We start from the raw sequence: 230,686 nt of genomic DNA, 5'->3' as shown, positions 1-230,686 counted from the left end.
TCGCCATTGCCCGCGCGGTGGTTAACAAGCCTCGCCTGCTGCTGCTTGATGAGTCGCTCTCGGCGCTGGATTACAAACTGCGCAAACAGATGCAGAACGAGTTGAAAGCGTTACAGCGTAAGCTTGGTATTACCTTCGTCTTTGTCACTCACGATCAGGAAGAAGCACTCACCATGTCAGACAGGATTGTGGTGATGCGCGATGGTCGTATTGAGCAGGATGGTACACCGCGCGAAATTTACGAAGAGCCGAAGAATTTGTTTGTTGCCGGATTCATTGGCGAAATCAATATGTTCAACGCCACGGTGATCGAGCGACTTGACGAACAGCGCGTACGGGCTAACGTTGAAGGTCGCGAATGTAATATCTACGTTAACTTCGCCGTTGAACCAGGGCAAAAGCTGCATGTTCTGCTGCGTCCGGAAGACTTACGCGTTGACGAAATTAACGATGACAACCACGTCGAAGGGCTGATTGGTTACGTTCGCGAGCGTAACTATAAAGGCATGACGCTGGAGTCAGTGGTTGAACTGGAAAATGGCAAGATGGTGATGGTCAGCGAATTCTTCAACGAAGACGATCCTGACTTTGACCACTCCCTCGACCAGAAAATGGCCATTAACTGGGTAGAAAGCTGGGAGGTCGTACTGGCTGATGAAGAACACAAGTAAGTTCCAGAATGTAGTGATTGTCACTATTGTCGGTTGGCTTGTGTTGTTTGTCTTTCTGCCCAACCTGATGATCATTGGTACCAGCTTTTTGACCCGCGACGACGCCAGTTTCGTCAAAATGGTCTTTACGCTGGAAAACTACACACGTCTACTCGATCCGCTCTATTTTGAAGTGCTATTGCACTCACTGAATATGGCGCTGATCGCTACCCTCGCCTGCCTGGTTCTGGGCTATCCGTTTGCCTGGTTTCTGGCGAAGCTGCCGCACAAGGTGCGTCCACTGCTGTTGTTTCTGCTGATTGTTCCGTTCTGGACCAACTCACTGATTCGCATCTACGGGCTGAAAATTTTCCTCAGCACCAAAGGCTATCTCAACGAGTTTTTGCTCTGGCTGGGCGTTATCGACACCCCCATTCGCATCATGTTCACTCCCAGCGCGGTGATTATCGGTCTGGTTTACATTCTGCTGCCGTTTATGGTGATGCCGCTGTACTCCAGTATCGAAAAACTGGATAAGCCGTTGCTGGAGGCAGCACGCGATCTCGGTGCCAGCAAGTTGCAGACCTTTATCCGCATCATTATCCCACTGACGATGCCGGGAATTATTGCCGGATGCTTGCTGGTGATGCTGCCGGCAATGGGCCTGTTCTACGTGTCTGACCTGATGGGCGGTGCGAAAAACCTGCTGATCGGAAACGTCATCAAGGTCCAGTTCCTCAATATTCGTGACTGGCCGTTTGGTGCAGCTACCAGCATTACGCTGACTATCGTAATGGGCCTGATGTTGCTGGTTTACTGGCGCGCTTCTCGTTTGCTGAATAAGAAGGTGGAACTCGAATGATCGGTCGACTGCTTCGCGGCGGTTTTATGACCGCTATCTACGCGTACCTGTATATTCCAATCATTATTTTGATTGTGAACTCCTTTAACAGCTCGCGCTTTGGCATCAACTGGCAGGGTTTTACCACCAAATGGTATAGCCTGCTGATGAACAACGACAGCCTGTTACAGGCTGCGCAGCATTCACTGACGATGGCTGTGTTTTCGGCGACGTTTGCTACGCTTATCGGTTCACTGACGGCAGTTGCGCTGTACCGCTATCGCTTTCGCGGTAAACCGTTCGTTAGTGGAATGCTGTTTGTGGTGATGATGTCGCCAGATATCGTGATGGCGATTTCCCTGCTGGTGCTGTTTATGCTGTTGGGCATTCAGCTTGGCTTCTGGTCACTGCTGTTCTCGCACATCACCTTCTGCCTGCCATTTGTGGTGGTGACGGTGTATTCGCGCCTGAAAGGTTTTGATGTGCGGATGCTGGAAGCGGCGAAAGATCTCGGTGCCAGTGAATTTACCATTCTGCGAAAAATCATCCTGCCACTGGCAATGCCAGCGGTGGCGGCAGGCTGGGTGTTAAGCTTTACCCTGTCGATGGACGATGTAGTGGTTTCGTCGTTTGTCACCGGACCAAGCTATGAAATTCTGCCGTTAAAAATTTATTCGATGGTCAAAGTCGGCGTATCGCCGGAAGTTAACGCGCTGGCAACCATATTACTGGTGCTGTCGCTGGTGATGGTTATTGCCAGCCAGCTTATTGCTCGTGATAAAACGAAAGGTAACACAGGGGACGTTAAATGAAAAAATGGTCACGCCACCTGCTCGCGGCGGGTGCTCTGGCACTGGGCATGAGCGCCGCTCACGCTGATGACAACAACACGCTGTATTTCTACAACTGGACCGAGTACGTGCCGCCAGGACTGCTCGAACAGTTCACCAAAGAAACCGGTATTAAGGTTATCTACTCGACTTACGAGTCGAACGAAACCATGTACGCCAAGCTGAAAACGTACAAAGACGGTGCCTATGACCTGGTAGTTCCTTCGACCTATTACGTCGATAAAATGCGTAAAGAAGGGATGATCCAGAAGATCGACAAGTCGAAGTTAAGCAACTTCAGCAACCTCGATCCAGAAATGCTCAACAAGCCGTTTGACCCGAATAACGACTACTCCATTCCGTATATCTGGGGTGCGACGGCGATTGGCGTTAACGGTGATGCGGTGGACCCGAAATCGGTTACCAGCTGGGCCGATCTGTGGAAGCCTGAGTACAAAGGCAGCCTGCTGCTGACCGATGATGCCCGTGAAGTATTCCAGATGGCACTGCGTAAGCTGGGCTACTCCGGTAACACCACCGACCCGAAAGAGATTGAAGCCGCATATAACGAGCTGAAAAAACTGATGCCAAACGTGGCAGCGTTTAACTCCGATAACCCGGCAAACCCGTACATGGAAGGCGAAGTTAACCTCGGCATGATCTGGAACGGTTCTGCTTTCGTTGCTCGCCAGTCGGGTACACCAATTGACGTGGTGTGGCCGAAAGAAGGCGGCATTTTCTGGATGGACAGCCTGGCGATTCCGGCAAATGCCAAAAACAAAGAAGGCGCGCTGAAACTGATCAACTTCCTGCTGCGCCCGGATGTGGCAAAACAGGTTGCCGAAACTATCGGTTATCCAACGCCAAACCTCGCCGCGCGCAAACTGTTAAGCCCGGAAATAGCGAACGACAAGACGCTCTACCCGGATGCTGAAACCATTAAAAATGGCGAATGGCAGAGTGACGTTGGCCCAGCCAGCAGCATTTATGAAGAGTATTATCAGAAGCTGAAAGCAGGACGTTAATTCAGCAAGCGGGCGGTGGTATTACCGCCCGTTTTTTATTTAGCAAGGATGTGACTAATGAGTCAGGACAGTAAAGTTTTCTTTCGTATATTCCTCGGTATCGGTCTGGTACTGATCCTCATTTCTGTTGTGATCTTTTATAACCAGTTCACCTATAGCAAAGACGCGATTCATACCGAAGGCGTCATTGTTGATACCGTCTGGCACTCCAGTCATTCTCATCGCACGGGTAAAAATGGTTCGTGGTATCCCGTCGTTGCCTTTCGCCCGACGCCAGATTACACGCTAATTTTCAATTCGAGTATCGGCAGCGATTTTTATGAAGACAGCGAAGGCGATAAAGTTAATGTTTATTATTCTCCAGGACATCCTGAAAAGGCTGAGATAAATAACCCGTGGGTTAATTTCTTTAACTGGGGGTTTATCGGCATTATGGGCGTTATTTTTATCGCCGTCGGTTTATTAATCAGTATGCCCTCCTCTAAAAAGACACGCAGGAAACGGAAGTCCCGCCCATGAAAAAATTCATTATACTGCTCAGTTTACTGATACTCCTGCCTCTGACAGCAACCAGTAAGCCATTGATTCCAATAATGAAGACACTTTTTACGGATGTTACAGGTACTGTACCGGATGCTGAAGAGATTGCGCGGAAAGCCGAGCTTTTTCGTCAACAAACCGGGATTGCGCCGTTTATCGTGGTTGTACCTGGCGTTAATGAAGCAAGCTTCAGGCAAAATGGCAAAGCGATGCTGGCGCATGCGTCATCTTCATTGAGTGATGTAAAAGGAAGTGTTCTGTTACTTTTTACTACCCGCGAGCCACGGTTAATTATGATAACCAACGGCCAGGTTGAAAGCAGCATGGACGATAAACATCTCGGCCTTCTGGTAGAAAATCACACTCTGGCTTATTTACATGCAGATCTCTGGTATCAGGGAATCAATAATGCATTGGCTGTTTTACAAGCACAGATATTAAAACAACCGACGCCGCCACTGACATATTATCCGCATCCCGGACAACAGCAGGAGAATGATCCTCCCGGCAGTACCACGACATTAGGCCTTTTTGCCTGGGCGGTTGCATTCATCGTCTTTACTGCATTTTTTAACTACACAACGCGCCTTAATTATGCATTAAAGTTTGCAGTGGCGATGACTGTTGCCAATATGGGTTATCAGGCTTTATGTTTGTATATCGATGACAGCTTTGCGATTACCAGAATATCGCCACTCTGGGCAGGGCTGCTTGGTGTCTGTACGTTGATTGCCGCGTTGTTATGGACGAGTAAACGGTAAAAGAGGCAGTAAAGTGTGCATCTATTATGCCGGATGCGGCGTGAACGCCTTATCAGGCCTACAACATCGTGCAAATTCAATAAATTGCGCTTCTCTCGTAGGCCTGATAAGCGTAGCGCATCAGGCAATTACTCCTGCTTTATAATCCCTTCAGCAACTTTTCAACAAACTCAGGCACCACCTGGCTTGCCGGGCCGTAATATTTCTCGGCAAATTCATTACCGACCTGACTCGGTTCGAGATTGAGTTCAACCGTATGCGCGCCATGCAGCTTCGCTTCGTGGACAAACCCAGCAGCCGGATAAACATGCCCGGATGTGCCAATAGCAATGAAAATATCGGCCATCGACAACGCCGTATAAATTTCATCCATGCCAAGTGGCATTTCGCCAAACCACACTACGTGTGGGCGCAGCGGAGCCGGGAACTGGCAGCAATGACATTTGTCTTCTGGCGTGACGTCTCCGGTCCAGTCGAGAACCTGACCACTTTGCGAACAACGTACTTTCAGCAGTTCCCCATGCATATGAATCACATTGGTATTACCTGCGCGTTCATGCAGATTATCGATATTCTGCGTCACCAACAAAAAGCGATCGCCGAGGGCGTCTTGCAGTTTAGCCAGCGCGAGATGCGCGGCGTTAGGCTGAATTTCTGGCTGCTGTAGCTGACGGCGACGGGCGTTATAAAACGCTTGCACCAGTTCAGGATCGCGATCAAAACCTTCCGGTGTAGCCACATCCTCAACCCGATGTTCTTCCCATAGGCCGTCTGCAGCACGAAAGGTACGAATCCCTGATTCCGCAGAAATCCCAGCCCCTGTCAGTACGAGTACTCTTGGTTTTTCCATTGCTTCCGACACCACTTTATCTCTGAAAAAAATACGCTGACGTAAACGCTCACGCAGGCGGCGTTTATTTTTACGAAAACGACTTAACCGATGACCCCGACGCGACAGCATAGCAACCTCTGTAGTTTAATCGGTGAGATGTAGGAAGGCAGCTCCACGCATTCCGCCTGCATCACCGTGGCGCGCGCGTTCAATGCGCGGAACACGAGCTACAGGTAAGAGATGACGAGGCAGTCTTTCCGCCAGTTGCGTTGTTATTGCCGGGAAATTCGATAAGCCACCGCCAATAACCACCAGATCGGGATCAACAATGGTCAGGATATTTCCCAGACAAACCGCTAATAAATCCAGGTAACGCTCAACGTGCGCCCTTGCCTGCTCATCACCTTGATCATAACGCGCGATGATCTCGGGGGCCTGCAACGGTTGATGATAATAGTGTTGATACAGCCACGCAAAACCGCGACCAGACAGATAATTTTCAATGCAGCCATGCTGGCCGCAACCACAGCGGCGTAACGGGAAATCCAGCCCCATCATGGTTAACGCATCGACGGGAAGGCGCATATGCCCAAATTCACCAGTAATATAGCTTTTACCCGTTACCGCCTTACCGTTGAATACCAGTCCACCGCCAACGCCAGTCCCCAGGATCAGTCCCATCACCAACGGATATTGGGTAAATTCATCGTCCCAGGCTTCAGAAAGGGCAAAGCAGTTGGCGTCGTTATTTAGACGCACATCGCGTTCAAGGCGCGCGCTCAGATCGGCGCGTAGCGGTTTACCGCTGGCGGCGGGGACATTGGCGGCATACAGCGTGCCATCTTCTGTTTCCGGCATTCCCGGAATACCGATGCCGACAGAACCTTTACAGCCAAAACGCTGATCGGCTTCGGCCACCAGCTCACACACAGCATCTAAAAATGCGTCATAGCTGTCACGCGGTGTCGGCACCCGCTTTTCCCACTGCAAATGCCGACCGCTATCAAACACACCTAGCGCAATTTTCGTTCCACCAATATCAAACCCGTAATACATTGCCGCTCCTTGTTTTAATGTACTGCCTTTACTGGCCGCTAAGGACTCGCGCAGGGTCAATATTGCTGGCGCGCCGCGCCGGATACCAACTTGCCAAAAGACTCAGCAATAATGCTGTGACCAGTACGTAGAAGACATCCAGCCAGTGCAATTCCGATGGCAGGAAGTCAATAAAATAGATATCGCTGGAGAGGAACTGATGACCGATCTGCTCCTCAATCCACTCAATAATCGGGGTAAGTTGCAGTGAAACCACTACGCCGATAATCACGCCGCACAGACTGCCAAACAGCCCTGCCAGTAATCCATACCAGACAAAGATGGCGCGAATTAAACCGTCTTTGGCGCCCAGCGTTCTTAATACTGCAATATCGCCACTCTTGTCTTTTACTGCCATCACTAAGGTGGAGACGATATTGAAACAGGCCACGCCAATCACCAGTACCATCGCCAGATACATAATGGCGCGGATCATCTGGATATCGCGATACATATAACCGTAAGTACCTATCCAGCTCTTGATATAAACGTAGCTGTTGGTTACTTCACCCGCGTCGCGCACCAGCTTGTTGGCGTTAAAAACATCCGTCATTTTAAGGGCAATACCTGACACACTGGAACCCATATCAAGATATTGTTGGGCATCCGCCAGCGGGATCATGGCAAAACTGTGATCGAGTTGGCCACTCAACTGCAAAATACCCGCAACGTGCAAACGCACGCGTTTCGGCTGCATCAGTTTATGCTCGGGATTCGAATTCGGGATCATAATTGACACCCAATCCCCCTGCTTCACTTTCAGCGCATCTGCCACCCCTTTACCAATGATAATCTGCTGTTCGCCCGCTTTGAAATTGTTCCAGGCATCGCCCTGGACAAACGAGGGCAACGCGCTCAAACGCTGTTCCTGTTGCGGATCAACGCCTTTAACCTGCAGCGCGCGCAGATTAGCACCGCTCTCCACCAGTCCGGTGAAGTTGATATACGGCGCAGCGGCGGCAATACCCGGCACTTTTTGCACTTTATCCAGCGCTTCCTGCCAGTTAGTCCACGGCTGACTCACCGCTTCAATTTCACCGTGCGGTACTACCGCCAGAATGCGGTTATTCAATTCGCGTTCAAAGCCATTCATTGCGCTTAAGCCGACGATCAATACCGCTACGCCAAGTGCAATACCCACGGTAGAAATGACGGAGATCAGAGACACCATGCCTCCACGTCGCCGTCCGCGACTAAAACGCAGGCCAATTAATAACGATAAAGGCATCGCCATTACTCCGCCCCCATCAGGCTCAGTTCCGCCGTCAGACGACCATCACGCATCTCCAGCTGGCGGCTCATGCGTTTCGCCAGTTGCAGGTCGTGAGTAACCACCAGGAAAGCGGTACCCTGCAAGCGATTCAACTCACCAAGCAACTGGAAGATGCTGTCTGCGTTACGCGCGTCAAGGTTACCGGTAGGCTCATCCGCCAGTACCAGCCGCGGGTTATTGACCAGCGCACGGGCAATCGCCACACGCTGGCGTTCACCGCCGGAAAGCTCTGACGGGCGGTGATTCGCGCGATGCTCCAGCCCCACCGCTTTTAGCATATCCAGCGCGCGGCTGTTGATTTCAGCGGGCTTTTTCTTGCCAATCAGCAGCGGCATAGCCACGTTTTCCAGGGCGGTAAAATCCGGCAGCAGGTGGTGAAACTGATAAATAAAGCCCAGCTTCTGGTTACGCAGCTCCGCTTTCGCCGCCGAAGACAGTTTGCTCATTGGCTGACCATTAAAAATCACATCGCCGGAGGTTGGTGTATCCAGCCCGCCTAACAGGTGCAGCAAGGTACTTTTACCAGAACCAGAACTACCGACGATCGCCATCATTTCACCTTCGCCCACGCTGAAACTGACATTGTGCAGCACATCGGTTTGCACACTGCCTTCCTGATAGCGTTTGCACAGGTTGTCGCATTGCAACAGGATCTTATTCATAACGTAAAGCCTCAGCGGGTTGAGTGGCGGCAGCGCGCCATGAAGGGTAAAGCGTAGACAGCAGCGCGATAGCCATCGCCACCAGTGCAATAACAATGACCTGTAAAGGTTCAATAGCGACCGGCAGCGCCGCGCCATCAAGCAGGACGCCGATTATCGGCATCAGATTATTCAACTGGCTGGCAAGCAGTGCGCCAAGCGCCGCCCCCAGGATTGCACCGATAATCCCGGCGCTGGCCCCTTGCACCATAAAGACCATCATGATTTGACGCGGAGTCAGGCCCTGCGTCTGAAGAATTGCCACTTCGCCCTGCTTCTCCATCACCATCAACCCCAGCGAAGTAATAATATTAAATGCCGCAACAGCGACAATCAGGCTCAACAGCAAGCCCATCATATTTTTTTCCATGCGTACGGCCTGGAACAGCTCGCCTTTACGGTCACGCCAGTCCTGCCATTTGCTGCCTTCTGGCAGTTTTTGCTGGCTTAAAGAATCCACTTTCAACGGCTCATCCAGCCACAAACGCCAGCCGGTAATATTGCCTGCCGGATAACGCATCAGACGCGAGGCATCCTCAATATTCACCAGCATTTCATAGCCATCGACTTCACTGTTAGCGGCAAACGTGCCAATCACATTGAACAAGCGCTGGCTTGGAATACGCCCCATCGGTGTGAACTGGCTGGCAGATGGCACCATCACGCGGATTTGATCACCGCGATTGACGCCCAACTGTGAGGCAAGTTGTTCGCCGAGGATGACATTATATTTCCCCGGCTCGAGGTCAGTTTGTTTCACATTGACCAGATACGGCGTTAGCGGATCTTTTTGCGCCGGGTCGATACCCAGCATCACCCCGACCGCCACGCTACGGGCGCTTTGCAGTACCACATCACCGGTAGTGACAGGCGCGACGCGATTAACGCCGTCCAGTTTGACTGCCGTTTCCGGGAGTTGCTGCGGGTTAAGAGAGCCATGCTCAGAAGAGAGAATTGCCTGTGGCATCAGGCCAAGGATGTTGTTCTGCAGCTCGCGCTCAAAGCCGTTCATCACTGACAATACTGTAACCAGTGCCATCACCCCGAGGGTAATGCCGATGGTAGAAAGCCAGGAGACGAAACGACCGAAGCGATCCGCTGCACGCCCACGCATGTAACGCAGGCCAATAAATAGAGCGACAGGTTGGTACATGAAATCCGTCTGGTTGCTGTTAGCAAAGACACGAGTATATAAGCGAAAGCGGGATGGGTAAACGTCTGAACTGTAAGTGATCGTCAGGGCTAATCTGAAAAGTATTAGTAAATCAATCGGCTAAAGTGCCTCGTTTTCTCATTTCCCTTGTAACCTGATCTTTATCTGAAAAATAACTAAATACAGACAGATACGCATTACACCATGCGACTCGCCCCGCAGGATCAACCGCATGTTAAATAAAAAGAGCGTGTTGTCCTGATGAAACAAAAAGAGCTATGGATTAACCAGATCAAAGGGTTATGTATTTGTCTGGTGGTGATTTATCACTCGGTAATTACCTTTTATCCGCATCTGACCACTTTCCAGCATCCGTTATCGGAAGTCCTGAGCAAATGCTGGATCTATTTCAATCTTTACCTTGCGCCCTTTCGTATGCCGGTCTTTTTCTTTATATCCGGCTATTTGATTCGCCGCTATATCGATAGTGTGCGGTGGGGAAATTGTCTCGATAAACGTATCTGGAGCATCTTCTGGGTACTGGCACTTTGGGGTGTGGTGCAGTGGCTGGCGCTAAGTGCGCTGAATCAGTGGCTGGCACCTGAGCGCGATTTAAGCAATGCCTCCAATGCCGCGTATGCTGATTCCACTGGCGAGTTCCTGCACGGGATGATTACCGCCAGCACCAGCCTGTGGTATCTGTACGCTTTAATTGTCTATTTCGTGGTGTGTAAAATTTTTAGCCGTCTGGCGCTGCCACTATTCGCCTTGTTTGTACTGATGAGTGTGGCTATTAATTTTGTTCCCACGCCGTGGTGGGGAATGAACAGTGTGATCCGCAATTTGCCTTACTACAGCCTTGGCGCATGGTTTGGCGCAACGTTGATGACCTGTGTTAAAGAAGTGCCGTTGCGTCGCCATCTGCTGCTGGCTTCGCTTCTGGCTGTTCTTGCAGTTACTGTCTGGTTGTTTAACGTGTCGCTACTACTGTCGCTGGTGTCGATTGTGGTGATCATGAAGCTGTTTTATCAGTACGAGCAGCGTTTTGGTATGCGTCCCACCAGCCTGCTGAATGTGATTGGTTCCAACACCATTGCCATCTACACCACGCATCGCATTCTGGTAGAAATATTCAGCTTAAGTCTGATTCCGCAAATGAACGCGGGGCGCTGGTCGCCGCAAGTGGAACTGGCGCTCCTGCTGGTTTATCCCTTTGTCAGTTTGTTGATTTGTACACTGGCTGGCTTGCTGGTACGAAAATTTTCACAACGCGCATTCAGCGACCTGTTGTTCTCCCCACCTTCTCTGCCTGCCATCAGTTACTCTCGTTAAGCCATCGCCCCTGCCGGGGCGATTCGATTTGCTAAACCATGCCGATTACGGATAATGAACAGCATTGCTTATCAGAGATATGCCCCCATATGTTGAGGCATATCCTAACGAGACTCTGACAACCGTTATGCCTGAACAATATCGTTATACGCTGCCCGTCAAAGCGGGTGAGCAGCGTTTGCTGGGCGATTTAACCGGAGCTGCCTGCGCGACGCTGGTAGCGGAAATTGCCGAACGTCACGCCGGACCGGTGGTGCTTATTGCGCCAGATATGCAAAATGCCCTGCGTTTGCATGATGAAATCAGCCAGTTCACCGACCAGATGGTGATGAATCTGGCGGACTGGGAAACCCTTCCCTACGACAGTTTTTCGCCTCATCAGGACATTATCTCCTCACGCCTTTCCACTCTTTACCAGCTACCGACGATGCAGCGTGGTGTACTGATTGTTCCGGTGAATACGCTTATGCAGCGCGTTTGCCCGCACAGTTTTCTCCACGGCCACGCGCTGGTAATGAAAAAAGGTCAGCGGTTATCTCGCGATGCCTTGCGTACGCAGCTGGATAGCGCCGGATATCGCCATGTTGACCAGGTTATGGAGCACGGCGAATACGCCACGCGCGGCGCGTTGCTGGATCTTTTCCCGATGGGCAGCGAACTGCCTTATCGTCTTGATTTCTTTGATGATGAAATCGACAGTCTGCGGGTATTTGACGTCGACAGCCAGCGCACTCTGGAGGAAGTTGAAGCCATCAACCTGCTGCCCGCGCACGAATTTCCGACAGATAAAGCAGCGATTGAACTGTTCCGCAGCCAGTGGCGCGATTCTTTCGAAGTAAAACGCGACCCGGAACATATTTATCAGCAAGTAAGTAAAGGCACATTACCTGCCGGAATCGAGTACTGGCAGCCACTATTCTTCAGCGAACCGCTGCCGCCATTGTTCAGTTATTTCCCTGCTAATACATTGCTGGTGAATACTGGCGATCTGGAAAACAGTGCCGAACGTTTCCAGGCAGACACGCTGGCGCGTTTTGAGAATCGCGGCGTCGACCCGATGCGACCACTGCTGCCGCCACAATCGCTCTGGCTGCGGGTGGACGAGCTCTTCTCAGAGCTGAAAAACTGGCCGCGTGTACAGCTAAAAACTGAACATTTACCGACAAAAGCAGCGAATGCCAATTTAGGTTTCCAGAAACTGCCTGACCTGGCCGTTCAGGCGCAACAAAAAGCGCCGCTGGACGCGCTGCGTAAGTTCCTCGAATCCTTCGATGGTCCGGTGGTGTTCTCGGTAGAAAGTGAAGGACGGCGTGAAGCGCTGGGTGAGCTGCTCGCCAGAATCAAAATCGCCCCGCAACGCATTATGCGTCTTGATGAAGCCAGCGACCGTGGGCGTTATCTGATGATTGGCGCCGCAGAGCATGGTTTTGTCGATACGGTACGTAATCTGGCGCTGATTTGCGAAAGCGATCTACTCGGTGAACGCGTTGCCCGTCGTCGTCAGGACTCACGGCGCACCATCAACCCCGACACGCTGATCCGCAACCTCGCGGAGCTGCATATTGGTCAGCCGGTGGTGCATCTGGAACACGGCGTCGGGCGCTATGCCGGAATGACCACACTGGAAGCGGGCGGCATTACTGGCGAGTACCTGATGCTCACCTATGCCAACGACGCCAAACTGTATGTTCCGGTGTCGTCACTGCATCTGATTAGCCGTTACGCGGGTGGCGCAGAAGAAAATGCCCCGCTGCATAAACTGGGCGGCGATGCGTGGTCGCGGGCGCGGCAGAAAGCGGCGGAAAAAGTGCGTGATGTGGCGGCGGAATTGCTGGATATCTACGCTCAACGCGCCGCCAAAGAGGGCTTCGCATTTAAACACGATCGTGAGCAATATCAATTGTTCTGCGATAGCTTCCCGTTTGAAACCACGCCGGATCAGGCGCAAGCCATTAATGCAGTGCTTAGTGACATGTGTCAGCCGCTGGCAATGGATCGTCTGGTGTGTGGCGATGTTGGCTTTGGTAAAACAGAAGTCGCGATGCGCGCCGCTTTCCTGGCGGTAGAGAACCACAAGCAGGTGGCGGTGTTGGTGCCCACTACCCTTCTCGCGCAACAGCATTACGATAACTTCCGCGACCGTTTCGCCAACTGGCCGGTACGCATCGAAATGATCTCCCGTTTCCGCAGCGCCAAAGAACAGACGCAAATCTTAGCGGAAGTGGCGGAAGGGAAAATCGATATTCTGATCGGCACGCACAAACTGCTGCAAAGCGACGTTAAGTTTAAAGATTTAGGTTTGCTGATTGTCGATGAAGAACACCGCTTCGGGGTGCGTCATAAAGAGCGCATTAAAGCGATGCGCGCGAACGTGGATATTCTGACGCTTACCGCTACGCCAATCCCGCGTACGCTGAATATGGCGATGAGCGGAATGCGCGATCTGTCGATTATCGCCACGCCGCCCGCCCGTCGTCTGGCGGTCAAAACGTTTGTCCGCGAGTATGACAGTCTGGTGGTAAGAGAAGCTGTCCTGCGTGAAGTTCTGCGCGGGGGTCAGGTTTATTATCTCTACAATGATGTGGAAAACATCCAGAAAGCCGCCGAACGGCTGGCGGAACTGGTGCCAGAAGCGCGGATCGCCATCGGTCACGGGCAGATGCGTGAGCGCGAACTGGAACGGGTGATGAATGATTTCCATCATCAACGTTTCAACGTGCTGGTTTGTACCACGATTATCGAAACCGGGATCGACATCCCTACCGCCAACACCATTATTATTGAACGCGCGGATCACTTCGGCCTGGCGCAGCTGCACCAGTTGCGCGGTCGCGTCGGACGTTCGCATCATCAGGCATATGCATGGTTGCTGACGCCGCATCCAAAAGCGATGACCACCGATGCGCAAAAACGTCTTGAAGCGATTGCTTCGCTGGAAGACCTTGGCGCAGGCTTTGCCCTGGCAACGCACGATCTGGAGATCCGCGGCGCGGGTGAACTACTCGGCGAAGAACAAAGCGGTTCGATGGAAACCATCGGTTTCTCGCTGTATATGGAGTTGCTGGAAAACGCTGTTGATGCGCTGAAAGCCGGACGCGAGCCGTCGCTGGAAGATCTCACCAGCCAGCAAACAGAAGTCGAGCTGCGGATGCCGTCGCTATTGCCAGATGATTTCATCCCTGACGTGAATACGCGTTTGTCGTTCTATAAACGTATTGCCAGTGCCAAAACGGAAAACGAACTGGAAGAGATCAAAGTCGAACTTATCGATCGCTTCGGTCTGCTGCCGGATCCGGCGCGTACCCTGCTGGATATTGCCCGTTTGCGCCAGCAAGCGCAGAAGCTGGGGATCAGGAAGCTGGAAGGTAATGAGAAAGGCGGCGTGATCGAATTTGCCGAGAAGAATCACGTGAATCCAGCCTGGCTGATTGGTTTGCTGCAAAAACAGCCGCAGCATTATCGCCTTGATGGTCCGACGCGCCTGAAGTTTATTCAGGATTTGAGCGATCGGAAAACACGTATCGAATGGGTCCGTCAGTTTATGCGTGAGCTGGAAGAGAACGCGATCGCATAATGGTTAGATCGGGGGCGTTTCTGCGCCCCTTTAGATATTTAACCCACGCAAAACTGCCTGATGCGCTGCGCTTATCAGGCCTACAAACTGATAAGTCGTTCACGCCGCATTTGGCATGAAACATCGATCACTTTGTCTGGCATCTCTACCTCCCCAACATTTACAAATTCTTTGCACTTCCCTGCACTACCCGACACAGCCACCATTCATAATTCATGCTTATCTTTTTATTACAATAACCTTATATTTTTTATGGATTTTTGGTGATGATCAAAACGCGTTTTTCTCGCTGGCTAACGTTTTTTACGTTCGCCGCTGCCGTAGCGCTGGCGCTACCGGCAACTGCTAATACCTGGCCGCTGCCGCCTGCAGGCAGTCGTCTGGTTGGCGAAAACAAATTTCATGTGGTGGAAAATGATGGTGGTTCACTGGAAGCCATCGCCAAAAAATATAACGTCGGTTTTCTCGCGCTGTTACAGGCCAACCCCGGCGTTGATCCGTATGTACCACGCGCAGGTAGTGTGTTAACCATTCCGTTGCAAACTTTACTACCAGATGCGCCACGCGAAGGCATTGTGATCAACATTGCAGAGCTGCGTCTCTATTACTACCCGCCGGGCAAAAATTCAGTAACCGTGTACCCAATAGGCATTGGTCAGTTGGGGGGTGACACGCTGACACCGACAATGGTGACCACCGTTTCTGATAAACGTGCCAATCCAACCTGGACGCCTACGGCGAACATCCGCGCCCGTTATAAAGCGCAGGGAATTGAGTTGCCTGCGGTAGTTCCGGCTGGACCGGATAACCCAATGGGGCATCATGCGATTCGTCTGGCGGCCTATGGCGGCGTTTATTTATTGCACGGAACGAACGCCGATTTCGGCATTGGCATGCGGGTAAGTTCTGGCTGTATTCGCCTGCGTGATGACGATATCAAAACTCTCTTTAGCCAGGTCACCCCAGGCACCAAAGTGAATATCATCAACACGCCGATTAAAGTCTCTGCAGAACCAAACGGTGCGCGTCTGGTTGAAGTGCATCAGCCGCTGTCAGAAAAGATTGATGACAATCCGCAGCTGCTGCCAATCACGCTAAACAGTGCAATGCAGTCATTTAAAGATGCGGCGCAAACTGACGCCGATGTCATGCAGCAGGTGATGGATGTACGTTCCGGAATGCCGGTAGATGTGCGCCGCCATCAACTGAGCCCACAAGCACTGTAAATTTCAGATAAAAAAATCCCCGCAACACAGCATGTCGCGGGGAAAAAAGCAGCAATAGCGGGCATTAATGAGGGTTAATGCTTATTTATAAATGACTGCCGTTCCGTGGAGGGTATTCGGACCGGTTACTGAAGTAATACGGAAAGATTTTGCGCCCATCTCATCCGCTTTTTGTGCTAGTTGTTCTTCCAGCGATCCCAGATTTGTCCCCGCGTTAGCACTAATAGTACCCACTTTTTGTTGGCCTTCTGGTGTTGCCTGAACTTCGACAGCAGCAAAGCTGGCAAATGACATGGAACTTAAAATCGCCGCAGCGATGAGGGTTTTTACGTTTTTCATAATAGTGGCCTTATGCAGATGAATGGCATCGCAAGCAATTACTTAACGATCGATAACTAAATGATAGATGTGATCTGGATCACATACAAGAAGTTTTTTATAACAATCATTAATTAAATTAAAAAACTTTAAATTTCAGTTAAATAGAGAGTTTTTATTTTTCTATTCTCTGGACTGGTGAACGAAGGTGATTATTTTTATAATAACCATTCATTCACAGCCACCAGGTACAATGGCATCATGGCAACAGACTCAACACATTGTGTAAAAAAAAGCCGTGGCCGCCCAAAAGTGTTCGACAGGGACGCCGCGCTTGATAAGGCCATGAAATTGTTCTGGCAGCACGGTTATGAAGCGACTTCCCTTGCAGACCTCGTCGAAGCGACCGGAGCCAAAGCGCCAACGCTCTACGCAGAATTTACCAACAAAGAGGGGTTATTCCGCGCCGTACTCGACCGTTATATCGATCGCTTTGCCGCCAGGCATGAAGCGCAGTTGTTTTGTGAAGAAAAAAGCGTGGAGTCTGCACTGGCAGACTATTTCGCTGCCATCGCCAGCTGCTTTACCAGCAAAGACACCCCAGCTGGTTGCTTTATGATAAACAACTGCACCACGCTTTCACCGAATTCTGGCGATATTGCTCATACGGTAAAATCACGCCACGCAATGCAAGAACGCACCTTGCGGCAGTTTTTAAGTCAACGCCAGGCTCGCGGGGAAATTCCCGCCCACTGTGACGTAACGCATCTTGCGGAATTTCTTAATTGTATTATTCAGGGGATGTCGATAAGCGCCCGCGAAGGCGCATCGCTGGAAAAACTGATGCAGATTGCCCGAACAACGCTGCGTTTATGGCCGGAACTGGTGAAGTAAGACGCAAAAAAAGCCCCTCAGCCTGAGCGAATGAGGGGCTAAATTGCAGAGTACAGCCTTTTTATACTTTGTTATTCAGAACCAGTTGCCCGTTGTTATCTAATGGGATTTGCGTCCCCGGATCGCTGTTCATCCGAATTTTGCCCTGCTGGTCGCCAATCTTATAGGTCACGTCATAACCGAGCATTTTTTCTGACTTGTCATACACCGTTTTACAACGCTGCTGCGTGGTAGTGTAAGTATCGCTTTCCTGGAGAGAGCCCTGGATCTGGTTACCGGCATATCCGCCGCCCAGCGCCCCCACAACAGTGGCGACATCTTTACCACGACCACCACCAAACTGATGCCCTATCACCCCGCCAGCCACGGCCCCGAGGACCGAACCAGCAATGCGGTTTTCATCCTGCACCGGTCGGCGATGGGTCACCGTGACATTGCGGCACTCCTGACGCGGTGTTTTAACCGTTTCCTTGATTGGGGTTGCAGAAACAACCTGAGCGTATTGCGGGCCACGTTCAAACACGTTCAGACTGGCCACTGCCGCTACGCCAAGCGCAGCCGCTACACCAATCCCGATACCCGCCAACATTGATTTATTCACGGGAACACCTCCTTCTTTGCAGTTATGACAATCATGCAAGCGAAGGGGAAAAGCAGCTATCAGACAGAAGATGAAAAACGTGGGAATAGTAGGAAAAGCAGAAGGATTCAGAGAAGTCTGATGCCTGACAGGATGCTTAACACATCTTATCAGGCCTACAGCTCGTACCGCTTCTTTAGGGCGGATAAGGCGTTTACGCCACATCCGCCAATGCACGCCGATTAATGCAGTTTCAGACGCGGACGGATAACGCGGTTGATACTTCCCACCAGCATCATTAACCCGGTTTTAAAGTAGCCATGTAGCGCAATCTGATGCATTCGGTATAGCGAGATATACACAAAGCGCGCAATACGCCCTTCAATCATCATTGACCCACGCGTCAGGTTACCCATCAGGCTACCAACAGTGGAGAAGTTGGACAGCGATACCAGCGAACCGTGATCCTTATACTGATAATTTTTCAGTGGCTTACCGTTCATCTGCGCCAGAATGTTGTTCATTGCGCAGGTCGCCATCTGGTGTGCAGCCTGAGCTCGCGGCGGAACAAAGCCCCCTTCCGGACGCGGGCATGATGCACAGTCGCCAATAGCGTAAATGTCTGGATCGCGCGTGGTTTGCAGCGTCGGTTCCACCACCAGTTGGTTGATACGGTTGGTTTCAAGACCACCAATATCTTTCAGGAAATCGGGTGCTTTTATCCCGGCAGCCCACACCATCAGATCGGCCTGAATATATTCGCCATCTTTAGTGTGCAAACCACCTTCATCGGCACTGGTAACCATAGTTTGCGTCAGCACGCGAACGCCCAGTTTCGTTAACTCATTGTGAGCCGCAGCAGAGATACGCGGCGGCAACGCTGGCAAAATTCGCTCGCCCGCTTCCACCAGAGTAACGTTCAGGGCTTCGTTGGTCAGCCCTTTGTAACCGTAACTGTGCAGTTGTTTCACGGCATTGTGCAACTCGGCAGAGAGCTCTACGCCGGTCGCGCCGCCACCAACAATCGCAATATTCACCTTACCATTGGCGCCAAGGTTGGCAGAAAACTTCAGGAACAGATTCAGCATCTCCTGATGGAAACGACGCGCCTGATGCGGGTTATCGAGGAAAATGCAGTTCTCTTTTACGCCCGGCGTGTTGAAATCATTAGAGGTGCTACCCAGCGCCATCACCAGTGTGTCGTAAGCAATTTTCCGCTCAGGAACTAACAATTCGCCTTTTTCGTCGCGCAGTTCTGCAATGGTGATTGTTTTCGCTTCACGATCGATATCAACCACGGAACCCAGCTGGAACTGGAAACCATGATTACGAGCATGGGCCAAATAACTTAGCGCATCGACGCCTTCATCGAGCGATCCGGTCGCCACTTCGTGCAGCAACGGTTTCCACAGGTGGCTGTGGTTACGATCGACCAACGTAATTTTGGCTTTTTTCTTGCGCCCCAGCTTATCTCCAAGCTGTGTTGCCATTTCCAGCCCACCAGCACCGCCGCCGACAATCACAATCTTTTTCAATGGCGTAGTCAACGTGACCCCCTTAAATTTATTAACCAATTGTTAACTAATAGTTATTAACATAGCTCTTAATTAACAACAGGTTACAGCAATGAAAATGTTCTTCGCTATTGAGAATAACACGAATGGTGCATTGGTCATACCAAAATTGATGTTAATCAAGTTTTGTTGCTGAAAAGATAGGCTAATTTACCTGTTGAGATCAAAAAACAGAGTTTATTGTTTATTATTTAAACAAATCCAGGGAGGAGTGATATAGGGTGAGGCGTATATGGAGGGCGTTTGGTAGGCCTGATAAGATGCGCAGCATCGCATCAGGCATTGGTGTACGGCCGTCGAATGCGGCATGGACATCTTTTCCGAACGATAGAATCCGGGTCGCATCAGGTACCCAACAAGGTTACCTGATGCGACGATGCCAATTAACCGAGGGTTTTGAATGCTTTAATGCGCTGCAAATGCGGAGAGATATTTTTGAATTTGTGCGTCTGCTCTTCGTCCCAGACAATCTCGTAATAATGATGCAACTCTTCAGATGTCCGCTGACTGTTAAGCGCTTCATCATTACGCGATAAAATCACCAGACAACGATCGCGATTCTTCTCGCGGAAGTTGGTCACACACTTGGTAGCAATATCGGCATACTCTTCCGGGCGATCAATCTTCCCTTCCATGTTCTCATAAGGGAACAAATTGGGGTTGAAGATCACCTGGCGAATATCACAGAGAAAACCAATCCGCTCTGCCCAATAACCGCCCAGACCAACGCCACAAATGAGCGGGCGCTCATCGACATTCAGTTGCAGCATTTTGTCCACTTCTTTGAGCAGATGCTGCATATCATGTTTCGGATGCCGGGTGCTGTAGCTTATTAGCCGTACATCCGGGTCAATAAACTGCAATTGTAAGACTTTCTCGTGGTTACCCGGACTGTTAGAGTCAAAACCGTGCAAATAGATAATCATCGCTTCCTCACATAAGCCAGGGTTAGTGACCTGCCTTCTCTTCCTGCCAGCGTTCATGTAACTGATTCAGACGGGCGCTGATCTCTTTCCAGCGAGCCGAGTCCATCAGTTCCTGTCGCGAAAATGAACCTTTATGATACAAACGTGTAACACGTTCTGCCTTGATCGGTGACAGATTATCTAACACGCTGACGGCTCCTTTACGATTATTGCAGACCAGGATCATATCGCAACCTGCATCCAGTGATGCCTGTCCACGCTCGGCATAACTGCCCATAATCGCTGCGCCTTCCATCGATAAATCGTCAGAGAAAATCACGCCGTCAAACCCCAGCTCCTGACGTAAAACAGTTTTCAGCCAGTGGGGAGAACCGCTCGCCGGACGCGGATCCACATCGCTGTAAATCACATGCGCAGGCATAATGGCGTCGAGTTTATTTTCACGAATTAACGTGCTGAAAACCGACATATCTTTAGCGCGAATCTCCGATTGCGGGCGTGGGTCGCACGGCGTCTCTTTGTGTGAGTCTGCCGTTACTGCACCGTGGCCAGGAAAGTGTTTACCGGTGGTTTTCATTCCGGCTTCATGCATACCATCAATAAACCGGCTGGCGATTGCGAGGGCTTTTTCTGGGTCGGCATGATAAGAACGCTCACCAATCGCCGCGCTGATATGCCCTACGTCCAGCACTGGCGCAAAGCTGATATCAATATCCATAGCGATCATTTCGCTGGCCATCAGCCAACCCGCCTCTTGCGCCAGTTTGCCCCCCTCTTCCATTCCCAACAGCGCGGCAAAAGATTGTGCCGCCGGTAAGCGGGTAAAATCGTCACGAAAACGCTGCACACGTCCACCTTCCTGATCCACCGCCACCACCAGGTGATTGCGTGAAGCTGCGCGGATCTGGCGTACCAGTTCGCGCAACTGTGCCGGATCATGATAGTTACGTGTAAAGAGAATCAGTCCTCCCACCAGCGGATGCGCAAGTATTTCGCGCTCTTCCGCGTCCAGTTCGTAACCTTCGACATCCAACATTACTGGACCCACACTGCTCTCCTTATTGTTTTATTGATAGCTGCCGCCAGGTGTCATCGGCCAGCCTGATAAATTGTTGATCGCCGGTTTGTTTCCAGCGGTACTCAAACCACCCTGCTTTCAGCATCAGTAGCCAGGGAAACCAGCGCCTGACCTGATGCCACAAATGCACCGGATTAATATTCGCCCGCGCGGCATAGTCATTAACCAATTGCCGATGTTGCTCACTATTTTCCACCCACACCGCCGCCAGTTCCAGAGCGATATCGCCATCACCGGCATACTCCCAGTCGATGAGCTTTAGCCCTGACGAGGTATAGACTAAGTTCCCGGCATGAACATCCATATGCAACGGACTTAATCGTAACGGCTGTGGTTCGCGCGCTTTGCGCAGACGTTTTAATAGTCGCAACCAACCTGCTGTCCGCCGTGCCGGATCGCTTCGCTGCCAGTACCGTTCCAGTAACGGCAGCAGGGTTATTCGCCAGCCAAAACGCGGTTGTTGATGCAGATAATACAGCAAGCCTGCCAGTTCGTCGGTATCCGGCAATTGCGTTTTTACCTCGCCGGGCAAATAGTCAACCACCATCCAGCCACGGAGATAAAGATGTGGCTGTGGCGCAAGACAGGCGGGTAATTGTGATAACGCCCGATACTGGCGCAGGAACACGGACTGCGGCGCATCAGGATCGTGAGTCTGACGCACAATAAAACGCTGATCCTGATGTTCAATGAGAAAACTCCCGCCGCTAAGTCCACTGTTAAACGTCGCGACGGGGTGATACTGCGGGAAATAGCGCGACAATAATTCGTCGCGCGTGATGGGATTATTGTTGCTGAACGGCACCTTTACCTGACCAGATAATTTCGCCCGTTTGCACCAGCATCAGCTGCATTTGCAGAGCCGGAGCGTTAACGTTGCCAGAGGCGCTGGAGTAAAGCACATAATGAGCCCCAACGTTGCGAGCAATACCAATGGCTTTACTACGGGTGCCTAAGCTGTCCTGCGGCGACAAACCTAACTGCTGCTTGGCCATCGAAAGCTGCTGGGCGGAAACAAGGGTAAATTTACCGTTATTGGCCAGTGCATTGCGCAGCGTTTCTGTCGCTTCCCCGGTATTCAAAGAACCATTGGTGCGGTTATTGACGCTATCAACCAGCAAGACACTGCCTGCGGTCACGCCATCGGCCCCAAGCATTTTACTGACCATCGGCTGCATTGCGCCATTCCAGTCATAATGGCGAATATGCGGCGCAGGTGGTGCGGTTTGGTCTTCGTGCTCAATTGGCCCTGGCTGCTGCGGGATCGTCGGCACCGATGGTACAGTGGGTTCTGGCTGTTGCGGCTCGGCAGGTTGCTCCGGCACAGGTTTCACCTCTTCTACCGGTGCGGGTTCACGTGGCCCCACACACCCGGCGAGAAACATCGCCAGCGCGGTAATCAAGGCGTAGCGACTCATTTTTGTCATCAAGATTCACCCCTTACAAATATAGATAAAGTCTGACTTTGTGCGCCCCAAGATAATTGGCGCTGCCGTACAGAGTTACCGCCGAACGTGCGGGAATGGTAACGCTGCGCGGCGTTTCCAGAGGATGCATCTCCAGCCCTCTGGCGTCATACCAGTAAAAACGATAATGAACGGTAACGGGTTCTTGCCTTTCGTTATAAAGCGTCGAGGATGCTGAAGGCTGAATATCAGACGTTGAAAGAACGGGCTTTTCTGCGCTAATGCCCGCTGCCAGCAAAGATGACTCCATCACCAGTGACTGTTCATCATTCACCGGAATTTCCGGATGTGAACGACAGCCTACCAGCAATAACAACACCAGAGACACCAGCCCAAAGCATCCTTTTCTCATCGTTACAGGCCTTTATGCGCCAGCATTGGCCCCAGAGGACGACCACCCAGCAGGTGCATATGAATGTGGTAGACCTCTTGCCCGCCATGGCGGTTGGTGTTCATGATCAGACGATAGCCATCTTCGGCAATGCCTTCTTGCTCGGCGATTTTTGCCGCTACTGTGATCATGCGTCCCAGCGCCTGCTCATGCTCGGCAGAGACGTCGTTCACGGTAGGAATCAGGATATTAGGAATGATTAAAATATGCGTTGGCGCTTGCGGCGAAATATCGCGAAACGCCGTTACCAGATCATCCTGGTAGACGATATCGGAGGGGATCTCACGACGAATAATTTTGCTAAAAATAGTTTCTTCTGCCACGACATTTTCCTTTTTCAAATAGTCATGCGTTGCGCCATGCTACGCCGCGCCACACTGCGAGTATAGAGTATGGTCGAGTTAAACCTGCTCTTTCAACCTTAAGCCACGATTTATTAAGCAAAAAATCGTTTTACTGCCGCATACATCGCCATTATTCCCCTTTATGCCTGCGAATGAACCGAAAACACACTTTCTCTTTGGTTTACATGTTAAATATGAATGCGTATATTTCTCATTTGCATTTCCATGTAAAATTATTAGCCCGCTAAATATAACCGCTCATCGCCCTCCTCTGGAATGAGCCTGACTACAACATAAATCAAGAGATTTCAGATGCTTTCGACACAATTTAACAGGGATAATCAGCATCCAGCCGCAGCCACGCCGTCGCTGCTCGCAGCCTGCATTGCTCTGGCTTTATTTCCTTCCGCTACATTTGCCGTGCCAACCGCCGAAGAAACAGTGATTGTTGAGGGGGCGGCCAATGCTCCAGTTGATGACGAAAATGATTACAGCGTAACGTCTACCTCTGTAGGTACTAAAATGCAGATGACCCAACGTGATATTCCACAGTCGGTCACTATTGTCAGCCAGCAGCGAATGGAAGATCAGCAACTGCAAACGCTGGGCGAAGTGATGGAAAACACTCTGGGGATAAGCAAAAGCCAGGCCGACTCCGACCGCACCCTCTATTATTCGCGTGGATTCCAGATCGATAACTATATGGTCGATGGCATTCCCACCTATTTTGAATCACGGTGGAATCTGGGCGACGCACTCACGGATATGGCGCTGTTCGAGCGTGTAGAAGTGGTGCGTGGCGCGACCGGGCTAATGACCGGCACCGGCAATCCTTCTGCGGCGATTAATATGGTCCGCAAACACGCCACCAGCCGTGAATTTAAAGGCGATGTCTCGGCGGAATACGGTAGCTGGAACAAAGAACGTTATGTGGCGGATTTACAAAGTCCGCTCACGGAAGATGGTAAAGTCCGCGCACGAATTGTTGGCGGCTATCAGAACAACGATTTATGGCTGGATCGCTACAATAGCGAAAAAACTTTCTTCTCTGGCATTGTGGATGCTGATCTGGGCGAGCTGACCACATTTTCTGCCGGTTATGAATATCAACGTATTGATGTTAACAGCCCGACCTGGGGCGGCCTGCCACGCTGGAATACCGATGGCAGCAGCAACAGTTACGATCGCGCCCGCAGTACCGCGCCTGACTGGGCGTATAACGACAAAGAGATCAACAAAGTCTTTCTGTCACTGAAGCAGCGATTTGCCGATACCTGGCAGGCGACGCTGAATGCTACCCATTCCGAAGTCGAATTTGACAGCAAAATGATGTATGTCGATGCCTACGTAAATAAAGCAGATGGAACGCTGGTGGGACCATATGGCAGCTATGGCCCCGGATTTGATTATGTTGGCGGCACTGGCTGGAACAGTGGCAAACGTAAAGTTGACGCGCTGGATCTGTTTGCCGACGGCAGTTATGAATTATTTGGTCGCCAGCACAATCTGATGCTCGGCGGTAGCTACAGTAAACAAAACAACCGCTATTTCAGCTCCTGGGCTAACGTTTTCCCCAATGAAATTGGCAGTTTCTACAACTTCAACGGTAACTTCCCGCAGACTAACTGGGCGCCGCAAAGCCTGGCGCAGGACGATACCACACATATGAAATCGTTATATGCCGCCACTCGTGTCACTCTTGCCGATCCGCTGCATCTTATCCTCGGCGCACGTTATACCAACTGGCGGGTTGATACGCTGACTTACAGCATGGAGAAAAACCACACTACGCCTTATGCGGGTCTGGTGTTTGACATCAATGACAACTGGTCGACCTATGCCAGCTATACATCTATTTTCCAGCCGCAAAATGATCGCGACAGTTCGGGCAAATATCTGGCGCCAATCACCGGTAACAACTACGAACTGGGTCTGAAATCAGACTGGATGAATAGCCGTCTGACCACCACGTTAGCCATCTTCCGTATTGAGCAGGATAATGTCGCCCAGTCCACCGGAGTGCCTATCCCCGGCAGTAACGGCGAAACCGCCTATAAAGCGGTGGATGGGACAGTAAGTAAAGGCGTGGAATTTGAACTTAACGGCGCAATTACCGACAACTGGCAGCTGACGTTTGGCGCAACGCGCTATGTGGCGGAAGATAACGAGGGGAATGCCGTTAATCCGAATCTGCCACGTACCACGGTTAAAATGTTTACCAGCTATCGGTTGCCTGTCATGCCAGAGTTGACGGTCGGCGGTGGCGTTAACTGGCAAAATCGGGTGTATACCGACACTGTGACACCGTATGGCACCTTCCGCGCCGAGCAAGGTAGCTACGCGCTGGTGGATCTGTTCACCCGCTACCAGGTGACGAAAAACTTCTCGTTGCAGGGGAACGTCAATAACCTGTTCGACAAAACCTACGATACCAATGTGGAAGGTTCTATCGTCTACGGCGCACCACGTAATTTCAGTATTACCGGCACGTATCAATTCTGATTAACACCTGTAAAAAAGGCAGCCATTCGGCTGCCTTAGTCTCCCCAACATCTTACGGATTAGTGGTTACGGATGTACTCATCCATTTCGGTTTTCAGGTTATCGGATTTAGTACCGAAAATCGCCTGAACACCAGAACCAGCGACCACTACGCCCGCTGCGCCCAGTTTCTTCAGGCCAGCCTGATCCACTTTGGACACATCCGCAACGCTGACGCGCAGACGGGTAATACATGCGTCAAGGTTAGTGATGTTTTCTTTACCACCAAATGCAGCAACCAGAGCCGGTGCCATTTCGCTGGAGCCGGTAGCTTTCGCATCTTCAGTTGCGTCTTCACGGCCCGGAGTTTTCAGATCCAGAGCTTTAATCAGTACGCGGAAGATGGTGTAGTAAACAATCGCATAACCAATACCGACAATCGGGAACAGCCACAGTTTGCTGCTGTTACCAGACAGGACGATGAAGTCGATCAGACCGTGCGAGAACGATGTACCATCGCGCATCCCCAGAAGAATACAGATTGGGAATGCCAGACCTGCCAGAATCGCGTGGATGATGTACAGGATCGGCGCAACGAACATGAAGGAGAACTCGATCGGCTCGGTGATACCGGTCAGGAACGAGGTCAACGCAGCGGAGATCATGATACCGCCCACTTTAGCGCGGTTTTCTGGTTTAGCAGAGTGCCAGATAGCAATTGCGGCAGCCGGCAGACCATACATTTTGAACAGGAAGCCGCCAGACAGTTTACCCGCAGTCGGGTCACCCGCCATATAACGCGGAATATCGCCGTGGAACACCTGACCTGCTGCGTTGGTGTATTCACCAATCTGCATCTGGAAAGGTACGTTCCAGATGTGGTGCAGACCAAACGGTACCAGGCAGCGTTCGATGAAGCCGTAAATACCAAACGCAACTACCGGGTTCTGGTAAGCAGCCCACTGGGAGAAGGTCTGAATGGCGGAACCAATTGGCGGCCAAATAAAGGACAGCACAACGCCAGTAAAGATGGCAGCCAGGCCAGAAATGATCGGCACAAAGCGTTTACCGGCAAAGAAGCCAAGATACTCAGGCAGCTTAATACGGTAGAAACGGTTAAACATGTACGCTGCGATCGCACCGGAGATGATCCCCCCGAGTACGCCCGTATCCGCCAGGTGTTTAGCGGCAATTTCTTCAGCAGGTAAATGCAGTACCAGCGGCGCAACCACGGCCATGGTTTTTACCATGATGCCATAGGCAACAACTGCGGCCAGCGCGGATACGCCATCGTTATTGGTAAAGCCGAGGGCGACACCAATTGCAAAAATCAGTGGCATGTTTGCAAAGACGGAACCGCCCGCTTCTGCCATAACATGCGATACAACGGCGGGCAGCCAGCTGAAATTCGCGGAACCGACGCCCAGCAGAATACCTGCGATAGGCAGTACGGATACCGGCAGCATCAGCGATTTACCGACCTTTTGCAGGTTAGCAAATGCATTCTTAAACATAATTGAGAGTGCTCCTGAGTATGGGTGCTTTTAACGTTCTCACGCGTGACAAGGGGGGGAGAACCTTGCCGTGTACAGGGCGTCTAAGCGCCCTTTATTTATTACACAGAGTAAAATAATTCATTATCGATTTGTTTGACGGCTATCACGTTTCAACTTCGGACCTTTAGCAAAGGTGCACATATTGACAAAAGAAATGTCATAATGCTTCAAACATGGCTATTCACCGCCCAATTTGCGGCGGTGAACTTTACTCGTTTTAGTAATTAATTACGAGCCTTAAAATAAATTCATTTAACGGATGGATTGAAGGCGGGAAGCGTCGATATGAAACAGGCGGGCGAAGTTATCGGTGGTTACCTGCGCCAGCTCTTCAACGGCAACACCTTTCAACACAGCCATGTATTCAGCAACATCACGAACCATTGCAGGTTGATTCTCTTTTCCTCGATGCGGCACAGGTGCCAAATAAGGCGCGTCAGTTTCTACCAGTAATCGGTCGAGCGGCACATAACGCGCGGCATCACGTAGTTGTTCTGCATTACGGAAGGTCACAATACCGGAGAAGGAGATGTAAAATCCAAGATCCAGTAATTTGCCTGCCGTTTCTCTGTCCTCTGTAAAACAGTGTAGTACGCCACCGCAATCCGTCACCTTTTCTTCGCGCAGAATTGCCAGCGTATCGGCGCGGGCGTCACGCGTATGAACGATAACCGGCTTGTTCAGTTCACGACCAATCTGGATATGGTGGATGAAAGACTCTTGCTGACGCACTTTAGTTTCCGGCGTGTAATAATAATCCAGCCCGGTTTCCCCGAGAGCAACAACGCCCTCTTCCGCCGCCAGGCGGCGTAAATCTTCCACATCACAGGGATCGTTCTGGTTGAGCGGATGCACACCGCAAGAAAATACGACGTTGTCACGTTCGCCTACCAGATCCCGCATATGCAGATAACCCGGTAATGTCGTGGCGACCGCCAGACAAAATTTCACATCGCGCGCAGCGGCTTTCGCCAGGACGTCATCCACGTCCTTATGCAAAGATTCATAATCCAGGCCATCGAGATGGCAGTGTGAGTCGACTAAAAACATGATGTTTCTCTTAAAGATGAGGCACCGGTAGCACAACGCCCGGTTGCAGATAATGCTCAATACGCAGTAAAAGATCGGTGATGAGAAGCTCTCGGTTTACGCCAGTGACAGAAATTAACTGCTCACGGGTGCGACATACATCCCCCAGTATAGCCTGCAGGCGCGAGGGAGAAAGCTGGTTTGCCAGCGCAGCAACAACGCCCGGCACATCGACATTGGTAACCTGCGAAGCGCCATACTTACGCTTGAGCGCGTCCATCAACAGAGTTGCCAGCCAGTGCAAACGCGCCGGAGCTTGTTCGTGATTAAGTGTCGGCAACAGGGAATACCAGTCACCAGATTGCACACAGTGACCCAATGCCTGGCAAAGTGTTTCACGGACCTGCCAGGTATCTCCCTGAAACAACGCCAACGCCGCGCCAGGCGAACCGGCGCTTAAGCGCAGTGCGGCAAGTAACGCGTCCTGTGACATTGTCACTTCACGTGAAAGCCAGGTCACGGCGTACTGTTCTGGCGGTGGTGCCAGGTAATGTAGCCGACAGCGACTACGTAATGTCGCCAGTAAACGTTCAGGCTCTCGGGTAGCAAGGAAAAACCAGGTTTCTGCCGGCGGCTCTTCCAGTGTTTTTAGCAAAGCGTTCGCCGCTGCGTCGGTCAGCAAGGCGGCATCGGTTATCCAGACAACTTTAGCGCCGCCTAAACGCGCGTGCTCATTCAGTTTTTCAGTGACTTCACGCACCGCATCAATGCCCAGCGCGTTTTTCCCTTTTTCGGGAGCAAGGGTGTAATAGTCGGGATGCGTTCCCGCCTGCATCAACTGACATCCACGACAATGGCCGCAGCTTTTATGACCCTCTGGTTGTTGGCACAGGAGATAACGGCTTAAAGCGTAGATTAAGGCATCATCGCCCATGCCAGGTAACGCCTGAATGAGTAGCGCATGGTGACCCCTTCCGGCCTGATAGCTGGCTACCAGTTTCTCGAAATCGGGTCTTAACCACGGATACCATCTCATGCGTTATGTTCCTTAACCCAGTGAATCACGGTGGTGCGAATTGCCTCCATGACGGCTTCCAGTGGCTGGGTGGCATCAATGGTGTAAATGCTTTTATCCTGTGCCGCCAGTTCCAGATAGCGGGCGCGAGTACGATTAAAGAAATCGAATGACTCTTGCTCAATGCGATCCAGTTCGCCACGCGCACGGGCGCGTTTTAGCCCCACTTCTGGTGTCACATCAAGATAAAGCGTCAAGTCAGGACGAAAATCTCCCAGAACAGCATCACGCAGCGTTGCCAGCATATGCTGGTCAATTCCACGACCGCCGCCCTGATACGCCTGAGTGGAGAGATCGTGCCGATCGCCAATCACCCAAGTACCTTTCGCCAGCGCCGGTTTGATGACAGTTTCCACCAACTGAACGCGCGCGGCATAAAACATCAGTACTTCGGCTTTATCGGTAATGACTTCATCGCCTACCGATTTGATATCCAGCACCAGGCTTCTTAGTTTTTCCGCCAGTTGCGTACCGCCGGGTTCTCGAGTGAAAACCATGTCGCGGATCCCCAGTTGCTCAAGCGTCTCAACCACCACGTTTCGCGCGGTGGTTTTGCCTGCGCCTTCCAGCCCTTCAATGACGATATACTTACTGCGCATTTTTTTCCTTAAGCACTTTCAGGTAATCCTGCACAGACTTGTTATGACTGGCAAGATTGGTATTAAACGTGTGACCGCCTTTACCATCGGCCACAAAATAGAGGTACGGCGTTTTCGCCGGATGCGCAGCAGCCTTCAGCGAATCCGCCCCCGGCGTAGCAATCGCGCCTGGCGGCAGACCAGTAATGGTGTAGGTGTTATATGCTGTCGGCGTTTCCAGGTCTGCACGAGAAAGTTTGCCATTATAACGCTCTCCCATCCCGTAAATCACCGTCGGGTCGGTTTGTAGGCGCATGCCGATACGTAAACGGTTGATAAATACTGAGGCAACCTGATCGCGCTCGCTGGCAACGGCGGTTTCTTTTTCGATTATCGACGCCATCGTTACCAACTGGTTTTTATCTTTGTACGGCAGACCATCCGCGCGCCCATCCCAGGCGCTATCGACCGCTTTCACCATTTTCTTGTGCGCACGTTTAAGTAGCGCGACATCTGTGGTATTGGCGGTATACATCCAGGTGTCTGGCCAAAACCAGCCTTCAATCCACTCCGGATTTTCAAGTTCCAGGGCCTGCGCCACGGTAGCGTATTTATCGTCGCTTAACGTGTGCGTGATATAGGGTGCCTCACGCAATTGTTTGAGGTAGTCACTCAAACGCATTCCTTCTACCAGACGTAGCGGAAACTGCGCTTCTTTCCCGCTTTTCAGCAGTTGCAGCATTTCGCGCACGGTCATCTGCGGCGTAAAGCGATAAGTCCCGGCTTTGAAATGGGAAAGGTCCGGCTCAATACGCAGCAACCACTGAAAAACGCGGGGGCGATTGATGATTTTATCGGCATACAATTGTTCACCGAGAGCCATTCTTCCGGTGCCAGGTTTCAGGGTGAATATCGTCTCTTCTTTAATAAGTAATTTGCTGTCGGCAAGATGGCGAACCTTCCAGACGCCCACACCAGCGGCGATACCCAGTACCATCAGCAATAACAGGATAATCAATAACACTTTTTTCATGACAAATTCGGGTGCTCACAAAGTGGGGCTAAATATTCATATAGCGTTGTTGACGAAAAGAAGACATCATCACAGGCACGCACAGGCATAACTGGCATCAGCGCATTACAAACCATCACTTCATCTGCCTGCATCACGTCTTCCAACGAGGCTTGCACTTCGGCAATCTGATAGGAGGATTGTGCCAGTAAACGGATACAGAATTGTCGCATAATACCGTTAACTCCAGCCTGATCCAGACGCGGCGTGTAGACCACGTTGCCTTTACGCCAGAACAAATTAGCTGCACAGCATTCCGTAACCCACCCTTCACTGTCAAGAACCAGCGCCTCGTCGGCGTTTGTCTGCTCAAGATGAGAGCGAATCAACACTTGCTCAAGACGATTAAGATGCTTAATTCCCGCAAGATGAGGATTGCGTCCCAGGCGTACCGGGCTTAGTGCCAGCAGCATTCCCTCCTGGCGTAAGCGGTCATAATGCGTTGGGTAAGCCGTAACTGAGAGCATGCGCGTTGCCGGTCCGCTGTTTAACGTACTGTACCCTCGCCCACCACTGCCACGACTGATCACCACTTTCAGCACTCCATTCTGCTGCTCTGCCGCCAGAGTCGCCATCTCGTGCTCAAGCTGCGCCCAGAAGTCACAAACGATCATTAACCGCTGACAGGCTTCCTGTAGTCGCGTAATGTGCGCGGATAATAAGCTGACTTTACCGTCGATAATTCTGGCTGTTGTGAAACAGCCATCGCCAAATTGTATGGCCCGATCGCTTGCTGCCAGCGAATCCTGTTTATGACCGTTAATTAAGAACATACCGGCTCCTTATAATCGGATTGTAAGTGTGGCAGCATGTTCACTGCGGAACAAGTCTGAATAAAATCTAAGAAAAAAGGCCCGCAAGCGGACCTTTTATGTAGGTGGAAAATGGCGACTTAGATCTTTTTGAAGATCAAAGAACCATTGGTGCCACCAAAGCCGAAGGAGTTACACAGGGTGTATTCCAATCCGCTTACCTGACGCGCTTCATGCGGCACAAAATCCAGATCGCAACCTTCATCCGGGTTATCCAGGTTGATGGTCGGCGGAACAGCCTGATCGCGCAGCGCCAGGATGGAGTAGATAGACTCTACTGCACCTGCTGCACCTAACAGGTGACCGGTCATGGATTTCGTGGAGCTTACCAGCACACGGCTTGCAGCTTCACCGAAGATAGTTTTCACGGCCTGCGCTTCAGCTTTATCGCCTGCTGGCGTGGAAGTACCGTGCGCGTTAACGTAGCCAATCTGGCCAGGCTCAATTCCTGCGTCACGCAGAGCATTTGCCATCGCCAGAGCTGCGCCCGCGCCGTTTTCCGGCGGCGACGTCATATGGTAGGCATCGCTGCTCATACCAAAGCCGACGACTTCAGCGTAAATTTTCGCTCCGCGTTTTTTCGCGTGTTCGTACTCTTCGAGCACCAGCATACCGGCGCCATCGCCCAGTACGAAACCATCACGCTCTTTATCCCACGGGCGGCTAGCCGCTTGCGGGTTATCATTGCGGGTAGATAATGCACGTGCCGCGCCGAAACCACCTACGCCCAGCGGCGTACTGGCTTTCTCTGCGCCACCTGCAACCATCACGTCAGCATCGCCATACGCGATAATACGCGCAGCATGGCCAATGTTGTGCACGCCAGAAGTACAGGCGGTCGCGATAGAAATGCTTGGGCCACGCAGGCCATACATGATTGTCAGATGACCTGCCACCATGTTCACAATCGTTGACGGAACGAAGAATGGGCTGATCTTACGTGGACCACCGTTCATCAGAGATGTGTGGTTTTCTTCGATCAATCCGAGTCCGCCAATCCCGGAGCCAATAGCGGCACCAACACGGGTTGCGTTCTCTTCCGTTATTTCAAGGCCAGAATCCTGCATGGCCTGAACGCCAGCGACAATTCCATATTGAATGAAGGCATCCATCTTGCGCTGTTCTTTGCGCGAGATGATGTCATCACAGTTAAAATCCTTTACTAAGCCAGCAAATTTCGTTGCATAGGCGCTAGTATCGAAATGGTCGATTAGGCTGATGCCACTCTGACCGGCAAGCAGAGCTTTCCAGGTAGACTCTACGGTATTGCCGACAGGAGACAACATGCCCAGTCCGGTCACAACTACACGACGCTTAGACACGTTTGTCCTCCAGGGAGGGAAAAAATGATTCTAGTGGGACAAAAAAGAAAAAACTCAGGCGGTCGAACGACCGCCTGGAGATGTTCACTTACGCCTGGTGGCCGTTGATGTAATCAATGGCAGCCTGAACGGTGGTGATTTTCTCAGCTTCTTCGTCCGGAATCTCAGTATCAAACTCTTCTTCCAGAGCCATTACCAGCTCAACGGTGTCAAGAGAATCCGCGCCCAGGTCTTCAACGAAAGAAGCATTGTTGGTAACTTCTTCCTGCTTAACGCCCAGCTGTTCGCCGATAATTTTCTTAACGCGTTCTTCGATAGTGCTCATACTCTTAAATTTCCTATCAAAACTCGCTTTCGCGATGGTTTTCGTAGTGTATAAAATGTTGAAAAATTTGCAACTAAATCCCGGCAGGTCTTACCACGATTTTGCGTTATTTTGAGGCCATACCCCCCAACAACGCAAATCATTTTGCACTTATTATTACTCATAACCACGCAGACTGCGCGCAACATGAGCATTTTGTGCAAATCGCGGTCAGACCATGTACATCCCGCCGTTCACATGCAAAGTTTCACCCGTGATGTAAGCCGCTTCGTCGGATGCCAGGAATGCAACCGCGTTGGCGATTTCCTGTGCGCCGCCGAGGCGACCCGCAGGAACCTGCGCCAGGATACCCGCACGCTGGTCATCGCTCAGCGCACGTGTCATGTCCGTTTCAATAAAGCCCGGAGCAACAACGTTTACAGTAATACCGCGTGACGCAACTTCGCGCGCCAGTGATTTACTGAAGCCGATCAAGCCCGCTTTCGCCGCAGCGTAGTTGGCCTGACCGCCATTTCCCATGGTACCAACCACAGAACCGATAGTGATAATACGACCATGACGCTTTTTCATCATAGCGCGCATTACCGCTTTTGACAGACGGAAAACAGATGAAAGGTTGGTTTCGATAATATCGTTCCACTCATCATCTTTCATTCGCATTAACAGGTTATCACGAGTGATACCGGCATTATTGACCAAGATATCCACTTCACCAAATTCTGCGCGAATTTTTTCCAGAACAGATTCGATAGATGCCGGGTCGGTCACATTCAACATCAGACCTTTACCGTTGGCGCCTAAATAATCACTGATCGCCTGAGCGCCGCCTTCACTGGTCGCAGTACCGATAACTTTCGCGCCACGAGCCGCGAGCGTTTCAGCGATTGCACGGCCAATCCCGCGGCTAGCACCGGTTACCAGTGCGATTTTTCCTTCAAAATTCATGTTGTTCCTCTTTTAAAGCTCGAGCGCCGCTGCCATCGCTGAAGGTTCGTTCAGCGCCGAGGCGGTCAGGGTGTCGACAATACGTTTAGTCAGGCCAGTAAGCACTTTGCCCGGCCCCACTTCATAAAGATGCTCAACGCCTTGCGCTGCCATGTATTCAACGGATTTCGTCCATTGGACAGGGTTATACAGTTGACGTACCAGCGCATCACGAATGGCATCGCCATTGGTTTCGCATTTGACATCAACGTTATTCACTACCGGAACGGTCGGCGCGTTAAAGGTGATTTTCGCTAATTCAACCGCCAGTTTGTCGGCAGCGGGTTTCATCAGCGCACAATGAGAAGGTACGCTCACCGGCAACGGCAGAGCACGTTTTGCGCCCGCAGCTTTGCAGGCTGCGCCAGCACGTTCAACCGCTTCTTTATGACCGGCAATAACCACCTGGCCCGGAGAGTTGAAGTTTACCGGAGAAACGACCTGACCCTCTGCTGCTTCTTCACACGCTTTCGCAATAGACGCATCATCCAGACCGATGATTGCCGCCATTGCGCCAGTCCCTTCCGGTACAGCTTCCTGCATAAACTTGCCGCGCATCTCAACCAGACGCACTGCATCAGCAAAATCAATCACACCAGCGCAAACCAGCGCGGAGTATTCACCCAGACTGTGACCGGCCATCATTGCCGGTGCTTTACCGCCCTGCTGCTGCCATACGCGGTACAGTGCAACAGAGGCAGTTAACAGTGCTGGCTGAGTTTGCCAGGTTTTATTCAGTTCTTCGGCTGGCCCTTGCTGGGTCAGCGCCCACAGGTCATAGCCCAGCGCCGCAGAAGCTTCAGCAAAGGTTTCTTCGACAACTGGATAGTTCGCCGCCATATCAGCCAGCATTCCAACGGTTTGAGAACCCTGACCAGGGAACACAAATGCAAATTGCGTCATGTTTAAATCCTTATCCTAGAAACGAACCAGCGCGGAGCCCCAGGTAAATCCACCGCCAAAGGCTTCAAGCAGAACCAACTGACCCGGCTTAATACGCCCGTCGCGTACGGCTTCATCCAGCGCGCACGGTACAGAAGCGGCAGAGGTATTACCGTGGCGGTCCAGCGTCACGACGACATTGTCCATTGACATGCCGAGTTTTTTCGCCGTTGCGCTGATAATACGCAAGTTCGCCTGATGCGGAACCAACCAGTCCAGTTGGGAACGGTCAAGATTATTTGCTTCCAGCGTCTCATCAACGATGTGCGCCAGCTCCGTTACCGCGACCTTGAAGACTTCGTTGCCCGCCATGGTCAGATGAATTGAATTCTCTGGATTCACACGATCGGCGTTTGGTAGCGTCAGCAATTCACCATAACTACCGTCGGCATGCAGATGGGTAGAGATGATTCCAGGCTCTTCAGAGGCAGCCAACACTGCAGCGCCCGCGCCATCGCCAAAAATGATAATGGTCCCGCGATCGGTGGGATCGCAGGTGCGCGCCAGTACATCGGAACCGACGACCAGAGCATACTTCACCGCGCCAGATTTCACGTATTGATCGGCTACGCTCAATGCATAGGTGAAACCTGCACAGGCTGCGGCAACGTCAAACGCCGGGCAGCCTTTGATGCCCAGCATGCTTTGGATCTGACATGCTGCGCTCGGGAAGGCGTGGGTGGCAGAAGTCGTTGCCACAACAATCAGGCCAATCTGGTCTTTATCGATGCCAGCCATTTCAATTGCACGCGTTGCCGCTTCAAAGCCCATGGTTGCAACGGTTTCATTTGGCGCAGCAATATGGCGTTCGCGGATACCGGTACGAGTAACAATCCACTCGTCAGAAGTATCCACCATTTTTTCCAGATCGGCGTTTGTCCGCACTTGTTCGGGCAGATAGCTGCCAGTACCAATAATCTTCGTATACATGTACGCTCAGTCACTTTTCGGTTATATACCGTCACTTGCAAACTGCGAGTTCGCTGGCAGCGTCCTGCTACCGCAGAGTTCCGCTTTTGCCATCGTCCAGCAGCTCAAAACCAGCTGGGTATACAGATTTCAGGCGAGCGGCAATTCGCTGAGGAACTTGTCGCTGCACCGCCTGCACTGCCTGTTCAATCGCGACTGCAAAAGCTCGCTGATTGGCCGCACCATGACTTTTTATCACCGTGCCGCGCAATCCTAACAGACAGGCGCCGTTATACTGGTCGGGGTTGAGGTGACTGAATCGCCTCGTCAGGCTCTTTTGTAGCCAACGCTTTAATAACAGTAGCCACCACGACCGTTTTTTTCCTTCACCCTGAGATTTCAGCAGAGAAAGGAACATCCTGACAACACCTTCCATCGTCTTTAATGTGACATTTCCTGTAAAGCCGTCACAGACCAGCACATCTGTCTTGCCAGTTAATAACTCATTGGCTTCAAGATAGCCGATATAATTGATAGAAGGGATTGTTTTCAGCACAGCTGAGGCATCCTGAATGCTGTCAAGACCCTTCACTTCTTCTTCACCAATATTGAGCAACGCCACGCGAGGGTTGGGAATTTCCACCACCTCTTCAGCCAAAACGGATCCCATAATGGCGAATTGCACCAACATTGTGCTATCACAATCGACGTTGGCCCCTAAATCGAGAACCACCGTTTTGCCCTTTTGCTGATGCGGCAACACCGTCACCAACGCCGGACGCTCAATCCCCTCAAGGGGCTTGAGTAATAATTTTGCCAGCCCCATCAACGCTCCGGTATTACCGGCGCTGACGCAGGCTTGTGCTCTACCTTCTTTAACCAGCTCCAGCGCCACGCGCATTGAGCTACCACGACTGGCGCGAATAGCTTGCGAAGGCCGGGCATCACTGGCGATAACTGACTGAGCAGGGATAATCTGCAGACGCGAACGTTGTTCAAAGTCAGCTTTAGCAAGTAATGGCGTGATGGCGTCGGGATTGCCGACTAAAAGAAGAGTGAGTTGCGAATTAGAATTCAGTGCCTGCAAAGCTGCAGGCACTGTCACGGAAGGACCGAAATCCCCTCCCATGACATCTAACGCCAGGGTTAGACGTGTCAAGGTATCGTCGCCGCCCGGTTTGGTCTTTCCCCAGTTACCTGGGGAAAATCCTCACTAAGCTTCATCACGCAGACGCGTGATTACTTAGCGATGACCTTGCGGCCGCGGTAGTAACCGTCGGCAGTGATGTGGTGACGCAGGTGTTTTTCACCAGAAGTTTTGTCTACAGACAGGCTGGTGACTGCGGTCAGCGCGTCATGGGAACGACGCATGCCACGTTTGGAACGGGTTGGTTTATTCTGTTGTACGGCCATGGACCTTACTCCTCAATTACGGTTTATCCCCGATCCAACGGGGAGCACCAATTACTTACGCTTTAAGCTGGCTAATACGGCAAATGGGTTTGGCTTTTGCGCTTCTTCAGGCAGTTCACCAAAGACCATGTCCGCTTCGGACACTTCACAGTGTTCAGAATCATGCACCGGAACTACCGGCAAGGCGAGGATGATTTCATCTTCAACCATTGCAAGCAGATCGATTTCACCGAATTCGTTAACCTCAATCGGTTCATACGCTTCCGGCAGTGCTTCAGCCTGTTCGTCTGAACGCACAGGACTAAAACAATACGTTGTGTAGACCTGATGAGTAAACGGCTTCCCGCAACGCTGACACTCGAGCGTTACCGTCACCTTCGCATCGCCGTTTAACACCGCGAGACGTTGGTTATCGATAGCGAACGACATGGAGCATTCCACATCACTGTCCACACTGACCACAGATTCGGCGACGCGCTCAACCTGATCAGGAGTATAAATACCCTGGTAATCAAGGCGTTTTTGAGCCGTACGAACCGGATCGAGAGTCAGGGGTAATTTTACCTTTTGCATAGGGCGCGCATATTAACTTCGTAACGTCATAGAGTCAAAGAAAAAGGCAGCCTGTGGTTGCCTTTTGCCAATAATTCGCACACATTGCGGGTTACTGCTTTATTTTCGTTCAGTGCTGATAACGAACATCAACCTGCAAAACGAAGCGCATAGTTTAAAATGGCTATCATCAATACGCTATATCTGATGGAAAAAAATATGCCTAAACTTATTTTAGCCTCCACATCGCCCTGGCGCCGCGTCCTGCTGGAAAAACTGCAAATCTCTTTCGAATGTGCCGCACCGGAAGTCGACGAAACCCCACGCAGCGACGAATCACCACGTCAGTTGGTGCTTCGACTGGCGCAGGAAAAAGCACAATCCCTGGCGTCACGTTATCCGGATCATTTAATTATTGGTTCTGATCAGGTGTGTGTCCTGGACGGTGAAATTACTGGCAAACCGTTAACGGAAGAAAATGCCCGTCTGCAATTACGTAAAGCCAGTGGCAATATTGTCACCTTCTATACCGGGCTGGCGCTGTTTAATTCGGCGAATGGGCATCTGCAAACAGAAGTTGAACCTTTTGACGTCCATTTCCGTCACCTGAGCGAGGCGGAGATTGATAATTACGTACGTAAAGAGCATCCCCTGCACTGCGCAGGCAGCTTTAAGAGTGAAGGATTTGGTATTACGCTATTTGAGCGCTTAGAGGGGCGTGACCCTAACACGCTGGTTGGTTTGCCGCTTATCGCGCTCTGTCAGATGTTGCGTCGGGAAGGGCAAAACCCGCTGATGGGGTAACTTCGTGGGCCGGATATGGCATTTATGCCGCATCCGGCAATCGGTTATGGCTGCCTGATGCGACGTAAACGCCTTATCAGGCCTACGGCTTATATGCTCGCATTAACGCGCATTACGCAGCTTCTGCAAACAACGCTTCAAACCATCATCCATTGGCGCTTCGATACGCATCACTTCACCCGTCCCCGGATGGGTAAACTTCAACGCTGCCGCATGCAGGAACAAGCGATTTAACCCCGTTCCCGCTTCAGTCAATTGTTTATCGAATTCGCGGTCGCCGTAACGATCGTCAAACGCAATCGGATGACCAGCATACTGAGTATGCACACGGATCTGATGAGTACGTCCGGTAACCGGGCTACAACGCACCAGAGTGGCAAACGCATAGCGTTCCTCCACTTTAAAACGCGTTTCGGATGGTTTACCTTCCTGACTCACACGCACAATACGCTCACCGCTTTGCAAAATATTCTTCAGCAACGGCGCTTGTACACTCTTCACGTGTGACTGCCACTGACCGCGCACCAGCGCCAGGTAATCTTTCTGCATACCTTTTTCACGTAACTGCTCATGCAGTGAACGTAACGCCGAGCGTTTTTTCGCCACCAGCAGCACGCCTGAAGTGTCCCGGTCGAGCCGATGCACCAGTTCGAGGAACCGCGCTTCAGGGCGCAACGCCCGCAAACCTTCAATAACGCCGAAACTTAAACCACTGCCGCCATGTACCGCCGTACCGGACGGTTTATTCAGCACCAGGATATGATCATCTTCATATAAGATGACATCCGCCAGCGCCGCCACTTTTTGCAAATGTGGCGACACCGCATCTTCTTCCCGTTCGGCAACGCGAACTGGCGGAATACGCACTTCATCGCCAGCTTCGAGTTTATATTCAGGTTTAATACGTTTTTTGTTCACCCGTACTTCACCTTTACGCAAAATACGGTAGATCATACTTTTTGGTACACCTTTCAGTTGAGTACGCAAAAAGTTATCGATACGTTGCCCTGCTTCATCAGCAGTGATAGCAACGATTTTTACGGATGGAGTCTCTGTTTTCATGGTGGGCGATTCTAAATAGCCAGCAAGATTCGCGCCACTCATTTTTCTATGCTTATATTTAGTTTTGCACCTTATTACTTCGCAGGGTGATCACCTAATTGGTGGTTATTAAACCAATCGCCAGCAAGAAGTGAAAAAACTGTGAGTAAGTGGGTGATAAATGGTAAAAGTCATCTTGCTATAACAAGGCTTGCAATGGAATAATGAGAACGTTTCCGTGTCCAACCTTGTTAAAACAAGAAATTTTACGGAATAACCCATTTTGCCCGACCGATCATCAACGCAGCAATGGCGTAAGACGTATTGATCTTTCAGGCAGTTAGCGGGCTGCGGGTTGCAGTCCTTACCGGTAGATAGAAATATTTCTGGAGAGTAATACCCAGTCTGTTTCTCTGATAATTGCGCTGTTTTTCCGCATGAAAAACAGGCAACCGACACTCTGCGCCTCTTTGAGCTGACGATAACCGTGAGGTTGGCGACGCGACTAGACACGAGGCCATCGGTTCACACCCGGCAAGGCGTTACTTTGCCCGCAGCTTAGTCGTCAATGTAAGAATAATGAGTAAGTTACGATGAAAAGAATGTTAATTAACGCAACTCAGCAGGAAGAGTTGCGCGTTGCCCTTGTAGATGGGCAGCGTCTGTATGACCTGGATATCGAAAGCCCGGGGCATGAGCAGAAAAAGGCTAACATCTACAAAGGTAAAATCACCCGCATTGAACCGAGTCTGGAAGCTGCTTTTGTTGATTACGGCGCAGAACGTCACGGTTTCCTCCCTCTAAAAGAAATTGCCCGCGAATATTTCCCAGCTAACTACAGTGCTCATGGTCGCCCCAACATTAAAGATGTGTTGCGTGAAGGCCAGGAAGTTATTGTTCAGATTGATAAAGAAGAACGCGGCAACAAAGGGGCTGCGCTGACGACCTTTATCAGCCTTGCGGGTAGTTATCTGGTTCTGATGCCAAACAACCCGCGCGCAGGCGGCATTTCTCGCCGTATCGAAGGCGACGACCGTACCGAATTAAAAGAAGCACTGGCAAGCCTGGAACTGCCGGAAGGCATGGGGCTTATCGTGCGTACTGCTGGCGTCGGCAAATCTGCCGAGGCGCTGCAATGGGATTTAAGCTTCCGTCTGAAGCACTGGGAAGCCATCAAAAAAGCGGCTGAAAGCCGCCCTGCTCCGTTCCTGATTCACCAGGAGAGCAACGTAATCGTTCGCGCATTCCGCGATTACTTACGCCAGGACATCGGTGAAATTCTTATCGATAATCCGAAAGTGCTCGAACTGGCGCGTCAGCATATTGCTGCGTTAGGTCGCCCGGATTTCAGTAGCAAAATCAAACTGTACACCGGTGAAATTCCGCTGTTCAGCCACTACCAGATTGAATCGCAGATTGAGTCCGCCTTCCAGCGTGAAGTCCGTCTGCCATCCGGTGGTTCCATTGTTATCGACACCACCGAAGCGTTAACCGCCATCGACATCAACTCCGCACGTGCAACTCGCGGCGGCGATATCGAAGAAACTGCGTTTAACACCAACCTGGAAGCTGCTGATGAAATTGCTCGTCAGCTGCGTCTGCGTGACCTCGGTGGCCTGATTGTTATCGACTTCATCGACATGACGCCAGTACGCCACCAGCGTGCGGTAGAAAACCGTCTGCGCGAAGCGGTGCGTCAGGACCGTGCACGTATCCAAATCAGCCATATTTCTCGCTTCGGCCTTCTGGAGATGTCCCGCCAGCGCCTGAGCCCGTCGCTGGGTGAATCCAGTCATCACGTTTGTCCGCGTTGTTCCGGTACTGGCACCGTGCGTGACAACGAATCCCTGTCGCTCTCTATCCTGCGTCTGATTGAAGAAGAAGCCCTGAAAGAGAACACCCAGGAAGTCCACGCCATTGTTCCTGTGCCTATCGCCTCTTACCTGTTGAACGAAAAACGTTCTGCGGTAAATGCCATTGAAACCCGTCAGGACGGCGTGCGCTGTGTGATTGTGCCAAACGATCAGATGGAAACTCCGCACTATCACGTGCTGCGCGTGCGTAAAGGGGAAGAAACGCCGACCTTAAGCTACATGCTGCCGAAACTGCATGAAGAAGCGATGGCGTTGCCGTCAGAAGAAGAGTTCGCTGAACGTAAGCGCCCTGAACAACCTGCACTGGCAACCTTTGCTATGCCGGATGTGCCACCAGCTCCAGCTCCGGCTGAACCTGTAGCGCCTGCAGCAGCCCCGGCACCTAAAGCGGCAACCGCAACGCCAGCAGCTCCAGCACAACCGGGTCTGTTGAGCCGCCTTTTCAGTGCACTGAAATCGCTGTTCAGCGGCGGTGAAGAAACCAAACCGGCCGAGCAACCTGCACCAAAAGAGGAAGCGAAACCGGAGCGCCAACAGGATCGCCGTAAGCCTCGTCAGAACAACCGCCGTGACCGTAATGAACGCCGCGACACGCGTAGCGAACGTACGGAAGGTAGCGATAATCGCGAAGAAAACCGTCGTAATCGTCGCCAGGCGCAGCAGCAAACGGCTGAGACTCGAGAGAGCCGTCAGCAGGCTGATGTAACGGAAAAAGCGCGTAATACTGACGAACAGCAAGCACCGCGTCGTGAGCGCAGCCGTCGCCGTAACGATGATAAACGTCAGGCGCAACAAGAAGTGAAAGCGCTGGATGTTGAAGAGCAATCTGTTCAGGAAACCGAGCAGGAAGAACGTGCACGTCCGGTTCAGCCGCGTCGTAAACAACGTCAGCTGAATCAGAAAGTGCGCTATGAACAAAGCATTGCGGAAGAAGTGGTCACCGCACCGGTGGTTGAAGAAACCGTCGCTACCGAGCCTGTTACTCAGGAAGTGCAAGCCCCGAGCACTGAACTGGTGAAAGTACCGCTGCCAGTGGTTGCACAAACTGCGCCGGAACAGCAAGAAGAGAATAATGCCGATAACCGTGACAACGGTGGTATGCCACGTCGTTCTCGTCGCTCGCCTCGTCACCTGCGCGTAAGTGGTCAGCGTCGTCGTCGCTATCGTGACGAGCGTTATCCGGCCCAGTCACCAATGCCGTTAACCGTAGCGTGCGCATCTCCGGAACTGGCCTCTGGCAAAGTATGGATCCGCTATCCAGTTGTACGTCCGCAAGATGTACAGATTGAGGAGCAACGCGAACAGGAAGAAATGCAGGTGCAGCCGATGGTGACAGAAGTCCCTGTTGCTGCCGCTGTCGAACCTGTTGTTGCCGCGCCGGTTGTTGAAGAGGTGGCTGAAGTTGTAGAAACACCTGTTCAGGTTGCACAACCGCAACCAGAAGTTGTTGAAACAACGCATCCTGAAGTGATTGCCGCAGCGGTAACTGAACAGCATCAGGTGATTGCCGAGGCCGATGTTGCCGTAGCGCAGGACGTTGCAGAGCACGCAGAACCGGTAGTTGAACCGCAGGAAGAGACGGCAGACATTGAAGAAGTTGCCGAAACTGCCGAGGTTGTGGTTGCCGAACCTGAAGTTGTAGCTCAAGCTGCCGCCCCGGTAGTCGCTGAAGTCGCAGCTGAAGTTGAAACGGTAGCTCCTGTTGTATCCGAGGTAATCGTTGAACATAACCACGCCACTGCACCGATGACACGCGCTCCGGCGCCGGAATATGTTCCGGAAGCACCGCGTCACAGTGACTGGCAGCGCCCGACCTTTGCCTTCGAAGGTAAAGGTGCCGCAGGTGGTCATGCGGCAACACATCATGCCTCTGCTGGCCCTACGCGTCCGCAACCTGTTGAGTAACACTTAACTCAAGGTGATCAAGCCCTGGCAACCGCCGGGGCTTTTTATTTCGCAAATGACATCAATGCAGATCAGTATCGGTGAACTCAGTCAAAAAAAATGCCCGCCCCGGCGATCCCAGAGCAGGCAGACAAAACATACCCAGTTTCAAGATATGTTTAAAAACGAGCTTATTTGTTGAGCTGGAATAGAGACAATCCTTGCATATCAGTAAACGCTTTGTACGACGCCTGCAACGCCGTTTGCTGCATGATGTAAGATGAAATAGTTGCATTCCAGTCCACATCAACCAAATCGCTCATCTGCTGCGTTTGCCCTAAAGCGCGATCGCTACCTAATGAATCCAGCGACTCCAGTTCATTCAGTTGCGTGCCGAGTTCCGCGCGTACGGTCAGGACATTATTCAGTGAGTTTTTCAGACCACGGTTGGTTTTATCCAATGCCGCAGCGGCGGTTTCTTTATCCGCTTCGCTATCCACAACAGGCGTTTTTAGCGCCGCGATGGCGCTATCCAGCATAGCAAACAGGTTAGTTTCAGAATCGCTACCGTCAGGTTCCGCTACCGCGTTGCTGGTGATGCTGTTGAAAATTTTGTCACCGGTATGCCCTATCACCATCGAGCGAGAGGCATCGACCTGTTGCGTAATGCTCTCTTTCCCGCCGACATATTCGCCTTTCGCCTCGTTAAACGGCGCAGATTCTGTTTTATAACCGGCAAAAATGTAGCGCCCGTTCCCATCAGTGGTATTCGCCAGATTTAACAACTGGTCGCGGATCCCTTGAATATCCGTTGCCAACGATGCCCGGTCATCATCACTTAACGTGCCGTTGCTGGCGTAGACAATTTTTTCCTGGGCATTCTGGATTGCAGTAGTCACCTGACCAAGCACGCTTTCTTCCAGCGACACCTTTTGAGTCGCGAAAGTCCGCGCCAGCGTGTACTGGCTGTTTTGCGCCTGCGCCTGGGAGAGAACCACGGCTTGTGATGCTGTAATGGGATCGTCAGAAGGATTAACGACTCGCTTACCCGTCGACATCTGTTCGCCGTACTTCATCCATTCCGCCTGAGAATTGGTGATACCACGCATATTTTGCTGGTACATCATCTGGGTACTGAAACGCATCTTATCTCCCCTTAGCGAATATTAATCAGCGCATCAAAAATGGCGTTCGCCGTCTGCAGAACCTGTGCATTGGCCAGGTAATACTGCTGAAAACGTTGCAGGTTGCCGTACTCTTCGTCGAGATTGACGCCAGAGATCGACTGCTGCTGATTAGAAAGTTGCGTCACCACATTACTTTGAGTAGTACTGCTGGTTTTCAACGTGGCGGTTTTATTCCCGATATCGCTAACCAACGAGGCATAGGCGTCGTTAAAGGATTTCGCCCCGCCGACCGTTTTGCCGTTAGTTTGCAAATCCAACAGCGCCTGACCATTGCGGTTATCGCTTTCACCGGCGGTTTCATCGCTGGCCATGGCGATTTTCGCTTCGTCAGTGATTAATACATCCATATTGACGATGGCATCGCTTACCGGTTTCAACGTGAAGCTGTCGTTAGGTTTTGGCGTTCCGGTGAAGGTCAGTTCCAGACCATCAAATGAGACTTTGCCGTCGGCATCTGGTGCCACCGTAAAAGTGGTATTGCTGGCCAGACGGGTGACTTGCCACTGATTATCTTTGAACGAGATTTTGTAATCGGTCGCCAGAACAGCGGAACTATCGGTCACCGTAGCGCCGATCGCAGAGCTACCTTTGTTTTTGACATTTTCCAGAACAGCGGGCTTACCAACAGCAAAGAAATCCTCCCCTTTTTTACCATTGGCATCATACCCCTTGTTATGTTGGGCATTGAAAGACTCGGCAAATGCCAGCGCCAGTTGCCCGAGCGTATTGCGCGTCTGGTCAAGATCCTGAGAGCGAAATGTCAGAATGCCGCCCAGCGACCCCGTATTCAGCAATTTCTCCGGGATCTCGATATTTTCCGCCGTCCCATCAACATAAGCGACTGCTGTACGAGAAGGATCGGCGCTGGACGGTACTGCTGCAAGCTGGCGTGCCGAACTGCCTTGAACCAGCGAGTAACCATTGGCCATGGTGATATTGTAAGTACCGCCATCCTGAACGCTGACCTCAACGCCAACGATCTGGTTTAATTCACTCACCAGTTGATCGCGTTGATCAAGGAGATCGTTGGGTGAAGCCCCTGCACCCACACCTGTTAAACGGGAGATCTGATCGTTCAGGCTGGCGATTTGTTTAGCGTAATTGTTGATCTGGTCGACGCTGGCACCTACCGCGATATTGATCTGTTTGTCCTGGTCGCGCAGATACTGGTCGGTGGTTTTAAACTGATTTACCAGACCTTCCGCCTTGCCAATCAGCGCTTGCCGCGCAGCCGGATCTTCTGCGTTACTGACCAGCGTTTGCAGACTGGTGAAGAAGTCCTGCATTTGCGTTGCCAGCGACGTGGTGCTGCCAGAAAGCATATTGTCGATTTTCGACATCTGCTCATAACGGGAAGTCAGGCCGCTACTCTGGGTCTGCGCCGCACGTAACTGATTAGTAATAAACGCATCGTATTCTCGCTGCACGCCAGAAACATAGACGCCATTGCCTACCCAACCGCCTGCACCTAACGTACTGTTAGCCTGCGCCATAATGGTGGTTTGTCGGGTATATCCGGCAACGTTATAGCTGGAAATATTATTACTCGCCGTATTTAACGCCGCCTGGGCAGCGTTAAGTCCGCTCATGGCGTTATTAATCAAGCTGGACATGGAGGTTCCTTATAAGCCTTCAATTACAGAGCATTATCGGCAGACACTCGCCGGACTTGAATTTTTCAGAACAGATTATCGATACTCATACTGTAGGTTTTGCTCACCTTGTCACTAACCGATTTCAATTGCTGAATCATATTGGTGAGTTTGCGGGCATATTCAGGATCGGTGGCATAACCTGCATCCTGTAACGCCTGCGCCCCCTGCTCGGCGCTGGCAGCGCGAGTCACGGCGGCGTAGCGTGGATTACGGGTTAACAGCCCAACGTAATCTGACAATGCTTCGAGATAAGAACCGTAAACACGAAACTTCGCCTTTATTTTCTTCGCTTCGCCGTTTTCATATTCAGTGGTGGTGATTTCAGTAACGGGTCCTTTCCAGTTACCTGACGCTTTTACGCCAAACACGTTGTAGCTCGGCTCGCCATTTTCGCGACGAATCTGCCGTTGTCCCCAGCCTGATTCCAGCGCCGCCTGGGCGAGGATCAGATGATGTGGCACACCACTTTGCTGGCTTGCCAACTGAGCTGGCTGCGAGAGCTGTGCAAGAAACGTTTTGCTGTCACCAGGCAGCAAAGCCTCGTAATTGCGCGGTACAGCTTTTTGCACCATCTGCCTGAGCGCTTTATTTTGAAAACTCATCACCGTTTCAAGTGGGAATTTCATCGGTCCCGCAGGCATCTCTTCTGCCGGCAATGGCTGCTCAGGCGTCATCTGTTTTACCATCATCTCCGCCAGTCCCAGACCTTTGCCCGCCGTCATCTGTTGGGCAATCTGCTGGTCATACATACTGGTGTAGAGGCGCGTGTGCTCGCTGCTGAACAGACCATCTTTCGGTAAGGCTTCACGCATGCTTTTTAGCATCATCTGCACAAACATCCCTTCCACCTGGCGAGCTACCGGGCGAATATTTGCTGCGGGATCTTTGCCCGCTTTCGCTTTCAGATCGTTAAGTGATTGTGCATCCCAGGCGGCACTCGCCAGCAGTTTGCTGTCGCTAATCATCAGATGATTTCCAGTTTTGCCCGCAGACATCCCGCGCTTTGCATAGATTGCAGTATGGACATTAAATCCATCGGAGTGGCTCCCAGGGCATTGAGCGCACGCACCACGTTTTTGAGGCTGGCGCTTGAACGTACGCTTTGCAATGAACCGCCGCTCTGGCGTAAGTCGATCTGCGTTTGTGGCGTAACCACGGTTTGTCCGCCACCAAACGGTGTATCTGGTTGGCTGACATTGGCCTGACGATTTACCGTAACCGAGAGATTGCCCTGCGCCACAGCACAGCTGTCGAGGGTCACTTCACGATTCATCACCACCGAGCCGGTGCGCGAATTAATCACCACTTTGGCGTCCTGCGGGGTGACATTGACCTGCATATTCTGGATATCGGCAAGGAAACGCACCTGGGAACTATTACCGCTCGGCACACGTACCTGAATAGTCCGCGCATCTAACGCCGTGGCGTTACCATATCCACTTGAGCGGTTAATGGTGTCGGCGATTTCCTGCGCCATCGCGAAGTCTTCGTCATTTAGCTGCAAATTGAGGGTATTGCCAGCGCCGAATTGGCTGGGCAATTCGCGCTCAATAATCGCACCGTTGGTGATCCGTCCGCCATTCAGTTGGTTAACCTGAACACTGCTGCCTCCCGCCGATGCCCCCGCGCCACCGACCAGAATATTGCCCTGCGCCAGTGCATAAACCTGGCTGTCGACGCCCTTAAGTGGTGTCATCAACAACGTACCGCCACGCAGACTTTTGGCATTACCCATGGAAGAAACCACCACATCAATGGTTTGCCCCTGGCGTCCAAACGGCGGCAGCGACGCCGTCACCATTACCGCAGCGACGTTTTTTAGCTGCATATTGGTGCCAGTCGGAACGGTAATTCCCAACTGTGAGAGCATGTTATTAAGCGTTTGAGTGGTAAACGGCGTCTGAGTCGTCTGGTCACCCGTACCGTCAAGGCCAACAACAAGACCATAACCAATCAGCGAGTTTTGCCGTACGCCCTGTACGCTGGTGAGATCGCGGATGCGGTCAGCCTGTGCAACGGTCGCTACCAGCAGAAGAATGAATACAGAGAGAAATTTAATCACCACAGCCTCACTTACATTGGCGACAGGTTAAGGAAGAAACGCTGTAACCAGCCCATGTTTTGTGCTTCGTTAATGTAGCCATTGCCCACGTACTCAATGCGCGCGTCTGCCACCTGGGTTGACGGTACAGTGTTGCTGCCACTGATGGTGCGTGGATTGACCACGCCGGAAAAACGAATAAATTCAGTACCCTGATTAATGGCTATCTGTTTTTCACCCACCACATGCAGGTTGCCGTTGACCAGCACCTGATCAACCGTCACGGTCAAGGTGCCGCTAAAGGTGTTGCTGGCATTAGCTCCGCCTTTGCCATTGAAGCTATTACCGCCAGAGGCATCGACATCGGCACGGGCATTACCGAACAGCCCTTGCAAATAGCGCGGCACAGTATCAAACCCAAAGTTGGTTTTTCCATCGCGGCTGGCATTAGCGGACGAACTCTTGCTGGCGCTGACATTTTCCTGCAACACAATAGTCAGCGTATCGCCGATATTGCGTGGTCGACGATCTTCAAATAACGGCTGATAGCCATAATTAATCGGCTGGGCAGACTGAAAAATGGAACCATTGGCGACGGGCGTCGGGCCGGGTACAGGTTGTGCCGTGGTCACCCCCTGCACCAACGGAGTAGACGGGATCCAGGCGCAGCCGGTCAGTGAAAGCACCAACAAGGTGGAAATACCGTAAGTATGCGCAGCGTTTTTTTGCATGGCTATCATCTTCAAAAATCAATAAACCGGTAAGTTGCCCTACCGGTATGTTTTAGAGTTGCGTCAGTTTTTGCAGCATCTGGTCGGTGGTGGATACCGCTTTACTGTTGATTTCGTAGGCGCGCTGTACCTGAATCATATTGACCAGTTCCTCAGCTACGTTGACGTTAGAAGTTTCAACATATCCTTGATACAACAACCCCGCGCCGTTCAGACCTGGCGTGCTTTCGTTCGGTGCGCCAGAGGATTGTGTTTCGGTGTAGAGGTTTTCGCCAATGCTCTCCAGGCCAGTGTCGTTCATAAAAGTGGTGAGATTGAGTTGTCCAACCTGAACCGGAGCGGCCTGGCCTTGCTGGGTAACGCTGACCACGCCATCACGACCAATGGTAATGCTTAACGCATTCGCCGGAATGGTGATTGCTGGCTGCACCTGAAAACCGCCCGCCGTCACCAGCTGCCCGTTCTGATCCACCTGGAAAGAGCCATCGCGGGTATAGGCTGATGAGCCATCCGGCAGCATAACCTGGAAAAATCCCTGCCCTTTAATCGCCACATCTTTGCTGTTATTGGTTTGCGACAGGTTGCCCTGACTGTGTAAGCGTTCAGTGGCGACCGGGCGCACCCCCGTACCGATTTGTAACCCGGATGGCAAGGTGGTTTGTTCGGAAGACTGTGCGCCAGGCTGGCGAATGGTTTGATAAAGCAGATCTTCAAACACTGCCCGCTGGCGCTTGAAACCATTGGTGCTGACGTTTGCCAGGTTGTTGGCAATGACGTCCATATTGGTTTGCTGGGCGTCGAGGCCCGTTTTGGCGATCCATAATGAACTGATCATAAAATGTCCTGTTGTGGATTACTGACAAATCGCATATGTCTTCTTGCCGGATGCGGCATCAACGCCTTATCCGGCCTACAAGGTCTTGCATCATCCCGTAGGCCCAATAAGCTTGCGCCTCGGCAACTTATGCTTGTCATTTATCCTTTCAATTAACTCATCGACAGCAGTTGGTTGGCGCGACCAGCGTTATCATCGACGCTGCTTATTACCTTCATCTGCATTTCAAAACGCCGCGCACTGGCAATCATGTCGCTCATTGCCGAAACGGCATTGACGTTACTACCTTCCAGCACGCCCGACATCACCCGTAACGTCGGGTCAGCCGGTAACATCGGACCACGCGTGGCCTGACTTTCCGCGCTCATACGAAAGATCCCGTCATCACCGCGCTGCACTTCACTGCCCATGGCTTTCACCAGTTTCAACCGTCCTACTGGTGCAACGGTATTTGCCGGATCGCCCGGATTGAGCGCCGAAATGGTGCCATCGGCGGCGATAGTAATTTCCGCCCCTTCCGGCACGGCAATCGGCCCCGCCTCGCCAATCACCGGATACCCCTGAATCGTCAGTTGTCCACCAGGATCAACCTGAATGCTGCCGTTACGCGTATACCCCTCGCTGCCGTCAGCGGTTTGCACGGCCAACCAGCCGTCCTGTTGTAATGCAACATCCAGGGGACGCGAGGTGTAATCCATCTTGCCGGACGTCATATCTGCGCCTGGCGTAGATGCCGTTACGAGCGTGCGCGTGGGCAGAGAAAGCCCTTCAACCGGTACCGCACGTAAGGCGTTTAACTGCGCGCGAAAACCGGGCGTGGAGGCATTCGCCAGATTACTGGCGGTCACCGCCTGTTGATTCAGCGTCTGGCTGGCGGCGCCCATCGCGGTATAAATTGCGTGATCCATCGAGCTATCCCGTCAGCAATTAGCGTAAGTTAACCAGCGTGTTGAGGATCTGGTCCTGGGTTTTGATGGTCTGGGCGTTAGACTGATAGTTACGCTGGGCGACAATCATATTGACCAGTTCTTTGCTGAGATCGACGTTGGACGCTTCCAGGGCGCCGTTGGTCAGTGCACCAAAATTACCGGTCCCGGCGGTTCCCAGCAACGCTACACCAGAAGACTGAGTTGCAGACCAGACGTTGTCGCCCTCTGATGCCAGTCCTTCGTTGTTGGCAAAGTTAGCCAGTACAATCTGCCCCAGCAATTGGGTTTGTTCGTTCGAATAGTTCCCGACTACCGTGCCGTCATCGTTGATTTGATAACTCACCAGATCGCCCGGTTTGTAACCGTTCTGGGTGGTCGCCACAATATTGTTAGCGCCAGTGTTTTGCTGCATGGAGTTGAGGAAGCTAAGGGAGAATGTTGCAGGATCCGCGCCATTAATCGCGCCAGTGGTAATATCCTTTGTTGGGTCCGACGTCAGAACACCATTGGCATCAAATTCCAGTGTTGTCGCTATCGTTGCAATGCTGTTTGGAGCACTACTGTCCTGGGTGTAGACATCCCAGGTATTATCCTGGGTCTTCACAAAGTAGACGCTCATGTCATGGGCATTACCCTGACTGTCATACACCGTTACCGAACCTTTTTTGTTATAGCTATCGGCATCACTGGCGCTGAATGGCGTCACGGTGGGAAGCGTATCACTGGAGTTAAGGTTAATCTGCATGGACGCCGTGGTTGTGGACTTCGCCGCCATCAAGGTATTTGGAATCGAAATACTGCCCGGATTCGCCCCTTGCTGGATGGTCGGAGGCGTACCGGCTGCCGGATACCCGGTCAACTGTAAACCTTGCATATTCACAAGGTTGCGGTTTTCATCCAGTTTGAATTGCCCGTTACGGCTGTAAAACACCGAGCCGTTACTGTCTACCAGACGGAAAAAACCGTTCTGGCTGATAGCGACATCCAGCCCACGGCCAGTATTTGTGGTCGTGCCGTCGGTAAAATCCTGAGTGATGCCTGCAACTTTTACCCCCAGTCCCACTTTCGAACCAGCAAACATATCAGCAAAAGAGGCCGTGCCGGATTTAAAGCCATAGGTGGCGGAGTTGGCGATATTGTTGCCAATAACATCGAGATTGGTGGCGGCAGCGTTTAATCCGCTAACCGCTTGAGAAAAGGCCATGACTGACTCCTGAAAATGTGAAGGCTTAAATTATCTGCCGTACTTCGTCGAGGGTGGTGGTGCCGTAAGTGCCGAGATCCAGCGTGTTACCGTTATTGCCACGAATCACGCCCTGTACCAGCGCAAACTGCAATGGCTGGGCAACCAACTGCGTACCGCCGTTGCTGGCGCTAATTGCCACGTTATAAGAACCGTTCGGCGCAGTCGTACCATCAGTCAACGTGCCGTCCCAGGTGAAACTGTGGACTCCGGCGCTGAGTTCGCCAATATCAATGGTGCGCACAACCGCGCCATTTTTATCGGTTATGGTCGCGGTCACTTTGTCTGCAGCCTGTTGCAGCTCAACACCAAACGGCGTGGTGGTGGTCACCGCCCCTTCTTCACTGCCTGTACCGGCAAGAATGGTGGTACCGGGGATCATCACGCCGTGACCAATCAGATTGCTGGCCTGTAGCGACTGGCTGTTATCAATCTGTCCGGAAATCGAACCGAGTGTGGTGTTGAGCTTTTCAATCCCGCTGACCGTGCTGATTTGCGCCAGTTGTGACGTCAGCTCGTTGTTTTCCATTGGATTAGTCGGATCCTGGTTTTTCAGTTGCGCCACCAGCAAAGTCAGAAAGCTACTCTGTAAATCTGCGGCGTTACTGCCCGTAATCGAACTACTGCTGGTGGTGCTAACGCCGGTATTTGTCGGATCGGTGGTGGTTACCGCAATGGACATGGCTTTCTCCTTTATTGACCGAGCGTGAGGGTTTTCAGCATCATGCTTTTCACCGTATTGAGCACTTCAACGTTGGCCTGATAGCTACGCGACGCCGACATGGTGTTAACCATCTCGCCTACCACATCGACGTTTGGCATTTTCACGTAGCCCTTCGCGTCCGCCAGCGGATTACCCGGTTCATAGACCAGTTTGTCCGGGGCCTGACTTTCAATCACGTCAGCCACTTTGACTCCGCCCGTCGCAGCCCCTGGCGCGGCGTTCACCTGGAACACCACCTGTTTTGCCCGATACGGCTGACCATCTGGCCCTGTCACGCTGTCGGCGTTGGCCAGGTTGCTGGCTGCCACGTTCAGACGCTGAGACTGAGCCGTTAACGCCGATCCGGCGATATCAAAAATATTCAGCAGTGCCATCCGTTAATTTCCGCTTTGTAATACGTTCATCATGCCTTTGATTTGCCCGCTCAACGCGCTAAGGCTCATCTGGTATTGCAGGCTGTTATCGGCAAACTGGGTGCGTTCGCGATCCATATCCACGGTATTGCCGTCCAGTGAAGGCTGGTCCGGAATACGGTATTGCAATTCTGTGGCAGAAGGTGATAACGCCTGTGCTGGAATATGCTGCGACGAGGTCAGCGTCAGCGCGACCACGCTGGTTTCATCCCTCCCGCGCTGCATCACTTTTTTAAGTTCACTGGCAAAATCCATATCGCGCGCCTGGTAACCAGGGGTATCAGCATTGGCGATATTTGCCGCCAGCACTTCCTGACGCTGGGCGCGCAGATTGAGTGCCTCTTGTTGAAAACGTAAGGCGGCGTCGAGCTTATCGAGCATATCTCCTCCGCAGGTATCAAAATTCTGCCGTCAGCTTAAATGCTTTACGCGCGCGTTATCGGCGGAATAAAAGCAAAATGGGTTGCTATTTATGCCGTTGATGGTCATTGCGTAAGGGTACAATTCAGGCTGTAAAAATGGCTGGGGGGCAAAAATGCTGACAATAAAGCGCTGTGTGGCGATCATCACCATGTTGTTCAGTCCACTGAGTGCGGCTGGCGATTTCCCCTCCCAGTTGCAAACCTTTTTCATTGCGCAACTGGCAGGACTAAGTGATGAAGTCCACGTCTCTATTCGCACCGCACCCAATTTATTGCCGCCGTGCGAACAGCCGCTGCTTTCCATGACCAATAACGCCCGCCTGTGGGGCAATGTGAATGTGCTGGCACGCTGCGGCAACGATAAGCATTACGTGCAAGTGAATGTACAGGCGACAGGGAATTATGTTGTTGCAACAATGCCTGTTGTGCGTGGGGGAAAGCTTGACGCTGGCAGCGTAAAACTTAAACGCGGAAGGCTGGATACACTACCGCCGCGTACCGTTCTGGATGTTAATCAATTGGTTGATGCGGTTAGTCTGCGCGATTTGCTCCCCGAACAACCTATACAGCTGAATATGCTGCGTCAGGCCTGGCGGGTAAAAGCAGGACAACGCGTTAACGTGATTGCCATTGGCGATGGGTTCAGTGCAAATGCTGAAGGTCTGGCGCTGAATAACGCTTCCGTCGCGCAAAAGGCCCGCGTGAGAATGATATCGGGTCAGGTAGTCAGTGGCGTAGTGGATGCCGATGGGAATATTCTTATAAACCTGTAAGCTATTAAAGATTGCCCGTCCATTGCCGATAAATAAGCAACAAATGATAAAAGCGCCCTCAATGAGGAATAAACCATGAGTATTGACCGCACTTCCCCCCTGAAGCCTGTAAGCACCGTTCAGCCACGCGAAACCAGTGAGGCTCCGGTAGCCAATACCCACACAGCAAAAACAACGGCTACCGCCAGTACCAGCGTCAAGTTAAGCGATGCGCAGGCAACACTGATGCAACCGGGCAGCAGTGATATCAATCTTGAACGCGTAGAAGCATTAAAATTGGCGATTCGTAATGGTGAACTAAAAATGGATGTCGGCAAAATTGCTGATGCGCTGATCAACGAAGTGCAACAAGATTTACTGAGTAAATAATCCGATGCCGCGTCTTGCTGAGATTCTCAACCAGATGTCTGTGGTGCTTAACGAGCTCAATATAGTGATGGTCCAGGAGCAGCAATATCTCTCTATGGGGCAGTTCACTGGTAGCCAGCTGCAACATATTACAGAACAAAAAAGCTCAATGCTGGCGACACTGGATTACCTGGAACAGCTGCGTCGGCAGGCACCGGATACAGAAAATAGCGACGATATTGCTCAATCCTGGCAGGAGATCACCGAGAAAACGCAGCAACTGCGCCAGTTAAATCAGCATAACGGCTGGCTACTGGAAGGACAGATTGAGCGCAATCAACAGGCATTGGAAATGCTGAAACCGCATCAGGAACCGACACTGTACGGGGCGAACGGTCAGACCTCAACCCCCTGGCGCGGTGGTAAAAAGATTGCTATCTGAAGATTTTCTCCGGCCTGCGATGCAGGCCGGAATTCAACGTTAAGCAGTACGACGAGCAAACTCTTTTACTTTGAAGCCCAACACCGCCAGTGCGGCAAAGTATGCTGCAATTCCCGCGACAACGACCGCCATCAAACGCAGTAAACGCCACGGCATAGTGCCCAACGACCAGTCCGGCATAATATGCAACATGCCTAAAAGCACACCAGACATCACCAGTACCGCCACAAGTAAACGCAGCAGAAACGCCATCCAGCCAGGTTGTGGGGTAAAGATTTTCTGCTTACGCAACTGCCAGTAAAGCAGCGAAGCATTCAGACACGCCGCCAGACCAATGGAAAGCGACAGTCCGGCATGTTTCAACGGGCCGATAAATGCAAGGTTCATCAATTGCGTCAAAATCAGCGTGACGATGGCAATTTTCACCGGCGTTTTAATGTCCTGCCGTGAATAAAAGCCCGGAGCCAACACTTTCACCACAATCAGGCCAATCAAACCTACCGAGTAGGCAATTAACGCCCGCTGGGTCATCAGCGCATCAAAGGCGGTAAATTTACCGTACTGGAACAGCGAAACGGTTAACGGACCGGAGAGGATGCCCAGCGCCACCGCGCTTGGCAGCGCCAGCAGGAAACAAAGACGCAGCCCCCAGTCCATCAGACGGTTGTATTCATCGTGATTGCCACTGGCAAAACTTTTCGACAGCGACGGCAGCAAAATGGTCCCCAGCGCCACGCCCAGTACACCGGACGGAAACTCCATCAAACGGTCGGCGTAATACATCCACGACACCGAACCAGAGGCAAGAAATGAGGCAAAAATAGTGTTGATGATTAAGGAAATCTGGCTAACAGAAACGCCAAGAATAGCCGGCCCCATCTGTTTCACTACGCGCATCGCCCCGGCATCGTGGAAGTTAATGCGCGGCAATACCAACATGCCAATCTTCTTCAGATGCGGTAGCTGATACACCAGCTGCAGGATGCCGCCGACCGTAACAGCCCACGCCAGCGCCAGCACCGGCGGATTAAAATACGGCGCAGCAAACAGCGCAAAGCCAATCATGCTGATATTGAGTAACGTCGGGGCAAATGCCGGAATCGAGAAACGGTTCCAGGTATTCAGAATCGCCCCCACCAGCGATGCCAGTGAAATCAATAGGATATAGGGAAAGGTAATTTGTAATAGCTGGGTGGTCAGGGCAAATTTGTCAGCTGTGTCAGCGAAGCCCGGCGCAGTCACCATTATCACCCACGGCGCGGCGAGCATACCGGCGACCGTCACAACCGCCAACGCCAGCGTCAGCAAACCAGAGACATAAGAGACAAAGACCCGCGTGGCATCTTCACCCTGCTTGCTTTTATATTCCGCCAGAATCGGCACGAAAGCCTGGGAGAATGCCCCTTCAGCAAAGATACGGCGTAACAAATTAGGAAGTTTGAACGCAACAAAAAAGGCGTCGGTTGCCATCCCTGCGCCAAATATTCTGGCGACAATAGCGTCACGTGCGAAGCCAAGCACACGCGAAAACATGGTCATCGAGCTGACGGCGGCCAGCGATTTTAATAAATTCATCGGTGTTCTAATCCAGACCCACGGGCAAAACGCCTGCAAGGCAGGCGCTGAAAGAGGCGAATAGTCTACCTGGATTATGGTGAATTGCTACCGCCAGATGTTACAGGGTTTATTCACTCATCGCATCGCGCCAGATCTTGTCAACGATGCGCTGCGCCAGCACCGCTTGTTCACCAGCGGTTTGTGGAACTGTCTGATTTTGCACGCATTCAATGAAATGACGCGCGCAACCGACAAATCCACGCTGCTCGAGGGTACTTTGCCAGCCAGGAATCGGTTTATGCACCACGCCCTGCCCGCGCTCCTCACGCCATTCGCGCATATCGGTGATGTCGATTAATGCCCCTTCAGTCACTGCCTGCACCGCTTCACGCTGACTTCCGGCACGGCGATGCATACAGGTGGTGATTTGTAATTGACCAACAGAAAAATGATGCTCGGCAAACAGCATTTCGCCTGACTCATTGGTCAGCAACGTACCGCTTTCGAGAGCTGCATTGCCGCCAGACAACCACAGCGCGGTATCAACCACATGCAGATAATCATCCAGCAAGGTGAAATAAAGATCGTGTGGCCCGACGCTATTGGTACGATGTTTATCCATTCTTAGCGAGGACGCACTGGCAAGCTGTGTTTTTAACTCACAGTACAGCGGAGCGAAACGGCGGTTAAAGCCGACCATCAGTGTCAGTTTTTTGCGCGCTGCGAGTTCAACCAGTCGCTCGGCATCGCGCAGATTTTCCGCCAGCGGTTTATCGACACAGACATGTACACCTGCATTTAATAACGCACTGACCACCTCAAAATGACTGGCGGTGCTGGAGTGAACAAATACCGCATCGCAACTGGTGGCAAGGTTAGATAACGAATCGGCGTAGGGAATGCGCCAGCTTTCACAAATTGTGATGGCTTTCTCACGCGTTGGCGACCATGCCCCCTGTAGCGTCCAGTCAGACGCCGCTGCCAGCACCGGCAGCCACGCTTTTTGCGCGATACCGCCTAAACCCACAATGCCGATACGTAATTTTTTCACGTTAATCTCCCAGATGGGCCAGCAACGAATCAAGACGCTGTTTCAGTTCTGCCACCTCGATTTCCAGGGCTTCGACGCGGGATTGTAAATCCCCGCCAACCGCGTCCGACGTTTCCGTGAGCACAGGCTGATCATCCACCTCACCACTGAAAAGATGCATATAGCGGCTTTCTCGTTTACCCGGTTCGCGAGCCAGACGAACGACAAAAGGTCCATCTTCGCGATTAGCCAGTTGTTCCAGCGTCGTTTCTACTTCCGTCATATCGCTGAATTCATACATCCGCGCCGCGCGACTGCGCAGTTCACCAGGCGTCTGAGCACCGCGCAACAACAAGGTGGTAATTAATGCGACTTCTGCGGCGCTAAGTTTCAGGTCACCAAACTCAGAGTTGCAGAAACGCTGTTCATATTTGGTGACTCGATTACCAAAGCCACTCACCGTGCGCAGATAATGGCGTTTTACCAGATTATCCAGTTGCTCCTGTACCTCGGATTCGCTCAGATTCATTACCGGTTCACGGTTTGTTTTCTGGTTACAGGCCGTTACCACGCCATTCACGGAAAGCGGGTATTGTTCCGGCGTCGTCACCTGTTTTTCCAGCAAACAGCCAATCACACGGGCTTCCAGTGCGGTAAGTTGATACTTCATGAAATTCTCCTTAGCGGCCGGGCGTCCAGTCCGGGGTGGTTAATGCCGTCAGTACGTGATCGCGCCATTTTCCATCAATCAATAAATAATCTTTCGCATAGCCTTCTTTTTCAAAACCCAAGCGCGCCAGCAAATCACCGCTGCGTTTATTGTGCGGCATATAGTTGGCCATAATGCGATGAATATGTTGGGTGCGTTGCATATAGCGAATGGCGGCGGTCAGAGCTTCAAACATTAGTCCTTTACCCTGCCATTTTTGTCCGATCGAATAACCGAGATAGCAGGCGTGAAAAGAGCCGCGTACCACATTGGAAAAATTGGCTACGCCAATTATTTCTTTCTCGTTCGGGTCGAGCAAAGCAAAGTAAAAGGCAGAGCCCTGTTTATGAAATTCGTTAATCATGCTTAACCTGGCCTGCCAGCCTGAAGGATAGCAGTGGCTTTCATCGCGCACTGGCTCCCAGGGCTTCAGGAAATGGCGATTCTCTGCGTAATAATCCGCCAGTCGCCAGGCATCACGTTCATGCACCAGACGCACGACCAATCGGTCGGTGGTTAAGCGCACTTTTGGCACGTTACTGCGATAGCCAAACATTCTATACCTACTCCTTCCCGTAACGTCTTTAATACGCTGTAAGTATTACTATACCTGCGCAACCAGAGCCTGTGAAAAGTCCCTAATGCCATTTTCTGCATTATTCACATATTTGATAAAAACTCTCTATCAAAGCGACGTTTTGATAAAAAAATATTGTCCCCGATATGATGGGAAAAGTCCTGGCGGCGATGCAGAATAGAAAGTGCTCATCTTTTATTTCCCGGGAGGGGAAATGTCGCGCGTGTCGCAGGCGAGGAACCTGGGTAAATATTTCCTTCTCGTCGATAATATGCTGGTCGTGCTGGGGTTCTTTGTTGTCTTCCCGCTGATCTCTATCCGCTTCGTTGATCAAATGGGCTGGGCCGCCGTAATGGTCGGTATTGCCCTCGGTCTGCGTCAGTTCATTCAGCAAGGATTAGGCATTTTCGGCGGTGCTATTGCCGACCGTTTTGGCGCTAAACCGATGATCGTTACTGGTATGCTAATGCGCGCTGCCGGATTCGCCACCATGGGCATCGCTCATGATCCCTGGATGCTGTGGTTTTCTTGTTTGCTCTCGGGCCTCGGCGGTACGTTATTTGATCCACCGCGTTCGGCGCTGGTGGTGAAATTAATTCGTCCGGAACAACGGGGCCGTTTTTTCTCCCTGTTGATGATGCAAGACAGCGCTGGTGCGGTCATTGGCGCGTTGCTGGGGAGTTGGTTATTGCAATACGATTTTCGCCTGGTCTGCGCCACGGGGGCAATTCTGTTTGTATTGTGTGCAGCGTTTAACGCCTGGTTGTTGCCCGCGTGGAAACTATCTACCGTGCGCACGCCAGTCCGCGAAGGCATGACCCGCGTGATGCGCGATAAACGTTTTGTCACCTATGTCCTGACACTCGCGGGCTACTACATGCTGGCTGTGCAGGTGATGCTGATGCTGCCGATTATGGTCAACGACGTCGCCGGAGCGCCCTCTGCCGTAAAATGGATGTATGCTATCGAAGCGTGTCTGTCGTTAACATTGCTCTACCCTATCGCCCGATGGAGCGAAAAGCGTTTTCGTCTGGAACATCGGTTGATGGCTGGGCTACTGGTGATGTCATTAAGCATGATACCCGTGGGCATGGTCAGTGGCCTGCAACAACTTTTCACCCTGATTTGTCCGTTTTATATTGGCTCGATCATTGCCGAACCTGCGCGTGAAACTCTTAGCGCCTCGTTGGCGGATGCACGGGCGCGCGGCAGTTATATGGGGTTTAGTCGGCTGGGCTTGGCGATAGGCGGCGCTATTGGCTATATCGGCGGCGGCTGGCTGTTTGACCTGGGCAAATCCACGCAACAACCGGAATTGCCGTGGATGATGTTGGGCGTTATTGGCATCATCACCTTCCTTGCGTTGGGCTGGCAATTTAGCCATAAACGTGCCGCGCGTCGGTTGCTGGAGCGCGACGCCTGAAAATGCCATGCTTTCTGTTACCATTGCTCGCCCTGTCAACCTGACGCGCCTTAACGGCTTGTTATTACCTGCCGTCGCAGAATTCAGTTTTTTCTGCTGGCGAGTTTAACGCTGGTGACACATGCTGCGTTGTGTCAGGATATTGACGCAGATCTCATGTCGAGGACTACCATGAACAAGTTTTTATTTGCCGCTGCATTGATCGTCAGTGGCCTGCTCGTTGGCTGTAATCAACTCACCCAATACACCATTACCGAACAAGAGATTAACCAGTCGCTTGCGAAACATAATAATTTCTCAAAAGATATCGGTTTGCCCGGCGTGGCTGATGCCCATATAGTTCTGACAAACCTGACCAGCCAAATTGGTCGCGAAGAGCCTAATAAGGTTACCCTAACCGGGGACGCCAATCTGGATATGAACTCTCTGTTCGGTAGCCAAAAAGCAACCATGAAACTGAAGCTGAAAGCGCTGCCTGTGTTTGATAAAGAGAAAGGCGCTATCTTCCTGAAAGAGATGGAAGTGGTCGACGCGACCGTGCAGCCGGAAAAAATGCAAACCGTGATGCAAACGTTACTTCCCTATTTGAATCAGGCATTACGCAATTACTTTAACCAGCAACCGGCTTACATCCTGCGCGAAGATGGCAGCAAAGGAGAAGCAATGGCTAAAAAACTGGCAAAAGGCATTGAAGTGAAACCGGGTGAAATAGTCATTCCGTTCACTGATTAATCACGTGGGCGCATTTGCGCCCTTTATTTTTCGTGCAAAGGAAAACGTTTCCGCTTATCCTTTGTGTCCGGCAAAAACATCCCTTCAGCCGGAGCATAGAAATTAATGACTGCACCATCCCAGGTATTAAAGATCCGCCGCCCAGACGACTGGCACCTTCACCTCCGCGATGGCGACATGTTAAAAACTGTCGTGCCGTATACCAGCGAAACCTATGGTCGGGCCATCGTTATGCCCAATCTGGCACCGCCTGTAACCACAGTTGAGGCTGCAGTGGCTTATCGCCAACGTATTCTTGACGCCGTACCGGACGGACACGATTTCACCCCGCTGATGACCTGTTATTTAACAGACTCGCTGGACCCCAATGAGCTGGAGCGTGGATTTAACGAAGGTGTGTTCACCGCCGCAAAACTTTACCCTGCGAATGCCACCACCAACTCCAGCCACGGCGTGACGTCGGTTGAGGCGATCATGCCAGTACTTGAGCGCATGGAAAAAATCGGTATGCCGCTGCTAGTGCATGGCGAAGTGACCCATGCTGACATCGACATTTTTGACCGTGAAGCGCGCTTTATTGAGACGGTCATGGAGCCGCTGCGCCAGCGCCTGACCGCGCTGAAAGTCGTTTTCGAGCACATCACCACCAAAGATGCTGCCGACTATGTTCGTGACGGAAATGAACTATTGGCCGCCACCATTACTCCCCAGCATCTGATGTTTAACCGTAACCATATGCTGGTTGGCGGTGTGCGTCCGCATCTCTACTGTCTGCCGATCCTCAAACGCAATATTCACCAACAGGCACTGCGTGAGCTGGTCGCCAGTGGTTTTGATCGCGTTTTTCTCGGTACCGATTCCGCGCCACATGCGCGTCATCGTAAAGAGAGTAATTGCGGCTGTGCAGGTTGCTTTAATGCGCCAACGGCGCTGGGAAGTTACGCCACCGTATTTGAAGAGATGAATGCACTACAGCATTTTGAAGCATTCTGTTCTTTAAACGGGCCGAAATTCTATGGATTACCGGTCAATGAATCGTTTATTGAACTGATACGTGAAGAGCAGAAAATTGCTGAAAGCATCGCTCTGACAGACGACACGCTTGTTCCTTTCCTGGCTGGGGAAACTGTACGTTGGTCTGTTAAGCAATAAAAAACGTAGCCGCCTGTTGTCTTTAGATTATTTTGCCTGTATAAATAACCAGTATATTCAACAGGGGGCTATTATGCGAATTGAAGTCACCATAGCGAAAACTTCTCCACTACCCACTGGCGCCATTGACGCTCTGGCGGGTGAACTTTCTCGCCGCATTCAGTATGCGTTTCCGGACAATGAAGGTCACGTATCGGTACGATATGCTGCGGCAAATAATTTATCGGTTATTGGTGCAACAAAAGAAGATAAACAGCGCATTAGCGAAATTCTACAAGAAACGTGGGAAAGCGCCGATGACTGGTTTGTTAGCGAATAATATGCAGTGATGTTTGTTTTTGCCGGGTCGCCCCGGCTTTTTTATATTTTAAGATTGTTCGTACAATTTTTACACTTCCTCAAAATAATTGCACAATATGCTAAAAAAATATGAATGACATGCTGTTTTATTGTTCATATAAATCTTAAAAGCAAAAAAATATCTCGCCCCCCCTTTAAAATTTCGGTGAATACCCATATTTATTGATATACTGAAGTTGCTTCAGATAAAAACGCATTGAACCTCGAATAACGTTGTCTAGTAACACGAATTAGGGGGCCATGATGGAAAAAAACAATGAAGTCATTCAGACTCATCCGCTCGTAGGGTGGGACATCAGCACCGTTGATAGCTATGATGCTCTGATGTTGCGTTTGCACTACCAGACCCCAAATAAGTCCGAGCAGGAAGGGACTGAAGTTGGTCAGACACTCTGGTTAACTACTGATGTTGCCAGACAATTTATTTCGATATTAGAAGCAGGAATCGCCAAAATTGAATCTGGTGATTTCCATGTCAATGAGTATCGTCGTCATTAACATGACATGACCATCCACCCAAAAGGCACCTTACCGGTGCCTTTACCATTTCTGGGTTGTATATCGTTTGTTACTTATTTACTCTGCTTAAACCATGAGAGCAGAGAGAAAAAAATGAAATACGATCTCATCATTATTGGCAGCGGTTCCGTAGGCGCTGCAGCCGGATATTATGCCACCCAGGCCGGTTTGAAAGTGCTGATGACCGACAGCCATATGCCACCACATCAACACGGCAGTCACCACGGAGATACGCGATTAATTCGCCATGCTTATGGCGAAGGCGAAAAGTATGTCCCGCTAGTGCTCCGTGCCCAAACCCTGTGGGATGAACTCTCCCGTCACAACGAAGAGAATCCTATTTTTGTGCGCTCAGGGGTTATCAACCTCGGCCCTGCCGACTCCAAGTTTCTCGCCAATGTCGCTCACAGCGCCAATCAATGGCAACTCAACGTCGAGGAGTTGGATGCACAAGCCATTATGTCTCGCTGGCCGGAAATACGCGTCCCTGACAACTATATCGGGCTATTTGAGGCCGACTCCGGTTTTTTACGCAGTGAGCTGGCGATTAAAACCTGGATCCAACTGGCGAATGAAGCGGGCTGCGCGCAACTGTTTAACTGTCCGGTCACCGCAATTCGTCATGACGATAACGGCGTAACTATTGAAACGGCGGACGGCGAATACCAGGCGAAGAAAGCGCTCGTCTGCGCTGGTACCTGGATAAAAGAGCTGCTACCAGAACTACCCATCCAGCCCGTACGTAAAGTATTCGCCTGGTATCAGGCCGATGGCCGCTATAGCGTGAAGAATAAATTCCCGGCCTTTACCGGTGAATTGCCCAATGGCGATCAATACTACGGTTTTCCGGCGGAAAACGATGCTCTGAAGATTGGGAAACATAACGGTGGTCAGGAAATTCATTCAGCGGATGAACGTGTTCCGTTTGCGGAAATCGACAGTGACGGTTCCGAAGCGTTCCCATTCTTACGCAGTGTGTTGCCAGGTATCGGCTGCTGCCTGTACGGCGCTGCCTGTACCTATGATAATTCGCCTGACGAAGATTTTATTATCGATACCCTACCAGGACACGCTAATACGCTGCTGATTACCGGCCTGAGTGGGCATGGCTTTAAATTTGCTTCAGTATTAGGGGAAATAGCCGCTGACTTTGCGCAAGACAAAAAAATCGATTTTGATTTAACGCCATTCCGGCTTTCCCGCTTCCAATAATCATCATCACGGCCTCTAAGTTGAGGCCGTTTTTACAGGAGCTTTTAATGCGTCGCCTGGTGAACTATCTCATCAATAATATTCGCGAACATCTCATGCTTTATCTTTTTCTTTGGGGGGTATTGGCGATTATGGATCTGATCTATGTGTTTTATTTTTAATCACCAGATGCTGACATAAACTGACAAAAACTTAATTTCCCTTTCATTTGGCGTGAAAAATTGAATAACCTTATTCCTGTCGCAACAGCATTCACCAGACATCCCTCCCCCTGAAACCACTAAACTTATGAAGGTTCTTTCATTATTAAATCAAAATTATTGAAATAAAAATAAATATCATTCGGATTGTTGTTTTTAAGTTGCAATTCATCTCATGACAGGCCATTTTCATTGCCTCGTGAATATGTTCTGGATGCAGTTATGCAATTCATAAATTCCCCTCAACGCTATGGTGTTATTTCTGCCGCTTTACATTGGCTGACGGCAATTATTGTCTATGGCATGTTTGCTTTAGGTTTGTGGATGGTAACGTTAAGTTATTACGACGGTTGGTATCACAAAGCGCCAGAGTTGCATAAAAGCATCGGTATTTTGTTAATGATGGGGCTGGTTATTCGCGTTCTCTGGCGTTTAATTTCTCCTCCGCCAGGTCCACTGAAAAGCTATTCCCCCGGTATACGTTACGGAGCGAAAGCAGGCCATCTGGCTCTTTATCTTTTGCTCTTTGCTATTGGCATGAGCGGCTACCTTATCTCGACCGCCGATGGCAAACCCATCAGCATCTTTGGTTGGTTTGAAATCCCCGCAACGCTTGCCGACGCCGGCACGCAAGCTGACTTAGCAGGAGCGCTACATTTCTGGTTTGCCTGGAGTGTCGTCGTCCTGTCAGTTATGCACGGATTTATGGCACTGAAACATCATTTCATCGATAAAGACGACACTCTGAAGCGCATGCTGGGAAAGTCGTCATCTGACTATGGAGTATAAAAAATGAAAAAAAGCCTGCTTGGTTTAACCTTCGCTTCCCTGTTGTTCTCTGCCGGTTCAGCTATCGCTGCCGATTACAAAATTGACAAAGAAGGCCAGCACGCCTTTGTCAATTTCCGCATTCAACATCTGGGCTACAGCTGGGTTTACGGCACTTTTAAAGATTTCGACGGTACTTTTACGTTTGATGAAAAGAATCCAGCTGCCGATAAAGTTAATGTCACCATTAACACCACCAGCGTGGATACCAACCATGCCGAGCGCGATAAACATCTGCGCAGCGCGGATTTCCTCAACACAGCAAAATATCCGCAGGCAACCTTTACATCCACTAGCGTAAAGAAAGACGGTGACGAGCTGGATATCACAGGTGATCTGACACTGAATGGCGTAACTAAACCAGTAACGCTGGAAGCGAAGTTGATTGGTCAGGGCGATGATCCGTGGGGCGGTAAACGTGCAGGCTTCGAAGCTGAAGGTAAAATTAAGCTGAAAGACTTCAATATCAAGTCAGATTTAGGTCCGGCCTCTCAGGAAGTTGATCTGATTATTTCGGTGGAAGGTGTACAGCAGAAATAATGCTGAAATGTTGCCGGATGACGCGCATCCGGCAATGATGTTTATTCCGCAGGATCAGGTATGCCCAGTGTCGTGTTCAGGCGCCCCCGCGACTTATTAAAGATTTTATTGCCATTTTCTCGCCCGGCTCGACGGCGTCGCTGTTCTTCTGGCGATAACGCGCTCTCTTCGCAGCAAATCTCACTACAACAACCCTTGAATTTCTCAGCACACGTAGGACACTGGATAAACAGCAAATGACAGCCATCATTTTTACAGTTGGTATGGCTGTCGCATGGTGTGCCGCACTGATGGCAATGCGCAATAATTTCATCAGAGATGCGCTCCCCCATCCGTTCGTCAAAAACGAAATTTTTGCCAATAAAACGCACTGGTAAGCCTTGCTCGCGCGCCTTACGGGCGTATTCAATAATGCCGCCTTCAATATGCCAGACTTTATTAAAGCCGTTATGCTTCATCCATGCACTGGCCTTTTCGCAACGAATGCCACCAGTACAGTACATAACGATTTTTTTATCTTTATGCGTCTGCATCATCTCAACCGCTTTCGGTAGTTGTTCACGAAAGGTATCAGCAGGAATTTCCAGCGCATTTTCGAAATGACCGACTTCATATTCATAGTGGTTGCGCATATCGATAAACAGCGCATCGGGATCATCAAGCATGGCATTCACTTCCGCTGCTTGCAGGTATTCCCCGACATTTGTGGCGTCAAATTGAGGATCGTCAATCCCGTCGGCGACAATCCGCTCGCGGACCTTCATGCGCAGCACCCAGAAGGATTTTCCGTCATCATCCAACGCGATATTCAGGCGTAAACCCTCTAACGCAGGATCAAAAGCATAAAGCTGTGCGCGAAATGTCTCGACGTTGCTCGCGGGTACACTAATTTGCGCGTTGATCCCCTCATGTGCCAGATAGACCCGGCCAAAAACATTCAACGAGGCAAATAGCTGATATAAAGCATCGCGGATCACTTTAGGATCGGCAATATGGAAATATTTATAAAACGAAATGGTGGTGCGCGGTTCACTCTCGGCCAGCATTTTGGCTTTCAGTGCGTCATTGGAAATGCGGTTATGTAACACTGGCATGGTGTACGGTTCCTGCGAGGTGGGAAAGTAAAATCCGGCGCATGATATAGCAATAATCGCAAATTAACATCCACACATTTTACGCTACATTTACGCATTAAAAATTATTAATCGTTTACATGCGCGGCATTTTTGCCCAGTCTTCAGCCTCAAATTTTGGTTGAGGGCGAAAAAATGCAACAATACATACAATTGCCCGTATAGGTTGAAAGACAGGATTGATATGACGAATCTCCCCAAGTTCTCCACCGCACTGCTTCATCCGCGTTATTGGTTAACCTGGTTGGGTATTGGCGTACTTTGGTTGGTCGTGCAATTGCCCTACCCGATTATCTATCGCCTCGGCTGTGTAACAGGACGACTGGCGTTACGTTTTATGAAACGACGCGCCAAAATTGTGCATCGCAACCTGGAACTGTGCTTCCCGGAAATGAGCGAACAAGAGCGCCAGCAGATGGTGATTAAGAATTTTGAATCCGTTGGTATGGGACTGATGGAAACCGGCATGGCGTGGTTCTGGCCAGAAAGTCGGGTTGCCCGCTGGACGGAAGTCATTGGCATGGAACATATTCGTGACGTACAGGCGCAAAAGCGCGGCATCCTGTTAGTTGGCATCCATTTTCTGACGCTGGAACTCGGTGCACGACAATTTGGAATGCAGGAGCCGGGCATCGGGGTTTATCGCCCGAATGACAACCCATTAATCGACTGGCTGCAAACCTGGGGCCGCCTGCGTTCGAATAAATCGATGCTCGACCGCAAAGATTTAAAAGGGATGATTAAAGCACTGAAAAAAGGTGAAGTCGTTTGGTATGCGCCGGATCACGATTACGGTCCACGCTCGAGCGTTTTTGTGCCGTTGTTCGCCGTTGAGCAGGCGGCAACCACAAGCGGCACCTGGATGTTGGCACGGATGTCCGGCGCATGTCTGGTGCCATTTGTCCCTCGTCGTAAGCCGGACGGCAAAGGTTATCAGTTGATCATGCTGCCGCCAGAGTGTTCACCGCCACTGGATAACGCTGAAACCACCGCCGCGTGGATGAACAAAGTGGTCGAAAAATGCATCATGATGGCGCCTGAACAGTACATGTGGCTGCATCGCCGCTTCAAAACGCGCCCGGAAGGCGTTCCTTCACGTTACTAATCTTCTTTATGCCGGATAAGATGCGCAGCATCGCATCCGGCACATCAGCATCAAATCCCCTGATTTAGCGATAAAAGCTCTCTGCATTGCGTCACTTATAAGTCAGGCGCATAATTAGTGTGCTTATCTTTTATTCTTTTGTTCACCGCGCCCTGGCGCACCAACAGCGGATTGCTATGTCACCCTGTGAAAATGACACTCCCATAAACTGGAAACGAAACCTGCTCGTTGCCTGGCTTGGCTGTTTTCTTACCGGCGCCGCCTTCAGTCTGGTAATGCCGTTCTTACCCCTCTACGTTGAGCAACTTGGCGTTACGGGCCATTCGGCACTAAATATGTGGTCAGGGATTGTCTTCAGTATCACCTTTCTATTCTCCGCTATTGCTTCTCCGTTCTGGGGAGGACTTGCTGACCGCAAAGGTCGAAAAATTATGCTCCTGCGCTCGGCCCTCGGGATGAGCATCGTGATGGTGCTGATGGGAGTAGTGCAAAATATCTGGCAATTTCTGATCCTACGAGCATTGCTGGGTCTGCTCGGTGGATTTGTCCCTAATGCCAACGCGCTAATCGCCACTCAGGTCCCGCGCAATAAAAGCGGCTGGGCGCTGGGTACGCTCTCTACCGGTGGGGTTAGCGGCGCGCTGCTCGGCCCCATGGCTGGCGGCTTGCTCGCCGATAACTACGGCTTACGTCCGGTATTTTTTATTACCGCCAGTGTGCTAATACTCTGCTTTTTCGTCACCCTGTTTTGTATCAAAGAGAAATTCCAGCCAGTCAGCAAAAAAGAGATGCTGCACATGCGGGAAGTCGTGACATCGCTTAAAAATCCGAAGCTGGTACTTAGCCTGTTTGTCACAACATTAATCATCCAGGTCGCCACCGGTTCAATCGCGCCAATCCTGACACTCTATGTCCGTGAGCTGGCGGGGGATGTCAGTAATGTTGCTTTTATCAGTGGCATGATTGCCTCGGTCCCCGGCGTGGCTGCGCTACTTAGCGCGCCACGACTTGGCAAACTGGGGGATCGTATCGGGCCAGAGAAGATCCTGATAACGGCGCTGCTCTTTTCTGTGCTGCTGTTAATCCCTATGTCTTACGTCCAGACACCATTCCAACTGGGGATTTTACGCTTTTTACTCGGGGCCGCCGATGGCGCGTTACTCCCCGCGGTACAAACGTTACTGGTCTATAACTCAACAAATCAAATCGCCGGGCGAATTTTCAGCTACAACCAGTCATTTCGCGATATTGGCAACGTTACGGGACCATTGATGGGCGCGGCTATCTCGGCAAACTATGGTTTCCGTGCAGTGTTTCTGGTGACCGCCGGAGTGGTGTTGTTTAACGCGGTTTATTCCTGGAACAGTTTGCGTCGCCGCCGATTGCCCCAAGTGACAGGCTGATTTTTCGCCTTTCATACTTGCAAAAGCGCATAATCAGCTATTCTTTCCCTGAATACATCATCAAATCAAAGGGAGAATCGTGATGACTATGTACGCAACGCTTGAAGAAGCCATTGATGCCGCACGGGAAGAATTTCTTACTGACACCCCCGGAATCGATGCAGATGAAGCAAATGTGCAACAGTTCAATGTCCAGAAATACATTCTGCAAGATGGTGACATTATGTGGCAGGTTGAGTTTTTCGCTGATGAAGGCGAAGAAGGTGAATGTCTGCCAATGTTCAGCGGTGAAGCTGCACAAAGCGTCTTTGACGGCGATTATGATGAAATTGAAATTCGCCAGGAATGGCAGGAAGAAAATACGCTGCATGAATGGGACGAAGGCGAATTTCAGCTTGAGCCGCCACTGGATACTGAAGAAGGACGCGCTGCCGCCGATGAATGGGATGAGCGTTAATGACTCATTCATATGGCCCATGTTGAATATCAATGGGCAGCAGTAAGGTATCGAAGACGAGGGAGAATGGCAGATCGAGGATCGTAACATAGCGCCACGCGGAGTCACGAACATCCCATTGCACCCCGGGATAATATTGGTTGCCATGCCCCTGCCCCGGTATAGTGCGGCTAATGATGCTGCCACAGCCACTCAGTAAGGTAACCATGATGCCTACCACAATGAAACGCATTTGATACCTCTTTCCTAAAAAAATACCGGCATTACGCCGGTATTTTTATTGGCTCGTTGTTTTTGCCGGATGCGGCGTGAACGCCTTATCCGACCTACAAAATCTTGCAAAATCAATATATTGCAGGAACGATGTAGGCCTGATAAGCGTAGCGCATCAGGCAACTACGTTTTTATTGCGAAGCCGCAGCCGGGTTACGCAATGCCTGTGGGTTCAGCTTTATCCCTTCGTAGTAACTCACCCATGAAGAATATTTCTCTGGAGAGTTCCATACGCGGAAATGCAAACGTGCCATCGTTACCGGGTCGCTCAAAAGCACCAGACGACGATCGCGATTCAGCTTCTCTGGCGTCTCGTTAAGCGCCTGTTCAACGTGGCGGTCACGGGCGATTTCCAGCACCTTACTGGCGCGGTGACGCGCGGTCGCCATTGCCGTTGCCAGGGCGTTAAACGACGGGTTAAACACCGCGTGCATAAAGCCATCGTCGAGAGAACGCTGACGGTTCATCTCAAGGAAACGGTCGGTATCGACCAGCACCTGCGGCGGTGAATACTCTTCTGGGATCAGGAACAGTTTCCAGCGTTTAGTACGCAGCCCCACGGTCGTACGACTGGAGATCACCGAAACAAACGGTGACAGGATCAGCGAGAAAACAATCGGCGCCAGCCAGAACAGGAATCTCAGATCCAGCCATGCCATGCCAACCGCCCACACCAGACCCAGTAACAGTTGCGAGCCGTGGCGTTTAAACGCTTCTCCCCAGGAAGTGGAGTCATCATCACGTTGCGGTGAATTCCACACCACTTCCCAGCCGAGGAAGGCGCTGACCACAAATACCGTATGGAACAGCATGCGCACCGGCGCCAGCAGTACGGAGAACAGCACTTCCAGCAGCAGCGACAAGGTGACGCGCCAGAAGCCACCATACTCTTTAGTCCCTTTGCACCAGATGAGCAAAATACTCAACAATTTTGGCAGGAACAGCAGCACCATTGTTGAGGCAAACAGTGCAATTGCCAGTTCAGGACGCCATTGCGGCCACACCGGGAACAACTGCCGTGGTTGCAGGAAATATTGCGGTTCGGTCAACGCATGTACTACCTGTAATGCGGTCGAGAGCGCGAGGAACATAAACCACAGCGGTGCAGAGAGATATGACATCACCCCCGTCAGGAACACCGCACGGTGTACCGGGTGCATCCCTTTAACCAGGAACAGGCGGAAGTTCATCAGGTTGCCATGACACCAGCGACGGTCACGCTTTAGCTCATCCAGCAAGTTTGGCGGCAACTCTTCATAAGAGCCCGGGAGATCGTACGCAATCCATACTCCCCAGCCTGCGCGGCGCATCAGAGCGGCTTCTACAAAGTCGTGCGACAGGATTGAACCGGCAAAAGAACCTTCCCCCGGCAACGGCGCCAGCGCGCAGTGCTCGATAAACGGTTTCACGCGGATAATCGCGTTATGCCCCCAGTAGTGCGACTCGCCGAGTTGCCAGAAGTGCAAACCGGCCGTGAACAATGGCCCATAAACACGGGTCGCAAACTGCTGGCAGCGCGCGTACAGCGTATTCATACCAGATGCTTTCGGCGAAGACTGGATAATCCCGGCGTTCGGGTTGGCTTCCATCAGGCGCACCAGGCCGCACAAGCAATCACCGGTCATCACTGAATCGGCATCCAGCACCACCATGTAGCTGTACTGACTGCCCCAGCGACGGCAGAAGTCATCGATATTACCGCTTTTACGCTTTACACGACGGCGGCGGCGGCGATAGAAAATCTGCCCTTCGCCGCCGACTTCAGCGATAAGCTCCATCCAGGCTTTTTGCTCTGCGACGCAGATATCCGGGTTGTAACTATCACTCAGAATGTAAACATCAAAGTGTTTAGCATTGCCGGTGGCTTTTACCGATTCCCACGTTGCACGCAAGCCTGCAAAGACGCGACTCACGTCTTCATTACAGATGGGCATGATCAATGCCGTACGATGCTCCGGGTTTAGCGGTTCATCGCCAACAGTCGACGCAGAAATACTGTATTTATCGCGACCAATGAGCAGTTGCAGGAATCCCATCAGCGCGGTCCAGAAACCGGCAGACACCCAGCAGAAAAGAACAGCAAAGAGGATCAGAATGCCGGTCTGCAACATATAAGGCAGGAGCTGCATAAAGGAAACCCACAGATCCTGATCGACCATATCAACCGGATTAATAAACGCCCACCCCTGATACGGCAGGATCGTCTTCATATACCAGGTGGCGACCACGGTTTGCGCCAGTGTCAGAATAAGCAGGATATAACGACGGATTGTCCCGACGGTACGCCACTTTTGCTCGCTTTCCTGTTCTTCTTTGGTCAACCGAGCCAGATAGCGCGGTGTCACATCGCGCCCGCGCAGACGATCCCAGAATCGCCCTACCGGGTTAGTTCGCCACGGATCGGGAAACATAGAGGAGCGTTTTGCTTTCGGCATTGCCTGAAGCTGATCGCGTCCTTCGTCGTCTTTAATTAACTGTCCATCAGCCAGCGAATCCGGCCAGGCTTGTTCAAGACGAGCCTTCACCGACCCTTGCGGGGAGTCATCCTCCCGCGCCCAGGTGCGGTGCTCGGCATCCAGCGCCTGATGAACGGCGCGGATATCGGTCTTCGGCAATGCCGCTTTCTCGCTTGCGGAGATGGGCATTGCGTCAATGTACTCAGTTGTTTTATTCATTGGCAGGTAACTGGTAGCTCCAGGTTTCACTCAACGTCTGATCGGCATTCACCAGCGCAGCACGCATTTCAGTGGTTTTCTTGGCATCTTTCACTTTCACGCGCATTACCAGACGCCAGCCTTTGGTGACCGGGTTATAACGTACTGTACTCTCTACAATCTCACCATTATCGCCAATACTGGTTTGTGCGGTGACTGGCGTATCCACTGGCAGCTTTTTCATTTCTGGACCAGTAAAATCGACCACAAAAGCGATAGTACCGTCAGGTTGACGAATCAGGTTTGATTGTTTCACATCCCCCGTTGAGCGACGCGTCTGCTGTACCCAGGCGTTATCTGGCGCATGCAATTTGTCTTCGTCCCGGCTGAAAGTGATGGTGTATTTAAAGTTCATCTCTTTACCTGGTTCCGGCAGCTGATCCGGCGTCCAGTAAGCGACGATGTTATCGTTAGTTTCATCGTTAGTCGGAATTTCTACCAACTCAACGCTACCTTTGCCCCACTCCCCTTTCGGTGTTACCCAGGCGCTTGGACGCAGATCGTAACGGTCGTCGAGATCTTCGAAACGAGAGAAGTCGCGGCCACGCTGTAACAGACCAAACCCTTGCGGATTCTCCATAGAGAAGCTGCTAACCGCCAGATGTTTCGGGTTATTCAGCGGACGCCAGATCCACTCACCGTTACCGGCATGGATAGACAAGCCGTTTGAGTCGTGCAATTCCGGACGATAGTTATTTGCCGGAGACGGCTGGTTCGGGCCGAACAGGAACATACTGGTTAGCGGCGCAACGCCCAGTTTGCCGACTTTATCGCGCAGATAAATTTTAGACTGCACATCAACAACCGTGTCACGTCCCGGCATAACCACAAACTTGTAAGCGCCTGTCGCACGCGGCGAGTCAAGCAATGCATAAATGGTTAAACGTTTATCAGTCGGTTTTGGGCGCTCGATCCAGAACTCTTTGAAGCGCGGAAATTCTTCACCGGATGGCAACGCGGTATCAATTGCCAGGCCGCGGGCAGACAGGCCATAAACCTGACCTGCGCCAATCACGCGGAAATAGCTGGCCCCGAGCATGCTGACGATTTCATCGTTTTTATCTTTGCTGTTGATCGGGTAAAGCACTTTAAAACCGGCAAAACCAAGGTCTTTTACCGTGTCTTTGTCATGCTGAACATCGCCGAATGTAAAATAATCCGGGCTGTATTTGATTCTTTTTACTGCCGTTGCAGTAACTTCATTGATTTTGACCGGCGTGTCGAAGTACATACCCTGATGGTAGAACTCGAGCTTGAATGGGGTCTTCAGATTGTTCCAGTAGGCTTTGTCATGATTAAACTGGATCTGCTGATAGTCCGCGTATTTCATGTCGCGGAAAACGGAGGGCAAGTTACTTTTAGGCGCCTCATAGCCTTTCCCGGCTAAGGATTGAGCTTGCTTTGCGACATCGTCAATGCTGAAGGCCCAGCTTGATGATGTATACAGGGTTAACATTACTGCAGCACTCAACCAACGCATTTTCATCATTTGTAGTTTATGTTTCATAATAAGTAAGCACTTCCCCCTTTGTGTGCTTATATCGATCCGATCTATTTTAATGGATAACCAGCCATTCCGACAACAGAATCCCGGTATTATTCAGCGTGCCGGCTCATTGATTAAGCACCTGATTGCAACCGTTTTCACTTTCCGTGCTTCTCCTAAAGACAGAAGCAGCGAGTTCGTGTAGGGTTTGCCAGCAAATTTATTTATCAACCGTCTTACAGACGCTTCCATTTTGGTTAGTGGTAGTGGCTATGCCGCGTAAAAAACACCCGTGAAGTCTGTGCCAGATGCGCCAGACCGATGTAGTTATGGCAAAAGCCTAAAGACATTACCCGGCAGGGATAAGACGAAAAATCCGAGATTAGTTAACCATATATGAATCCAGTACCCGCGCAGCGTGAATATTTCCTCGACTCCATCCGCGCCTGGTTGATGTTGTTAGGGATCCCTTTTCATATTTCTTTAATCTATTCAAGCCACACCTGGCATGTGAACAGCGCAGAGCCGTCCTGGTGGCTGACACTTTTTAACGATTTCATCCACTCGTTCCGCATGCAGGTATTCTTCGTTATTTCTGGTTATTTTTCCTACATGCTTTTTTTGCGCTACCCATTGAAAAAATGGTGGAAAGTTCGCGTCGAACGCGTGGGGATCCCGATGTTAACGGCCATTCCTCTGCTAACTTTGCCGCAATTCATTATGCTACAGTATGTCAAAGGCAAAGCAGAAAACTGGCCCGGCCTGTCATTGTATGACAAGTATAATACACTGGCCTGGGAATTAATTTCGCACCTGTGGTTTTTACTGGTATTGGTGGTCATGACGACGCTTTGCATATGGATATTTAAGCGCATTAAAAATAATTTAGATAATTCTGGTAACAAAAATAAAAAATTCTCAATGGCTAAACTATCAGTGATCTTCTTATGCCTCGGCATCGGCTATGCGGCAATAAGAAGAACGCTCTTTATCGTTTACCCGCCTATTTTAAGCGATGGCATGTTCAATTTTATTTTCATGCAGACGCTGTTTTATATGCCGTTTTTTATCCTTGGTGCATTAGCTTTTATTTTCCCTAATCTTAAAGCCTTGTTTACCACACCTTCTCGTGGTTGCACGCTCGCTGCAGCAATGGCATTTGTCGCATATTTGCTCAATCAACGTTACGGTAGCGGCGATGCCTGGATGTATGAAACCGAGTCGGTGATCACGATGGTACTCGGCCTGTGGATGGTGAATGTGGTTTTCTCCTTTGGCCACCGCCTGCTCAATTTCCAGTCGGCTCGGGTAACCTATTTTGTAAACGCATCGCTGTTTATTTATCTGGTTCACCACCCTTTAACGCTCTTTTTTGGTGCGTATATCACGCCCCATATCACGTCAAACCTGCTGGGATTCCTCTGTGGCCTGATATTCGTGATAGGGATTGCGATAATTCTGTATGAAATTCATTTACGCATTCCATTGTTGAAGTTTTTGTTCTCCGGAAAACCGGCCATTAAGCGCGAGAATGATAAAGCGCCAGCCCGCTAAGTCACGTTTACAATAACCATTCAACGGGTAATATTGACGCCAGTCTGACCAAAACCCGCTTCCAGAAACTGGTTGCGGGTTCTTTTTTGAGAATCATTTCTTCCTTCCCGTGGCGATCGACCCAGTTAATCCGTCCCCACCGATCTAAACGCAACTGCCAGGCCGCATCATACTGACTCTGAATAAAGCGTTTATCGATCAGCTGCGCCAGCGTTTTGCTCTCTATTACCAGGCCCATTTCAGTGTTGAGTAATGTTGAACGCGGGTCGAAATTGAATGAACCAATAAACACAATTTTGCCATCAATACTGAAGGTCTTGGCATGCAGACTGGCCCCGGAATTCCCGGTTATTCCACGGTCGTGCAATGTACCTGGTTGTTCCCGCGTTGGCTTCAGTTCATAGAGTTCCACGCCATAACGGAGCAATTTTTTGCGCCAGCGTGCGTAGCCAGCATGCACCACAGCGACATCATTAGCGGCAAGTGAGTTGGTTAAGATCGCTATCTTTACCCCTTTTCTTACCATCCGTAACAGTTGCGCCACACCTGCACGCGTCGGCACAAAATAAGAAGAGATAATATCAATCCGCTCGCCGGGTGACCCCATGATATCGAACAGACGCTGCGGCAGAAGGGAATGGCGTTTTGCTTTACCCTCCCCTTTCGCTGGATCATCACTTAATAAACGCGTTTTTGCCCAAATAAGCGGTAACGTACCCTCAACGAGTTGATTCATAAAAGGGCTGGATCCCAGTTTACGCAAATAGCGATGTGTAATGCTGTCATTATGCCAGGATGCGGGTAGCTCAATACGATCAGCCATTTCACCTTCAGGTACATCCAGAACATGCTGCAAGGAGGAAACTGATTTGCAATACCAGTAGCGGGCGAAATCATCAGCGACGTCCTCAACAACTGGCCCGATTGCCAGGACATCTAAATCTGAAAAAAGTGGCTCTTCTCCTGCACCAAAATAGGCATCGCCAACGTTGCGCCCACCCACCAGCGTCACCACGCCATCGACGGTAAAGCTCTTATTGTGCATACGTCGATTGAGACGAGAAAAATCGGTGATATAACCAAGCGGACGTAACAGGCGAAAAGAGAAAGGATTGAAAAGTCGAACTTCAATCCGCGGATGACTATCGAGCAAGCGTAAAATGCCATCAAGTCCGGGTGTATTGTTGTCATCAAGCAACAAACGAACGCGAACGCCACGCTTCGCGGCGGCTAACAGAGCCGAAAACAGCAATCGCCCCGACATATCGTCCTGCCAGATGTAATACTGAACATCCAGCGTATGTTCCGCCATTTCGGCCAGGCGGTAACGTGCGGCAAACGCATCCAGACCTTTATCAAGGGGGAAAATGCCGCACAGTCCTGGATGTTGCGAACACAAGGGCAACACCGCGCTCGCCAGCCGAGGCAAATCATTCATCTCCTTGTTGGGTAAGGAGTCTTTCGTAGAGATGGGCGTTTTCTTCATCATAACAGACAAAGTATACCTGCTCGGGTAAAGCGTGACGGGTAATAAATTCCGAAACGGTTTTTACTGCTATTTCAGCCGCTGCAGCGCGTGGGTATCCATAAACACCCGTACTAATGGCAGGAAAAGCTACCGATGTATAACTGTTCGCCGCCACCAGTCGCAGGCTATTGAGATAGGCATCCTGCAATAGCTGATCTTCATTTTGTTCTCCGCCGCGCCACACTGGTCCAACGGTATGTACAACAGCTTTGGCGGGGAGATCGCCTGCAAGGGTAATTACTGCGTGTCCCGTAGGGCAATCACCCTGCTGTTGTCTGACTTTTAAACAGGCATCCAGCAGCGCCGGACCGGCAGCGCGATGTATAGCGCCATCGACGCCCCCTCCCCCCATCAATGATGGATTTGCCGCATTAACAATCACATCAACGGCCAGTTTGGTAATATCGCCCTGTACAACATGAATACGCGATTTCATAACGCCTCCTTACACCATCTTGTTTCTTAAGTGTACAGCAGGGTTTTTAGCGAAATCGCATTTTTCTTGTCAGCAACGTGAGTGATTCAGAAACTTAGTTATATTCGATGTTCATCACAGCCAGCTTTTTCTGCTTATCAAGATACTGCACTTTTACTGAGGCAATTTGCGCATTTTTGACTTTGCCACTCATTAGCTCTTTGCTGGAATAAGTTTTGCTCTGTACAGGGCCATTTTGCATACAGGTCATTTCAACGGGCGTTTGCAGAGAGCTCACTTCACACGCGGGCTCCACGATTTGACCATGAAAATGAATCACGCCACCTTGCGCATTGCTTTCCGCTGTTGCAAAGAAAGGACAAACCAGACTACCGAGCATAAGAGAGTTTAAAAAAGGTCTGAACATTTATTCTATTTCCTCAATGATTAGTCATCCTTGAGGGGTGGTGTTATCCATACTTTCAGATTGGCCGATTCGCAGCAAACCATTCTCTCCAGATTCATCTTATGCCCGATATTTCAAAGAATTAAGACTTTTCTGAAGAAGACGGCCATTGTTGTGATAAATGAAGTGACTGTCCATCAGAAACAGTAACAACTATTTTCACCCGATCGTCCGGGGAAATATTTAAACTCAACTTCGTCAAGGCAATGGGTTGATTAGCGGGCAATGAGAGGGTCTTTTCTTGTTTGGTCTGGCTTTGGCCTGAACTGCCTTCACGCAGAGACAATATTTGCACCCGGCACAGGCATGATTGCGTCAGAGTAACTTCAGGAATAATGGTGTACATGTCACCTTGCTGGGTTGTATTAAAGGTTATCTGGCTGGAAAGCGCCGCGAGAAGTAATAACGCGTTCATACTATTCTCCCGAAAAAAAACAGGGCTTACGCCCTGTTTCTGTCATACAAATTCTGTATTAGTACTGATGAGCGGTCGCGTTGTTACCAAAGCCAACCTGAGTTACGTTGACGCTGGAGTTAGATGCAGTCTGGTCAACTGCTGCACCGTTGCCACCACCGAACTGTTTAACAGTCATTTCAGAGTTCTTACCGTTCCACTGATCAAGAGTGGCGCTGTTACCGAAGCCACGCTGGGTCAGTTCAATTGAGCTGTCATCAGAACCTTGTCCAACATCTGCGCCGTTACCGCCGCCGTGCTGGGTAATCGTCAGGTCAGAGTTGCGGGCATCAGCCTGCAATGCAACAGCAGAGTTACCGCCACCGTGCTGGTAAATATTCAGCTCTGAATTCGGACCGCTGTTATTGCCGCCGCCACCGTGGTTGCCGCCGCCGCCGCCGTACTGAGGAATAGAACCTGCCAGAGCGCTACCAGAGAATACGATTGCTGCAATTGCTGCTACTTTTAAAAGTTTCATGTAAAACCCCCATCGGATTGATTTAAAAGTCGAATGGAAATTAACGCTGTGTTACGCGAATAGCCATTTGCGACTGTCTCTGCACTACAATTGCCGTTTTTTGAGTACCATGCTGCGTAATATTTGCTTTATTACCAGAACCTTTCTGGATAATCATTGCAGTATTACCATATGCGCCTTGCGAAATACTGGCATCGTTGGCATTGCCCGCCTGATCAATATACGCAAGGTTATAATCTCCTGTCTGGTCAATCCTTGCCCGGTTGTTATTACCATCTTGCGAAACAACCGACAAAAGTTTAGAGCCTCCCTGCCGTAACTGTGCACTATTATTAGCGCCAGCTTGACCAATTATGGCTGCCTGATTAAATGAAGACTTACTCAATTCATTTACCGCAAAGTTATACTCTGAATTAGCTAAATCATAACCTGCCGCGGCTGCAATCCCAGGCGCACCCAGTACTGTTAACATCATAAATAACAATCTGTTTTTCATGTTGTCACCCTGGACCTGGTCGTACATTTAAGAAATTTAAATCATTTCAACTTGGTTGTTAACGCAAACCGTTTTTTGTTAACGCTGCGTTACGATGGAAAGTATGTCTGCGGAAATATTTTTAATAACTCACCCGCGCGTTGTATTTTTCTTTTTTTACTCATGCCAAAGTATTAAAACTCGCGTAAATACGCTGTTATTTACGCAAAAATTATTTTGTTTGCTTTTGAACCTTCGTTTTTTGACCGCGAAAATTCGACAAACTATCTCTTCCCATGATTCACGAAGACTCCTTCGATATGTTTGCCTGACAAGCCGTCACAAACATCGTCTTTTTGCAGCAAAAATTTGTCCATGAAGAGATTCTGAAAATACAGACAATTTTAGCGCAACAAAAGGACCAGAAATAAATAAATATTATTAAATTAATCATTCAGTTACGTATATTTGTATGACTTTTCAAAATTGTGCAATAAAAGCTATATGTACAACTTTTCTATCATTACCAGACTTAATGATTCCTTAATTTTAACGATTTTAAATACCGTGTTACATCCTGTTACACGTTTAACACTTGATTTAAGATTTGTAATGGCTAGATTGAAATCAGATGTAATCCATTAGTTTTATTTTTTACCCATTTAGGGTTGATTTATTACTACACACAGCAGTGCAACATCTGTCAGTACTTCTGGTGCCTTTATTGAATAAAGGCAGCTGTCAGGTGTGCGATTAATAAAAAGAGCGGGGTTTCATCATGTTTAATGAAGTCCATAGTATTCATGGTCATACATTACTGTTAATCACTAAACCTTCATTGCAGGCGACTGCGTTATTGCAGCATTTAAAACAATCGCTGGCAATTACAGGAAAACTACATAACATTCAACGTTCTCTGGACGATATATCTTCTGGCTGCATTATTCTGTTAGATATGATGGAAGCAGATAAAAAACTCATCCATTACTGGCAGGATACATTAAGCAGAAAACACAACAACATCAAAACACTGTTGTTAAATACTCCAGACGATTACCCGTACCGCGACATTGAAAACTGGCCTCACATCAACGGTGTTTTTTACGCCCTGGAGGATCAAGAACGCGTCATCAATGGGTTGCAAGGCGTCTTACGCGGGGAATGCTACTTTACGCAAAAACTTGCCAGCTATCTGATCACACATTCAGGTAACTATCGTTATAACAGCACGGAATCTGCCCTCCTTACTCATAGGGAAAAAGAGATCCTTAATAAACTGCGTATCGGCGCCTCAAATAACGAGATTGCTCGTTCGCTGTTCATCAGCGAAAATACGGTTAAAACGCATCTTTATAATCTTTTCAAGAAGATAGCAGTCAAAAACCGGACTCAAGCAGTCTCATGGGCAAACGATAACCTCAGGCGATAAAGCCATGAAACGTTATTTATGCTGGATTGTCGCAGCGAATATTCTCTTCGCTGCCGGGAATGCTCACGCCGTAGAGGTAGAAGTACCGGGATTGTTAACTGACCATACTGTTTCATCCATTGGACACGATTTTTATCGTGCCTTTAGTGATAAATGGGAAAGTAGCTATACCGGGAACTTGACGATTAATGAAAGACCCAGTGCACGATGGGGAAGCTGGATCACCATAACGGTAAATCAGGACGTTATTTTCCAGACTTTTTTATTCCCATTGAAAAGAGACTTCGAGAAAACTGTTGTCTTTGCACTGGCACAAACTGAAGAAGCACTGAACCGTCGACAGATTAGTCAGGCTTTACTGAGTACGGGCGATTTAGCGCCTGATGAATTTTAAATTAAATTGTCCGGAGGCTGCAATGCGTGTCAAACATGCAGTAATTCTACTCATGCTAATTTCGCCAATAAGTTGGGCCGGGAATATGACCTTCCAGTTCCGCAATCCTAATTTTGGTGGCAACCCTAATAATGGTGCTTTTTTACTAAACAGCGCCCAGGCACAGAACTCGTATAAAGACCCAAGTTATGATGATGACTTTGGTATTGAAACGCCCTCGGCGTTAGATAACTTCACCCAAGCCATTCAGTCACAAATATTAGGTGGGCTGTTGACAAATATTAATACGGGTCAGCCAGGACGAATGGTGACTAACGAATATATTGTCGATATTGCCAACCGGGATGGTCAGCTGCAACTGAACGTAACCGATCGTAAAACGGGTCAAACGTCCACGATTCAGGTTTCGGGATTACAAAATAACTCAACCGATTTTTAAGCCCCAGCTTTGTAAGGAAAATAATATGCAGCGCTTATTTGTTTTGGTTGCAGTCATGTTGCTGAGTGGATGCTTAACAGCACCACCAAAAGAAGCCGCCAAGCCGACATTAATGCCTCGAGCTCAAAGCTACAAAGATTTAACCCATTTGCCTTCGCCAACGGGCAAAATCTTTGTTTCGGTATACAACATCCAGGATGAAACTGGACAATTTAAACCTTATCCGGCTAGTAACTTCTCCACCGCAGTTCCGCAAAGCGCGACCGCAATGCTGGTCACCGCATTGAAAGATTCGCGTTGGTTTGTACCGCTGGAGCGTCAGGGCCTACAAAACTTACTGAACGAACGTAAGATTATTCGTGCGGCACAGGAAAATGGCACCGTTGCGCTCAATAACCGGATCCCGCTACAGTCGCTGACGGCAGCCAATATCATGGTTGAAGGGTCGATTATTGGTTATGAAAGTAACGTGAAATCGGGCGGTGCCGGGGCGAGATATTTCGGTATTGGCGCCGATACGCAGTACCAACTTGACCAAATCGCGGTGAACTTGCGTGTCGTTAATGTTAGCACCGGTGAAATCCTGTCATCAGTGAACACCAGTAAGACCATTCTTTCCTATGAAGTCCAGGCCGGTGTCTTCCGCTTTATCGACTACCAGCGGTTACTGGAAGGGGAAGTAGGATATACCTCGAACGAACCCGTTATGCTATGCCTGATGTCTGCGATTGAAACCGGTGTTATCTTCCTGATTAATGATGGTATCGACCGCGGTCTGTGGGATTTGCAGAATAAAGCAGATCGGCAGAATGACATTCTGGTGAAATACCGCCATCTGTCAGTGCCGCCGGAATCCTGATCCATAAAAAACTGCACCTTAATCAGTTGGGTGTCCAACTTTTGGGGTGCAGTCCTTTTTAATCCGGCTTTTACGTATTCAATATAAAGCGTGATTCTCTCACGCTTTATTTTTTACTTGTTGTTCATGGTGAGCGGCCTTAGCACTGCGCGCTGCCAACCAGAGCCCACTGTTTTTCATCGCGTAACCAAACACCAGCCCAACCGCCAGAGATGGCAATACCAGCTTCCAGTTCCCCTGCGCGGCAAACGTCGCACACGCGCCGATAAACGTACCCGGAACAAATGACAGCAATAGCTGTTTGGCCTGAATACACATCAGGAAAGCAACAATGCCAGTCATGACATAGCCAACTATTTCCAGATGGGGTGCCAGAGCACTACCGTAAATGATGACCATTGCCCACACCACACCGCTAAACAGCGTTGCAGCGGAGATCGCCAACCCTTTCAGGCCTCCTTGTGGACAGGCAAAGTAGGCCGTGCAGCCAAGGAAACCAGCCCAGCTGAGTAAACCAAGGGAAACGGCCACCCATCCCCAGATACCGGAGAGAATGCCCGTTGTGATTGCAATAGAGAGAAGTATGTTCATGTCGCGAATGATAACAGAAAACGCACCCATGAATGAGATCGAGCACACATTTTATGCAACGTAGAGTTTGGTGTTGCACTAATGAGTGACCATTATCACATTTATTCTTCTTTTTCTTCCTCGAGTTCGTCCCACATTGCGCCGATAGCATCGCGAGTCAGTGGTGCCATAGTGCGCCAGAACGGCGTGGTTGCATGGGCCTCAATTTTACCGAGAAAAGCGCCACACCACGGCAACAGATACTCGCTGAACAGCGTTTCCAGTGCTTCGCTTTCATCCTCCGTTGACTGATCTTCCAGCCAGGAAGCCGCGAGCAGCAACGTGCCGATGTGATCTGCTGGCGTATCTGCTAACGGCATCCCGCGTTCTGAAAGAAAAGCACGCACTTCCGCTTCCGTCGCGCCCTCAACCCAGGCGCTGCGATAAGGCGGTACTGCACTTTCATCGCCGATAAACAGCGCATTGTAGTCGGCAGACACTTGCGCCATATCACAACTTTTCTGCAAACGCGCCAGCAACTCATCCTGCTCCAGTGGCCAGCTCGCTGCCAATTTTCCCTCACGAATCAGGGTAAACAGCGGAACCAGTAAAGGGTCCTGTGGTTGGCGGTAATAAAGTGACCCCAGAACACGACACAGGATAGAAAACTCGTTCATTTATTTATTTCCATAAAAGCAATTAAAGTTCAGCAAATTCCGCAATCGGCGCCATACCGCGGGATTCCAGGAAGTTGAGTAAACGGCGCGGTGAAACATTCAAAATGCGTTCTTCTGGAAAATCAACCGCGTCGAGAATTTTACGACACTCTTCAAATTCACCCATACTAAACGCGGTATGAGAATCCGAGCCTAATGCCACCCAACCGCCAGCATCGCGCACCGCAGCAGCAACTGCACGGCAGTTATCTTCACTGCCTTTGCGCGAGTGTAAGAAGGACGAATTATTGATTTCCAGCGCGACCTGGTGTTTCGCGGCTGCTTCAGAAACTGCTTTGAAATCAATAGGATATTTCGGGTTGCCCGGATGGCTTATTATGTGCACATTGCCGCTGGCGATAGTCGCGATCATCGCTTGCGTATTGGTCGCTTCATCATGTGGCGCAAAAACCGGTTCATGAAAACCAGCGATGATTAAATCCAGCGACTCAAACATTTTGCCGCTACAGTCAATTTCGCCGTCAACATTTTTAATGTTGGCTTCAATGCCGCGCAGGATCCCTACCCCATCAACCACTCGTGGCCAAATACGCATATTAATGAAATGCCAGTGATGCGGCGCATCTTCCATATCCGGTCCATGATCGGTAATTGCAAAAAGCTTGATTCCCTTCTGTTTAGCCTGGGCAATGTAATCACTTAATGTGCTGTATGCATGCGTGCTGGCAACAGTATGCATATGAAGGTCGACGGGATACATAACTCTCTCCTGTATTCAATTCTTGCCAAGGATAGCAGGAATCCTGGCGCTTTATTAGTAGCCTCGAACTCGGTCGACTTGTCCGCTAGCGGCCTCCCCCCTTTCTAGCTGGGAAATGGTGCGCGAAATATACGCCACTGCTTCGACGGGGCGCGTAATAGCTGCCACATGTGGTGTTATCGTGACGCGTGGATGTTGCCAGAGCGGGCTTTCCGGCGGTAAAGGTTCACGATTAAAAACATCCAGCATTGCTCCTTTAATCTTGCCACTATCCAGAGCCGCGAGCAGGTCATCTTCCACCACATGAACGCCTCGCGCCAGATTGAGAAGATACGCGCCATCCGGTAATTGATTGAATAATTGTTGATTAATAATGCCGGCCGTTTCAGGCGTATTCGGTAACAGATTAATCAGTACCCGGCATTGACTCAGAAATGCCTTCAGCTCTTCGCTTCCAGCAAAGCTTTGTACATCTGGCCATGATTTACGAGTGCGGCTCCAGCAACGCAGCGGAAAGCGCCAGGTTTGTAGACTCTGTGCGACTTTACTGCCCAACACGCCAGCGCCCAAAATGCCAATTGTAAAATCTTCCCGATGATATTCAGGCAGCGGTTGCCAGTGCGAAGCATTTTGCTGGATTCGATAATCGTCAAAACGCCGGAACCAATGAAGTACCTGACTTACAGCATATTCCTGCATTTGCTCGCCCATACCGGTGTCTTCCAGGCGGAAAAGCGGAATGGAGGGTTTAAGCATTTCAGGGTGTGCCTGTAGTTTACTCAATATAGAATCCACACCGGCGCCGAGTGCAAACACTGCTTTAAGATCGCGTCCTGCCAGCATTTCAACTGGAGGATGCCAGACTAACGCATAATCTGCGCCCAGGTTATCTCCGTTTTCCCAGGCTCTGACCCTGGCATGAGGTATCGCTTTACTCAGCGCGTCAATCCACCATTTTGTGTCAAAGGTAGGGTGATAAAAGATGATATCCATATTGGCTCCCGAAAACGGTTGAGCGGAATTTATTCACGCTTATTGTTATGATCTGCAAGGAACATCAGAATAGCAAATCTGCAGTCGGTGGCAAAAAAAGCAAAACTTGCTTATTTAACCTGCAAATTGTTTGAAGTTTGAATAAACGCACTTTTTTTTAAAAAAGTTTGTTGACCCGAAGCAACTATTTCCATAAATTAGCGCCCGTTCCAGCAAGACAGGAACAACAATGTGGTGAGGTGTCCGAGTGGCTGAAGGAGCACGCCTGGAAAGTGTGTATACGGCAACGTATCCGGGGTTCGAATCCCCGCCTCACCGCCATATTTTAAGAAGAGCTCGTACGAAAGTACGGGCTTTTTTTTCACATGTTGCACAGCCTGGCGGGGATGAGAAGCCCGGACCCGGGTTCGACAACTGGCGGCAGCCAGTTGGACAGACCGCGAACGCAGTGAACGGGCTGCCCGCAGGGCGACGAGGAGTTTCCCAACATAGTCTCATGTTGCGTTCATAAAGGATGGGGGGAAAGATACCTTGTTTTGCAAAATCATATTTGCATAAGATAATAGCGAAATAATATTTATTACTTACAAAGGCAAAAGCTGAATATAAATGTACAAAGCGATTCAATTCTAACTATTGCGAGTAAATGGATGGGAGTATCCTTTAATAACAGACAGCATGACTATGCTCTTCTGAAGCGAGCACAAGACAAAAGAGTTTCCGATATCGCTTTAAGAACTCTTGATGCAAAAGGTCCTGATGTTGTTACTCGCCTGCTTCTTGTTGAAGCAAAATAAATCTTAACTCTTACGAAACAGGTTGGCATTCAGGCACTCCAGACTCGCATATGTTCATGATCTACAAACAAAGATTCAAGATGTCATATCTGCGATGAATTCAACAATTTATAAGATGGAGGATAAAGCATGAACTTAACTGAAATTTCAAAAGAAATTGAAAAATTGAAATACCATATAAACATCCTTGGTGACATAATCAACTACCATAATCATCCTGTGGAGTCATTAACTATTTCAATGGATTGGGATGAAAAAAACATCAATCACACACATGATATATTTGAAAAATACGATGAAAAGTTAAGCAACAATGAAAGATTAAACTGGTATGATTTTGAAAACGACTTAAAAAACGAACTCGATATTGAATACCAAATGGTTAAACAAGTTATTCTTGCTTTTTACAAAAATCATCAGTGGACAGATGTTTGTTATCAATATGCGCTAAGTTTTGGACCTAACATACCTGCCGAGTTTCACCAAATTATTCATCACAATAACTAATTGTCTATCTGGTAGTAGGACAATTCTATTACCAGATAAATACATTTAATCATAGTTATTTATTTGGTTACTACCTAACGCACAAACTGATATGACATTAATGCTGGCGATGAGACAGTAAGTTATATACAATATTGATAATAGTCTCGTACATTTGTTTAAGTCAATTTAAGGATAGAACCATGTATAATACAAAGAGGATTGCCTGGCGCGCATATAAAAAAGGGTATCATACAGGGGAGAGTATAAAATGGTTTTCATATTTTCACTCAATTCTTACTGGAGCCTGCTTTACCTTTTTCATTGGGCTTTTTAGTGTATCTCCTGTCAATATCTCCAATAGTGTTCCGCTGTGGTGGGCTACGTTAGGTTTCGCAATATCAACATTGCTGAACACAGGCTTCTCATTATTTTACATATTTGCAAGTGGTGAAAGGGAGTTCATTTTTGAACTACACTCATATAGTAAAGTTGCTAATTTATTGATTATTACTTCATTAGCACTGCCAGTAATTTCATTTATCATGTTACTTTTTTATTACTCCACACATATTGGCGTAATAATTTTATTTGTCACAGCCATCATTTCATTAATAATAAAAAGAATGTTTTCCGAGATAAAATCAACAAAGGATAAAATAGAAAAGAGAAAGTTATGGTCAATTGAAAATGACAAGTTTGATGATTATGATACAATATGTGAACAATATGATTTTCCAATTTTTACACCAGAAGAACAATCCCAGAGAAGTATTGAACTTTATTTCCTTATCAAAATATATAAAATTATAAAAAACTTTCAAGACAGCAACCCTCAAATCGACAACATGGCTAATATTGATTCGTTTAATAACGAATTACTCAACATTGTTCATGAAATGTATAACAGCAGAAATTTCCTCCCGGGAATTTTATCAAAAAAAACAAAGAAACTGATTTTATTAACCATGACAAAAAACAATGAATTGAATAAGGAAAAAATATCAGAAGAGTTGACAAAACTGAATGAATATATTGAGAACAGACTTTATTATTTAAAATAGCTATTCTGCATTGCAACTAAACCGGCTATAGGCAGTTTCAGATAAAGTTGTAGCCCGGGCATAAACATCAAAAACAAAGCCCGGTTAGCCCGGGCTCTGCGCTTATAATACGCTTAACTGTATGCATGTAGCGTACGTTGGCAAAGTGCCGAACGTACGCAATCATTTTTGCCGAACCGGACGATCCCGACCATTTCATCTTCTTCGAAACGTTCCAGCGCGTCACTTAATCCGGAGCGCACACCGCGAGGTAAATCGCATTGCGTAATATCACCGTTGACGATAACCGTCACGTTCTCCCCGAGGCGGGTTAAAAACATTTTCATTTGCGCGGCAGTCACATTCTGCGCCTCGTCAAGAATGACGACTGCATTTTCAAAGGTACGTCCACGCATATAGGCAAACGGCGCAATTTCCACCTTCCCTATTTCCGGTCGCAGGCAATACTGCATAAAGGAAGCCCCTAAGCGCCGGACCAGCACGTCGTAGACCGGGCGAAAATAGGGAGCAAACTTTTCTGCAATATCCCCGGGTAAGAAGCCAAGGTCTTCATCTGCTTGTAGAACTGGACGGGTGACGATGATCCTGTCGACATCCTTATGTATCAGGGCCTCTGCCGCTTTTGCCGCACTGATCCAGGTTTTACCGCACCCGGCTTCGCCCGTAGCGAATATCAGCTGCTTACTCTCAATAGCCTTCAGATAGTGCAATTGCGCTTCATTTCGCGCCTCGATTGGCGAAGTATCGCGACTGTCGCGGGCCATACCAATGGCTTCTACGCCGCTCATCTGCACAAGCGAGGTGACCGATTCTTCTTCACGCTGTTTATGGCTGCGCGAATCCCGTCTCAGCACACGTTTTGCTTCGCGACGAGCTTTGATCACTGCTTTTTGTCTTCCCATGGAGAGCACCTTGAGTTGTTTGTATTCATCACACGCGCCATTGGCAGCGCGATTATGCGCACGAACATCAGAGGGTTGGCTTCCTTGTAAGCCATAGTTTGCTTTTGGAAATAACACCAAAAACGGCTACGCGCACCGTTTACGGCGTCGGTAACACGAGTAAAGAAAGGAAGTGGATGAGAATGTAGAGTGACGCAGTTGCTACCGGAGGAGGAGTCTCCGCGTTTGGTGGAGCGTTGATTGTCTAAAACATGTCCAGTACAGGACGTTACCATCCGCGATCTCCATAGTGACTGACTATCACTGCCGGGAACTACCGCTGTTACATAATAATTACAACAGATCTCTCACTCATTGCAACAGCATATTCACTTATATTTAACCATAAACACCCATTTCGGTGACATTAGTTTCTATTGGAAAGATGACAGAGTGATGACAGTGATAGAGAAAGTTATGTGCTTTCAGCAGGATTCGCGGTTGCTGGTAAAGTACCTTGTTCTTGCCGGATGCGGCGTAAACGCCTTATCCGGCCTACCGTTCCGGCACCAATTGTAGGCATGATAAGATGCGCCAGCATCGCATCAGGCACCAGCGCACGAATGCCGGATGCGGCGTAAACGCCTTATCCGACCTACCGATTCGGCACCGATTGTAGGCCTGATAAGATGCACCAGCATCGCATCAGGCACCAGCGCACGAACGTCGGATGCGGCGTAAACGCCTATCCGCCTAAAAACATTAAACCCGCAATAATGCGCTTCCGAGATAATCGTTCGCGTCCTTCACCCCTGGCAACGCAAAGAAATAACCGCCACCGATAGGTTTGACGTATTCCTCCAGCGCCTCGCCGTTCAGTCTTTTTTGTACTGTCAGGAAGCCCTTTTCCAGATCGTGTTGGTAGCAGACAAACAGCAGCCCCATGTCCAGTTGCCCGGAATTGGTGACGCCCAACGAATAACTGTAGCCACGTCGCAGCATCAGGCTGGACTCGCTCTCCGCCGTGCGGGGATTCGCCAGCCGGATATGGCTGTCCAGTGCAATCACCTTCCCTTCCGGGTCGCTGGCGTAATCGGGAACATCATGCTCATGCTTCATACCCAGCGGCGCACCGGTTTGCTTATCACGACCAAAAATCGTCTGCTGTTCTTTCAGCGGTGTTCTGTCCCAAAACTCAACGCGAAACTGAATTAAGCGCACAGCCTGGTAGCTGCCACCAATAGTCCAGGCTGGTTCTTGCTGATCTGCCGTGACCCACACCACTTTTTGCATCAACTTATCATTCTGGCTATCGGGATTGGCGGTACCGTCTTTGAAGCCCAGCAAATTGATTGGTGTCTCTTTACCTTTACTGCGTGCCGCGTGATCGGAGATAAACCCTTCCCGCTTCCAGCGCACGCTGAGTAAATCCGGCGTGTGTTTGATGATATCGCGCAGCGCATGGATCACCGTGTCCTGGGTGTTGGCACAAATCTGTAGCAACACATCACCATGACATAACGCTGCATCAAGCGAGTCGTTGGGGAAACGCGTCATCTTTTGCAACTTTTTCGGTATCTGCGTTGCAAGACCAAAGCGCTCATCAAACAATGCGTGGCCCACCGATAACGTAATGGTGAGATTATCAGGCGCAATGTAGCCGCCAAGAATACCGGAATCGAGTGGCGGCAGGCGCGGATTTGGTGTTTCTGGGGCCACTCCGCCCTGAGTCAGAAAAGCAAACCGCTGAGTCAACAAGCGAAACAATCGCTCAAGGTCGGCTTTATCGCTGGCAAGCACATCAAATGCCACCAGCATCATTGCAGCCTGCTGCGGCGTCAGAATACCCGCCTGATGCTCGCCATAAAAAGGCTGCACTTCACTGCGCGCATCCGGTGAAAGCGTACCTGGCGCACTTTGCGGTTTTTGTGCATGCGCGACCGGGCAACTTCCCGCCAGCGCCAGCGCGCCAATCCCTTTCAGTAAACGTCGGCGTGACGGTTCATTCACGCCGTTTTCATTTTCATACTGCATAAAGCTTAATCCAGTCCCAGCACACCGCGAAGTTGCGCCAGATCTTCCGCCAGCGCAGTAATCGGTCCTTTCAGCGCGTTACGGTCGGCATCGGTCAGCTTGTCGTAAGTTTCAAAACCGTCTTTGGTACGGTATTTCGCCAGAATGGTATCGACCTTTTTGAAGTTGGCATCGACTTTTGCCAGCAGTTCCGGGTTGGCTTTTTGTAGTTGTGGACGCAGCAGATCGACAATTTTCTGCGAGCCTTCAACGTTGGCCTGGAAGTCCCACAGATCGGTGTGGCTATAACGATCTTCTTCACCGCTGATTTTGCTGGCTGCCACTTCCTCAATCAGTCCGGCTGCGCCGCCGACCACTTTTGAAGGTGGGAAAGCCAGTTCACTGATGCGTTTTTGCAAATCGACCACATCGGTATAAAGCTGGTCAGCGTACTGATCCATTCCTTTGGTGGAGTTGTCGCCAAATAAGGCTTTTTCCAGACGGTGGAAACCGGTGAATTTCGGGTCGGCGGCTTTTTGCTCGTAATCATCCTCACGGGCGTCAATGCTGCCATCCAGATCGGAGAACAGTTCAGCAATCGGTTCAATCCGCTCATAGTGCTGGCGCGTCGGCGCATACAGCGCTTTCGCTTTTTCGATATCGCCCGCTTTAATAGCGTCGGTAAAAGCTTTGGTGTCGGTCACCAGCTGCTTGGTTTCCGCCGTGACATACGCTTTATATGCGGTAATTGCGCCGCCAAGACTTAACAGCGCGTCGCTTTGCGCCGCATCCGCCGTTGCCTCACCTTTAACGATCAACTTCCCTTTCGGGTTAGTCAGCAGACCGCAGGTCATATCGTATTCGCCAGGCTGTAAATTTGCCGTCATTTTCTGGCTAAAACCGGGAGCAATGTTTTCTCGCTCTTCCACCACCATCACCCCTTTGAGGATCTCCCACTCCAGCGCCTTCTGGCTGTGGTTCTGAATGATGAACTGTGTTTTCCCGGCGTTAACCGTAATGGTCATCGGTTCGCACTGTTTATCTGTCACAGTGACTTTGACCTGCGGAATATCAGCGGCGTTAGCCATAAAAGCAGAGGAGAACAGCGCAGCTACGCTCAGGTGCAGTGCGCTACGACGGAAGTTAATGGTCATGACGAGACTATCCCTTTAAAGTATGTTGTAACTAAGCAAGAATTTGCGTCGTATTCGTTACGCGGAGCGAGACGCTGTCGTTCCTGCACGTGGCGGCAGAGCAAACGCTACCAGCGCCGGGATGAGATAAATAAACCAGACGGCGACTTCGCTGACGCTCGGCGCTTCCTGATAACCAAAAATACCTTCCATCAGCGTACCGAACAGCGAGTGAGTTGAGAGCACCGCACTCATATCGAAGGCGATTTCCTGAAAGTGGTTCCACAATCCGGCTTCATGAAATGCGCGAATGGCACCTGCCGCCAGCCCTGCGGCGACGAAGAGAATAAACAGGCTGGTCCATTTGAAAAATGCGCCCAGATTCAGTCGAATACCGCCCCAGTAGAGCAGGAAACCAAGCACCACAGCCGTGGCAAGACCCAGCATTGCGCCGAGCGGGGGCCAGATCCCGACATCTTGTTGAAATGCCGCCAGCAGGAAAAAAACCGACTCCAGCCCTTCCCTTGCAACGGCAAAAAAGACCATCATCACCAGCGCCCAGCCATGATGATTTCCACGCTGCAATGCGCTATCGACTGCCTGCTCCAGTTGCACCTTGACGTTACGCGACACTTTGCGCATCCAGAAAACCATCCAGGTGAGGATCACCACAGCAATCACCGCCACGATACCTTCAAACAGCTCCTGCTCTTTTTGTGGAAATTCGCCGGTGGTTTCATTAATGAAGATGCCCAGTCCCAGGCACAACGCAGCGGCAAGCAACACGCCAATCCACATGACTCCAATCCATCGGCCTCGCTGGGTACGCTTAAGATAGCTGGCAATCAAACTGACAATCAGCGCGGCTTCAAGTCCTTCGCGCAACATAATGAGAAACGGAACAAACATGCCACCCACCCTTAAACGTTTTTCTGAGTCAATCTATGCAAAGAAAAGTAAATCACAGTGATAGTGATTATCATTACGACACAGAAAAACACAAGCAGAATGTAGTGATAATGATGAGAAAATGTAAAAATATTTTGAGAAAAAACACAGAGGGCAATCACTGATTGCCCTCTGCCTGATTCCCATTATGACGTGGGATTTTCGGTAAAACGCCTTCCCTTAGCTTTCTTGCAACCGTGACGGCGGTGCCGAATGATAGTGCGCATCGGCCTCGGCAAAGCGTTTTTGCATCGCCGCTGACGGCGCTTTACCCAGCAAACTAAACACCACAATCCCAATACTGCCGAAGATAAAGCCCGGAATAATTTCGTACAGTCCCAGCCAGCCGAACTGTTTCCAGACGATAACCGTGAGCGCGCCAATGATCATCCCCGCCAGCGATCCGTTGCGCGTCATACGTGACCACATCACCGAGAACAGCACCACCGGTCCAAACGCCGCGCCAAAGCCAGCCCACGCGTAGCTCACCAGCCCCAGCACGCGGTTTTCCGGGTTCGCTGCCAGCGCAATCGCCACCAGCGCCACCACCAGCACCATGACACGCCCTACCCACACCAGTTCTTTCTGGCTGGCATGTTTACGCAGAAACGCTTTGTACAAATCTTCAGTAATCGCACTGGAACATACCAACAACTGGCAGCTTAAGGTTGACATCACCGCCGCCAGTATCGCCGACAGCAGGATCCCGGCAATCCACGGGTTAAACAGAATTTGCGCCAGTTCGATAAACACGCGCTCGGCATTCTGATTTACTGCCCCCGCCAACGCCGGATGATCATTAAAGTAAGCAATCCCAAAGAAGCCGACAGCCACTGCCCCTGCCAGGCAGAGGATCATCCAGGTCATACTGATACGACGCGCATGGACGATGCTGTGATGAGAATCCGCCGCCATAAAACGCGCCAGAATGTGCGGCTGACCGAAGTACCCCAGCCCCCAGCCCATCAGCGAGATAATGGCGATAAAGTTCAGTCCTTTGAGCATATCAACGTTTTCAATGCTCTTTTGTTTGATAACCTCCAGCGAATCACCAAACCCGCCGACGCTGATAATGACAATGACAGGCGTCAGGATCAGCGCAAAAATCATCAGGCTGGCCTGTACAGTGTCAGTCCAGCTCACCGCGAGGAAGCCGCCAATAAAGGTATAAAGGATGGTCGCCGCTGCCCCTGCCCACAGAGCCGTTTCGTAGCTCATGCCGAAGGTGCTTTCAAACAGACGTGCGCCTGCCACAATGCCAGAGGCACAATAAATGGTGAAGAACAGCAAAATAACCAACGCGGAGATAATGCGCAAAATACGGCTTTTATCTTCAAAGCGCCCGGTGAAATAATCCGGCAGAGTTAAGGCGTTATTATTGTATTCGGTATGCACACGCAACCGCCCTGCCACCAGCTTCCAGTTGATCCACGCGCCTAATGTCAGGCCAATGGCGATCCAGCTTTCGGAAATACCGGAAAGAAAAACTGCGCCCGGCAAGCCCATTAACAGCCAGCCGCTCATGTCAGACGCACCCGCAGATAATGCCGTTACAAACGGCCCAAGGCTGCGACCGCCCAGAATATAGTCGTCGAAGTTTTTAGTTGATCGCCAGGCGATAAACCCAATCAATATCATGCCAAAGATATAGACACAAAATGTCACCAACATCGGTGTGCTAATAGCCATCTAAAGTCTCCAAAAAATTATTATCGGCAATGTCGAAACTTGCCGTTATATCTGCCACCGGAACGGGGTAACAGAGTTTATGTTTTACCAGGGCGACCGTATCCTGCCGGAAGTGCTGGTTATTCACAATCGATTTAACACATCATTTACATCAAATTTTATTACCCAGCGACACTATTTTTCATCAGGTTGCACTTCCTCACATTTTTTGCGGTTGCACCTTTCAAAAATGTTAACTGCCGCAGAGAAAAAGCCTGCATTACTTTTTTAATTCCTGTCATATCGATTTCTTTTATTAACATTTCATTCATTTTTAAGCTTGCTACGTAAGTCACATTTAACGCGGTTGCACAAAGTTGCAACATAATGGATATTTCACGATAACGTTAAGTTGCACTTTTCAGAACAACAGGAGTAATGGCATGGGAACCACCACTATGGGGGTTAAGCTGGACGACGCGACGCGTGAGCGTATTAAGTCTGCCGCAACACGCATCGATCGCACACCGCACTGGTTAATTAAGCAGGCGATTTTTTCTTATCTTGAACAGCTGGAAAACAGCGATACCTTGCCGGAACTGCCTGCGCTACTTTCTGGCGCGGCCAATGAGAGCGATGAAGCGCCGAATCCGGCAGAGGAACCACACCAGCCGTTCCTCGACTTTGCCGAGCAAATTTTGCCTCAGTCGGTTTCCCGCGCCGCCATCACCGCCGCATATCGCCGCCCGGAAAGCGAAGCGGTTTCTATGCTGCTGGAACAAGCCCGCCTGCCGCAGCCGATTGCTGAACAGGCGCACAAACTGGCGTATCAACTGGCGGATAAACTGCGTAATCAAAAAAACGCCAGTGGTCGCGCTGGCATGGTGCAGGGGTTATTGCAGGAGTTTTCACTGTCATCGCAGGAAGGCGTGGCGCTGATGTGTCTGGCGGAAGCATTGCTGCGTATTCCCGACAAAGCCACCCGTGATGCGTTAATTCGCGACAAAATCAGCAACGGTAACTGGCAGTCACACATTGGTCGTAGCCCGTCTTTGTTTGTTAATGCCGCCACCTGGGGGCTGCTGTTTACCGGCAAACTGGTTTCTACCCATAACGAAGCCAGCCTCTCCCGTTCGCTGAATCGCATTATCGGTAAGAGCGGCGAACCGCTGATCCGCAAAGGTGTGGATATGGCGATGCGCCTGATGGGCGAGCAGTTTGTCACTGGCGAAACCATCGCGGAAGCATTAGCCAATGCCCGCAAGCTTGAAGAGAAAGGTTTCCGTTACTCATACGATATGCTGGGCGAAGCCGCACTGACCGCAGCGGACGCGCAGGCGTATATGGTTTCCTACCAACAGGCGATTCACGCTATTGGTAAAGCATCCAATGGTCGCGGCATCTATGAAGGTCCGGGGATTTCAATCAAGCTGTCGGCGCTACATCCGCGTTACAGCCGCGCCCAGTATGACCGGGTAATGGAAGAGCTTTACCCGCGTCTGAAATCATTAACCTTGCTGGCACGCCAGTACGACATTGGTATCAACATTGACGCCGAAGAAACCGATCGTCTGGAGATCTCCCTCGATCTGCTGGAAAAACTCTGTTTCGAGCCAGAGCTGGCAGGCTGGAACGGTATTGGTTTTGTTATTCAGGCTTATCAGAAACGCTGCCCGCTGGTGATTGATTACCTGATTGAGCTCGCGACCCGCAGCCGTCGCCGTCTGATGATTCGTCTGGTGAAAGGCGCATATTGGGATAGTGAAATCAAGCGTGCGCAGATGGACGGCCTTGAAGGTTATCCGGTTTATACCCGCAAGGTGTACACAGACGTCTCTTATCTCGCCTGTGCGAAAAAGCTGCTGGCGGTGCCAAATCTAATCTACCCGCAGTTTGCAACGCACAACGCCCATACGCTGGCGGCGATTTACCAACTGGCGGGTCAGAATTACTACCCGGGCCAGTACGAGTTCCAGTGCCTGCATGGCATGGGCGAGCCACTGTATGAGCAGGTCACCGGGAAAATCGCTGACGGCAAACTTAACCGTCCGTGTCGTATTTATGCTCCGGTCGGCACACATGAAACGCTGCTGGCGTATCTGGTGCGTCGCCTGCTGGAAAACGGTGCCAACACCTCGTTTGTTAACCGTATTGCCGACACATCTCTGCCACTGGATGAACTGGTTGCCGATCCGGTCACTGCCGTTGAAAAAATGGCACAACAGGAAGGGCAAACTGGATTACCGCATCCGAAAATTCCACTGCCGCGTGATCTTTACGGTCACGGACGCGACAACTCGGCAGGGCTGGATCTCGCCAACGAACACCGACTGGCATCGCTTTCCTCTGCCCTGCTCAATAGTGCACTGCAAAAATGGCAGGCCTTGCCAATACTGGAACAACCGGTAGCGGCAGGTGAAATGTTACCCGTTATCAACCCGGCGGAACCGAAAGATATTGTGGGCTATGTGCGTGAAACCACGCCGCGTGAAGTGGAACAGGCACTGGAAAGTGCAGTAAATAACGCGCCAATCTGGTTTGCCACTCCTCCGGCTGAACGCGCGGCGATTTTGCATCGCGCTGCCGTGCTGATGGAAAGCCAGATGCAGCAACTGATTGGTATTCTGGTGCGTGAAGCCGGAAAAACATTCAGTAACGCCATCGCCGAAGTGCGTGAAGCCGTCGATTTTCTCCACTACTACGCCGGACAGGTGCGGGATGATTTCGCTAACGAAACTCATCGTCCATTAGGGCCTGTGGTGTGTATCAGTCCGTGGAACTTCCCGCTGGCGATTTTCACCGGGCAGATCGCCGCCGCACTGGCGGCGGGTAACAGCGTGCTGGCAAAACCGGCAGAACAAACGCCGCTGATTGCCGCGCAAGGCATCTCTATTTTACTGGAAGCGGGCGTACCGCCAGGCGTGGTGCAGTTGCTGCCAGGTCAGGGTGAAACTGTGGGCGCGCAACTGACGGGTGATGATCGCGTGCGCGGGGTGATGTTTACCGGTTCAACCGAAGTCGCCACGTTACTGCAACGCAATATCGCCAGCCGCCTGGATGCTCAGGGTCGCCCTGTTCCGCTCATTGCAGAAACCGGCGGTATGAACGCGATGATTGTCGATTCCTCCGCCCTGACCGAACAGGTCGTCGTCGATGTGCTGGCCTCGGCCTTCGACAGTGCAGGCCAGCGTTGTTCGGCGCTGCGTGTGCTGTGCCTGCAAGATGAAATTGCCGACCACACGCTGAAAATGCTGCGCGGCGCAATGGCTGAGTGCCGGATGGGTAATCCGGGTCGCCTGACCACCGATATCGGTCCGGTGATTGATAGCGAAGCGAAAGCCAATATTGAGCGTCATATTCAGACCATGCGTGGCAAAGGCCGTCCGGTGTTCCAGGCGGTGCGGGAAAACAGCGAAGATGCCCGTGAATGGCAAAGTGGCACCTTTGTCGCTCCGACGCTTATCGAACTGGATGACTTTGCTGAATTGCAAAAAGAGGTCTTTGGTCCGGTGCTGCATGTGGTGCGTTACAGCCGTAATCAGTTACCAGAACTGATCGAGCAGATTAACGCTTCCGGCTATGGCCTGACGCTCGGCGTCCATACGCGTATTGATGAAACCATTGCTCAGGTCACTGGCTCGGCGCATGTCGGTAACTTGTATGTTAACCGTAATATGGTTGGCGCGGTGGTTGGGGTGCAACCGTTCGGCGGCGAAGGATTGTCCGGCACCGGGCCGAAAGCAGGCGGGCCGCTCTATCTCTACCGTCTGCTGGCGAATCGCCCGGATAGCGCACTGGCGGTGACGCTCGCGCGTCAGGATGCAGAGTATCCGGTCGATGCCCAACTGAAGGCGGCATTAATTCAGCCGCTAAATGCACTGCGGGAATGGGCGGCAAACCGGACAGAATTGCAGGCGTTATGTACGCAATATGGCGAACTGGCGCAGGCAGGAACACAGCGATTGCTACCAGGGCCGACGGGTGAACGCAACACCTGGACGCTGCTGCCGCGTGAGCGCGTGTTGTGTATTGCGGATGATGAGCAGGATGCGCTGACCCAACTCGCCGCCGTGCTGGCCGTTGGCAGCCAGGTGCTGTGGCCGGATGACGCACTGCATCGTCAGTTAGTGAAGGCATTACCATCGGCAGTCAACGAACGGATTCAACTGGCGAAAGTGGAAAATATTACCGCTCAACCGTTTGATGCGGTGATCTTCCACGGTGATTCGGATCAGCTTCGCGCGTTATGTGAAGCCGTTGCCGCGCGGGATGGTGCAATTGTTTCGGTGCAGGGTTTTGCCCGTGGCGAAAGCAATATCCTTCTGGAACGGCTCTATATTGAACGTTCACTGAGTGTGAATACCGCTGCTGCTGGCGGTAACGCCAGTTTGATGACTATCGGTTAAACAGGTTGCCGGAGGATCTTGCAACTTCCTCCGGCATCATTAACGTGGCCGAATCCCTTCAATAATAATCCGCTGCACGTTTTCAACCGTTTGATTAAAAAACACTTCATCACGCAACGTGGCGCCTGTCACCGCTTCCACCTGGGGGGCAAAATCGGCGTAATGTTGAGTGGAAGCCCAGATCATAAAAATCAGATGCTGCGGGTCAATCGGCGCGAGTTTGCCGCTTTTGACCCAACCGGCAATCAGCGCCGATTTCTCATCAATTAATGCTTTCAAATCGCCCGTCAGTTCATCCATTAATAGCGGCGCACCTGCCAGCATTTCCATACAAAACAGGCGTGAGGCCTGCGGATAATCGCGGGAGACTTCCAGTTTCAGACGAATGTACTCTTTGATCGCCGCCAGCGGGGCGAAATCTTCACGAAACGCCTTTAACGGCGCCAGCCAGATATCGAGAATTTGCCGCAACACGGCAATGTATAGCGCCTCTTTTGACGGAAAGTAATACAGCAGATTGGTTTTTGAAACGCCCGCCAACTCTGCTATTTGCTCCAGCCTTGTACCGTGAAAACCGAATTGTGAAAAAGTGTCCAGTGCCGCGCTAAGAATCGCTTTTTTCTTCGCGCTCACTGCGCGCGAACGTTTACCCGTTGTTTTCACTGCGTCTTGCGTCATGCGCTCTCCCCTCTTTTAGATTGGCAACAGGATAGCAAAATCAGCATGATGCCTCGACCATCAACATTCACAGTACAAATGAATAATGGTGAAATGAGCGAGAAAGGTATTAACGTGAGGATATTAAGGAGAGTAGAACGAAAAACCGCCGGAATTACCGGCGGCAGTGGCGTATTGACGCGCGTCAGACAAACGCATTCGTCATTGAGTAGCCCGGCTAGTTGTCGCTTTTGCCGTGGCTGCTTTTGCCACCTTTTTTTCCTGCTTCAGATGCGCGCTGCGGGTCATTTTTGAAATTCCCCCCGCTGTGCTGTCCACCTTTTTTACCTGCTTCTGATGCTCTTTCGCGGTCTTCTGCAAAATTACCTGAACCGCCTCGATGGTTTGCCATTACTGACCTCCGTCTTGATGTAGACATCATATTGCATTGCATAGGATTAACGCGGCGTATGGCGGTTGCCATATTTTCGCTACGTGGGACTAAGCTTAGTGAACTGACGCGGGTGGACCCGCGTTTGGTAATATCCTGCAACAGGTTCTGAGCGAGAATGGATATCATTTCCAATAATTATCCATAAGCCTCTCTTATGATTAAAAAAACGCTATGGGATAAAAATGTATCATTTTGCGACAAATTTATGCGCTTGTGAAAATTGTTATAAATCAAATAAGTGCTTGTGAAATTTGCACTCTGAAAAGGACGTCTTATCTTTAAAAGAGTGGTAGCGAATCGCTACGGAATAGAGATAACACGAGGAGTGGTTAGAAATGGCTAAAGTTCTGGTGCTTTATTATTCCATGTACGGACATATCGAAACGATGGCGCGCGCAGTCGCGGAAGGCGCAAGCAAAGTCGATGGCGCAGAAGTTGTTGTTAAGCGTGTACCGGAAACCATGCAGCCGCAATTATTCGAAAAAGCAGGCGGTAAAACGCAAACTGCACCTGTTGCAACGCCGCAAGAACTGGCCGATTACGATGCCATTATTTTTGGCACGCCAACCCGCTTTGGCAATATGTCCGGGCAAATGCGTACCTTCCTCGACCAGACTGGCGGCTTGTGGGCTTCTGGCGCATTGTACGGCAAACTGGCGAGCGTCTTTAGCTCTACCGGCACCGGCGGCGGTCAGGAACAAACCATCACATCCACCTGGACGACACTTGCCCACCACGGCATGGTGATTGTCCCTATTGGCTACGCAGCGCAGGAACTTTTTGACGTCTCGCAGGTTCGCGGCGGAACGCCGTACGGCGCAACCACCATTGCAGGCGGTGACGGTTCACGCCAACCCAGCCAGGAAGAGCTGTCTATCGCACGTTATCAGGGGGAATATGTCGCTGGTCTGGCAGTTAAACTTAACGGCTAATCTTCAACAGGAGGATACGCATGCCAACTCAAGAAGCGAAAGCTCATCACGTGGGTGAATGGGCATCTCTGCGCAATACGTCGCCGGAAATAGCCGAGGCCATTTTTGAAGTCGCCGGGTATGACGAAAAAATGGCGGAAAAAATTTGGGAAGAAGGTAGCGATGAAGTGTTAGTCAAAGCCTTTGCTAAAACCGATAAAGATTCGCTTTTTTGGGGCGAACAGACCATCGAACGTAAAAACGTTTAACCAGCAATTCCCCCGCTTCTCGCGGGGGAGTTTCAAATTGTCGACAAAGTTGCGCTTTGTTCATGCCGGATGCGGCGTGAACGCCTTATCCGGCCTACATAGTCGTGCAAATTCAATATATTGCAATCCTCTGGTAGGCCTGATAAGCATAGCGCATCAGGCAATCTTACGTTTGTCATCAGTCTCATACTCCCCCGCTTCTCGCGGGGGAGTTTTCTGTTATTTCACCGCTTCATTCAACACGTTATCAAACTTATCCATTGGACAAAAACCGTTGGCATCTATCGGGCAGCCGGTAAGTTCAAGCGTCACGCGTTGAGCCGGAGACTGCAACGTTAACGCGTCGGCATTACGCAACTGTTCCGAACTCTGGTACACATACTCGATTTTCATCAGGTCGCGGTTCGCTTTGCTGTCATGCCAACGCTGGAAAACGATTTTGCCGCCAATCGGCGTGCGTTCGTTCTGATCATGCAGTTGATACGGTTTGAAATCCAGCGCCGTTAACAAAGAGGCAATGTTTGAGTCGTGACCCACCAGCACCGTGATTTTCGGCGCGTTGGCACGATCGGTGACCAGGGCTTTGTCGATATAACTGACCAGCGGTTTCGCGACATTGCGCGCCACTTCCGGTGAGGTAAACAGGCTGTCCTGGTAACCGTTTTTCAGCTTCGACAACACCTTCCACTGCTGGTCAGATTTGATTTCTCCCCAGGCCACCTGATCCATCGGGAAACCTTCGTAGTATTGCAAAGTAAACGCATCCACCAGCGAGTTGCCGACTTTTAGCGGCCCTGAAACGCCCGGTTCTTGTTGATATTTCGCGCTAAAGGTATTTTTGCCATCCACCAGCGAACACTGCTGTTTCTCCTTGCAGGCTGGAGAGTCTTTATAGTTGACGATTTTTTCCAGTAGCTGGTAGCTGTCGGTAAGCTGGAGTTTACTAAGCTCTTTTTCCATTGCCGCTACTGCCTGCTCGCTGAAGGCGGCAGAATCATCGGTAATTACCGGGTTAAAGGTTGGGTCCATGCTGCCCATTTTTTCCTGGTGATGAACCGGAATGTCACACCCAGGGAATGCGCCTGTGATAAAAAATTGTGCAGTAGCGACAGTACGTTGCAGACTATTCGCGTAAGCATAAACGGTGTCCGGCGGCGGACATTCCCCCGTTTTCACTATTCCCTGCTCTGCCAGCCACTCACGCATGTAATGACCCATATACACTTCCAGTACGCCGCCTTTGGTAGTGAGTTGTCCACCGGGAACATCCCACTGCGGCCATTTATTCGGCGTCGACTGCTCAAGCACACTGCCATTATTTGCCAGAGGCGCACGTAAGTTATGACGGCTCATGAGTAGCACTTGCTGTAGCTGATAGCCTTCCGGCATGGTCTGTGCCTGACCATTCGAAGAGAGTAAAACCATCCCAGCCACGGCTGCAGCGATTAGCGTTTTTTTCATTCCTCACACCTCTTTTGTTATCAATCAATTAAGAGTGTGACAGAAATATGGCATTTTTCCGGGAACAGGTTCGCAAATTAGCAGATGACGAGGCGGGAAACCGTCAGGCGATAACGGACAGTAGTCGTGCTATCGCCTGGTTTGTATCGTTAAACTAATACCTGAAACAGCAAGGCAAAAAGAATGATATTGGCAATGACAATGGCCCAACCGTTATAAAGCATATATTTCAGGTGAGTTGATTGTGCCAGCCCCATTTGACCAAACATATCCGATGAAGGGAAAGGTCCAAACCAGTCCACTTGCGATGAGGCTAATAATACCGCCGTTGTACCCTGTGGCGGCACTCCCGCAGCCATCAACATCGGACCAAATATTTTGTGCGTAAAGGTCATCTGAGCAACAGCAGCACCAGGCACATGACCGATAATATTAAAGGCAAAAATACAGAAACAAAGCCATGCCGGAGATATCCCGGTTAACAGTGGTTGAGTGTATTCGAGCAATCCCTGATACGCCTGCAAACTATCCATAAGTTCCAGAATCGGGTTATACAGCCAGTAGAGCAGAAACATCCACACCAGTCTGCCACAGCCTTTATACAGCGCTTGCAGGATCCCGGTTGGGCTTAATCCACCCACCAGCCCGGTGATCAACGCCACCAACAGCATAACGATAATGGCAAAACTAAAACCTGCTTTTATCACTACGCCAATAACCGCCATCACAATAATGGTTGCAGCAAATGCCAGGGCGCTGAGTTTGCGACGACGATCGCGGGCAGGATCCTCTTCTTCCTGAGTTTTCTCTGAAAGATCCACTTCGTAGTGTAATTTTCCTTCCGTCATCTTCTGAATTCGCCCGGCCATTATCCAGCCAGCGAATAACGTCACGGCGCTCATTGGTAGCCCGACGTACATCAGGTATTGCGGATAAGTCAGGCCGCCGAGTTGTAAAATCGTCACGGTACTGGGAGTAAATGGCCCGGTAAACAATCCCACTGATCCGGCCGTCATCATCAGTGCAGCCACCGTAGGCGGTGTCAGCCGTACTGCCGCCGCCACAGGAATAATCACCGCGACAATAATGGCATTACCGCCAGCCATAGTCCCCAGCGCGCCACAGATGAGAATGGATGAGACGACGATGCCAAATTTGACCCGTGTCTGGCTGGAAAGCCCGATACGGTGTACCACAAATTTGACCAGTTCAACGGCGGCTCCGGTACGTGTTGCCACTTCACCGACACCGGCACCAAGCATAATGATCAGACCAACAGTGGCGATAAATGATCCTGTCGACTTTGCCAGCATGGCGCCCATTTCTGGTAAGCCGGTGGAGGTCATTATCATCGCAATAATAATCGATGAAATAACTGCCAGAACAATATCGACGCCTATCAACGAGAGCACCGCTAACGCCACCAGTGGTGTAAAACCAAGCAGTCCGAGTTCATTACCTGGACGCCCCTGACACCAGAACGCTGTCAGTAAAAATGCAATCAACAACAAGCCAATAATGACATTCTTTTTGGTGATATTTTGTCTGGTTAGCGAACCACCAGCGAGCATTGAGTCACTCATATAACTCCTTAACCCCATCGAATCGACCGACAATATCAGCCGATGTATTTGGACAGCTCAGAAAATATCCCCCCTCGTTATTATTGTTGGCGAAATGCACTGAGGGTTTGTCCGGGTACTACAGGTATTATTCTGAGTTCGTAATTAACCCCCTTTAGGTGGGCAAATAACGCATTGTTACCAGAACAGGCGTTACAGATTAAATTTATGTTAACTTGGTGTTACCATGAAATGACTTTTTATCTACCGTCTATAACTCTGGGTTAACTCTTAATGAAACTGCGCCACCTGGAAATCTTCTATGCCGTGATGACATGCGGGACACTTTCACGAGCTGCGGAATCGCTGAATATTTCCCAACCGGCCGCCAGTAAAGCGTTAAAAAACGCTGAACAAAAACTCGGTTTTCAGCTCTTTCAGCGAGTTCGAGGCAAGCTTCTTCCAACCAGCGAAGCGATCACACTTTTTGAAAAAGCGCAGTCGATTTATCACGAACTCGATAACCTGCGACTGCTGGCCGATAACCTGACGCGAGATCCGCGAGCCAGAATCGCTCTGGGATGCCTGCCAAGTCTGGGATTAAGTCTGGTGCCAGAAATAGTCACTGCGTTTTACCAGCAGAATGCCAATCTGGTAATGACACTGACGACAGAGCACACCGAAACGTTGGTTAAAAAACTTGATCTGCGAGAGATTGATCTGGCCCTGACGCTACAGCCGATTCAACAGGGGGAGATTATGACGACGCTGATAGCCGAAGTTCCGCTGGTTTATATCGACCGGGACTATCGCCAGGGCGCGGTAGAAATAGACAAGATTGACCAACAACGCTGGATTTCTCCCGGCCCACATTCCCTTTCCGATGCAATAGCCAAACGGCGTGATTTTTTGACAACGCGCCTGAATGTCCAGACCTATTACATGGCCACGGAATTTGTAAAACGAGGAATGGGATGCAGTATTACCGATATTTTCTCTGCCCGTCATAACCTCCCGGCAGAAACAATTCACCCTATCGAACCACCAATGAAAATTGACCTTTGTTTGTTACGCCGTGCCGACGTTTCACTTAGCCCCATTACACAAAAATTTGTCGATTTCCTCTGTCAGCAATTACGTCAGCAACTGCGAGCCATTAACCTTGAGTTATACCCTGAAAATAAAAAGTCAATTGCTCCTCAGGCCTAAATGTTTTGACATAACCCCAACGCATTTATTAGCGGTGGATATCTCAGGTGATGAAAAAACGCATTGTAGTTATTGGCGGTGGGGTAATTGGTCTGGCGACAGCCTGGGTGCTGGTAAAACAGGGCCATCAGGTGCAATTGTTAGAACGCAACAATCAGGCAGGCGTCGCTACCAGTTTCGCTAATGGTGGCCAACTGAGTTACCGCTACGTTGCTCCTCTGGCGGACAAAGGCGTACCGATGCAGGGACTTAAATGGATGGGGAAAAGCAACTCCCCCCTGAATATGCGTTTGCGCATGTCATTTAGCCAGTGGCGCTGGTTGCTGGAATTTTTACTGGCCTGCAATAGCCGGACAAATAAACTCAATGGCGATCATATCTTACGTTTATCACTGTTAAGTCGCCAGGTGATGGAAGAGTGGCTGCTGGAAGATAATCTTGATGACTTTCACTGGCGCCGTTCTGGCAAACTGATTATTCATCGCCGCGCGCAAGATTTAGCCAAAGCGGCAAAAGGCATTAATCCGCAATTTCAACAGGCGTTATCACGCGAAGAGTGCGTTCATCTTGAGCCAGCACTAAAACATATTGGTCATTCATTGTATGGCGGTATTTACTCCCCGGGCGATGAAACGGCGGACTGTTATAAGTTCTGCCAGGCATTACTTGCCAAACTTAATGTCTGCACAAACTTTTCGCTACAAACCGATTGTGAAGTTTTGCAGTTGAATAAAAAAGGCGAGCGCATTGATTCCATCACCACCAGCACAGGGACGCTGGTTGCGGATGATTATGTCGTTGCCGCCGGTAATGGCAGTAAGTATTTACTAGCCGGAACCGGGACCCACGTACCGATCTGCGGCCTGAAAGGTTACAGTCTGACGCTCCCCTTCCCACAAGAAATGGGGATCGCACCGCAAATCAGTGTCACCGATTATGGCCATAAAATTGTCTATGCCCGACTCGGTGAGCGGTTACGTATCGCCGCTATGGTCGATATTGGTTATGACGGTAATGAACTGCGCCCTGAACGCATTGACGTCTTAAAACAGATAGTAGCTAACAGTTTTCCACAACTGCAAGGTATCGATGAAGCCGAATTATGGACAGGTATGCGTCCATCCACCCCTGCGGGTCCGCCACTATTAGGACGGACGAAGTATCAAAATCTCTGGATGAATCTTGGCCAGGGCAGTCTGGGCTTCACGTTAGCGGCAGGTAGTGCCGTGGTGTTAGGCGCTCTGCTGTCGGGCGAAGATCCCGCAATTACCCTTGATGGACTGACATGGAGCCAATCAGCTTGAATATCAAACGTAATAACCCACAACCTCGTCTTGCCGCCAGCGTGGAATATGGCAATCTTGTATTTCTCTCCGGCCAGACACCGAAGAGCAATACTCCTGACATCGCGCAACAAACGCGCGAAGTGCTGGAAAAAATCGACGCACTACTTGCTGAAGCTGGCAGTGATAAATTTCATCTCTTGTCCGCTCAGGTATGGCTGAAAGATATCAGCCGCGATTTTGCCAATTTCAACGACGTATGGGTTAGCTGGCTGCCAGAGGGACATAGCCCGGCTCGCGCTACCGTACAGGCTGAGATGGCCCGCCAGGAGATTCTGGTTGAAGTGATGGTCACTGCGGTAAAAGCGGGATAAATCCCCATTTTCAGCCCCCTGACGACGTCGTCACGGGGCATCTATGAAGGTTAAACGCACCTCTTTTACCTGCCAAAATTCAGGCTGAAAATATCATTTTTAGTTATGTTTTTATCACTGACCTACGATTTTTTCTGATTTCCCCTACACTTAACACTGATACCTTGTCAGGGGTTTCCCTTTGTCTGTATTGATTTACGCGAGATAACGCTATGGAATTAAAGGATTATTACGCCATCATGGGCGTGAAACCGACGGACGATCTCAAGACAATCAAGACCGCCTATCGTCGACTGGCCCGCAAATACCATCCTGATGTCAGCAAAGAGCCCGATGCCGAAGCCCGCTTCAAAGAAGTCGCTGAAGCGTGGGAAGTGTTAAGTGATGAACAACGTCGCGCTGAATATGATCAGATGTGGCAGCATCGCAACGATCCGCAATTCAACCGTCAGTTCCAGCATGGCGACGGTCAGAGTTTCAATGCCGAAGATTTTGAAGATATCTTCTCGTCAATTTTCGGCCAACATGCCCGCCAGAGCCGTCAACGCCCCGCCACACGTGGTCACGATATTGAAATTGAAGTTGCGGTATTCCTTGAAGAAACGCTGAGTGAGCACAAGCGTACCATCAGCTATAACCTGCCGGTTTATAACGCCTTTGGTATGATCGAACAGGAAATACCAAAAACGCTGAATGTGAAGATCCCCGCTGGTGTCGGCAATGGTCAACGTATCCGCCTGAAAGGCCAGGGGACGCCAGGCGAAAACGGCGGTCCCAATGGCGACCTGTGGCTGGTGATTCATATAGCCCCGCATCCGTTGTTTGATATTGTCGGGCAGGATCTGGAAATTGTGGTGCCGGTTAGCCCGTGGGAAGCGGCGCTGGGTGCTAAAGTCACAGTGCCAACGCTGAAAGAAAGCATTTTGTTGACCATTCCGCCTGGCAGTCAGGCCGGGCAACGATTGCGTGTTAAAGGCAAAGGTCTGGTAAGCAAAAAACAGACTGGTGACTTGTATGCGGTGCTGAAAATCGTCATGCCACCGAAACCGGATGAAAATACTGCCGCATTGTGGCAACAACTGGCAGACGCCCAGTCGTCTTTTGATCCACGCAAAGATTGGGGGAAAGCATAATGGCTCATGTTACGGTGACTTTTACCATTACTGAATTTTGCCTGCATACCGGCGTTTCTGAAGAGGAGTTGAATGAAATTGTCGGTTTGGGCGTGGTTGAACCCTGCGAGATTCAGGCTACTTCCTGGGTGTTTGATGATCACGCCGCGACCGTCGTACAACGGGCGGTACGGCTGCGTAATGAACTGGCGCTGGATTGGCCTGGGATCGCGATGGCGCTGACGTTAATGGATGATATTACGCATCTGAAACAGGAAAACCGCCTGCTACGCCAGCGGCTTTCCCGGTTTGTTGCTCATCCGTGAGTGTGTTGCCTGATGCGACGCTTAACGCGTCTTATCAGGCCTACAAAATCACTCCCGTAGGCCGGACAAGGCGTTCACGCCGCATCCGGCGGCTGTACCATAATGCCTGATGCGACGCTTAACACGTCTTATCAGGCCTACAAAATCACTCCCGTAGGCCGGATAAGGCGTTCACGCCGCATCCGGCGGCTGTACCATAATGCCTGATGCGACGCTTAACACGTCTTATCAGGCCTACAAATCGGCATTATCTCTGGTGGTTATCGCAAGCAACAATTGGCTTAATGCTGCGTAAAAACCAAAGCTATCATACTGATGGCAACGCGCAGCAAACTCAGGTAGCCATTGCCGCAGCGCCATCAGCGTTTTTAGCCGCAAACTGTCGATTCTTTGCGCAGGAACGGTTCCCTCTCCGAGCGAAAAATACAGATGACTCAACAACTCCAGATAGATCGCCAGATGATCTGCCGGTTCGTTGAAATTGCCACTGATTTCCATACCTGCCTCAACTAACAAGCGTCTAATCTCTTGCTCGTCCTGTTTGTAGGCCGAAGCATACGGCAGTGCCGCTTGTTTATCGGTCATCAGAAACAGGCCGCAAAAGTCAGCGGCGAGTTCCAGACGGGCGTCGTCACGTACCGTCAAGGCGGCGATTTTAGCTTCCAGTTCGTTCACCGCCGCAGCCAGCGGCGGTTCGCTTTTCAGCAAAGAAAACCATTCAGTCATCTGCGCACTGGCAATTTGCGTCAGTTGTTCATCATCCAGTTCACGGGAGAACAACTGCGCCAGCCAGGCGTAAACACAGGCAATCTGTTGCGCCGTTAGTGAAGTCATGATTTCACCTGTGACGCCGGAACATATTCGCACTGCGCCACCATCTCAACGGGGCCGTTAAACGCCGTCACCTGCTCCACTGTTCCGCTGTACTTCTCAATTTCCACCAGCGTAGTGTGCGCACTGGTCGCCTGCGCCAGCTGCGAAGTACCGATGTCGATGGTCAACACGTTGGGGTTACCATATTTACACAGCGCACCAGGCTCGCCGCCTTTATCTGGATCGTACCATGCCCCTTCGTGAATTCGCGCCACGCCGGGTGCATAGCGGTCAGAAACCACGGCCCCTGCCAGCACCTGACCACGAGCGTTAAAGACACGCACCACATCACCGTTACGAATACCGCGCGCGCTGGCATCCTGCGGGCTAATAAATACTGGCTCCTTACCCGCTACCGTATACTGCTGACGCAGAGTTTCCGACTCACATAACTGCGAGTGCAGTCGGAAATCGGGATGCACAGATTGCAGATGCAACGGATACTTCTGTGAGCCGGGTCCACCGTGGGAACGTTCGATTTTCTCAAACCACATCGGATGTCCCTGACAATCGTCATAGTTCATGTCGGCAATGGTTTTCGAGTAGATCTCAATCAGGCCACTCGGCGTGCCCAGCGGTTCGAGATCCGGATCTTCGCGGAATGCCTGGTGGCGAACAAACATCTGCGGATGGTCAAATTCGACGTACTCTTTTTTATTCCAGAAGTCATCAAACGCGGGCAGATGAACGCCGCGTCCTTTGCCCTGTTGTACACCTTCCTGCCAGATGCGTTTCAACCAGCCCATTTCGTCCAGCCCTTCGGTAAAGGCTTCTTCGCGATTAAAGCGACGGCACAGCTCGCGGAAAATATCAAAGTCGTTACGCGCCTCGAACTGCGGCGGCACCACCTGTTTCATGGCGATAATGCCACGGTTGGAATGGTTGCCGTACTGGTCGAGATCGTTACGCTCAAACTGCGTGGTCGCAGGCAGCACGATATCGGCAAAGCGGCAGGTTGAGGTCCATTGGTTATCTATGGCGATAACCGTTTCCAGCTTGCGCCAGCCTTCAATAATGCGATTGATCTGCTGATGGCGATGGAACGGGTTAGTTCCGGCAAAAATACACATTTTCAGTGGCGGCAGTTTTACCGATTTACCGTTCCAGTTGATTACTTTCCCCGGTTCGAGGATCGCATCAACAAAACGGGCAATCGGAATGGTGCTGCTGTAGCCTTTGTAGTCGCTGTTGTCGTGGACAGGCGGAATCGACGTTGAGCCGGAGAAACCGCTCAGAATGACGCCTTTACGCCCCGGCGTGCCTGCACCGTTATAGTGCCAGCCAAAACCAAAGCCACCGCCCGGCAGGCCAATTTGTCCCAGCATCGCCGCCAGAACCACAACCATCCACGCCCACTGTTCACCGTGCTGCATACGCTGTACGCACCAGCCAGCAATAATCTGCGTTCTGTTGGCCGCCATCTGCCGCGCCAGCCCGCGAATGGTTTCGGCATCAATACCAGTCAGTTTTTCAGCCCATGCGGCATCTTTCGGCTGACCGTCTTTCTCGCCCAACAGATACGGCAGGAACTGTTCAAAGCCCACGCAGTAGTTGGCGAGGAAGTTTTTGTCGTACAGGTTTTCGCTGTACAGCGTATGCGCCAGCGCCAGTTGCAACGGCACGTCAGTTTGCGGGTTAACCGCAATGTGTTTCACATGCTCACGCCCCAGATACTCATGGGTTGAAGTGACAACCGGATCAATGCTAATAACCTCAATTTCACCTGCGGCAACTTTCGCCTTCAACTGCTCGTAATATTCATAAACATCGTGATCCGGGCACCACCAGTTTGCCTGCTGGTTTTTCAGCAAATCGGAGCCCCACAGCACAATGGTTTTGCTGTTCTGCAAGACCAGCGGCCAGGAGGTTTGCTGTTCATACACTTCCATTGAGCCAACGACACGCGGCAGGATCACCTGCGCAGCACCGGTAGAGTAATCTCCGCCCGTACCAACGCTATTACCATGCAAGGCAATAGCTTTCGCCAGCATCCCCGAAGCGTTATGGAACATCCCCGTCGATTGCCAACCACTGGCGGTCAGCAAGGCACTCGGCCCGTGAGTTTTCTGTACGCGTTCCAGCTCTTCATAGAACATGTCGAGGGCTTCATCCCAGCTCACGCGTACGAAGCGGTTATCGCCACGCTGGGAGGTATCACTCAGATGGCGCTTACGCAGCCAGTCCACGCGTACCATCGGGTAACGAATACGCGCCGCGTTGTGTACGTGATCCGGCAATCCGGCAATCATTTTCGACGGGTATTTATCCAGTTCGAACGGTTTTGCTGCCACAAAGCGACCATCCTTCACCGTCGCGCGAATAGCCCCCCAGTGCGACCCGGTCAGAATGCCCTCTTTCGAGGTGGCGGCCTCGGTAGCCGCTTGCGCCGCATTCGCGCGGCGCGGCGTTAACAATGACGGCCCCAGCATCCCGGCGACAGTTAAGCCGCCGAGTTGTGCCAGAAAACGCCGACGTGATGCCTGAAAGAGATCGTTATTGTTCATTATTTTTCTTCCTTCTTATCGCCGTGAGCTTTACCTGCGGTGTCAGATGCATTCATTTGCAGATATTTCAGCAGGGTGCGTTCTTCACGTTTATCAAGGCTGGTAAAACCAATCATGCCGTTGAGCGTGCCGATCCAACCGTTAGCGTCAAAGTGGGAGATTTCCGGTGCACCGTGGCACTGGTTACAGGTGCCGTTGTACAGCGAATCCGCATAAGCCCAGATCGGTTTGATATCGTTCACCATGTCGCCTTTCTTCATCCACGCGGTGGCCTGCAACTTGCTCCACTCGGTATTGGTGTCGGCAACGGTGGTTTTCTCCAGCGTTTTCACCTGCTGCTGAACATCGCCACGAATCGAAGCAACAAAGATGCGTTTGCCAGGGAACTGGGTGAGTACTCGCTGACGTCCGGCGCTTTCCGTCCAGCCGGTGATTTCAATTTGCAGCCAGTCGCCGTCACGTTTAAGGACTTTCACTTCCGAAGCAGGCAGCAGAGAACCAGACGCTTCTTTATCGCCTTTCGCCGCATAAATCGGCTTGATATCAATGGAGTACAACGTGTCACCACTGTCATTAGCACTGGCGCGCAGCTCATCGAATTGCTTACGGAAGCCGCTACTCATATCCGGTAACTGGTGGGCAATACCTTTATGACAGTCGATGCAGGATTGATTATCTTTCGCTGCCACCTTCATCTGACGAGCCGCTTCCGGATGCTGCTTCGCATGATCCATCGCATCGTAGTTATGGCAGGAGCGGCAGGTTGCCGAGTTGTTTTCTTTCATTCGCGCCCATTCACGCTCGGCAAGTTCCGCGCGTTTGGCTTCGAATTTCTCAGGTGTATCAATGGAGTGGGCAATAAAGGTCTGGTAGATGTCGTTGCTCGCTTCCAGTTTACGCTTCACCATGCCTGGAATATCCGGCGGGATATGGCAGTCATGGCATTCAGCTCGCACGCCGGAGGCGTTCTGGAAATGCACCGACTGTTTATATTCTTCATAGACCGGTTGCATACTGTGGCAACTGACACAAAATTCAGTTGTGCTGGTGACTTTGATCCCAACGTGTGGCAACACAATCAGCGCAATGCCAATCACAATCCCAATAGCGACCAGCGCCAGTACCGACCAACGAGCACTGGGTCGGCGTAGCGTGTTCCAGAGTTTCCGCATAATAGCCCCTGTAAAATTATGGTTTAGTGAAGCGATCTTAATGAGTAAATATGAACAGCGGCACTGGTCAGGATGAACGGCTTACGGCAGAATATGAACAGATATGAACAGAATGAGTAAAACCCTCTGATGCCACATCACATTGTTATTGTTGAAGATGAGCCGGTTACCCAGGCGCGATTACAAACCTACTTCACTCAGGAGGGGTATACCGTTTCCGTTACGGCGAGCGGTGCCGGGCTGCGGGAAATTATGCAAAATCAACCAGTGGATTTAATTCTGCTGGATATCAATTTGCCCGATGAAAATGGCCTGATGTTAACCCGCGCCCTGCGAGAACGCTCAACGGTGGGTATTATTCTGGTTACCGGACGCAGCGATCGGATAGACCGTATTGTTGGGCTGGAAATGGGCGCAGACGATTACGTCACCAAACCGCTGGAACTGCGCGAACTGGTGGTGCGGGTGAAAAATCTGCTCTGGCGCATCGACCTCGCGCGACAGGCTCAACCGCTCACTCAGGACAACTGCTATCGCTTTGCCGGTTATTGCCTGAATGTGTCGCGTCATACGCTGGAACGGGATGGCGAGCCGATTAAACTGACCCGCGCAGAGTATGAAATGCTGGTGGCGTTTGTGACCAATCCGGGCGAAATTCTCAGCCGTGAACGTCTGCTGCGTATGCTTTCTGCGCGTCGGGTGGAAAACCCTGACCTGCGCACCGTCGATGTGTTAATTCGTCGTTTACGCCATAAACTCAGCGCAGATTTACTGGTGACGCAACATGGCGAAGGTTATTTCTTAGCTGCTGATGTGTGCTGATAATAATAGACCGGGCGAAATCCCCCTGGCGACAGCGAGCGGCGGATATGTTCACGGTCAGCATTTTTCGGCGTCAGGACTAAAATCGGTGGGCTGACATTATCGGACACCGATTGTCCCTGTAATTGCCTAATGGCCTGCTCAACTGCCAGTTCCCCCTGCCAGACCATTTGATCGCTGGCAGCCATAATCACTCTCCCCCGCTTCAGCCCACGATACACCTGATGTGAAAGATAAAACGACACCACAGTAAGCGGCGTTTTCAGGTTACGCCCTTCGCCCATTGCCGCCTCTGCCGCAATGGCCGTTCCGGCAACGACGTCGATTTCTGGATGGCGCTCCAGCATCTCCTGCAACAGGTTACGCTGGATTTCAATATCGTTGTCGCCGAGCGCAATATCGACAGTACGCACCGGGCTTCCGGCAATGGCTGCGCGGAAACCCTCTACCATCTCCTTACTGCCCCCGGCGTTATCGGGGCCAGGCATCAACAGCACGTTCAGTGGTTTTCCGTGGCTCCATTGCACCAGATATCGCCCTGGTTGATAGCCCATCTGAAACCAGGGCACACCAACGCGGCTTTTTATCTGTGAGTCATCAATAGCATTCACCAGTTCGATCACCGGCAGATTAGCTACCTGCTTTTGCAGATCGGGAAATGACATCGTACTGCTGCCGAGCAAAATCGCCTCTGCGCCCCATTGTTTACACTGGTCGATTTGCGCCTGCTGAGTAGCTAACTGGCTGTAACCACCTGCCTCCAGCACTTTTAAATCCACACCGTAGCGACGAGCAGCCTCCTGCATTCCATAGTTCAACGATAACCAGTATGAATCTTTCAGGCTGGGATAAAGCGCACACAACTTCCAGGGACGATTTGCCTTTAACGGCATAACAGGTTGCACAGTGAAATGCTGCGCATCATGCCAGCGCAACAGGTTAGCGCCCGCAAAGGCTGGCAGCACAAAAAAGGGAAGAAGTAACAAAAGCAGTACGCGCATGATAGCCTCATCAATAATAAGGCTTTATGCTAGATGCATTCCGCTTTGCGACTCAACCTTTTTCACCCTAAGTGCACCGGCCGTGAATTTAACCCTGACCCGAAGACTCTGGATGGGCTTTGCCCTGATGGCGCTGTTAACCCTGACCAGTACTCTGGTGGGATGGTACAACCTGCGTTTTGTCAGTGAGGTGGAAAAAGCCAATACTCAGGCATTGATTCCTACCATGAATATGGCGCGCCAGTTGAGCGAAGCCAGCGCCTGGGAACTTTTCGCCGCGCAGAACCTGACCAGTGCCGATAACGAAAAGATGTGGCAGGCGCAGGGGCGAATGCTCACCGCACAAAGCCTGAAGATTAACGCGTTGCTGCAAGCGTTACGGGAACAAGGTTTTGACACCACCGCGATTGAACAGCAGGAGCAGGAGATCTCCCGTTCGTTACGTCAACAAGGGGAGCTGGTGGGGCAGCGTTTGCAACTGCGCCAGCAACAACAGCAACTCAGTCAGCAGATAGTCGCCGCCGCCGATGAGATCGCGCGCCTGGCGCAAGGTCAGGCGAATAATGCAGCAACCTCAGCCGGAGCTACCCAGGCCGGGATTTACGATTTGATCGAACAACATCAGCGCCAGGCCGCCGAAAACGCACTCGATAGGCTAATTGATATCGATCTTGAGTACGTTAACCAGATGAATGAACTGCGCCTTAGCGCCCTGCGGGTGCAGCAAATGGTGATGAATCTGGGGCTGGAGCAGATCCAGAAAAATGCGTTAGCGCTGGAAGCGCAGCTCAATAATGCGGTGAAAATTCTGCAACGTCGGCAAATACGTATTGAAGATCCGGGAGTTCGAGCACAGGTCGCGACAACGTTAACTACCGTTAGTCGATATAGCGATTTGCTGGCGCTGTATCAGCAGGACAGTGAAATCAGTAATCGCCTGCAAACTCTCGCCCAAAACAACATCGCCCAGTTCGCGCAGTTTAGTAGCGAAGTCAGTCAGCTGGTCGACATTATTGAACAGCGTAATCAGAGCGGGCTCGCGCATCTGGAAAAAACAAGCACTCGCGGGCAATACAGCCTGTTATTGCTGGGGATGGTTTCACTTTGCGCACTGATTCTGATCCTCTGGCGCGTGGTTTATCGCTCAGTCACGCGCCCACTTGCCGAGCAAACCCAGGCGTTGCAACGCTTGCTGGACGGCGATATCGACTCCCCTTTCCCGGAAACCGCTGGCGTGCGGGAGCTGGATACCATCGGAAGGCTGATGGACGCGTTTCGCAGCAGTGTTCATGCGCTGAATCGCCACCGCGAACAGCTGGCGGCGCAGGTCAAAGCGCGTACGGCCGAATTACAAGAACTGGTGGTAGAACACCGACAGGCACGAGCGGAAGCAGAAAAAGCCAGTCAGGCAAAATCAGCGTTTCTGGCGGCAATGAGCCATGAGATCCGCACGCCGCTGTACGGTATTCTCGGCACCGCGCAGTTGCTGGCAGATAACCCGGCACTTAATGCCCAGCGTGATGATTTGCGGGCAATTACCGACTCTGGCGAATCATTGCTGACCATCCTCAACGATATTCTCGATTATTCGGCTATCGAAGCAGGTGGCAAGAATGTTTCGGTCAGCGATGACCCCTTTGAACCGCGCCCACTGCTGGAAAGTACCCTGCAATTAATGAGCGGACGGGTGAAAGGTCGTCCGATTCGACTGGTAACGGCAATTGCCGACGATGTACCAACCGCATTAATGGGCGATCCGCGACGCATTCGCCAGGTTATTACCAATTTGTTGAGTAATGCCCTGCGTTTCACCGACGAGGGGCAGATTATCCTGCACAGCCGCACTGATGGCGAGCAATGGCTGGTCGAAGTGGAAGACAGCGGCTGCGGTATTGATCCCGCGAAACTGGCAGAAATCTTCCAGCCATTTGTTCAGGTGAGCGGTAAACGCGGCGGCACCGGGCTGGGGCTGACTATCAGTAGCAGTCTGGCTCAGGCGATGGGCGGCGAATTGAGCGCCACCAGCACGCCGGAGGTTGGAAGCTGTTTTTGTTTACGGTTGCCGTTACGTGTTGCTACTGCGCCCGCGCCCAAAACAGTCAATCAGGCGGTGCGTCTGGACGGTTTACGGTTGCTGTTAATTGAAGATAACCCGCTAACCCAGCGAATTACCGTTGAGATGCTGAACAGCAGTGGTGCGCAGGTCGCTGCCGTGGGAAATGCCGCTCAGGCTTTAGAAACGCTGCAAGATAGTGAACCGTTTGCTGCCGCGCTGGTGGATTTTGATCTGCCGGATATCGACGGCATTACCCTTGCCCGGCAACTGGCACAGCAATATCCGTCGCTGGTTTTGATTGGCTTTAGCGCCCACGTTATCGACGAAACTTTGCGCCAGCGTACCAGTTCGCTATTTCGCGGAATTATCCCTAAACCAGTGCCGCGTGAAGTGCTTGGTCAGTTACTGGCGCACTATCTGCACCTGCAAACACCTGACCATCAACCACTGGATGTATCGCAACTCAATGAAGATGCGCAGTTAATGGGCGTGGAGAAAATTCACGAATGGCTGACATTATTTAAACAACATACCCTGCCCCTTCTCGATGAAATAGACGCGGCCCGCGCCAGGCAGGACGGCGAAAAAATTAAACGTGCCGCGCACCAGCTAAAAAGTAGCTGCGCGAGCCTGGGAATGCATAGCGCCAGCCAGCTATGCGCGCAACTGGAGCAGCAGCCATTATCCGCGCCCCTCCCACACGAAGAAGTTACACGCAGTGTTGCCGCTCTGGAAGCGTGGTTGAATAAGAAAGACCTGAACGCGATTTGAATCAATATCAGCCAGTTAAGAATATTTAGAATAGTGGCATTTAGCATGCAACTTAACGGGCTGGCAAAAACATGGCAGAGAAAAAAAGAACCCGCTGGCAGCGGCGGCCAGGCACGACGGGCGGCAAATTACCGTGGAATGACTGGCGCAACGCCGCTACCTGGCGTAAAGCGACGCAATTATTACTGTTAGCAATCAATATTTATATTGCCGTCACCTTCTGGTACTGGGTGCGCTATTACGAAACGGGCGGAAATACGCCTTTTGTCGCAAGGCCTGGTGGCATCGAAGGTTGGCTACCGATTGCCGGTCTGATGAATCTGAAATATAGCCTTGAAACAGGTCAGTTACCTTCCGTGCACGCCGCCGCAATGCTGTTGCTAGTCGCTTTTATCATTATCAGCTTGCTGCTGAAAAAAGCCTTTTGTTCGTGGCTATGCCCGGTTGGTACGCTCTCTGAATTAATTGGCGATCTCGGGAAAAAACTGTTTGGTCGACAATTTGCCCTTCCCCGCTGGCTGGATATTCCTCTGCGCACGGTGAAATATTTACTGTTGAGTTTTTTTCTCTATATCGCGTTATTCATGCCCGCCCAGGCGATTCACTATTTTATGCTATCGCCCTACAGCGTGGTGATGGACGTTAAAATGCTCGATTTCTTTCGCCATATGGGGACAGCGACGTTAATCAGCGTGATCGTTTTACTGATTGCCAGCTTGTTTATTCGCCATGCCTGGTGTCGTTATCTCTGCCCGTATGGCGCGCTGATGGGACTGATTTCGCTATTATCGCCGTTTAAGATTCGTCGCAATGCCGAAAGCTGTATCGACTGCGGTAAATGTGCGAAAAATTGCCCATCACGGATCCCGGTCGATAAATTAATTCAGGTACGAACAGTGGAATGTACCGGTTGTATGACCTGCGTGGAGTCATGTCCGGTGGCCTCAACATTAACTTTTTCGCTGCAAAAACCTGCGGCAAATAAAAAGGCTTTTGCGTTGTCTGGCTGGTTAATGACGCTACTGGTTCTGGGGATTATGTTTACGGTGATTGGTTATGCGATGTATGCGGGCGTATGGCAAAGCCCGGTGCCAGAAGAATTGTACCGACGCTTAATTCCGCAAGCGCCAATGATTGGTCATTAAAATAGCAACAAGCGGAACATCACCTCGCGCGGGGTGATGTTCACAAAATCACATTATTTTGATTTTGACGTCATAACCTTCAAGCCCGGTCATTTTCTCCCGCGCAGTAAAGCGAATTTCAGAAACTTCTTTCCCTGTGTTCTTGTTAAACTCGGCGATTTTTTGCGCGATAAAATCTGAGATTTCCGTTTCCGCTTGTTTTTTTAGCTCTTCAATATTCACTGTTAACCTCTTCTGGTCTTAAAAGACAGCAACACGCCAGTAAGGTGTTGGTTCCCGGTACCTGGTCAGGTAAGAAATGTTATAAGCCATCTCCCTGAAAGATTCAATAATCAACAGGTTATCGCTTATTATACATACAGAGTTGAAGAAAAATAAGCCAGATATAAAAAAGGCTCCACGAGGGAGCCTGATATTATTTTGTGAAATCCAGCGGCACATGGTCAGTGCGTATCTGCAGCGCGACGTTATCAAACGTGATCATCGTCGATTTACAGAAAATACACTTAGCGCCCAAAGGGTTTCGCTCCGTCACATCGAATGCCGATGTGCGGTACTGTGAACCATGACAACATGGACAGCGGAAATGGAGATGTTGAGTAATAACGGCAACCTTAGAGCGTAACAACGTTCGCTGCCGAGGGACCACGTTGCCCCTGCTCAATAGAAAATTCGACTTTCTGATTTTCATTCAGAGTGCGGAACTCATTGCTCTGGATGGCGGTGAAATGAACGAAAACGTCCTTGCTGCCATCATCAGGAGTGATAAAGCCAAAACCTTTATCTGCGTTAAACCATTTTACTAAACCAGTCATTTTATTAGACATATTTTACTTCCTTCATTTTGGGCCTTTCGGCAAACAGGGCTTTAATACAGAAACTACTTAGTGTTCAGGAGAGAGACTCAAAAGAAGGGGATAATGCCTGATAATGAGAACTGCTTTAGTAAACTACTTTGTATGCTGTCTGTCTTTCAAACCGACGCAGCTATTAACGCATGATACACATAATTAAGCAAATTTTATTTTAGCCGTCCGGCGGTCTTAAATATCGCTGGCTTTATTTTATTAAAACCGTATAGTGCAGCGCAGTATTTTTAGTAAGGAATTTGTTTGTCCCGTAAAATGACAGGAATTGTCAAAACCTTTGATCGCAAAAGCGGCAAAGGATTCATTATCCCCTCCGACGGTCGTAAAGAAGTCCAGGTCCATATTTCCGCATTCACTCCCCGCGACGCAGAAGTGCTCACACCTGGGTTACGTGTGGAATTTTGCCGCATCAATGGCCTGCGTGGCCCCTCAGCGGCAAATGTTTATTTGTCCTGATGTAAGCTACATGCCGGAATGCGCGCTTCATTCACGATTTGCGTAAAATCCGCCAGTGAACACATGCCCTGTGCGTTTCTCTCCTCACATTCTGCCAGTGTCAGTTTCACCTCTCCAGGCGGTGTTTTTAGCGATAGCGGCGTTTTGTCGCGCATCTGCTGTAAGGTCTGGAATACCAGCGATACCTGAATCCACTGGCTGTTATCACTAAGTCGCCGCCAGCGTTCAAAAACCAACTCGCCACCCGGTGGGGTATTATCCGGCTGGCCTGGTAGCGTCCAGTTAAGCGCTAACGCGCCCCCCAGATTCGCCAGATTAGTGTCGTGTCCGGCAATAAATAGCAGTGAAGTGGGTAATGTCACGCCATAAACCTGTTGTTGCGTGTTATTTGGCGTCAGCGCCGTCAGGACCAAATCCAACAACGGCGTGGCGCGACTACGGGCAACCTCTGGTGTCCGCTGCAGCAAATAAAACTGCGCATTATGCAGACTTAGCAAGGTGTTCCACTGGTGTGAATCAGTAATTCGTCCCCAGCCAGGCTCCGGCATTCCCTGCGCCTGTTGCAGGAGAAATATCTCCGTCAGCATGGATGCGAGACTTACCGCCCCCGTTAATGAGACGTTATCAGCACTCACCTTGAGTTCAGAAGGTAATGCCTGCGTGAACGAACAGCTTTCGTCTTGTTTCTCTCGTTTGAGGCACAGACTTGATTGCGGAAAATTGAGTACCCGCTCCAGTTCGTGAAATGCCGTTTGCCGATGATCGGTAAAATCAACGAGAGAGCCGCCTGCCCTGCTGAGAATCGCCTCAGTCACATTCACGTTATCCAGTTGGCAAACACCGGTTTTCAGGGGATTAAATAACGGATCGGGACGGGAGGTGTCTGACTGAGTATGTACGGTTATTGCACAGTCGGGAGCCAGCCCGGCAGCAAAGGCTTCGCCTGTTTTACGAGTGCGCTCGTCGACATCGGCAATAATTTCAATCTGCCCAGCTTTCGGGCAACCATTTTTTGCCAGCAAACCGTCAGCTACCAGGCGTTGGCGTTGGTAATGTCCGAGATAAGAGATCAGCTCACCGCCTCGTGGTGTCAGCCACCCCAGTTTCACCGGCCAGCCAGGCCAGGTGTCTGGCGTAACTTCCTGCATGAGTTGCGTAGATTTGGTGGGTGCTCGCACACCATGACGGCTCACAATCACCACACGTTCCAGCTTCAGTTCCGGCGCCCCCTGAGCAAATGCAGGTAGCGGTGTTAACGGAAGCAAAAGAGAGAAAAAGGGGATCAAAATCGCTTTCATCGCCAGGTTTCCGTTTTTCATGTTTCGCATTATTGCCGGATATGACGCTAACGCCTCTTATCCGGCCTATGTTCGTTGTGCGTCCAGTCATCCCTTCAGACGCGGTTCCAGCCAGACCAACACGACGGTAGAGAGCGAACACATCAACAAAATGCCGACGAACCACAATAAATACCACATTGATCATCCCTCCTTAGTACAGCTCACTATCGTGACGGCGAAGAGTTTCAGTCGTCATTCGACCCCACATTTTGTAGTAGCTCCATAGAGTGTAGAGCAACACTAATGGCAAAAATATCAGTACAATTACTAACATAATGCTAAGTGTCAGTTGGCTGGAGGTACTGTCCCACAGCGTCAGGCTGGATATCGGACTGATACTCGAAGGCATAACAAATGGAAATAACGTAACGCCAGCGGTGAAAATCACGCCAAATTGCATCAATGACGCCATCAGAAATCCCCAACCGGGGCGACCACGATAAATTGCCATCACCGTCAGTAACGGGCAGAAGAAGCCGAGCAGTGGGAAGATCCACAAGACAGGCGATTCGACGAAGTTATTCATCCAGGCTCCTGGCAGTATCGCCACCATTTTCATCAATGGATTGGACGGACCGTTGACATCCTGGGCGAGTAACACAAAACCATCAATGCCGACCCACAGCCAGTAACCCGCCAGCAGAAAGCAGAGCATCACCAGCAGTGCGGCGCGTTTGGTCGCCAGTTGCGAACGCAGATGAATAGCGCCGACGGTTTTTAGCTGTAACCAGACGCCCCCTTGCAAAATCACCATACCCAGACTGAGCAAGCCACACAGTAAGGGGAATGGCGTCAGCAACTGCCAGAAGCTACCGAGATACTCCACGCGTAATTGTGGTGTGAAGCTAAACGGCACGCCAAGTAACAAGTTACCGAACGCAATACCAAAGACCACGGGCGGGACCAGACTACCAATGACCAGACCGGTATCCCACATTTTGCGCCAGCGGGCATCCGCTATTTTGCCGCGATAATCAAAAGCTAACGGGCGGAAGAACAGCGAGCACAGTACCAGGATCATCGCCACATAAAAGCCGGAAAACGCCGCAGCATAGACTCTGGGCCAGGCGGCAAATAATGCCCCACCAGCGAGGATCAGCCAGACCTGGTTGCCCTCCCAGTGAGCGCCAACGCTGTTGATCACTATTCGGCGTTCATCATCGTCACGCGCCACCAGTGGCAGCAGACAACCGATCCCCATATCAAATCCGTCGGTGACCATAAAGACCACCAGAATGACGCCCATCAGCAGCCACCAGATGAAGCGTAATGTTTCATAATCAAACATGACTATCTCCTTTACCCCTGTTGCTGCGCTGGTTGTTCACTCTGCATCGCACTCGGCCCCAGACGGGCATATTTCTGCATCAGGTAGACTTCGGCGATTAAGAACAGGGTGTAAAGCCCTACGATCATGATCAGAGAGAAAGCCAGTTGGCCCGTGGTTAACGCAGAGTGCGCGGAGTATGTCGGTAAGATGTCCTGAATCGCCCACGGCTGACGACCAAACTCGGTCATAAACCACCCGGCTTCAATGGCAATCCACGGCAGTGGCAAACTCCAGAGCGCCATTTTCAGCACCCAGCGATGTTGGTCGATTTTGCCGCGCAGCGTCTGGACGAGCGCAATCAGCATCACCAGTAACAGCAGCGAACCGCAGCCCACCATGATGCGGAAACTCCAGAATACCGGCGCAACCTGCGGGATTGCGCCACGCATCGCAGCCTGGTACTGCGCAGCAGTGACATGATTCATATCCGGTGCATAGCGGGAGAGCAGCATGCCATAACCGAGATCGCCTTCTAACTTGCGAAACGCCTGTAGTACATGCGGCTCGCGGTTGCCCTGCGATATCTCCTGCATTAACAGCCAGGCTATGCGTCCGCGTTGCAGCCGTGGGTAGGTTTCGGCCATCAAATTTTTCAGCCCGGGAACAGGTTTATCCAATGAATGAGTGGCCAGTATCCCTAACAGTGCCGGGATTTTAATGGCAAATGCGTTGCGTTCTTGATCCTGTTCCGGCCAGGCAACGAGATGGAACGGCGCGGGCGCCGGTTCGGTTTGCCACTCCCCTTCCATCGCCGCCAGTTTTACCGGCTGTACTTGTGCGACTTCATATGCAGAGCTGTCTCCGAGTTGCAGCGCGCCCATTATCGCCAGGGTCCCAAAGACAGAACCGATGGCAAACGAGCGGAGTGCAACGTCGCGCTCCCGCCCACGCAGCAAATACCATGCGCTGATCGCCATAATGAACATCGCCCCGGTCACATAACCTGCCATCACCGTGTGTACAAATTTCACCTGGCTTACAGGGTTAAAAACCAGATCGCTGAAACTGGTCATCTCCATACGCAAGGTGTCAATATCGAAATGCGCTCCGGTCGGGAACTGCATCCAGCCATTGGCATTCAGGATCCACAATGCGGAGATATTTGAACCGAATGCCACCAGCCAGGTGACCAACAGGTGTTGGTATTTATTCAGGCGTTGCCAGCCGAAGAAGAACAGACCGACAAAAGTGGATTCGAGGAAGAAGGCCATTAATGCTTCCATCGCCAGCGGTGCGCCGAAAATGTCGCCCACATAGTTGGAATAGAATGACCAGTTAGTACCAAACTGAAACTCCATCGTCAGGCCGGTGGCTACGCCGAGAGCAAAGTTGATACCGAAGAGCTTACCCCAGAAACGCGTCATATCGCGGTAGATTGTTTTGCCGGTAACCACGTAAATAGTTTCCATGATGGCCAGCAAAAAAATCAGCCCCAGGGTAAGGGGCACAAATAAAAAGTGATACAGCGCGGTCAGCGCAAACTGCCAGCGCGATAAGTCAATAACATCCCACATGCTAACTCCTGTAGGCGAAGAGAGGGTAATAACCCTTTAATAGTAGATCCCTCTTTTTAACCTTACAGTTTGTAGGTAGTTGTATTCGCTAATTGCGATATTCACAGGACCGAAAGCGATATTTGCCGCCGTTTTTACTTTTGCGCGCTTTCCACCAGCCACTGACAAACCTCGCCGAGACGCTGTGCAGAATCCGCCAGATCTTCCGGCGCAGCCAGCACAACTTCGGGTATCGGGCAGATTTCATAACTTTCAAGCAGAGGGCCTTTTAAGGTGTCCATACAGCGTAAATGCCAGACATGGCGTAATCCCGTGGCGTTGATATAGCTCTCTCCGTAGCCAATGGTTCGAATCTGAATATTGCCCGGTCCGCAAAGACGCAACAGAAAAAGCCGGTCAGCCTCGCTGATGGGTAACTGCGTCAGGTTAATACTGTGCGGCTGCGCGTCGGGGTTTCGTACATGCGCCAGTAATTCATGGGCCAACGGTAAGCCATTCATCAGACCATTAAGAGGGGGCGGTAATAGCGAATCTGTCGGCAGTGCGTTTTGCGTTGCCGCCTGCCACAACGCCAGCGGCGCGCAGCCAGCCTCCAGGCGATCTTCCAGCAATTGCTCACCGCAACGTCTGCGTACACGCCATAATCCACAGAAGATCGCCTCCTGAATCTCACTTTCACTGCCGTCAGCATGCTGGATGCGAACTGACACTTCCCCTTCCCCGAGAAGCGTATTAATAAAGTGACGATCGTCGGCGTTGAGATTTAACAGATTGACTGCCAGCACCTCGCCCAGCGGCGGCTGGCGTTCGCTTAGTTGATGTTGCAACTCGGTTAATAGGGCAATCACCTGCGGGCTGTGAACACATTGCTCCAGAGCAGCCATACTCGGTTCATCATTCACCTGACAGGTGATCGGCAGTGGATTCATGCTGAAACTATCGTCGCCAGGTTGTGTTCCCGGCCCCAGCAGATGGAAGAAAGTGTCGCTCATGAGGCTCGCTCCTGTTGCGGTTCGACAAGCGCGCGCATCAGGCTTATCAGCTCCGCCCACGGGTGAATGCCGTTCAACACGCCGCGATAGCTACCGCCGGTAAACACCAGGGTGGCGGGAAAGCGAAAAACACCAAAGCGATCGCCAATGGCTTCGCTCTGCTCAAGATCGGCAATCGCCACCTTCCACGCATAGTCCGGAAACTCGTGCAGTAGCTCTGCGATCATTACCGGATTGTCGCTGACTTCAGGCGTCCGTTTTGGGTCACAGCTTAACAACACCACACCGTCTGGCGTTTGTGTAAGCCAGTCGTCAAGACGGGATTCACTGACCGGTGTCCAGCCTCGTGCCAGCATTCGTTGCCACAACGCATTAAAAGGAGAGTCATTGATCATCCCTGCTCCTCCTGCGTCATCCGATACTGGCGCAAACGAACGCCTTCGTAATTTTCCATCGACAGGCAGTCATAATTGAGACAACGAGACTCCTCAGTCGGTTGCGGCACAACTCCCCACAGAGCCAGCTGTACCAGCGCCGCCTGTTCCGCAGCGGGCAGTTGCTCCCGCGCCAGTTCGCTCAGGCTGCCGCCGTAGTCGTCGAGCATCGCGGGTTGCAGACCGACGAGGGCAATATGTGCTGGCAAATGACCACGTATGTCCGCCAGCGCCAGCACTTCGGAGAAACTATTCTGGTGCAGGCTCATTTTCTTCGCGCTGAGATATGCCGGAATGCGCTCTCCGGCATAGGTTCGTAGCGTTCCTGGCTCCAGCCCATAATCAATGGCATCGAGAATCAACAAATGACTGGCGCTTTCGACATAGCCCAGCAAGTTCAGCCCCTGGGTACCGCCATCAACAATTTCCACTTCTTCGGGCCAGTGGTAATGGGCATACAGCCGTTCCGCCACCCGCACACCGAAACCTTCATCAGCCCACAACAGATTTCCCAGCCCCATCACCACCACGCGTTGCTCACTCATGAACGCTCCTTGTTGCTTTTGACTTTAAAAAATTTGTGGCTGCGGTAGCCGTTCACCATGGTGGAGATCACCGTGTCGTCAGACATGATGTCTTCACGCAGCGCCATATAGACATGACCAATCACAAAAGCGCCAATTAGCCACATCCCCAGCCGATGCCAGCTGTGAATGTCCATTGAGTTGCCGCCCGTCCAGTAGAAAAATTCCACCACGTAACGGAACGGTGTGAAGATAGCGTACTGACTGTGTTCGCTGAACAGCGCAAAACCGGTGACGATCATAAAAACAGACATCAGGAAATAGCCGAACATCGCGGCCTGGGCGATGGGGTTATGACCAATGTCAGTACTTGGGCGTTTGGCCAGAAACAGATACCAGCGGATTTCATACCACACGCCCAGCCACCAGCTTTTACGCCACACTGGCACGATGAACAGCTCGCGTGAGTAGCGATTACCGACAAATGCCCAGTAGATCCGCATCAGCAATATCACGGTAAAAATCATCCCGGCACTGAAGTGAATTAGCCTGATGTAGCCCATATAGAACAGATACGTCGCCTCGCCGCTGACCGAAGGCAGCGGTTTGCCGATAAAGTAGCCAGTAACCATCAACACTGCCATGCACAGCACCGTCAGCCAGTGCCATATCCGCACGGGCGCTTCAAAGACATAGTGGCTGACAACGTTGTCGCTTTTCTCTTGCATGATGATTCTCCTTCGCGGTTAACGCACCTGCACGGAGATAAGCTCGCTACCGTCGTTGCCCAGCACGTGAGTTGAACAGGCGAGGCACGGGTCGAAGCTGTGCAAAGTACGCAGGATTTCCAGCGGCTGTTCAGGAATAGCCATTTTGGTGTTCATCAGCGCCGCCTCATACGCACCAATTTGCCCTTTGGGATCGCGCGGGCTGGCGTTCCAGGTGGTAGGCACCACACACTGATAGAGATCAATCTTGCCATCGCGAATGGCGGCCCAGTGACCTAACGCCCCGCGCGGCGCTTCGGTAAAGCCGACGCCACGGCACTCTTTCGGCCAGGTAGCTGGCTCCCATTTTTCAGTGGAGGCGGTGGCGAGGTTGCCGTTTTTCAGGTTGGTTATCAGTTTGTCGAAGAAGTATTGCAGCTTACCTGCGGCCCATTGCGCTTCGTGCGCGCGGCACAGAATGCGGCCCAACGTTGACTGGATACCGGAAAACGGCAGGTTCAGTGCCGACATCATGCGATCGACCGACTCAACGGTTGCTGCATCGCCTTTGTGGTAAGCGATCAACGTACGCGCCAGCGGCCCCACTTCCATCGCATGACCGCGCCAGCGTGGCGCTTTGATCCACGAGTAGCGCTCCTGTTCATTCAGTTGCTGAATGTTAGTGTCACTGCCTTTGACATCTCCGGGGTTGTACCACGGATCAGTAATACCATCGAACGGATGACGCCCGACCCGATCGTCGGGATAACGATACCAGGCGTGATCGACAAACTCCTGCACCTGCTGCGGATCCACTAAGTCTACTGGCAGGACGTTTTTGAAGTCGCCGTTAATTACTGCGCCGCCAGGCATCAACAAACTGTTCTCACCAAAGTCGTTGGCGATATCCGGGAACGCGCCGTAGCTGAGGACGCATTGATCCGAAAGGCCAGTACCGATTTCACTCCACGGTTTGTTGAACTGACCAATGGCTAAGGCGTCGGGGATCATCACGTTATTAATGAAGTCCGCCGTACGGGTAATGATCGACTGCACGAGGTTCAGGCGTTCCATATTGACCGCCCCGACCGCACCGCTTTCGTCAATGTTAATTGCACATGGCATCCCACCAACAATCCAGTTCGGATGCGGGTTTTTACCGCCGAAGACCGCGTGGATTTTGACAATTTCACGCTGGAAATCGAGAGCCTCGAGATAGTGGGCAAAGCCCATCAGGTTGGCTTCTGGCGGCAGTTTATATTGCGGATGGCCCCAGTAACCGTTGCGGAAGATCCCTAACTGCCCGCCTTCAACAAATTTCTTCAGTCGGTTTTGCACATCGAAGAAATATCCTGGAGACGATTTCGGCCACGAGGAGAGACTTTGCGCCAGTTCGGACGTTTTACGCGGATCGGCTTGCAGTGCGTTTAGCACGTCGATCCAGTCCATTCCGGCGAGCTGATAGAAATGCACCAGGTGATCGTGGCACCAGAGCGTCGCCAGCATAATGTTGCGGATAATATTGGCGTTATCAGGCACTTGAATACCAATGGCATCTTCGATGGCATAAACCGAGGCCAGGGCGTGTACACCGGTGCAGACGCCGCAAATACGTTCAACGAACGCCCACGCATCGCGCGGATCGCGCCCTTGTAGGATGATCTCCAGCCCGCGAAACATAGTGCCGCAGGAGACTGCATTGGTTATCACATTCTGATCGTTGATATTTACTTCGCAGCGCATATGACCTTCGATGCGCGTGATCGGGTCGACCACCAGGCGGCGCCCGGCATTGTTGATGGTGTATCCCTGGGTTTCGTACTGAGTGCTCATGCCTGTTTATCCTCGTTGCCCGGCTGTTGTTCTGCTTCTGCAAGTTGCTGGTTGTGACGTCTGCGCTGGTCAACGGCGCTGGCGACTGCATGTACGCCAACAGCCGCAGCCACCACGCCAAGCGCGGTTAAACCGACGGTATCGGCGGTGGAGTGAGTCCCCATTTGCGGAATATCGACCACGCGGCTGTAGAACGAGCCGCGATCCCAGAAGCCATTTTCAGAACAGCCAAGACAGCCGTGACCAGACTGGATCGGGAAGGAAACGCCATCGTTCCAGCGGGTAGAGGAACAGGCGTTATATGTAGTTGGCCCTTTGCAGCCCATTTTATACAGGCAGTAACCTTTTCGCGCCGCGTCATCGTCCCAACTCTGGACGAACTCACCGGCGTCGAAGTGGGCGCGGCGATAGCATTTATCGTGAATACGCTGACCATAGAACATCAGCGGACGCCCCATTCTGTCGACATCCGGTAGGCGATCGAAGGTCACCATATAAGTAATGATGGCACTCATCACATCCGGGATCGGCGGGCAGCCAGGCACTTTAATGATCGGTTTATCGGTGATCACTTTGTCGATAGGCGTGGCCTGCGTCGGATTAGGGCGCGCGGCTTGTACGCAGCCCCAGGAAGCGCAGGTTCCCCAGGCGATTATCGCACTGGCCCCAGCCGCTGCACGTTTCAGTTTTTCAATAAACGGTCGGCCACTGCTGATACAGAACATCCCCTGCTCGCCCAGCGGCGGATTGCCCTCTACCGCGAGGATATATTTGCCATTGTATTGCGTGATGATGTCTTCAAAGACGTCTTCCGCCTGGGTTCCGGCGGCAGCCATCAGAGTATCGTCGTAGTCGAGAGAAATAAGGGAAAGAATGACATCCTTCGCCAGAGGGTGAGCGGAGCGGATAAAAGATTCGGTACAGCAGGTGCATTCCAGACCGTGGATCCACACCACCGGAATGCGCGGTTTATTTTCCAGCGCCCAGGCAATCTTTGGCGCCATCCCCGCACCTAACCCCAGCGAGGTTGCAGCCAGACTGCAATATTTGAGAAAGCTGCGCCGGGTGACCCCCTGACGCCGCATGGCCTGGTAAAATGTCTCCTCGTTATTCATATCGCACGTCTCTTCTCCTTGCGACACCAGCAGGACGCCGGGCGCTTATGGTCGGCAAGCGACGTCCCTGTAGCAAGGCAAACCATCGTTTTACGTGAGATGCTGAAAACGAAAGCTCATCCTTCTGCACTGGCGCACGTCGCCAGAAAGTATTGTTAATAAAGCGTAGTGAAACTTTTGCACAAAACAATACAAACTGTGTGGATTTGCCTTTTAGCGATAAAAATGGACCTTATTTTCCTTAAGGTTTGCCGCCGGAAGGTTATGAAGCGATTTTTATGGCGACGGAATGCGCAAATTGCTGTTATTTCACGCAATCAACACGATTTTGTCTGTTTTTCAGGCAAACAAACAAATTGGGGGTTTACACGACGCATCGGGATGTTTATAGTTCGCGTCATTCCGGAAGTGTGGCCGAGCGGTTGAAGGCACCGGTCTTGAAAACCGGCGACCCGAAAGGGTTCCAGAGTTCGAATCTCTGCGCTTCCGCCAAATAAGATAAGGGGTTAGCTAAATGCTAACCCCTTTTTCTTTTGCCTGTCAAAATGCTATACCACACTCAGTGGCTTAACCATCCTCTGCTAAACCTGTTCCAGATCAAATGCGTAAAGATGGGTAAAACCTCTGGGTAGCTTTCGGCAATATCATTATGCTGCTTCATTAATTACATCTGTCATAGAGAGTGACTCAATGGATCGTATTGTTAGTTCTTCACATGACCGTACATCACTACTTAGTACCCATAAGGTGCTGCGTAATACCTATTTTCTCCTGAGCCTGACACTGGCCTTTTCGGCGATTACCGCGACGGCCAGTACGGTTCTGATGCTGCCATCTCCGGGACTGATTCTGACGCTGGTGGGTATGTATGGTTTGATGTTCCTGACCTATAAAACGGCGAATAAGCCGACCGGAATTATCTCCGCGTTCGCGTTTACCGGTTTTCTGGGTTATATCCTCGGGCCAATTCTGAACACCTATCTGTCTGCCGGGATGGGTGACGTAATTGCCATGGCGTTGGGCGGTACGGCATTAGTGTTCTTCTGCTGCTCTGCGTATGTGCTGACCACTCGCAAAGATATGTCGTTCCTCGGCGGTATGCTGATGGCGGGTATTGTTGTTGTCCTGATCGGGATGGTAGCGAATATCTTCCTGCAACTACCTGCTCTGCATCTGGCAATAAGCGCGGTGTTCATTCTGATCTCCTCTGGCGCAATTTTGTTTGAAACCAGCAACATCATCCACGGCGGTGAAACGAACTACATTCGTGCTACTGTGAGCCTGTATGTGTCGCTGTATAACATCTTCGTTAGCCTGTTGAGCATTCTGGGTTTCGCCAGCCGCGATTAATCCCGGCCGCTATCTCTTTCTGAGCCTCGCTTTATGCGGGGCTTTGTTTTTTGTTACACTGCCGCCAGTCTGACTAAGGTAGTAAATAATTATGCTGATCTTCGAAGGTAAAGAGATAGAAACCGATACCGAAGGCTATCTCAAAGAAAGTAGCCAGTGGAGCGAACCACTGGCGGTGGTCATTGCAGAAAACGAAGGTATTACACTGTCGCCAGAACACTGGGAGGTCGTGCGTTTTGTGCGTGACTTCTACCTGGAATTTAATACGTCTCCGGCAATTCGTATGTTGGTTAAAGCGATGGCGAATAAATTTGGTGAAGAGAAAGGCAATAGCCGCTATCTGTACCGACTGTTCCCAAAAGGCCCGGCAAAGCAAGCCACCAAAATTGCTGGCCTGCCTAAACCGGTAAAATGCATTTAACGGATACGAAAATCCGTTAACTCCCCGGAGGGATGATGCGGCTCGCTAAGAACCCGTTCCACACGCGCTGAACGCGGGCCGCCGCTCTTTAACCACTGCATTAATTTTTCCACCTGCCCTTCTTCACCGCAAGCAACGACTTCCACGCTGCCATCGTCAAGATTTTTGGCGTAACCAGTTAACCCCAGTCTTTTTGCTTCGTACTGGGTGGTATAGCGAAACCCTACGCCCTGAACCCTGCCATAAACCCAGGCAATTATGCAGACTTTCGACATGACTGCTCTCCTTATCCTTAATGGACGCGTTGCAAATCCATGGAAAACTCCGGACAATGGCGCCCATTTCTTTGCATCGACAGAATAGTTAATTATGAGTGTACGTTTAGTGTTAGCCAAAGGGCGCGAAAAATCATTACTTCGTCGCCATCCGTGGGTCTTTTCCGGCGCCGTTGCCCGGATGGAAGGTAAAGCCAGCCTCGGAGAAACCATCGATATTGTTGATCATCAGGGAAAATGGTTAGCACGTGGCGCTTATTCGCCAGCATCGCAAATCCGTGCGCGCGTCTGGACGTTTGACCCGTCAGAATCCATCGACATTGCCTTTTTTACTCGCCGTTTACAACAGGCGCAAAAATGGCGCGACTGGCTGGCGAAAAAAGATGGCCTCGATAGCTATCGTTTAATCGCGGGCGAATCTGATGGTCTGCCAGGCATTACTATCGATCGCTTCGGCAATTTTCTGGTGCTGCAACTGCTGAGTGCTGGCGCAGAGTATCAGCGCGCGGCATTAATTAGCGCCCTGCAAACGCTCTATCCGGAGTGCGCAATTTACGACCGCAGTGACGTCGCAGTACGTAAAAAAGAAGGTATGGAACTGACCCAGGGTCCCGTTACCGGCGAGCTGCCGCCTGCCCTGCTGCCGATTGAAGAACACGGTATGAAGCTGCTGGTGGACATTCAACACGGTCACAAAACGGGCTACTACCTGGACCAGCGTGACAGCCGCCTGGCTACCCGCCGCTACGTTGAAAATAAACGCGTACTCAACTGTTTCTCTTATACCGGCGGTTTCGCCGTCTCGGCATTAATGGGTGGATGCAGCCAGGTAGTCAGCGTCGATACTTCGCAGGAAGCCCTGGATATCGCACGGCAGAACGTTGAGCTGAACAAACTGGATCTGAGCAAGGCTGAGTTTGTCCGTGATGACGTCTTTAAATTGCTGCGTACCTATCGCGATCGCGGTGAAAAATTTGACGTTATCGTGATGGACCCGCCGAAGTTTGTTGAGAATAAAAGCCAGTTGATGGGCGCCTGCCGTGGCTATAAAGACATCAACATGCTGGCCATTCAGCTGTTGAATGAGGGCGGAGTTCTCCTGACTTTCTCATGTTCTGGCCTGATGACCAGCGATTTATTTCAGAAAATCATCGCCGATGCCGCAATTGATGCCGGTCGTGATGTACAATTTATAGAGCAGTTCCGTCAGGCCGCCGATCACCCGGTGATCGCTACCTACCCGGAAGGGCTATATCTGAAAGGGTTTGCCTGTCGCGTCATGTAACTTGAAAAGTGAAATTTTGCCCATATATCAAAGGTAAAGATTTCCCGGGAGGTGACTATGATTGCCAGCAAATTCGGTATCGGCCAGCAGGTCCGCCATTCCCTGTTAGGTTATCTCGGAGTGGTCGTGGATATCGACCCGGTTTACTCGCTCTCTGAACCGTCGCCTGATGAGCTGGCGGTGAATGACGAGCTTCGCGCCGCTCCGTGGTACCACGTGGTGATGGAGGATGACAACGGCCTACCGGTTCATACCTACCTGGCTGAAGCCCAGCTAAGTAGCGAATTGCAGGATGAACATCCAGAGCAACCGTCAATGGATGAGCTAGCGCAGACTATCCGCAAACAACTCCAGGCGCCGCGTCTGCGTAACTAATCCTCATAAACATGCCCGGAAGGTTTTTTCCTTCCGGGTATTTTTTATTTAGCCAGGCCCAGACGGGGGATCTCAATCGCCGGGCAGCGATCCATCACCACGTTTAGCCCTGCATCACGCGCCAGCACCGCCGCCTGTTCATTTATCACACCCAACTGCATCCATAAGGTTTTCGCACCGATAGCGATCGCCTCCTGCGCCACGCCCCATGCGGCTTCTGAATTACGGAAGACATCGACCATATCCACTTTTTCCGGAACCTCCGCCAGCGTGCCGTAACCTTGCTGGCCTAACAGCGTTTTACCGGCGACCTTTGGCGAGACGGGAATAACGTGATAGCCCTGATCGAGCAGATATTTCATTACGCGATAACTTGGGCGATCGGGTTTGTCACTTGCTCCCACCAGCGCAATGGTGCGAGTGGACGTTAAAATGCCTGCAATATCGGTTTCTTTCATCATTTCCTCCAGACTATTTACCAAAGTGTACGACAATCCCGACATCCCAACCATGTAGCTAATACGAATGAATGAGAGCAAAAGCGGAAAATATGTCTATATGTTAGTAAGTATGATTAAAGAAAAATTTTGATACATTATTAGTCGGGCGGTCTTTGGACAGGAGCTATCTATGAAAACCGGCGTTATGACCACCTTGATTGCACTATGTTTGCCGGTATCCGTTTTTGCCACCACACTGCGGCTGTCCAGCGATGTTGATCTCCTGATACTCGACGGTAAAAAGGTTTCCAGTTCTCTGCTTCGCGGTGCTGACAGCATCGAACTGGATAATGGACCACACCAATTAGTGTTTCGCGTTGAAAAGACAATCCATCTATCCAGTAATGAAGAACGACTTTACATCTCCCCGCCGCTGGTCGTTAGCTTTAATACCCAGCTCATTAGCCAGGTAAATTTTCGCCTCCCTCGCCTGGAGAATGAACGAGAAGCTAACCATTTTGACGCTACGCCGAACCTTGAATTGTTAGATGGCGATGCGACGCCGATTCCGGTGAAGCTGGACATTCTGGCTATTACTTCAACCGCAAAAACGATTGATTATGAAGTCGAGGTCGAGCGTTACAACAAATCCGCAAAACGTGCTTCGCTACCGCAATTTGCCACTATGATGGCAGATGACAGTACACTGCTCTCCGGCGTTTCGGAACTGGATGCAATTCCTCCGCAGTCACAGGTGCTCACTGAACAACGGCTGAAGTATTGGTTTAAACTGGCTGACCCACAAACGCGTAATAACTTCCTGCAATGGGCGGAAAAACAACCTTCTTCCTGAAATTTTTGTGCCTGTGCGCAGGCTTTTTCGGTCTTTATCTTGCAGCGAGAAGTGCTTACAGTAGTCTGTAGGAAAGTTAACTACGGATGTAAATTATGGAACTGACAACTCGCACAATGGCGGCGCGTAAACATATTGCGCTGGTGGCACATGATCACTGCAAGCAAATGCTCATGAGCTGGGTGGAACGGCATCAACCGCTTCTGGAGCAGCACGAACTTTATGCAACGGGCACCACGGGTAACTTAATTTCCCGCGCAACAGGAATGAACGTCAACGCGATGCTGAGTGGCCCGATGGGCGGCGATCAGCAGGTTGGCGCATTGATCTCAGAAGGGAAAATTGATGTGCTGATTTTCTTCTGGGACCCGCTGAATGCTGTACCACACGATCCCGACGTGAAAGCGTTGCTGCGTCTGGCGACGGTGTGGAACATTCCGGTCGCCACCAACGTGGCAACGGCTGATTTCATCATCCAGTCACCACATTTCAACGACGCTGTAGATATTCTGATCCCGGATTATCAGCGTTATCTCGCTGAACGCCTGAAGTAAGTTCGCACAGGCGGCACTCGCCGCCTGTTTTTTACGGTTTTCTTGCTACCGGTACATCCAGTTTTTTCAGGTCGTCCACAAAGGGAGAAGGATTCTCTTTGCTGAACAGTACCCATACCCGGTGCCGTGCGCGAGTGAGCGCAACGTACATCAATCGCCGTTCTTCGGCATCCGGGTAGTCCTCTACCGGCGGCAGTAGCGCCTCTTCCATAATTGACTCACGCGCCACAGCCGGGAAGCCATCGCTCCCCTCCTGCAAACCAACGATGATGACGTAGTCGGCCTGTTGCCCTTTGCTGGCATGAATGGTCATAAAGTCGATTTGCAGCTTCGGCCAGCGCGTCCTGGCTTTCTCCAGACTAACGGGCTTCAGGTGGTGATAACGCGCCAGTACCAGAATGCGCTCTTCGGGTTTGACATAACCAGATAGCTTGTCCAGTAAAGCGTCAAGCTGACTCTCGTCCAACAAGGTGACGGCTTTTTTGTCGCCATTCGTTAAGCTATTCAGCGGTTTTTTCAACTGATTAGGGTTCTGCTGAATAAAACGATTTGCCACCTCTCCGATACGGCTATTGAAACGGTAAGTAGTATCTAAATCACAGCGGTCGCCTTCACCGAAGTTTTCATGGAAGGCCGTGGTGAGCGACATTTGCGCGCCGCTGAAGCGGTAAATAGCCTGCCAGTCATCGCCAACAGCAAACAACGTTGCCTGGCTATTTTGTTTACGCAATGCTGCCAGCAAGGCCGCACGCTGTGGGGAGATGTCCTGGAATTCATCAACCAGAATATGTTTCCACGGGCTGATAAACCGTCCTTTCTCAAGGATAGCAATCGCCTGATGAATCAGACCTGAAAAATCGACGGCGTTTTCCGCTTTCAGCGCACCTTTCCAGGCTTTCAGCAACGGCGCCATCAATTTGATTCGTTTACTGAACAGATCCCGAATCTCTTCAGGCGCATTGGCAATCATTTCAGCCTGCGCGCCGCCGTGCATCCGCATCAGGCTGACCCAGCGATCGAGACGTGAGGCGAGACGACGCTGCAATTTTTCATCATCCCAGAAGTTTCCTTCTGGCACTGACCACTGCATTTCTTCCGTTAGCCATTGCCGCCAGCCCTTCGCCTGCGCTTTCTTTTCACTACACTGCTTGCGCCACTCAGCAATAAAGAGTTCATGGCGGGCTGCGGTGTCATTTTCCAGGTTACTGACTGTCGGTACTTTTTTGCTGCCCTGCTGAATAATATGCAGGGCCAGAGAATGAAACGTGCGAGCGGTAATCTCTTCGGTACGCAGTCGTTCGCGGATCCGCTCGTCCATCTCTTCCGCCGCTTTTCGGCCAAACGCCAGCAATAAAATTTGCTCGGGTGATGCTTCACCACGCGCCAGTAACCAGCCAGCGCGCGCCACCAGCACAGACGTTTTTCCGCTTCCTGCGCCAGCCAGCACTAACAGGGAATGCTCACCATTAACCACCGCCCGTGCCTGCGCCGGATTAAGCGGTGAAGACTCAACCTGACGGAAAAAATCCGCATATTCGTTAAGCATGGTTTCGGTATACGCCTGATTATGCTGCAACCGACTGCCTTCAATATCTTTCAGCCAGGACTGACATTTACGCCACGCCTCACGACAGTTATCAAATTCCTCCAGGCGATTAACCGGTAATGGCAACGCTGACAAAGCCTGACGAATTTGTTGCTGTACCCCAGTGGTTTGCTCCCGCGTCAGCCATTTTTTTTCTCCTGTGCGGGCAGCAATAAGATCCAGTTGTTGCTGTAATACGCCAGCAGCAATTTCGCTCATTTCCTCGCTCCAGCGCCGCCAGTGAGCATCAAGATGATGGTGAAAACGCTGCGTCTCTGCCCATTCAGTGCCATGCAGACGCACGACTTTTTCATCAGGCAACACAAATTCCAGCTCGCCCCATACCAAACCACGTTTGCAGTGAATAGCCAGTAGTTGATTGAAAGGAATAAGGTATTCGTGGCGATCGCCGGAAACTTTTATCCCGGCATTGAGGATCACCGCCCGATCGTAAGGGTGCTGTGCCAGACGTTTGCCAAGAGTTGTCGCTTTCAGTTCCATGTCTCTGTAGATCCACACGATGTCATTTCTTATCAGTGTAACCGCCAGAGAAAACGTGCTCCAGCCCAAAAAAACGTTACAATTGCCGCCCATTACTGAAAACCACAGTAAAGCGAGGTTTTATGCGTACCGTTTTGAACATTCTGAACTTTGTGCTTGGCGGATTCGCCACCACTCTTGGCTGGCTGTTAGCGACCCTGGTCAGTATTGTGCTGATTTTTACCTTACCGCTGACACGATCATGCTGGGAGATAACCAAACTGTCTCTGCTGCCTTATGGCAATGAAGCTATTCATGTCGATGAACTAAACCCGGCGGGCAAAAATGTGCTGCTAAACACTGGCGGTACGGTGCTGAATATCTTCTGGCTGATTTTCTTCGGCTGGTGGCTATGCCTTATGCATATAGCAACAGGTATCGCGCAATGCATTTCCATCATTGGTATTCCGGTTGGTATTGCGAACTTTAAAATTGCCGCTATTGCACTGTGGCCGGTCGGACGCCGCGTGGTATCAGTAGAAACAGCTCAAGCTGCGCGTGAAGCCAATGCACGTCGCCGTTTCCAATAATCCAACATTATGGCCTTTATGCTAAGTCCTTTGCTCAAACGCTATACCTGGAACAGCACCTGGCTGTATTACGCGCGCATTTTTATCGCACTTTGCGGCACTACTGCGTTTCCGTGGTGGCTGGGTGATGTAAAACTGACAATTCCGCTGACTCTCGGAATGGTGGCAGCAGCACTGACCGATCTCGACGACCGACTCGCGGGACGTCTGCGTAATCTTATTATTACGCTGTTCTGTTTTTTTATTGCCTCGGCTTCAGTAGAGCTGTTATTTCCGTGGCCCTGGCTGTTCGCCATTGGTTTAACGCTCTCCACCAGCGGCTTTATTTTGCTCGGCGGTCTGGGTCAACGCTATGCGACCATCGCCTTCGGTGCATTGCTGATTGCCATTTACACGATGCTGGGAACCTCTCTGTATGAGCACTGGTATCAGCAGCCTATCTATCTGCTTGCTGGTGCAGTTTGGTACAACATCCTGACACTTATTGGTCATTTGTTGTTCCCTGTCCGCCCGTTGCAGGACAACCTGGCACGTTGTTATGAACAACTGGCGCGGTATCTGGAACTCAAGTCACGTATGTTTGATCCTGATATTGAGGATGAAAGCCAGGCACCACTGTATGATTTGGCGCTCGCCAACGGGCAGCTCATGGTGACGCTGAACCAGACGAAAATCTCGCTGCTGACCCGCTTACGCGGCGACCGCGGTCAGCGAGGAACGCGTCGTACACTGCATTATTACTTTGTCGCGCAGGATATCCACGAGCGGGCGAGCTCTTCACATATTCAGTATCAAACGCTGCGAGAACATTTTCGTCACAGCGACGTACTGTTTCGCTTCCAGCGCCTGATGTCGATGCAGGGACAAGCTTGCCAACAATTGTCACGCTGTATTTTGCTGCGCCAGCCTTATCAGCACGATCCACATTTTGAACGCGCTTTTACGCATATTGACGCCGCACTTGAGCGAATGCGCGAAAACGGTGCGCCCGCCGATCTGCTAAAAATACTGGGATTCCTGCTGAACAATTTACGTGCCATTGATGCCCAACTGGCGACTATTGAATCAGGACAAGTCCAGGCGCAGCCCCACAATACAGACGAAAATGAACTCGCCGACGACAGCCCTCGCGGGTTTAGTGATATCTGGCTGCGTCTTAAGCGTAACTTAACGCCGGAGTCTGCACTCTTCCGCCACGCGGTGAGAATGTCGCTGGTATTGTGTGTTGGCTACGCCATCATTCAAATTACCGGGATGCATCACGGGTACTGGATCTTGCTGACAAGTCTGTTTGTCTGCCAGCCAAACTATAACGCCACGCGCCACCGTCTGAAGTTAAGAATTATTGGTACATTGGTGGGTATTGCTATTGGTATTCCTGTGCTGTGGTTTGTTCCGTCACTGGAAGGGCAACTGGTGCTGTTGGTGATTACCGGCGTGCTCTTTTTTGCCTTCCGTAACGTGCAATACGCTCATGCAACGATGTTCATTACGCTTCTGGTGCTACTGTGCTTCAACCTGCTGGGTGAAGGTTTTGAAGTCGCACTGCCTCGCGTAATCGATACGCTTATCGGGTGTGCAATAGCATGGGCGGCGGTGAGCTACATCTGGCCCGACTGGCGGTTTCGCAATCTGCCGCGAATGCTTGAACGCGCGACGGATGCTAACTGTCGTTATCTCGATGCCATTCTTGAGCAATATCATCAGGGGCGTGACAACCGTCTGGCGTATCGTATTGCCCGTCGCGATGCGCACAACCGTGATGCTGAACTGGCATCGGTGGTGTCGAATATGTCCAGTGAACCGAATGTCACACCGCAAATTCGCGATGACGCGTTCCGTTTACTGTGCCTTAACCATACGTTTACCAGCTATATTTCTGCCCTCGGCGCACACCGCGAGCAGTTAACCAACCCTGAAATTCTGGCGTTTCTTGATGATGCAGTTTGCTATGTTGATGACGCGCTACATCATCAACCTGCCGATGAAGAACGCGTCAATCAGGCATTAGCTGGCCTGAAACAGCGGATGCAACAACTTGAACCACGGGCAGACAGCAAAGAACCTCTGGTCGTACAGCAAATCGGGTTACTGATTGCATTACTGCCAGAAATTGGCCGTCTGCAACGTCGGATTACTCAAGTTCCTCAGGAAACTCCTGTTTCGGTGTAATAGAATCAGCCCATTCTGCAAGCTCCTGGCGGCGTGCCACCGGGAGCGCAGCTTCATGAATACCGATAATTGCGCCTTCAAGCATGAACAGAATCTTTTCTGTCACCAGACTGTTATGCTGCCGTAGTCGCAACCAACACATTTTCGCCCCAAGTATACGTAGCGCCCGAACATCCTTAATCCCCACTTCCCCAAGAATCGCTTCCAGGTGATAAGACATATTGGGCAAATCTTTCAGCCGTTGCTGGGTATCGCGCGTGCTTTTCTCTTTAAGCGCAGCGTCCAGCGAATATTTCGACAGCCGCACCAACTTCTGTTGATTCCGCCATAAGCTTTCATCAACCCGGTAGTAATTGAGAGTAACGGGGCGGCCACACTTTTTATATGTCAACCAGACTGGGGGATGTTTTACACAGTACTGTGCGCTTTGCTCACAAGCCCGAAGATACAACTCACCATCAGAAACCATCGCAAACACTGTATCGTCAATGGTCAGACTGTAACTGCCAAACAACGAACGATATTCAATAGTGCCTAACGTCGACAGGTATTCTTGTGACTTATAGATCCGCTTGTAGGAGAGGCTTTTCATAAAATTCCTTTTAAAATCATAATATAAAAGAATGATTCACATTAACGGATCCGTTAAATACGAAAATAGGCAACTTATTCTCAAGGGGCAAGATTAATTTAAGTTTTCAGGTCACCAACGACAAAAATTGCGAGGCTCTTTCCGAAATTTGTGTTGATCTTTGTTGTCACTGGATGTACTGTATATTTATACAGTAACTCACAGGGCTGGATTGATTATGTACACTTCAGGCTACGCAAATCGTTCTTCGATGTTCTCCTCCACAGCAAGCAAAATTGCGCGTGTCTCTACGGAAAACACTACAGCCGGGCTAATTAGTGAAGTTGTCTATCGCGAAGATCAGCCCATGATGACGCAACTCCTGCTTTTGCCATTGTTACAGCAACTCGGCCAACAATCGCGTTGGCAACTTTGGTTAACGCCGCAACAAAAACTAAGTCGTGAATGGGTTCAGGCAGCGGGACTACCCTTAACTAAGGTGATGCAGATAAGCCAGCTTTCCCCTTGTCACACTGTGGAATCAATGGTTCGTGCTTTGCGTACGGGAAATTACAGCGTAGTGATCGGTTGGTTGGCAGACGATCTGACAGAAGAAGAGCATGCTGATCTTGTCGATGCCGCTAATGAAGGCAACGCAATGGGGTTTATTATGCGTCCAGTAAGCACACACTCTCACGCCACGAGACAACTTTCTGGGCTAAAAATTCACTCAAATTTGTATCATTAAGTAAATTTAGGATTAATCCTGGAAATTTTTTTGTTAACCCGTAGACGCTTTCACTCGTCACTAATTTTACTTGTGGAGGCTTGTCTGAAGCGGTTTCCGCGATTTTATCCTGTAAAGTATCGTTAACAAAAAAGGTTAAACGTACCTTATACAAGTCTTTTTTTTCATATGCCTGACGGAGTTCACACTTGTAAGTTTTCAACTACGTTGTAGACTTTACATCGCCAGGGGTGCTCGGCATAAGCCGAATTTATCGGCAGAGTTACTATTGAGCAGATCCCCCGGTGAAGGATTTAACCGTGTTATCTCGTTGGAGATATTCATGGCGTATTTTGGATGATAACGAGGCGCAAAAAATGAAAAAGACAGCTATCGCGATTGCAGTGGCACTGGCTGGTTTCGCTACCGTAGCGCAGGCCGCTCCGAAAGATAACACCTGGTACACTGGTGCTAAACTGGGCTGGTCCCAGTACCATGACACTGGTTTCATTCCTAACAATGGTCCGACCCACGAAAACCAACTGGGTGCAGGTGCTTTTGGTGGTTACCAGGTTAACCCGTATGTTGGCTTTGAAATGGGTTACGACTGGTTAGGTCGTATGCCGTACAAAGGCGACAACATCAACGGCGCATACAAAGCTCAGGGCGTTCAACTGACCGCTAAACTGGGTTACCCAATCACTGACGATCTGGACATCTACACTCGTCTGGGTGGTATGGTATGGCGCGCAGACACCAAGGCTAACGTACCTGGTGGCCCATCCTTTAAAGACCACGACACCGGCGTTTCTCCGGTATTCGCAGGCGGCGTTGAGTACGCGATCACTCCAGAAATCGCTACCCGTCTGGAATATCAGTGGACCAACAACATCGGTGACGCTAACACCATCGGTACTCGTCCGGACAACGGTCTGCTGAGCCTGGGTGTTTCCTACCGTTTCGGTCAGGGCGAAGCAGCTCCTGTAGTTGCTCCGGCTCCGGCTCCGGCTCCAGAAGTACAGACCAAGCACTTCACTCTGAAGTCTGACGTTCTGTTCAACTTCAACAAAGCAACCCTGAAACCGGAAGGTCAGGCTGCTCTGGATCAGCTGTACAGCCAGCTGAGCAACCTGGATCCGAAAGACGGTTCCGTAGTTGTTCTGGGTTACACTGACCGCATCGGTTCTGACGCTTACAACCAGGGTCTGTCCGAGCGTCGTGCTCAGTCCGTCGTTGATTACCTGATCTCCAAAGGTATCCCGTCTGACAAGATCTCCGCACGTGGTATGGGCGAATCCAACCCGGTTACTGGCAACACCTGTGACAACGTGAAACAGCGTGCTGCACTGATCGACTGCCTGGCTCCGGATCGTCGCGTAGAGATCGAAGTTAAAGGCATCAAAGACGTTGTAACTCAGCCGCAGGCTTAAGTTCTCGTCTAATAAAAAACCCCGCTACTGCGGGGTTTTTTTTCATCTGTAGCAAAGTAAATGACCTTCGCCAGTTATTCCTTACCAAGTAATGCCTGCAAATCCTGCTTCAAAGAAGACATTTTATTTGCATACTTCTCTTTGTTTTCAGCATCTTCAATCAGCTGGACAATCGTTTCGGATAGCGTTTTACCTCGCCGTTGCGCAAGCCCTGCTAACCTTTGCCAGACAATAAATTCCAGATCGATAGATTTCTTGCGCGTATGCTGATGCTCCGCATTAAAGTGCCGTTTTCGTCTGGCCCGAATCGTCTGTTTCATACGATTAAGCAGCTCTGGATTCATATGTTTTTCAATCCAGCCATTTACGAGTACAGGTTCGTTCTCCAGCGATAGCAACACATCGACGGCTTCCTGGGCGGCACTGGCCTCTATGTAACGGGTGATCAACTCACCTTCACGGTGCTTCTTCACCAGATATTTCCATTTCCAACCACTTTCAAGATTTTCAAGTTGTTGATATTTCATAGCGATCTCAATGTTACCGTGTAACTCTTTACAGAATATCAGCTTTTTACCTGCGTGATGAAAAGAATCTCTGTCCTGTGAGCCTTAACGCGTATGCCAGGACTTTTGTCGGTGCTTTCTACGTGTGCTGCAGTGCCGGTTACGGTATAATCGCGCCTTTGACAACAGACTAAAAAACATCGACTTTGACCATTACGAAACTTGCATGGCGTGACCTGATTCCTGATACCGAAAGCTATCAGGAAGTATTCGCACAGCCACATTTGATTGACGAAAACGATCCTTTATTCAGTGACACTCAACCGCGACTGCAATTTGCGCTTGAGCAGTTACTGCACGCGCGGGCATCATCCTCTTTTATACTGGCGAAAGCGCCGGAAGAATCCGATTATCTGAATCTTATAGCCGATGCAGCACGCACGCTACAAAGCGATGCAGGCCAATTGATGGGCGGTCACTATGAGATTTCCGGCCACACCATACGCTTACGGAACGCAGTAAGCGTTGACGATAATTTTGCGACCTTAACCCAGGTTGTTACAGCTGAGTGGGCTGAAGCCGAACAGCTTTTTGGCTGTCTGCGCCAGTTTAATGGCGACATTACCTTGCAGCCAGGACTGGTACATCAGGCCAATGGCGGCATTTTGATTATCTCCTTGCGTACACTGCTGGCCCAGCCACTGCTGTGGATGCGTCTGAAGAACATCGTCAACCGGGAACGCTTCGATTGGGTAGCATTTGATGAGTCGCGCCCTCTCCCCGTCTCTGTACCTTCGATGCCATTGAAGCTGAAAGTCATTCTGGTAGGCGAACGCGATTCATTGGCCGATTTCCAGGAGATGGAGCCAGAGTTGTCCGAACAAGCTATCTATAGCGAATTTGAAGATACTCTGCAGATAGTCGATGCCGAATCCGTAAGCCAGTGGTGTCGCTGGGTGACTTTTATCGCCCGACATAACCACTTGCCAGCGCCAGATACCGACGCCTGGCCGGTACTTATCCGCGAGGCAGTACGCTATACCGGTGAGCAAGAAACGCTGCCACTTAGTCCGCAGTGGATCCTCCGCCAGTGTAAAGAGGTCGCTTCATTGTGCGAAGGTGATACCTTCTCCGGCGAGCAGCTAAACTTAATGCTGCAGCAGCGGGAATGGCGCGAAGGTTTCCTCGCCGAGCGCATGCAGGATGAAATCCTTCAGGAACAGATCCTGATTGAAACCGAAGGTGAACGCATCGGTCAGATAAACGCCCTTTCGGTAATCGAGTTCCCGGGCCATCCGCGCGCATTTGGCGAGCCTTCGCGCATTAGCTGTGTTGTACACATTGGCGACGGCGAATTTACCGACATCGAACGGAAAGCGGAACTTGGTGGCAACATTCACGCTAAAGGGATGATGATCATGCAGGCGTTTTTGATGTCGGAACTTCAGCTTGAGCAACAGATCCCTTTCTCGGCGTCACTCACCTTTGAGCAATCTTACAGTGAAGTGGATGGTGACAGCGCATCAATGGCCGAACTCTGCGCTCTAATCAGCGCCCTCGCCGATGTCCCGGTGAATCAGAGTATCGCCATTACAGGTTCAGTGGATCAGTTCGGTCGCGCCCAGCCAGTGGGTGGTCTGAATGAGAAAATCGAAGGCTTCTTTGCTATCTGCCAGCAGCGTGAGCTAAGTGGGAAGCAAGGTGTGATAATCCCCAGCGCTAACGTCCGCCATTTAAGTCTTCACAGTGAACTGGTGAAGGCGGTAGAGGAAGGCAAATTCACCATCTGGGCAGTGGACGATGTGACTGATGCACTGCCGTTATTATTAAATCTGGTGTGGGATGGCGAAGGCCAGACGACGCTGATGCAAACTATCCAGGAACGTATCGCGCAAGCATCGCAACAGGAAGGGCGTCACCGTTTTCCGTGGCCACTACGTTGGCTGAACTGGATTATTCCGAACTGATCGGACTTGTTCAGCGTACACGTGTTAGCTATCCTGCGTGCTTCAATAAAATAAGGCTTACAGAGAACATGGTAGATAAACGCGAATCCTATACAAAAGAAGACCTTCTTGCCTCTGGTCGCGGTGAACTGTTTGGTGCTAAAGGCCCACAATTGCCAGCACCAAACATGCTGATGATGGACCGTGTGGTCAAAATGACTGAAACGGGCGGTAACTTCGACAAAGGGTATGTAGAAGCAGAACTGGATATTAATCCGGATCTGTGGTTCTTCGGTTGCCACTTCATCGGTGATCCGGTAATGCCGGGCTGCCTGGGCCTGGACGCGATGTGGCAGCTGGTAGGGTTCTACCTCGGCTGGCTGGGCGGCGAAGGTAAAGGCCGCGCCCTTGGCGTTGGCGAAGTGAAATTCACAGGCCAGGTGCTGCCGACGGCGAAAAAAGTGACCTATCGTATTCACTTTAAGCGCATTGTTAACCGTCGTTTGATTATGGGCCTGGCGGATGGCGAAGTGCTGGTTGATGGTCGTTTGATCTATACCGCCAACGACCTGAAAGTGGGTCTGTTCCAGGATACGTCTGCATTCTGATTTTAATCAGACAGAGTACAAAAAGGCGAAACCTCCGCATTGCGGAGGTTTCTTTTTAAAGAGACAGAATCAGGCCATTACTACCCTGTCCGCCATGGCTTCTCGCCAGCCTCCCAGCCATTGTGACCTTTGATTCAGCGTCTGATAGGGACACATTTCTTTTGAGCGTCCGGCGATGCCGGCCTGATAACCACGTTGATGTGCCCGTTCCAGGCGATCTCGTTTTTGTCTCTTCATGCCTCGTTTCCCTCATACTGGTTTCTGGTGGAAAAGAAAACAGTGATTACTAAATGTGCAATCACAGTTAAGCAATACCGCGAATCATAACTGCCGTCAATGCGCAAAATTCACACCACTGCCATATTTGTGAGCTACACGGGCATGTCGGTTGTACAAAAAATGTGAAACGGAACAAGTTTTCCCGTGACTTATAAACAAAAAAACCGCCTCAGGCTACATGCCGGAGACGGTTATATTTACAAATCTTTATAATTAAGGTAAACGCTTTATCTCTTGCGCAATAGTCGCGGCTTCCTGACTCCAGACACTGGCCAGCACTTTGACCATTTCATCGTAACCATCCTGATTCTGCACCCCTTCCACACGGAACGGACGTTTTATCAGTTGTCCCTGATGGTTTAGCAGCCACTCGCCACTCACAATCACCTTACCATCGTAACGGCCGTTAAACTCCGTCACCGTCACATTAAGCGTGTCCTGAGTGCTTCCCAAAGGCTGGGAAGCTACGACCCAACCGGGCAGTTGTGCACTCAGGTTAGCGACCAAAGTATTGCGCAACTGTTGGTCCAGCGGGCTGGCCCACAGATTGTTATTGGCAATCACATACTTCACATCACTGGTCTGATATACCACGCCATTCCCTGCCAGATAATCAGGTACAGAAACCTGCTCGACCCATAGCAGGCGGTTACCCTGGCTGGCGGTACTTTGCGTACCGCTCTGCACGACAGGCAATTGGTAATAGTTTTTGTTAATTTCACCGGAGCTGCATCCGGCCAGCCACAGTGCAGCTATCGTCACTAGCCACTTTTTCATTGTTTCGCCCTCTTCGGCTCTGGATCTTTCTTATCCTTCGCTTCAAATACCAGCGCGTTGCTCTTCTCGTTGAGCGTTTTCAGAACCGGTTGCAGTTCACGCAATACCTGATCAAGACGCTGCATATCCGCCACCATCTTGTTATAAGCTGCGGAACCCGGCTGGAAGCCCTGCATGCTGCGGTTCAATTCGCGTAGTGTCGACTGCATATCCGTCGGCAACTGTTGCATCGACTGGCTGGCAAGGATCTTGTTCATACTATCCAGCGTAGTCTGCAGGTTTTTCATCGTGCGCTGACTTTCCGACAGTGTACTGGTCGCCTGTTCAATCATCGGATTCAACGGCAGTTTGTTAATCTTATCCAACGCTTCCATCAGACGTTGCTGGATTTGCGCCAGACCACCGCTAACGGTCGGGATTATCTGATAGCCATTAAACTCACGCACACCGGTAATTGCCGGGGTATTTGGATAGAAGTCCAGATCAACGTACAGCGCTCCCGTAACCAGATTCCCGGTCTTCAGTGAACCGCGTAAACCGCGCTTCAGCAATTCGGCCAGGTGTTCTACCACATCAGCATTTTCACCTAACTGCATTTTCAGTCGTTCTGGTTCAATACGCACCATGACTGGAATGCGATAATCATCGTTAAAGACCTGACGCATATTCGGCGCAAAGAATGGCACTTTGCTTACCGTACCGAGACGAATACCGCGGAATTCCACTGGCGCGCCTGGTTGCAGACCGCGTACCGAATCTTTAAAGAACATCAGGTAATCAATGTGATCTGTGTACAGTGAATCCTGAATACTCTTCTGATCATCATACAAAACGAATGACGTTTTTGGCGCAACCGGCTGTCCCAAATCCAGCCCTTCAGGCACGTCAAAGCTGACACCACCACTTAGCAACGTCGTCAATGAACCCATCTCTACGCGCATCCCCGCCGATGTCAGATCCACCGCTATGCCGCTATCTTTCCAGAAGCGAACGTTGCTGGTTACCAGGCGATCATAAGGCGCGTTGATGAACAGTTGATAGCTGATATTACGCTTCTGGGTATCGAAGGTGCTGGTTTCAACCGACCCTACGCGATATCCACGAAACAGCACGGGATCTCCCGCTGTGAGCTGCCCAGCTTTGTTGCTGTCAAGAATGACACGGATCCCTTTGGCATCTGGTGGGGCCAACGGTGGAGAATCAAGCAAATCATATTTTGTTTGCTTGCTGCCTGCAGCCCCCGGTTGCAACTCGATATACACCCCGGAAAGCAACGTACCAAGACCACTGATGCCTTCACGGCCAATTTGTGGTTTCACTACCCAAAAGACAGTATCTTTGTGCAGCAATTTTTCCATACCGGCGTTGAGACGCGCTTTGATTTCAACATGCGTTAAATCATCAGCCAGCGTAGCACTTTCGACCACACCGACGTCCACGCTACGGCTTTTAATGGTCGTCTTGCCGCCTTCTATTCCTTCCGCATTAGCAGTGATCAGGGTAACTTCCGGCCCTTGATGACTGTAATGATAAAAAAGTACCCAGGCCCCGATGAGTGCCGTAACGATGGGAAATATCCACACAGGGGACCAGTTCTTCACTTTCTGGATTTTGGCTTCCCCACTATTAGATTCCATACTGTCAGGACTCCTCATGCTCTGGTTCAGGTTGACGATCCCACGACAAACGCGGATCAAACGTCATCGCAGAAAACATTGTCATTATGACGACTAAAGCAAACATTAATGCACCCATTGCCGGATAAATACTCATTAAGCCTCCCATACGCACCAACGCCGAGAGCACCGCAATCACGAAAACGTCAATCATTGACCAGCGGCCTACAAACTCAACAACTTCGTAAATCAAATGCATTCTTTCACTATCACGCTTGCCGTGCCCTTTCGCGTCCCAGCAAAGCCAGCCTATAGCGATCATCTTTAAAGTCGGCACCATAATACTGGCTAAAAAGATGACTGCGGCAACCGGATAAGAGCCTTCGCTCCATAATAAGATAACCCCGGCGAGAATGGTCGACGGCATCTTAGAACCTAAAAAATCGGTCACCATAATGGGTAAGATGTTCGCCGGGAGATATAACATGATCGACGTAAAAAGCAGTGCCAACGTCCATTGCAGGCTGTTTTTACGTCGAACATATCCTTTGGTGCCACAGCGCGGACACACTGGCTCATCGGCAGGAAGAATTGCCGTACAGCATGAGCAAGAGCGCAGCCCCTGGCGTATTCCCGTAATGCCGGGTTTCAGCGTCTGGCGAAGCTCTGGCATCGGGGCAATATCATCCCATAACCAGCGACGGTCAACGCATTGAAAGGCGCGTAATTGCAGCACACAAAACAAACACCAGGGAATAAAACTACTGCCCACGCCAATGCTGCCGTAAGCCATCAGTTTGACAAAGCTGACTAACACACCGGCAAGGAAAATCTCCGCCATTCCCCAGGTTTTGAGCTGAAAAAGCACCCGCCCCAGTTGTTCTTTTAAACGAACGGGTAATTCCGCACGATTCACCAACAGTAAAATCGTAATCAGGCAAAACGCGGGGACCAGTTGCACAAACAACAGGAAAAAAGTACCGAGGCTGGCATAGTTCTCGGAAAATAGTACGCTCGGGATTTCCAGCAACGTAATCTCACTGGTTACCCCCGCAACGTTCATATTCACAAAAGGGAACAGGTTGGACAGCAGCAGCATGAACAGTGCAGCCAACGCATAAGCGGTAGGACGCTGTCGAGGGGCATCCCACGCAACGGTTAACGTTGTGCCACACCGAGGGCATGCCGCCTTCTGACCATGCTCAAGGTGGGGTAAAACCACCAGCATGTCACACTGCGAGCACAGGATGTGCTTCGCGGCATGATGATGTTCGCACATTGGTACTCCTTAATGATGCGCTATTCTACAGAATGCTGACATAGCACTCGCTTTTATGCCGGATGCTGAACTACCGCATTATCCGCTCAGGGAAGTTGTGGAAACGCAATAAATTGACGTTTCCACCCAGGCCAGATAAGCGTAGCGCATCAGGCAATTTGGCCATTGTCAGCAGTCTCTCTTTTCACTTAACTAATTAGCGATCAGCCACCATTTTTTAACGCTTCAAGATACTCCCAACGTTCAAAAGCCTGCTCCAGCTCCTGCTCCGCAGCTGCCATATCGGCGAGCACTTTTTGCGTCTGCTCATGGGGCTGGCTGAAGAAAGAGGCATCTGCCACCTGCGCCTGTAAGGCTTCCAGTTTTGCTTCCAAATCTTCAAGCAGTTGCGGTAGCTGTTCTAATTCGCGCTGCAATTTATAGCTTAGTTTGCTACTGCTGCGTTTTACAGTTTCTGCTTTCGGCGCAGCCACTTCTTCGTTTTTTTTCACCGCAGGCTGTTTTAACGCCACATACTGTTCTTGCTGTCCACGCGCGTCGTGATAACCGCCGACATAACGGCCAATTTCGCCGCCACCTTCGAAGATCCAACACTCTGTTACGGTATTATCGACAAACTGACGATCGTGACTCACCAGCAATACCGTGCCCTGGTAGCTGTCGATCAGCTCTTCAAGCAGTTCCAGCGTTTCAACATCAAGATCGTTGGTTGGTTCGTCGAGGATCAGTAAGTTACTGGGTTTCAGGAACAGACGCGCCAAAAGCAGGCGGTTACGTTCCCCGCCAGAGAGCGCGCGCACCGGCGTCATCGCCCGCTTCGGATGGAACAGGAAGTCCTGCAAATAGCCCAGCACATGGCGCGGTTTACCGTTAACCATCACCTCTTGCTTGCCTTCAGCAAGGTTATCCATCACCGTTTTATCGGGATCGAGTTCCGCGCGGTGCTGGTCGAAATAAGCCACTTCCAGCTTAGTGCCGACGTGAATCCGCCCGCTATCTGGCTGAAGTTGACCAAGCATCAGTTTCAGCAACGTGGTTTTGCCGCAGCCGTTCGGACCAATCAGGGCAATTTTGTCGCCACGTAGTACCTGGGCGGAAAAGTCTTTCACCAGTTGCTTACCATCAACCTGGTAGCAAACATCTTCCATTTCGAAAACGATCTTACCGGAGCGACTGGCCTCTTCCACCTGCATCTTTGCAGTACCCATTACCTCGCGACGTTCACCGCGTTCGCGACGCATTGCTTTCAGGGCGCGCACGCGGCCTTCATTACGGGTACGGCGAGCTTTGATCCCCTGACGGATCCACACTTCTTCCTGTGCCAGTTTGCGATCAAACTCGGCATTTTGCAGTTCTTCCACGCGCAGTGCTTCTTCTTTTTCCAGCAGATACTGGTCGTAATTCCCCGGATAGGTCACCAGTTTGCCGCGATCGAGATCGACAATGCGCGTCGCCATATTGCGAATAAATGAGCGGTCGTGGGAGATAAAAATAATCGTCCCATTGAAGGTTTTGAGGAAACCTTCCAGCCAGTCGATGGTTTCGATATCCAGGTGGTTAGTCGGTTCATCGAGCAGCAACACGCGCGGATTACTCACCAGCGCACGTCCTAATGCGGCTTTACGCAACCAGCCGCCGGAAAGTGACGACAGCGCGACGTTAGGATCCAGCCCAAGCTGCGCCAGTACTTCGTTGATGCGGTTTTCCAACTGCCACAGGTTATGGTGATCCAGCAGCTCCTGCACCTTCGCCAGTTCGTTGAGATTTTTCTCGCTCGGATCGTTCATCACCAGGCGCGAAATATCGTGATAGCGTTTCAGGTACTCGGCCTGTTCCTCAATGCCTTCGGCAACGAAATCATAAACGCTGCCTTCAACGTTACGCGGCGGATCCTGTTGCAGACGAGCTACGATCAAATCTTGCTCGTAAATGATGCGCCCGTCATCCAGCCCCTGTTCACGATTGAGGATCTTCATTAACGTCGATTTGCCCGCGCCATTACGGCCTACCAGACAAACACGTTCGTTATCTTCGATATGCAGTTCTGCGTTATCGAGAAGCGGCGCGTCGCTGAACGACAGCCATGCGCCATGCATACTGATTAATGACATTACTATTCCTTTCAGGCTGCGGTAATCAGCCAGCAGTTGTGGATCTGGCGGTTCCGGGCAAAATCCTGGGAGAGCGTTTTTTGCGTAATTTCTTGTGCTTTCAGTCCCAGTTTCGCCAGTCCGTCGAGATCCATACGGAAGCCACGTTTGTTGTTCGAGAACATAATCGTCCCACCTGCGCGCAGCAGACGTTTCAAATCTTTCATTAGCGCCAGATGATCGCGCTGAACATCAAACGCATCTTCCATTCGTTTCGAGTTGGAGAACGTTGGTGGATCGATAAATATCAGATCGAACTGTTCATTAGCCTCACGCAACCACGCCAGGCAGTCGGCCTGAATCAGGCGATGCGCACGGCCGGTTAAGCCGTTAAGGCGCAGGTTACGTTCTGCCCACTCCAGATAGGTACGCGACATATCCACCGTAGTGGTACTGCGCGCGCCGCCTAATCCCGCGTGCACGGTGGCGCTACCGGTATAGGAGAACAGGTTGAGGAAATCTTTGCCTTTGCTCATCTGACCAAGCATACGACGGGCGATACGGTGATCGAGGAACAAACCAGTATCAAGATAATCCGTCAGGTTCACCCATAGATGAGCGTTATATTCGGTGACTTCAAGAAACTCGCCCTTCTCGCCCAATTTCTGGTACTGATTTTTGCCCTTCTGGCGTTCACGGGTTTTCAGCACCAGTTTGTTTGGCGCAATCCCAAGTACCGAAATGGTCGCCGCGATAATATCGAACAAACGTTGACGCGCTTTGTGCGCATCAATGGTTTTCGGCGGCGCATACTCCTGCACCACCACCCAATCGGCGTAGCGGTCAACGGCGACGTTGTATTCCGGTAGATCGGCGTCATACAGGCGGTAGCATTCAATGCCTTCCTGACGCGCCCACTTCTCGAACTTTTTGAGGTTCTTACGCAGACGGTTGGCATAGTCTTCCGCTACCATCGCCGGTTTACTGTCCGGCGTACTTTCGGCTACATGATAGTTTTTCTGCACACAGTCTAATGGACCGTTTTTCGCTTTGTACTGTTTGTCTGCACGCAGCTGTAGGCAACTTAACAGATCTGGCGAGGCACTGAATAAAGAGAGATTCCAGCCGCCGAACTGGTTTTTCATAATCCGCCCCAGCAGACTATGCAACGCAATCAGCGCCGGTTCGCTGTCCAGACGCTCGCCGTAAGGCGGGTTGCTCAACACTGTACCGTACGGCCCTTTGGGTAGCGGATTGGTCAGTTGCGCAACATCTTTCACCTCAAAAGTGATCAGTTCGCCAATCCCCGCGAGACGGGCGTTAGTGCGCGCACGTTGAATCACCCGCGCATCGCTGTCAGAACCGTAGAAATGAGAGTTGTACTCGGCCAGTCCTTTACGGGCGCGGGTTTGCGCTTCCGCTTTAACTTCCTGCCAGATAGCTTCATCATGTTGCGCCCAGCCGCTAAAGCCCCAGCGTCCCCGGTGCAAACCTGGCGCGCGATCGGTCGCCAGCATCGCCGCTTCAATCAGCAACGTACCGGAACCACACATCGGATCAAGCAACGGTGTTCCTGGCTGCCAACCGGAACGCATCACAATTGCCGCCGCCAGAGTTTCTTTGATTGGCGCAATACCAGCACGATCACGATAGCCGCGCAAATGCAAACCGTCACCGCTTAAATCGAGAGCAATGCTGGCAGTTTCTTTATTCAGCCAGACGTTCACGCGGATATCCGGCGCATCGCGATCGACATTCGGACGCGGCAGATTTTTGCGGGTGAAAGCATCAACGATCGCATCTTTGACTTTCATCGCGCCGTACTGGCTGTTGCGGATGGTGTCATTCAGACCGCTGAAGTGGACAGCAAAGGTCGCGCCAGGATTAAACATCTCTGTCCAGTTGATCGCCTGAACGCCGAGATAAAGGTCTAAGTCGCTGTAAACCTTGCACTCACCCAGCGGCAACATAATACGCGAGGCCAGGCGGCTCCACATCAGGCTCTGGTAAACAAGCCGCGTGTCGCCCTTGAAATGGACCCCACCCTGAACCACCTGGCATTCAACGGCCCCCAGGTTTTCGAGTTCAGTTTTTAACAGCTCTTCCAGCCCACGGGCCGTACTGGCAAACAGAGAATTCATATCGTCACTTTTACTCTAAGGCCTACCGCAGTAGGCGTAATTGTTGCAGTCAGTTTAGACATGGACAGCGCAGAGAAACCGGAGCGTACACAAGTACGTGAGGATTTCGAGCACTGCCCAGGGCTAAACTGACAAATAAAATAGCCTAATAGGATAGGCACTAAGAAAATTGTTGCGCATTATAGCTAATAAGCGCGTCATGTCATAAAGTTGAGGGCTTATTTTCATTTGAGGACCGCACCGTGACGACATTAACCCGGCTTTTTATTCATCCTGTTAAATCGATGCGCGGCATCGGTCTGACACATGCTCTGGCTGATGTCAGCGGTCTGGCCTTCGATCGCATCTTTATGGTCACAGAACCTGACGGCAGGTTTATTACTGCCCGCCAGTTTCCGCAGATGGTGCGCTTTACCCCTTCGCCCGTGCATGACGGCTTACATCTCACCGCACCAGATGGCAGCAGCGCATACATCCGTTTTGCGGATTTCGCTATGCAGGACGCCCCAACCGAAGTGTGGGGTAACCATTTTACTGCGCGCATTGCGCCAGATGAGATAAACAAATGGTTAAGCGGCTTTTTCTCCCGTGAAGTGCAATTGCGCTGGGTAGGGCCGCAGATGACGCGGCGCGTAAAACGCCATAACACTGTACCCTTGTCGTTTGCTGATGGCTATCCGTATCTGCTCGCGAATGAAGCTTCCCTGCGTGATGTGCAGCAACGCTGCCCGGCAAGTGTAAAAATGGAGCAATTTCGCCCCAATCTGGTAGTTTCCGGCGCGGCAGCCTGGGAAGAAGATACCTGGAAAGTGATTCGCATTGGCGATGTGGTGTTTGATGTGGTTAAGCCCTGCAGCCGCTGTATTTTCACCACTGTCAGCCCGGAAAAAGGACAAAAGCACCCGGCTGGCGAACCGTTAAAAACGCTGCAATCATTTCGCACTGCCCAGGATAATGGCGATGTCGATTTTGGCCAGAATTTAATTGCCCGTAATAGTGGTGTTATTCGTGTCGGTGATGCAGTGGAAATTCTTGCAACTGCACCGGCGAAAATCTACGGCGCGGCAGCCGCAGACGATACTCTCCCGACAACGCAGCAAATGGATGCGAATGTAGATATCGACTGGCAAGGGCTGGCATTTCGCGGTAATAACCAACAGGTATTGTTGGAACAATTAGAAAATCAAGGGATTCGGATCCCCTATTCTTGCCGTGCTGGCATATGCGGAAGTTGTCGGGTTCAGCTTCTGGAAGGCGAAGTCACCCCGCTGAAGAAATCAGCTATGAGCGACGATGGAACAATTCTTTGCTGTAGTTGTGTGCCGAAGACTGCATTGAAACTGAAAGGTTAAACGGCTTGTTCAAGGCTGAAGCTGTCATAACTCATATGAGGTTTCAGTCTGTCATTCATAATTTTGATGGCGTCGCCCAGTTGCATGGCACGACCGGCGATGACAACACAAGGCTGCGCAAGGAGGCACAGCGCGGCATTTTCGCCAGATTCAACAACCAGCAGGCTGACTTGTTCATTGGTGTCGCTTAACCAGACACAGGCTGCATCACCCGGCACTGGCGACCACATTTCACCATGGGAAACAAAATGCCAGCTTTTCGGCATTTGCGGTTTGAGATAACGAACTGCCACCAGCGCATTAAGCACCAGTTCAGCTTTTTGTTCTTTTGATAAGTTAAGGTCGCGGCATTTTTCTTCAAACGAGAAATAGAGCGCGGCGTCATCAACGCAGAATCCCGCTGGAGAAAAGGCGTCTGGTGTCAACATCTTGCGCGCAAAACGTGAGCGAAATAGCATGCCATTGGCTAAATCAAGCATCATTCGATCATGCTCTTCATCATAATACCAACGCCAATTATCGTCTGGTTTAATTCGCATATGCATCTCCTCTACCCTATAAATCCACTGCAACATATTCCATTGTTGCTTCGCTTAATAACCTCAACAAGAAAAGTGCAAAATGTCTAAATAAGTAACAGCAATGAATATAAAACAACCAGGGCTGAAAATAAAGCCCTGATTATCTTATAAAGAGAAAATGAAAGAAATAATTAGATATGGTTAACGATTTCTTTAATCAGCGGCGGTCCTTTAAAAATAAAACCGGAATAAATTTGCACCAAAGAAGCTCCCGCAGCTATCTTCTCGCGAGCAGCAATTACCGAGTCAATACCACCAACACCAATAATCGGTAAGCGGCCGTTTAATTCCTGCGACAAGCGACGAATAATTTCCGTACTTTTTAATTGTAAGGGACGACCACTTAAGCCACCGGTCTGATCACAATTTTTCATCCCCTGAACCAAAGAACGATCGAGTGTCGTATTAGTTGCAATGACACCATCAATATTATGGCGAACTAAACTATCGGCAACCTGGATCAACTCTTCTTCAGAAAGATCCGGCGCGATCTTCACTGCTATTGGTACATATTTATGATGGGTTGCGTGCAGATCATTTTGTTTATTTTTAATTGCCGTTAATAAATCATCCAGTGCTTCGCCATATTGCAGCGTGCGTAATCCCGGGGTATTTGGTGATGAAATATTGATGGCTATATATCCTGCATAGGCGTAGATTTTTTCCATACAAATCAGATAGTCATCTTTGCCTTGCTCAACCGGCGTATCTTTATTTTTGCCGATATTGATTCCCAGAACACCGTCGTAGTGGGCTTTTTTAACGTTCTCTACGAGGTTATCAACGCCGAGGTTATTAAAGCCCATACGGTTTATTAAACCTTCAGCCTCTACCAGGCGAAAAAGACGCGGTTTGTCGTTTCCTGGTTGTGGACGCGGGGTGACCGTACCGATCTCGATCGATCCAAATCCCATTGCACCAAGGGCATCAATACACTCTCCGTCTTTATCAAGACCGGCTGCCAGGCCAAGCGGGTTTTTAAAAGTCAGTCCCATACAGTTAACTGGCTTCGCTGCAACATTTTGCCGAACAAGCGCTTCAAACGGTGTTCCGGTGATGCGGCGTAATTGCTGAAAAGTAAACTCGTGTGCGCGCTCTGGATCGAGCTGGAAAAGGGCTTTACGAACGAAGGGGTAGTACATGAACTCTCCTGGATTCCCGGTGTGCAAACCGGGGGCGTATTATGTGCGAGTTCGCAGCAAAAGGGAATTGACCTGCGGCAATAAATAGCAAACGTTTTCTTATTGCGCTTTTTTTATGCTTTTTTTGGCTTTCCTTCTTCAGATAAATCATTTCGACTCGCGAATGCCCTCTGTCAGACTGAGCAAATTGTTATCAATGTTAACAAAACAAGAACAATTGGTTATAAGGAGAGAATATGCGCGTCATCACCCTGGCAGGAAGTCCTCGCTTTCCTTCTCGCTCAAGTTCCTTGCTGGAATATGCGCGAGAAAAACTAAATGGCCTGGATGTGGAGGTTTATCACTGGAATTTGCAAAACTTCACCCCGGAAGATTTGCTCTATGCCCGTTTCGATAGTCCGGCACTAAAAACGTTCACCGAACAGTTACAAGAAGCCGACGGACTGATTGTCGCCACACCAGTATATAAAGCCGCCTATTCCGGGGCGCTAAAAACCCTCCTCGACCTGCTACCTGAACGGGCTCTGCAAGGCAAAGTCGTGCTGCCCCTGGCGACAGGCGGCACGGTGGCTCATCTACTGGCAGTTGATTACGCACTAAAACCGGTTCTAAGCGCACTGAAAGCCCAGGAGATCCTGCACGGCGTGTTTGCCGATGACTCGCAGGTGATTGATTACCATCACAAACCACAGTTCACGCCGAATCTGCAATCTCGTCTCGATACCGCGCTCGAAACTTTCTGGCAGGCACTTCACCGCCGTGATGTTCAGGTTCCTGATCTTCTTTCTCTGCGAGGTAATGCCCATGCGTAACATCGTTAAACTAGCGTTAGTGGGATTACTTAGCGTCTCCACACTTGCGGTTGCTGCGGAGCCGTCTCCAGAAGCGTTACGTATTGGCTACCAGAAAGGCAGCATTGGTATGGTGCTGGCAAAAAGCCACCAGCTACTGGAAAAACGCTATCCGCAAACAAGAATTTCATGGGTAGAATTCCCAGCTGGCCCGCAGATGCTGGAGGCGCTGAACGTCGGCAGTATCGATCTGGGCAGTACGGGTGATATTCCACCAATCTTTGCTCAGGCCGCTGGGGCCGATCTGCTGTACGTTGGCGTCGAACCGCCAAAGCCAAAAGCCGAAGTGATTCTGGTGCCAGAAAACAGCCCGATCAAAACCGTAGCCGATCTCAAAGGTCACAAAGTTGCCTTTCAGAAAGGTTCCAGCTCACACAACCTTCTGCTGCGTGCACTGCGCCAGGCCGGACTTAATTTTACCGATATCCAACCCACTTACCTGACGCCCGCCGACGCCCGCGCCGCGTTCCAGCAAGGTAACGTCGATGCCTGGGCTATTTGGGATCCCTACTACTCCGCTGCATTGCTACAGGGCGGCGTGCGGGTGCTGAAAGATGGCACCGATCTCAATCAAACAGGATCGTTTTATCTTGCTGCTCGTCCATATGCGGAGAAGAACGGCACCTTTATTCAGGGCGTACTGGAAACCTTCACCGAGGCCGATGCGTTAACCCGCAATAAGCGCGAACAGAGTATCGCCTTGCTGGCAAAAACAATGGGCTTACCTGCGCCAGTGATTGCCTCGTATCTTGACCATCGCCCCATTACCACCATCAAACCGGTAAGCGTCGGGGTCGCTGCCTTACAGCAGCAAACAGCAGATCTGTTTTATGAAAACCGTCTGGTACCGAAAAAAGTCGATATTCGCCAGCGCATCTGGCAGCCCACTCAACTGGAAGGAAAACAATTATGAGCCTGAATATGTTCTGGTTTTTACCTACGCACGGTGACGGTCGTTATCTAGGAACGGAAGAAAGTTCACGCCCGGTTGATCATGGTTATCTGCAACAGATTGCGCAAGCGGCGGATCGTCTTGGCTTTACCGGCGTGCTGATCCCGACGGGGCGATCGTGTGAGGATGCGTGGCTGGTAGCGGCGTCGATGATCCCGGTAACACAGCGGCTGAAGTTTCTTGTCGCCCTGCGCCCCAGCGTGACCTCTCCTACCGTTGCCGCCCGCCAGGCCGCCACACTTGACCGTCTCTCTAACGGACGCGCGTTGTTTAACCTGGTCACAGGCAGCGATCCGCAAGAGCTGGCAGGCGACGGCGTGTTCCTCGACCATAGCGAGCGCTACGAGGCCTCGGCGGAATTTACCCAGGTCTGGCGGCGGTTGTTGCTGGGCGAGACGGTAGATTTCCACGGCAAACATATTCATGTACGCGGAGCCAAACTGCTCTTTCCGCCGATTCAACAGCCATATCCTCCTCTTTACTTTGGCGGATCGTCAGACGTCGCCCAGAATCTGGCCGCCGAACAGGTTGATCTCTATCTCACCTGGGGTGAACCGCCTGAGTTGGTAAAAGAGAAGATCGAGCAAGTACGGGCAAAAGCGGCTGCACATGGACGCAAAATTCGTTTCGGTATTCGCCTGCATGTGATTGTGCGCGAAACCAACGATGAAGCGTGGCAGGCCGCCGAACGGTTAATCTCCCATCTTGATGATGACACCATCGCCAGAGCACAAGCCGCTTTTGCACGGACAGATTCCGTGGGTCAACAGCGAATGGCAGCGCTGCATAATGGCAAGCGCGACAATCTGGAGATCAGCCCCAATTTATGGGCGGGCGTTGGTTTAGTACGCGGCGGTGCCGGGACGGCGCTGGTGGGCGATGGCCCTACGGTCGCCGCGCGAATCAACGAATACGCCGCGCTTGGCATCGACAGCTTTGTGCTTTCTGGTTATCCGCATCTGGAAGAAGCGTATCGGGTCGGCGAGTTGCTATTCCCACATCTGGATGTTGCCATCCCGGAAATTTCCCAGCCGCAGCCACTAAGTCTACAAGGTGAAGCGGTAGCGAATGAGTTCATCCCACGTAACGTCGCGCAAAGCTAAGGAATAAAATGATGGCAACGCCAGTGAAGAAGTGGTTATTGCGCGTTGCCCCCTGGTTTTTACCGGTGGGCATCGTGGCGGTGTGGCAACTGGCCTCCTCAGTTGGCTGGCTGTCGACACGTATTTTGCCCTCTCCGGAAGGGGTGGTAGCGGCGTTCTGGACGCTCTCCGCCAGCGGCGAACTGTGGCAGCATCTGGCGATCAGTTCCTGGCGGGCGCTGATTGGCTTTTCAATTGGCGGCTCGCTGGGGTTGATTCTGGGACTGATTAGTGGGCTGTCGCGCTGGGGTGAACGACTGCTGGACACTTCAATACAGATGTTGCGCAACGTACCGCATCTGGCACTGATTCCATTAGTGATTTTGTGGTTTGGTATTGATGAGTCCGCAAAGATTTTCCTGGTGGCGCTTGGCACGCTATTCCCCATTTATATCAATACCTGGCACGGCATCCGTAATATCGATCGCGGGCTGGTGGAGATGGCACGTAGCTATGGCTTATCCGGCTTACCGCTGTTTATCCATGTGATCCTGCCTGGTGCACTGCCCTCAATTATGGTCGGCGTGCGCTTCGCGTTAGGTTTGATGTGGCTGACGCTGATTGTTGCTGAAACCATTTCGGCTAATTCTGGCATTGGTTATCTGGCGATGAATGCGCGGGAGTTTCTGCAAACGGACGTGGTGGTGGTCGCCATTATTCTCTACGCCCTGCTCGGCAAACTTGCTGACGTCAGCGCGCAATTGCTGGAGCGCGTCTGGCTGCGCTGGAACCCGGCTTATCATCTGAAGGAAGCCACTGTATGAATACTGCTCGTCTGAACCAGGGTACGCCGCTACTGCTCAATGCAGTAAGCAAACATTACGCGGAAAATATCGTCCTGAACCAACTAGATTTGCATATTCCGGCAGGTCAATTTGTGGCGGTAGTGGGCCGCAGTGGCGGCGGTAAAAGTACCCTACTGCGCCTGCTGGCTGGGCTGGAAATGCCAACCGCAGGCGATGTGCTGGCAGGCACAACACCGCTGGCTGAGATTCAGGATGATACGCGAATGATGTTTCAGGATGCGCGTCTGCTGCCATGGAAATCGGTGATTGATAACGTTGGGTTAGGTCTTAAAGGCCAATGGCGCGATGCGGCGCGTCAGGCGCTGGCTGCGGTAGGGCTGGAAAATCGTGCCGGAGAATGGCCTGCTGCGCTTTCTGGCGGGCAGAAACAACGTGTGGCGCTGGCAAGGGCGTTGATTCATCGACCTGGTTTATTGTTGCTTGATGAACCACTCGGTGCGCTGGATGCCTTAACGCGGCTGGAGATGCAGGATTTAATTGTGTCACTTTGGCAGGAGCATGGCTTTACCGTTTTGCTGGTGACGCATGATGTGAGCGAAGCGGTAGCAATGGCTGACCGGGTGCTGTTGATTGAAGAGGGAAAAATTGGGCTGGATTTGACAGTGGATATTCCCCGTCCGCGCCGATTAGGGTCGGTACGGTTAGCAGAACTTGAAGCGGAAGTGTTGCAGCGGGTGATGCAGCGAGGACTTTCTGAACAACCGATTCGGCGTCATGGTTAATATGCTGGATGCGGCGCACAAAACCAGCATTTTCAACGGGCTTGTAGGCCTGATAAGACGCGTCAAGCATCGCATCAGGCAGTTGGGCACGGTTGCCAGATGCGGCGTGAACGCCTTATCCGGCCTACAAAACCAGCAATTTCAATGGGTTTGAAGGCCTGATAAGACGCGTCAAGCGTCGCATCAGGCATATTTGTATCAAGCCAGTGCTTTAGTTATCTTCTCGTACAGATCGCCAGAGAGATTTTCCAGCCCTTTCAGCTGTTCCAGCGCCGCACGCATTTTCTCCTGACGTTTGGCATCATAACGTTTCAGGCGAATCAGCGGCTCAATCAAACGCGAAGCCACCTGCGGGTTACGGCTATTGAGATCGGTGAGCATTTCTACCAGGAACTGATAACCGCTGCCATCTTCAGCATGGAACGCTGCCGGGTTGCTGCCCGCAAATGCACCAATCAACGAACGAATACGGTTCGGGTTACTCATGGTAAATGAGCGATGCTGCAACAGGCCTCGCACGGTATCCAGCACATTCGCCGCCGGGCTGGTGGCTTGCAGGATAAACCATTTATCCATCACCAGACCGTCCTGATACCACTTGTCGTCGTATTCCTGCATCAACTTGTCACGGCATGGCAACTGCGCAGCAACCGCCGCAGAGAGCGCCGCCAGCGCATCGGTCATATTGTTCGCTTCATGGTACTGCTTGCTCACCAACACGTCAGCCAGATGCGTTTCACCAAAAGCGAGGAAGCGCAGGCAGGCGTTACGCAGCGTACGTTTCGCAATATCTTCATGCTCAACGCGGTACTCGCTCTGGTAATTCGCGTTATAGATTGCCAGCAACTCATCCGCCAGTTCAGTCGCTAGTGTACGGGTGAGTGCTTCGCGCACTTCAGCAATGGCAATCGGGTCGATGATATCGAACAGTTCCGCCATTTCATTTACGGAAGGCAGCGTCAGTATTTCTGCCGCCAACGCCGGGTCGATTTTCTCATCGAGCAGCACCGCGCGGAAAGCATCAGCAACATGCACTGGTAAAGACAATGGCTGACCTTGTTGATAACGGACGACGTTCAGCTTGATATACGTTGCCAGCAGACTTTGCGCCGCATCCCAACGGGAGAAATCATTACGCGCATGACGCATCAGGAAGGTCAGTTGCTGATCGCTCCACTTATATTCCAGTTTCACCGGCGCGGAGAATTCGCACAGCAGCGCAGGCACCGGCTGGAAGTAGACATTATCAAAAACAAAGGTCTGTTCCGCCTGAGTAACATTCAGCACGGAATTCACCGGATGACCGCCTTTCTGCAACGGGATCACTTTACCTTCGTTATCATACAGTTCGATGGCAAACGGAATATGCAACGGCTGTTTTTCTGCCTGATCCGGCGTGGCTGGCGTACGCTGGCTGATGGTCAGCGTGTACTGCTCAGTTTCTGGATTGTAGTCGTCTTTGACGGTCACAACTGGCGTACCGGACTGGCTGTACCAACGGCGGAAATGCGAGAGATCGACATTCGACGCGTCTTCCATCGCCTGAACGAAATCGTCGCAGGTCGCTGCACTGCCATCATGGCGCTCGAAATAAAGCTGCATCCCTTTCTGGAAGTTTTCTTCGCCAAGCAGAGTGTGGATCATACGAATTACTTCCGCGCCCTTCTCGTAAACGGTCAGGGTGTAGAAGTTGTTCATCTCAATAACCATGTCTGGGCGGATTGGGTGCGCCATCGGGCTGGCATCTTCCGCAAACTGCAATCCGCGCATGGTGCGCACATTGTTGATCCGGTTAACCGCGCGGGAACCGAGATCAGAACTGAACTCCTGATCTCGGAACACCGTTAAACCTTCTTTCAGACTAAGCTGGAACCAGTCACGACAGGTCACACGGTTACCAGTCCAGTTGTGGAAATATTCGTGACCAATAACGCGTTCAATATCGAGATAATCTTTGTCGGTTGCGGTGTCGGTGCGCGCCAGTACATACTTGGAGTTAAAGATATTCAGTCCTTTATTCTCCATCGCGCCCATGTTGAAGAAATCTACCGCGACGATCATATAGATGTCGAGGTCATACTCCAGACCGAAACGTTCTTCATCCCACTTCATGGAATTTTTCAGCGAGGTCATCGCCCACGGCGCGCGATCGAGGTTGCCGCGATCGACATACAGCTCCAGTGCCACTTCGCGACCAGAACGCGTGGTGAAGGTCTCGCGCAGCACGTCGAAGTCACCCGCTACCAGCGCAAACAGATAGCTCGGTTTCGGGAATGGATCCTGCCACTGCACCCAGTGACGTCCATCTTCCAGCTCCCCTTGCGCAACGCGGTTACCATTGGAAAGCAGGAACGGATATTTGGTTTTATCGGCAACAATTTTAGTCGTAAAGCGCGCCAGCACGTCCGGGCGATCGAGATAGTACGTAATATGGCGGAAACCTTCGGCCTCGCACTGGGTGCAAAGCGCATCGCCTGACTGATAAAGCCCCTCCAGCGCAGTATTCGCTGCTGGGCTAATTTCATTAACAATCTTGAGCGTAAAACGCTCCGGTAAATTACTGATGACCAGCGCGCCTTCTTCTTTCCAGGCGGTCCACGGCTCATCATTAATATGAATAGAAACCAGTTTAAGATCTTCGCCATCAAGACGAAGCGGTGCATCTGATGCACCATGACGGACAGCCTGGCTGACTGCGGTAACTACCGTCTTTTGCGCGTCCAGGTCAAAGGTCAAGTCAATATCAGTAATCTGGTAATCCGGCGCACGATAATCGTGACGGTATTTGGCTTGTGGCTGTTGAGTCATAAATAACCTTTAGCATTTTTTATAGAGTCTGGAGTTCAGTCTATTCCTGTTGCGAAAATCTCGCTACGCAGAATCTTCATCTTTTCAGGTACAAACGCTTTTATTGCTACATTTGTATAACATACAGAGCGCAATGCTATCGACCATAAAGGTGGCATATGGTGTGATCGGGGTTCAATAAATTGCGAAACAAGGTATACTCCAGCAGTTTCCTAAGATGTTTATTGTACTAAACGCTCCCGTAAGAGGACGCTACTGCGCACCTATGACACAATTCGCTTCTCCTGTTCTGCACTCGTTGCTGGATACAGATGCTTATAAGTTGCATATGCAGCAAGCCGTGTTTCATCACTACTATGATGTGCATGTCGCGGCGGAGTTTCGTTGCCGTGGTGACGATCTGCTGGGTATTTATGCCGATGCTATTCGTGAACAGGTTCAGGCGATGGAAAACTTGTGCCTGCGGGATGATGAATATCAGTGGCTCTCTGCCCTGCCTTTCTTTAAAGCCGACTATCTCGACTGGCTGCGTGAATTCCGCTTTAATCCGGAACAAGTCACTGTTACCAACGATAACGGTAAGCTGGATATTCGTTTAAGCGGTCCGTGGCGTGAAGTCATCCTATGGGAAGTTCCTTTGCTGGCGGTCATTAGTGAGCTGGTACATCACTATCGCTCACCGCAGGCCGACGTTGCGCAAGCCCTCGACACTCTGGAAAGCAAATTAGCCAACTTCTCGGCGTTAACCGCCGATCTTGATATGTCGCGCTTCCATCTGATGGATTTCGGCACTCGCCGCCGCTTCTCCCGTGAAGTCCAGGAAAGTATCGTTAAACGCCTGCAACAGGAAAAGTGGTTCGTTGGCACCAGTAATTACGATCTGGCACGTCGTCTTTCCCTTACGCCGATGGGAACACAGGCGCATGAATGGTTCCAGGCACACCAGCAAATTAGCCCAGTTCTTGCCAATAGCCAACGTGCCGCTCTTGCTGCCTGGCTGGAAGAATATCCTGATCAACTGGGGATTGCGTTAACCGACTGTATTACGATGGATGCATTCTTACGTGATTTCGGCGTGGAGTTTGCCAGCCGCTATCAGGGCTTGCGTCATGACTCTGGCGATCCGGTAGAATGGGGCGAAAAAGCGATTGCACATTATGAGAAACTAGGGATTGACCCGCAAAGCAAAATACTGGTTTTCTCCGACAATCTGGATTTACCTAAAGCGGTTGAGCTTTATCGCCACTTCTCTTCTCGCGTGCAATTAAGTTTTGGCATTGGTACACGCCTGACCTGTGATATTCCTCAGGTAAAACCCTTGAATATCGTGATTAAACTGGTGGAGTGTAACGGTAAACCGGTGGCAAAACTTTCTGACAGTCCTGGCAAAACTATCTGCCATGACAAAGCATTTGTCCGCGCGCTACGCAAAGCGTTCGACCTTCCGCATATTAAAAAAGCCAGTTAATGTCATCAGGGAGCCACCGCGGCTCCCTTTTTTGCCTTTTATTCTGAAATCTTTCGCCGCATCTGCGAATTCTGCTTGTCTGATTGCAGATGCCAGGTAACATAGGTATCCCCCCACTGACGGGTGGACAAGTGTTTATTTTTTCCGACTATTAACAGAGAGAATATTATGAGCGTTGTGCCTGTAGCCGACGTACTCCAGGGCCGCGTAGCCGTTGACAGCGAAGTCACCGTGCGCGGATGGGTACGTACCCGCCGAGATTCAAAAGCTGGCATCTCCTTCCTCGCCGTTTATGACGGTTCCTGCTTTGATCCTGTACAGGCTGTCATCAATAATTCTCTGCCCAATTACAATGAAGACGTACTGCGTCTGACTACCGGTTGCTCGGTCATTGTGACGGGTAAAGTCGTGGCGTCGCCAGGCCAGGGACAACAATTTGAAATTCAGGCCTGCAAGGTTGAGGTAGCTGGTTGGGTTGAAGATCCAGACACTTACCCGATGGCAGCAAAACGCCACAGCATCGAATATCTGCGTGAAGTCGCTCACCTGCGTCCGCGCACTAACCTGATTGGCGCAGTCGCGCGCGTTCGCCACACGCTGGCGCAGGCGCTGCATCGCTTCTTTAACGAGCAGGGATTCTTCTGGGTTTCTACGCCGCTTATTACCGCGTCCGATACCGAAGGTGCTGGCGAAATGTTCCGCGTTTCAACGCTGGATCTGGAAAACCTGCCACGCAACGATCAGGGCAAAGTCGATTTCGATAAAGACTTCTTTGGTAAAGAGTCTTTCCTGACCGTATCTGGTCAGTTGAACGGCGAAACCTATGCCTGTGCGCTGTCGAAAATTTATACCTTCGGCCCGACTTTCCGTGCTGAAAACTCCAACACCAGCCGTCACCTGGCGGAATTCTGGATGCTGGAGCCAGAAGTCGCGTTTGCTAACCTGAACGATATCGCCGGTCTGGCTGAAGCAATGCTGAAATATGTCTTCAAAGCAGTTCTCGAAGAACGTGCTGACGACATGAAATTCTTCGCTGAACGCGTGGACAAAGATGCTGTTAGCCGCCTGGAACGTTTCATTGAAGCAGACTTCGCCCAGGTTGATTACACCGAAGCGGTCACCATTCTTGAAAACTGCGGTAAGAAATTTGAAAACCCGGTTTACTGGGGTGTAGATCTCTCTTCCGAACATGAGCGTTATCTGGCGGAAGAACACTTTAAAGCACCTGTAGTGGTGAAAAACTATCCGAAAGACATTAAAGCGTTCTATATGCGCCTTAACGAAGACGGTAAAACCGTTGCCGCAATGGACGTTCTGGCGCCGGGTATCGGTGAGATCATTGGTGGTTCGCAGCGTGAAGAGCGTCTGGACGTGCTGGACGAGCGCATGCTGGAGATGGGCCTGAACAAAGAAGATTACTGGTGGTATCGCGATCTACGCCGCTACGGTACTGTTCCACATTCCGGTTTCGGTCTTGGCTTTGAACGCCTGATTGCCTACGTGACCGGTGTACAGAACGTGCGTGACGTGATTCCTTTCCCTCGTACTCCGCGTAACGCCAGCTTCTAATTCACTTCCTGAAAGAGCCAGCACACTCGCTGGCTCTTTTTTTATTCTCTTCTGTCAAGTTATCTGTTTGTTAAGTCAATCAATCTATTTGCAACCCCTCAAGGCCCCTCTTCCTGTTACGGAATATTTCTTTGAAATATTTGCGAACAAAAAATTAACCCACAGACTTATTGCGGATTAGCAATTTCTTAGCTGATAGCACAATTTTTATACTTATTTTTGGCTTTCTGGACGCCTGAAAGAGTGATTCAGTGAAACGGCAAGGAGAAATCATCAGAAAGAAAATTTCCGTTTAGTTAATTTAAATATAAGGAAATCATATAAATAGATAAAATTCACTGCAAATATCATGAAAGCCCAATGGAAATATGACGGCGTTCACAAAGTTCCTTAAATTTTACTTATTGTTACACATTTTTTCTTTTTGTAACTATATCTTTATCTTTGTAGCACTTTCACGGTAGCGAAACGTTAGTTTGAATGGAAAGATGCCTGCAGATACATAAAACACCAAACTCTCATCAATAGTTCCGTAAAGATTCATTGACAGAATTTATTGGCGGCAGTGGCAGGTGTTATAAAAAAAACCATGAGGGTAATAAATAATGATGAAGCGCAATATTCTGGCAGTGATTGTCCCTGCTCTGTTAGTAGCAGGTACTGCAAACGCTGCAGAAATCTATAACAAAGACGGCAACAAAGTAGATCTGTACGGTAAAGCTGTCGGTCTGCATTATTTTTCCAAGGATAACGGTGAAAACAGTTACGGTGGCAATGGCGACATGACCTATGCCCGTCTTGGTTTTAAAGGGGAAACTCAAATCAATTCCGATCTGACCGGTTACGGTCAGTGGGAATACAACTTCCAGGGTAACAACTCTGAAGGTGCCGACGCTCAAACTGGCAACAAAACCCGTCTGGCATTCGCTGGTCTGAAATACGCTGACGTAGGTTCTTTCGATTACGGTCGTAATTACGGTGTTGTTTATGACGCACTGGGCTACACCGATATGCTGCCAGAGTTCGGTGGTGATACCGCATACAGCGATGACTTCTTCGTAGGTCGTGTAGGCGGCGTTGCTACCTACCGTAACTCCAATTTCTTTGGTCTGGTTGATGGCCTGAACTTCGCTGTTCAGTACCTGGGTAAAAACGAGCGTGACACTGCACGACGTTCTAACGGCGACGGTGTTGGCGGTTCCATCAGCTACGAATTCGAAGGCTTTGGTATCGTTGGTGCTTATGGTGCTGCTGACCGCACTAACCTGCAAGAAGCTCAACCTCTTGGCCAGGGTAAAAAAGCTGAACAGTGGGCAACTGGCCTGAAGTATGATGCAAATAACATCTACCTGGCAGCGAACTACGGTGAAACCCGTAACGCCACCCCGATCACTGGCGGCTTTGCCAACAAAACGCAAGACGTTCTGTTAGTTGCGCAATACCAGTTTGACTTTGGCCTGCGTCCATCCATCGCTTACACCAAATCTAAAGCGAAAGACGTAGAAGGCATCGGTGATGTTGATCTGGTGAACTACGTTGAAGTGGGCGCAACCTACTACTTCAACAAAAACATGTCCACCTATGTTGACTACATCATCAACCAGATCGATTCTGACAACGCACTGGGTGTAGGTTCTGACGACACCGTTGCTGTAGGTATCGTTTACCAGTTCTAATAGCAGACCTCTTTGTTAAATGCCGAAAAAACAGGACTTTGGTCCTGTTTTTTTATGCCTTCCAGAGCAATCTCACGTCTTGAAAAAACAGCCTGCGTTTTCATCAGTAATAGTTGGAATTTTGTAAATCTCCCGTTACCCTGATAGCGGACTTCCCTTCTGTAACCATAATGGAACCTCGTCATGTTTGAGAACATTACCGCCGCTCCTGCCGACCCGATTCTGGGCCTGGCCGATCTGTTTCGTGCCGATGAACGTCCCGGCAAAATTAACCTCGGGATTGGTGTCTATAAAGATGAGACGGGCAAAACCCCGGTATTGACCAGCGTTAAAAAGGCTGAACAGTATCTGCTCGAAAATGAAACCACCAAAAACTACCTCGGCATTGACGGTATTCCTGAATTTGGTCATTGCACTCAGGAACTGCTGTTTGGTAAAGGCAGCGCCTTAATCAATGACAAACGCGCACGTACAGCCCAGACCCCAGGTGGTACCGGTGCATTACGTGTAGCAGCCGATTTCCTGGCAAAAAATACCAGCGTTAAGCGTGTTTGGGTGAGCAACCCAAGCTGGCCAAACCATAAGAGCGTATTTAACTCTGCGGGTCTGGAAGTTCGTGAATACGCTTATTATGATGCGGAAAATCACACTCTGGACTTCGACGCTTTAGTTAACAGTCTTAACGAAGCTCAGGCTGGTGACGTCGTCCTGTTCCACGGTTGCTGTCATAACCCTACCGGCATCGATCCTACACTGGAGCAATGGCAAACACTGGCGCAACTTTCTGTTGAGAAAGGCTGGCTGCCGCTATTTGACTTCGCTTACCAGGGGTTCGCCCGTGGTCTGGAAGAGGATGCTGAAGGTCTGCGCGCTTTCGCGGCTCTGCATAAAGAGCTGATCGTCGCCAGTTCCTACTCTAAGAACTTTGGCCTGTACAACGAACGCGTTGGCGCCTGCACCCTGGTTGCCGCAGACAGTGAAACTGTCGATCGTGCATTCAGCCAGATGAAAGCAGTAATTCGCGCAAACTATTCTAACCCACCGGCTCACGGGGCTTCGGTTGTTGCCACAATCCTGAGCAACGAAGCTTTGCGTGCTATCTGGGAACAAGAGCTGACCGATATGCGCCAGCGTATTCAGCGTATGCGTCAGTTGTTCGTTAATACGCTGCAGGAGAAAGGCGCAAACCGCGACTTTAGCTTTATCATCAAACAGAATGGTATGTTCTCTTTCAGTGGCCTGACTAAAGAACAGGTACTGCGTCTGCGTGAAGAGTTTGCCGTGTATGCAGTTGCTTCTGGTCGAGTGAACGTAGCCGGAATGACGCCAGATAACATGGCGCCGCTGTGTGAAGCGATTGTGGCTGTGCTGTAAGCGTTAAAACCACTGAAGCCCGCTTCGAAACCGGGCTGAGACTGATGACAAACGCAACATTGCCTGATGCGCTACGCTTATCAGGCCTACGCGGCTCCTGCAATATTTTGAATTTGCACGATTTTGTAAGCCGGATAAGGTGCTCGCGCCGCATCCGGCATAAACAAAGCGCACTTAGCCAGAAATCCAGGCCCGCTTCGAAAGCGGGCTTTTTTATGCGCCTTTACCAGACGGGCATTTCGTCTTGCAGGAAGGGGTTATGCAACCGTTCATAACCGAGAGTTGATAACGGCCCGTGACCAGGTATAAACGTCACGTCATCACCAAGTGGCAGCAGTTTATCCTTGATAGAGGCAACCAGTTGATTATGGTCGCCACGCGGGAAGTCGCTACGCCCTACTCCGCCTTTGAAAAGGACGTCGCCAGAAATCAACAGTTTTGCCTGATTATCAAAGAAAACCACATGGCCTGGCGTATGCCCTGGGCAATGTAACACCTGTAAAGTCACATTCCCTATGCTGATAGTGTCGCCTTCATTCAGCCAGCGATCTGGTGTTAATGGCTGACACTCTTCCAGGCCAAACATGCGACTCTGCGCAGGCAAGCCTTGCAGCCAGAACTCATCTTCTTTTTCCGGGCCAAGCACTGGCAGGCCGTAGTGTTGTGCCAGTTCCGCCGCTGCGCCAACGTGGTCCAGATGGCCATGCGTCAGTAGGATCTGCATTAGCGTCAGGCCGCTGGCGTCAACTTCCTGTTTAATTTTTTCCGCATCGCCGCCAGGATCGACCAGTGCGGCCAGGCGAGTTTGCTCACACCAGATCAGTGAACAGTTCTGGGAAAATGCGGTGACCGGAATAATACGATAGTTCATACTGCCCCTGTTTCGTTAAGCGATTGTTACCAGTGCCGCGCTGGCCCGGTATCAATATGCACAAAGTTACTGCGTGGGTAATATCCTACACCACCTGCGCGCATAGATAACGCTGCTTTGCGTATATTGCTTAACGCAATACCTTCAATATGGAAATCCATCGCCTGCCCTTTAGTGTGATAGCTTTTCTTTGCTACTCCACGGCTGTGGGCGCGTAATTCATTATTGGTATCAATAGAACGGTAGCCGGAAATGAGCTGTACCGGTTTGCGAGTGCCTAACAACCCTTGCAGGCGATATAACTGGTCGAATAATCCTGGGTCGATGGACTTTATTTTGTTCGCGCGGAAATCGCGGAAAAAATGGTTTAGTTTTGCCAATTCTTCCTGAATATAGCCTCTGCCATCGAAAAACTCCGCCTTAATTGACTCTCCAGTATGAAGATTGTTAAGTGTCAAAATGCGCGGACGTGGGGTAGAGAGTGTCGCAAATGTAGGCGTCGGCAGGATGGCGGCACCAAGTGCAACGCCACCAAGCGCCAGCAGTTTGCGGCGATTAGCGTCGAATTTGTCCATGATAATCAAGTCTACAGGTCAATGTTATCGTTTATATGCACTTCTGGCGCACAAGAGGCACCTTAACCGCCCATAAAGCTGACGTCAAGATGACTCAACCCCAGCAGCGACGGGGGCTACAGAGAATAGCCCCCGAACATGCCAATTATTACGACAACAGATTTTCCCGAACTACTTCATTTACCTGATTAATTGTTCCGCTTTTGAGACAATTTGCGAGCTGGATCGTGCAGGCAGATCATAATTGTAAATATCTGTACGATACTGGGTACGACCATCTGCACCAACAAAGGCGGTCAGATAGTAAAGATTAACCGGTATCGATTGACGGATATTGACGTAACGGGTATCCCCTCGCTTCAGAGCATCGGAGATACGCTTGTCATTCCAGCCAGCATCCTGCAGCAGCATATTTGCCAGATCTGACGCCTTATTCACCCGCACACAGCCAGAACTCAATGCGCGCGTATCGCGTTTGAAAAGATTGTGATTCGGCGTGTCATGTAAATAGATAGCATCTGAACTCGGCATATTAAATTTATACCGTCCCAGCGAATTTCGCGGGCCAGGAGCTTGCTGGAAGCGGAACGGCAAATTCGATGCGGTTATTGTCGACCAGTCAATCTGCCACGGATCCAGCGTATCTTTGCTGTTCCAGCCGCGCATAACCGTATAGCCATGGCTTTCAAGATAACCTGGATCGTTACGCACCTTTGGCAGAATATCTTTGCGTGCCAGCGTCGGTGGTACGTTCCACGGCGGGTTTACCACCACATTGTTTAAGGCACTGCTCATCATCGGCGTTTTGCGATCGGGACGACCGACAATGACCCGCGAATCCAGCACCTGATTGCCGTTCTGATAATAGACCAGCGAATAGGCCGGAATGTTAACCATGATGCCAGTAGATAGATCGGCTGGCAGCAAGCGCAATCGCTGGATGTTAAGTGCCAACACGCCAGCACGCTGTGCAGGCGTGACGTTTAACCAGTCTCGCGTTGCCGGGCCAATAGCGCCATCTGCCCCTAAGCCTTGCCATGCCTGAAAACGTTTCACGGCCTCCACCAGCTCATTATCATAGACAGCTCGGACGGCTGGCGCAGGTTTACTGCGAGCTGTAGTTTGCTTGTCCATTGGCTTAGTTTCGGCTGTTTCGATTCCAGCGGCAGACGGGCTAACTACCGCGCCCGTCGATGTTTCATCGCCCGGCAGTGCTATTTTCGGCCCACCTTCGAGCATACCCGTACGCTGCAAAATCTCACGCAGTGCCGGGACGTCGTTACTCCATTGCCCAGGGCGCAGCGTTGCTTTACCGGTCAGCTGCGGCCACGGTTTGGAATCACTCAATAAGGCCAGTAAAGATTCATGCATTGCTGAATATTGCGGATGCTGCGGTGCCAACCCTGTGACAAACGTGGTCAGTTGACCGTTATCCAACGCCACCTGCCAATGGTTAATGACCGAGAGCGGCGGTGTTGAGAGCGCATAAGGTTTACTGCTGTACAGCCAGCGAGTACCTTTGACCGGAATGTTTGCAATGAAATGGAGATACCCCATCATTGCATCCGATAGCACCACATCGCGCGCCATACCGTTAACGCCCGGGTCAGTCAGTAACTCCACCCATTTGTTAAACTGCGGTTGAAAACCGGCAATCGCCACTTCCGCCAACTGCTGCTGGAAAGCTTTAACTGCATCACGATTTTCCCACATCGGCTGCATATCGCGTGCGGCATACAAGAGTTGAAGCTGGTTAAGATAAACCGGCTTATAACCAGCAGGTAATAGTGATTCAATTTGCGTGCGGGCCTTTTCTGCCGCACCTTCTGGTAGCGGTTGGATCCCCGCCATTATTGCCGTGGCTTGCGCCTGCGGCAGTACATCTCCCTGTTCACTGACAGCCACCGGGCTGTCACCAGGGATAACTTCAGGCTCATCAGCCTGCACACTGAACAGTGGAGCGAATGTTACGGCCAGGCACAAACTGATTGCCGAAAGCCGACGACCACACATCATGTTAAGCAACATCCCTTGCCCCCTGTTTTTATCATACTCTGAATAGCCAGGCTGTATTATCTTAACTGCCTTTACAACGCCAATACTCATGAAAGTATGACGAGCAAGCCTGTTACTCATCAGGCTTACCTTCAGTATATAAACGTCGGTACGTTTTTACACAACCTAATGTAAAGAAGTTTAAAGAAAAGCGCGCCATAATGCGGCATTTTTTTAGTGCAGAAACGGAGTTTTCCGAAAAAAAAAGCGGCATCGCTGCCGCCTTGAACTTAACTTGCCTGAGAAGGCGCTTCGTCAGTTCCTGGAAGCGTTTCAGGGAGTTGCGGCGCAAATCCTCGCAGGCCGACTACGTGAACATGTTCGGTATTCTGGAAGACTTTACGCACTAGTTTATAGGTAGTGCCTTTCTCCGGGCTGATATTTTCAGGTGCCGCGATGATGAGCTGCATTTGCAAACGTTCACACAATTCAAACAGCGTAGCGATAGAACGGGCGTCCAGTCGCGCAGCTTCATCGAGGAATAGCAGACGGCAAGGAGAGATATCTTTACCGCGCAGGCGGCGAGATTCATCTTCCCAGCTCTGTACCACCATCACCAGAATTGACATACCAGTACCGATAGCCTCACCGGTCGACAGTGCGCCGGACTCCGCACGCAGCCAGCCGTCGGAACCACGGTTAACCTCAACTTCCATCTCCAGGTAGTTACGGTAATCCAGAAGTTCTTCACCAATGGTCTGCGGCGTGCGCTGGCCCATATCAATTTGTGGGTTAAGTCGCTGATACAGTTTTGCCAGAGCTTCCGAGAAGGTCAGTCGATTGCTCTTGAACAGATCCTGATGTTGCTCATGCTGTTCTGAAAGCACGTCAAGCAGCATGGCGTGAGTTTCACGCACGTTCACGTTCAGACGCACACTGTTCACCTGACCGAACGATACGTTCTGCAAGCCCTGGTTGAGCATGCGGATACGGTTTTGCTCGCGCTGAATGGTTTTGCGAATGATGTTCGCCACGCTACGGGAGCTAATCGCCAGTTTCTGTTCGCGAGAAGTTAGCTCTTCGGTCAGACGGCTGAGTTCGATTTCCATCTGCTCGATAGCTTCCACCGGATCATCAGTACGAATAATATCCTGACGAATACGTTCGCGCAGATGCTGGTAAACCGCCACGAAGAACTGGATTTTGCGCTCAGGTCGTTTTGGATCTTCCGACATCCGCAGCACGTCGCGCAGATGTTCGTTATCCGCCACCGCCAGACGCAGCGCACCTAACGCCTTATCCGACATGGAACGCAAATCATCAGCAGAGAGATAAGCCAGCTCACGACGGTGCAGGCGGCGTTCAACGCCATTATCTTTCACCATGCGCATTACCGCGCACCAGCCCGCTTTGGCGGTCACCACCTGCTCGCGCATTTCAAAGTAATCACGTTCCAGCTTGCGCAGTTTGCGGGTCAGGTTGTCCATCTCCGCTTCGCAGAAGGTAAGTGCTTTTTCCAGTTGGTTGCGGCGTGCACGGTTATTGCTCAGTTGTGCATGCAGTTCGTCACGGCGAATACGCGCCCGCTCTTCTGCTCCGCTATCGGCACGTACGCCGATATCCTGCAGTTCTCGTTGTAGATCGTTAAGCAGCTCTTTTTTGGTGTCATAAGAACTTTTCAGCGAAGCCAGTACCTGGTTGTACTGACTCAACTGCGCAGCGTGACCGCGCAACGCTTCACGAGCACGAGTACGTTCCGCTTCCGCCTGCTCCAGACGTTCGCGCAGTTTTTCGTTGAGATCGCTGTTCCCGTTAAGCATTTCTGCCGAGTCAGAGTAGCTAAAGTGCGCACGACGCTGTACCACTTCAGTCAGGGCAAATGCCTGTTGACGGGCATCTCGCTGCATCTGCTGGGAGTATGCATAATCTTCTTTTAATTGCTCAAACTGTTCCGGGTCGCTCTGCAACACAGAAACAATCGGCTCCAGTTTCGCCAGTTGATTACCAAACTGCTGAACAAAACGCGCGGCTTCCTGAGCTTCATCAAGGCGTTCGCGGATTTCATCGACACGATCCGCCAGTGAGTCATCCGCCAACAGGTTGAGACGCGGCAGGATACGGTTTAGTGCCGCAACGCCCTCTTTCGCCTGCTCAAACTGAACGCGCTGCTGCTGGTTATCATTTTCATGATTACTTAACGCCCGCTCCAGTTCGACACGACGGCTGTTCAGTTGGCGAATTTCGGCTTCCGGATCGGACTCAAACGCCACTGCCAGATGGCTGCCAATAAAGCGGCTGAATGCCTGATGCAGTCGCTGGGTTTTCTGTACATCAAAGGAGAGCGTAGCAAAGCGTTCAGAGAGCAATTCGCGCTCGGCGTGCAGACTTTCGATACGGCTTTCACGCGCCGCGCGACCAAACAGCGGTACTTCCGGGAACCGCGAATAACGCCACTGGCGATCGGCAGTTTTCACCACCACCGCTTTTTCCAGTTCATCGACGTTGAACACGCTATCATCGAACGACTGCGGATCTCCCTCGATCAAGTAGAGATCTTCCGGACAATCGGTCAAGCCTTCCAGCTGTTCGGCTACCTGTGACAGATCCGGCACCACAATGGCGTGGCGAGACGGGCCATACAGCGCCGAGAAGTACGGCGCATCTTCCAGGCTAACGTCGTCATAAATTTCTGACAGCAGCACGCCGCCAAAGCGTTCCGCCAGCGCATTCAGACGTTGATCTTCTGAGCCCCCAGGCTGGCTTAAACGTTCGATCTCTTCATCGACAGCGTTTTTGCGCGCGCCCACTTCATCACGTTCAACAATCGCTTCGCGCTCACGCTCCAGCAGTTGTTGCAGATATTCGGTGACATCCTGGCTGCAAGTGAACTCTTCACCACATTGCTCACTCAACTGATTGAGGCTGTTCTGCGCTGCCAGCCAAACCGGTGCACGCTGCATCAGGCTCTGGATACGGGATTGCAGCTGTTCCTGTTCCTGACGCAGCGCCATGCGCTCTTCACGGGCGTTGGATACGCTGTCAGAAAGGGAGGCAATGCGCGCTTCCAGTTCCTGGTGCAGGGCTTCCAGCTCGTCAATATCGAAATTCTTGCCCTGACGTTTGCAGAAATCCGCCAGCAGACGTTCCGCTTCTTGCTGCTCGCGCAGACGCTGTTCCAGTTCGCTTAAGCGCATCCGCAGTGGCTGAACCTGCTCTGCCAGGTGACGCTGATCGACCCCTTCGCGTAGCAGTTCACGGGCAACATCCCACGCTTCGTTACGCGCCAGCGGACCGTTAATTGCTACCACCAGCTGATAAGCCTGCTCAAACTGACTGTGAGCAGTTTGCGCCATGCTCATTTTCTGCTCAAGAGAGAGCATTTTTTCGGTCGCTTCCAGCTCTTTCGCCTGGAAGGTTTCCAGCCATTCCGCCGCACTGTCAGCGGTTAAATCCGGCAGATGACACAGTTCTTTGGCACGATTAAGCGCAGCAATCGCCTGGTTGTACTGGATCGCGCGCGTTTGCTGGACGTCCAGCGCCTGCTGGTAATCAGCAAGCTGGCTTTTCAGCTCGTCCACTTCCAGTTCGGCGGCTTCCGCACGCGCTTCGTTATCTTCCTGACGCTCGATGGCTTCTGCCACCACTTCATTCTGTTCTTCCAGACGGATCTGCAGCTCATCGAGATCCGCTTCGTAGCGTTCGATTTTCTCCTGCTGACGCAGTGCGGTTTGCACCAGATTCAGGTGATCGCTGGCGGCCTGATAATCCGCTTCCAGATCGCCTTCGGCACCGTTGTGCTCTGCCAGTTCACGCGCCATATCGACGTGTTTGTACTGCTCCGCCGCCAGTTGCTGACGCGAAGTGTGTAGCTCGCGACGAAACTCCAGCGCTTTATCGAGATGGACACGGCGCTCGTTGGCGTGACGCATGTAGTCTGCCGCCACGTAGTTGGTGGCTTCGCTGATCAGATGCTTAAACAGGTCACGGTCAGACTGGGTGACGCGAATCGCTTCCAGCGTCATGCGGTTTTCACGCAGCGCCGCTTCCATGTCCTGGAACGCTTTACGCACGCCGCTGTTTTCCGGCAACAGGTAGTCGCGCAGAGAACGGGTAATGGCACTGGAGATACCACCGTACAGCGAAGCTTCGATCAGACGATAGAATTTGCTACGGTCTGACGCCGAACGCAGACGACGAGCAATGATGCCCAGATCGAACATCAGCGAGTGGTAATCGGTAATGGAGTTGAACTGTTTAAACTGCACGCCTTCCATCGCCTCGAGCTTGTCTTTCAGCTCGTTAAGCGGCAGCACACGCGCCTGGCGTTCGTTCAGGGATTCGGTCACCAGTTGCGTCGGCTGCACCGACATCGGCAGCCCCTGAATGGCAAACGGCTTAATATCAACCTTGCGATCGCGCCCGGCAACCTGTTGCAGACGCACACCGACAACCACGCGCTGGTGACGCGAGTTAATTGTATCGAGTATCGAATAACAGACACCCGCTTTCAGCTTACCGTGCAGGCCTTTATCGCGCGAACCACTGGTAGCCCCTGCTTCCGTGGTGTTACGGAAATGCAGCAGGGTCAAATCGGGAATAAGCGCCGTAACAAACGCCGCCATCGTGGTGGATTTACCCGCACCGTTACCGCCGGAAAGCGTTGTGACCAGCTCATCCAGGTCAAAGGTGCGAGCAAAAAAGCCGTTCCAGTTAATCAGCGTCAGTGAGCGAAATTTACCGCGTTCAATCATTATTCTTCCTCTCCGCTATCTGGCTGATTCTCTTCAGTTTCGTCATTGAGTTGCAGGTGATTTTCCAGCGACATTGCTTCGCCATCGCGAATCAGACGACGTTGTGCTTCTCGCGGATCGTCGCCCGCACGCACATCGGCACCAAAGCGGAACACCGATTCGGTAATGCGGAACTTGCTGCTGTCGTGGCCCATAAACCACACCATGCCTAAGCGACGCAGACGGTTGAGTGAAGAGCGTACTTTTTCCTGCAACTTCTGACGGTCAACGTCTGAACCGGTAGAACGGTTGTTTACCAGTTTCAGCAGTTTCGCTTCATCGGCCAGGGTAAGCAGTTCGTCATAAAGTTCCTGCTGGGTAAAAATCCCCTCGTTCGCCAGCCGTTCCGGGCTGAGATAGAGATAACAGAGGATTTTACCGACCATCATGTCCAGTTCAGACAATACGGAACGTGGGATGATGGTGGTGGAACGTGGACGCAAATAGAAGAAACCTTCCGGCGCGCGGATTAACTCCACGTTATAACGTGCGTAAAATTCTTCCAGATATTCCTGAAAATCCATCAGGAAAGCATGATTATCCAGTTCGTCGAGGCCAATATGGCGGCCTGAACGTAAGGCGCTATCCAGCGCCGGAAATAACGGATTCGCCAGCGCCTGCGCCAGCTTAACCGGCATCACTTGTTCAATATTTGTCGATGACATGCGCCTGTACCTTGGCTCCGTAATCATTAATCGGCTGCCATTTCGCTGGCAGTCCGGTGAAATCTGCTTGCGCTACGCCGAGACGTACCGCCTGATCAATAACAATACGCGCGACGTCAAAGTGACGCGCACGCGGATACTGCGCCAGATATTCGCGTACCACCAGACCAAGATCCAGTGGCACTTGTCTGGTTTTATATACGGCGAGCTGCTCTTCGATAATTGCTGCGAGTTGTTCGCGGATCTCGTTAAACTCTTCGTACTCTAAATCTGGCGGAAGTTCCCCGGTCACTTCTTCATCGCGCAGTGCCATCTCTTCGTCACGCATATCCAACAGACGATCGGCATTGGCGTAAGTCAGCGCCCAAGGGTCATCAAAGTAGGTTTGTACCGACTGGCGTAAACGCTGTGCAAAGACGCGGTTTTTATCCATATCGATCGCGGTACGGATAAATTTGTGTACGTGGCGGTCGTAGCCAATCCACAAGTCGATGGACTGCTGCCCCCAGCTGATAATACGGTCGAGTTTGCTCTGCAGATCGAACACCAGACGATCGACGAAATGTAGATCGTCATGAGTCATCGTCGCATCCTGAATGCGCAACAGATTAGCCTGCAATTTGTCGCCTGCCGCTTCCAGGGTATCCTGCAATTCACGCAGCGTTCCGGAAGTTTCCGAAAGCAACAATTCACAGCTGGAGATCGCCGCCCGCCAGTCTTTATTCAGCAACTGAGCGATATCGTCTTTCACCTGCTGCTGCTGTTCGTCCATCAGACGTTGCGTCAGGTCGATACTGTCGAAAATTTCCGCCACCGAATATTTCAGCGGGGCATAGACGTTGCGGTGCCAGTGAAACTCATCACCACCCTCTTCGGCGGCATCAGCTGCACGTTTTAACTCCCCCGCCACAATCGACAACTGCATAGAAAGACGCAGCGTAGAAAACTCACGCTGACGGATGTAGTAGTCAGTAATGCCGATGCCGAGCGGCGTCAGGCGATAAATAGCATTCCCTTCCGCCTGCTCGCTGGTAAAGCGGTTCAGCAGACGTTGACGCACCATGTCGTTGATCGCGTTGTTGGCGCGCACGCCGATGGTTTCGCTGGTTTGCTCAAACGCATCACTCACATGGCGGAACGCATCCACCAGCTCGCCTTCACTCATCTCACCATCAAGACGCTCGCCATTCAGCGTGGCAACTGCCAGCAGAAAAGAGAGACGGTCTACCGGCAACGAGATGGAGAAGTCATTTTTTCTGGCCCAGGCAACCAGTTCGGGGACTGTCTGGGATAATTCACTCATACTTTATCCTTGCTCTGCGGCTTGCGCGCGGTGACATGAATATAACGCCCCAGGTTAATATACGGTTCCTGGCGGCAATAACGCGTTTCTAATTCAAGTAATGCTTCGTAGCTGTCGCGCTGTTGGTGCTTTTCACGCAGATAATCATGAAACACGCGAACGCCGGTCTTGCCGGTTATTTGCCAGCCGGCTTCTTCCAGCCACAGATAAACCTGCGCCGGGTAGCGCGGATAGTCTGGCGAAAGCGTCCGTTTTTTCTTCTTCGGCATTCCCGCTTGCACGTAATCAAAGTTCCCTGCAACCATGTTGTGGATCAACAAGCCATGTGCATTGTAGAACATTAACGATAACACACCGCCAGGACGTAACACTGACCACAGCGTCTTTAATACACTACGGGGCTCGGCCACCCACTCCAGTACTGCATGGAACAATATCAGATCAACGGGCGTTTCCAAATGCGAAGCAACGTCCTGAGCGGCGCAATGTATAAATTGCATGTTGTCGCTCACACCTTTCGCTTCTGCCGCCAGTTTTGCGCGTTCGATCATCTGGGCAGAGAGATCGCACAAAATGACCTGATGTCCGCGCTCGGCCATTTTGATTGCGGTCTGCCCTTCACCGCCACCGGCATCCAGCACACGCAGTTTTTGCTGGCCCATTTCTGCCAGTACACGATCGAGGTCCTGCCACAGAATAGCCTGTCGAAGCTGCCCTTTGGTGGTGCCGTAGATGTTACGGGAAAACTTTTCCGCAATATCATCAAAATTGCGATCCTGCATTGCTTTCTCCACCGGTTGGCTAAGACGTTATCTGATAAAGACGCTATTTTGTCACAGCCACGGCGAGAATGAACCAGTCTGGTGTAATATCGCTGGCGATCCCTTGCTATATGGTTAAAAAAGGAACCAGAAAGGATGCTTTTTACACTGAAAAAAGTGATTGGCGGTATGCTGCTGCCACTTCCGCTGATGTTGCTGATTATTGGCGCAGGCCTGGCGCTGTTGTGGTTTAGCCGTTTTCAAAAAACCGGAAAGATTTTTATTAGCATTGGGTGGCTGGCGCTATTGTTATTGAGTTTGCAACCGGTAGCCGACCGCCTGCTGCGTCCCATCGAAAGCACCTATCCGACATGGAATAATACACAAAAAGTAGACTATATCGTGGTATTGGGTGGCGGCTATACCTGGAACCCGCAGTGGGCGCCAGGCTCAAATTTAATCAATAACAGTTTACCGCGCCTGAATGAAGGCATTCGTTTATGGCGTGAGAATCCGGGAGCAAAGTTGATCTTCACAGGAGGCGTGGCAAAAACCAATACGGTCAGCGCAGCTGAAGTGGGTGCCAGAGTTGCGCAGTCACTGGGCGTGCCGCGCGAGCAAATTATCACTCTGGATTTGCCCAAAGATACCGAAGAAGAAGCCGCGGCAGTGAAACAGGCCATTGGTGACGCCCCTTTCCTGCTGGTGACATCTGCATCTCATTTGCCGCGCGCGATGATCTTTTTTCAACAGGAAGGGCTAAATCCGCTGCCAGCCCCGGCGAACCAGTTGGCAATCGACTCGCCGCTTAATCCGTGGGAACGGGCAATCCCCTCGCCGATCTGGTTGATGCATAGCGACCGCGTTGGCTATGAAACGCTTGGCCGCATCTGGCAGTGGCTAAAAAGTTCGTCAGGCAAGCCAGGGCAGGAGTGATTTAGTCGCCAGATCAAAGTTGCTACGGCTAAACCGCCCGGTATTGACCAGTTGCGCAACTTCATCCCATAGCACATACAGCCAACGCCGCCAGATGAAAGACTCCGCCACTGGCGCGCGTTGCAAGTAACTCCATAGCAAATCTTCTGCCAGAGAATTATCCATCAACCGGAATAATTCATACTCACGCGGCGCCCAGAGCATTAACCCCGGTCCAACCATCGCCAGGAGCTGATCGCTACGGGAATCTTTCAGCATGCTACGCAAACAGAAGTTGCCGTGAATCAGCACACAATTATCGTTAAAACCTTCAAATAACACCGGCAGACATTCACGGGTGCGAAACAGGATCCGTTTATCCTGCATGGTTAAACCCGTGTTATTGAACTGATTGAGCGTCGCCCATAGCATTTCAACATGCTGGCGATACCAGGAAGGCCAGAAATTTTCCTGGGTATTGTCAACCGCGCCAACACATCCGCGGCTGTCCTGACGGTGCCAGGCCAGCAACGCTTCAACAATTTGATCTTTCAGATGTTCCCAGCGTTCTGGTGTTCTTGCGGGAGCTTCCACAGAAACACCGCGCATCCGCTCCAGCAACAGGACATCGGGGCCGGGATGTTCTTCATGCGTCATCACACCATAGATAGTCGGCATGCGAACAGTCCCGCTCCGGGCCAGCATGGTGGTTTTCCATGCCAGCTGTCTGGCCTGCCCCGGGGTAGAAAAACTTCGCGCCATGAGTGGCATCGGGTTTCCCTGGCTGTCATACAACGCCCACAGAGTAGTGTCTGCTTTTTCATTCACACACTCTATACGACTCAATCTTTCGCCCAGTAAATGGCTTAGTTCGGCACGCAGCTGTTCCATTCAGATTACCCTCATAAAAGCTACTGCTTTCATAATGAGCGCCAATGTAAAAGATGTCACCTGAATGAGATCAATTGTTGAAGGGAAAAAATGAAGAGAATCGTAACGCTACGACACTCCTCCCAAAATTGGGTGAAGTGTCGTGGGGATAAATTAAGCCATTTCAGCGCGAACACGCTCAAGATCTTCGGGAGTATCTACACCGGTGCCTGGAACCTCCTGGGCGACAGCAACATGGATTTTTTCTCCATACCACAGCACACGAAGCTGCTCTAACATTTCGATATGTTCTAACGGGCTTGGCTGCCAGTTAACATAGCGGCGGATAAAACCGGCACGATAACCATAAATACCGAGATGACGCAGGAAGTTATCGCCAACGGTTTCCAGACCTTTCGCAAAACGGTCACGATCCCACGGAATGGTGGCGCGCGAGAAGTAGAGCGCATAACCTTCGGCATCGAGAACAACTTTAACCGCATTCGGATTAAAGGCTTCTTCCGCACTGTGGATAGGCACAGCCAGAGTCGCCATTCCAACCTGACGCTGGGCAAGGTTATCGGCAACCTGACGAATGATTGTCGCGGGGATCATGGGTTCATCACCCTGCACATTCACAATCACCGTGTCGTCGCTGAACGCGCATTTTTCGACAACTTCCGCCAGGCGTTCTGTACCGGACTGGTGATCGGCACGCGTCATGCATACTTCACCACCAGCAGCTTCCACAGCGCGGGCGACATCCTCATGATCGGTTGCGACGATGATGCGCTCGGCACCTGATTCGCGCGCGCGTTCAAGCACATGAACAATCATGGGCTTGCCGTTAATATCGACCAGTGGCTTACCTGGCAGACGCGTGGAAGCGTAGCGCGCGGGAATAATGACCACAAAACTCATGATTTACTCTCATCAGCAGTCAGCACGCGGGCTTCCGTTTCCAGCAGCACTGGAATGCCATCGCGCAGCGGGAAAGCCAGGTTGTCCAGTTTGCAAATAAGTTCTTGTTTTTCCTGGTTATACCAAAGTTTGCCGTTGCAAACCGGGCAGGCAATGATTTCAAGCAGACGATGATCCATAGTTCCTCCAGATGGATCGGGTTATGAATGCATAAATCTTATCATAATCATTTATGCGTCGGGGTCTATTTCCCAGCCGGTGCGGCAATCGGTAAAGAAACCGTGCGGGCAGCGCCCTATTGTTACTCGTGTTGCCTGCTGCCAGTGAGCAAAATCAGTAATCGCCTGACGCAGCCCTTTTTGAAGGGTCACCGTTGGTTTTACGCCATCCTGTAACCAGAGAGAGAGCACTTCAAAGATGCCTGTCTGGCGATGCATCTTAGAATCCATTCGCCCAACTAATTGCCCACGGTGCAATAACGGTAGAACGAAATAACCATACTGGCGTTTGGGCGCTGGCGTGTAGCACTCCAGCCGGTAGCTAAAATCAAAAAGTTGCTCTGCCCGTTTACGATCCCAGACAACAGGATCAAAAGGCGACAGTACGGTGCTATGTGTTGCAGTTAGCTTACCCACAAGCGTACGTTCGAGAAGCGGTAATAAATCGGCATGTAGCCAAAGTCGCCCTAATTTCTCCACATTTACGGCGATGATTTGCCGCTCTTCAGATCTCATATCACGCCACGCCGCCAGCGCCGGACGTTTCAGACGGTAGTAATCCGCCAGCCACTGTTCGCGAAAAATACCCAGGCTGCGCGCACTGTTATCCAACATGATGATTTCTGCTTCCTGCTGCGAAAGCAGGTCACGCTCGTCATTCCAGTACGGCATGACGCGATGGGTTAAATCATAAACGCGCTGGAAATTGCGTCGTTCAACCACCATCACCTTTCCAGCGGTAAAGAGCCCTTCCAGATGACGTTTATGCGGCTTCCACTCCCACCAGCCGCTCGCCCCTTTACGAGGATGCTCAAAATCGGCCGAACGTACCGGCCCGTTATTCTGAATATGCTCAATTAATTGTGCAATTTCCGCCGCATGTTCCTGCATCCAGGCATCTTTGTATTTCCAGCCCATTTTTTCAGGTGCCAGCATGCGGTGGCGAATAAGTTGAAAATCGCTACGCGGCATAAAACTGGCCTCATGTGCCCAGTATTCCATTAATTCACCACGCGCCAGCGATTCATCCAGCCACTGCGGTAAATAATTACCAAGACGACTGAAAAGCACCAGATAAGGACTGCGGGCAACGATATTAATGGTGTCGATTTGCAGCAAGGACATGCGAGAAATGGTAGCCAGAATATCTTCCGGCAACGCGCGCCGACGGGGCTTGTTTAACAGCCCCTGCGCGGTGAGATGAAGATTTCGCGCATCGGTGAGGGAGAGATAAGGCAGCGTCATTCATTGCTCCGTCAATTAAACGCTGCCGCGGCGGAATTAGTTGCCTGAAGCCAGCGAGGAAAGTTGTGCGAGCAGTTTCTCTGGTTCATCGCCCGCAAGCTGTGCATCAACGGGCAAATACCACCAGTTTTCTTCCGCAAAAGCCCGGCATTTCACCGCATCTTTTTCGGTCATGACCAGTGTTTGCCCGGCACTTAATAGTGCGCTGACATCCGCATGATTCAAAGATTGATGATCGGCCAGCGGCACACATTTTTCCGGTTGTATACCGCACATCTTTAGTGTGGCAAAAAAGCGCGGCGGGTGACCAATACCGGCCATCGCTACCACATGTTTAAGTTGTGTAACGTCGCAACGAGCGCCGGTAAGCAAATTCACTGCCTGACCCGGTATTAAATTCATCGGAATTTCACCGTGACGCGGTACGCCGCCATTAACGACTACCGCATCAACCGATTTTAAGCGCCCTGCGCGCTCGCGCATTGGCCCCGCAGGCAACCACCAGCCATTGCCAAATCGACGCACACCATCGATGACGACGATTTCCACATCACGCGCCAGGCGATAATGCTGTAAACCGTCATCAGTCACGATGATCTGCACATCGGGATGTTGCGCCAGAATGACTTTTACCGCATCTGAGCGGACGGGAGAAACGGCAACAGGCGCGCCAGTGCGTTGATAAATCAACACAGGTTCATCACCCGCCTGTGCTGTAGTGGTATCTGCCGACAATAACAGCGGATAAGATTCAGCCTTACCGCCATATCCCCGCGACACGACCCCCACGCGAATACCGCGCTGTTGCAGCTGTTCCACCAGCCAGACAACGACCGGGGTTTTTCCGTTGCCGCCTGCGGTGAGATTACCAACCACGACAACCGGTACGGGGGCACGCCAGGCGCGCTTCAGTTTTAGTTTATAGCAAAGACGGATGGCGCCACTCACCAGGCCATACAGCCAGGAGAGTGGCAGCAGTAGCCGCCACAAAGGCGACTCACCAGACCAGATTTTTTCGATCATTGGCCAAACTGCATTTTATGAAGTTGCGCGTAGACTCCACGGTGCTCAAGCAAATCGTTATGCGTACCGCGTTCCACAATGACACCATCCTCGACGACCACAATTTCGTCTGCCTTTTCAATGGTAGACAAGCGGTGGGCAATCACCAGCGAGGTACGGTTTTTCTGCAACTCGTCCAGTGCCGCCTGAATCGCACGTTCGGATTCGGTGTCCAGCGCCGAGGTGGCTTCATCCAGGATCAGAATTGGGCTATCACGCAGCAAGGCACGGGCTATGGCAATACGCTGGCGCTGACCGCCCGAAAGCAACACGCCATTTTCACCAATCACCGTATCAAGACCGTTATCCATCTTATTGATAAAGTCCATGGCGTAGGCCATACGTGCCGCTTCTTCAATTTGCTCACGGCTGTACTGTTCAGTACGGGCGTAAGCAATGTTGTTGGCAACCGTGTCATTAAACAGATGGACATTCTGCGACACCAGAGCAACCTGGTTACGTAACGACGCCAGGGTATACTCGCGCAGATCGTGACCATCCATCAGGATCTCGCCTTCATCGATATCATAAAAACGGGTTATCAGGCTGGCGATGGTCGATTTACCCGAACCCGAACGCCCTACCAGAGCCACTGTTTTCCCTGCCGGGATCTTCAGGTTGATATTACGCAGCGCAGGGACTTCACGCCCCGGATAGGTAAAGGTGACATTGCGGAATTCGACGTCGCCGGTAGCACGCTCAATCTCGCGTTTACCTTCGTCTTTCTCCTGTTCGCTATCCAGAATGGTAAACAGCGTCTGGCATGCTGCCATCCCACGTTGGAACTGGGCGTTAACGTTGGTCAGCGATTTCAGCGGACGCATCAGTGCAATCATCGAAGAGAAGACGACAGTGATCGTACCAGCAGTCAGGCTATCCATCACGCTTGGGAAGCTTGCAGCGTAGAGAACAAATGCCAGAGCCAGAGAGGCGATCAGCTGAATGATCGGGTCAGAGATGGAAGAGGCAGAAACCATCTTCATCCCCTGCAAACGCATCTTGTTGCTGACCTTATCAAAACGCTTCGTTTCTACTTCCTGGCCGCCAAAAATCAATACTTCTTTGTGGCCTTTCAGCATCTGTTCAGCACTGGTGGTCACCTGCCCCATGGTGTTCTGCATGTTTTTACTGATGCTGCGAAAACGCTTCGATACGATACGAATCGCAATCGAGACGATCGGCGCCAGCACAATCAAAATGATCGACAGCTGCCAGCTGTAATAGAACATCATGGCGAACAGACCGATAATGGAAGCACCTTCACGCACCACCGTAATAAGCGCGCCGGAAGACGACGAAGCAACCTGTTCAGAATCGTAAGTAATACGTGAAAGCAGTGTCCCGGTTGACTGTTTGTCAAAAAATGACACTGGCATTCCCATCATGTGGCCGAACAGACGTCGACGCATGGTCATGACCACTTTTCCTGATACCCAGGAAATACAGTAGCTGGAGATATAACTGGTGATACCACGTAAAATCATCAGGCCGATAACCACCAGCGGCATCCACATCAAAACGGAGCGATCTGTTTTACCAAAGCCATCATCAAGAAGCGGCTTAAGGAGCGATAACATGAAGGTATCGCTGGCTGCGTTGAGAATTAACGCTATGCCCGCCACGATCAGACCCGCTTTAAAAGGCGCAATGGTTGGCCACAGTCGGCGGAATGTCTGCCACGTAGAGAGATCTTTGTCGTTATGCATTCAAAAAACCAGCATTTGTTGAAATAGCCGCATATTCTACCCGTTATCCACTGGCACGCCAAACCACTGATGATACCAACGAGGTAAAATTTGCTCCCTTAGGCTGCTCACCCGCCAACCTTGCGCTGAAAAATCGACCGTTATTTGCCCCTGATGTGGTGTATCAACCCATTGATATCCCTGTAGTTGATAGCGGTATTTAACTTTACTGGAGGGCAGTCGCCAGGCGTTATAGCGCGATGCCGAAGCCAGTGCCATTTTTCCATTTACCCGCTGAATTAATGGCACTGATGACGAGGTATTACTACCGTGATGGGGTACCTGAATCAAGGTTGCCTGCACCTGTTGCCAGTAACGACTTAGCATTTTTTGTTCAGCCGCAGCTTCAATATCGCCAGTCAGAAGAATGCTATGTGTTCCGTCATCAACCTTAATCACACAGGAATGGTTATTTCCCTTTTTGTTATTTCCTTGCAAAGGCCAGTGCGCGCTAAACTGCAATCCTTGCCACTGCCACACTTCGCCACGCACACAGGGCTGATGATGCTCCCAGTTTAAGGGACTCCTTACCCATAACGTCGGCCAGGCATGTAATATTGAGTCCAGCCCCCCACGGTGATCAAGATGTTCATGACTAAGAATAACGCCTTCTGGTTCAAGGTGATGCCAGCGAAGCCAGGGAATAATCAGTTGTTGCCCACTGTCCCCCTCCGGCCAGGCAAGCCCTGTATCATAGAGAACCGCTTTACCGTTTCGAGCAATCACCATTGCCAGCCCTTGCCCGACATCAAGCATATATACCTGCCACTCGTCAGGCTGCGGTTTTTGCCATAGCGGCCAACACATTATAATTCCTCCAGCCATACACACCGCAGGTAACTTTCGCCATGCGTTTAGTCGCCCTATCACCAGTAATAACCAGGGCGAAAATGATAGCCATTGCCAACGTTCAGCAATGTTTATCCACCCTTCAGGCAAACTCTTTAACACCCCAAAAAGTAAAGCCAGTGACCGATCGGCCAGAAACCATAAACCATGCTCCAGGATTAATGGCCCGCTTAAATGCACAACCATCGCGGCGAGGATCAACGGAACCGAAATAAATGTCACTAAGGGAATTGCGAACAGATTTGCCATAAATGCAGTCAGACTAACGCCATGAAATATGACTATTTGCACTGGCATTAGCAGGAGTGTTATACCAAGTTGCAGATGGATGAGTGAAACAATAGCTCGTAATACCGGCGGCAGCCGCCACTCCGGACAGGGAAACCACTGATACCAAAATATCAGCGCTGCCACCGCGGCGGCAGAGAGCCACAAACTTTGCGAGAGAATAGCGACAGGATCCATCAGCAGAATTGCCGCCAGGCAGCATATCCACACATCCCAGTCACTCCATTGCCGACCGCTCAATTTGAGCATTCCCCAGGTCGCAAGCGCCACTACGGTACGCAATGCGGGCGGCTGCATACCGGTGAGCCAGGCATAAAAAGCAGCGCAGCAAACGCCACCTATTAATGGCATCTGCCAGTAGATCCAACGACCGGGGAGAAAAATTTGCCCGCCACGAATTAGCCCCGCAGCCAGTAATGCTGCAAAAGCGATGTGCAAACCCGATATCGCCATTAAATGTGCCGTACCGGTATCGCGCATTATATTTTTAATTTCTTTAGATACCGATAACCGTTCACCCATTCCTAAGCCGAGCATCACCGTCTGCCATGAATACGGCTGCAGCGTCGATTGCAGAGATGCAAGATATTGCGCACGCAAGCTACAACCAGCTTCAATGACGCTTGCTTGCAGAAAACGTCCGGTAAGTGGCTGATGCTGGGCAATGGCATAACGCTGGCTGTCAAAGCCACCATCATTAAGTTGGCCATGAACAGCACGTACTTTGAGTTTCATGGACCATCGTTGCCCAGCGCATACTGATTGTGGCAAATATTCGCCATATAGCGCGATGCCTGGCGCGGGAAATAACCGCCGCCCTTGTAGATGCGTAATTTGCCCGTAATGCGTGGTCATGCCGTCAGTGGAGGTAATCTCGACGACCGCATCCTGCGTCGCGCCAGTTAAGTTTTCTCCTGCCCACAGAATTTGCTTCGCCGCCAACACGCCCCAAAGAAAAAACAGCAGTGTCAGCGTGAAATAACGAACGACTTTAACAGGAATAAATGCCAGTACGCAGGCGAATAAAGTCAGACTCGCGAGAGTTAATGTCCCAGGCAACTGCGGCAAAATCAGCAGCGGGAAAATTCCGCAAATTATGCATAGACTAACCGTCGTTATTTTCATGCACTCCTCCCTGTTTTTGGAAAGTGTGCAACTTTGTTGAGTGGTTGTCTGGCGGGAGTTTTACGTTGCCCGAGGCACGTTCAGAAGAATTTAACAGGATGATGAAAACTGTGCACAACTCTGCGAGACAGCTTCCAGATCCATATTGCGGATATGAAAAAAGCACCCGACAGGTGCTTTTTCCGCGTTCAAGTTTTACTAAAACTCAACCGTAAATATTGGCACGATCGCGCAATTCTTTACCTGGTTTAAAGTGAGGAACGTATTTTCCTTCCAGCTCTACTTTATCGCCAGTCTTCGGATTACGTCCGGTACGCGGTGCGCGGTAGTGTAAAGAGAAACTGCCGAAACCGCGGATTTCAATACGCTCGCCCTGCGCAAGAGTCGAGGCCATATGCTCCAGCATCTCTTTTACTGCATCTTCAACCGTCTTGGCGGGAATGTGCGATTGCTGGGTGGCAAGTCTTTCTATCAATTCTGACTTGGTCATGATTCCTCCGGTTCCTTAAAGGCAAATTTAACGGCTGCTGTTGCTGCATTGATTAAGGGCGGCCGTAGCCGCCCTTAGTGCTTGATTACAGGACGAAACCTGCAATCTGTCAAGTAAACTCAGCAAACTTCGGAATAAAAATCCCGAAGAGTCAGAGAATTACTCGCCTTTAGCTGCTTTGAAAGCTTCAGCCATTGCGTTGTTGGAGAAGTTTGCATCTTCCTGTTTGTTAACAGTTGCGATTGCATCTTTCTCGTCAGCTTCGTCTTTCGCACGAACAGACAGGCTGATTGCGCGGTTTTTACGATCAACGCCGGTGAATTTAGCTTCAACTTCGTCGCCAACGCTCAGAACCAGGGTAGCGTCTTCAACGCGGTCACGGGATGCTTCAGAAGCACGCAGGTAACCTTCAACGCCGTCAGCCAGTTCTACGGTTGCGCCTTTAGCGTCAACTGCAGTTACTTTACCGGTTACGATAGCGCCTTTCTTGTTCAGAGCAACCCAGTTGTTGAACGGATCTTCTGCGAGCTGTTTAACGCCCAGGGAGATACGTTCACGTTCTGCGTCAACCTGCAGAACAACTGCAGCGATTTCGTCGCCTTTTTTGTATTCACGAACTGCTTCTTCGCCTGCAACGTTCCAGGAGATGTCAGACAGGTGAACCAGGCCGTCGATGCCGCCGTCCAGGCCGATGAAGATACCGAAGTCAGTGATAGACTTGATTTTACCTTCAACACGGTCGCCCTTGTTGTGGGTTTCCGCGAACTGCTGCCACGGGTTAGCTTTGCACTGTTTCAGACCCAGGGAGATACGACGACGTTCTTCGTCAATATCCAGAACCATAACTTCCACTACATCGCCAACGTTAACAACTTTGGACGGATGGATGTTTTTGTTGGTCCAATCCATTTCGGAAACGTGTACCAGGCCTTCAACGCCTTCTTCGATTTCAACGAAGCAGCCGTAGTCGGTCAGGTTGGTCACGCGACCAGTCAGTTTGGTTCCTTCCGGATAACGTTTAGCGATAGCTACCCACGGATCTTCGCCCAGCTGTTTCAGGCCCAGGGATACACGGGTACGTTCGCGGTCAAACTTCAGCACTTTAACAGTGATTTCGTCGCCCACGTTGACGATTTCGCTCGGATGCTTAACGCGTTTCCAGGCCATGTCAGTGATGTGCAGCAGGCCGTCAACGCCGCCCAGATCAACGAATGCACCGTAGTCAGTGAGGTTCTTAACGATACCTTTAACTTCCATGCCTTCCTGCAGGTTTTCCAGCAGCTGATCGCGCTCTGCGCTGTTTTCGGATTCGATAACGGCACGACGAGAAACAACAACGTTGTTGCGCTTCTGATCCAGCTTGATTACTTTGAATTCAAGCTCTTTGCCTTCCAGGTGCAGAGTGTCACGCACCGGACGAACGTCTACCAGAGAACCTGGCAGGAACGCGCGAATACCGTTCAGCTCAACAGTGAAGCCGCCCTTAACTTTGCCGTTGATAACACCGGTAACAGTTTCAGCATCTTCGTAAGCTTTTTCCAGCGTGATCCAGGCTTCGTGACGTTTAGCTTTCTCACGGGACAGCAGAGTTTCACCGAAGCCGTCTTCTACTGCGTCCAGAGCAACGTCAACTTCGTCACCTACCTGGATTTCCAGCTCGCCCTGGGCGTTTTTGAACTGCTCAGCCGGGATGGCAGACTCAGATTTCAGACCAGCGTCAACCAGTACTACGTCTTTGTCGATAGCAACAACAACGCCACGAACGATAGAACCCGGGCGGGTTTCGATTTCTTTTAAGGACTCTTCAAAGAGTTGAGCAAAAGATTCAGTCATGTTTAATCTTCAGGTTTATATTTAACGTCCACCTGGCTCCGTGCCGGATGGGGTTGTTTAACATACCCGCTGTCATTCCATTGCAACGGGGGTACTGCAAATTCGGTCGCTTATGCGAGAGCCAATTTTTGGCGCGCGTAGTGTAACGCTTTTTCAATCACTTGCTCAATGCTTAAGGTGGTGGAGTCCAACACTAAAGCATCGGCTGCCGGAACCAGGGGCGCTACCGCGCGATTACGATCGCGGTCGTCGCGTTCTTTGATCTCGGCCAAAAGGCGTTCAAAGTTAACACTAAAGCCCTTCTCCTGCAACTGTAGCATGCGGCGATGCGCACGTTCTTCCGAGGAGGCGTCAAGGAAAATTTTTACTGGCGCATCAGGGAATACCACTGTCCCCATATCGCGGCCATCGGCAATCAGACCTGGCAATTCGCGAAACGCACGTTGGCGACGCAATAATGCTTCTCGAACTCGAGGAAATGCGGCGACTTGTGAAGCGGCATTTGCCACTTCCTGGGTTCGAATTTCGCCGCTGACATCTTCCCCTTCGAGTATCACTTCCAGATTGCCATTGGTCGAAACAAAACGTACATCCAGATGAGATGCCAGCGGCACCAGCGCATCTTCCGAGGCCACATCAACATGGTGATGTAATGCAGCCAGTGCCAGTACGCGATAAATTGCACCCGAGTCCAGCAGATGCCATTGCAACGCTTCCGCCATAGCCTTACACAAGGTGCCCTTCCCTGCACCGCTTGGGCCATCAATGGTAATAACCGGGGCAATTGCCGTCATCTTTATCTCCTTAAAACAGGCGTACTGTTAACATAACCGCGCGCATTATACGCTTCAGGGCCACAAATCGTTAACGTTGTGTGCAAAAACTCGTTTTGTCTGTATTCAGATGGGGATTTATTGCGCAATTATAGCGGGCTGGCGAGGGACCAGCCCGAAAGATGACAATGATTTACTTACCGGAGGCGATACGCTCACGAATGTGTTGAGCGCGCTCTGTTGATGGTGGGTGGGAATCAAACATTGACTGGGTACGACCGCCATCCAGGCTGGCCAGTTTTTCAAAGCTACCTACCAGTCCCTGAGTGCTGATGCCACGTTTCTTCAGCAGATCAAAGGAGAAATCATCAGCTTCGGACTCTTTATCGCGGGAGTACTTAGCATTGATAGCGCCTTCTGCGATATCACCCAGTTGCGAACGAGAAAGCTGGGAAGCAACACCGCTGGTGGCGGAGATTGCATCGCGTGCGGCAACGATCGCATAAGAGGCTTTCATTTCAGCCAACGAGTGACCCAGCGCGACGTGACCCAGTTCATGGCCCAGAACGCCTTCAATTTCGTTGTCGTTCATCATGTCCATCAGACCACTGTAGACACGAACACAGCCGTTGGCCATCGCCCATGCGTTGACGTCGCTGGTCATATAAACCTTATAGTTGACCGGCGTACCGTTAATGTTGTTACCCAATGCTTTGGCGATTTTCGCCAGACGTTTACCATACTTACTGGATTTGCTTGCTACTTGATTGCCGCTGTCCATTTCGGCACAGCCCTGATTTGCAATGGCTTTTGCATCAGCATCGCTTAACGTTGCGGCTTTATAGGCATTTAAACCGGAGCTGATAGCCATATTGGTATCGATACCGTGCGTATTTTGACACCCTGTCAGTAATGCTGCAGAGGTCGCAATTGCCAGCAGTAATTTAGTATTCTTCATGTGAATCATCCGTTGATTAATCATATATAAATATTATATATCAACAAGTTACATTGACATCCAACGCTACCATCTATAAAAGTGACTCACAAGGTCCGAAAAAAAACGCCGACATTGTGTCGGCGTTTTGATAAAGAAAGGTTTGTCTATTTACCGCCCGATGTTCATTCAGGCTGGTTGGCTAATCTGCGCCAGTTGCTCGAAGTAATCCGGGAAGGTTTTAGCCGTACATTTTGGATCAAGTATCGTCACCGGTGTATCTGACAACGCCACCAGTGAGAAACACATCGCCATCCGGTGATCGTTATAAGTCGCAATCTCGGCGAATTTCAATTTTTCCGGCGGTGTGATACGAATAAAATCATGTCCTTCTTCTACCTCCGCACCGACTTTACGCAACTCTGTCGCCATCGCGAACAGACGATCCGTTTCTTTTACGCGCCAGTTATAAATATTGCGCAGCGTGGTGGTTCCTTTCGCAAAAAGCGCGGTCGTAGCAATGGTCATCGCTGCATCGGGAATATGGTTCATATCCATATCGATGGCGTTCAGTTCGCCACGCGTGCAGGCAATATAATCATCGCCCCAGCTAATAGTCGCCCCCATTTTTTCCAGTACATCAGCGAAGCGAATATCGCCCTGCATACTGTTACGGCCAATGCCAGTCACTTTTACCGTGCCGCCTTTGATCGCACCTGCTGCCAAAAAGTAAGAAGCGGAGGAAGCGTCTCCTTCCACTAAATAGCTGCCCGGTGATTGATAAGATTGGCCGCCTTTCACCACAAATTGTTGATAGCCCTGATTTTCAATCTCAACACCAAACGTTTTCATCAGGTTGAGTGTGATATCGATATAAGGTTTAGAAACCAGGTCGCCTTTAATACGAATAACTGTATCTTCCGGCGCCAGCGGCGCAGTCATCAATAGCGCGGTGAGGAACTGACTGGAAACGGAGCCATCAACTTCAACATTGCCGCCAGTAAAACCGCCCTGTAAACGCAGCGGCGGATAATTCTCTTGTTCCAGGTAAGTGATTTTTGCCCCCCCCTGGCAAAGTGCATCTACCAGATGACCAATTGGCCGCTCTTTCATACGCGGCTCACCAGTCAGGACAATATCATTGCTTCCCAGACAAAGTGCCGCCGCCAGCGGACGCATTGCCGTTCCGGCGTTACCAAGAAACAACTCCAGCGCGCTTTCTACGTGTAATGGGCCGCCGTTACCAATGATTTCGCAACGCGTACGATCGGCTGAAAGCGTATAGCTCACCCCTAACGCCTGCAGTGCATTCAGCATGTGGCGCACGTCATCGCTATCCAGCAGATTGGTTAATACTGTTTTGCCGTGCGCTAATGCCGCCAGCAATAAAGCGCGGTTAGAAACGCTCTTGGAACCGGGCAGATTAATAGTGCCATCGACACGGGCGATGGGTTGTAACGTCAGGGATTCCATGAACTCAACTCTCTACAACAGAAATAAAAACCCCACAGTCTGGCTGTGGGGATTACGCAAAATGTCGGCATTAGCCGTGACGACGTTCGAACTCAACCATGAAGTCTGTCAGTGCTTTAACGCCTTCCAGCGGCATGGCGTTATAAATAGAAGCGCGCATTCCGCCGACCACACGGTGACCTTTCAGCGCATGTAAGCCCGCAGCAAAAGACTCTTCAAGGAACAATTTATCAAGCGCGCTGTCGGCCAACTGGAACGGTACGTTCATCCGCGAACGGTTAGCTTTCGCTACATCATTCCGGTAGAAATCACTGTTATCAATCACCCCATACAGCAGTTCTGCTTTTTGCTGATTGATGTTGTCCATTGCAGCCACACCGCCGTTCGCTTTCAGCCATTTGAAGACCAAGCCAGATAAGTACCAGGCAAACGTTGGCGGTGTGTTAAACATGGAGTCGTTATCGTTGAGGATGGAGTAATCCAGAATCGATGGGCAGGCGATATTCGCTTTACCCAGCAAGTCTTCGCGAACAATAACAATCGTCAAGCCTGCCGGGCCGATATTTTTCTGAGCGCCAGCGTAAATCACACCATAACGGCTGACATCAATTGGACGGGAAAGAATCGTTGAAGAGAAGTCGGCAGCGACCACCACTTCTTTACCGAAGTCTGGTGTTTCATCGATAGCGATACCATCGATGGTTTCATTCGGGCAGTAATGCATATAAGCAGCATTATCAGAGAGTTGCCATTCACTCATTGGCTTAACAGCGCGAAGACCATCAACGGTCACTTTCGCATCAAACACATTTGGTGTGCAGTATTTTTTCGCTTCTTTGATAGCGCTTGCTGCCCAGTAACCCGCATCAACATAATCTGCGGTGGTTTTATCACCGAGAATATTTAGCGGTACAGCCGCAAATTGGCCGCGACCGCCGCCGTGGCAGAACAATACTTTGTAGTTGGAGGGGACGTTAAGAAGATCGCGCAAATCCTTCTCGGCTTCCTCTGCAACCTGAATGAACTCTTTGCCACGGTGGCTCACTTCCATCACCGACGTACCAAGACCGTTCCAGTCGCGAAGTTCCTGTTGAGCCTGTTTAAGCACCTCTGCCGGTAGCATTGCCGGACCAGAACTAAAATTGAAGATTTGAGCCATTTCCCCTCACCACGTTGCGTTGCTATTAACCCGCGGTCAATCGATTGCGACCACAGGTAATACATTATTCCTGTGGCTATCGGTTTTATCATTCAGTGACTCGCATCGCAATGAGTAAAACCGTTGAGGGCAAAAATGTGGCTTACATCACACAAAAGAATCTCTCGGATTATTAGCAAAAAACCGATGTTTTCGCTGTCAGGTCACCCGTTTTGCCCGACTTGCCTTAGTCCATTCTGGATTTGCACAGCGCGGACATAATTGTTTTTCTCCTGCGTTCATATGAATGATTTCACTGCAACGAATGCAGGCATAGTCCGCCGGCTCCGGCACCACTTTATAACGCTGAGTACAATCACTGGGTAAAATCAGTAAGCCCGGCTTCACCTTGTCATTTTCAAAGAAATAGACGCTGATTTGGCCATTGGTTTCGAGAATAGCCAAACGTACCTGCCCCAGTTGTTCCACGCCACGCAACCGTAGTTCCATAAAGAACTCAAATTCCGTCATGTTGGAGTTATTGAGTTTCGACCAGGCCAACTCGCCATCTTCAATAATGACAACAGGTTTACCTTCCAGCAAATCTACCAGTTTTTCACTGTGCGCCATCAACCACATCACCAGGCGGTATAACAACGCCAGGGTAATAAATACGATAAGCACCGGGACCATCGGCACATCGTCATAAAACGCCACATCCCCTGCCGCCGACCCCAGCGTCAGAATGATTAATACCTCAAATAGTGACATTTGTCGCACACCGCGTCTCCCTGTCATTTTGAGGAACAAAAAGACCAACACAAAGGTATAGAGACTGCGTAGGGCAACTTCGCCAAGGAAATCAAAAGGCACTTTATCGAATGCCATACGGTGGAGATCGAACGCCTTCATTTTTATACTCTTATCGTAGTTTATCCGCTAAAAGCATAGCTAACAGTTCATCGGCGTGGCGGCGGTGATAGCGCCTTTGAGATAAAACCCGTATTATTGCGCGCTTTCCGTACGACTAAAGTGATTTTCATGACGCAAACATTTATCCCCGGCAAAGATGCCGCTCTGGAAGACTCCATCGCTCGCTTCCAGCAAAAACTCTCCGACCTCGGTTTTCAGATTGAAGAGGCCTCATGGCTGAACCCAGTACCTAACGTCTGGTCGGTAAATATTCGCGACAAAGAGTGCGCCCTGTGTTTTACCAACGGTAAAGGCGCAACAAAAAAAGCAGCGCTGGCTTCTGCACTCGGTGAATATTTCGAGCGTCTCTCTACCAACTACTTTTTTGCTGACTTCTGGCTGGGCGAAACCATCGCCAACGGTCCGTTCGTGCATTATCCCAACGAAAAATGGTTCCCGCTGACCGAAAATGACGACGTGCCTGAAGGCCTGCTCGATGACCGTCTGCGCGCGTTTTACGATCCGGAAAATGAACTGACCGGCAGCATGCTAATTGATCTGCAATCAGGTAATGAAGATCGCGGAATTTGCGGCCTGCCTTTTACTCGCCAGTCCGACAATCAGACCGTTTATATTCCGATGAATATCATTGGTAACCTGTACGTCTCCAACGGTATGTCCGCAGGTAATACCCGCAACGAAGCGCGTGTTCAGGGATTGTCTGAAGTTTTCGAACGCTACGTGAAAAACCGCATTATTGCTGAAAGCATCAGCCTGCCAGAGATCCCGGCAGACGTGCTGGCGCGTTATCCGGCAGTTGTTGAAGCGATCGAAACACTGGAAGCGGAAGGTTTCCCGATCTTCGCTTATGACGGTTCGCTTGGCGGTCAGTATCCGGTTATCTGCGTGGTACTGTTCAATCCAGCTAACGGCACCTGTTTTGCCTCTTTCGGCGCGCATCCCGATTTTGGCGTTGCGCTGGAACGTACCGTAACCGAACTACTTCAGGGGCGTGGTCTGAAGGACCTGGATGTATTTACTCCGCCAACCTTTGATGATGAAGAAGTCGCTGAACATACTAACCTCGAAACGCACTTTATTGATTCCAGCGGTTTGATCTCCTGGGACCTGTTCAAGCAGGATGCCGATTATCCGTTTGTGGACTGGAGCTTCTCCGGCACCACTGAAGAAGAGTTTGCCACGCTGATGGCTATCTTCAAAAAGGAAGATAAAGAAGTTTATATTGCCGATTACGAGCATCTGGGTGTCTACGCTTGCCGCATTATCGTGCCAGGCATGTCCGACATTTATCCAGCTGAAGATTTATGGCTGGCAAATAACAGTATGGGCAGCCATTTACGTGAAACGATCCTTTCGCTGCCAGGCAGTGAGTGGGAAAAAGAAGATTATCTGAACCTCATCGAGCAACTGGATGAAGAAGGTTTTGACGACTTTACCCGCGTGCGTGAACTGTTGGGTCTGGCGACCGGACCGGATAACGGCTGGTACACTCTGCGTATCGGTGAACTGAAAGCCATGCTGGCGCTTGCTGGCGGCGATATGGAACAGGCTCTGGTCTGGACCGAATGGACGATGGAATTTAACTCATCGGTGTTCAGCCCTGAACGCGCCAACTATTATCGCTGCCTGCAAACTTTATTGCTGCTTGCTCAGGAAGAAGATCGTCAACCGCTGCAATATCTGAATGCATTTATTCGTATGTACGGTGCAGATGCGGTTGAGGCTGCCAGTGCGGCAATGAGCGGCGAAGCGGCGTTTTATGGCTTGCAACCCGTGGACAGCGATCTACACGCGTTTGCCGCGCATCAGTCGCTGTTGAAGGCCTACGAAAAGCTGCAGCGCGCCAAAGCGGCATTCTGGGCAAAATAAAATCAAATAGCCTACGCAATGTAGGCTTAATGATTCGTCTGAGTTATATTACGGGGCGTTTTTTTAATGCCCCGCTTTACATATATTTGCATTAATAAAATATTTGTAATTATAAAGTTAAATATCGGTAATTTGTATTTAATAAATACGATCGATATTGTTACTTTATTTGTCTGGTGCTCCCTTTTAATTAACTGTTTTAGCGGAGGATGCGGAAAAAATTCAACTCATTTGTTAATTTTTAAAATTTATTTTTATTTGGATAATCAAATATTTACTCCGTATTTGCATAAAAACCATGCGAGTTGCGGGCCTATAAGCCAGGCGAGATATGATCTATATCAATTTCTCATCTATAATGCTTTGTTAGTATCTCGTCGCCGACTTAATAAAGAGAGAGTTAGTGTGAAAGCTGACAACCCTTTTGATCTTTTACTTCCTGCAGCGATGGCCAAAGTGGCCGAAGAGGCAGGTGTCTATAAAGCAACGAAACATCCGCTTAAGACTTTCTATCTGGCGATTACTGCCGGTGTTTTCATCTCAATCGCATTCGTCTTCTATATCACAGCAACCACCGGCACAGGCACAATGCCCTTTGGCATGGCGAAACTGGTTGGCGGCATTTGCTTCTCTCTGGGGCTGATTCTTTGTGTTGTCTGCGGTGCCGATCTCTTCACTTCCACTGTACTGATCGTTGTTGCCAAGGCGAGCGGGCGTATCACCTGGGGTCAGTTGGCGAAAAACTGGCTAAATGTCTATTTTGGCAACCTGGTCGGCGCACTGTTATTTGTGCTGTTGATGTGGCTTTCTGGCGAGTATATGACCGCGAATGGTCAATGGGGGCTGAACGTCCTACAAACCGCCGACCACAAAGTACACCATACTTTTATTGAGGCCGTCTGCCTCGGTATCCTGGCAAACCTGATGGTATGCCTGGCAGTATGGATGAGTTATTCTGGCCGCAGCCTGATGGACAAAGCGTTTATCATGGTGCTGCCGGTCGCGATGTTTGTTGCCAGCGGTTTTGAGCACAGTATCGCAAACATGTTTATGATCCCTATGGGTATTGTAATCCGCGACTTCGCATCTCCGGAATTCTGGACCGCAGTCGGTTCAGCACCGGAAAATTTTTCTCACCTGACCGTGATGAACTTCATCACTGATAACCTGATTCCGGTTACGATCGGCAACATTATCGGCGGAGGTTTGTTGGTTGGGTTGACATACTGGGTCATTTACCTGCGTGAAAACGACCACCATTAATGGTTGTCGAAGTACGCAGTAAATAAAAAATCCACTTAAGAAGGTAGGTGTTACATGTCCGAGCTTAATGAAAAGTTAGCCACAGCCTGGGAAGGTTTTACCAAAGGTGACTGGCAGAATGAAGTAAACGTCCGTGACTTCATTCAGAAAAACTACACTCCGTACGAGGGTGACGAGTCCTTCCTGGCTGGCGCTACTGAAGCGACCACTACCCTGTGGGACAAAGTAATGGAAGGCGTTAAACTGGAAAACCGCACTCACGCGCCAGTTGACTTTGACACCGCTGTTGCTTCCACCATCACCTCTCACGACGCTGGCTACATCAACAAGCAGCTTGAGAAAATCGTTGGTCTGCAGACTGAAGCTCCGCTGAAACGTGCTCTTATCCCGTTCGGTGGTATCAAAATGATCGAAGGTTCCTGCAAAGCGTACAACCGCGAACTGGATCCGATGATCAAAAAAATCTTCACTGAATACCGTAAAACTCACAACCAGGGCGTGTTCGACGTTTACACTCCGGACATCCTGCGTTGCCGTAAATCTGGTGTTCTGACCGGTCTGCCAGATGCGTATGGCCGTGGTCGTATCATCGGTGACTACCGTCGCGTTGCGCTGTACGGTATCGACTACCTGATGAAAGACAAGCTGGCACAGTTCACCTCTCTGCAGGCTGACCTGGAAAACGGCGTAAACCTGGAACAGACTATTCGTCTGCGCGAAGAAATCGCTGAACAGCACCGCGCTCTGGGTCAGATGAAAGAAATGGCTGCTAAATACGGCTACGACATCTCTGGTCCGGCTACCAACGCTCAGGAAGCTATCCAGTGGACTTACTTCGGCTACCTGGCTGCTGTTAAGTCTCAGAACGGTGCTGCAATGTCCTTCGGTCGTACCTCCACCTTCCTGGACGTATACATCGAACGTGACCTGAAAGCTGGCAAGATCACCGAACAAGAAGCGCAGGAAATGGTTGACCACCTGGTCATGAAACTGCGTATGGTTCGCTTCCTGCGTACTCCGGAGTACGATGAACTGTTCTCTGGCGACCCGATCTGGGCAACCGAATCTATCGGTGGTATGGGCCTCGACGGTCGTACGCTGGTTACCAAAAACAGCTTCCGTTTCCTGAACACCCTGTACACCATGGGTCCGTCTCCGGAACCGAACATGACCATTCTGTGGTCTGAAAAACTGCCGCTGAACTTCAAGAAATTCGCCGCTAAAGTGTCCATCGACACCTCTTCTCTGCAGTATGAGAACGATGACCTGATGCGTCCGGACTTCAACAACGATGACTACGCTATCGCTTGCTGCGTAAGCCCGATGATCGTTGGTAAACAAATGCAGTTCTTCGGTGCGCGTGCAAACCTGGCGAAAACCATGCTGTACGCAATCAACGGCGGTGTTGATGAAAAACTGAAAATGCAGGTTGGTCCGAAGTCTGAACCGATCAAAGGCGACCTCCTGAACTACGATGAAGTGATGGAGCGCATGGATCACTTCATGGACTGGCTGGCTAAACAGTACATCACTGCACTGAACATCATCCACTACATGCACGACAAGTACAGCTACGAAGCCTCTCTGATGGCGCTGCACGACCGTGACGTTATCCGCACCATGGCGTGTGGTATCGCTGGTCTGTCCGTTGCTGCTGACTCCCTGTCTGCAATCAAATATGCGAAAGTTAAACCGATTCGTGACGAAGACGGTCTGGCTATCGACTTCGAAATCGAAGGCGAATACCCGCAGTTTGGTAACAACGATCCGCGTGTAGATGACCTGGCTGTTGACCTGGTAGAACGTTTCATGAAGAAAATTCAGAAACTGCACACCTACCGTGACGCTATCCCGACTCAGTCTGTTCTGACCATCACTTCTAACGTTGTGTATGGTAAGAAAACCGGTAACACCCCAGACGGTCGTCGTGCTGGCGCGCCGTTCGGACCGGGTGCTAACCCGATGCACGGCCGTGACCAGAAAGGTGCTGTAGCTTCTCTGACTTCTGTTGCTAAACTGCCGTTCGCCTACGCTAAAGATGGTATCTCTTACACCTTCTCTATCGTTCCGAACGCACTGGGTAAAGACGACGAAGTTCGTAAGACCAACCTGGCTGGTCTGATGGATGGTTACTTCCACCACGAAGCGTCCATCGAAGGTGGTCAGCACCTGAACGTGAACGTGATGAACCGTGAAATGCTGCTCGACGCGATGGAAAACCCGGAAAAATATCCGCAGCTGACCATCCGTGTATCTGGCTACGCAGTACGTTTCAACTCGCTGACTAAAGAACAGCAGCAGGACGTTATTACTCGTACCTTCACTCAATCTATGTAATTAGATTTGACTGAAATCGTACAGTAAAAAGCGTACAATAAAGGCTCCACGAAAGTGGGGCCTTTTTTAGCAAGAGAGCCTTTTTTGTCAGCTATCTATACTTTAAGGTAACTGCCAAAACAGACTCGACGTAGCCTTCGAGCTGCGCACCAACACGGCCTCAGATGGGCCACATCTGGAGAAACACCGCAATGTCAGTTATTGGTCGCATTCACTCCTTTGAATCCTGTGGAACCGTAGACGGCCCGGGTATTCGCTTTATCACCTTTTTCCAGGGCTGCCTGATGCGCTGCCTGTATTGCCATAACCGCGACACCTGGGACACGCATGGCGGTAAAGAAGTTACCGTTGAAGATTTAATGAAAGAGGTGGTGACCTATCGCCACTTTATGAACGCTTCCGGCGGCGGCGTTACCGCATCGGGCGGCGAGGCTATCCTGCAAGCCGAGTTCGTTCGTGACTGGTTCCGCGCCTGCAAAAAAGAAGGCATTCATACTTGTCTCGATACCAACGGTTTTGTTCGTCGTTACGATCCTGTGATTGATGAACTGCTGGAAGTGACCGATCTGGTAATGCTCGATCTCAAACAGATGAACGACGAGATCCACCAGAATCTGGTCGGCGTTTCCAACCATCGTACGCTGGAGTTCGCTAAATATCTGGCGAACAAAAATGTTAAGGTCTGGATCCGTTATGTCGTTGTGCCAGGCTGGTCTGACGATGATGATTCTGCTCATCGTCTGGGTGAATTTACCCGCGATATGGGCAATGTCGAGAAGATCGAGCTTCTCCCCTACCACGAGCTGGGCAAACACAAATGGGTAGCGATGGGTGAAGAGTACAAACTCGATGGTGTAAAACCGCCGAAGAAAGAGACGATGGAGCGCGTGAAAGGAATTCTTGAGCAGTATGGTCATAAGGTAATGTTCTAATTTCCCCCGTAAAGCGGCAACTTTATTGAGTTGCCGCTTTGTTATTCCGCGCCGCATAAATAATTCGGGGCGTTATTTCTAGCGCCCTTACAGCACAGCTTCCAGATCTATTACCCAAACCGCCAGTATATGTCCTGTGGCTTGCGTGCTTTTCTCGATTAAGTGAAAACAGGTCAGCTCTGTACGAGTCTGCAGAGCTAACCACAATAATTAGTACGTATTCGCTTTACGTGCCAACAGCGGAAATATCAACCCCAACCCCACCAGCACAAATGGCGTGGCGATATTCAGCGCTAGCTGGAAGGTCCACTCTGCAGTGAAGGCTTCCATTTTCGGGAAGATCCCCGTCAAACAGGCAAAAGCAGTAAAGGCAAAACACCAAATACCGACAGTCATCGCCAGAGACTTATTACGAATAAAGACATATTCCGGTTTATATTTCTGCGCCAGGCGAACTACTGCAATAAACGCCACGAACACCCACAAATAACGCAGTGGCATCACTACTGAGTTCAGATTGAGCAGCCATTTGTAGAGATTATTCATGTCACCAATACCCAGTGTTGGCAGCATAATCAAAATCGCCACCAGCGCCAGTGTCAGTAGATAACCATTAACCGGTGTACCTGAATCATTGGTACGGCACAATCTGGCTGGAATATATTTACTATCCGCATCACCTAATAACACTTTCAGAGGAGCATCGATGGAGAACACCAGGGCGGCGGCTTGTCCCAGGGTATTTGCAATGGCGTAAATCACCATTAGGGTATTACCCATGTTGTAATACTCGCCAAGCTTCTGAAAAGCGTAATACTGACCGTTAGTCATTAAGTCATCAGGGATATTACGCGAGTCAAACATCATCCCCATCGCTAGTGAGCCCAGAATGGCACAAACTGCAACCATCACCGCCAGGCATAGCATCCCTTTTGGAAATTCTTTTCCTGGGTTGCGCGTCTGATTAACATAGGGAGAAATCTTCTCTGCACCGCCAACCGCGAAAACCAGCATTGAAATAGTGGTAATGTAGGTAAAATCGATATGGGGAATGAACGTTTCCCAGGTAATGTTCGTGGTCGCAATATGCACTTCAGTAATCGCAGGTGCGGTTACTGCCATCGCTACATACAGAAGCGACATGATAAACATCGCAATCCCTGCCACAGAACCGACGATTTTCAGCGATTTCATACCACGTGAAGCGACCCACATAAAGAAGACAAACAGCACCAGCGTTAACCCCTGTAACGCTACGACTGAATATTCTTTGATTAACGAACCGTCGCCTTTCATCGCCCAACCGAGCGCAATCAGAATGGCCTGTGGTTTTTGTGCCAGATAGGGTATATGCACCACCCAATAGGTCCACGCGGCAAGATAAGCCAGACCGGGGCCCATTGTATGTTTAATCCAGGTACTGACTCCACCTTTCCCATCTTTAAAGGTCGACCCCAACTGACCGACAATCAACGCATATGGTGTAAAATAGAGAGCAAATATAAACAGCCATGAAAAAACAACGACCAACCCCTGGTTGGCATAGTTATTAACAACGTTGCCAAAGCCCCAGACGGTAATAAAAGACATCAGTGCAATGTTGTACCAGCGCAACTGTTTTTCCTGAACGTTCCCAGCCATAAATCGATCCTTCGCCATTTTTTAATAGATATCTGTAAAACGAGGGATTATGCGCGGCTAACAAGAAGTACGAAAATAGCGGAATGCAAAATTACAGCCTGCTGCACAATTTATTTTTCCATAAATGAAATTTGGTAAAAACAAGTTGTATAGAGGAAACAAAAAAACAGAGTGTGATACAGCATGTTCACACTCTGCACTAATTCATTTACACATGAGCGACAGGTTTGGGGGTATGACCGGCGTTACGCAGCAGCATCAACAAGTAGATAAATGACACACTGGCAATCATAATAAATAATAATTTATCGGAAAAATTCTGCATTAGTATGGCGGTAAAAGACGGACCAAGCAGACTACCGACTGTATAACTCAACAGTAAGGCCTGATTCATCGCCACCAGTTGATGATGTTCAACCTTCTCACAAGCCCAGGCCATCGCTACTGGATACAGCGTAAAGCCCGCAGCACCGAGAATAAACAATGAAGGCGCCATCGCAGCCTGGCTTAACATTGCAATACTACCAAGAATGACAACAAAAACCTGAACGCGCAGTACCAGTAGGCGCCCAAATTTATCCGCCAGACGCCCAATAGGCCACTGCCCAAGGATTCCTGCGCTGACCAGTACAGCCATCCAGAAACCGATACTGGCGTTATTGATCCCCTGATGGTGAAGATACAATGGCATCAGACCATATAGAGAGCCAAGGACAATCCCGGAGATAATACAACCATTGACCCCAAGCCGTGCCTGGCGGAGTTTAAGCATTGATGTAATCGGCGTAGCCGGATGGTTTTCCGTTTGCTGATTCAAGATGCGAGTAAACAACAACGGTAAGATACCTGCCAGTATCAGACCCGTTGCCCACGGTAACACGGTCATCAGCTCAGTCGACACTTTGCTGACCAGTAACTGGCCTAAAAACGTCCCCACGTAATAAACCATCATATACGCAGCAAGCAGCCGCCCACGGTTACGGGACGTCCCACTGCACATCAGCGCGCTTTCCACCACGACCCAAATCATGGCGCAGCCAACGCCTGCAACGAAACGCCAGGCAAGCCAACTCCAGAAACCAATCATCAAAGCAAGCCCGGCACAGCCCGCAGCAAAAATGAAGGAAGCAAGGTAATAGCTGCGATTAAACCCAAAGCGTTTAATGACATACCCTGTCAGTAAAGTACCGACCAGGTTGCCGGTAAAATAAGACGAACTGACGACGCCAACCTGCCATGTGGGCAAGTGTACCTGGGCGAGCCATAGCGGCACGAGTGTATTTAACACCGCGATCGCCAGAGTCAACAAAAGTAGGCCAGACAGCAAAAGCATGACAGGCCGGGTATACGTGGACATGAATGAAAACCGTGAGGAAGTTCAAATTTCATGCGCATCATGCCACCGCCAAAAACATTGTCAATGGGTGAAAATACGTACATAACGTAGCGGCACTATTATCGATTTATATTACTCATTCATAACACTAATAACGAAAAGATAATCAGTCTCATCTAATTGTTTTTATTGATCTAACATAAAGTTCATATGGTTAGTTCAGTCGAAAAATTTCATGGTCACAGCAAACCTGAATTTCCCGTCTATGCTTTCAGGGCAACGCATCGCGTCTGAACGATTTCAGGCGTACCACTGACTCTCGAAAGGAGAAGAGAATGACCAAACCGTATGTTCGTCTCGATAAAAATGATGCTGCTGTTTTGTTAGTTGATCATCAGGCCGGTTTACTTTCCCTTGTGCGGGATATTGACCCTGACAAATTTAAAAATAACGTGCTGGCGCTGGGTGACTTAGCAAAATATTTCAATCTCCCCACCATTCTCACCACCAGTTTTGAAACTGGTCCTAACGGCCCATTAGTCCCTGAGCTAAAAGCACAGTTTCCGGATGCACCGTATATTGCGCGTCCCGGAAATATTAACGCCTGGGATAACGAAGATTTTGTCAAAGCAGTTAAAGCGACAGGTAAAAAACAACTGATTATTGCAGGGGTGGTAACCGAGGTTTGCGTAGCATTCCCGGCGCTTTCGGCTATTGAAGAAGGGTTTGATGTCTTTGTGGTAACCGACGCTTCTGGAACCTTTAATGAGATTACCCGGCATTCAGCATGGGATCGTATGTCACAAGCTGGCGCTCAATTGATGACATGGTTCGGCGTGGCTTGTGAACTGCACCGCGACTGGCGTAACGATATTGAAGGACTGGCGACGTTGTTCTCTAACCACATTCCTGATTATCGTAATTTGATGACCAGTTATGACACGTTAACGAAACAGAAATAAGAGATAACCGGGGCCGAAACCCCGGTTATTACACCTTAACTGGCAACGGCCATGCCAACGGTCATATGCAAACCGTAGAATACCCCGCGGCCGATTAATTCCCCTGCGAGAAGCAGGATGAATGATACGGAAAGCAGAGGCACCGCAGGCTGAAAGCCTTTCACCTGCGGTGCAATCCACAAGCACAGTGCCACGGCCAAAAGTACAATCCGCCAGGACATCAGCGCACCGTAGTCAGGCACCAGTGCGGCAGCCTGTTGCACTGAACTATGAATGGTCGCCAGCTCCGCACCCTGCATTACTGACATCACGCCACTCACCACCAGTGCCAACACGGAAATTGCAGGCAGCAAACGCATCGCCCATCCATCGACGCCAGCCAGACTTAGTAACAGATAGCCCAGTAACGGGCCGCCCATAAACATGGTCAGGAAGAAGCCCATCGGCGTCCAGATGTTGTACCAGGTCGGTACAGTATCGATGCTGTTATAGACACGCACCATCATCCAGACAAAGACCACGCCGAGAACCATTGTCACCACCAGCCAAAGCGTGCGTAACGCCGGTGACAATTTTTTCAGCATCGCCAACAACCAACCGATTCCGCCTACGGCAAAAAAGATCGAACCGCTGGCGATTTCGTTACTCAGAGCTGAAGCCCCCACCCGGTTAAGTGAGTTGAAGGCGCGCATTGGTGAGCCAAGATGGAGCATAGAGGCGATAAACCCAATGCCCATCAGAACCCATAAGCCAAACATGCAGACGATAACGCGCTGCTGGGCTTCTGCTCGCAGGTTACCTTTGAGCAGCGCCAAAGCCAGAACGATAAAACCGCCCGCCACACATTGCCCGAAGACCGTGAAGATCATCAGCGGCCATTCATGCCATCCACTTCCCATCTCACACCTCCTTCGGGTTTGCCAGATAGCCAGTGGTATCCCCTGTTGGGCGGCTATTGGCGTTAGGTTTGATCACAATATTCGGTTTGGTGAAGTGCGCACGCGGCAACGGCGCAACAGCCGCCAGATCGCCGTGTTTTTTACGCAGCTCGTCGATAGGGCCGAAATCCAGCGCCCGTAGCGGGCAAGATTCGACGCAGATCGGTTTTTTACCTTCCGCGACGCGGTCATAGCAACCATCACATTTAGTCATATGACCTTTGGTTGCGTTGTACTGCGGTGCGCCATACGGGCAGGCCATATGGCAGTAACGACAGCCAATGCACACATCTTCATCGACAACGACAAAACCATCTTCACGTTTATGCATCGCGCCGCTTGGGCAGACTTTTGTACAAGCCGGATCTTCGCAGTGGTTGCATGAAATCGACAAATAGTAGGCAAATACGTTCTGATGCCAGACGCCGTTATCTTCCTGCCAGTCTCCACCAGCATATTCATAAATGCGGCGGAAACTAACTTCCGGCGTCAGATCTTTGTAGTCTTTACAGGCCAGCTCGCAGGTTTTGCAACCGGTGCAACGGCTGGAATCAATAAAAAATCCATACTGGGTTGTCATCGGTTACTCCTTACACCTTTTCAACCTGAACAAGGTTCGTATGTGATGGATTCCCCTTGGCAAGAGGAGACGGACGTTGAGTGGTCAGTACGTTAATACAACCGCCCTTATCGACGCGTTTCGCATCCGGGTCATACCAGGCACCTTCGCCCAATGCAACCACGCCCGGCATCATTCGTGGCGTCACTTTCGCCTCAATATGGACTTCACCACGATCGTTAAAGATCCGCACCTTATCGCCGTTGCTGATACCACGTTTTTGTGCATCGAGTGGGTTGATCCACATTTCCTGACGGCAAGCCGCTTTCAGCACGTCTACGTTGCCGTAGGTGGAGTGAACGCGGGATTTGTAATGGAAACCCGTAAGCTGCAGCGGATACTGTTTATTCAGAGGATCCTGATAACTTTCAAAGCCCGGTGTATAGATCGGCAGCGGATCGATCACATCGCCTTCCGGCAATTCCCAGGTGGCGGCAATGTCAGCCAACGCCTGTGAATAGATCTCAATTTTGCCCGATGGCGTGGTTAATGGATTAGCCTGCGGATCTTCACGGAAGGCTTTGTAAGCAACATGATGCCCTTGCGGATCGCGCTTTTTAAAGATCCCCTGTTTGCGGAACTCTTCAAAGGTTGGCAGTTCCGGAATCGCTTCGCGCGACTGGGCATACAGGTGACGCATCCACTCTTCCTGGGTACGACCTTCAGTAAACTGTTGCTCGACGCCAAGACGTTTTGCCAGTTCGCTGGTCATCTCGTAGATAGTCTTACATTCAAAGCGCGGTTTAATGACCTGGTCATTGAAAATGACGTAAGACATATTTCCGCAGGAAGCATCCAGCGCAAAGTCCATCTGTTCGGAGGCTGTGCAGTCCGGCAGCAGGATGTCAGCATATTTCGCCGATGAGGTCATGTGGCAGTCGATAACCACAATCAATTCACACTTCTTATCATCCTGGAGGATTTCGTGGGTACGGTTGATTTCCGAATGCTGGTTAATCAGACAGTTACCGGCATAGTTCCAGATCATCTTGATAGGAACATCCAGCTTATCTTTACCGCGCACACCGTCACGCAGCGCCGTCATTTCCGGGCCACGTTCAATGGCATCGGTCCACATAAACATGGAAATGCTGGTCTGAATCGGGTTTTCCAGGGTAGGCATCCGCACAAACGGTAAGCTGTATGAACCTTCTCGCGCACCGCTGTTACCACCGTTAATACCGACGTTCCCGGTGAGGATTGCCAGCATCGAAATGGCACGCGTGGCGATTTCGCCGTTGGCATGGCGCTGTGGTCCCCACCCCTGACTGATAAATGCCGGTTTGGTGCTACCGATTTCACGAGCAAGTTTGATGATTTTATCTGCCGGGATACCGGTAATTTGCGAGGCCCATTCCGGTGTTTTGGCAACACCGTCAGGCCCGTCACCCAGAATATACGCTTTGTAGTGACCATTTTTCGGCGCGCTGGCAGGCAACGTTTTTTCGTCGTAGCCGACACAATATTTGTCGAGGAATTCCTGATCAACCAGGTTTTCGGTGATCATGACATACGCCAGACCGTTAACCAGAGCAGCATCTGTTCCCGGACGAATCGGGATCCATTCATCTTCGCGTCCAGCGCCCGTGTCGGTATAGCGCGGATCGATAATGATCATACGAGCATTTGATTTTTGCCGCGCCTGCTCCAGGTAATAGGTCACCCCACCGCCGCTCATACGCGTCTCGCCAGGGTTGTTACCAAACAGCACCACCAGTTTACTGTTTTCGATATCTGACGGACTGTTGCCATCGGCCCAGCCGCCATAGGTATAGTTCAGACCTTCGGCTATTTGCGCGGAGGAGTAGTCACCATAATGGTTCAGATAACCGCCGCAGCAGTTCATCAAACGCGCTACCAGAGTATTTCCCGGCGGCCAGGAACGGGTCATAGTGCCGCCCAGCGTACCGGTACCATAGTTCAGATAGATGGATTCGTTACCGTACTCTTTAATCAGGCGCTGCATATTGGTGGCGATGATATCGTAGGCTTCTTCCCAGCTAATACGCTCGAATTTGCCTTCGCCACGAGCACCGACTCGTTTCATCGGATATTTCAGGCGGTCGGGATTGTAAACGCGGCGACGCATAGAACGCCCACGCAGGCACGCGCGCACCTGGTGCAGTCCGTCGTAATTGTCATCCCCGGTATTATCCGTTTCGACATATTTGATTTCACCGTCCACTACATGCATTCGCAGCGGACAGCGGCTGCCACAGTTAACTGTACAGGCGCTCCATATCACCTTTTCGTCTGAATTTTCCGGAGCAACACTATTAGCAGCGTGCACAATCCGGCTAAAGGGTAATGTTAACGCGCTGCTTGCCACCGCCAGGCCGCCAATCGCTGTCGTTTTTACCAAACCACGGCGACTCACCTCAGCAGCCAATACCGCATCAGGAATTTTCGTTTTCATAATGGCTCACTCAAGCTTGCTCACGATTGATTCCAGTAACAAACCGTATTGTGTGATTATTTCTATAGCTTTCGCTATATAGGTTTGTATACATCGAATAATTTGAAAATCAACAAGATACGAAGATTTTCACTCGAAAGTAGTATTGCGCTTAAGTCAGCTGTAATTATTGTTTGGTATCAAAGGGAGACAAAAAAAGCGCCCGAAGGCGCTTTATTGACTCAAAAAAATTGGATGTTAGCCAATATATTCCAGACCGTTCATATACGGGCGCAGAACTTCTGGTACTTCAATACGACCATCAGCTTGCTGATAGTTTTCCATTACCGCAACCAGCGTACGACCAACAGCCAGACCAGAACCGTTCAGGGTATGCACCAGACGGGTTTTCTTGTCAGACTTACTGCGGCAACGTGCCTGCATACGGCGCGCCTGGAAATCCCAGACGTTGGAGCAAGAAGAGATCTCGCGGTAGGTGTTCTGTGCCGGGATCCATACTTCCAGGTCGTAAGTTTTGCAAGCGCCAAAGCCCATGTCGCCGGTGCAAAGGATGATTTTACGGTACGGCAGGCCCAGCAGTTGCAGGACTTTTTCCGCATGACTAGTCATCTCTTCAAGCGCCGCCATTGAATCTTCCGGACGCACGATCTGAACCATTTCAACTTTGTCGAACTGGTGCATACGAATCAGACCACGGGTATCACGACCATAAGAACCAGCCTCAGAACGGAAGCATGGGGTATGAGCGGTCATTTTGATCGGCAGATCATCTTCATCGATGATTTCACCGCGTACCAGGTTGGTCAGCGGAACTTCTGCAGTTGGGATCAGCGCGTAGTTACTGGTATCAGCTTCTTCTTCCAGCGGACGAGTATGGAACAGATCGCCTGCAAACTTCGGCAGCTGACCAGTTCCGTACAGCGTATCCTGGTTAACCAAGTACGGGACATAGTTTTCGCTATAGCCGTGCTGCTCGGTGTGCAGGTCCAGCATAAACTGCGACAGTGCGCGGTGCATGCGAGCGATCTGCCCTTTCATCACCACAAAGCGCGAACCTGTCAGCTTAACCGCTGCCGCAAAGTCGAGGCCAGAGTGCATTTCACCCAGCGTCACGTGGTCACGAACTTCGAAGTCAAATTCACGCGGGGTACCCCAGCGACTGACTTCAACGTTGTCATTTTCATCTTTACCAACCGGCACTTCATCTGCAGGCAGGTTAGGGATTGTCAGCGCGATATCGCGAATTTCAGCCTGTAAAGCATCCAGCTCGGCTTTTGCTGCATCCAGCTCTTCGCCCAGTTTGTTCACTTCCAGACGTAAAGGCTCGATATCTTCCCCGCGCGCTTTCGCCTGGCCAATGGATTTCGATCGAGAGTTACGCTCTGCTTGCAGGTTTTCCGTTTTGACCTGCAATACTTTACGACGCTCTTCAAGAGCGCCCAGCTTATCTACATCCAGCTTAAAGCCCCGGCGTGCCAGTTTTTCAGCGACTGCGTCTGGCTCATTACGCAGCAGATTGGGATCGAGCATGCTTATCCTGTGCTTATCGAATTAAATAGGAGATGTGGCCACAGCCTGCGACCACAGGGATACAGTAACAACATTACCGCAACGATAACATTAACGGTAGCGTTTTATGGGGCTATTTTGATCCTGTTCAGCCAGCCAGGCGAGCTTTTCACCAATCTTGCCTTCAAGGCCTCTGTTTGTCGGGAAATAATAGCGCGTTTGTGCTATTTCCGGCGGGAAGTAAACCTCACCGGCAGCATAAGCGTTTGCTTCATCGTGGGCATAACGATATTCCTGCCCGTAGCCCATTTCCTTCATCAGTTTGGTTGGCGCATTACGCAGGTGTACCGGCACGTCATAATCCGGACGTTCACGGGCATCAGCTAACGCGGCTTTAAACGCGGTGTAGACAGCGTTACTTTTTGGCGCGCAGGCCAGGTAAACAATCGCCTGGGCTATAGCGCGTTCACCTTCTGCCGGGCCTACGCGGGTAAAGCAATCCCAGGCAGCAATCGCCACCTGCATCGCACGCGGGTCGGCATTGCCCACATCTTCTGAAGCAATCGCCAGGCAGCGACGTGCGACATATAACGGATCACCGCCCGCAGTAATAATCCGCGCATACCAGTACAGCGCTGCATCGGGTGCGCTGCCGCGCACCGATTTATGCAGCGCGGAAATCAGATCGTAAAAGCGATCACCTTTGTTATCAAAACGAGCGCTACGCTCACCTGCAATTTCGGTGAGTAATTCAGGCTTCAGGACACGTTTGCCGCTGTCATCGACTTCGGCCATATCCGCCATCATTTCCAGCGTATTTAACGCCCGGCGCGCGTCGCCATTCACCAGTTCAGCAATAGCTCGTCGCGTCGAGTCTGGCAAAACTATATCCTGCCCACCGTAGCCGCGCGTTTTGTCTTCCATCGCCTGAGTTAGTACTTGCTCAATATCCTCGGTGGTCAGGGATTTGAGCAAATAGACCCGAGCACGCGAAAGCAAAGCTGAGTTAAGCTCAAATGACGGGTTTTCGGTTGTTGCACCAATAAACGTGATGGTGCCATCTTCAATATGTGGCAGAAATGCATCCTGCTGGCTTTTGTTGAAACGGTGAACTTCGTCAACAAAAAGAATAGTGCGGCGACCAGCATTGCGATTTTGCCGCGCGCGCTCTATCGCTTCGCGGATTTCTTTCACGCCAGAGGTGACAGCAGAAATACGTTCCACATCAGCATTTGCATAACGGGCGATCACTTCCGCGAGGGTCGTTTTACCGGTTCCCGGCGGCCCCCAGAGGATCATGGAATGCAGATGTCCGGCTTCGATAGCACGCGGCAACGGCTTCCCCGCAGCCAGCAAATGTTGCTGTCCGATATACTGTGCTAAATTTTCTGGCCGCATACGCGCGGCCAGAGGTTGAAAAGTATTATCCGAAAAATCGAGCGACAGGTTGCTCACTCAAGTGCCTCTACTTACGTTGATCATCTACCGTTACGCCTTGCGGCGGGGTGAAGGTAAATTTCGCTGCATCCACTGCCCCATTTTGCTGGGATCTCAGCTGATAACTGCTGCGTTGGTCATCCTGTTCCACCGCGCTGAACTGATGGATGGTGCCATCACGGCCCACGTTAATAGTGAACTGCTTCAGGTTGCCATTGCTGGTTTTAGGGGTCAGGACAAAATCATCGCCGTTCTGTTTGATGTTGTACTGCTGCCAGTCGCTGGACTGGTTACGTGCGATTAGCATAAATGGCGTATTGCCGGTGGCATCTTTCAGCCAGGTCGCCGTAGCCTGTTCAACAAACGGGTTATAGAACCACAATGTTTTACCGTCGGAAACCAGAATGCTTTCATCAGGTTGGGTCATATGCCAGTTGAACAAATTAGGGCGTTTGACCCACAAATCACCCTGACCTTCCTGCACCGCAGCACCGCTACCGTCAGTTACTTTTTGCGTAAAGCTGGCGTGGAAGCTGCTGACTTTATCCAGACGGCTTTTCAGATCGCTTGCGGCATCAGCCCAAACACTGGACGCCACTAAACTTGAGAGTAATGCACAGGTGATGGCAATTTTTTTCATCATTGTTCCTCAAATTACGTCACTCCCGATCGGGAGTTCCCTCTACTCTCTATTCCAGGCTAATAATCAGCTTGAGGAAAGAAGAAAATACTGAATTTTCAGTTGATAGAGTGCCGGATGCGACGCTATCGCGTCTTATCCGGCCTACGATGCACCAATTAGTCAAACGGCGGCGGGGCCAGCACTTCACGATTACCGTTGTGCCCCTGTTCGCTGACGATCCCCTGCGCTTCCATCTGTTCTACGATGCGCGCTGCACGGTTGTAACCGATGCGGAACTGACGCTGTACGCCGGAAATCGACGCTTTGCGTTTTTCAGTGACGAACGCCACTGCCTGATCGAACAGCGGATCCAGTTCTTCAGCACCGTCGAAACCACCTGCTCCGCCTTCGCTTTCGCTGTCGGAGGTGATGCCATCAACATACTGCGGACGACCGCGCGCTTTCCAGTCCTGCACCACGGCATGAACTTCCTGATCGCGAACAAAAGCACCATGAACACGTACCGGCATGGTTGAGTTCGGCCCGGAATAGAGCATATCCCCCATACCGAGCAGTGATTCCGCGCCAGCCTGATCAAGAATGGTACGTGAGTCTATCTTGCTGGATACGGTAAAGGCGATACGGGTTGGAATGTTCGCTTTAATCAGCCCAGTAATAACATCCACCGAAGGGCGCTGCGTTGCCAGCACGAGGTGAATACCTGCGGCACGGGCTTTTTGCGCCAGACGCGCAATCAGCTCTTCCACTTTTTTACCTACCGTCATCATCAGGTCGGCAAATTCATCCACCAGCACCACAATGTACGGCTCTTTTTTCAGCACCGGATGCTGCGCATCCATACTGTCACCTGGCTTCCAGTACGGGTCTGGAATCGGACGCATCATGCGATCGGCTTCAGCAATTTTTTCGTTATACCCCGCCAGATTACGCACACCCAGCGCAGACATCAGCTTATAACGACGTTCCATTTCATTTACGCACCAGCGCAATGCGTTGGCAGCATCTTTCATGTCGGTAACGACTTCCGTCAATAGATGCGGGATGCCTTCATAAACCGAAAGCTCCAGCATTTTCGGGTCGATCATAATGAAACGAACATCTTCCGGCTGCGCTTTATAGAGCATGCTCAGGATCATGGCGTTTACACCCACCGACTTACCGGAACCGGTGGTCCCCGCAACCAGCAAGTGAGGCATTTTGGCCAGATCGGCTACGACCGGATCGCCTGCGATATCTTTACCCAAAACAATCGTCAGCGGCGATGGATTATCACGGAACTTCGCGTTATCCAGTACTTCGCGCAGATAAACGGTTTGTCGTTTTTTGTTCGGCAACTCCAGACCTACGTAAGGTTTACCTGGAATGACTTCAACCACGCGCACCGCCACGGTCGACAATGAACGAGCAAGATCGCGTGACAGGTTAGAAATACGCGCTGCTTTTACGCCCGGCGCCAGATTCAACTCAAAGCGGGTGATAACTGGCCCAGGTGAATAGTTGACCACATCAGCTTTAATGCGGAAATCGGCCAGGCGCGCTTCTACCAGACGCGCCATTTGCTCAAGTGCAAAGGTATCTACCGGTTCAACTTCGCCTGGCGGTGGTGTCAGCAAATCCAGCGAGGGTAGTGGCGTCGTTGGTTTATGCAACGGACGGCTATCACCGTTACGCATTAACAACGGATGAAGTAGAGTATCCTGCGGCTGTGGCGCTACAGGTTGCTGCGGCGGCTGATATTGCGGCTGCGGCGCTATCGGTTGTTGCGGCTGCTGATAGTGCGGCTGCGACGCAACTGATTGTTGCGGCTGTTGATACTGCGGCTGCGGCGCTACCGGTTGTTGCGGCTGCTGAACAGGTTCAACAATGGGCGTAAACAGCGGCTCGTGTGGGCCATCATCCACCAACGCTTTCATCGGCGAAAATTCAAAATCATCCAGTGAGAATGGATTTGCTCCCGCAGGTTGTTCACCGGAATAACGTTGCTGTTGGGTTTGGGCAAACTGACGAGCCAGCTCAGCCTCTGCCGCTGCATCTTCATCTTCAGGATTAGCTGGCGCATCATGCTGATACTGTTCTCCATAGCGTTGCTGCTGTGCCTGGGCGAACTGACGTGCCAACTCATCTTGCTGCATCGCATCGATTTCATCATCGTTATACTGATCGCCAGAATCGTACTGATTACGCTGCGCTTCGCGAGCTTTCTCTTCGGCGGCTCGCTGTGAAGGTAGCTTAATGCCATACGATGCCAGTTCACGACGAGTCGGAACACGAATACGCTTTGGTCGTGGCAACTGCGGGCCTATACCCTCTTTCACTTGTGGTCGAGGCCCACCGCTGTTTGCCAGGCTAAAAACAGGCGCTGCAACCGTTGCGGCAGCACCTGTCGCCAGAGTCGCTTTCTTCACGCCTGATGCCAGCGGCGAAACAGCTGCCATGGCTTCTACCGGAGGGACTGCGGCGGTAGTCGGTGATGACTGAACAGATTTAGCTAACTGAACAGGTCTAACAGACTCAGGTTCTTTAACTGGCTCAGGAATAGGCTGATACCAGGCGGCGAGCTGTTCACGTTCGCGCGCACGCTTCTCTTCCACTTCTTCAAAATAGTAAAGCGGCGGACGCGCAGGTTTTGTTTCTTCAACAACCGGTTCAGGCTCTACAACAGGCGGCTGCTGACGCAACGTCTCCTGAACGGCTGGCTGCTGGTAAGTTTGCTCAGGCTGGTATGTAGACTGCGCCGCAAAAGTGGATTGCGCCTCTTCAGCTTGCCATGCGTTATCAGCCACTGGCTGTTCAGGCACTGGTGCATAATAAGGTTGTTGAACAGGTTGTTCCGCAACAGGCGCATAATATGGCTGCTGAACCGGCTGTTCAGGCACTGGCGCATAATATGGTTGTTGAACAGGTTGTTCAGGCGCAGGCGCATAATAAGGTTGTTGAACAGGCTGTTCCGCAGCAGGCGCATAATATGGCTGCTGTGACTGCACAGGTTGTTGCGGATAACCTTCCGGCGCAGGGGCAATGACCGACTCGCCCGTTTGCGGCCCCGCCACAGGCTGCCAGGCCACAGCCGGTTGTGCAGGAGGAACATCAACAGGCGGCGTCTGAGTAACAGGTTCAACCGGCGCAGCCCAGCTTTGCGTCGCCGTGGTAGCAGCAGCTGCTGCCACAACAGGTTCAGTAATTGGGGCGCCGTTTAATAATGGATCGTACTCGTCATATTCTGGCTGCGTTGCACGGTTGCCTGAAAAGAGGACATCATCAGGATCAGCGGCTACACCGCGCGCAGTGTAGGTAACGTCGTCTTCATCATCCATCCGCTTACCGGAGAACAATGCAGCGTCTGTTTGCCGCCCCATCGGATTGATGAATTTTTCCGCCAGACGTTTACGACGCGCTAACGCGCCACGAAGAATACGAGCACGGCGCGATTCATGCTGTTTGCCGTTCTTCTCATCTTCATACTCTTCGTCGTCTTCATACTCTTCTTCATCAACCCAGGTATCGTCGCGACGAGTGCGGTTACTGGCGAAAGTGAGGATGTTTAAAATCCAGCCGCCCAGTTTTTCGGCAATGGTCACCCAGGACCAGCCAGTAAACAACGTCAGGCCAGCCGCCCAAACACAGAGCAGCGCAATGGTCCCACCACTGCTGTGCAACAGCGGTTGCAGCGTAGTGCTTAATAAGCTACCGATTACGCCACCGGAGGCAAAATACCAGATGTCGTCCGCGTTGATTGCCGCAAGGCCACAGGACGTAAGGATAAGCGCCAGCACACCAATAATTCGTAGAGAAACGGCGAAATAGTCAACGTACTCGTCGCTGGCCTGATGACGCCAGGCAAACCAACAGCCGCCAACAATAATGACCGGGATGGTGTAAGCCATCACGCCAAAAATGAAGAACAGCGTATCGGCCAGCCACGCACCAGGCGCCCCGCCTAAATTATGGATAGGCTCATGCCAGGCCGTTTGCGACCAACTGGGGTCCGAAGGGTTAAAGCTTAACAAGGCTGCCATCAACCAGACGGCAAACAGGACAATAAGAATCAGCAACGCCTCCAAAAGTCGGCGCCCGCTGCTTAACTTTGTCAATGTGACTTCTTTGTCTTCAGTGTATTCCTGGCTCAAGAAAGGCTCTCCAGGTTACAGGCTTTTCCTGCCCGATGCTAAAACGGACAACAGTACCAGGTTACCCCAGTACTGTTGCTGTATGGATTAACAGGAGTGTAATCAAAATACACTTATTTTGCACCTGTTCCGTGTTAGCGCGTCTTAATAACCAGACGATTACTCTGCTTGACTTCTTCCATAACAACGTATGTCCGTGTGTCATTGACGCCAGGCAGACGCAACAGGGTTTCCCCTAGCAGCTTACGATAGGCTGACATATCCGGCACGCGTGTTTTCAACAGGTAGTCGAAATCACCGGATACTAAATGACACTCCTGAATTTCTTCAAGTTTTTGCACAGCAGTATTGAATTGTTCAAACACATCCGGAGCGCCACGATTCAGAGTAATCTCAACGAATACCAGAAGTGATGCATCCAGATAATGCGGGTTCAACAGCGCTGTATAGCCCTGAATAAACCCTTGTCTTTCCAGCCGACGCACACGCTCAAGGCACGGCGTTGGGGAAAGTCCCACACGTTTAGAAAGCTCGACGTTAGAAATACGCCCATCCTTTTGCAACTCATTAAGAATGTTACGATCGATACGGTCGAGATCTTTGCCAGGGCGCTTCTTGCTATCTACCATTATTATTGTCTCTCTGTATTCCTTCCCTACTCCTGTCTGACCCTGAAGACATCACTGTTCAGAGTCGCTACCTGTCACGATAGACCGAAATCATTAAGATTCACGGCTCGCAATGCCTGGGTCTACGGTGAGAAGACCGTTGCCTTGAGGCAGCTATCGACATCACGAATGGCGTCTGTCCACGCCATGCGTAGATTTCACTAGCACGGTAAACATGGTATTTACATGCATGATTATGCGCACATAACAATACTGTTTTTTTCTTCCTCGAATGTTTTCGCAAAACACCAGGTGATTGTCAAAGCAAAACATCGTTTTTTAGTACAACATGCCAGTTATTCATTAACAGTGACGTTTAATCATCATTTAATCGGCTTATAAACCGGAAAAATTAAGTAGCAGGCGTGATAATGACGGGAGAATTTGACACGCTTATCGCTTTTGTCGATTGCACAAATCGTTAACAAAATCGTCATACTCTTTTTTTACGTCTGTAAATTCCCTACAATCCTGCCCATTGTCTGCCAACAACTATGGGGATCTCATGGGCACGACCAAACACAGTAAACTGCTTATCCTGGGCTCAGGCCCGGCAGGATATACCGCGGCTGTCTACGCGGCACGCGCCAACCTGCAACCGGTACTGATTACCGGCATGGAAAAAGGCGGCCAGCTGACGACGACCACTGAAGTAGAAAACTGGCCTGGCGATCCAAACGATCTGACCGGCCCGCTGCTTATGGAACGTATGCATGAGCATGCTACCAAGTTTGAAACTGAAATTATTTTTGACCACATCAATAAAGTGGATCTGCAGAATCGTCCGTTCCGCCTGACTGGCGACAGCGGCGAATATACCTGCGATGCGCTGATTATTGCCACCGGGGCTTCTGCACGCTATCTCGGCCTGCCCTCTGAAGAGGCTTTTAAAGGTCGTGGTGTCTCTGCCTGTGCGACTTGCGATGGATTCTTCTATCGTAACCAAAAAGTGGCGGTCATCGGCGGCGGCAATACTGCGGTTGAAGAGGCGCTGTATCTGTCTAACATCGCTTCCGAAGTACATTTGATCCACCGCCGGGATGGTTTCCGTGCGGAAAAAATCCTCATTAAGCGTCTTATGGACAAAGTGGAGAATGGCAACATCATTCTGCACACTAACCGTACGCTGGAAGAAGTGATCGGCGATCAGATGGGCGTCACTGGCGTTCGTCTGCGCGATACGCAAAACAGCGATAATATCGAGTCTCTCGACGTTGCTGGTCTGTTTGTTGCTATCGGTCACAGTCCGAACACTGCTATTTTTGAAGGACAACTGGAACTGGAAAACGGCTACATCAAAGTACAATCGGGTATTCATGGTAATGCCACCCAGACCAGTATTCCGGGCGTTTTTGCCGCAGGTGACGTGATGGATCATATTTATCGCCAGGCCATTACTTCCGCCGGTACAGGCTGCATGGCGGCACTTGATGCGGAACGCTACCTCGACGGTTTAGCTGACAAAAAATAATTTTACAAATCAGTAACAAAAGTAAAGAAGGCGACACCATGCGACTATGGGTCGCCTTTATTATTCCTCCGTTGTAACATTGCCCTGCAAAAAATTCTGATAACTCACCTGCTAAGCGTGCAATGAATAAATCCCGTCAAAAAGAGTTAACCCGCTGGTTAAAACAGCAAAGCGTCATCTCCCAACGTTGGCTGAATATTTCTCGTCTGCTGGGCTTTGTGAGCGGCATATTAATAATTGCCCAGGCCTGGTTTATGGCGCGAATTCTGCAACATATGATCATGGAGAACATTCCCCGAGAAGCCTTGCTGCTTCCCTTTACCTTGCTGGTGATGACCTTTGTGCTGCGTGCATGGGTGGTCTGGTTACGCGAACGGGTGGGCTATCACGCCGGGCAACATATTCGTTTTGCTATCCGCCGCCAGGTTCTTGACCGTTTGCAGCAGGCAGGGCCTGCCTGGATTCAGGGTAAACCTGCGGGGAGCTGGGCGACGCTGGTGCTCGAGCAAATTGACGATATGCATGATTACTACGCTCGCTACCTACCGCAAATGGCGCTGGCAGTCTCAGTACCACTACTGATTGTCGTCGCAATTTTCCCTTCTAACTGGGCCGCGGCACTTATTTTACTCGGCACTGCACCGTTAATTCCGTTGTTTATGGCTTTAGTTGGGATGGGTGCTGCCGATGCTAACCGACGTAACTTTCTCGCTCTTGCTCGCTTAAGTGGACATTTTCTCGATCGCCTGCGGGGCATGGAAACATTGCGTATTTTTGGTCGTGGTGAAGCTGAAATTGAAAGCATTCGCTCTGCTTCGGAAGATTTCCGCCAACGGACAATGGAAGTGCTACGGCTGGCGTTTTTATCCTCCGGCATTCTCGAATTTTTTACCTCGCTGTCGATTGCTCTGGTGGCGGTCTATTTTGGTTTCTCCTATCTCGGCGAGCTTGATTTCGGTCACTACAGCACGGGCGTGACGTTAGCTGCGGGTTTCCTTGCGTTGATCCTCGCTCCCGAGTTTTTCCAGCCGTTACGTGATCTCGGCACGTTTTATCATGCTAAAGCCCAGGCTGTTGGCGCAGCTGACAGCCTGAAAACATTTATGGAAACGCCCCTCGCCCATCCACAGCGTGGTGAAGTTGAGTTAACGTCTACCGAACCAGTGACCATCGAAGCCAAAGATCTGTTCATCACATCGCCTGAAGGTAAAACACTGGCTGGCCCGCTGAACTTTTCATTACCGGCAGGCAAACGTGCGGTACTGGTGGGACGAAGCGGATCAGGGAAAAGCTCACTATTGAATGCGCTTTCCGGTTTTCTCTCCTATCAGGGCTCGCTGCAGATCAACGGCATTGAATTGCGGGATTTATCTCCGGAATCATGGCGAAAACATCTCTCCTGGGTTGGTCAGAATCCGCAATTACCCGCGGCAACAGTACGAGACAACGTGCTGCTGGCGCGACCTGATGCCAGCGAACAAGAGTTACAAACAGCTCTGGATAACGCCTGGGTCAGCGAGTTTCTGCCACTCCTACCGCAAGGTATCGATACTCCCGTGGGCGACCAGGCTGCCCGCCTTTCCGTAGGTCAGGCACAACGTGTGGCAGTAGCGCGTGCATTACTTCATCCCTGCTCACTGTTATTACTGGATGAACCTGCAGCCAGCCTCGATGCACACAGCGAGCAGCGTGTGATGCAGGCGCTAAGTGCTGCCTCGCAGCGCCAGACAACGCTGATGGTCACCCACCAGTTAGAAGATCTTGCTGACTGGGATGTCATTTGGGTAATGCAGGATGGTCAGATTATTGAGCAAGGTTGTTACGCTGATTTAAGCGTCGCTAACGGTCCATTCGCCACGTTGCTGGCCCATCGTCAGGAGGAGATTTAAATGCGCGCGTTGCTTCCTTATCTGGCTCTGTATAAGCGTCATAAGTGGATGTTAAGCCTTGGTATTGTACTGGCAATTGTCACACTGCTGGCCAGTATCGGCTTGTTGACACTTTCTGGTTGGTTCCTCTCCGCCTCAGCGGTTGCAGGCGTTGCAGGACTGTACAGCTTCAATTATATGCTACCCGCTGCAGGCGTGCGTGGCGCAGCAATCACCCGTACCGCTGGGCGTTATTTTGAACGTCTGGTGAGCCATGACGCGACTTTCCGCGTGTTGCAACATCTGCGCATTTACACCTTCAGCAAATTGCTGCCCCTCTCCCCTGCCGGGCTGGCCCGCTATCGCCAGGGCGAGTTGCTCAACCGCGTCGTCGCCGATGTTGATACGCTCGATCATCTTTATTTGCGCGTTATCTCACCTCTGGTAGGGGCTTTTATGGTGATTATGGTGGTGACTGTCGGGTTAAGTTTTCTTGATTTCACCCTCGCCTTCACGCTGGGCGGCATTATGTTGCTGACACTGTTCCTGATGCCGCCGCTGTTTTATCGTGCGGGAAAAAGCACCGGGCAAAATCTTACCCATCTTCGCGGTCAGTATCGCCAACAGTTAACCGACTGGCTGCAAGGACAAGCTGAATTGACCATTTTTGGTGCCAGCGATCGTTATCGCACGCAGTTAGAGAACACCGAAATTCAGTGGCTGGAAGCGCAGCGTCGTCAGTCCGAACTGACCTCGCTCTCGCAAGCAATTATGCTGTTGATTGGCGCGCTGGCGGTAATTCTGATGCTGTGGATGGCCTCCGGCGGCGTTGGCGGTAATAGCCAGCCAGGCGCGTTAATTGCGCTGTTTGTCTTCTGTGCACTGGCTGCATTCGAAGCCCTGGCTCCGGTGACAGGTGCATTTCAGCATCTGGGGCAAGTTATTGCTTCTGCCGTGCGTATCACTGACTTAACGGACCAAAAACCAGAAGTGACCTTTCCGGATACTCAGTCCGCCGTTCCCGAGCAGGTTTCCCTGACGTTACGGGATGTTGCGTTCACTTATCCGGAACAATCCCAACAAGCGCTTAAAGGGATTTCTCTTCAGGCAAACGCCCGCGAACATATTGCGATTCTCGGGCGAACCGGATGCGGCAAATCAACATTGTTACAACTGCTAACCCGCGCATGGGACCCGCAACAGGGTGAGATTTTGCTTAACGGCAGCCCGATCGCAGACCTGAATGAATCGACATTGCGCCAGACCATCAGCGTTGTGCCGCAGCGAGTGCATCTGTTTAGCGCCACACTGCGCGATAATCTGTTACTCGCCGCACCTGGCGCTACTGATGACACTCTAGCTGAAATTCTCCGTCGCGTCGGTCTGGAGAAACTACTCGAAGACGCAGGGCTCAACAGTTGGTTGGGAGAAGGTGGACGTCAGCTTTCCGGCGGCGAACTGCGTCGTCTGGCTATCGCCCGTGCGCTATTGCACGATGCGCCGTTGGTATTGCTGGATGAACCAACTGAAGGCTTAGATGCCACAACTGAAAGTCAGATCCTCGAATTACTGGCTGAAATGATGCGAGAGAAAACGCTATTAATGGTTACACATCGGCTGCGTGGACTTTCACATTTTCAGCAAATAATAGTGATGGACAACGGGCAAATTATTGAACAAGGTACTCATGCAGAACTGCTTGCCAGACAGGGGCGTTATTACCAGTTTAAGCAGGGTTTGTAAGCTATTATTGAACGATCCGACTTGCGTAGTGGAGTTTTGCAGTCATGCGCCTGGTTCAGCTTTCTCGCCATTCAATAGCCTTCCCTTCCCCGGAAGGCGCATTACGTGAGCCTAACGGCCTGCTGGCGCTGGGAGGCGATCTCAGCCCTGCGCGGCTACTCATGGCTTATCAGCGCGGTATTTTCCCATGGTTTTCTCCGGGCGATCCTATTCTCTGGTGGTCGCCTGATCCACGTGCGGTTTTATGGCCAGAATCACTGCATATAAGCCGCAGCATGAAACGTTTTCATAAGCGCTCCCCCTATCGCGTCACGCTGAATTACGCGTTTGGTCAGGTTATTGAAGGCTGCGCCAGCGATCGCGAAGAAGGAACATGGATAACGCGAGACGTCGTCGAAGCCTACCATCGCCTTCACGAGTTGGGCCATGCCCATTCCATAGAAGTGTGGCGTGAAGGCGAACTTGTCGGCGGCATGTACGGCGTGGCGCAGGGAACACTGTTTTGTGGCGAGTCGATGTTCAGCCGCATGGAGAATGCCTCGAAAACGGCGCTCCTGGTTTTTTGTGACGAATTTATCCGTCATGGCGGTAAGCTTATCGACTGCCAGGTATTAAATGACCATACTGCCTCGCTTGGCGCCTGCGAAATTCCTCGTCGGGATTACCTCAATTATCTCTATCAACTGCGCCTCGAACGGTTACCAAATAATTTCTGGGTACCACGGCGATTGTTTTCACCACAAGAATGAATGTTTTCGGCACATTTCTCCCCAGAGTGTTATAATTGCGGTCGCAGAGTTGGTTATGCTCATTACTCCGCTGCCGATAAGGAACTTTTCGCGTCAGGTAACGCCCATCGTTTATCTCACCGCTCCCTTATACGTTGCGCTTATAGTGCGGCTTAGCCGTGTGTTTTCGGAGTTATGTGCCAAACCTGTTTGTTGCGAATTAGCGCACAAATCTTTACTTATTTACAGAACTTCGGCATTATCTTGCCGGTTCAAATTACGGTAGTGATACCCCAGAGGATTAGATGGCCAAAGAAGACAATATTGAAATGCAAGGTACCGTTCTGGAAACGTTGCCTAATACCATGTTCCGCGTAGAGTTAGAAAACGGTCACGTGGTTACTGCACACATCTCCGGTAAAATGCGCAAAAACTACATCCGCATCCTGACGGGCGACAAAGTGACTGTTGAACTGACCCCGTACGACCTGAGCAAAGGCCGCATTGTCTTCCGTAGTCGCTGATTGTTTTACCGCCTGATAGGCGAAGAGAAAGAACGAGTAAAAGGTCGGTTTAACCGGCCTTTTTTGCGTTTGGAGTTATGGGGAGTAAATCCTGGAGGATGGAGCGTTGAGTTTGAAAACTGCCTGTACGGCAGTGAACAGGCAGTTCACCGTTTCGAAATGAACGTATCCTTTCTAAGCTGCCTGTACGGCAGTGAACATAATGTTTGCGGTCATGCGCCCCCCTTGTTGCTTTCTAAGCTGCCTGTACGGCAGTGAACTAAGACGGTTATTTGTTTATGCGAGGGTAGGGTTTCTAAGCTGCCTGTACGGCAGTGAACAGAATGTCTCTTGAAAAGAAAGACTGGCACGCTTTCTAAGCTGCCTGTACGGCAGTGAACTCGAGCTGCAACTTGTGTAGGTCTTTCTGGCTCTTTCTAAGCTGCCTGTACGGCAGTGAACAGCACCACTGCCTACGCGCACTGCTACGGAATTTTCTAAGCTGCCTGTACGGCAGTGAACATTGATCCGCCTCAAGAGCTTCGCATCGCTGCTTTTCTAAGCTGCCTGTACGGCAGTGAACATTGATCCGCCTCAAGAGCTTCGCATCGCTGCTTTTCTAAGCTGCCTGTACGGCAGTGAACTTAACGAGGTACAGTGGTGCAAAAACAAATTATTTTCTAAGCTGCCTGTACGGCAGTGAACATTAATCGCGGCGTCAACGCTGCTGCGTTTCTTTTTCTAAGCTGCCTGTACGGCAGTGAACATTTCCAGCGCATAGCCCTGCATACGCCACCATTTCTAAGCTGCCTGTACGGCAGTGAACAGTGAGCTGGAGAAAATGGGCGCACCGGAGCTTTTCTAAGCTGCCTGTACGGCAGTGAACATCACCAAAGACGGCTTCATGTTTCTTGTGATTTTCTAAGCTGCCTGTACGGCAGTGAACTATTTTGGGCGTTATTGTCAGGGTGTTTTATTTTTCTAAGCTGCCTGTACGGCAGTGAACTCACTCTCCGGCAACCGGGCGCTGATAGTCCATTTCTAAGCTGCCTGTACGGCAGTGAACCCCGTCGAGTCGATACAGCCGCCATTTGCCGTTTTCTAAGCTGCCTGTACGGCAGTGAACTTCCGCCGTTATTGCTGGGCTACACGAGTGCTTTTCTAAGCTGCCTGTACGGCAGTGAACATGGCCGCGCCACGCGCAGTGGCAGATAACAGTTTCTAAGCTGCCTGTACGGCAGTGAACAGCCGCCGACGCGGTGGTGCTGGCAGCATAATTTTCTAAGCTGCCTGTACGGCAGTGAACTGGAATAATAGCAGACTATCCGATTGATTTACTGTTAAAACTTACAAAATCGCCGAGTCATACCCTTTTTCCAGACTTCAAAATAGCAATAAACAAAATCAATGAGTTACATTTCACCCTGAAAAAAGGGCCGATCGGTACTTCTTCAATTTCATATTTTCTACATAGCTTTTGATAAACAATTGACCAGAACGCATACGGTCATAATCTCGGTCGAACAAATCGTGTGTTCATTGCATAACCAAACAAACCAATCTAAATAAATTCTTCTTGACCGTTTTACTCCAACTCCCTATAGTAGCGCCCCGTTGCCACCCATGAGGTCAGGCAGCAAAACAATTTGGTGAGGTGTCCGAGTGGCTGAAGGAGCACGCCTGGAAAGTGTGTATACGGCAACGTATCCGGGGTTCGAATCCCCGCCTCACCGCCATATTTTAAGAAGAGCTCGTACGAAAGTACGGGCTTTTTTTTCGCATGTTGCACAGCCTGGCGGGGATGAGAAGCCCGGACCCGGGTTCGACAACTGGCGGCAGCCAGTTGGACAGACCGCGAACGCAGTGAACGGGCTGCCCGCAGGGCGAGCGAAGCGAGTCAATCCCCGCCTCACCGCCATATTTTAAGAAGAGCTC

The 230,686-nt window shown here is 50.8% G+C and carries 210 protein-coding genes, 3 tRNA genes, 2 pseudogenes and 1 CRISPR repeat array (1 of these 216 cut by a window edge); of the genes and pseudogenes, 84 read left to right on the top strand and 131 right to left on the bottom strand.

Annotation, left to right across the window (positions count from 1 at the left end; translation table 11 throughout):
- The 6 genes in view from potA to A9180_RS10600 are tightly spaced (at most 57 nt apart) and all read left to right on the top strand, a layout consistent with a single transcriptional unit that may run on beyond the window.
- Positions 1-671: the 3' portion of a spermidine/putrescine ABC transporter ATP-binding protein PotA gene (gene potA / locus A9180_RS10625; RefSeq protein ID WP_064528623.1), read on the top strand. Its footprint begins 466 nt before the window's first position; the window shows 671 of its 1,137 coding nt (coding positions 467-1,137); the start codon falls outside the window, past its left edge; its stop codon occupies positions 669-671.
- The gene (potB, locus tag A9180_RS10620) at positions 655-1,512 is read left to right on the top strand and encodes a spermidine/putrescine ABC transporter permease PotB (RefSeq protein ID WP_064528621.1); all 858 of its coding nucleotides are present in this window, start codon (positions 655-657) and stop codon (positions 1,510-1,512) included. Before potA ends, potB begins: the two co-directional genes overlap by 17 nt.
- Entirely contained in the window at positions 1,509-2,303 is a 795-nt protein-coding gene (gene potC / locus A9180_RS10615) for a spermidine/putrescine ABC transporter permease PotC (RefSeq protein ID WP_000580316.1), read from the top strand. Before potB ends, potC begins: the two co-directional genes overlap by 4 nt.
- Positions 2,300-3,346 carry a spermidine/putrescine ABC transporter substrate-binding protein PotD gene (potD, locus tag A9180_RS10610; protein WP_064528619.1) on the top strand — a complete coding sequence of 349 codons (1,047 nt, stop codon included), beginning with the start codon at positions 2,300-2,302 and terminating at the stop codon, positions 3,344-3,346. The genes potC and potD overlap by 4 nt, the downstream gene beginning before the upstream one ends.
- Positions 3,347-3,403: 57 nt before the next feature.
- Positions 3,404-3,865, top strand: coding sequence for a DUF3592 domain-containing protein (locus A9180_RS10605; RefSeq protein ID WP_064528618.1), 462 nt, complete (start codon positions 3,404-3,406; stop codon positions 3,863-3,865).
- Positions 3,862-4,647, top strand: a complete 786-nt coding sequence (locus tag A9180_RS10600; protein WP_064528615.1) for a TPM domain-containing protein — start codon at positions 3,862-3,864, stop codon at positions 4,645-4,647. Before A9180_RS10605 ends, A9180_RS10600 begins: the two co-directional genes overlap by 4 nt.
- Before the next feature lie 139 nt (positions 4,648-4,786).
- On the opposite strand, the gene cobB is transcribed toward A9180_RS10600, so the two are convergent.
- From cobB to lolC, 5 genes are read right to left on the bottom strand one after another with little or no spacing between them, the layout of a single operon-like run.
- A complete protein-coding gene (cobB, locus tag A9180_RS10595) occupies positions 4,787-5,608 on the bottom strand; it encodes a Sir2 family NAD+-dependent deacetylase (RefSeq protein WP_064528613.1) in 822 nt (273 codons plus the stop codon).
- Between the two features lie 15 nt (positions 5,609-5,623).
- Positions 5,624-6,535 (bottom strand): N-acetylglucosamine kinase, encoded by a 912-nt coding sequence (gene nagK / locus A9180_RS10590; RefSeq protein WP_064528611.1) that lies wholly within the window; start codon positions 6,533-6,535, stop codon positions 5,624-5,626.
- 28 nt (positions 6,536-6,563) lie between these two features.
- Positions 6,564-7,808, bottom strand: coding sequence for a lipoprotein-releasing ABC transporter permease subunit LolE (gene lolE / locus A9180_RS10585; protein WP_064528610.1), 1,245 nt, complete (start codon positions 7,806-7,808; stop codon positions 6,564-6,566).
- On the bottom strand, positions 7,808-8,509 hold the full coding sequence (lolD, locus tag A9180_RS10580; RefSeq protein WP_001033692.1) for a lipoprotein-releasing ABC transporter ATP-binding protein LolD: 702 nt from the start codon (positions 8,507-8,509) through the stop codon (positions 7,808-7,810). Before lolD ends, lolE begins: the two co-directional genes overlap by 1 nt.
- Complete coding sequence (gene lolC / locus A9180_RS10575; RefSeq protein WP_021573659.1) at positions 8,502-9,701, bottom strand: lipoprotein-releasing ABC transporter permease subunit LolC; 1,200 nt, start codon at positions 9,699-9,701, stop codon at positions 8,502-8,504. The genes lolD and lolC overlap by 8 nt, the downstream gene beginning before the upstream one ends.
- Positions 9,702-9,962: 261 nt before the next feature.
- Here lolC and A9180_RS10570 point away from each other — a divergent pair, with 261 nt between their 5' ends.
- The 3 genes from A9180_RS10570 (at position 9,963) to ldtC (ending at position 15,833) form a co-directional block, all read left to right on the top strand.
- On the top strand, positions 9,963-11,033 hold the full coding sequence (locus tag A9180_RS10570; RefSeq protein WP_064528608.1) for an acyltransferase family protein: 1,071 nt from the start codon (positions 9,963-9,965) through the stop codon (positions 11,031-11,033).
- Between the two features lie 127 nt (positions 11,034-11,160).
- On the top strand, positions 11,161-14,607 hold the full coding sequence (mfd, locus tag A9180_RS10565; RefSeq protein ID WP_064528606.1) for a transcription-repair coupling factor: 3,447 nt from the start codon (positions 11,161-11,163) through the stop codon (positions 14,605-14,607).
- A 263-nt stretch (positions 14,608-14,870) separates the two neighbouring features.
- A complete protein-coding gene (ldtC, locus tag A9180_RS10560) occupies positions 14,871-15,833 on the top strand; it encodes a L,D-transpeptidase LdtC (protein ID WP_074399522.1) in 963 nt (320 codons plus the stop codon).
- Between the two features lie 81 nt (positions 15,834-15,914).
- Here the strand turns inward: ldtC and bhsA are convergent, their stop codons facing one another.
- Positions 15,915-16,172: a multiple stress resistance protein BhsA gene (gene bhsA / locus A9180_RS10555; protein ID WP_000800147.1), complete on the bottom strand. Its 258-nt coding sequence runs from the start codon at positions 16,170-16,172 to the stop codon at positions 15,915-15,917.
- Positions 16,173-16,412: 240 nt separating this feature from the next.
- Here bhsA and comR point away from each other — a divergent pair, with 240 nt between their 5' ends.
- A complete protein-coding gene (gene comR, locus A9180_RS10550) occupies positions 16,413-17,045 on the top strand; it encodes a TetR family copper-responsive transcriptional repressor ComR (RefSeq protein ID WP_064528601.1) in 633 nt (210 codons plus the stop codon).
- 61 nt (positions 17,046-17,106) lie between these two features.
- Here comR and A9180_RS10545 read toward each other — a convergent pair whose 3' ends face one another.
- From A9180_RS10545 to hinT, 8 genes are all read right to left on the bottom strand, one after another.
- On the bottom strand, positions 17,107-17,646 hold the full coding sequence (locus A9180_RS10545; protein WP_064528599.1) for a glycine zipper 2TM domain-containing protein: 540 nt from the start codon (positions 17,644-17,646) through the stop codon (positions 17,107-17,109).
- 221 nt (positions 17,647-17,867) lie between these two features.
- Complete coding sequence (gene ndh / locus A9180_RS10540; RefSeq protein ID WP_064528597.1) at positions 17,868-19,172, bottom strand: NADH-quinone dehydrogenase; 1,305 nt, start codon at positions 19,170-19,172, stop codon at positions 17,868-17,870.
- A 410-nt stretch (positions 19,173-19,582) separates the two neighbouring features.
- Positions 19,583-20,125: an alpha/beta hydrolase YcfP gene (gene ycfP / locus A9180_RS10535; protein ID WP_000587933.1), complete on the bottom strand. Its 543-nt coding sequence runs from the start codon at positions 20,123-20,125 to the stop codon at positions 19,583-19,585.
- A 22-nt stretch (positions 20,126-20,147) separates the two neighbouring features.
- The gene (gene nagZ, locus A9180_RS10530) at positions 20,148-21,173 is read right to left on the bottom strand and encodes a beta-N-acetylhexosaminidase (protein WP_064528595.1); all 1,026 of its coding nucleotides are present in this window, start codon (positions 21,171-21,173) and stop codon (positions 20,148-20,150) included.
- 10 nt (positions 21,174-21,183) lie between these two features.
- A complete protein-coding gene (thiK, locus tag A9180_RS10525) occupies positions 21,184-22,008 on the bottom strand; it encodes a thiamine kinase (protein ID WP_064528593.1) in 825 nt (274 codons plus the stop codon).
- On the bottom strand, positions 21,989-22,630 hold the full coding sequence (lpoB, locus tag A9180_RS10520; protein ID WP_064528590.1) for a penicillin-binding protein activator LpoB: 642 nt from the start codon (positions 22,628-22,630) through the stop codon (positions 21,989-21,991). Before lpoB ends, thiK begins: the two co-directional genes overlap by 20 nt.
- A gap of 13 nt (positions 22,631-22,643) precedes the next feature.
- Positions 22,644-23,021 (bottom strand): YcfL family protein, encoded by a 378-nt coding sequence (locus A9180_RS10515; protein WP_064528588.1) that lies wholly within the window; start codon positions 23,019-23,021, stop codon positions 22,644-22,646.
- A gap of 2 nt (positions 23,022-23,023) precedes the next feature.
- Complete coding sequence (gene hinT, locus A9180_RS10510) at positions 23,024-23,383, bottom strand: purine nucleoside phosphoramidase (RefSeq protein ID WP_000807125.1); 360 nt, start codon at positions 23,381-23,383, stop codon at positions 23,024-23,026.
- A gap of 333 nt (positions 23,384-23,716) precedes the next feature.
- Here hinT and fhuE point away from each other — a divergent pair, with 333 nt between their 5' ends.
- Positions 23,717-25,906, top strand: coding sequence for a ferric-rhodotorulic acid/ferric-coprogen receptor FhuE (gene fhuE, locus A9180_RS10505; RefSeq protein ID WP_064528586.1), 2,190 nt, complete (start codon positions 23,717-23,719; stop codon positions 25,904-25,906).
- Between the two features lie 59 nt (positions 25,907-25,965).
- Here fhuE and ptsG read toward each other — a convergent pair whose 3' ends face one another.
- The 14 genes from ptsG to yceD form a co-directional block, all read right to left on the bottom strand.
- The gene (gene ptsG, locus A9180_RS10500; RefSeq protein ID WP_064528584.1) at positions 25,966-27,399 is read right to left on the bottom strand and encodes a PTS glucose transporter subunit IIBC; all 1,434 of its coding nucleotides are present in this window, start codon (positions 27,397-27,399) and stop codon (positions 25,966-25,968) included.
- Positions 27,400-27,693: 294 nt separating this feature from the next.
- Positions 27,694-28,491, bottom strand: coding sequence for a metal-dependent hydrolase (locus A9180_RS10495; RefSeq protein ID WP_064528582.1), 798 nt, complete (start codon positions 28,489-28,491; stop codon positions 27,694-27,696).
- 10 nt (positions 28,492-28,501) lie between these two features.
- Positions 28,502-29,506 carry a DNA polymerase III subunit delta' gene (gene holB / locus A9180_RS10490; RefSeq protein ID WP_064528580.1) on the bottom strand — a complete coding sequence of 335 codons (1,005 nt, stop codon included), beginning with the start codon at positions 29,504-29,506 and terminating at the stop codon, positions 28,502-28,504.
- Complete coding sequence (gene tmk / locus A9180_RS10485) at positions 29,503-30,144, bottom strand: dTMP kinase (RefSeq protein ID WP_064528578.1); 642 nt, start codon at positions 30,142-30,144, stop codon at positions 29,503-29,505. Before tmk ends, holB begins: the two co-directional genes overlap by 4 nt.
- The gene (yceG, locus tag A9180_RS10480; RefSeq protein WP_064528577.1) at positions 30,134-31,156 is read right to left on the bottom strand and encodes a cell division protein YceG; all 1,023 of its coding nucleotides are present in this window, start codon (positions 31,154-31,156) and stop codon (positions 30,134-30,136) included. The genes tmk and yceG overlap by 11 nt, the downstream gene beginning before the upstream one ends.
- Positions 31,153-31,968, bottom strand: coding sequence for an aminodeoxychorismate lyase (gene pabC / locus A9180_RS10475; RefSeq protein WP_064528575.1), 816 nt, complete (start codon positions 31,966-31,968; stop codon positions 31,153-31,155). The genes yceG and pabC overlap by 4 nt, the downstream gene beginning before the upstream one ends.
- Positions 31,969-32,087: 119 nt before the next feature.
- A complete protein-coding gene (gene fabF / locus A9180_RS10470) occupies positions 32,088-33,329 on the bottom strand; it encodes a beta-ketoacyl-ACP synthase II (RefSeq protein WP_064528573.1) in 1,242 nt (413 codons plus the stop codon).
- 88 nt (positions 33,330-33,417) lie between these two features.
- Positions 33,418-33,654 carry an acyl carrier protein gene (gene acpP, locus A9180_RS10465; RefSeq protein ID WP_000103754.1) on the bottom strand — a complete coding sequence of 79 codons (237 nt, stop codon included), beginning with the start codon at positions 33,652-33,654 and terminating at the stop codon, positions 33,418-33,420.
- A 210-nt stretch (positions 33,655-33,864) separates the two neighbouring features.
- Positions 33,865-34,599, bottom strand: a complete 735-nt coding sequence (gene fabG / locus A9180_RS10460; RefSeq protein WP_064528571.1) for a 3-oxoacyl-ACP reductase FabG — start codon at positions 34,597-34,599, stop codon at positions 33,865-33,867.
- A gap of 12 nt (positions 34,600-34,611) precedes the next feature.
- Positions 34,612-35,541: an ACP S-malonyltransferase gene (gene fabD, locus A9180_RS10455; protein WP_064528569.1), complete on the bottom strand. Its 930-nt coding sequence runs from the start codon at positions 35,539-35,541 to the stop codon at positions 34,612-34,614.
- Between the two features lie 15 nt (positions 35,542-35,556).
- A complete protein-coding gene (gene fabH, locus A9180_RS10450; RefSeq protein ID WP_064528567.1) occupies positions 35,557-36,510 on the bottom strand; it encodes a beta-ketoacyl-ACP synthase III in 954 nt (317 codons plus the stop codon).
- 67 nt (positions 36,511-36,577) lie between these two features.
- Positions 36,578-37,648 carry a phosphate acyltransferase PlsX gene (plsX, locus tag A9180_RS10445; RefSeq protein WP_074399521.1) on the bottom strand — a complete coding sequence of 357 codons (1,071 nt, stop codon included), beginning with the start codon at positions 37,646-37,648 and terminating at the stop codon, positions 36,578-36,580.
- A gap of 80 nt (positions 37,649-37,728) precedes the next feature.
- Positions 37,729-37,902 carry a 50S ribosomal protein L32 gene (rpmF, locus tag A9180_RS10440; protein ID WP_000290727.1) on the bottom strand — a complete coding sequence of 58 codons (174 nt, stop codon included), beginning with the start codon at positions 37,900-37,902 and terminating at the stop codon, positions 37,729-37,731.
- Between the two features lie 51 nt (positions 37,903-37,953).
- Positions 37,954-38,475, bottom strand: coding sequence for a 23S rRNA accumulation protein YceD (gene yceD / locus A9180_RS10435; protein ID WP_001174481.1), 522 nt, complete (start codon positions 38,473-38,475; stop codon positions 37,954-37,956).
- A gap of 198 nt (positions 38,476-38,673) precedes the next feature.
- Here yceD and yceF point away from each other — a divergent pair, with 198 nt between their 5' ends.
- Complete coding sequence (gene yceF, locus A9180_RS10430) at positions 38,674-39,258, top strand: 7-methyl-GTP pyrophosphatase (RefSeq protein ID WP_064528833.1); 585 nt, start codon at positions 38,674-38,676, stop codon at positions 39,256-39,258.
- A gap of 102 nt (positions 39,259-39,360) precedes the next feature.
- Here the strand turns inward: yceF and rluC are convergent, their stop codons facing one another.
- Positions 39,361-40,320: a 23S rRNA pseudouridine(955/2504/2580) synthase RluC gene (gene rluC / locus A9180_RS10425; RefSeq protein WP_064528831.1), complete on the bottom strand. Its 960-nt coding sequence runs from the start codon at positions 40,318-40,320 to the stop codon at positions 39,361-39,363.
- A gap of 572 nt (positions 40,321-40,892) precedes the next feature.
- Between rluC and rne the strand changes: the two genes are divergently transcribed.
- Positions 40,893-44,078 (top strand): ribonuclease E, encoded by a 3,186-nt coding sequence (gene rne, locus A9180_RS10415; protein ID WP_064528561.1) that lies wholly within the window; start codon positions 40,893-40,895, stop codon positions 44,076-44,078.
- Positions 44,079-44,248: 170 nt separating this feature from the next.
- On the opposite strand, the gene flgL is transcribed toward rne, so the two are convergent.
- From flgL to flgB, 11 genes are all read right to left on the bottom strand, one after another.
- Positions 44,249-45,202, bottom strand: coding sequence for a flagellar hook-associated protein FlgL (gene flgL, locus A9180_RS10410; RefSeq protein WP_064528559.1), 954 nt, complete (start codon positions 45,200-45,202; stop codon positions 44,249-44,251).
- An 11-nt stretch (positions 45,203-45,213) separates the two neighbouring features.
- Complete coding sequence (gene flgK / locus A9180_RS10405; RefSeq protein ID WP_064528557.1) at positions 45,214-46,857, bottom strand: flagellar hook-associated protein FlgK; 1,644 nt, start codon at positions 46,855-46,857, stop codon at positions 45,214-45,216.
- A 65-nt stretch (positions 46,858-46,922) separates the two neighbouring features.
- The gene (flgJ, locus tag A9180_RS10400; RefSeq protein ID WP_064528555.1) at positions 46,923-47,864 is read right to left on the bottom strand and encodes a flagellar assembly peptidoglycan hydrolase FlgJ; all 942 of its coding nucleotides are present in this window, start codon (positions 47,862-47,864) and stop codon (positions 46,923-46,925) included.
- Complete coding sequence (flgI, locus tag A9180_RS10395) at positions 47,864-48,961, bottom strand: flagellar basal body P-ring protein FlgI (RefSeq protein WP_064528553.1); 1,098 nt, start codon at positions 48,959-48,961, stop codon at positions 47,864-47,866. The genes flgJ and flgI overlap by 1 nt, the downstream gene beginning before the upstream one ends.
- An 11-nt stretch (positions 48,962-48,972) precedes the next feature.
- Positions 48,973-49,671 carry a flagellar basal body L-ring protein FlgH gene (gene flgH / locus A9180_RS10390; protein ID WP_064528551.1) on the bottom strand — a complete coding sequence of 233 codons (699 nt, stop codon included), beginning with the start codon at positions 49,669-49,671 and terminating at the stop codon, positions 48,973-48,975.
- 52 nt (positions 49,672-49,723) lie between these two features.
- Positions 49,724-50,506 carry a flagellar basal-body rod protein FlgG gene (gene flgG, locus A9180_RS10385; RefSeq protein WP_000625837.1) on the bottom strand — a complete coding sequence of 261 codons (783 nt, stop codon included), beginning with the start codon at positions 50,504-50,506 and terminating at the stop codon, positions 49,724-49,726.
- A 152-nt stretch (positions 50,507-50,658) separates the two neighbouring features.
- Positions 50,659-51,414: a flagellar basal-body rod protein FlgF gene (flgF, locus tag A9180_RS10380; RefSeq protein ID WP_064528549.1), complete on the bottom strand. Its 756-nt coding sequence runs from the start codon at positions 51,412-51,414 to the stop codon at positions 50,659-50,661.
- 19 nt (positions 51,415-51,433) lie between these two features.
- The gene (gene flgE, locus A9180_RS10375; protein WP_064528547.1) at positions 51,434-52,639 is read right to left on the bottom strand and encodes a flagellar hook protein FlgE; all 1,206 of its coding nucleotides are present in this window, start codon (positions 52,637-52,639) and stop codon (positions 51,434-51,436) included.
- 25 nt (positions 52,640-52,664) lie between these two features.
- Positions 52,665-53,360 carry a flagellar hook assembly protein FlgD gene (flgD, locus tag A9180_RS10370; RefSeq protein ID WP_064528545.1) on the bottom strand — a complete coding sequence of 232 codons (696 nt, stop codon included), beginning with the start codon at positions 53,358-53,360 and terminating at the stop codon, positions 52,665-52,667.
- 11 nt (positions 53,361-53,371) lie between these two features.
- On the bottom strand, positions 53,372-53,776 hold the full coding sequence (gene flgC / locus A9180_RS10365; RefSeq protein WP_001196460.1) for a flagellar basal body rod protein FlgC: 405 nt from the start codon (positions 53,774-53,776) through the stop codon (positions 53,372-53,374).
- A 3-nt stretch (positions 53,777-53,779) separates the two neighbouring features.
- Positions 53,780-54,196 carry a flagellar basal body rod protein FlgB gene (gene flgB, locus A9180_RS10360; RefSeq protein ID WP_064528544.1) on the bottom strand — a complete coding sequence of 139 codons (417 nt, stop codon included), beginning with the start codon at positions 54,194-54,196 and terminating at the stop codon, positions 53,780-53,782.
- Between the two features lie 154 nt (positions 54,197-54,350).
- On the opposite strand from flgB, the gene flgA reads away from it, so the two are divergent.
- The 3 genes from flgA (at position 54,351) to flgN (ending at position 55,800) form a co-directional block, all read left to right on the top strand.
- Positions 54,351-55,010, top strand: a complete 660-nt coding sequence (flgA, locus tag A9180_RS10355) for a flagellar basal body P-ring formation chaperone FlgA (protein WP_064528542.1) — start codon at positions 54,351-54,353, stop codon at positions 55,008-55,010.
- 75 nt (positions 55,011-55,085) lie between these two features.
- Complete coding sequence (gene flgM, locus A9180_RS10350) at positions 55,086-55,379, top strand: flagellar biosynthesis anti-sigma factor FlgM (RefSeq protein ID WP_064528540.1); 294 nt, start codon at positions 55,086-55,088, stop codon at positions 55,377-55,379.
- A 4-nt stretch (positions 55,380-55,383) separates the two neighbouring features.
- A complete protein-coding gene (gene flgN / locus A9180_RS10345; protein ID WP_064528538.1) occupies positions 55,384-55,800 on the top strand; it encodes a flagella biosynthesis chaperone FlgN in 417 nt (138 codons plus the stop codon).
- A gap of 39 nt (positions 55,801-55,839) precedes the next feature.
- Here the strand turns inward: flgN and murJ are convergent, their stop codons facing one another.
- From murJ to rimJ, 4 genes are all read right to left on the bottom strand, one after another.
- Positions 55,840-57,375 carry a murein biosynthesis integral membrane protein MurJ gene (gene murJ, locus A9180_RS10340; protein ID WP_064528537.1) on the bottom strand — a complete coding sequence of 512 codons (1,536 nt, stop codon included), beginning with the start codon at positions 57,373-57,375 and terminating at the stop codon, positions 55,840-55,842.
- A 109-nt stretch (positions 57,376-57,484) separates the two neighbouring features.
- On the bottom strand, positions 57,485-58,408 hold the full coding sequence (locus tag A9180_RS10335) for a Gfo/Idh/MocA family protein (RefSeq protein WP_064528535.1): 924 nt from the start codon (positions 58,406-58,408) through the stop codon (positions 57,485-57,487).
- A gap of 1 nt (position 58,409) precedes the next feature.
- The gene (locus tag A9180_RS10330; RefSeq protein WP_064528533.1) at positions 58,410-59,057 is read right to left on the bottom strand and encodes a YceH family protein; all 648 of its coding nucleotides are present in this window, start codon (positions 59,055-59,057) and stop codon (positions 58,410-58,412) included.
- 10 nt (positions 59,058-59,067) lie between these two features.
- The gene (rimJ, locus tag A9180_RS10325) at positions 59,068-59,652 is read right to left on the bottom strand and encodes a ribosomal protein S5-alanine N-acetyltransferase (protein ID WP_064528531.1); all 585 of its coding nucleotides are present in this window, start codon (positions 59,650-59,652) and stop codon (positions 59,068-59,070) included.
- A 235-nt stretch (positions 59,653-59,887) separates the two neighbouring features.
- On the opposite strand from rimJ, the gene mdtH reads away from it, so the two are divergent.
- The 9 genes from mdtH (at position 59,888) to A9180_RS10280 (ending at position 66,639) form a co-directional block, all read left to right on the top strand.
- The gene (gene mdtH / locus A9180_RS10320; protein WP_064528529.1) at positions 59,888-61,096 is read left to right on the top strand and encodes a multidrug efflux MFS transporter MdtH; all 1,209 of its coding nucleotides are present in this window, start codon (positions 59,888-59,890) and stop codon (positions 61,094-61,096) included.
- 171 nt (positions 61,097-61,267) lie between these two features.
- A complete protein-coding gene (locus A9180_RS10315; protein ID WP_064528527.1) occupies positions 61,268-61,828 on the top strand; it encodes a lipoprotein in 561 nt (186 codons plus the stop codon).
- A gap of 105 nt (positions 61,829-61,933) precedes the next feature.
- Complete coding sequence (gene pyrC / locus A9180_RS10310; RefSeq protein WP_064528525.1) at positions 61,934-62,980, top strand: dihydroorotase; 1,047 nt, start codon at positions 61,934-61,936, stop codon at positions 62,978-62,980.
- Between the two features lie 73 nt (positions 62,981-63,053).
- Positions 63,054-63,299, top strand: coding sequence for a DNA damage-inducible protein I (dinI, locus tag A9180_RS10305; protein WP_001217771.1), 246 nt, complete (start codon positions 63,054-63,056; stop codon positions 63,297-63,299).
- 284 nt (positions 63,300-63,583) lie between these two features.
- Positions 63,584-63,838, top strand: coding sequence for a biofilm formation regulator BssS (gene bssS / locus A9180_RS10300; protein WP_000414435.1), 255 nt, complete (start codon positions 63,584-63,586; stop codon positions 63,836-63,838).
- A gap of 114 nt (positions 63,839-63,952) precedes the next feature.
- Positions 63,953-65,071, top strand: a complete 1,119-nt coding sequence (solA, locus tag A9180_RS10295) for an N-methyl-L-tryptophan oxidase (protein ID WP_064528524.1) — start codon at positions 63,953-63,955, stop codon at positions 65,069-65,071.
- A 47-nt stretch (positions 65,072-65,118) separates the two neighbouring features.
- Complete coding sequence (locus tag A9180_RS10290; RefSeq protein WP_001253741.1) at positions 65,119-65,232, top strand: YceO family protein; 114 nt, start codon at positions 65,119-65,121, stop codon at positions 65,230-65,232.
- A 261-nt stretch (positions 65,233-65,493) separates the two neighbouring features.
- Entirely contained in the window at positions 65,494-66,060 is a 567-nt protein-coding gene (locus A9180_RS10285; RefSeq protein WP_064528522.1) for a cytochrome b, read from the top strand.
- 3 nt (positions 66,061-66,063) lie between these two features.
- The gene (locus tag A9180_RS10280; protein WP_064528519.1) at positions 66,064-66,639 is read left to right on the top strand and encodes a YceI family protein; all 576 of its coding nucleotides are present in this window, start codon (positions 66,064-66,066) and stop codon (positions 66,637-66,639) included.
- Between the two features lie 41 nt (positions 66,640-66,680).
- On the opposite strand, the gene A9180_RS10275 is transcribed toward A9180_RS10280, so the two are convergent.
- The gene (locus A9180_RS10275) at positions 66,681-67,733 is read right to left on the bottom strand and encodes a rhodanese-related sulfurtransferase (RefSeq protein ID WP_064528517.1); all 1,053 of its coding nucleotides are present in this window, start codon (positions 67,731-67,733) and stop codon (positions 66,681-66,683) included.
- A gap of 223 nt (positions 67,734-67,956) precedes the next feature.
- Between A9180_RS10275 and lpxL the strand changes: the two genes are divergently transcribed.
- From lpxL to A9180_RS10260, 3 genes are all read left to right on the top strand, one after another.
- Complete coding sequence (gene lpxL / locus A9180_RS10270) at positions 67,957-68,877, top strand: kdo(2)-lipid IV(A) lauroyltransferase (protein ID WP_064528515.1); 921 nt, start codon at positions 67,957-67,959, stop codon at positions 68,875-68,877.
- Positions 68,878-69,053: 176 nt separating this feature from the next.
- Positions 69,054-70,280 carry a multidrug efflux MFS transporter MdtG gene (mdtG, locus tag A9180_RS10265; RefSeq protein WP_064528829.1) on the top strand — a complete coding sequence of 409 codons (1,227 nt, stop codon included), beginning with the start codon at positions 69,054-69,056 and terminating at the stop codon, positions 70,278-70,280.
- 82 nt (positions 70,281-70,362) lie between these two features.
- Positions 70,363-70,737, top strand: coding sequence for a MysB family protein (locus A9180_RS10260; protein WP_064528513.1), 375 nt, complete (start codon positions 70,363-70,365; stop codon positions 70,735-70,737).
- A gap of 4 nt (positions 70,738-70,741) precedes the next feature.
- Here the strand turns inward: A9180_RS10260 and A9180_RS10255 are convergent, their stop codons facing one another.
- The 3 genes from A9180_RS10255 to mdoG all read right to left on the bottom strand — a co-directional run bounded on the left by A9180_RS10255 (position 70,742) and on the right by mdoG (position 75,213).
- Positions 70,742-70,969: a YceK/YidQ family lipoprotein gene (locus tag A9180_RS10255; protein WP_064528511.1), complete on the bottom strand. Its 228-nt coding sequence runs from the start codon at positions 70,967-70,969 to the stop codon at positions 70,742-70,744.
- Between the two features lie 172 nt (positions 70,970-71,141).
- Entirely contained in the window at positions 71,142-73,685 is a 2,544-nt protein-coding gene (gene mdoH, locus A9180_RS10250) for a glucans biosynthesis glucosyltransferase MdoH (protein ID WP_074399520.1), read from the bottom strand.
- Positions 73,678-75,213, bottom strand: a complete 1,536-nt coding sequence (gene mdoG / locus A9180_RS10245) for a glucans biosynthesis protein MdoG (protein ID WP_074399531.1) — start codon at positions 75,211-75,213, stop codon at positions 73,678-73,680. Before mdoG ends, mdoH begins: the two co-directional genes overlap by 8 nt.
- Positions 75,214-75,606: 393 nt before the next feature.
- Between mdoG and mdoC the strand changes: the two genes are divergently transcribed.
- Positions 75,607-76,764, top strand: a complete 1,158-nt coding sequence (gene mdoC / locus A9180_RS10235; protein ID WP_064528505.1) for a glucans biosynthesis protein MdoC — start codon at positions 75,607-75,609, stop codon at positions 76,762-76,764.
- A gap of 7 nt (positions 76,765-76,771) precedes the next feature.
- Here mdoC and clsC read toward each other — a convergent pair whose 3' ends face one another.
- The 6 genes from clsC to csgB form a co-directional block, all read right to left on the bottom strand.
- Entirely contained in the window at positions 76,772-78,253 is a 1,482-nt protein-coding gene (gene clsC, locus A9180_RS10230; protein WP_074399519.1) for a cardiolipin synthase ClsC, read from the bottom strand.
- Positions 78,195-78,728, bottom strand: a complete 534-nt coding sequence (ymdB, locus tag A9180_RS10225) for an O-acetyl-ADP-ribose deacetylase (RefSeq protein ID WP_064528503.1) — start codon at positions 78,726-78,728, stop codon at positions 78,195-78,197. Before ymdB ends, clsC begins: the two co-directional genes overlap by 59 nt.
- Positions 78,729-78,822: 94 nt before the next feature.
- A complete protein-coding gene (locus tag A9180_RS10220) occupies positions 78,823-79,134 on the bottom strand; it encodes a hypothetical protein (protein ID WP_064528501.1) in 312 nt (103 codons plus the stop codon).
- 121 nt (positions 79,135-79,255) lie between these two features.
- Positions 79,256-79,588 (bottom strand): curli assembly chaperone CsgC, encoded by a 333-nt coding sequence (gene csgC, locus A9180_RS10215; RefSeq protein ID WP_064528499.1) that lies wholly within the window; start codon positions 79,586-79,588, stop codon positions 79,256-79,258.
- Between the two features lie 58 nt (positions 79,589-79,646).
- Positions 79,647-80,105, bottom strand: a complete 459-nt coding sequence (gene csgA, locus A9180_RS10210) for a curli major subunit CsgA (protein WP_064528497.1) — start codon at positions 80,103-80,105, stop codon at positions 79,647-79,649.
- Between the two features lie 40 nt (positions 80,106-80,145).
- The gene (gene csgB, locus A9180_RS10205) at positions 80,146-80,601 is read right to left on the bottom strand and encodes a curli minor subunit CsgB (protein ID WP_064528495.1); all 456 of its coding nucleotides are present in this window, start codon (positions 80,599-80,601) and stop codon (positions 80,146-80,148) included.
- Positions 80,602-81,358: 757 nt separating this feature from the next.
- Here csgB and csgD point away from each other — a divergent pair.
- From csgD to csgG, 4 genes are read left to right on the top strand one after another with little or no spacing between them, the layout of a single operon-like run.
- Positions 81,359-82,009: a biofilm master transcriptional regulator CsgD gene (gene csgD / locus A9180_RS10195; protein WP_064528493.1), complete on the top strand. Its 651-nt coding sequence runs from the start codon at positions 81,359-81,361 to the stop codon at positions 82,007-82,009.
- Positions 82,010-82,013: 4 nt separating this feature from the next.
- Positions 82,014-82,403 carry a curli production assembly/transport protein CsgE gene (gene csgE, locus A9180_RS10190; protein WP_064528491.1) on the top strand — a complete coding sequence of 130 codons (390 nt, stop codon included), beginning with the start codon at positions 82,014-82,016 and terminating at the stop codon, positions 82,401-82,403.
- A 22-nt stretch (positions 82,404-82,425) separates the two neighbouring features.
- Positions 82,426-82,842: a curli production assembly/transport protein CsgF gene (csgF, locus tag A9180_RS10185; protein ID WP_064528489.1), complete on the top strand. Its 417-nt coding sequence runs from the start codon at positions 82,426-82,428 to the stop codon at positions 82,840-82,842.
- Positions 82,843-82,867: 25 nt separating this feature from the next.
- Complete coding sequence (gene csgG, locus A9180_RS10180) at positions 82,868-83,701, top strand: curli production assembly/transport protein CsgG (protein ID WP_064528486.1); 834 nt, start codon at positions 82,868-82,870, stop codon at positions 83,699-83,701.
- Positions 83,702-83,800: 99 nt separating this feature from the next.
- On the opposite strand, the gene A9180_RS10175 is transcribed toward csgG, so the two are convergent.
- From A9180_RS10175 to ghrA, 4 genes are all read right to left on the bottom strand, one after another.
- Complete coding sequence (locus A9180_RS10175; protein WP_064528823.1) at positions 83,801-84,292, bottom strand: DUF1097 domain-containing protein; 492 nt, start codon at positions 84,290-84,292, stop codon at positions 83,801-83,803.
- Between the two features lie 101 nt (positions 84,293-84,393).
- Positions 84,394-84,948: a molecular chaperone YcdY gene (ycdY, locus tag A9180_RS10170; RefSeq protein ID WP_064528484.1), complete on the bottom strand. Its 555-nt coding sequence runs from the start codon at positions 84,946-84,948 to the stop codon at positions 84,394-84,396.
- A 22-nt stretch (positions 84,949-84,970) separates the two neighbouring features.
- The gene (ycdX, locus tag A9180_RS10165; protein WP_064528482.1) at positions 84,971-85,708 is read right to left on the bottom strand and encodes a zinc-binding phosphatase; all 738 of its coding nucleotides are present in this window, start codon (positions 85,706-85,708) and stop codon (positions 84,971-84,973) included.
- 54 nt (positions 85,709-85,762) lie between these two features.
- Positions 85,763-86,701 carry a glyoxylate/hydroxypyruvate reductase GhrA gene (ghrA, locus tag A9180_RS10160; RefSeq protein ID WP_064528480.1) on the bottom strand — a complete coding sequence of 313 codons (939 nt, stop codon included), beginning with the start codon at positions 86,699-86,701 and terminating at the stop codon, positions 85,763-85,765.
- Between the two features lie 233 nt (positions 86,702-86,934).
- On the opposite strand from ghrA, the gene A9180_RS10155 reads away from it, so the two are divergent.
- The 3 genes from A9180_RS10155 to A9180_RS10145 all read left to right on the top strand — a co-directional run bounded on the left by A9180_RS10155 (position 86,935) and on the right by A9180_RS10145 (position 89,048).
- Positions 86,935-87,022, top strand: a tRNA-Ser gene (locus A9180_RS10155).
- A 605-nt stretch (positions 87,023-87,627) separates the two neighbouring features.
- Positions 87,628-88,005 carry a hypothetical protein gene (locus tag A9180_RS10150; protein WP_064528478.1) on the top strand — a complete coding sequence of 126 codons (378 nt, stop codon included), beginning with the start codon at positions 87,628-87,630 and terminating at the stop codon, positions 88,003-88,005.
- A gap of 182 nt (positions 88,006-88,187) precedes the next feature.
- Positions 88,188-89,048, top strand: coding sequence for a hypothetical protein (locus tag A9180_RS10145; RefSeq protein WP_064528477.1), 861 nt, complete (start codon positions 88,188-88,190; stop codon positions 89,046-89,048).
- A gap of 113 nt (positions 89,049-89,161) precedes the next feature.
- Here A9180_RS10145 and phoH read toward each other — a convergent pair whose 3' ends face one another.
- The 6 genes from phoH to A9180_RS10110 all read right to left on the bottom strand — a co-directional run bounded on the left by phoH (position 89,162) and on the right by A9180_RS10110 (position 96,077).
- On the bottom strand, positions 89,162-89,950 hold the full coding sequence (phoH, locus tag A9180_RS10140; RefSeq protein ID WP_064528475.1) for a phosphate starvation-inducible protein PhoH: 789 nt from the start codon (positions 89,948-89,950) through the stop codon (positions 89,162-89,164).
- Positions 89,951-90,691: 741 nt separating this feature from the next.
- Entirely contained in the window at positions 90,692-91,963 is a 1,272-nt protein-coding gene (gene efeB, locus A9180_RS10130; RefSeq protein ID WP_064528471.1) for an iron uptake transporter deferrochelatase/peroxidase subunit, read from the bottom strand.
- Between the two features lie 5 nt (positions 91,964-91,968).
- Positions 91,969-93,096, bottom strand: a complete 1,128-nt coding sequence (gene efeO / locus A9180_RS10125) for an iron uptake system protein EfeO (RefSeq protein WP_064528469.1) — start codon at positions 93,094-93,096, stop codon at positions 91,969-91,971.
- 57 nt (positions 93,097-93,153) lie between these two features.
- Positions 93,154-93,984 (bottom strand): iron uptake transporter permease EfeU, encoded by an 831-nt coding sequence (gene efeU / locus A9180_RS10120; RefSeq protein WP_000497943.1) that lies wholly within the window; start codon positions 93,982-93,984, stop codon positions 93,154-93,156.
- A gap of 219 nt (positions 93,985-94,203) precedes the next feature.
- Positions 94,204-95,712 carry a sodium/proline symporter PutP gene (gene putP, locus A9180_RS10115; RefSeq protein ID WP_064528468.1) on the bottom strand — a complete coding sequence of 503 codons (1,509 nt, stop codon included), beginning with the start codon at positions 95,710-95,712 and terminating at the stop codon, positions 94,204-94,206.
- A gap of 161 nt (positions 95,713-95,873) precedes the next feature.
- On the bottom strand, positions 95,874-96,077 hold the full coding sequence (locus A9180_RS10110; RefSeq protein WP_149025975.1) for a hypothetical protein: 204 nt from the start codon (positions 96,075-96,077) through the stop codon (positions 95,874-95,876).
- 57 nt (positions 96,078-96,134) lie between these two features.
- On the opposite strand from A9180_RS10110, the gene putA reads away from it, so the two are divergent.
- Positions 96,135-100,097, top strand: a complete 3,963-nt coding sequence (putA, locus tag A9180_RS10105) for a trifunctional transcriptional regulator/proline dehydrogenase/L-glutamate gamma-semialdehyde dehydrogenase (RefSeq protein WP_064528464.1) — start codon at positions 96,135-96,137, stop codon at positions 100,095-100,097.
- A gap of 39 nt (positions 100,098-100,136) precedes the next feature.
- Here the strand turns inward: putA and rutR are convergent, their stop codons facing one another.
- Together rutR and A9180_RS10095 are read right to left on the bottom strand one after the other, a co-directional pair.
- Entirely contained in the window at positions 100,137-100,775 is a 639-nt protein-coding gene (gene rutR / locus A9180_RS10100; protein ID WP_064528462.1) for an HTH-type transcriptional regulator RutR, read from the bottom strand.
- Between the two features lie 217 nt (positions 100,776-100,992).
- On the bottom strand, positions 100,993-101,166 hold the full coding sequence (locus tag A9180_RS10095; protein ID WP_001273658.1) for a general stress protein: 174 nt from the start codon (positions 101,164-101,166) through the stop codon (positions 100,993-100,995).
- Between the two features lie 377 nt (positions 101,167-101,543).
- On the opposite strand from A9180_RS10095, the gene wrbA reads away from it, so the two are divergent.
- The gene (wrbA, locus tag A9180_RS10085) at positions 101,544-102,140 is read left to right on the top strand and encodes an NAD(P)H:quinone oxidoreductase (RefSeq protein WP_001151442.1); all 597 of its coding nucleotides are present in this window, start codon (positions 101,544-101,546) and stop codon (positions 102,138-102,140) included.
- A 20-nt stretch (positions 102,141-102,160) separates the two neighbouring features.
- Positions 102,161-102,388: a YccJ family protein gene (locus tag A9180_RS10080; RefSeq protein ID WP_001143120.1), complete on the top strand. Its 228-nt coding sequence runs from the start codon at positions 102,161-102,163 to the stop codon at positions 102,386-102,388.
- Between the two features lie 219 nt (positions 102,389-102,607).
- Here the strand turns inward: A9180_RS10080 and agp are convergent, their stop codons facing one another.
- Positions 102,608-103,849, bottom strand: a complete 1,242-nt coding sequence (gene agp, locus A9180_RS10075; protein WP_064528460.1) for a bifunctional glucose-1-phosphatase/inositol phosphatase — start codon at positions 103,847-103,849, stop codon at positions 102,608-102,610.
- A gap of 149 nt (positions 103,850-103,998) precedes the next feature.
- Complete coding sequence (locus A9180_RS10070) at positions 103,999-105,432, bottom strand: hypothetical protein (RefSeq protein WP_064528458.1); 1,434 nt, start codon at positions 105,430-105,432, stop codon at positions 103,999-104,001.
- Positions 105,433-105,705: 273 nt separating this feature from the next.
- On the opposite strand from A9180_RS10070, the gene A9180_RS10065 reads away from it, so the two are divergent.
- The 5 genes from A9180_RS10065 (at position 105,706) to cbpM (ending at position 109,715) form a co-directional block, all read left to right on the top strand.
- The gene (locus tag A9180_RS10065; protein WP_064528456.1) at positions 105,706-106,620 is read left to right on the top strand and encodes a LysR family transcriptional regulator; all 915 of its coding nucleotides are present in this window, start codon (positions 105,706-105,708) and stop codon (positions 106,618-106,620) included.
- Positions 106,621-106,670: 50 nt separating this feature from the next.
- Positions 106,671-107,924: a D-amino acid dehydrogenase gene (locus A9180_RS10060; protein WP_064528454.1), complete on the top strand. Its 1,254-nt coding sequence runs from the start codon at positions 106,671-106,673 to the stop codon at positions 107,922-107,924.
- A complete protein-coding gene (locus A9180_RS10055) occupies positions 107,921-108,277 on the top strand; it encodes a RidA family protein (protein WP_105289155.1) in 357 nt (118 codons plus the stop codon). The genes A9180_RS10060 and A9180_RS10055 overlap by 4 nt, the downstream gene beginning before the upstream one ends.
- Before the next feature lie 212 nt (positions 108,278-108,489).
- Entirely contained in the window at positions 108,490-109,410 is a 921-nt protein-coding gene (gene cbpA / locus A9180_RS10050) for a curved DNA-binding protein (protein WP_064528450.1), read from the top strand.
- The gene (gene cbpM, locus A9180_RS10045) at positions 109,410-109,715 is read left to right on the top strand and encodes a chaperone modulator CbpM (protein ID WP_064528449.1); all 306 of its coding nucleotides are present in this window, start codon (positions 109,410-109,412) and stop codon (positions 109,713-109,715) included. Before cbpA ends, cbpM begins: the two co-directional genes overlap by 1 nt.
- A gap of 234 nt (positions 109,716-109,949) precedes the next feature.
- Here cbpM and torD read toward each other — a convergent pair whose 3' ends face one another.
- From torD to torC, 3 genes are read right to left on the bottom strand one after another with little or no spacing between them, the layout of a single operon-like run.
- Entirely contained in the window at positions 109,950-110,549 is a 600-nt protein-coding gene (gene torD / locus A9180_RS10040; protein ID WP_064528447.1) for a molecular chaperone TorD, read from the bottom strand.
- A complete protein-coding gene (gene torA, locus A9180_RS10035) occupies positions 110,546-113,092 on the bottom strand; it encodes a trimethylamine-N-oxide reductase TorA (RefSeq protein WP_064528445.1) in 2,547 nt (848 codons plus the stop codon). The genes torD and torA overlap by 4 nt, the downstream gene beginning before the upstream one ends.
- On the bottom strand, positions 113,092-114,264 hold the full coding sequence (torC, locus tag A9180_RS10030; RefSeq protein ID WP_064528443.1) for a pentaheme c-type cytochrome TorC: 1,173 nt from the start codon (positions 114,262-114,264) through the stop codon (positions 113,092-113,094). The genes torA and torC overlap by 1 nt, the downstream gene beginning before the upstream one ends.
- A gap of 129 nt (positions 114,265-114,393) precedes the next feature.
- Here torC and torR point away from each other — a divergent pair, with 129 nt between their 5' ends.
- Positions 114,394-115,086 (top strand): two-component system response regulator TorR, encoded by a 693-nt coding sequence (gene torR / locus A9180_RS10025; protein WP_001120133.1) that lies wholly within the window; start codon positions 114,394-114,396, stop codon positions 115,084-115,086.
- Here torR and torT read toward each other — a convergent pair.
- Positions 115,059-116,087 carry a TMAO reductase system periplasmic protein TorT gene (gene torT / locus A9180_RS10020; protein WP_064528441.1) on the bottom strand — a complete coding sequence of 343 codons (1,029 nt, stop codon included), beginning with the start codon at positions 116,085-116,087 and terminating at the stop codon, positions 115,059-115,061. The genes torR and torT overlap by 28 nt on opposite strands.
- A gap of 82 nt (positions 116,088-116,169) precedes the next feature.
- Between torT and torS the strand changes: the two genes are divergently transcribed.
- Positions 116,170-118,914, top strand: coding sequence for a TMAO reductase system sensor histidine kinase/response regulator TorS (gene torS, locus A9180_RS10015; protein ID WP_074399514.1), 2,745 nt, complete (start codon positions 116,170-116,172; stop codon positions 118,912-118,914).
- 71 nt (positions 118,915-118,985) lie between these two features.
- Complete coding sequence (locus A9180_RS10010) at positions 118,986-120,059, top strand: 4Fe-4S binding protein (protein ID WP_064528438.1); 1,074 nt, start codon at positions 118,986-118,988, stop codon at positions 120,057-120,059.
- A 48-nt stretch (positions 120,060-120,107) separates the two neighbouring features.
- Here the strand turns inward: A9180_RS10010 and A9180_RS10005 are convergent, their stop codons facing one another.
- The 4 genes and pseudogenes from A9180_RS10005 to cspG all read right to left on the bottom strand — a co-directional run bounded on the left by A9180_RS10005 (position 120,108) and on the right by cspG (position 120,886).
- The gene (locus A9180_RS10005; protein WP_064528436.1) at positions 120,108-120,281 is read right to left on the bottom strand and encodes a GnsA/GnsB family addiction module toxin; all 174 of its coding nucleotides are present in this window, start codon (positions 120,279-120,281) and stop codon (positions 120,108-120,110) included.
- Positions 120,271-120,500: pseudogene (gene ymcE / locus A9180_RS10000) on the bottom strand (protein YmcE). Before ymcE ends, A9180_RS10005 begins: the two are co-directional and overlap by 11 nt.
- A complete protein-coding gene (locus tag A9180_RS22875; protein ID WP_071528578.1) occupies positions 120,475-120,663 on the bottom strand; it encodes a cold-shock protein in 189 nt (62 codons plus the stop codon). The pseudogene ymcE and the gene A9180_RS22875 overlap by 26 nt, the downstream one beginning before the upstream one ends.
- A 10-nt stretch (positions 120,664-120,673) precedes the next feature.
- Positions 120,674-120,886, bottom strand: coding sequence for a cold shock protein CspG (cspG, locus tag A9180_RS09995; protein WP_000066493.1), 213 nt, complete (start codon positions 120,884-120,886; stop codon positions 120,674-120,676).
- A gap of 285 nt (positions 120,887-121,171) precedes the next feature.
- Here cspG and cspH point away from each other — a divergent pair, with 285 nt between their 5' ends.
- Positions 121,172-121,384 (top strand): cold shock-like protein CspH, encoded by a 213-nt coding sequence (gene cspH, locus A9180_RS09990; RefSeq protein WP_064528434.1) that lies wholly within the window; start codon positions 121,172-121,174, stop codon positions 121,382-121,384.
- Here cspH and A9180_RS09985 read toward each other — a convergent pair.
- The 10 genes from A9180_RS09985 to hyaA form a co-directional block, all read right to left on the bottom strand.
- Entirely contained in the window at positions 121,372-122,682 is a 1,311-nt protein-coding gene (locus tag A9180_RS09985; RefSeq protein WP_064528821.1) for an AppA family phytase/histidine-type acid phosphatase, read from the bottom strand. The two genes, cspH and A9180_RS09985, sit on opposite strands and share 13 nt — an antisense overlap.
- Positions 122,683-122,769: 87 nt before the next feature.
- On the bottom strand, positions 122,770-122,862 hold the full coding sequence (gene cbdX, locus A9180_RS09980; protein WP_000270307.1) for a cytochrome bd-II oxidase subunit CbdX: 93 nt from the start codon (positions 122,860-122,862) through the stop codon (positions 122,770-122,772).
- A gap of 13 nt (positions 122,863-122,875) precedes the next feature.
- Positions 122,876-124,012 (bottom strand): cytochrome d ubiquinol oxidase subunit II, encoded by a 1,137-nt coding sequence (gene appB, locus A9180_RS09975; RefSeq protein ID WP_064528433.1) that lies wholly within the window; start codon positions 124,010-124,012, stop codon positions 122,876-122,878.
- An 11-nt stretch (positions 124,013-124,023) separates the two neighbouring features.
- The gene (appC, locus tag A9180_RS09970) at positions 124,024-125,568 is read right to left on the bottom strand and encodes a cytochrome bd-II oxidase subunit 1 (RefSeq protein ID WP_064528431.1); all 1,545 of its coding nucleotides are present in this window, start codon (positions 125,566-125,568) and stop codon (positions 124,024-124,026) included.
- Between the two features lie 134 nt (positions 125,569-125,702).
- Entirely contained in the window at positions 125,703-126,560 is an 858-nt protein-coding gene (locus tag A9180_RS09965; protein ID WP_064528429.1) for a hydrogenase expression/formation protein, read from the bottom strand.
- The gene (gene hyaE / locus A9180_RS09960) at positions 126,557-126,955 is read right to left on the bottom strand and encodes a hydrogenase-1 operon protein HyaE (RefSeq protein ID WP_064528427.1); all 399 of its coding nucleotides are present in this window, start codon (positions 126,953-126,955) and stop codon (positions 126,557-126,559) included. Before hyaE ends, A9180_RS09965 begins: the two co-directional genes overlap by 4 nt.
- On the bottom strand, positions 126,952-127,539 hold the full coding sequence (gene hyaD / locus A9180_RS09955; RefSeq protein ID WP_064528425.1) for a hydrogenase 1 maturation protease: 588 nt from the start codon (positions 127,537-127,539) through the stop codon (positions 126,952-126,954). Before hyaD ends, hyaE begins: the two co-directional genes overlap by 4 nt.
- Positions 127,536-128,246, bottom strand: coding sequence for a Ni/Fe-hydrogenase b-type cytochrome subunit (hyaC, locus tag A9180_RS09950; RefSeq protein WP_064528423.1), 711 nt, complete (start codon positions 128,244-128,246; stop codon positions 127,536-127,538). The genes hyaD and hyaC overlap by 4 nt, the downstream gene beginning before the upstream one ends.
- An 18-nt stretch (positions 128,247-128,264) precedes the next feature.
- Positions 128,265-130,058, bottom strand: coding sequence for a Ni/Fe-hydrogenase large subunit (gene hyaB, locus A9180_RS09945; RefSeq protein WP_064528421.1), 1,794 nt, complete (start codon positions 130,056-130,058; stop codon positions 128,265-128,267).
- A complete protein-coding gene (hyaA, locus tag A9180_RS09940; protein ID WP_064528419.1) occupies positions 130,055-131,173 on the bottom strand; it encodes a hydrogenase 1 small subunit in 1,119 nt (372 codons plus the stop codon). The genes hyaB and hyaA overlap by 4 nt, the downstream gene beginning before the upstream one ends.
- A 404-nt stretch (positions 131,174-131,577) precedes the next feature.
- Here hyaA and A9180_RS09935 point away from each other — a divergent pair.
- From A9180_RS09935 to tusE, 3 genes are all read left to right on the top strand, one after another.
- Positions 131,578-131,665 (top strand) — tRNA-Ser (locus A9180_RS09935).
- A 198-nt stretch (positions 131,666-131,863) separates the two neighbouring features.
- Positions 131,864-132,523, top strand: coding sequence for an FtsH protease modulator YccA (gene yccA, locus A9180_RS09930; protein WP_000375136.1), 660 nt, complete (start codon positions 131,864-131,866; stop codon positions 132,521-132,523).
- A gap of 91 nt (positions 132,524-132,614) precedes the next feature.
- Entirely contained in the window at positions 132,615-132,944 is a 330-nt protein-coding gene (gene tusE, locus A9180_RS09925; RefSeq protein ID WP_000904443.1) for a sulfurtransferase TusE, read from the top strand.
- Here the strand turns inward: tusE and yccX are convergent.
- Positions 132,941-133,219: an acylphosphatase gene (gene yccX, locus A9180_RS09920; protein ID WP_000048252.1), complete on the bottom strand. Its 279-nt coding sequence runs from the start codon at positions 133,217-133,219 to the stop codon at positions 132,941-132,943. The genes tusE and yccX overlap by 4 nt on opposite strands.
- A 94-nt stretch (positions 133,220-133,313) precedes the next feature.
- Between yccX and rlmI the strand changes: the two genes are divergently transcribed.
- Complete coding sequence (gene rlmI, locus A9180_RS09915; RefSeq protein WP_064528417.1) at positions 133,314-134,504, top strand: 23S rRNA (cytosine(1962)-C(5))-methyltransferase RlmI; 1,191 nt, start codon at positions 133,314-133,316, stop codon at positions 134,502-134,504.
- Between the two features lie 57 nt (positions 134,505-134,561).
- Positions 134,562-134,879 (top strand): heat shock protein HspQ, encoded by a 318-nt coding sequence (gene hspQ / locus A9180_RS09910; protein ID WP_001295356.1) that lies wholly within the window; start codon positions 134,562-134,564, stop codon positions 134,877-134,879.
- Between the two features lie 44 nt (positions 134,880-134,923).
- Here the strand turns inward: hspQ and A9180_RS09905 are convergent, their stop codons facing one another.
- Positions 134,924-135,337, bottom strand: a complete 414-nt coding sequence (locus tag A9180_RS09905) for a CoA-binding protein (protein WP_064528416.1) — start codon at positions 135,335-135,337, stop codon at positions 134,924-134,926.
- Positions 135,338-135,509: 172 nt separating this feature from the next.
- Between A9180_RS09905 and A9180_RS09895 the strand changes: the two genes are divergently transcribed.
- A complete protein-coding gene (locus A9180_RS09895; RefSeq protein ID WP_064528413.1) occupies positions 135,510-136,172 on the top strand; it encodes a DUF2057 family protein in 663 nt (220 codons plus the stop codon).
- 95 nt (positions 136,173-136,267) lie between these two features.
- The gene (gene mgsA, locus A9180_RS09890; RefSeq protein WP_064528411.1) at positions 136,268-136,726 is read left to right on the top strand and encodes a methylglyoxal synthase; all 459 of its coding nucleotides are present in this window, start codon (positions 136,268-136,270) and stop codon (positions 136,724-136,726) included.
- Between the two features lie 31 nt (positions 136,727-136,757).
- On the opposite strand, the gene helD is transcribed toward mgsA, so the two are convergent.
- Complete coding sequence (gene helD, locus A9180_RS09885) at positions 136,758-138,812, bottom strand: DNA helicase IV (protein WP_064528409.1); 2,055 nt, start codon at positions 138,810-138,812, stop codon at positions 136,758-136,760.
- A gap of 122 nt (positions 138,813-138,934) precedes the next feature.
- Between helD and A9180_RS09880 the strand changes: the two genes are divergently transcribed.
- On the top strand, positions 138,935-139,381 hold the full coding sequence (locus tag A9180_RS09880) for a YccF domain-containing protein (RefSeq protein WP_064528407.1): 447 nt from the start codon (positions 138,935-138,937) through the stop codon (positions 139,379-139,381).
- Between the two features lie 9 nt (positions 139,382-139,390).
- Positions 139,391-141,553 (top strand): YccS family putative transporter, encoded by a 2,163-nt coding sequence (gene yccS / locus A9180_RS09875; RefSeq protein ID WP_074399512.1) that lies wholly within the window; start codon positions 139,391-139,393, stop codon positions 141,551-141,553.
- On the opposite strand, the gene sxy is transcribed toward yccS, so the two are convergent.
- Positions 141,516-142,145 (bottom strand): CRP-S regulon transcriptional coactivator Sxy, encoded by a 630-nt coding sequence (sxy, locus tag A9180_RS09870; protein ID WP_064528405.1) that lies wholly within the window; start codon positions 142,143-142,145, stop codon positions 141,516-141,518. The genes yccS and sxy overlap by 38 nt on opposite strands.
- 217 nt (positions 142,146-142,362) lie before the next feature.
- On the opposite strand from sxy, the gene sulA reads away from it, so the two are divergent.
- Together sulA and ompA are read left to right on the top strand one after the other, a co-directional pair.
- The gene (gene sulA / locus A9180_RS09865; RefSeq protein ID WP_064528402.1) at positions 142,363-142,872 is read left to right on the top strand and encodes an SOS-induced cell division inhibitor SulA; all 510 of its coding nucleotides are present in this window, start codon (positions 142,363-142,365) and stop codon (positions 142,870-142,872) included.
- Between the two features lie 356 nt (positions 142,873-143,228).
- Positions 143,229-144,281, top strand: a complete 1,053-nt coding sequence (gene ompA, locus A9180_RS09855; protein ID WP_064528817.1) for a porin OmpA — start codon at positions 143,229-143,231, stop codon at positions 144,279-144,281.
- 74 nt (positions 144,282-144,355) lie between these two features.
- Here ompA and matP read toward each other — a convergent pair whose 3' ends face one another.
- Positions 144,356-144,808, bottom strand: coding sequence for a macrodomain Ter protein MatP (gene matP / locus A9180_RS09850; RefSeq protein ID WP_064528401.1), 453 nt, complete (start codon positions 144,806-144,808; stop codon positions 144,356-144,358).
- A gap of 185 nt (positions 144,809-144,993) precedes the next feature.
- Here matP and A9180_RS09845 point away from each other — a divergent pair, with 185 nt between their 5' ends.
- Both A9180_RS09845 and fabA read left to right on the top strand, forming a co-directional pair.
- The gene (locus A9180_RS09845; protein WP_064528399.1) at positions 144,994-146,754 is read left to right on the top strand and encodes a Lon protease family protein; all 1,761 of its coding nucleotides are present in this window, start codon (positions 144,994-144,996) and stop codon (positions 146,752-146,754) included.
- 68 nt (positions 146,755-146,822) lie between these two features.
- Positions 146,823-147,341: a bifunctional 3-hydroxydecanoyl-ACP dehydratase/trans-2-decenoyl-ACP isomerase gene (gene fabA, locus A9180_RS09840; RefSeq protein WP_000227926.1), complete on the top strand. Its 519-nt coding sequence runs from the start codon at positions 146,823-146,825 to the stop codon at positions 147,339-147,341.
- 69 nt (positions 147,342-147,410) lie between these two features.
- Here the strand turns inward: fabA and rmf are convergent, their stop codons facing one another.
- The 6 genes from rmf to rlmKL form a co-directional block, all read right to left on the bottom strand.
- Entirely contained in the window at positions 147,411-147,578 is a 168-nt protein-coding gene (rmf, locus tag A9180_RS09835; protein WP_000828648.1) for a ribosome modulation factor, read from the bottom strand.
- Positions 147,579-147,833: 255 nt separating this feature from the next.
- Positions 147,834-148,397: a membrane integrity-associated transporter subunit PqiC gene (gene pqiC / locus A9180_RS09830; RefSeq protein WP_064528397.1), complete on the bottom strand. Its 564-nt coding sequence runs from the start codon at positions 148,395-148,397 to the stop codon at positions 147,834-147,836.
- The gene (gene pqiB / locus A9180_RS09825) at positions 148,394-150,034 is read right to left on the bottom strand and encodes an intermembrane transport protein PqiB (RefSeq protein WP_064528395.1); all 1,641 of its coding nucleotides are present in this window, start codon (positions 150,032-150,034) and stop codon (positions 148,394-148,396) included. Before pqiB ends, pqiC begins: the two co-directional genes overlap by 4 nt.
- A gap of 4 nt (positions 150,035-150,038) precedes the next feature.
- Positions 150,039-151,292, bottom strand: a complete 1,254-nt coding sequence (gene pqiA, locus A9180_RS09820) for a membrane integrity-associated transporter subunit PqiA (protein ID WP_064528393.1) — start codon at positions 151,290-151,292, stop codon at positions 150,039-150,041.
- A 203-nt stretch (positions 151,293-151,495) separates the two neighbouring features.
- On the bottom strand, positions 151,496-153,403 hold the full coding sequence (locus tag A9180_RS09815; protein ID WP_064528391.1) for an ABC transporter ATP-binding protein: 1,908 nt from the start codon (positions 153,401-153,403) through the stop codon (positions 151,496-151,498).
- Positions 153,404-153,414: 11 nt separating this feature from the next.
- Entirely contained in the window at positions 153,415-155,523 is a 2,109-nt protein-coding gene (gene rlmKL, locus A9180_RS09810; protein WP_064528388.1) for a bifunctional 23S rRNA (guanine(2069)-N(7))-methyltransferase RlmK/23S rRNA (guanine(2445)-N(2))-methyltransferase RlmL, read from the bottom strand.
- 242 nt (positions 155,524-155,765) lie between these two features.
- Between rlmKL and ycbX the strand changes: the two genes are divergently transcribed.
- Entirely contained in the window at positions 155,766-156,875 is a 1,110-nt protein-coding gene (gene ycbX / locus A9180_RS09805) for a 6-N-hydroxylaminopurine resistance protein YcbX (protein ID WP_064528387.1), read from the top strand.
- Here ycbX and zapC read toward each other — a convergent pair.
- Together zapC and pyrD are read right to left on the bottom strand one after the other, a co-directional pair.
- Positions 156,872-157,414, bottom strand: coding sequence for a cell division protein ZapC (gene zapC / locus A9180_RS09800; RefSeq protein ID WP_064528385.1), 543 nt, complete (start codon positions 157,412-157,414; stop codon positions 156,872-156,874). The genes ycbX and zapC overlap by 4 nt on opposite strands.
- A 173-nt stretch (positions 157,415-157,587) precedes the next feature.
- Positions 157,588-158,598 carry a quinone-dependent dihydroorotate dehydrogenase gene (pyrD, locus tag A9180_RS09795; protein WP_064528384.1) on the bottom strand — a complete coding sequence of 337 codons (1,011 nt, stop codon included), beginning with the start codon at positions 158,596-158,598 and terminating at the stop codon, positions 157,588-157,590.
- Positions 158,599-158,834: 236 nt separating this feature from the next.
- Between pyrD and ssuE the strand changes: the two genes are divergently transcribed.
- From ssuE to ssuB, 5 genes are read left to right on the top strand one after another with little or no spacing between them, the layout of a single operon-like run.
- Positions 158,835-159,410, top strand: coding sequence for an NADPH-dependent FMN reductase (ssuE, locus tag A9180_RS09790; RefSeq protein ID WP_064528382.1), 576 nt, complete (start codon positions 158,835-158,837; stop codon positions 159,408-159,410).
- The gene (ssuA, locus tag A9180_RS09785; RefSeq protein WP_064528380.1) at positions 159,403-160,362 is read left to right on the top strand and encodes an aliphatic sulfonate ABC transporter substrate-binding protein SsuA; all 960 of its coding nucleotides are present in this window, start codon (positions 159,403-159,405) and stop codon (positions 160,360-160,362) included. The genes ssuE and ssuA overlap by 8 nt, the downstream gene beginning before the upstream one ends.
- Positions 160,359-161,504 carry an FMNH2-dependent alkanesulfonate monooxygenase gene (ssuD, locus tag A9180_RS09780; RefSeq protein WP_064528378.1) on the top strand — a complete coding sequence of 382 codons (1,146 nt, stop codon included), beginning with the start codon at positions 160,359-160,361 and terminating at the stop codon, positions 161,502-161,504. Before ssuA ends, ssuD begins: the two co-directional genes overlap by 4 nt.
- Positions 161,505-161,515: 11 nt before the next feature.
- Positions 161,516-162,307, top strand: coding sequence for an aliphatic sulfonate ABC transporter permease SsuC (ssuC, locus tag A9180_RS09775; protein ID WP_064528376.1), 792 nt, complete (start codon positions 161,516-161,518; stop codon positions 162,305-162,307).
- Complete coding sequence (gene ssuB, locus A9180_RS09770; protein ID WP_064528373.1) at positions 162,304-163,071, top strand: aliphatic sulfonates ABC transporter ATP-binding protein; 768 nt, start codon at positions 162,304-162,306, stop codon at positions 163,069-163,071. The genes ssuC and ssuB overlap by 4 nt, the downstream gene beginning before the upstream one ends.
- Positions 163,072-163,269: 198 nt before the next feature.
- On the opposite strand, the gene pepN is transcribed toward ssuB, so the two are convergent.
- A complete protein-coding gene (gene pepN, locus A9180_RS09760) occupies positions 163,270-165,879 on the bottom strand; it encodes an aminopeptidase N (protein WP_064528370.1) in 2,610 nt (869 codons plus the stop codon).
- Between the two features lie 265 nt (positions 165,880-166,144).
- Between pepN and pncB the strand changes: the two genes are divergently transcribed.
- The 4 genes from pncB to aspC all read left to right on the top strand — a co-directional run bounded on the left by pncB (position 166,145) and on the right by aspC (position 171,966).
- On the top strand, positions 166,145-167,347 hold the full coding sequence (gene pncB, locus A9180_RS09755; RefSeq protein WP_064528367.1) for a nicotinate phosphoribosyltransferase: 1,203 nt from the start codon (positions 166,145-166,147) through the stop codon (positions 167,345-167,347).
- A 168-nt stretch (positions 167,348-167,515) separates the two neighbouring features.
- A complete protein-coding gene (asnS, locus tag A9180_RS09750) occupies positions 167,516-168,916 on the top strand; it encodes an asparagine--tRNA ligase (protein WP_064528364.1) in 1,401 nt (466 codons plus the stop codon).
- A gap of 605 nt (positions 168,917-169,521) precedes the next feature.
- The gene (gene ompF / locus A9180_RS09745) at positions 169,522-170,592 is read left to right on the top strand and encodes a porin OmpF (protein WP_077883511.1); all 1,071 of its coding nucleotides are present in this window, start codon (positions 169,522-169,524) and stop codon (positions 170,590-170,592) included.
- Positions 170,593-170,775: 183 nt separating this feature from the next.
- Positions 170,776-171,966: an aspartate transaminase gene (gene aspC / locus A9180_RS09735; protein WP_064528361.1), complete on the top strand. Its 1,191-nt coding sequence runs from the start codon at positions 170,776-170,778 to the stop codon at positions 171,964-171,966.
- Between the two features lie 223 nt (positions 171,967-172,189).
- Here the strand turns inward: aspC and gloC are convergent, their stop codons facing one another.
- The 7 genes from gloC to cmoM all read right to left on the bottom strand — a co-directional run bounded on the left by gloC (position 172,190) and on the right by cmoM (position 182,947).
- Positions 172,190-172,837, bottom strand: coding sequence for a hydroxyacylglutathione hydrolase GloC (gene gloC, locus A9180_RS09730; RefSeq protein WP_064528359.1), 648 nt, complete (start codon positions 172,835-172,837; stop codon positions 172,190-172,192).
- A gap of 26 nt (positions 172,838-172,863) precedes the next feature.
- Positions 172,864-173,412, bottom strand: coding sequence for a YcbK family protein (locus A9180_RS09725; protein ID WP_064528810.1), 549 nt, complete (start codon positions 173,410-173,412; stop codon positions 172,864-172,866).
- Between the two features lie 180 nt (positions 173,413-173,592).
- Entirely contained in the window at positions 173,593-175,440 is a 1,848-nt protein-coding gene (gene ldtD, locus A9180_RS09720; RefSeq protein ID WP_064528356.1) for a L,D-transpeptidase, read from the bottom strand.
- A 257-nt stretch (positions 175,441-175,697) separates the two neighbouring features.
- The gene (mukB, locus tag A9180_RS09715; protein ID WP_064528354.1) at positions 175,698-180,158 is read right to left on the bottom strand and encodes a chromosome partition protein MukB; all 4,461 of its coding nucleotides are present in this window, start codon (positions 180,156-180,158) and stop codon (positions 175,698-175,700) included.
- Positions 180,158-180,862, bottom strand: a complete 705-nt coding sequence (mukE, locus tag A9180_RS09710; RefSeq protein WP_010344468.1) for a chromosome partition protein MukE — start codon at positions 180,860-180,862, stop codon at positions 180,158-180,160. Before mukE ends, mukB begins: the two co-directional genes overlap by 1 nt.
- Positions 180,843-182,165 carry a chromosome partition protein MukF gene (mukF, locus tag A9180_RS09705; RefSeq protein WP_064528351.1) on the bottom strand — a complete coding sequence of 441 codons (1,323 nt, stop codon included), beginning with the start codon at positions 182,163-182,165 and terminating at the stop codon, positions 180,843-180,845. Before mukF ends, mukE begins: the two co-directional genes overlap by 20 nt.
- Positions 182,162-182,947, bottom strand: a complete 786-nt coding sequence (gene cmoM / locus A9180_RS09700; RefSeq protein WP_064528348.1) for a tRNA uridine 5-oxyacetic acid(34) methyltransferase CmoM — start codon at positions 182,945-182,947, stop codon at positions 182,162-182,164. The genes mukF and cmoM overlap by 4 nt, the downstream gene beginning before the upstream one ends.
- A 135-nt stretch (positions 182,948-183,082) precedes the next feature.
- On the opposite strand from cmoM, the gene elyC reads away from it, so the two are divergent.
- Positions 183,083-183,862: an envelope biogenesis factor ElyC gene (gene elyC, locus A9180_RS09695; protein ID WP_064528346.1), complete on the top strand. Its 780-nt coding sequence runs from the start codon at positions 183,083-183,085 to the stop codon at positions 183,860-183,862.
- On the opposite strand, the gene A9180_RS09690 is transcribed toward elyC, so the two are convergent.
- The 14 genes from A9180_RS09690 to A9180_RS09625 form a co-directional block, all read right to left on the bottom strand.
- Positions 183,839-184,732, bottom strand: coding sequence for a YcbJ family phosphotransferase (locus A9180_RS09690; protein WP_064528342.1), 894 nt, complete (start codon positions 184,730-184,732; stop codon positions 183,839-183,841). The genes elyC and A9180_RS09690 overlap by 24 nt on opposite strands.
- A gap of 153 nt (positions 184,733-184,885) precedes the next feature.
- Positions 184,886-185,632: a 3-deoxy-manno-octulosonate cytidylyltransferase gene (gene kdsB / locus A9180_RS09685; RefSeq protein WP_064528339.1), complete on the bottom strand. Its 747-nt coding sequence runs from the start codon at positions 185,630-185,632 to the stop codon at positions 184,886-184,888.
- Complete coding sequence (gene ycaR / locus A9180_RS09680; RefSeq protein WP_000350058.1) at positions 185,629-185,811, bottom strand: protein YcaR; 183 nt, start codon at positions 185,809-185,811, stop codon at positions 185,629-185,631. Before ycaR ends, kdsB begins: the two co-directional genes overlap by 4 nt.
- A 51-nt stretch (positions 185,812-185,862) precedes the next feature.
- On the bottom strand, positions 185,863-187,095 hold the full coding sequence (gene ycaQ, locus A9180_RS09675; RefSeq protein WP_064528337.1) for a crosslink repair DNA glycosylase YcaQ: 1,233 nt from the start codon (positions 187,093-187,095) through the stop codon (positions 185,863-185,865).
- Between the two features lie 36 nt (positions 187,096-187,131).
- Positions 187,132-188,118, bottom strand: a complete 987-nt coding sequence (gene lpxK / locus A9180_RS09670; RefSeq protein WP_064528335.1) for a tetraacyldisaccharide 4'-kinase — start codon at positions 188,116-188,118, stop codon at positions 187,132-187,134.
- A complete protein-coding gene (msbA, locus tag A9180_RS09665; protein ID WP_064528332.1) occupies positions 188,115-189,863 on the bottom strand; it encodes a lipid A ABC transporter ATP-binding protein/permease MsbA in 1,749 nt (582 codons plus the stop codon). The genes lpxK and msbA overlap by 4 nt, the downstream gene beginning before the upstream one ends.
- A gap of 36 nt (positions 189,864-189,899) precedes the next feature.
- Complete coding sequence (locus A9180_RS09660; protein ID WP_064528329.1) at positions 189,900-192,164, bottom strand: ComEC family protein; 2,265 nt, start codon at positions 192,162-192,164, stop codon at positions 189,900-189,902.
- A gap of 205 nt (positions 192,165-192,369) precedes the next feature.
- The gene (gene ihfB, locus A9180_RS09655) at positions 192,370-192,654 is read right to left on the bottom strand and encodes an integration host factor subunit beta (RefSeq protein WP_000167336.1); all 285 of its coding nucleotides are present in this window, start codon (positions 192,652-192,654) and stop codon (positions 192,370-192,372) included.
- Between the two features lie 159 nt (positions 192,655-192,813).
- Positions 192,814-194,487, bottom strand: a complete 1,674-nt coding sequence (rpsA, locus tag A9180_RS09650) for a 30S ribosomal protein S1 (protein ID WP_000140327.1) — start codon at positions 194,485-194,487, stop codon at positions 192,814-192,816.
- 110 nt (positions 194,488-194,597) lie between these two features.
- Entirely contained in the window at positions 194,598-195,281 is a 684-nt protein-coding gene (cmk, locus tag A9180_RS09645; RefSeq protein WP_000125014.1) for a (d)CMP kinase, read from the bottom strand.
- Between the two features lie 172 nt (positions 195,282-195,453).
- Complete coding sequence (gene ycaL, locus A9180_RS09640; protein WP_001471311.1) at positions 195,454-196,218, bottom strand: metallopeptidase YcaL; 765 nt, start codon at positions 196,216-196,218, stop codon at positions 195,454-195,456.
- A 168-nt stretch (positions 196,219-196,386) separates the two neighbouring features.
- Positions 196,387-197,670: a 3-phosphoshikimate 1-carboxyvinyltransferase gene (gene aroA / locus A9180_RS09635; RefSeq protein WP_064528326.1), complete on the bottom strand. Its 1,284-nt coding sequence runs from the start codon at positions 197,668-197,670 to the stop codon at positions 196,387-196,389.
- 70 nt (positions 197,671-197,740) lie between these two features.
- Positions 197,741-198,829: a 3-phosphoserine/phosphohydroxythreonine transaminase gene (gene serC, locus A9180_RS09630; protein WP_064528324.1), complete on the bottom strand. Its 1,089-nt coding sequence runs from the start codon at positions 198,827-198,829 to the stop codon at positions 197,741-197,743.
- A gap of 198 nt (positions 198,830-199,027) precedes the next feature.
- The gene (locus A9180_RS09625; RefSeq protein ID WP_064528321.1) at positions 199,028-199,720 is read right to left on the bottom strand and encodes a DUF421 domain-containing protein; all 693 of its coding nucleotides are present in this window, start codon (positions 199,718-199,720) and stop codon (positions 199,028-199,030) included.
- A gap of 129 nt (positions 199,721-199,849) precedes the next feature.
- Here A9180_RS09625 and ycaO point away from each other — a divergent pair, with 129 nt between their 5' ends.
- The 5 genes and pseudogenes from ycaO to A9180_RS22860 form a co-directional block, all read left to right on the top strand.
- Positions 199,850-201,610 carry a 30S ribosomal protein S12 methylthiotransferase accessory factor YcaO gene (gene ycaO / locus A9180_RS09620; RefSeq protein ID WP_064528320.1) on the top strand — a complete coding sequence of 587 codons (1,761 nt, stop codon included), beginning with the start codon at positions 199,850-199,852 and terminating at the stop codon, positions 201,608-201,610.
- A 405-nt stretch (positions 201,611-202,015) separates the two neighbouring features.
- Positions 202,016-202,873 carry a formate transporter FocA gene (focA, locus tag A9180_RS24230; RefSeq protein ID WP_000642546.1) on the top strand — a complete coding sequence of 286 codons (858 nt, stop codon included), beginning with the start codon at positions 202,016-202,018 and terminating at the stop codon, positions 202,871-202,873.
- Between the two features lie 54 nt (positions 202,874-202,927).
- Positions 202,928-205,210, top strand: a complete 2,283-nt coding sequence (gene pflB, locus A9180_RS09610; RefSeq protein WP_001292820.1) for a formate C-acetyltransferase — start codon at positions 202,928-202,930, stop codon at positions 205,208-205,210.
- A gap of 191 nt (positions 205,211-205,401) precedes the next feature.
- The gene (pflA, locus tag A9180_RS09605; RefSeq protein WP_000111043.1) at positions 205,402-206,142 is read left to right on the top strand and encodes a pyruvate formate lyase 1-activating protein; all 741 of its coding nucleotides are present in this window, start codon (positions 205,402-205,404) and stop codon (positions 206,140-206,142) included.
- 99 nt (positions 206,143-206,241) lie between these two features.
- Positions 206,242-206,304, top strand: a pseudogene (locus A9180_RS22860) (LysR family transcriptional regulator); the annotation flags it as partial.
- 48 nt (positions 206,305-206,352) lie between these two features.
- On the opposite strand, the gene A9180_RS09600 reads toward A9180_RS22860, so the two are convergent.
- Positions 206,353-207,783: an APC family permease gene (locus A9180_RS09600; protein ID WP_064528318.1), complete on the bottom strand. Its 1,431-nt coding sequence runs from the start codon at positions 207,781-207,783 to the stop codon at positions 206,353-206,355.
- 208 nt (positions 207,784-207,991) lie between these two features.
- Complete coding sequence (locus A9180_RS09595) at positions 207,992-209,140, bottom strand: MFS transporter (protein ID WP_064528316.1); 1,149 nt, start codon at positions 209,138-209,140, stop codon at positions 207,992-207,994.
- 314 nt (positions 209,141-209,454) lie between these two features.
- Here A9180_RS09595 and ycaC point away from each other — a divergent pair, with 314 nt between their 5' ends.
- On the top strand, positions 209,455-210,081 hold the full coding sequence (ycaC, locus tag A9180_RS09590) for an isochorismate family cysteine hydrolase YcaC (protein WP_012133028.1): 627 nt from the start codon (positions 209,455-209,457) through the stop codon (positions 210,079-210,081).
- Positions 210,082-210,116: 35 nt separating this feature from the next.
- On the opposite strand, the gene dmsC is transcribed toward ycaC, so the two are convergent.
- The 8 genes from dmsC to lrp all read right to left on the bottom strand — a co-directional run bounded on the left by dmsC (position 210,117) and on the right by lrp (position 222,399).
- Positions 210,117-210,980 carry a dimethyl sulfoxide reductase anchor subunit DmsC gene (gene dmsC / locus A9180_RS09585; protein WP_064528313.1) on the bottom strand — a complete coding sequence of 288 codons (864 nt, stop codon included), beginning with the start codon at positions 210,978-210,980 and terminating at the stop codon, positions 210,117-210,119.
- Between the two features lies 1 nt (position 210,981).
- Positions 210,982-211,599, bottom strand: a complete 618-nt coding sequence (gene dmsB / locus A9180_RS09580; protein WP_000213094.1) for a dimethylsulfoxide reductase iron-sulfur subunit DmsB — start codon at positions 211,597-211,599, stop codon at positions 210,982-210,984.
- Positions 211,600-211,609: 10 nt separating this feature from the next.
- Entirely contained in the window at positions 211,610-214,054 is a 2,445-nt protein-coding gene (gene dmsA, locus A9180_RS09575; protein ID WP_064528309.1) for a dimethylsulfoxide reductase subunit A, read from the bottom strand.
- A gap of 237 nt (positions 214,055-214,291) precedes the next feature.
- Complete coding sequence (gene serS / locus A9180_RS09570; RefSeq protein ID WP_064528306.1) at positions 214,292-215,584, bottom strand: serine--tRNA ligase; 1,293 nt, start codon at positions 215,582-215,584, stop codon at positions 214,292-214,294.
- A 90-nt stretch (positions 215,585-215,674) separates the two neighbouring features.
- On the bottom strand, positions 215,675-217,018 hold the full coding sequence (rarA, locus tag A9180_RS09565) for a replication-associated recombination protein RarA (protein WP_064528304.1): 1,344 nt from the start codon (positions 217,016-217,018) through the stop codon (positions 215,675-215,677).
- A gap of 10 nt (positions 217,019-217,028) precedes the next feature.
- The gene (lolA, locus tag A9180_RS09560; protein WP_064528301.1) at positions 217,029-217,640 is read right to left on the bottom strand and encodes an outer membrane lipoprotein chaperone LolA; all 612 of its coding nucleotides are present in this window, start codon (positions 217,638-217,640) and stop codon (positions 217,029-217,031) included.
- A 158-nt stretch (positions 217,641-217,798) separates the two neighbouring features.
- Positions 217,799-221,770 carry a DNA translocase FtsK gene (locus A9180_RS09555; RefSeq protein ID WP_064528298.1) on the bottom strand — a complete coding sequence of 1,324 codons (3,972 nt, stop codon included), beginning with the start codon at positions 221,768-221,770 and terminating at the stop codon, positions 217,799-217,801.
- 134 nt (positions 221,771-221,904) lie between these two features.
- Entirely contained in the window at positions 221,905-222,399 is a 495-nt protein-coding gene (lrp, locus tag A9180_RS09550; protein ID WP_000228473.1) for a leucine-responsive transcriptional regulator Lrp, read from the bottom strand.
- Between the two features lie 544 nt (positions 222,400-222,943).
- Between lrp and trxB the strand changes: the two genes are divergently transcribed.
- From trxB to A9180_RS09520, 6 genes are all read left to right on the top strand, one after another.
- On the top strand, positions 222,944-223,909 hold the full coding sequence (gene trxB, locus A9180_RS09545; RefSeq protein ID WP_064528295.1) for a thioredoxin-disulfide reductase: 966 nt from the start codon (positions 222,944-222,946) through the stop codon (positions 223,907-223,909).
- A gap of 122 nt (positions 223,910-224,031) precedes the next feature.
- Complete coding sequence (gene cydD, locus A9180_RS09540; RefSeq protein WP_064528292.1) at positions 224,032-225,798, top strand: heme ABC transporter permease/ATP-binding protein CydD; 1,767 nt, start codon at positions 224,032-224,034, stop codon at positions 225,796-225,798.
- Positions 225,799-227,520 (top strand): heme ABC transporter ATP-binding protein/permease CydC, encoded by a 1,722-nt coding sequence (gene cydC / locus A9180_RS09535; protein ID WP_064528289.1) that lies wholly within the window; start codon positions 225,799-225,801, stop codon positions 227,518-227,520.
- A 44-nt stretch (positions 227,521-227,564) separates the two neighbouring features.
- Positions 227,565-228,269 carry a leucyl/phenylalanyl-tRNA--protein transferase gene (gene aat / locus A9180_RS09530; RefSeq protein ID WP_064528286.1) on the top strand — a complete coding sequence of 235 codons (705 nt, stop codon included), beginning with the start codon at positions 227,565-227,567 and terminating at the stop codon, positions 228,267-228,269.
- 284 nt (positions 228,270-228,553) lie between these two features.
- Positions 228,554-228,772: a translation initiation factor IF-1 gene (gene infA / locus A9180_RS09525; protein ID WP_001040187.1), complete on the top strand. Its 219-nt coding sequence runs from the start codon at positions 228,554-228,556 to the stop codon at positions 228,770-228,772.
- Between the two features lie 111 nt (positions 228,773-228,883).
- Positions 228,884-230,057: a CRISPR direct-repeat array (repeat unit 28 nt; unit sequence TTTCTAAGCTGCCTGTACGGCAGTGAAC).
- 342 nt (positions 230,058-230,399) lie between these two features.
- Positions 230,400-230,487: transfer RNA gene (locus A9180_RS09520), tRNA-Ser, on the top strand.
- Positions 230,488-230,686: the final 199 nt, after the last annotated feature.

Origin of the sequence: Escherichia sp. B1147 (assembly GCF_001660175.1) — a bacterium.
Classification (GTDB): domain Bacteria; phylum Pseudomonadota; class Gammaproteobacteria; order Enterobacterales; family Enterobacteriaceae; genus Escherichia; species Escherichia whittamii.
This window is presented reverse-complemented; position numbering and strand designations above follow the sequence as displayed.

Excerpts from the sequence above, each read along its gene's own strand:
- kdsB (WP_064528339.1), bottom strand. The coding sequence starts at position 185,632 with ATGAGTTTTGTGGTCATTATTCCCGCGCGCTACGCTTCCACGCGTCTG.
- pncB (WP_064528367.1), top strand. The coding sequence starts at position 166,145 with ATGACACAATTCGCTTCTCCTGTTCTGCACTCGTTGCTGGATACAGAT.
- aspC (WP_064528361.1), top strand. The coding sequence starts at position 170,776 with ATGTTTGAGAACATTACCGCCGCTCCTGCCGACCCGATTCTGGGCCTG.
- cbpM (WP_064528449.1), top strand. The coding sequence starts at position 109,410 with ATGGCTCATGTTACGGTGACTTTTACCATTACTGAATTTTGCCTGCAT.
- flgN (WP_064528538.1), top strand. The coding sequence starts at position 55,384 with ATGCCGCGTCTTGCTGAGATTCTCAACCAGATGTCTGTGGTGCTTAAC.
- helD (WP_064528409.1), bottom strand. The coding sequence starts at position 138,812 with ATGGAACTGAAAGCGACAACTCTTGGCAAACGTCTGGCACAGCACCCT.
- yceD (WP_001174481.1), bottom strand. The coding sequence starts at position 38,475 with ATGCAAAAGGTAAAATTACCCCTGACTCTCGATCCGGTTCGTACGGCT.
- murJ (WP_064528537.1), bottom strand. The coding sequence starts at position 57,375 with ATGAATTTATTAAAATCGCTGGCCGCCGTCAGCTCGATGACCATGTTT.
- agp (WP_064528460.1), bottom strand. The coding sequence starts at position 103,849 with ATGAAAAAAACGCTAATCGCTGCAGCCGTGGCTGGGATGGTTTTACTC.
- putA (WP_064528464.1), top strand. The coding sequence starts at position 96,135 with ATGGGAACCACCACTATGGGGGTTAAGCTGGACGACGCGACGCGTGAG.
- csgB (WP_064528495.1), bottom strand. The coding sequence starts at position 80,601 with ATGAAAAACAGATTGTTATTTATGATGTTAACAGTACTGGGTGCGCCT.
- ycaL (WP_001471311.1), bottom strand. The coding sequence starts at position 196,218 with ATGAAGAATACTAAATTACTGCTGGCAATTGCGACCTCTGCAGCATTA.
- A9180_RS10070 (WP_064528458.1), bottom strand. The coding sequence starts at position 105,432 with ATGAGTGACTCAATGCTCGCTGGTGGTTCGCTAACCAGACAAAATATC.
- ssuE (WP_064528382.1), top strand. The coding sequence starts at position 158,835 with ATGCGCGTCATCACCCTGGCAGGAAGTCCTCGCTTTCCTTCTCGCTCA.
- flgA (WP_064528542.1), top strand. The coding sequence starts at position 54,351 with ATGCTGACAATAAAGCGCTGTGTGGCGATCATCACCATGTTGTTCAGT.
- mdoG (WP_074399531.1), bottom strand. The coding sequence starts at position 75,213 with ATGATGAAAATGCGTTGGTTGAGTGCTGCAGTAATGTTAACCCTGTAT.
- lpoB (WP_064528590.1), bottom strand. The coding sequence starts at position 22,630 with ATGACAAAAATGAGTCGCTACGCCTTGATTACCGCGCTGGCGATGTTT.
- A9180_RS10290 (WP_001253741.1), top strand. The coding sequence starts at position 65,119 with ATGCGTCGCCTGGTGAACTATCTCATCAATAATATTCGCGAACATCTC.
- A9180_RS10280 (WP_064528519.1), top strand. The coding sequence starts at position 66,064 with ATGAAAAAAAGCCTGCTTGGTTTAACCTTCGCTTCCCTGTTGTTCTCT.
- infA (WP_001040187.1), top strand. The coding sequence starts at position 228,554 with ATGGCCAAAGAAGACAATATTGAAATGCAAGGTACCGTTCTGGAAACG.
- A9180_RS10065 (WP_064528456.1), top strand. The coding sequence starts at position 105,706 with ATGAAACTGCGCCACCTGGAAATCTTCTATGCCGTGATGACATGCGGG.
- hyaC (WP_064528423.1), bottom strand. The coding sequence starts at position 128,246 with ATGCAAGAGAAAAGCGACAACGTTGTCAGCCACTATGTCTTTGAAGCG.
- aroA (WP_064528326.1), bottom strand. The coding sequence starts at position 197,670 with ATGGAATCCCTGACGTTACAACCCATCGCCCGTGTCGATGGCACTATT.
- fabD (WP_064528569.1), bottom strand. The coding sequence starts at position 35,541 with ATGACGCAATTTGCATTTGTGTTCCCTGGTCAGGGTTCTCAAACCGTT.
- yccX (WP_000048252.1), bottom strand. The coding sequence starts at position 133,219 with ATGTCGAAAGTCTGCATAATTGCCTGGGTTTATGGCAGGGTTCAGGGC.
- yccS (WP_074399512.1), top strand. The coding sequence starts at position 139,391 with ATGGCCTTTATGCTAAGTCCTTTGCTCAAACGCTATACCTGGAACAGC.
- tmk (WP_064528578.1), bottom strand. The coding sequence starts at position 30,144 with ATGCGCAGTAAGTATATCGTCATTGAAGGGCTGGAAGGCGCAGGCAAA.
- flgE (WP_064528547.1), bottom strand. The coding sequence starts at position 52,639 with ATGGCCTTTTCTCAAGCGGTTAGCGGATTAAACGCTGCCGCCACCAAT.
- csgA (WP_064528497.1), bottom strand. The coding sequence starts at position 80,105 with ATGAAACTTTTAAAAGTAGCAGCAATTGCAGCAATCGTATTCTCTGGT.
- pflB (WP_001292820.1), top strand. The coding sequence starts at position 202,928 with ATGTCCGAGCTTAATGAAAAGTTAGCCACAGCCTGGGAAGGTTTTACC.
- flgF (WP_064528549.1), bottom strand. The coding sequence starts at position 51,414 with ATGGATCACGCAATTTATACCGCGATGGGCGCCGCCAGCCAGACGCTG.
- mukE (WP_010344468.1), bottom strand. The coding sequence starts at position 180,862 with ATGTCATCGACAAATATTGAACAAGTGATGCCGGTTAAGCTGGCGCAG.
- ycfP (WP_000587933.1), bottom strand. The coding sequence starts at position 20,125 with ATGATTATCTATTTGCACGGTTTTGACTCTAACAGTCCGGGTAACCAC.
- bhsA (WP_000800147.1), bottom strand. The coding sequence starts at position 16,172 with ATGAAAAACGTAAAAACCCTCATCGCTGCGGCGATTTTAAGTTCCATG.
- A9180_RS09625 (WP_064528321.1), bottom strand. The coding sequence starts at position 199,720 with ATGAAGGCGTTCGATCTCCACCGTATGGCATTCGATAAAGTGCCTTTT.
- A9180_RS10110 (WP_149025975.1), bottom strand. The coding sequence starts at position 96,077 with ATGTTGCAACTTTGTGCAACCGCGTTAAATGTGACTTACGTAGCAAGC.
- pqiB (WP_064528395.1), bottom strand. The coding sequence starts at position 150,034 with ATGGAATCTAATAGTGGGGAAGCCAAAATCCAGAAAGTGAAGAACTGG.
- cmk (WP_000125014.1), bottom strand. The coding sequence starts at position 195,281 with ATGACGGCAATTGCCCCGGTTATTACCATTGATGGCCCAAGCGGTGCA.
- cmoM (WP_064528348.1), bottom strand. The coding sequence starts at position 182,947 with ATGCAGGATCGCAATTTTGATGATATTGCGGAAAAGTTTTCCCGTAAC.
- A9180_RS10600 (WP_064528615.1), top strand. The coding sequence starts at position 3,862 with ATGAAAAAATTCATTATACTGCTCAGTTTACTGATACTCCTGCCTCTG.
- appB (WP_064528433.1), bottom strand. The coding sequence starts at position 124,012 with ATGTTTGATTATGAAACATTACGCTTCATCTGGTGGCTGCTGATGGGC.
- A9180_RS09725 (WP_064528810.1), bottom strand. The coding sequence starts at position 173,412 with ATGGACAAATTCGACGCTAATCGCCGCAAACTGCTGGCGCTTGGTGGC.
- dmsC (WP_064528313.1), bottom strand. The coding sequence starts at position 210,980 with ATGGGAAGTGGATGGCATGAATGGCCGCTGATGATCTTCACGGTCTTC.
- comR (WP_064528601.1), top strand. The coding sequence starts at position 16,413 with ATGGCAACAGACTCAACACATTGTGTAAAAAAAAGCCGTGGCCGCCCA.
- pflA (WP_000111043.1), top strand. The coding sequence starts at position 205,402 with ATGTCAGTTATTGGTCGCATTCACTCCTTTGAATCCTGTGGAACCGTA.
- torT (WP_064528441.1), bottom strand. The coding sequence starts at position 116,087 with ATGCGCGTACTGCTTTTGTTACTTCTTCCCTTTTTTGTGCTGCCAGCC.
- A9180_RS10570 (WP_064528608.1), top strand. The coding sequence starts at position 9,963 with ATGAAACAAAAAGAGCTATGGATTAACCAGATCAAAGGGTTATGTATT.
- sxy (WP_064528405.1), bottom strand. The coding sequence starts at position 142,145 with ATGAAAAGCCTCTCCTACAAGCGGATCTATAAGTCACAAGAATACCTG.
- trxB (WP_064528295.1), top strand. The coding sequence starts at position 222,944 with ATGGGCACGACCAAACACAGTAAACTGCTTATCCTGGGCTCAGGCCCG.
- A9180_RS10010 (WP_064528438.1), top strand. The coding sequence starts at position 118,986 with ATGGCAGAGAAAAAAAGAACCCGCTGGCAGCGGCGGCCAGGCACGACG.
- csgF (WP_064528489.1), top strand. The coding sequence starts at position 82,426 with ATGCGTGTCAAACATGCAGTAATTCTACTCATGCTAATTTCGCCAATA.
- sulA (WP_064528402.1), top strand. The coding sequence starts at position 142,363 with ATGTACACTTCAGGCTACGCAAATCGTTCTTCGATGTTCTCCTCCACA.
- ssuA (WP_064528380.1), top strand. The coding sequence starts at position 159,403 with ATGCGTAACATCGTTAAACTAGCGTTAGTGGGATTACTTAGCGTCTCC.
- yceG (WP_064528577.1), bottom strand. The coding sequence starts at position 31,156 with ATGAAAAAAGTGTTATTGATTATCCTGTTATTGCTGATGGTACTGGGT.
- ycaC (WP_012133028.1), top strand. The coding sequence starts at position 209,455 with ATGACCAAACCGTATGTTCGTCTCGATAAAAATGATGCTGCTGTTTTG.
- mukF (WP_064528351.1), bottom strand. The coding sequence starts at position 182,165 with ATGAGTGAATTATCCCAGACAGTCCCCGAACTGGTTGCCTGGGCCAGA.
- flgL (WP_064528559.1), bottom strand. The coding sequence starts at position 45,202 with ATGCGTTTCAGTACCCAGATGATGTACCAGCAAAATATGCGTGGTATC.
- lolD (WP_001033692.1), bottom strand. The coding sequence starts at position 8,509 with ATGAATAAGATCCTGTTGCAATGCGACAACCTGTGCAAACGCTATCAG.
- ycaR (WP_000350058.1), bottom strand. The coding sequence starts at position 185,811 with ATGGATCATCGTCTGCTTGAAATCATTGCCTGCCCGGTTTGCAACGGC.
- cspG (WP_000066493.1), bottom strand. The coding sequence starts at position 120,886 with ATGTCTAATAAAATGACTGGTTTAGTAAAATGGTTTAACGCAGATAAA.
- fabH (WP_064528567.1), bottom strand. The coding sequence starts at position 36,510 with ATGTATACGAAGATTATTGGTACTGGCAGCTATCTGCCCGAACAAGTG.
- ymdB (WP_064528503.1), bottom strand. The coding sequence starts at position 78,728 with ATGAAATCGCGTATTCATGTTGTACAGGGCGATATTACCAAACTGGCC.
- flgJ (WP_064528555.1), bottom strand. The coding sequence starts at position 47,864 with ATGATTAGCGACAGCAAACTGCTGGCGAGTGCCGCCTGGGATGCACAA.
- csgD (WP_064528493.1), top strand. The coding sequence starts at position 81,359 with ATGTTTAATGAAGTCCATAGTATTCATGGTCATACATTACTGTTAATC.
- putP (WP_064528468.1), bottom strand. The coding sequence starts at position 95,712 with ATGGCTATTAGCACACCGATGTTGGTGACATTTTGTGTCTATATCTTT.
- pyrC (WP_064528525.1), top strand. The coding sequence starts at position 61,934 with ATGACTGCACCATCCCAGGTATTAAAGATCCGCCGCCCAGACGACTGG.
- lolC (WP_021573659.1), bottom strand. The coding sequence starts at position 9,701 with ATGTACCAACCTGTCGCTCTATTTATTGGCCTGCGTTACATGCGTGGG.
- efeB (WP_064528471.1), bottom strand. The coding sequence starts at position 91,963 with ATGCAGTATGAAAATGAAAACGGCGTGAATGAACCGTCACGCCGACGT.
- rlmI (WP_064528417.1), top strand. The coding sequence starts at position 133,314 with ATGAGTGTACGTTTAGTGTTAGCCAAAGGGCGCGAAAAATCATTACTT.
- tusE (WP_000904443.1), top strand. The coding sequence starts at position 132,615 with ATGCTGATCTTCGAAGGTAAAGAGATAGAAACCGATACCGAAGGCTAT.
- holB (WP_064528580.1), bottom strand. The coding sequence starts at position 29,506 with ATGAGATGGTATCCGTGGTTAAGACCCGATTTCGAGAAACTGGTAGCC.
- torC (WP_064528443.1), bottom strand. The coding sequence starts at position 114,264 with ATGCGGAAACTCTGGAACACGCTACGCCGACCCAGTGCTCGTTGGTCG.
- hyaA (WP_064528419.1), bottom strand. The coding sequence starts at position 131,173 with ATGAATAACGAGGAGACATTTTACCAGGCCATGCGGCGTCAGGGGGTC.
- flgG (WP_000625837.1), bottom strand. The coding sequence starts at position 50,506 with ATGATCAGTTCATTATGGATCGCCAAAACGGGCCTCGACGCCCAGCAA.
- pqiA (WP_064528393.1), bottom strand. The coding sequence starts at position 151,292 with ATGTGCGAACATCATCATGCCGCGAAGCACATCCTGTGCTCGCAGTGT.
- pabC (WP_064528575.1), bottom strand. The coding sequence starts at position 31,968 with ATGTTCTTAATTAACGGTCATAAACAGGATTCGCTGGCAGCAAGCGAT.
- yceF (WP_064528833.1), top strand. The coding sequence starts at position 38,674 with ATGCCTAAACTTATTTTAGCCTCCACATCGCCCTGGCGCCGCGTCCTG.
- A9180_RS10515 (WP_064528588.1), bottom strand. The coding sequence starts at position 23,021 with ATGAGAAAAGGATGCTTTGGGCTGGTGTCTCTGGTGTTGTTATTGCTG.
- A9180_RS10285 (WP_064528522.1), top strand. The coding sequence starts at position 65,494 with ATGCAATTCATAAATTCCCCTCAACGCTATGGTGTTATTTCTGCCGCT.
- A9180_RS10220 (WP_064528501.1), bottom strand. The coding sequence starts at position 79,134 with ATGTTCAGACCTTTTTTAAACTCTCTTATGCTCGGTAGTCTGGTTTGT.
- fhuE (WP_064528586.1), top strand. The coding sequence starts at position 23,717 with ATGCTTTCGACACAATTTAACAGGGATAATCAGCATCCAGCCGCAGCC.
- A9180_RS10060 (WP_064528454.1), top strand. The coding sequence starts at position 106,671 with ATGAAAAAACGCATTGTAGTTATTGGCGGTGGGGTAATTGGTCTGGCG.
- rmf (WP_000828648.1), bottom strand. The coding sequence starts at position 147,578 with ATGAAGAGACAAAAACGAGATCGCCTGGAACGGGCACATCAACGTGGT.
- asnS (WP_064528364.1), top strand. The coding sequence starts at position 167,516 with ATGAGCGTTGTGCCTGTAGCCGACGTACTCCAGGGCCGCGTAGCCGTT.
- cbdX (WP_000270307.1), bottom strand. The coding sequence starts at position 122,862 with ATGTGGTATTTATTGTGGTTCGTCGGCATTTTGTTGATGTGTTCGCTC.
- torA (WP_064528445.1), bottom strand. The coding sequence starts at position 113,092 with ATGAACAATAACGATCTCTTTCAGGCATCACGTCGGCGTTTTCTGGCA.
- matP (WP_064528401.1), bottom strand. The coding sequence starts at position 144,808 with ATGAAATATCAACAACTTGAAAATCTTGAAAGTGGTTGGAAATGGAAA.
- mdoH (WP_074399520.1), bottom strand. The coding sequence starts at position 73,685 with ATGAATAAAACAACTGAGTACATTGACGCAATGCCCATCTCCGCAAGC.
- potB (WP_064528621.1), top strand. The coding sequence starts at position 655 with ATGAAGAACACAAGTAAGTTCCAGAATGTAGTGATTGTCACTATTGTC.
- flgH (WP_064528551.1), bottom strand. The coding sequence starts at position 49,671 with ATGCAAAAAAACGCTGCGCATACTTACGGTATTTCCACCTTGTTGGTG.
- flgB (WP_064528544.1), bottom strand. The coding sequence starts at position 54,196 with ATGCTCGATAAGCTCGACGCCGCCTTACGTTTTCAACAAGAGGCACTC.
- zapC (WP_064528385.1), bottom strand. The coding sequence starts at position 157,414 with ATGCGAATTAAACCAGACGATAATTGGCGTTGGTATTATGATGAAGAG.
- lpxK (WP_064528335.1), bottom strand. The coding sequence starts at position 188,118 with ATGATCGAAAAAATCTGGTCTGGTGAGTCGCCTTTGTGGCGGCTACTG.
- A9180_RS10605 (WP_064528618.1), top strand. The coding sequence starts at position 3,404 with ATGAGTCAGGACAGTAAAGTTTTCTTTCGTATATTCCTCGGTATCGGT.
- A9180_RS09965 (WP_064528429.1), bottom strand. The coding sequence starts at position 126,560 with ATGAGCGACACTTTCTTCCATCTGCTGGGGCCGGGAACACAACCTGGC.
- torR (WP_001120133.1), top strand. The coding sequence starts at position 114,394 with ATGCCACATCACATTGTTATTGTTGAAGATGAGCCGGTTACCCAGGCG.
- csgE (WP_064528491.1), top strand. The coding sequence starts at position 82,014 with ATGAAACGTTATTTATGCTGGATTGTCGCAGCGAATATTCTCTTCGCT.
- lolE (WP_064528610.1), bottom strand. The coding sequence starts at position 7,808 with ATGGCGATGCCTTTATCGTTATTAATTGGCCTGCGTTTTAGTCGCGGA.
- clsC (WP_074399519.1), bottom strand. The coding sequence starts at position 78,253 with ATGATGAAGAAAACGCCCATCTCTACGAAAGACTCCTTACCCAACAAG.
- csgC (WP_064528499.1), bottom strand. The coding sequence starts at position 79,588 with ATGAACGCGTTATTACTTCTCGCGGCGCTTTCCAGCCAGATAACCTTT.
- ompF (WP_077883511.1), top strand. The coding sequence starts at position 169,522 with ATGATGAAGCGCAATATTCTGGCAGTGATTGTCCCTGCTCTGTTAGTA.
- A9180_RS09985 (WP_064528821.1), bottom strand. The coding sequence starts at position 122,682 with ATGAAAGCGATTTTGATCCCCTTTTTCTCTCTTTTGCTTCCGTTAACA.
- hspQ (WP_001295356.1), top strand. The coding sequence starts at position 134,562 with ATGATTGCCAGCAAATTCGGTATCGGCCAGCAGGTCCGCCATTCCCTG.
- pyrD (WP_064528384.1), bottom strand. The coding sequence starts at position 158,598 with ATGTACTACCCCTTCGTTCGTAAAGCCCTTTTCCAGCTCGATCCAGAG.
- mukB (WP_064528354.1), bottom strand. The coding sequence starts at position 180,158 with ATGATTGAACGCGGTAAATTTCGCTCACTGACGCTGATTAACTGGAAC.
- flgK (WP_064528557.1), bottom strand. The coding sequence starts at position 46,857 with ATGTCCAGCTTGATTAATAACGCCATGAGCGGACTTAACGCTGCCCAG.
- fabG (WP_064528571.1), bottom strand. The coding sequence starts at position 34,599 with ATGAATTTTGAAGGAAAAATCGCACTGGTAACCGGTGCTAGCCGCGGG.
- ycdX (WP_064528482.1), bottom strand. The coding sequence starts at position 85,708 with ATGTATCCCGTCGACCTTCATATGCATACTGTTGCCAGCACGCATGCA.
- efeU (WP_000497943.1), bottom strand. The coding sequence starts at position 93,984 with ATGTTTGTTCCGTTTCTCATTATGTTGCGCGAAGGACTTGAAGCCGCG.
- phoH (WP_064528475.1), bottom strand. The coding sequence starts at position 89,950 with ATGGGAAGACAAAAAGCAGTGATCAAAGCTCGTCGCGAAGCAAAACGT.
- potC (WP_000580316.1), top strand. The coding sequence starts at position 1,509 with ATGATCGGTCGACTGCTTCGCGGCGGTTTTATGACCGCTATCTACGCG.
- yccA (WP_000375136.1), top strand. The coding sequence starts at position 131,864 with ATGGATCGTATTGTTAGTTCTTCACATGACCGTACATCACTACTTAGT.
- ycdY (WP_064528484.1), bottom strand. The coding sequence starts at position 84,948 with ATGAACGAGTTTTCTATCCTGTGTCGTGTTCTGGGGTCACTTTATTAC.
- wrbA (WP_001151442.1), top strand. The coding sequence starts at position 101,544 with ATGGCTAAAGTTCTGGTGCTTTATTATTCCATGTACGGACATATCGAA.
- A9180_RS10175 (WP_064528823.1), bottom strand. The coding sequence starts at position 84,292 with ATGAACATACTTCTCTCTATTGCAATCACAACGGGCATTCTCTCCGGT.
- gloC (WP_064528359.1), bottom strand. The coding sequence starts at position 172,837 with ATGAACTATCGTATTATTCCGGTCACCGCATTTTCCCAGAACTGTTCA.
- cbpA (WP_064528450.1), top strand. The coding sequence starts at position 108,490 with ATGGAATTAAAGGATTATTACGCCATCATGGGCGTGAAACCGACGGAC.
- ihfB (WP_000167336.1), bottom strand. The coding sequence starts at position 192,654 with ATGACCAAGTCAGAATTGATAGAAAGACTTGCCACCCAGCAATCGCAC.
- rlmKL (WP_064528388.1), bottom strand. The coding sequence starts at position 155,523 with ATGAATTCTCTGTTTGCCAGTACGGCCCGTGGGCTGGAAGAGCTGTTA.
- A9180_RS10330 (WP_064528533.1), bottom strand. The coding sequence starts at position 59,057 with ATGAAGTATCAACTTACCGCACTGGAAGCCCGTGTGATTGGCTGTTTG.
- nagK (WP_064528611.1), bottom strand. The coding sequence starts at position 6,535 with ATGTATTACGGGTTTGATATTGGTGGAACGAAAATTGCGCTAGGTGTG.
- A9180_RS09895 (WP_064528413.1), top strand. The coding sequence starts at position 135,510 with ATGAAAACCGGCGTTATGACCACCTTGATTGCACTATGTTTGCCGGTA.
- mfd (WP_064528606.1), top strand. The coding sequence starts at position 11,161 with ATGCCTGAACAATATCGTTATACGCTGCCCGTCAAAGCGGGTGAGCAG.
- pepN (WP_064528370.1), bottom strand. The coding sequence starts at position 165,879 with ATGACTCAACAGCCACAAGCCAAATACCGTCACGATTATCGTGCGCCG.
- lrp (WP_000228473.1), bottom strand. The coding sequence starts at position 222,399 with ATGGTAGATAGCAAGAAGCGCCCTGGCAAAGATCTCGACCGTATCGAT.
- msbA (WP_064528332.1), bottom strand. The coding sequence starts at position 189,863 with ATGCATAACGACAAAGATCTCTCTACGTGGCAGACATTCCGCCGACTG.
- ompA (WP_064528817.1), top strand. The coding sequence starts at position 143,229 with ATGAAAAAGACAGCTATCGCGATTGCAGTGGCACTGGCTGGTTTCGCT.
- A9180_RS09660 (WP_064528329.1), bottom strand. The coding sequence starts at position 192,164 with ATGAAAATAACGACGGTTAGTCTATGCATAATTTGCGGAATTTTCCCG.
- A9180_RS09815 (WP_064528391.1), bottom strand. The coding sequence starts at position 153,403 with ATGTCATTAATCAGTATGCATGGCGCATGGCTGTCGTTCAGCGACGCG.
- ghrA (WP_064528480.1), bottom strand. The coding sequence starts at position 86,701 with ATGGATATCATCTTTTATCACCCTACCTTTGACACAAAATGGTGGATT.
- pqiC (WP_064528397.1), bottom strand. The coding sequence starts at position 148,397 with ATGAAAAAGTGGCTAGTGACGATAGCTGCACTGTGGCTGGCCGGATGC.
- appC (WP_064528431.1), bottom strand. The coding sequence starts at position 125,568 with ATGTGGGATGTTATTGACTTATCGCGCTGGCAGTTTGCGCTGACCGCG.
- efeO (WP_064528469.1), bottom strand. The coding sequence starts at position 93,096 with ATGACCATTAACTTCCGTCGTAGCGCACTGCACCTGAGCGTAGCTGCG.
- dinI (WP_001217771.1), top strand. The coding sequence starts at position 63,054 with ATGCGAATTGAAGTCACCATAGCGAAAACTTCTCCACTACCCACTGGC.
- mgsA (WP_064528411.1), top strand. The coding sequence starts at position 136,268 with ATGGAACTGACAACTCGCACAATGGCGGCGCGTAAACATATTGCGCTG.
- A9180_RS09880 (WP_064528407.1), top strand. The coding sequence starts at position 138,935 with ATGCGTACCGTTTTGAACATTCTGAACTTTGTGCTTGGCGGATTCGCC.
- A9180_RS10255 (WP_064528511.1), bottom strand. The coding sequence starts at position 70,969 with ATGCGTTTCATTGTGGTAGGCATCATGGTTACCTTACTGAGTGGCTGT.
- fabA (WP_000227926.1), top strand. The coding sequence starts at position 146,823 with ATGGTAGATAAACGCGAATCCTATACAAAAGAAGACCTTCTTGCCTCT.
- lpxL (WP_064528515.1), top strand. The coding sequence starts at position 67,957 with ATGACGAATCTCCCCAAGTTCTCCACCGCACTGCTTCATCCGCGTTAT.
- A9180_RS10095 (WP_001273658.1), bottom strand. The coding sequence starts at position 101,166 with ATGGCAAACCATCGAGGCGGTTCAGGTAATTTTGCAGAAGACCGCGAA.
- ssuD (WP_064528378.1), top strand. The coding sequence starts at position 160,359 with ATGAGCCTGAATATGTTCTGGTTTTTACCTACGCACGGTGACGGTCGT.
- mdtH (WP_064528529.1), top strand. The coding sequence starts at position 59,888 with ATGTCGCGCGTGTCGCAGGCGAGGAACCTGGGTAAATATTTCCTTCTC.
- A9180_RS10315 (WP_064528527.1), top strand. The coding sequence starts at position 61,268 with ATGAACAAGTTTTTATTTGCCGCTGCATTGATCGTCAGTGGCCTGCTC.
- rluC (WP_064528831.1), bottom strand. The coding sequence starts at position 40,320 with ATGAAAACAGAGACTCCATCCGTAAAAATCGTTGCTATCACTGCTGAT.
- A9180_RS10260 (WP_064528513.1), top strand. The coding sequence starts at position 70,363 with ATGACTATGTACGCAACGCTTGAAGAAGCCATTGATGCCGCACGGGAA.
- cydC (WP_064528289.1), top strand. The coding sequence starts at position 225,799 with ATGCGCGCGTTGCTTCCTTATCTGGCTCTGTATAAGCGTCATAAGTGG.
- A9180_RS10145 (WP_064528477.1), top strand. The coding sequence starts at position 88,188 with ATGTATAATACAAAGAGGATTGCCTGGCGCGCATATAAAAAAGGGTAT.
- aat (WP_064528286.1), top strand. The coding sequence starts at position 227,565 with ATGCGCCTGGTTCAGCTTTCTCGCCATTCAATAGCCTTCCCTTCCCCG.
- ssuB (WP_064528373.1), top strand. The coding sequence starts at position 162,304 with ATGAATACTGCTCGTCTGAACCAGGGTACGCCGCTACTGCTCAATGCA.
- mdtG (WP_064528829.1), top strand. The coding sequence starts at position 69,054 with ATGTCACCCTGTGAAAATGACACTCCCATAAACTGGAAACGAAACCTG.
- solA (WP_064528524.1), top strand. The coding sequence starts at position 63,953 with ATGAAATACGATCTCATCATTATTGGCAGCGGTTCCGTAGGCGCTGCA.
- rne (WP_064528561.1), top strand. The coding sequence starts at position 40,893 with ATGAAAAGAATGTTAATTAACGCAACTCAGCAGGAAGAGTTGCGCGTT.
- A9180_RS10080 (WP_001143120.1), top strand. The coding sequence starts at position 102,161 with ATGCCAACTCAAGAAGCGAAAGCTCATCACGTGGGTGAATGGGCATCT.
- cobB (WP_064528613.1), bottom strand. The coding sequence starts at position 5,608 with ATGCTGTCGCGTCGGGGTCATCGGTTAAGTCGTTTTCGTAAAAATAAA.
- ycaQ (WP_064528337.1), bottom strand. The coding sequence starts at position 187,095 with ATGACGCTGCCTTATCTCTCCCTCACCGATGCGCGAAATCTTCATCTC.
- A9180_RS09595 (WP_064528316.1), bottom strand. The coding sequence starts at position 209,140 with ATGTCCACGTATACCCGGCCTGTCATGCTTTTGCTGTCTGGCCTACTT.
- serS (WP_064528306.1), bottom strand. The coding sequence starts at position 215,584 with ATGCTCGATCCCAATCTGCTGCGTAATGAGCCAGACGCAGTCGCTGAA.
- rpmF (WP_000290727.1), bottom strand. The coding sequence starts at position 37,902 with ATGGCCGTACAACAGAATAAACCAACCCGTTCCAAACGTGGCATGCGT.
- ycaO (WP_064528320.1), top strand. The coding sequence starts at position 199,850 with ATGACGCAAACATTTATCCCCGGCAAAGATGCCGCTCTGGAAGACTCC.
- rimJ (WP_064528531.1), bottom strand. The coding sequence starts at position 59,652 with ATGTTTGGCTATCGCAGTAACGTGCCAAAAGTGCGCTTAACCACCGAC.
- A9180_RS10150 (WP_064528478.1), top strand. The coding sequence starts at position 87,628 with ATGAACTTAACTGAAATTTCAAAAGAAATTGAAAAATTGAAATACCAT.
- cydD (WP_064528292.1), top strand. The coding sequence starts at position 224,032 with ATGAATAAATCCCGTCAAAAAGAGTTAACCCGCTGGTTAAAACAGCAA.
- hyaD (WP_064528425.1), bottom strand. The coding sequence starts at position 127,539 with ATGAGTGAGCAACGCGTGGTGGTGATGGGGCTGGGAAATCTGTTGTGG.
- A9180_RS10495 (WP_064528582.1), bottom strand. The coding sequence starts at position 28,491 with ATGTTTTTAGTCGACTCACACTGCCATCTCGATGGCCTGGATTATGAA.
- ssuC (WP_064528376.1), top strand. The coding sequence starts at position 161,516 with ATGGCAACGCCAGTGAAGAAGTGGTTATTGCGCGTTGCCCCCTGGTTT.
- rutR (WP_064528462.1), bottom strand. The coding sequence starts at position 100,775 with ATGACGCAAGACGCAGTGAAAACAACGGGTAAACGTTCGCGCGCAGTG.
- hyaB (WP_064528421.1), bottom strand. The coding sequence starts at position 130,058 with ATGAGCACTCAGTACGAAACCCAGGGATACACCATCAACAATGCCGGG.
- acpP (WP_000103754.1), bottom strand. The coding sequence starts at position 33,654 with ATGAGCACTATCGAAGAACGCGTTAAGAAAATTATCGGCGAACAGCTG.
- mdoC (WP_064528505.1), top strand. The coding sequence starts at position 75,607 with ATGAATCCAGTACCCGCGCAGCGTGAATATTTCCTCGACTCCATCCGC.
- flgD (WP_064528545.1), bottom strand. The coding sequence starts at position 53,360 with ATGTCCATTGCGGTAACCACCACCGATCCGACAAATACCGGCGTTAGC.
- bssS (WP_000414435.1), top strand. The coding sequence starts at position 63,584 with ATGGAAAAAAACAATGAAGTCATTCAGACTCATCCGCTCGTAGGGTGG.
- dmsB (WP_000213094.1), bottom strand. The coding sequence starts at position 211,599 with ATGACAACCCAGTATGGATTTTTTATTGATTCCAGCCGTTGCACCGGT.
- potD (WP_064528619.1), top strand. The coding sequence starts at position 2,300 with ATGAAAAAATGGTCACGCCACCTGCTCGCGGCGGGTGCTCTGGCACTG.
- hyaE (WP_064528427.1), bottom strand. The coding sequence starts at position 126,955 with ATGATCAATGACTCTCCTTTTAATGCGTTGTGGCAACGAATGCTGGCA.
- rpsA (WP_000140327.1), bottom strand. The coding sequence starts at position 194,487 with ATGACTGAATCTTTTGCTCAACTCTTTGAAGAGTCCTTAAAAGAAATC.
- A9180_RS10275 (WP_064528517.1), bottom strand. The coding sequence starts at position 67,733 with ATGCCAGTGTTACATAACCGCATTTCCAATGACGCACTGAAAGCCAAA.
- A9180_RS09690 (WP_064528342.1), bottom strand. The coding sequence starts at position 184,732 with ATGGAACAGCTGCGTGCCGAACTAAGCCATTTACTGGGCGAAAGATTG.
- A9180_RS09600 (WP_064528318.1), bottom strand. The coding sequence starts at position 207,783 with ATGGCTGGGAACGTTCAGGAAAAACAGTTGCGCTGGTACAACATTGCA.
- flgM (WP_064528540.1), top strand. The coding sequence starts at position 55,086 with ATGAGTATTGACCGCACTTCCCCCCTGAAGCCTGTAAGCACCGTTCAG.
- elyC (WP_064528346.1), top strand. The coding sequence starts at position 183,083 with ATGCTTTTTACACTGAAAAAAGTGATTGGCGGTATGCTGCTGCCACTT.
- csgG (WP_064528486.1), top strand. The coding sequence starts at position 82,868 with ATGCAGCGCTTATTTGTTTTGGTTGCAGTCATGTTGCTGAGTGGATGC.
- flgC (WP_001196460.1), bottom strand. The coding sequence starts at position 53,776 with ATGGCACTGCTGAATATTTTTGATATCGCCGGATCGGCGTTAACGGCT.
- A9180_RS09905 (WP_064528416.1), bottom strand. The coding sequence starts at position 135,337 with ATGAAAGAAACCGATATTGCAGGCATTTTAACGTCCACTCGCACCATT.
- ptsG (WP_064528584.1), bottom strand. The coding sequence starts at position 27,399 with ATGTTTAAGAATGCATTTGCTAACCTGCAAAAGGTCGGTAAATCGCTG.
- torD (WP_064528447.1), bottom strand. The coding sequence starts at position 110,549 with ATGACTTCACTAACGGCGCAACAGATTGCCTGTGTTTACGCCTGGCTG.
- lolA (WP_064528301.1), bottom strand. The coding sequence starts at position 217,640 with ATGAAAAAAATTGCCATCACCTGTGCATTACTCTCAAGTTTAGTGGCG.
- ldtD (WP_064528356.1), bottom strand. The coding sequence starts at position 175,440 with ATGTTGCTTAACATGATGTGTGGTCGTCGGCTTTCGGCAATCAGTTTG.
- dmsA (WP_064528309.1), bottom strand. The coding sequence starts at position 214,054 with ATGAAAACGAAAATTCCTGATGCGGTATTGGCTGCTGAGGTGAGTCGC.
- serC (WP_064528324.1), bottom strand. The coding sequence starts at position 198,829 with ATGGCTCAAATCTTCAATTTTAGTTCTGGTCCGGCAATGCTACCGGCA.